General features: G+C 64.6%; 208 protein-coding genes, 2 tRNA genes and 1 pseudogene (2 of these 211 only partly in view). 117 read left to right on the forward strand and 94 right to left on the reverse strand.

The features are described from left to right. A protein-coding gene (locus PD284_RS12430) for a corrinoid protein (protein WP_274628504.1) crosses the window boundary here: on the reverse strand, window positions 1–524 show its 5' portion. Its footprint begins 175 nt before the window's first position; 524 of the gene's 699 nt are visible here — the first part of the coding sequence; its start codon is at window positions 522–524; its stop codon lies off the left edge, out of view. A 253-nt stretch (window positions 525–777) separates the two neighbouring features. On the opposite strand from PD284_RS12430, the gene PD284_RS12435 reads away from it, so the two are divergent. Both PD284_RS12435 and PD284_RS12440 read left to right on the forward strand, forming a co-directional pair. Further along, the gene (locus PD284_RS12435; RefSeq protein WP_274628505.1) at window positions 778–2355 is read left to right on the forward strand and encodes a trimethylamine methyltransferase family protein; all 1578 of its coding nucleotides are present in this window, start codon (window positions 778–780) and stop codon (window positions 2353–2355) included. Between the two features lie 516 nt (window positions 2356–2871). Then, window positions 2872–3570, forward strand: coding sequence for a hypothetical protein (locus PD284_RS12440; protein ID WP_274628506.1), 699 nt, complete (start codon window positions 2872–2874; stop codon window positions 3568–3570). Here the strand turns inward: PD284_RS12440 and PD284_RS12445 are convergent. Further along, window positions 3554–4933 (reverse strand): adenylate/guanylate cyclase domain-containing protein, encoded by a 1380-nt coding sequence (locus PD284_RS12445; RefSeq protein ID WP_274628507.1) that lies wholly within the window; start codon window positions 4931–4933, stop codon window positions 3554–3556. The two genes, PD284_RS12440 and PD284_RS12445, sit on opposite strands and share 17 nt — an antisense overlap. A 246-nt stretch (window positions 4934–5179) precedes the next feature. On the opposite strand from PD284_RS12445, the gene PD284_RS12450 reads away from it, so the two are divergent. Continuing rightward, window positions 5180–5908, forward strand: a complete 729-nt coding sequence (locus PD284_RS12450) for a dienelactone hydrolase family protein (RefSeq protein ID WP_274628508.1) — start codon at window positions 5180–5182, stop codon at window positions 5906–5908. A gap of 110 nt (window positions 5909–6018) precedes the next feature. After that, a complete protein-coding gene (locus PD284_RS12455) occupies window positions 6019–7197 on the forward strand; it encodes a BaiN/RdsA family NAD(P)/FAD-dependent oxidoreductase (RefSeq protein ID WP_274628509.1) in 1179 nt (392 codons plus the stop codon). Window positions 7198–7252: 55 nt separating this feature from the next. On the opposite strand, the gene PD284_RS12460 is transcribed toward PD284_RS12455, so the two are convergent. After that, window positions 7253–8233: an SDR family oxidoreductase gene (locus PD284_RS12460; RefSeq protein ID WP_274628510.1), complete on the reverse strand. Its 981-nt coding sequence runs from the start codon at window positions 8231–8233 to the stop codon at window positions 7253–7255. Window positions 8234–8307: 74 nt separating this feature from the next. Between PD284_RS12460 and PD284_RS12465 the strand changes: the two genes are divergently transcribed. The 4 genes from PD284_RS12465 (at window position 8308) to PD284_RS12480 (ending at window position 12376) form a co-directional block, all read left to right on the forward strand. Then, window positions 8308–8739 carry a DUF1810 domain-containing protein gene (locus PD284_RS12465; RefSeq protein ID WP_274628511.1) on the forward strand — a complete coding sequence of 144 codons (432 nt, stop codon included), beginning with the start codon at window positions 8308–8310 and terminating at the stop codon, window positions 8737–8739. A 94-nt stretch (window positions 8740–8833) separates the two neighbouring features. Further along, window positions 8834–9637 carry a class I SAM-dependent methyltransferase gene (locus PD284_RS12470; protein ID WP_274628512.1) on the forward strand — a complete coding sequence of 268 codons (804 nt, stop codon included), beginning with the start codon at window positions 8834–8836 and terminating at the stop codon, window positions 9635–9637. Between the two features lie 73 nt (window positions 9638–9710). Beyond that, window positions 9711–10280 (forward strand): RNA polymerase sigma factor, encoded by a 570-nt coding sequence (locus PD284_RS12475; RefSeq protein WP_274628513.1) that lies wholly within the window; start codon window positions 9711–9713, stop codon window positions 10278–10280. Between the two features lie 2 nt (window positions 10281–10282). Continuing rightward, window positions 10283–12376 (forward strand): VWA domain-containing protein, encoded by a 2094-nt coding sequence (locus PD284_RS12480; RefSeq protein ID WP_274628514.1) that lies wholly within the window; start codon window positions 10283–10285, stop codon window positions 12374–12376. Window positions 12377–12406: 30 nt separating this feature from the next. Here PD284_RS12480 and PD284_RS12485 read toward each other — a convergent pair whose 3' ends face one another. The 3 genes from PD284_RS12485 to PD284_RS12495 form a co-directional block, all read right to left on the reverse strand. Further along, the gene (locus PD284_RS12485) at window positions 12407–13792 is read right to left on the reverse strand and encodes a DUF2235 domain-containing protein (protein ID WP_274628515.1); all 1386 of its coding nucleotides are present in this window, start codon (window positions 13790–13792) and stop codon (window positions 12407–12409) included. Between the two features lie 412 nt (window positions 13793–14204). Then, a complete protein-coding gene (gene bmt, locus PD284_RS12490) occupies window positions 14205–15221 on the reverse strand; it encodes a betaine--homocysteine S-methyltransferase (RefSeq protein WP_274628516.1) in 1017 nt (338 codons plus the stop codon). A 418-nt stretch (window positions 15222–15639) separates the two neighbouring features. Further along, window positions 15640–16497 carry a helix-turn-helix domain-containing protein gene (locus PD284_RS12495; protein WP_274628517.1) on the reverse strand — a complete coding sequence of 286 codons (858 nt, stop codon included), beginning with the start codon at window positions 16495–16497 and terminating at the stop codon, window positions 15640–15642. Window positions 16498–16673: 176 nt separating this feature from the next. On the opposite strand from PD284_RS12495, the gene PD284_RS12500 reads away from it, so the two are divergent. Both PD284_RS12500 and PD284_RS12505 read left to right on the forward strand, forming a co-directional pair. Further along, a complete protein-coding gene (locus PD284_RS12500) occupies window positions 16674–17681 on the forward strand; it encodes a fatty acid desaturase (RefSeq protein ID WP_274628518.1) in 1008 nt (335 codons plus the stop codon). A 114-nt stretch (window positions 17682–17795) separates the two neighbouring features. Further along, window positions 17796–18578 (forward strand): phosphate/phosphite/phosphonate ABC transporter substrate-binding protein, encoded by a 783-nt coding sequence (locus PD284_RS12505; protein WP_274628519.1) that lies wholly within the window; start codon window positions 17796–17798, stop codon window positions 18576–18578. A gap of 49 nt (window positions 18579–18627) precedes the next feature. On the opposite strand, the gene PD284_RS12510 is transcribed toward PD284_RS12505, so the two are convergent. Continuing rightward, entirely contained in the window at window positions 18628–20157 is a 1530-nt protein-coding gene (locus tag PD284_RS12510; protein WP_274628520.1) for a glycosyltransferase family 39 protein, read from the reverse strand. A gap of 544 nt (window positions 20158–20701) precedes the next feature. Between PD284_RS12510 and PD284_RS12515 the strand changes: the two genes are divergently transcribed. Further along, window positions 20702–22102 (forward strand): DUF1254 domain-containing protein, encoded by a 1401-nt coding sequence (locus tag PD284_RS12515; protein WP_338036650.1) that lies wholly within the window; start codon window positions 20702–20704, stop codon window positions 22100–22102. A 60-nt stretch (window positions 22103–22162) separates the two neighbouring features. Here the strand turns inward: PD284_RS12515 and PD284_RS12520 are convergent, their stop codons facing one another. Continuing rightward, a complete protein-coding gene (locus PD284_RS12520) occupies window positions 22163–23212 on the reverse strand; it encodes an AraC family transcriptional regulator (RefSeq protein WP_274628522.1) in 1050 nt (349 codons plus the stop codon). Window positions 23213–23541: 329 nt separating this feature from the next. Here PD284_RS12520 and PD284_RS12525 point away from each other — a divergent pair, with 329 nt between their 5' ends. Then, window positions 23542–24507, forward strand: a complete 966-nt coding sequence (locus PD284_RS12525; protein WP_274628523.1) for a bile acid:sodium symporter family protein — start codon at window positions 23542–23544, stop codon at window positions 24505–24507. A 350-nt stretch (window positions 24508–24857) separates the two neighbouring features. Here the strand turns inward: PD284_RS12525 and PD284_RS12530 are convergent, their stop codons facing one another. The 4 genes from PD284_RS12530 to PD284_RS12545 form a co-directional block, all read right to left on the reverse strand. Continuing rightward, window positions 24858–27446 (reverse strand): GcvT family protein, encoded by a 2589-nt coding sequence (locus PD284_RS12530; RefSeq protein WP_274628524.1) that lies wholly within the window; start codon window positions 27444–27446, stop codon window positions 24858–24860. 51 nt (window positions 27447–27497) lie between these two features. Continuing rightward, a complete protein-coding gene (locus PD284_RS12535) occupies window positions 27498–27884 on the reverse strand; it encodes a RidA family protein (RefSeq protein ID WP_274628525.1) in 387 nt (128 codons plus the stop codon). Then, the gene (locus PD284_RS12540; protein WP_411956202.1) at window positions 27881–28276 is read right to left on the reverse strand and encodes an endonuclease domain-containing protein; all 396 of its coding nucleotides are present in this window, start codon (window positions 28274–28276) and stop codon (window positions 27881–27883) included. Before PD284_RS12540 ends, PD284_RS12535 begins: the two co-directional genes overlap by 4 nt. A 224-nt stretch (window positions 28277–28500) precedes the next feature. Then, on the reverse strand, window positions 28501–30078 hold the full coding sequence (locus tag PD284_RS12545; RefSeq protein WP_274628527.1) for a trimethylamine methyltransferase family protein: 1578 nt from the start codon (window positions 30076–30078) through the stop codon (window positions 28501–28503). A 223-nt stretch (window positions 30079–30301) separates the two neighbouring features. Between PD284_RS12545 and PD284_RS12550 the strand changes: the two genes are divergently transcribed. From PD284_RS12550 to PD284_RS12570, 5 genes are all read left to right on the forward strand, one after another. Further along, window positions 30302–32374 (forward strand): prolyl oligopeptidase family serine peptidase, encoded by a 2073-nt coding sequence (locus PD284_RS12550; protein WP_274628528.1) that lies wholly within the window; start codon window positions 30302–30304, stop codon window positions 32372–32374. Between the two features lie 72 nt (window positions 32375–32446). Next, complete coding sequence (locus PD284_RS12555; RefSeq protein ID WP_274628529.1) at window positions 32447–33631, forward strand: MFS transporter; 1185 nt, start codon at window positions 32447–32449, stop codon at window positions 33629–33631. A gap of 245 nt (window positions 33632–33876) precedes the next feature. After that, the gene (locus PD284_RS12560; protein WP_274628530.1) at window positions 33877–35256 is read left to right on the forward strand and encodes an aspartate aminotransferase family protein; all 1380 of its coding nucleotides are present in this window, start codon (window positions 33877–33879) and stop codon (window positions 35254–35256) included. 48 nt (window positions 35257–35304) lie between these two features. Continuing rightward, window positions 35305–35715, forward strand: coding sequence for a carboxymuconolactone decarboxylase family protein (locus tag PD284_RS12565; RefSeq protein ID WP_274628531.1), 411 nt, complete (start codon window positions 35305–35307; stop codon window positions 35713–35715). Between the two features lie 70 nt (window positions 35716–35785). Beyond that, window positions 35786–36145 carry a hypothetical protein gene (locus PD284_RS12570; protein WP_274628532.1) on the forward strand — a complete coding sequence of 120 codons (360 nt, stop codon included), beginning with the start codon at window positions 35786–35788 and terminating at the stop codon, window positions 36143–36145. 268 nt (window positions 36146–36413) lie between these two features. Here the strand turns inward: PD284_RS12570 and mmsB are convergent, their stop codons facing one another. Both mmsB and PD284_RS12580 read right to left on the reverse strand, forming a co-directional pair. After that, complete coding sequence (gene mmsB / locus PD284_RS12575) at window positions 36414–37298, reverse strand: 3-hydroxyisobutyrate dehydrogenase (RefSeq protein ID WP_274628533.1); 885 nt, start codon at window positions 37296–37298, stop codon at window positions 36414–36416. Window positions 37299–37456: 158 nt separating this feature from the next. Continuing rightward, on the reverse strand, window positions 37457–38632 hold the full coding sequence (locus tag PD284_RS12580; RefSeq protein WP_274628534.1) for an isobutyryl-CoA dehydrogenase: 1176 nt from the start codon (window positions 38630–38632) through the stop codon (window positions 37457–37459). A gap of 122 nt (window positions 38633–38754) precedes the next feature. On the opposite strand from PD284_RS12580, the gene PD284_RS12585 reads away from it, so the two are divergent. Next, the gene (locus tag PD284_RS12585; RefSeq protein ID WP_274628535.1) at window positions 38755–39354 is read left to right on the forward strand and encodes a dimethylsulfonioproprionate lyase family protein; all 600 of its coding nucleotides are present in this window, start codon (window positions 38755–38757) and stop codon (window positions 39352–39354) included. On the opposite strand, the gene PD284_RS12590 is transcribed toward PD284_RS12585, so the two are convergent. Next, window positions 39355–39780, reverse strand: a complete 426-nt coding sequence (locus PD284_RS12590) for a VOC family protein (protein WP_274628536.1) — start codon at window positions 39778–39780, stop codon at window positions 39355–39357. A gap of 70 nt (window positions 39781–39850) precedes the next feature. After that, window positions 39851–40663 carry a helix-turn-helix domain-containing protein gene (locus PD284_RS12595; protein ID WP_274628537.1) on the reverse strand — a complete coding sequence of 271 codons (813 nt, stop codon included), beginning with the start codon at window positions 40661–40663 and terminating at the stop codon, window positions 39851–39853. 225 nt (window positions 40664–40888) lie between these two features. Between PD284_RS12595 and PD284_RS12600 the strand changes: the two genes are divergently transcribed. Next, a complete protein-coding gene (locus PD284_RS12600) occupies window positions 40889–41320 on the forward strand; it encodes a tellurite resistance TerB family protein (RefSeq protein WP_274628538.1) in 432 nt (143 codons plus the stop codon). Window positions 41321–41349: 29 nt separating this feature from the next. Here PD284_RS12600 and PD284_RS12605 read toward each other — a convergent pair whose 3' ends face one another. The 4 genes from PD284_RS12605 to PD284_RS12620 form a co-directional block, all read right to left on the reverse strand. Then, window positions 41350–43128, reverse strand: a complete 1779-nt coding sequence (locus tag PD284_RS12605; RefSeq protein WP_274628539.1) for an ABC transporter ATP-binding protein — start codon at window positions 43126–43128, stop codon at window positions 41350–41352. Further along, the gene (locus tag PD284_RS12610; protein WP_274628540.1) at window positions 43125–43994 is read right to left on the reverse strand and encodes an ABC transporter permease; all 870 of its coding nucleotides are present in this window, start codon (window positions 43992–43994) and stop codon (window positions 43125–43127) included. Before PD284_RS12610 ends, PD284_RS12605 begins: the two co-directional genes overlap by 4 nt. Beyond that, entirely contained in the window at window positions 43991–44938 is a 948-nt protein-coding gene (locus PD284_RS12615; protein WP_274628541.1) for an ABC transporter permease, read from the reverse strand. The genes PD284_RS12610 and PD284_RS12615 overlap by 4 nt, the downstream gene beginning before the upstream one ends. A gap of 166 nt (window positions 44939–45104) precedes the next feature. Then, window positions 45105–46586, reverse strand: coding sequence for an ABC transporter substrate-binding protein (locus tag PD284_RS12620; protein WP_274628542.1), 1482 nt, complete (start codon window positions 46584–46586; stop codon window positions 45105–45107). Window positions 46587–46803: 217 nt separating this feature from the next. Between PD284_RS12620 and PD284_RS12625 the strand changes: the two genes are divergently transcribed. Continuing rightward, the gene (locus PD284_RS12625; RefSeq protein ID WP_274630623.1) at window positions 46804–47313 is read left to right on the forward strand and encodes an OsmC family protein; all 510 of its coding nucleotides are present in this window, start codon (window positions 46804–46806) and stop codon (window positions 47311–47313) included. Here the strand turns inward: PD284_RS12625 and PD284_RS12630 are convergent. Continuing rightward, complete coding sequence (locus PD284_RS12630) at window positions 47310–48608, reverse strand: acetylornithine deacetylase/succinyl-diaminopimelate desuccinylase family protein (RefSeq protein WP_411956203.1); 1299 nt, start codon at window positions 48606–48608, stop codon at window positions 47310–47312. The genes PD284_RS12625 and PD284_RS12630 overlap by 4 nt on opposite strands. A gap of 298 nt (window positions 48609–48906) precedes the next feature. Between PD284_RS12630 and PD284_RS12635 the strand changes: the two genes are divergently transcribed. From PD284_RS12635 to PD284_RS12645, 3 genes are read left to right on the forward strand one after another with little or no spacing between them, the layout of a single operon-like run. Continuing rightward, complete coding sequence (locus PD284_RS12635) at window positions 48907–51756, forward strand: molybdopterin oxidoreductase family protein (RefSeq protein ID WP_274628543.1); 2850 nt, start codon at window positions 48907–48909, stop codon at window positions 51754–51756. After that, window positions 51753–52517, forward strand: coding sequence for a 4Fe-4S dicluster domain-containing protein (locus PD284_RS12640; RefSeq protein WP_274628544.1), 765 nt, complete (start codon window positions 51753–51755; stop codon window positions 52515–52517). The genes PD284_RS12635 and PD284_RS12640 overlap by 4 nt, the downstream gene beginning before the upstream one ends. A 15-nt stretch (window positions 52518–52532) precedes the next feature. Next, window positions 52533–53459, forward strand: a complete 927-nt coding sequence (locus PD284_RS12645; protein ID WP_274628545.1) for a dimethyl sulfoxide reductase anchor subunit family protein — start codon at window positions 52533–52535, stop codon at window positions 53457–53459. A 235-nt stretch (window positions 53460–53694) separates the two neighbouring features. On the opposite strand, the gene PD284_RS12650 is transcribed toward PD284_RS12645, so the two are convergent. From PD284_RS12650 to PD284_RS12675, 6 genes are all read right to left on the reverse strand, one after another. Beyond that, window positions 53695–54630 (reverse strand): lipid A biosynthesis lauroyl acyltransferase, encoded by a 936-nt coding sequence (locus PD284_RS12650; RefSeq protein WP_274628546.1) that lies wholly within the window; start codon window positions 54628–54630, stop codon window positions 53695–53697. Then, window positions 54630–55658, reverse strand: a complete 1029-nt coding sequence (locus PD284_RS12655) for a zinc-binding dehydrogenase (RefSeq protein WP_274628547.1) — start codon at window positions 55656–55658, stop codon at window positions 54630–54632. Before PD284_RS12655 ends, PD284_RS12650 begins: the two co-directional genes overlap by 1 nt. Window positions 55659–55688: 30 nt before the next feature. Next, window positions 55689–56960, reverse strand: coding sequence for a beta-ketoacyl-ACP synthase (locus PD284_RS12660; RefSeq protein ID WP_274628548.1), 1272 nt, complete (start codon window positions 56958–56960; stop codon window positions 55689–55691). Window positions 56961–56973: 13 nt separating this feature from the next. Beyond that, window positions 56974–58161: a beta-ketoacyl-ACP synthase gene (locus tag PD284_RS12665; RefSeq protein WP_274628549.1), complete on the reverse strand. Its 1188-nt coding sequence runs from the start codon at window positions 58159–58161 to the stop codon at window positions 56974–56976. 33 nt (window positions 58162–58194) lie between these two features. Next, a complete protein-coding gene (locus PD284_RS12670; protein ID WP_274628550.1) occupies window positions 58195–58482 on the reverse strand; it encodes an acyl carrier protein in 288 nt (95 codons plus the stop codon). Between the two features lie 183 nt (window positions 58483–58665). Next, window positions 58666–59220, reverse strand: coding sequence for a histidine phosphatase family protein (locus PD284_RS12675; RefSeq protein WP_274630625.1), 555 nt, complete (start codon window positions 59218–59220; stop codon window positions 58666–58668). A 252-nt stretch (window positions 59221–59472) separates the two neighbouring features. Between PD284_RS12675 and PD284_RS12680 the strand changes: the two genes are divergently transcribed. From PD284_RS12680 to PD284_RS12690, 3 genes are all read left to right on the forward strand, one after another. Continuing rightward, entirely contained in the window at window positions 59473–60420 is a 948-nt protein-coding gene (locus PD284_RS12680) for an AEC family transporter (RefSeq protein WP_274628551.1), read from the forward strand. A 147-nt stretch (window positions 60421–60567) separates the two neighbouring features. Next, window positions 60568–62025: an NAD-dependent succinate-semialdehyde dehydrogenase gene (locus PD284_RS12685; protein WP_274628552.1), complete on the forward strand. Its 1458-nt coding sequence runs from the start codon at window positions 60568–60570 to the stop codon at window positions 62023–62025. Between the two features lie 30 nt (window positions 62026–62055). Next, entirely contained in the window at window positions 62056–63075 is a 1020-nt protein-coding gene (locus PD284_RS12690; protein ID WP_274628553.1) for an aldose epimerase family protein, read from the forward strand. Window positions 63076–63146: 71 nt separating this feature from the next. Here PD284_RS12690 and putA read toward each other — a convergent pair whose 3' ends face one another. Next, window positions 63147–66773 (reverse strand): bifunctional proline dehydrogenase/L-glutamate gamma-semialdehyde dehydrogenase PutA, encoded by a 3627-nt coding sequence (gene putA / locus PD284_RS12695; protein ID WP_274628554.1) that lies wholly within the window; start codon window positions 66771–66773, stop codon window positions 63147–63149. A 168-nt stretch (window positions 66774–66941) separates the two neighbouring features. On the opposite strand from putA, the gene PD284_RS12700 reads away from it, so the two are divergent. Both PD284_RS12700 and PD284_RS12705 read left to right on the forward strand, forming a co-directional pair. Beyond that, window positions 66942–67397 carry an Lrp/AsnC family transcriptional regulator gene (locus tag PD284_RS12700; protein WP_274628555.1) on the forward strand — a complete coding sequence of 152 codons (456 nt, stop codon included), beginning with the start codon at window positions 66942–66944 and terminating at the stop codon, window positions 67395–67397. Window positions 67398–67458: 61 nt separating this feature from the next. Next, on the forward strand, window positions 67459–68388 hold the full coding sequence (locus PD284_RS12705; protein WP_274628556.1) for a sugar kinase: 930 nt from the start codon (window positions 67459–67461) through the stop codon (window positions 68386–68388). A 28-nt stretch (window positions 68389–68416) separates the two neighbouring features. Here the strand turns inward: PD284_RS12705 and PD284_RS12710 are convergent, their stop codons facing one another. Further along, window positions 68417–69601 carry a winged helix-turn-helix domain-containing protein gene (locus tag PD284_RS12710; RefSeq protein WP_274628557.1) on the reverse strand — a complete coding sequence of 395 codons (1185 nt, stop codon included), beginning with the start codon at window positions 69599–69601 and terminating at the stop codon, window positions 68417–68419. 389 nt (window positions 69602–69990) lie between these two features. Between PD284_RS12710 and PD284_RS12715 the strand changes: the two genes are divergently transcribed. From PD284_RS12715 to PD284_RS12830, 24 genes are all read left to right on the forward strand, one after another. Continuing rightward, window positions 69991–70356, forward strand: a complete 366-nt coding sequence (locus PD284_RS12715; protein WP_274628558.1) for an NADH-quinone oxidoreductase subunit A — start codon at window positions 69991–69993, stop codon at window positions 70354–70356. Beyond that, complete coding sequence (locus tag PD284_RS12720; RefSeq protein ID WP_274628559.1) at window positions 70347–70928, forward strand: NuoB/complex I 20 kDa subunit family protein; 582 nt, start codon at window positions 70347–70349, stop codon at window positions 70926–70928. Before PD284_RS12715 ends, PD284_RS12720 begins: the two co-directional genes overlap by 10 nt. 5 nt (window positions 70929–70933) lie before the next feature. Then, window positions 70934–71533 (forward strand): NADH-quinone oxidoreductase subunit C, encoded by a 600-nt coding sequence (locus tag PD284_RS12725; RefSeq protein WP_274628560.1) that lies wholly within the window; start codon window positions 70934–70936, stop codon window positions 71531–71533. A gap of 12 nt (window positions 71534–71545) precedes the next feature. Further along, window positions 71546–71737 carry a hypothetical protein gene (locus PD284_RS12730; RefSeq protein ID WP_274628561.1) on the forward strand — a complete coding sequence of 64 codons (192 nt, stop codon included), beginning with the start codon at window positions 71546–71548 and terminating at the stop codon, window positions 71735–71737. A 31-nt stretch (window positions 71738–71768) separates the two neighbouring features. Further along, window positions 71769–72959 carry an NADH-quinone oxidoreductase subunit D gene (locus PD284_RS12735; protein ID WP_274628562.1) on the forward strand — a complete coding sequence of 397 codons (1191 nt, stop codon included), beginning with the start codon at window positions 71769–71771 and terminating at the stop codon, window positions 72957–72959. Next, entirely contained in the window at window positions 72960–74204 is a 1245-nt protein-coding gene (locus PD284_RS12740) for an NADH-quinone oxidoreductase subunit E (protein ID WP_274628563.1), read from the forward strand. It abuts the gene before it with no gap. Window positions 74205–74213: 9 nt separating this feature from the next. After that, window positions 74214–75518, forward strand: a complete 1305-nt coding sequence (nuoF, locus tag PD284_RS12745) for an NADH-quinone oxidoreductase subunit NuoF (RefSeq protein ID WP_274628564.1) — start codon at window positions 74214–74216, stop codon at window positions 75516–75518. Beyond that, window positions 75515–75757: a hypothetical protein gene (locus PD284_RS12750; RefSeq protein ID WP_274628565.1), complete on the forward strand. Its 243-nt coding sequence runs from the start codon at window positions 75515–75517 to the stop codon at window positions 75755–75757. Before nuoF ends, PD284_RS12750 begins: the two co-directional genes overlap by 4 nt. A 75-nt stretch (window positions 75758–75832) precedes the next feature. Continuing rightward, entirely contained in the window at window positions 75833–77914 is a 2082-nt protein-coding gene (gene nuoG / locus PD284_RS12755) for an NADH-quinone oxidoreductase subunit NuoG (protein WP_274628566.1), read from the forward strand. A 9-nt stretch (window positions 77915–77923) separates the two neighbouring features. After that, on the forward strand, window positions 77924–78967 hold the full coding sequence (gene nuoH, locus PD284_RS12760; protein ID WP_274628567.1) for an NADH-quinone oxidoreductase subunit NuoH: 1044 nt from the start codon (window positions 77924–77926) through the stop codon (window positions 78965–78967). Further along, on the forward strand, window positions 78967–79158 hold the full coding sequence (locus tag PD284_RS12765; protein WP_274628568.1) for a hypothetical protein: 192 nt from the start codon (window positions 78967–78969) through the stop codon (window positions 79156–79158). The genes nuoH and PD284_RS12765 overlap by 1 nt, the downstream gene beginning before the upstream one ends. Window positions 79159–79160: 2 nt before the next feature. Beyond that, window positions 79161–79652 (forward strand): NADH-quinone oxidoreductase subunit NuoI, encoded by a 492-nt coding sequence (gene nuoI, locus PD284_RS12770; RefSeq protein ID WP_274628569.1) that lies wholly within the window; start codon window positions 79161–79163, stop codon window positions 79650–79652. Between the two features lie 187 nt (window positions 79653–79839). After that, window positions 79840–80460 carry an NADH-quinone oxidoreductase subunit J gene (locus PD284_RS12775; RefSeq protein ID WP_274628570.1) on the forward strand — a complete coding sequence of 207 codons (621 nt, stop codon included), beginning with the start codon at window positions 79840–79842 and terminating at the stop codon, window positions 80458–80460. 2 nt (window positions 80461–80462) lie between these two features. Then, the gene (gene nuoK / locus PD284_RS12780) at window positions 80463–80771 is read left to right on the forward strand and encodes an NADH-quinone oxidoreductase subunit NuoK (protein WP_274628571.1); all 309 of its coding nucleotides are present in this window, start codon (window positions 80463–80465) and stop codon (window positions 80769–80771) included. A gap of 11 nt (window positions 80772–80782) precedes the next feature. Then, window positions 80783–82789 (forward strand): NADH-quinone oxidoreductase subunit L, encoded by a 2007-nt coding sequence (gene nuoL / locus PD284_RS12785; protein WP_274628572.1) that lies wholly within the window; start codon window positions 80783–80785, stop codon window positions 82787–82789. Then, window positions 82789–84291, forward strand: a complete 1503-nt coding sequence (locus tag PD284_RS12790) for an NADH-quinone oxidoreductase subunit M (RefSeq protein ID WP_274628573.1) — start codon at window positions 82789–82791, stop codon at window positions 84289–84291. Before nuoL ends, PD284_RS12790 begins: the two co-directional genes overlap by 1 nt. Before the next feature lie 13 nt (window positions 84292–84304). After that, the gene (nuoN, locus tag PD284_RS12795) at window positions 84305–85741 is read left to right on the forward strand and encodes an NADH-quinone oxidoreductase subunit NuoN (protein ID WP_274628574.1); all 1437 of its coding nucleotides are present in this window, start codon (window positions 84305–84307) and stop codon (window positions 85739–85741) included. A gap of 2 nt (window positions 85742–85743) precedes the next feature. After that, window positions 85744–86562: a biotin--[acetyl-CoA-carboxylase] ligase gene (locus tag PD284_RS12800; RefSeq protein ID WP_274628575.1), complete on the forward strand. Its 819-nt coding sequence runs from the start codon at window positions 85744–85746 to the stop codon at window positions 86560–86562. 103 nt (window positions 86563–86665) lie between these two features. Next, window positions 86666–88330, forward strand: a complete 1665-nt coding sequence (locus tag PD284_RS12805) for a ribonuclease J (RefSeq protein WP_274628576.1) — start codon at window positions 86666–86668, stop codon at window positions 88328–88330. Between the two features lie 113 nt (window positions 88331–88443). Next, window positions 88444–88848: a methylmalonyl-CoA epimerase gene (mce, locus tag PD284_RS12810; RefSeq protein WP_274628577.1), complete on the forward strand. Its 405-nt coding sequence runs from the start codon at window positions 88444–88446 to the stop codon at window positions 88846–88848. Next, window positions 88845–89111 (forward strand): DUF1467 family protein, encoded by a 267-nt coding sequence (locus tag PD284_RS12815; protein WP_274628578.1) that lies wholly within the window; start codon window positions 88845–88847, stop codon window positions 89109–89111. Before mce ends, PD284_RS12815 begins: the two co-directional genes overlap by 4 nt. A gap of 498 nt (window positions 89112–89609) precedes the next feature. After that, complete coding sequence (gene proS / locus PD284_RS12820; RefSeq protein ID WP_274628579.1) at window positions 89610–90938, forward strand: proline--tRNA ligase; 1329 nt, start codon at window positions 89610–89612, stop codon at window positions 90936–90938. After that, the gene (locus PD284_RS12825) at window positions 90935–92218 is read left to right on the forward strand and encodes a lipoprotein-releasing ABC transporter permease subunit (RefSeq protein WP_274628580.1); all 1284 of its coding nucleotides are present in this window, start codon (window positions 90935–90937) and stop codon (window positions 92216–92218) included. Before proS ends, PD284_RS12825 begins: the two co-directional genes overlap by 4 nt. Continuing rightward, window positions 92218–92898, forward strand: coding sequence for an ABC transporter ATP-binding protein (locus tag PD284_RS12830; RefSeq protein ID WP_274628581.1), 681 nt, complete (start codon window positions 92218–92220; stop codon window positions 92896–92898). The genes PD284_RS12825 and PD284_RS12830 overlap by 1 nt, the downstream gene beginning before the upstream one ends. Window positions 92899–92933: 35 nt before the next feature. Here PD284_RS12830 and PD284_RS12835 read toward each other — a convergent pair whose 3' ends face one another. Together PD284_RS12835 and PD284_RS12840 are read right to left on the reverse strand one after the other, a co-directional pair. Next, a complete protein-coding gene (locus PD284_RS12835) occupies window positions 92934–94268 on the reverse strand; it encodes an ATP-binding response regulator (protein WP_274628582.1) in 1335 nt (444 codons plus the stop codon). A 5-nt stretch (window positions 94269–94273) separates the two neighbouring features. After that, window positions 94274–95533: an FIST N-terminal domain-containing protein gene (locus PD284_RS12840; RefSeq protein ID WP_338036651.1), complete on the reverse strand. Its 1260-nt coding sequence runs from the start codon at window positions 95531–95533 to the stop codon at window positions 94274–94276. Between the two features lie 195 nt (window positions 95534–95728). On the opposite strand from PD284_RS12840, the gene PD284_RS12845 reads away from it, so the two are divergent. The 3 genes from PD284_RS12845 (at window position 95729) to PD284_RS12855 (ending at window position 99533) form a co-directional block, all read left to right on the forward strand. Further along, entirely contained in the window at window positions 95729–96229 is a 501-nt protein-coding gene (locus tag PD284_RS12845; RefSeq protein ID WP_274628583.1) for a (2Fe-2S)-binding protein, read from the forward strand. Window positions 96230–96374: 145 nt separating this feature from the next. Further along, complete coding sequence (locus tag PD284_RS12850) at window positions 96375–98723, forward strand: xanthine dehydrogenase family protein molybdopterin-binding subunit (protein WP_274628584.1); 2349 nt, start codon at window positions 96375–96377, stop codon at window positions 98721–98723. Window positions 98724–98735: 12 nt separating this feature from the next. Beyond that, on the forward strand, window positions 98736–99533 hold the full coding sequence (locus PD284_RS12855) for an FAD binding domain-containing protein (RefSeq protein ID WP_274628585.1): 798 nt from the start codon (window positions 98736–98738) through the stop codon (window positions 99531–99533). Window positions 99534–99635: 102 nt separating this feature from the next. Here PD284_RS12855 and PD284_RS12860 read toward each other — a convergent pair whose 3' ends face one another. From PD284_RS12860 to PD284_RS12870, 3 genes are read right to left on the reverse strand one after another with little or no spacing between them, the layout of a single operon-like run. After that, a complete protein-coding gene (locus PD284_RS12860) occupies window positions 99636–100127 on the reverse strand; it encodes an SRPBCC family protein (RefSeq protein ID WP_274628586.1) in 492 nt (163 codons plus the stop codon). 47 nt (window positions 100128–100174) lie between these two features. Next, entirely contained in the window at window positions 100175–100657 is a 483-nt protein-coding gene (locus PD284_RS12865; RefSeq protein WP_274628587.1) for a GNAT family N-acetyltransferase, read from the reverse strand. After that, a complete protein-coding gene (locus PD284_RS12870) occupies window positions 100654–101409 on the reverse strand; it encodes a copper homeostasis protein CutC (RefSeq protein WP_274628588.1) in 756 nt (251 codons plus the stop codon). Before PD284_RS12870 ends, PD284_RS12865 begins: the two co-directional genes overlap by 4 nt. A gap of 491 nt (window positions 101410–101900) precedes the next feature. Here PD284_RS12870 and PD284_RS12875 point away from each other — a divergent pair, with 491 nt between their 5' ends. The 4 genes from PD284_RS12875 to dusA all read left to right on the forward strand — a co-directional run bounded on the left by PD284_RS12875 (window position 101901) and on the right by dusA (window position 105147). Then, window positions 101901–102275, forward strand: a complete 375-nt coding sequence (locus PD284_RS12875; protein WP_274628589.1) for a YciI family protein — start codon at window positions 101901–101903, stop codon at window positions 102273–102275. Continuing rightward, the gene (locus PD284_RS12880; RefSeq protein ID WP_274628590.1) at window positions 102272–103540 is read left to right on the forward strand and encodes an RNA polymerase sigma factor; all 1269 of its coding nucleotides are present in this window, start codon (window positions 102272–102274) and stop codon (window positions 103538–103540) included. Before PD284_RS12875 ends, PD284_RS12880 begins: the two co-directional genes overlap by 4 nt. Before the next feature lie 285 nt (window positions 103541–103825). Then, window positions 103826–104020: a VOC family protein gene (locus PD284_RS12885; RefSeq protein WP_274628591.1), complete on the forward strand. Its 195-nt coding sequence runs from the start codon at window positions 103826–103828 to the stop codon at window positions 104018–104020. A 128-nt stretch (window positions 104021–104148) separates the two neighbouring features. Continuing rightward, a complete protein-coding gene (gene dusA / locus PD284_RS12890; protein ID WP_274628592.1) occupies window positions 104149–105147 on the forward strand; it encodes a tRNA dihydrouridine(20/20a) synthase DusA in 999 nt (332 codons plus the stop codon). Between the two features lie 9 nt (window positions 105148–105156). Here the strand turns inward: dusA and PD284_RS12895 are convergent, their stop codons facing one another. Both PD284_RS12895 and PD284_RS12900 read right to left on the reverse strand, forming a co-directional pair. Beyond that, window positions 105157–105867, reverse strand: a complete 711-nt coding sequence (locus PD284_RS12895; RefSeq protein ID WP_274628593.1) for a TIGR02281 family clan AA aspartic protease — start codon at window positions 105865–105867, stop codon at window positions 105157–105159. A gap of 3 nt (window positions 105868–105870) precedes the next feature. Then, window positions 105871–106104 carry a DUF1289 domain-containing protein gene (locus PD284_RS12900; protein WP_274628594.1) on the reverse strand — a complete coding sequence of 78 codons (234 nt, stop codon included), beginning with the start codon at window positions 106102–106104 and terminating at the stop codon, window positions 105871–105873. Window positions 106105–106233: 129 nt separating this feature from the next. Here PD284_RS12900 and PD284_RS12905 point away from each other — a divergent pair, with 129 nt between their 5' ends. Then, window positions 106234–107211 (forward strand): nicotinate-nucleotide--dimethylbenzimidazole phosphoribosyltransferase, encoded by a 978-nt coding sequence (locus PD284_RS12905; RefSeq protein ID WP_274628595.1) that lies wholly within the window; start codon window positions 106234–106236, stop codon window positions 107209–107211. A gap of 12 nt (window positions 107212–107223) precedes the next feature. Here PD284_RS12905 and PD284_RS12910 read toward each other — a convergent pair whose 3' ends face one another. Beyond that, window positions 107224–108753: a sensor histidine kinase gene (locus tag PD284_RS12910; RefSeq protein ID WP_274628596.1), complete on the reverse strand. Its 1530-nt coding sequence runs from the start codon at window positions 108751–108753 to the stop codon at window positions 107224–107226. A 78-nt stretch (window positions 108754–108831) separates the two neighbouring features. Between PD284_RS12910 and PD284_RS12915 the strand changes: the two genes are divergently transcribed. From PD284_RS12915 to PD284_RS12930, 4 genes are all read left to right on the forward strand, one after another. Further along, complete coding sequence (locus PD284_RS12915) at window positions 108832–109449, forward strand: thermonuclease family protein (protein WP_274628597.1); 618 nt, start codon at window positions 108832–108834, stop codon at window positions 109447–109449. 31 nt (window positions 109450–109480) lie between these two features. Continuing rightward, complete coding sequence (locus PD284_RS12920) at window positions 109481–110092, forward strand: glutathione S-transferase (protein WP_274628598.1); 612 nt, start codon at window positions 109481–109483, stop codon at window positions 110090–110092. Further along, window positions 110089–110718: a uracil-DNA glycosylase family protein gene (locus PD284_RS12925; protein ID WP_274628599.1), complete on the forward strand. Its 630-nt coding sequence runs from the start codon at window positions 110089–110091 to the stop codon at window positions 110716–110718. Before PD284_RS12920 ends, PD284_RS12925 begins: the two co-directional genes overlap by 4 nt. Before the next feature lie 100 nt (window positions 110719–110818). Then, a complete protein-coding gene (locus PD284_RS12930) occupies window positions 110819–111322 on the forward strand; it encodes an Lrp/AsnC family transcriptional regulator (protein ID WP_274628600.1) in 504 nt (167 codons plus the stop codon). An 86-nt stretch (window positions 111323–111408) separates the two neighbouring features. Here PD284_RS12930 and PD284_RS12935 read toward each other — a convergent pair whose 3' ends face one another. From PD284_RS12935 to PD284_RS12960, 6 genes are all read right to left on the reverse strand, one after another. Continuing rightward, window positions 111409–112125 (reverse strand): DNA alkylation repair protein, encoded by a 717-nt coding sequence (locus tag PD284_RS12935; protein ID WP_274628601.1) that lies wholly within the window; start codon window positions 112123–112125, stop codon window positions 111409–111411. Window positions 112126–112133: 8 nt separating this feature from the next. Continuing rightward, complete coding sequence (locus PD284_RS12940; RefSeq protein ID WP_274628602.1) at window positions 112134–113003, reverse strand: NAD(P)-dependent oxidoreductase; 870 nt, start codon at window positions 113001–113003, stop codon at window positions 112134–112136. Window positions 113004–113084: 81 nt separating this feature from the next. Further along, the gene (locus PD284_RS12945) at window positions 113085–114137 is read right to left on the reverse strand and encodes a DUF1176 domain-containing protein (RefSeq protein ID WP_274628603.1); all 1053 of its coding nucleotides are present in this window, start codon (window positions 114135–114137) and stop codon (window positions 113085–113087) included. A 125-nt stretch (window positions 114138–114262) separates the two neighbouring features. Further along, window positions 114263–114583 carry a type II toxin-antitoxin system PemK/MazF family toxin gene (locus PD284_RS12950; RefSeq protein ID WP_274628604.1) on the reverse strand — a complete coding sequence of 107 codons (321 nt, stop codon included), beginning with the start codon at window positions 114581–114583 and terminating at the stop codon, window positions 114263–114265. Next, window positions 114577–114831, reverse strand: coding sequence for an AbrB/MazE/SpoVT family DNA-binding domain-containing protein (locus PD284_RS12955; protein WP_274628605.1), 255 nt, complete (start codon window positions 114829–114831; stop codon window positions 114577–114579). Before PD284_RS12955 ends, PD284_RS12950 begins: the two co-directional genes overlap by 7 nt. 83 nt (window positions 114832–114914) lie before the next feature. Next, window positions 114915–115079: a hypothetical protein gene (locus PD284_RS12960; protein ID WP_274628606.1), complete on the reverse strand. Its 165-nt coding sequence runs from the start codon at window positions 115077–115079 to the stop codon at window positions 114915–114917. A 198-nt stretch (window positions 115080–115277) separates the two neighbouring features. Between PD284_RS12960 and PD284_RS12965 the strand changes: the two genes are divergently transcribed. The 4 genes from PD284_RS12965 to PD284_RS12980 all read left to right on the forward strand — a co-directional run bounded on the left by PD284_RS12965 (window position 115278) and on the right by PD284_RS12980 (window position 118616). Continuing rightward, a complete protein-coding gene (locus PD284_RS12965; protein WP_274628607.1) occupies window positions 115278–115766 on the forward strand; it encodes a hypothetical protein in 489 nt (162 codons plus the stop codon). A gap of 96 nt (window positions 115767–115862) precedes the next feature. Next, the gene (locus PD284_RS12970; RefSeq protein WP_274628608.1) at window positions 115863–116915 is read left to right on the forward strand and encodes an aldo/keto reductase; all 1053 of its coding nucleotides are present in this window, start codon (window positions 115863–115865) and stop codon (window positions 116913–116915) included. Beyond that, on the forward strand, window positions 116912–118174 hold the full coding sequence (locus PD284_RS12975; RefSeq protein WP_274628609.1) for a cysteine desulfurase-like protein: 1263 nt from the start codon (window positions 116912–116914) through the stop codon (window positions 118172–118174). Before PD284_RS12970 ends, PD284_RS12975 begins: the two co-directional genes overlap by 4 nt. A 76-nt stretch (window positions 118175–118250) precedes the next feature. Beyond that, window positions 118251–118616, forward strand: coding sequence for a GFA family protein (locus tag PD284_RS12980; RefSeq protein ID WP_274628610.1), 366 nt, complete (start codon window positions 118251–118253; stop codon window positions 118614–118616). A 20-nt stretch (window positions 118617–118636) separates the two neighbouring features. Here PD284_RS12980 and PD284_RS12985 read toward each other — a convergent pair whose 3' ends face one another. After that, on the reverse strand, window positions 118637–119734 hold the full coding sequence (locus tag PD284_RS12985) for a DNA topoisomerase IB (RefSeq protein WP_411956204.1): 1098 nt from the start codon (window positions 119732–119734) through the stop codon (window positions 118637–118639). A gap of 116 nt (window positions 119735–119850) precedes the next feature. Between PD284_RS12985 and PD284_RS12990 the strand changes: the two genes are divergently transcribed. The 6 genes from PD284_RS12990 to PD284_RS13015 all read left to right on the forward strand — a co-directional run bounded on the left by PD284_RS12990 (window position 119851) and on the right by PD284_RS13015 (window position 124876). Next, a complete protein-coding gene (locus PD284_RS12990) occupies window positions 119851–120099 on the forward strand; it encodes a ParB N-terminal domain-containing protein (RefSeq protein WP_274628611.1) in 249 nt (82 codons plus the stop codon). A gap of 195 nt (window positions 120100–120294) precedes the next feature. Continuing rightward, complete coding sequence (locus PD284_RS12995) at window positions 120295–120504, forward strand: hypothetical protein (RefSeq protein WP_274628612.1); 210 nt, start codon at window positions 120295–120297, stop codon at window positions 120502–120504. Between the two features lie 459 nt (window positions 120505–120963). After that, window positions 120964–121407 (forward strand): pseudoazurin, encoded by a 444-nt coding sequence (locus tag PD284_RS13000; protein ID WP_274628613.1) that lies wholly within the window; start codon window positions 120964–120966, stop codon window positions 121405–121407. 78 nt (window positions 121408–121485) lie between these two features. Next, a complete protein-coding gene (locus tag PD284_RS13005) occupies window positions 121486–122661 on the forward strand; it encodes an NnrS family protein (protein WP_274628614.1) in 1176 nt (391 codons plus the stop codon). A gap of 209 nt (window positions 122662–122870) precedes the next feature. Continuing rightward, window positions 122871–123974: a copper-containing nitrite reductase gene (gene nirK, locus PD284_RS13010; protein ID WP_274628615.1), complete on the forward strand. Its 1104-nt coding sequence runs from the start codon at window positions 122871–122873 to the stop codon at window positions 123972–123974. 68 nt (window positions 123975–124042) lie between these two features. Further along, on the forward strand, window positions 124043–124876 hold the full coding sequence (locus tag PD284_RS13015) for an SUMF1/EgtB/PvdO family nonheme iron enzyme (protein ID WP_274628616.1): 834 nt from the start codon (window positions 124043–124045) through the stop codon (window positions 124874–124876). 30 nt (window positions 124877–124906) lie between these two features. Here the strand turns inward: PD284_RS13015 and PD284_RS13020 are convergent, their stop codons facing one another. The 9 genes from PD284_RS13020 to PD284_RS13060 form a co-directional block, all read right to left on the reverse strand. Then, on the reverse strand, window positions 124907–125590 hold the full coding sequence (locus PD284_RS13020) for a cytochrome c3 family protein (RefSeq protein ID WP_274628617.1): 684 nt from the start codon (window positions 125588–125590) through the stop codon (window positions 124907–124909). 3 nt (window positions 125591–125593) lie between these two features. Next, window positions 125594–126055, reverse strand: a complete 462-nt coding sequence (locus tag PD284_RS13025; protein WP_274628618.1) for a nitrate reductase cytochrome c-type subunit — start codon at window positions 126053–126055, stop codon at window positions 125594–125596. Beyond that, entirely contained in the window at window positions 126052–128553 is a 2502-nt protein-coding gene (gene napA / locus PD284_RS13030; RefSeq protein ID WP_274628619.1) for a periplasmic nitrate reductase subunit alpha, read from the reverse strand. The genes PD284_RS13025 and napA overlap by 4 nt, the downstream gene beginning before the upstream one ends. Beyond that, the gene (locus tag PD284_RS13035; RefSeq protein ID WP_274628620.1) at window positions 128550–128813 is read right to left on the reverse strand and encodes a chaperone NapD; all 264 of its coding nucleotides are present in this window, start codon (window positions 128811–128813) and stop codon (window positions 128550–128552) included. Before PD284_RS13035 ends, napA begins: the two co-directional genes overlap by 4 nt. Then, window positions 128806–129303, reverse strand: a complete 498-nt coding sequence (gene napF, locus PD284_RS13040) for a ferredoxin-type protein NapF (protein ID WP_274628621.1) — start codon at window positions 129301–129303, stop codon at window positions 128806–128808. The genes PD284_RS13035 and napF overlap by 8 nt, the downstream gene beginning before the upstream one ends. Before the next feature lie 7 nt (window positions 129304–129310). Then, window positions 129311–129502: a periplasmic nitrate reductase, NapE protein gene (gene napE, locus PD284_RS13045; RefSeq protein WP_274628622.1), complete on the reverse strand. Its 192-nt coding sequence runs from the start codon at window positions 129500–129502 to the stop codon at window positions 129311–129313. Window positions 129503–129729: 227 nt separating this feature from the next. Further along, window positions 129730–130014: an acylphosphatase gene (locus PD284_RS13050; RefSeq protein WP_274628623.1), complete on the reverse strand. Its 285-nt coding sequence runs from the start codon at window positions 130012–130014 to the stop codon at window positions 129730–129732. A 20-nt stretch (window positions 130015–130034) separates the two neighbouring features. After that, on the reverse strand, window positions 130035–130544 hold the full coding sequence (locus PD284_RS13055) for a DUF992 domain-containing protein (RefSeq protein WP_274628624.1): 510 nt from the start codon (window positions 130542–130544) through the stop codon (window positions 130035–130037). 255 nt (window positions 130545–130799) lie between these two features. Continuing rightward, window positions 130800–131831, reverse strand: coding sequence for a fatty acid desaturase (locus PD284_RS13060; protein ID WP_274628625.1), 1032 nt, complete (start codon window positions 131829–131831; stop codon window positions 130800–130802). Window positions 131832–132114: 283 nt separating this feature from the next. On the opposite strand from PD284_RS13060, the gene PD284_RS13065 reads away from it, so the two are divergent. The 3 genes from PD284_RS13065 (at window position 132115) to PD284_RS13075 (ending at window position 133744) form a co-directional block, all read left to right on the forward strand. Further along, a complete protein-coding gene (locus PD284_RS13065; RefSeq protein WP_274628626.1) occupies window positions 132115–132366 on the forward strand; it encodes a hypothetical protein in 252 nt (83 codons plus the stop codon). A gap of 60 nt (window positions 132367–132426) precedes the next feature. Then, entirely contained in the window at window positions 132427–132756 is a 330-nt protein-coding gene (locus PD284_RS13070) for a hypothetical protein (protein WP_274628627.1), read from the forward strand. A gap of 310 nt (window positions 132757–133066) precedes the next feature. After that, window positions 133067–133744, forward strand: coding sequence for a BA14K family protein (locus PD284_RS13075; protein WP_274628628.1), 678 nt, complete (start codon window positions 133067–133069; stop codon window positions 133742–133744). 392 nt (window positions 133745–134136) lie between these two features. On the opposite strand, the gene PD284_RS13080 is transcribed toward PD284_RS13075, so the two are convergent. Together PD284_RS13080 and PD284_RS13085 are read right to left on the reverse strand one after the other, a co-directional pair. Next, complete coding sequence (locus tag PD284_RS13080) at window positions 134137–134862, reverse strand: hypothetical protein (RefSeq protein WP_274628629.1); 726 nt, start codon at window positions 134860–134862, stop codon at window positions 134137–134139. Between the two features lie 284 nt (window positions 134863–135146). After that, on the reverse strand, window positions 135147–138989 hold the full coding sequence (locus PD284_RS13085) for a vitamin B12-dependent ribonucleotide reductase (RefSeq protein WP_274628630.1): 3843 nt from the start codon (window positions 138987–138989) through the stop codon (window positions 135147–135149). 747 nt (window positions 138990–139736) lie between these two features. On the opposite strand from PD284_RS13085, the gene PD284_RS13090 reads away from it, so the two are divergent. From PD284_RS13090 to PD284_RS13100, 3 genes are all read left to right on the forward strand, one after another. Continuing rightward, complete coding sequence (locus tag PD284_RS13090; RefSeq protein ID WP_274628631.1) at window positions 139737–140345, forward strand: sulfite oxidase-like oxidoreductase; 609 nt, start codon at window positions 139737–139739, stop codon at window positions 140343–140345. 23 nt (window positions 140346–140368) lie between these two features. Then, window positions 140369–141091, forward strand: a complete 723-nt coding sequence (locus tag PD284_RS13095; protein WP_274628632.1) for a ferredoxin reductase — start codon at window positions 140369–140371, stop codon at window positions 141089–141091. A 107-nt stretch (window positions 141092–141198) separates the two neighbouring features. Then, on the forward strand, window positions 141199–141942 hold the full coding sequence (locus PD284_RS13100; RefSeq protein WP_274628633.1) for a GGDEF domain-containing protein: 744 nt from the start codon (window positions 141199–141201) through the stop codon (window positions 141940–141942). A gap of 28 nt (window positions 141943–141970) precedes the next feature. Here the strand turns inward: PD284_RS13100 and PD284_RS13105 are convergent, their stop codons facing one another. The 7 genes from PD284_RS13105 to PD284_RS13135 form a co-directional block, all read right to left on the reverse strand. Further along, the gene (locus PD284_RS13105; protein ID WP_274628634.1) at window positions 141971–142462 is read right to left on the reverse strand and encodes an NUDIX hydrolase; all 492 of its coding nucleotides are present in this window, start codon (window positions 142460–142462) and stop codon (window positions 141971–141973) included. A 188-nt stretch (window positions 142463–142650) separates the two neighbouring features. After that, window positions 142651–143154, reverse strand: coding sequence for a xanthine phosphoribosyltransferase (gpt, locus tag PD284_RS13110; RefSeq protein WP_274628635.1), 504 nt, complete (start codon window positions 143152–143154; stop codon window positions 142651–142653). Window positions 143155–143277: 123 nt separating this feature from the next. Continuing rightward, window positions 143278–144114 carry a universal stress protein gene (locus PD284_RS13115; protein ID WP_274628636.1) on the reverse strand — a complete coding sequence of 279 codons (837 nt, stop codon included), beginning with the start codon at window positions 144112–144114 and terminating at the stop codon, window positions 143278–143280. Between the two features lie 75 nt (window positions 144115–144189). Further along, on the reverse strand, window positions 144190–144930 hold the full coding sequence (locus PD284_RS13120; protein WP_274628637.1) for a competence/damage-inducible protein A: 741 nt from the start codon (window positions 144928–144930) through the stop codon (window positions 144190–144192). A 212-nt stretch (window positions 144931–145142) separates the two neighbouring features. Then, window positions 145143–145445, reverse strand: coding sequence for a GlsB/YeaQ/YmgE family stress response membrane protein (locus PD284_RS13125; protein ID WP_274628638.1), 303 nt, complete (start codon window positions 145443–145445; stop codon window positions 145143–145145). 51 nt (window positions 145446–145496) lie between these two features. Beyond that, window positions 145497–146099 carry a YidB family protein gene (locus PD284_RS13130; protein WP_338036652.1) on the reverse strand — a complete coding sequence of 201 codons (603 nt, stop codon included), beginning with the start codon at window positions 146097–146099 and terminating at the stop codon, window positions 145497–145499. 195 nt (window positions 146100–146294) lie between these two features. Further along, window positions 146295–146381 (reverse strand) — tRNA-Leu (locus tag PD284_RS13135). Between the two features lie 301 nt (window positions 146382–146682). Between PD284_RS13135 and PD284_RS13140 the strand changes: the two genes are divergently transcribed. Then, entirely contained in the window at window positions 146683–146811 is a 129-nt protein-coding gene (locus PD284_RS13140; protein WP_274628639.1) for a hypothetical protein, read from the forward strand. A 20-nt stretch (window positions 146812–146831) separates the two neighbouring features. On the opposite strand, the gene PD284_RS13145 is transcribed toward PD284_RS13140, so the two are convergent. From PD284_RS13145 to PD284_RS13155, 3 genes are all read right to left on the reverse strand, one after another. Beyond that, window positions 146832–148337, reverse strand: coding sequence for a tripartite tricarboxylate transporter permease (locus PD284_RS13145; RefSeq protein WP_274628640.1), 1506 nt, complete (start codon window positions 148335–148337; stop codon window positions 146832–146834). Between the two features lie 10 nt (window positions 148338–148347). After that, on the reverse strand, window positions 148348–148809 hold the full coding sequence (locus PD284_RS13150; protein ID WP_274628641.1) for a tripartite tricarboxylate transporter TctB family protein: 462 nt from the start codon (window positions 148807–148809) through the stop codon (window positions 148348–148350). A 238-nt stretch (window positions 148810–149047) separates the two neighbouring features. Beyond that, window positions 149048–150025: a tripartite tricarboxylate transporter substrate-binding protein gene (locus tag PD284_RS13155; protein WP_274628642.1), complete on the reverse strand. Its 978-nt coding sequence runs from the start codon at window positions 150023–150025 to the stop codon at window positions 149048–149050. Window positions 150026–150281: 256 nt separating this feature from the next. On the opposite strand from PD284_RS13155, the gene ade reads away from it, so the two are divergent. Beyond that, complete coding sequence (gene ade / locus PD284_RS13160; RefSeq protein ID WP_274628643.1) at window positions 150282–152096, forward strand: adenine deaminase; 1815 nt, start codon at window positions 150282–150284, stop codon at window positions 152094–152096. A gap of 152 nt (window positions 152097–152248) precedes the next feature. Next, window positions 152249–152581 (forward strand): hypothetical protein, encoded by a 333-nt coding sequence (locus PD284_RS13165; RefSeq protein ID WP_274628644.1) that lies wholly within the window; start codon window positions 152249–152251, stop codon window positions 152579–152581. Between the two features lie 204 nt (window positions 152582–152785). Here the strand turns inward: PD284_RS13165 and PD284_RS13170 are convergent, their stop codons facing one another. Beyond that, window positions 152786–153391 (reverse strand): transglutaminase-like cysteine peptidase, encoded by a 606-nt coding sequence (locus tag PD284_RS13170; protein WP_274628645.1) that lies wholly within the window; start codon window positions 153389–153391, stop codon window positions 152786–152788. A 281-nt stretch (window positions 153392–153672) separates the two neighbouring features. Here PD284_RS13170 and PD284_RS13175 point away from each other — a divergent pair, with 281 nt between their 5' ends. Further along, window positions 153673–154155, forward strand: a complete 483-nt coding sequence (locus PD284_RS13175) for a DUF1203 domain-containing protein (RefSeq protein WP_274628646.1) — start codon at window positions 153673–153675, stop codon at window positions 154153–154155. Here the strand turns inward: PD284_RS13175 and PD284_RS13180 are convergent. Next, window positions 154145–154924, reverse strand: a complete 780-nt coding sequence (locus tag PD284_RS13180; RefSeq protein WP_274628647.1) for a peptidoglycan-binding domain-containing protein — start codon at window positions 154922–154924, stop codon at window positions 154145–154147. The two genes, PD284_RS13175 and PD284_RS13180, sit on opposite strands and share 11 nt — an antisense overlap. A gap of 369 nt (window positions 154925–155293) precedes the next feature. Continuing rightward, on the reverse strand, window positions 155294–156409 hold the full coding sequence (gene ald, locus PD284_RS13185; protein ID WP_274628648.1) for an alanine dehydrogenase: 1116 nt from the start codon (window positions 156407–156409) through the stop codon (window positions 155294–155296). Window positions 156410–156570: 161 nt separating this feature from the next. Between ald and PD284_RS13190 the strand changes: the two genes are divergently transcribed. The 4 genes from PD284_RS13190 to PD284_RS13205 all read left to right on the forward strand — a co-directional run bounded on the left by PD284_RS13190 (window position 156571) and on the right by PD284_RS13205 (window position 161090). Continuing rightward, window positions 156571–157044 carry an Lrp/AsnC family transcriptional regulator gene (locus PD284_RS13190; protein WP_274628649.1) on the forward strand — a complete coding sequence of 158 codons (474 nt, stop codon included), beginning with the start codon at window positions 156571–156573 and terminating at the stop codon, window positions 157042–157044. Between the two features lie 210 nt (window positions 157045–157254). After that, complete coding sequence (locus PD284_RS13195; protein WP_274628650.1) at window positions 157255–158505, forward strand: PQQ-dependent sugar dehydrogenase; 1251 nt, start codon at window positions 157255–157257, stop codon at window positions 158503–158505. 63 nt (window positions 158506–158568) lie between these two features. After that, window positions 158569–158907, forward strand: a complete 339-nt coding sequence (locus PD284_RS13200; RefSeq protein ID WP_274628651.1) for a c-type cytochrome — start codon at window positions 158569–158571, stop codon at window positions 158905–158907. A gap of 245 nt (window positions 158908–159152) precedes the next feature. Next, window positions 159153–161090: a bifunctional 2',3'-cyclic-nucleotide 2'-phosphodiesterase/3'-nucleotidase gene (locus PD284_RS13205; protein WP_274630629.1), complete on the forward strand. Its 1938-nt coding sequence runs from the start codon at window positions 159153–159155 to the stop codon at window positions 161088–161090. On the opposite strand, the gene PD284_RS13210 is transcribed toward PD284_RS13205, so the two are convergent. Continuing rightward, window positions 161085–162503 carry a cytochrome P450 gene (locus tag PD284_RS13210; RefSeq protein WP_274628652.1) on the reverse strand — a complete coding sequence of 473 codons (1419 nt, stop codon included), beginning with the start codon at window positions 162501–162503 and terminating at the stop codon, window positions 161085–161087. The two genes, PD284_RS13205 and PD284_RS13210, sit on opposite strands and share 6 nt — an antisense overlap. A 143-nt stretch (window positions 162504–162646) precedes the next feature. Further along, window positions 162647–162958 carry a hypothetical protein gene (locus PD284_RS13215; protein WP_274628653.1) on the reverse strand — a complete coding sequence of 104 codons (312 nt, stop codon included), beginning with the start codon at window positions 162956–162958 and terminating at the stop codon, window positions 162647–162649. Between the two features lie 231 nt (window positions 162959–163189). On the opposite strand from PD284_RS13215, the gene PD284_RS13220 reads away from it, so the two are divergent. Beyond that, a complete protein-coding gene (locus PD284_RS13220) occupies window positions 163190–163588 on the forward strand; it encodes a hypothetical protein (protein ID WP_274628654.1) in 399 nt (132 codons plus the stop codon). 61 nt (window positions 163589–163649) lie between these two features. Here PD284_RS13220 and PD284_RS13225 read toward each other — a convergent pair whose 3' ends face one another. Continuing rightward, window positions 163650–165062 carry a helix-turn-helix domain-containing protein gene (locus tag PD284_RS13225; RefSeq protein WP_274628655.1) on the reverse strand — a complete coding sequence of 471 codons (1413 nt, stop codon included), beginning with the start codon at window positions 165060–165062 and terminating at the stop codon, window positions 163650–163652. 183 nt (window positions 165063–165245) lie between these two features. Between PD284_RS13225 and PD284_RS13230 the strand changes: the two genes are divergently transcribed. The 5 genes from PD284_RS13230 to PD284_RS13250 all read left to right on the forward strand — a co-directional run bounded on the left by PD284_RS13230 (window position 165246) and on the right by PD284_RS13250 (window position 173713). Next, entirely contained in the window at window positions 165246–166778 is a 1533-nt protein-coding gene (locus tag PD284_RS13230) for an acyl-CoA carboxylase subunit beta (RefSeq protein ID WP_274628656.1), read from the forward strand. An 11-nt stretch (window positions 166779–166789) separates the two neighbouring features. Then, window positions 166790–168793 carry an acetyl-CoA carboxylase biotin carboxylase subunit gene (locus tag PD284_RS13235; protein WP_274628657.1) on the forward strand — a complete coding sequence of 668 codons (2004 nt, stop codon included), beginning with the start codon at window positions 166790–166792 and terminating at the stop codon, window positions 168791–168793. A gap of 37 nt (window positions 168794–168830) precedes the next feature. Further along, entirely contained in the window at window positions 168831–170966 is a 2136-nt protein-coding gene (scpA, locus tag PD284_RS13240; RefSeq protein ID WP_274628658.1) for a methylmalonyl-CoA mutase, read from the forward strand. 241 nt (window positions 170967–171207) lie between these two features. Continuing rightward, entirely contained in the window at window positions 171208–172575 is a 1368-nt protein-coding gene (locus PD284_RS13245) for an FAD-binding oxidoreductase (protein WP_274628659.1), read from the forward strand. Between the two features lie 94 nt (window positions 172576–172669). Next, window positions 172670–173713, forward strand: a complete 1044-nt coding sequence (locus PD284_RS13250; protein WP_274628660.1) for an Ldh family oxidoreductase — start codon at window positions 172670–172672, stop codon at window positions 173711–173713. 35 nt (window positions 173714–173748) lie between these two features. Here PD284_RS13250 and PD284_RS13255 read toward each other — a convergent pair whose 3' ends face one another. Further along, a complete protein-coding gene (locus PD284_RS13255; RefSeq protein ID WP_274628661.1) occupies window positions 173749–173994 on the reverse strand; it encodes a DUF982 domain-containing protein in 246 nt (81 codons plus the stop codon). 249 nt (window positions 173995–174243) lie between these two features. After that, complete coding sequence (locus PD284_RS13260) at window positions 174244–174555, reverse strand: YMGG-like glycine zipper-containing protein (protein WP_411956267.1); 312 nt, start codon at window positions 174553–174555, stop codon at window positions 174244–174246. A gap of 335 nt (window positions 174556–174890) precedes the next feature. Here PD284_RS13260 and coxB point away from each other — a divergent pair, with 335 nt between their 5' ends. The 6 genes from coxB to PD284_RS13290 all read left to right on the forward strand — a co-directional run bounded on the left by coxB (window position 174891) and on the right by PD284_RS13290 (window position 180067). Beyond that, a complete protein-coding gene (gene coxB / locus PD284_RS13265; RefSeq protein ID WP_274628663.1) occupies window positions 174891–175751 on the forward strand; it encodes a cytochrome c oxidase subunit II in 861 nt (286 codons plus the stop codon). A gap of 82 nt (window positions 175752–175833) precedes the next feature. Continuing rightward, entirely contained in the window at window positions 175834–177606 is a 1773-nt protein-coding gene (locus tag PD284_RS13270; protein WP_274628664.1) for a cytochrome c oxidase subunit I, read from the forward strand. Further along, window positions 177603–178304 carry a cytochrome c oxidase subunit 3 gene (locus PD284_RS13275; RefSeq protein WP_274628665.1) on the forward strand — a complete coding sequence of 234 codons (702 nt, stop codon included), beginning with the start codon at window positions 177603–177605 and terminating at the stop codon, window positions 178302–178304. The genes PD284_RS13270 and PD284_RS13275 overlap by 4 nt, the downstream gene beginning before the upstream one ends. A 12-nt stretch (window positions 178305–178316) precedes the next feature. Further along, the gene (locus PD284_RS13280) at window positions 178317–179039 is read left to right on the forward strand and encodes a heme-copper oxidase subunit III family protein (protein ID WP_274628666.1); all 723 of its coding nucleotides are present in this window, start codon (window positions 178317–178319) and stop codon (window positions 179037–179039) included. Between the two features lie 9 nt (window positions 179040–179048). Continuing rightward, complete coding sequence (locus PD284_RS13285; protein WP_274628667.1) at window positions 179049–179450, forward strand: cytochrome C oxidase subunit IV family protein; 402 nt, start codon at window positions 179049–179051, stop codon at window positions 179448–179450. Between the two features lie 143 nt (window positions 179451–179593). Further along, window positions 179594–180067, forward strand: a complete 474-nt coding sequence (locus PD284_RS13290; RefSeq protein WP_274628668.1) for an aminoacyl-tRNA deacylase — start codon at window positions 179594–179596, stop codon at window positions 180065–180067. Between the two features lie 50 nt (window positions 180068–180117). Here the strand turns inward: PD284_RS13290 and PD284_RS13295 are convergent, their stop codons facing one another. Next, window positions 180118–180942, reverse strand: a complete 825-nt coding sequence (locus tag PD284_RS13295) for a DUF2189 domain-containing protein (RefSeq protein ID WP_274628669.1) — start codon at window positions 180940–180942, stop codon at window positions 180118–180120. 693 nt (window positions 180943–181635) lie between these two features. Between PD284_RS13295 and PD284_RS13300 the strand changes: the two genes are divergently transcribed. The 3 genes from PD284_RS13300 (at window position 181636) to PD284_RS13310 (ending at window position 186087) form a co-directional block, all read left to right on the forward strand. Next, entirely contained in the window at window positions 181636–182916 is a 1281-nt protein-coding gene (locus PD284_RS13300) for an O-antigen ligase family protein (protein ID WP_274628670.1), read from the forward strand. 155 nt (window positions 182917–183071) lie between these two features. Beyond that, complete coding sequence (locus PD284_RS13305) at window positions 183072–184169, forward strand: hypothetical protein (RefSeq protein ID WP_274628671.1); 1098 nt, start codon at window positions 183072–183074, stop codon at window positions 184167–184169. 499 nt (window positions 184170–184668) lie between these two features. Then, the gene (locus tag PD284_RS13310; RefSeq protein ID WP_274628672.1) at window positions 184669–186087 is read left to right on the forward strand and encodes an SGNH/GDSL hydrolase family protein; all 1419 of its coding nucleotides are present in this window, start codon (window positions 184669–184671) and stop codon (window positions 186085–186087) included. Window positions 186088–186144: 57 nt separating this feature from the next. Here PD284_RS13310 and PD284_RS13315 read toward each other — a convergent pair whose 3' ends face one another. The 5 genes from PD284_RS13315 to rfbF all read right to left on the reverse strand — a co-directional run bounded on the left by PD284_RS13315 (window position 186145) and on the right by rfbF (window position 191742). Further along, entirely contained in the window at window positions 186145–187512 is a 1368-nt protein-coding gene (locus tag PD284_RS13315; protein ID WP_274628673.1) for a UDP-glucose dehydrogenase family protein, read from the reverse strand. Between the two features lie 129 nt (window positions 187513–187641). Further along, complete coding sequence (locus tag PD284_RS13320; protein WP_274628674.1) at window positions 187642–188658, reverse strand: glycosyltransferase family 2 protein; 1017 nt, start codon at window positions 188656–188658, stop codon at window positions 187642–187644. Next, window positions 188658–189665, reverse strand: coding sequence for an NAD-dependent epimerase/dehydratase family protein (locus PD284_RS13325; protein WP_274628675.1), 1008 nt, complete (start codon window positions 189663–189665; stop codon window positions 188658–188660). Before PD284_RS13325 ends, PD284_RS13320 begins: the two co-directional genes overlap by 1 nt. 105 nt (window positions 189666–189770) lie before the next feature. Beyond that, on the reverse strand, window positions 189771–190919 hold the full coding sequence (rfbG, locus tag PD284_RS13330; RefSeq protein WP_274628676.1) for a CDP-glucose 4,6-dehydratase: 1149 nt from the start codon (window positions 190917–190919) through the stop codon (window positions 189771–189773). Then, a complete protein-coding gene (gene rfbF, locus PD284_RS13335; RefSeq protein ID WP_274628677.1) occupies window positions 190900–191742 on the reverse strand; it encodes a glucose-1-phosphate cytidylyltransferase in 843 nt (280 codons plus the stop codon). Before rfbF ends, rfbG begins: the two co-directional genes overlap by 20 nt. A gap of 597 nt (window positions 191743–192339) precedes the next feature. Here rfbF and PD284_RS13340 point away from each other — a divergent pair. Further along, window positions 192340–193845, forward strand: coding sequence for a hypothetical protein (locus PD284_RS13340; RefSeq protein ID WP_274628678.1), 1506 nt, complete (start codon window positions 192340–192342; stop codon window positions 193843–193845). Here PD284_RS13340 and PD284_RS13345 read toward each other — a convergent pair. The 3 genes from PD284_RS13345 to PD284_RS13355 all read right to left on the reverse strand — a co-directional run bounded on the left by PD284_RS13345 (window position 193817) and on the right by PD284_RS13355 (window position 196632). Further along, the gene (locus PD284_RS13345; protein WP_274628679.1) at window positions 193817–194908 is read right to left on the reverse strand and encodes a glycosyltransferase family 4 protein; all 1092 of its coding nucleotides are present in this window, start codon (window positions 194906–194908) and stop codon (window positions 193817–193819) included. The two genes, PD284_RS13340 and PD284_RS13345, sit on opposite strands and share 29 nt — an antisense overlap. A 111-nt stretch (window positions 194909–195019) precedes the next feature. Then, entirely contained in the window at window positions 195020–195670 is a 651-nt protein-coding gene (locus tag PD284_RS13350) for a response regulator (protein WP_274628680.1), read from the reverse strand. A 23-nt stretch (window positions 195671–195693) separates the two neighbouring features. Further along, window positions 195694–196632, reverse strand: a complete 939-nt coding sequence (locus PD284_RS13355) for a sensor histidine kinase (RefSeq protein ID WP_274628681.1) — start codon at window positions 196630–196632, stop codon at window positions 195694–195696. A gap of 643 nt (window positions 196633–197275) precedes the next feature. Here PD284_RS13355 and PD284_RS13360 point away from each other — a divergent pair. From PD284_RS13360 to PD284_RS13385, 6 genes are all read left to right on the forward strand, one after another. Then, window positions 197276–198715: a pectate lyase gene (locus tag PD284_RS13360; protein ID WP_274628682.1), complete on the forward strand. Its 1440-nt coding sequence runs from the start codon at window positions 197276–197278 to the stop codon at window positions 198713–198715. Between the two features lie 70 nt (window positions 198716–198785). Continuing rightward, window positions 198786–201065 carry a GumC family protein gene (locus PD284_RS13365; protein WP_274628683.1) on the forward strand — a complete coding sequence of 760 codons (2280 nt, stop codon included), beginning with the start codon at window positions 198786–198788 and terminating at the stop codon, window positions 201063–201065. 83 nt (window positions 201066–201148) lie between these two features. Continuing rightward, window positions 201149–202375, forward strand: coding sequence for a polysaccharide biosynthesis/export family protein (locus tag PD284_RS13370; RefSeq protein WP_274628684.1), 1227 nt, complete (start codon window positions 201149–201151; stop codon window positions 202373–202375). 54 nt (window positions 202376–202429) lie between these two features. Further along, window positions 202430–203080, forward strand: coding sequence for a sugar transferase (locus PD284_RS13375; RefSeq protein ID WP_274630630.1), 651 nt, complete (start codon window positions 202430–202432; stop codon window positions 203078–203080). After that, window positions 203077–203997: a methionyl-tRNA formyltransferase gene (locus PD284_RS13380; RefSeq protein ID WP_274628685.1), complete on the forward strand. Its 921-nt coding sequence runs from the start codon at window positions 203077–203079 to the stop codon at window positions 203995–203997. The genes PD284_RS13375 and PD284_RS13380 overlap by 4 nt, the downstream gene beginning before the upstream one ends. A gap of 322 nt (window positions 203998–204319) precedes the next feature. Beyond that, window positions 204320–206365, forward strand: coding sequence for a polysaccharide biosynthesis protein (locus PD284_RS13385; protein ID WP_274628686.1), 2046 nt, complete (start codon window positions 204320–204322; stop codon window positions 206363–206365). A gap of 126 nt (window positions 206366–206491) precedes the next feature. Here the strand turns inward: PD284_RS13385 and PD284_RS13390 are convergent. Further along, window positions 206492–206568, reverse strand: a tRNA-Pro gene (locus PD284_RS13390). A 424-nt stretch (window positions 206569–206992) separates the two neighbouring features. Between PD284_RS13390 and PD284_RS13395 the strand changes: the two genes are divergently transcribed. After that, window positions 206993–208444, forward strand: coding sequence for a coiled-coil domain-containing protein (locus tag PD284_RS13395; protein ID WP_274628687.1), 1452 nt, complete (start codon window positions 206993–206995; stop codon window positions 208442–208444). Between the two features lie 34 nt (window positions 208445–208478). Here the strand turns inward: PD284_RS13395 and PD284_RS13400 are convergent, their stop codons facing one another. The 3 genes from PD284_RS13400 to PD284_RS13410 form a co-directional block, all read right to left on the reverse strand. Then, window positions 208479–209762 (reverse strand): O-antigen ligase family protein, encoded by a 1284-nt coding sequence (locus tag PD284_RS13400; protein ID WP_274628688.1) that lies wholly within the window; start codon window positions 209760–209762, stop codon window positions 208479–208481. Next, on the reverse strand, window positions 209759–211297 hold the full coding sequence (locus tag PD284_RS13405) for an undecaprenyl-phosphate glucose phosphotransferase (protein ID WP_274630631.1): 1539 nt from the start codon (window positions 211295–211297) through the stop codon (window positions 209759–209761). Before PD284_RS13405 ends, PD284_RS13400 begins: the two co-directional genes overlap by 4 nt. 154 nt (window positions 211298–211451) lie before the next feature. After that, a complete protein-coding gene (locus PD284_RS13410; RefSeq protein ID WP_338036653.1) occupies window positions 211452–212057 on the reverse strand; it encodes a DUF1993 domain-containing protein in 606 nt (201 codons plus the stop codon). A 54-nt stretch (window positions 212058–212111) separates the two neighbouring features. Between PD284_RS13410 and PD284_RS13415 the strand changes: the two are divergent. Continuing rightward, window positions 212112–212299, forward strand: a pseudogene (locus tag PD284_RS13415) (IS5/IS1182 family transposase); the annotation flags it as partial. On the opposite strand, the gene PD284_RS13420 reads toward PD284_RS13415, so the two are convergent. Continuing rightward, window positions 212296–213423: a glycosyltransferase gene (locus PD284_RS13420; RefSeq protein WP_274628689.1), complete on the reverse strand. Its 1128-nt coding sequence runs from the start codon at window positions 213421–213423 to the stop codon at window positions 212296–212298. The pseudogene PD284_RS13415 and the gene PD284_RS13420 sit on opposite strands and share 4 nt — an antisense overlap. A gap of 14 nt (window positions 213424–213437) precedes the next feature. Next, a complete protein-coding gene (locus PD284_RS13425) occupies window positions 213438–214001 on the reverse strand; it encodes a polysaccharide biosynthesis/export family protein (protein WP_274628690.1) in 564 nt (187 codons plus the stop codon). Window positions 214002–214234: 233 nt separating this feature from the next. On the opposite strand from PD284_RS13425, the gene PD284_RS13430 reads away from it, so the two are divergent. Then, window positions 214235–216469 (forward strand): GumC family protein, encoded by a 2235-nt coding sequence (locus PD284_RS13430; RefSeq protein WP_274628691.1) that lies wholly within the window; start codon window positions 214235–214237, stop codon window positions 216467–216469. Here the strand turns inward: PD284_RS13430 and PD284_RS13435 are convergent. Beyond that, entirely contained in the window at window positions 216458–217687 is a 1230-nt protein-coding gene (locus PD284_RS13435) for a GNAT family N-acetyltransferase (RefSeq protein ID WP_274628692.1), read from the reverse strand. The two genes, PD284_RS13430 and PD284_RS13435, sit on opposite strands and share 12 nt — an antisense overlap. An 89-nt stretch (window positions 217688–217776) precedes the next feature. Here PD284_RS13435 and PD284_RS13440 point away from each other — a divergent pair, with 89 nt between their 5' ends. Continuing rightward, window positions 217777–218829, forward strand: a complete 1053-nt coding sequence (locus PD284_RS13440) for a polysaccharide deacetylase family protein (protein ID WP_274628693.1) — start codon at window positions 217777–217779, stop codon at window positions 218827–218829. Here the strand turns inward: PD284_RS13440 and PD284_RS13445 are convergent. Continuing rightward, window positions 218826–219041: a DUF2842 domain-containing protein gene (locus PD284_RS13445; RefSeq protein WP_274628694.1), complete on the reverse strand. Its 216-nt coding sequence runs from the start codon at window positions 219039–219041 to the stop codon at window positions 218826–218828. The two genes, PD284_RS13440 and PD284_RS13445, sit on opposite strands and share 4 nt — an antisense overlap. A gap of 137 nt (window positions 219042–219178) precedes the next feature. Here PD284_RS13445 and PD284_RS13450 point away from each other — a divergent pair, with 137 nt between their 5' ends. Beyond that, entirely contained in the window at window positions 219179–220270 is a 1092-nt protein-coding gene (locus PD284_RS13450; protein WP_274628695.1) for a COX15/CtaA family protein, read from the forward strand. Here the strand turns inward: PD284_RS13450 and PD284_RS13455 are convergent. From PD284_RS13455 to speB, 3 genes are read right to left on the reverse strand one after another with little or no spacing between them, the layout of a single operon-like run. After that, window positions 220260–221099 (reverse strand): aminoglycoside phosphotransferase family protein, encoded by an 840-nt coding sequence (locus PD284_RS13455; RefSeq protein ID WP_274628696.1) that lies wholly within the window; start codon window positions 221097–221099, stop codon window positions 220260–220262. The genes PD284_RS13450 and PD284_RS13455 overlap by 11 nt on opposite strands. Then, window positions 221100–222029 carry an N-acetyl-gamma-glutamyl-phosphate reductase gene (argC, locus tag PD284_RS13460; protein ID WP_274628697.1) on the reverse strand — a complete coding sequence of 310 codons (930 nt, stop codon included), beginning with the start codon at window positions 222027–222029 and terminating at the stop codon, window positions 221100–221102. Window positions 222030–222064: 35 nt separating this feature from the next. Beyond that, complete coding sequence (speB, locus tag PD284_RS13465; protein ID WP_274628698.1) at window positions 222065–223063, reverse strand: agmatinase; 999 nt, start codon at window positions 223061–223063, stop codon at window positions 222065–222067. 145 nt (window positions 223064–223208) lie between these two features. On the opposite strand from speB, the gene PD284_RS13470 reads away from it, so the two are divergent. Both PD284_RS13470 and PD284_RS13475 read left to right on the forward strand, forming a co-directional pair. Next, window positions 223209–224249 carry a glycerophosphodiester phosphodiesterase family protein gene (locus PD284_RS13470; protein ID WP_274628699.1) on the forward strand — a complete coding sequence of 347 codons (1041 nt, stop codon included), beginning with the start codon at window positions 223209–223211 and terminating at the stop codon, window positions 224247–224249. Between the two features lie 74 nt (window positions 224250–224323). Then, entirely contained in the window at window positions 224324–224983 is a 660-nt protein-coding gene (locus PD284_RS13475; protein WP_274628700.1) for an SH3 domain-containing protein, read from the forward strand. Between the two features lie 27 nt (window positions 224984–225010). On the opposite strand, the gene PD284_RS13480 is transcribed toward PD284_RS13475, so the two are convergent. Continuing rightward, window positions 225011–225330 carry the 3' end of an ABC-F family ATP-binding cassette domain-containing protein gene (locus PD284_RS13480; RefSeq protein ID WP_274628701.1) on the reverse strand. The gene runs 1198 nt beyond the window's last position, so only the last 320 of its 1518 coding nucleotides appear in the window; the start codon falls outside the window, past its right edge; it ends in the stop codon at window positions 225011–225013.

A 225330-nucleotide genomic window follows, 5' to 3' on the forward strand; every position in this document is an offset into this window, starting at 1 on the left:
GTGTCGATGACGACCTTCATGTAAGGCATGGTGGTCGTCAGCAGGGCCGACATGCCGATGATGTCGGGCTGGTGCTCCTCGATCGCCGCCAGATACTTCTCGACCGGGTTGTTGATGCCGAGGTCGATCACGTCGAAACCGGCGCCTTCCATCATCATGCCGACGAGGTTCTTGCCGATGTCGTGGATGTCGCCCTTGACCGTGCCGATGACCAGCTTGCCCTGCTTGGGCGCACCGGTGGCGGCCAGCAGCGGGCGCAGGATCGCCATGCCGGCCTTCATGGCGTTGGCCGACAAGAGCACCTCGGGAACGAAGAGGATGCCATCGCGGAAATCCTCGCCGACGATGCGCATGCCCTCGACCAGCGCCTCGGTGAGCACCGTGTAGGGCGCCCAGCCTCGGCCGAGAAGGATGTTCGTGCCTTCCTCGATCTCTTCCTTGAGCCCGTCATAGAGGTCGTCGTGCATCTGCTGCACGAGCTCTTCGTCGGAAAGCTCGGAAAGGATGATCTCGTCGTCGGACATGTTTCACTCCCAAGAGCGGCGACAGCCGCTTGCCAATCGGAATGTCGGAGCCATAGGTATCCCGTGACCCCGGCAGAGCCATAGCCGATTTGCGACTTCGTACAAGAGGAAAGCGACCGGACGCACAACCGTCGGCCTTGTCGATTTTGCGACAGGCGTTGGCGCTGGCGGGCCGTTTCCCCTAGGGTGCTCGGCTACGATCCAGCGCGAAGAACCGCCCGGGCGGCCGAATCGCGTTTCAGGGACTGCAATGATGGACGAAAAACTTGGCGGCGAAGCCGAATCTGCGGGCGCAAGGCGCTCGCGCGCAGACCGAGGCGGCGGCGCCGCGGCGCGGCGCGCGGCGCGCTCCGGCGGAGGACCGGGCCAGTCGCTGACCTACATCCGTCGCAGAATCGGCGTTTACGAGGTGCTGGACGAGGAGGGTCTCGCTCTCATCGAGAAGAACGCCGACACCATCCTCGAGGAAGTCGGCATCGAATTCCGCGATGACGCCGAGGCTCTGGAACTGTTCCGGCAGGCCGGCGCCGACGTGCGCGGGGAGAGGGTGCATTTTCCGCGCGGTCTGCCGCGGTCGCTTCTGAAGACCGCGCCTTCGATCTACACGCAGCATGCCCGCAATCCGGACCGCAATGTCGAGATCGGCGGCAAGGGGACGGTGTTCGCGCCGGTCTACGGCCCGCCCTTCGTGCGCGACCTCGACGGCAAGCGCCGCTACGCGACGATCGAGGATTTCAACAACTTCGTAAAACTCTCCTACATGGCGCCGTCGATCCACCATTCCGGGGGAACGGTGTGCGAGCCCGTGGACGTCCCGGTGAACAAGCGTCACCTGGACATGATCTACGCCCACATAAAATACACCGACAAGCCGTTCATGGGATCGGTGACCGCGCCGGAACGCGCGGAGGACACGATGGCGATGGCCAAGATCGTGTTCGGCGACGATTTCGTCGAGAACAACACGGTGCTGACCAGCCTCATCAACGCCAACTCGCCGATGGTCTTCGACGAGACGATGCTGGGGGCGCTGAAGGTCTACGCCCGCCACAACCAGGCCTGCATCGTGACGCCGTTCATCCTGGCCGGCGCGATGAGCCCGGTCACGGTCGCTGGCACGCTGACGCAGGTGCTGGCGGAGGTTCTGGCCGGCGCGTCGCTCACTCAGCTGATCAGGCCCGGCGCGCCGGTGCTTTTCGGCACCTTCGCCTCCTCGATCTCGATGCAGTCGGGCGCGCCGACATTTGGGACGCCGGAGCCGTCGCTGGTGTCGTATGGCGCGGCGCAGCTCGCGCGACGCCTCGGCCTGCCGTTCCGCACGGGCGGCTCGCTCTGCGCCTCCAAGGTGGCGGATGCGCAGGCCGCCTATGAGAGCGCCAACACGCTGAATTCCACCTTGCTCGCCGGCACCAATTTTGTCCTGCACGCAGCGGGGTGGCTCGAGGGCGGACTGTCGTCCGGCTATGAAAAGTTCATGATGGACATCGACCAGCTCGGCATGCAGCAGAGGTTTGCCGAGGGCGTCGACCTTTCCGAGAACGGACAGGCGATGGATGCCATCCGGCAGGTCGGTCCCGGCAGCCATTTCCTCGGCTGCGATCACACGCAGGCGAATTTCCAGACCGCCTTCTACCGGTCGAACATCGCCGACAACAATTCCTACGAGCAGTGGCTGGCCGAAGGCGAGAAGCGCGCGGATCAACGCGCCAATGAACTCGCGCGGCGCTGGCTGGAGAGCTACGAAGCGCCCCTGCTCGATCAAGGCATCGACGACGGCCTGAGGGACTTCATCGCCAGGAAGAAGGAGTCCATGCCAGACGCCTTCACTTGAAAGGAGCCCGATTCAGGCCGGGCTAAAGTGGCCAACATCATCCACAAGGAAGTCTGGCGCAGCGCCTTCAAGCGGACGCCGGGCGAGGGGTGACGTGTTGTCTCCAACCAGGGCCGTTGATGCTTCGGACCGGGTGATCGCGCAATTGGATCGCGACGCGGGGACCTTGAAGGTTGGCCAGGGGGCGGAAGCAGGGAGCACGCAGCCAGCGCGTGCAATCGGAGAGGATAGGCCACTTCGACCGTGGCGACGGCCTCGCTCTCTTGCGGAGGTAATGCAATGTGGCGAAGACCACTCAGCATTACCCTTAGAATCACGAAGACCCGGACGAGCTGGTCGATCAGCGTCCGGGTCCAAGTGACTACCTAAGGAAACGGATGGGCGGAGAAATCCGTCCATCCACTCCGGAACAGAAGATAACGCGGATCGGGAGAAGTTCCAAGAACCGGGCAAGACATGCCTGAGCTGCGGTTGGCGAACAGCAGAATGGTGCTTCTGCGACAAGTTTGAGGGCCGATGAGGAGTTCATCTACATCAAAGCTTGATGAGATCACGGCGGCCCTCTCGCCACATGGCCTCATCCTTCGCGGTGGGTTCAACTTTGCTGCTGCGGATGACGCGCCGCCCGGCCCGTCGGGCGCGGCGGCCAGGACCGTCGTCCTGGTCGGCAATGCCGGCGCGGCCTACTGGTCGCATTTCCAGCATTGGCGCGAGCAGCAGCCTGCGGCCCTCGCCAATCCACTCGACACATGGTCGCGCAATGTGATCGGCGCTGTGGCGGAACAACTCGGCGCCCGTGCCGTCTCGCCGTCCGATGTGCCCTATCTGCCGTTCCAGCAATGGGCGATGCGTGCGGAGAGTTTGAAGCCGTCGCCGCTCGGCATTCTCATGCACCCGATCTATGGCCTCTGGCACGCCTACCGGGGCGCGCTGCTCTTCGCGGCTGAGATTCCGATTCAAGCGCCTGACAAAGCGATTCATCTTTGCGATGCATGTAGCGGAAAACCTTGCCTGAAAACCTGTCCGGTCGATGCCTATTCGGAAACCACGTTCGACTATTCCGGCTGTGTCGAGCATGTCCGCAGCCCGGGCGGATCGCGATGCCGGTCTGTTGGCTGCCTCGATCGCAACGCGTGCCCGCAAGGCGAGACGTTCCGCTATCCGCCCGCCGTACAGGCATTTCACATGGCGAGCTACATCAGGCAGAAAGGCTGAGGGACGGCTCTTCTTCCGGATCACGCAGCACCCACACGTGGACGGGCTCGTCGCGGCCGCGAATGCTGACCAGCCCACGGTCCTCGGCGTCGATCCGGATGTTGCCGTCGTTCTCGCGCCGTGCGGCCTGGATGAGCGCATCGCCAAGGCACACGTTCACGCCCAGTTCTCGACCGAGCGCCTGTAGGCGGCTGGCGACGTTGACGGTGTCGCCGACCACCGCGAAGGACAGGCTGCGCTCGCTGCCGACGGCGCCAAGTACGGCGGGACCGAACTGCGCCCCGATCCGAACGTCGAGCGGCGGCAATCCAGCCTCCGCCCGGCTGGCGTTCCATTTGTGCAGCGCGAGAACGATCCCCTCCGCGCAGCGAATGGCGCGCGTGGCGTCGTCAGACCCGGCGCGCGGCACTCCGAATGTCGCCATGATACAGTCGCCGATATAGTTGTCGACGGTTCCGCCATTGTCGAACACCACCTGCTCCATACGGCGGTGGAACTGGCGCAGCAGTTCGAACACCTCTTCGGCCGGATGGTCCTCGGAATAGGATGTGAAGTCGACGATGTCCGCGAACAGCACGGCCATGTCCTGCCGCCGTACCGGCCCGAACGGCTCGTCCTCGGAGGCCAGTTCATCGACGACGTTAGGCGAGAAATGCCGCGCCAGGTTGACGCGCGCCCGCTCGGCCTTGATGTAGTCGTCGGCAAGGCGCCGCGACCGCGACACCACCAGGGCGATGATCGCCGCGATGATCAGGATGACGAAGATATTGGCCGCCTGATCGACGGTGTCGACGAAATTGGCGTTGAGATGGAACCGCAGGCGCTCGTTGAGCGCCAGGCCGTAAAGCCGCGTGGCTGGGATAATCGTGGTCGGCTGCGCCGCCACCCAGATCACTGCCCCGAGCCATGACATGGCGGCCGCGATCCCCAGCCATGCGGCCAGCCGCGGCGACAGGCTGAGCGCGCCCAGGCAGACGAAGACCAGGAGGAACTTGAAGCCGCTCAGACGCAACTGCATGGCGGGCGGCAAGGCATCTCCCCCAAAGGGGTTCGGCGCGATCAGCAATACCGTCACCAGGACGATATCGAAGGTGCCGATGACGTAACCGAGCCACGGCGCATCGCGCCGCCGGCGCAGCAGCAGGTACTGGATGTAGCCGGAGAGGAAGAGGAGGAAGAGCACCCCCAGCCCGAACAGCAGGGCGGGGCTCCACTTGCTGACCAGTGCGATGAAGGAGGCGATGGCTACCAGCGAGGCGGTGCGGGCCCAGAACTGCAGCTTCGCGCCCTCGCGTTCGGCGCGGACAAGCAGGTTCTTCAGCCGCGAGCGCCGGCGCAGTTCGAGAGTCCCAGTTGTCGCCATGCCGTGCTGCCGCTTTTCCCAAGCCTCCCGAGACGCCAAGCTGGGGATGACGGGGCGTCATTACCAGTCTCATCCGCGCATATGTCTCACGATTCCGTGGGGTGGCGAAAGCTTGCGAACGTCGGTCGCTCATTCCGACCGACTGGGCTTTCACCACGTTGCGTCGTTGCGGATTTGTTTTGCGGTTGTCTTGCGCGACATCGAGGGTAGACATGCGCTCGAGGCAGGCACTGTACGGAGGCGACGATGAACAGGCGCAACATCGACATCAGGACAAAGGATGGCGTTGCGAAGGCCGGCATTTTCGGTGCGGCTGAGGGGCGAGCGGGCGTTATTCTCTACATGGATGCCTTCGGGCCGCGCCCCGCGCTGGACGCCATGGCGTCGCGGCTGGCCGACAACGGCTATGCCGTGCTGGTGCCGGACCTGTTCTACCGGCAAGGCGCATATGGGCCGCTCGACGCCAAAACTGCCTTCGCCGACGACAAGGCCGGCGCCTGGCTTCGTGAGACGATGGCCGCGACCAGCCAGGCAATGACCGTGGACGACACCTGGGCCTTCCTGGATGCACTGGCTGGGGAGGGCGTCACGGGTCCGGTCGGCGCGGTAGGCTATTGCATGGGCGGCGCACGGGCGCTGAATGCCGCTGCTTCATATCCCGACAGCATCGCGGCTGCTGCCAGCTTCCATGGCGGCAACCTGGCGTCGGACGCCGCCGACAGCCCGCATCGGCACGCCGCCGACATCAAGGCGAAGGTCTATGTCGGCGTGGCCGGAGTCGACCGCAGCTTTCCGCCGGAGCAGTCCGCTCGGCTGGCCGAGGCGCTGCGCACGGCGGAGGTCGACCACATCATCGAGAACTATGTCGGCATGGCGCACGGTTGGGCGGTGCCCGACCACAGCGCGTTCAATGCGGCGGGTGCGGAGCGCCACTGGCGACGGCTCCTAACCTTCTTCGGGGAAGCGCTGGCCTAACTTCCAGTTTTGTCATCCCGACGGGTTCGGTTATCAGGCACCGACAGCTTTGGCCGGCGGAGAAGATGGTTGGTGCGGAAGCATCGGTGAGCCAGCGGGAACAAGACGAAATGCAGTCCTTTGATGTGGTGGTGATCGGCGCCGGCGCTGCGGGCATGATGTGCGCCGTTGAAGCGGGCAAGCGCGGTCGTTCGGTGCTGATCGTCGATCATGCAGCAAAGCCTGGCGAGAAGATCCGCATATCGGGCGGCGGCCGCTGCAACTTCACCAATATCCATGCGAGCCCAAAGAACTTTCTCTCGCAAAACGCGCATTTCTGCATATCGGCGCTGAGTCGCTACACCCAGCGCGACTTCATCGCGCTCGTGGAGCGTCACGGTATCGCCTACCACGAAAAGACGCTTGGACAGCTGTTTTGCGATGGGTCGGCGCGGCAGATCATCGACATGATGGTCTGGGAAATGCAGGCCAATGGCGTCGAATTGCGGCTGTCGACTACGGTTGAGGAAGCCAGCAAGACCGCCGACGGGTTTGAACTCGTTCTCTCGGGCCGCAAGGTCGCTTGCAGGTCGCTGGTGGTGGCGTGCGGCGGCAAGTCGATCCCCAAGATGGGCGCGACCGGCTTCGGCTACGAACTGGCAGCGCGGTTCGGGTTGCCCGTCGTCGAGACGCGGCCGGCACTGGTGCCGCTGACCTTCGACGCCAATACGCTGGCGAAGCTGGCGCCGCTTTCAGGCATTGCGGTCGATGCCGAGGTCGCCTGCGGCAAGACCAGGTTCTCGGAAGCCATGCTGTTCACCCACCGCGGAATCAGCGGGCCATCGATCCTGCAGATCTCGTCCTACTGGCGCGAGGGCGACGAGATCGCGATCTCGATGCTACCGGGAACGGATGTGGCTGCCGAGCTGCGCGAGGCCAAGCGCGCCAATGGGCGGCAGGCGCTGCAAACGGCGCTCGCAGCCTATCTGCCGAAGAAGCTGGCGCAGGCGATCGCCGAGCGCACCGGTTTTGACGGCAATCTCGCCGGCCTATCCGATGCGCAGCTGAAGACGGTCGATACGGCCGTCAATCAATGGCGCATCAAGCCGGCTGGCTCGGAAGGCTACCGGACCGCGGAGGTCACGCTGGGCGGTGTCGACACCGCGGCGCTCGACCAGAAGACGATGCAGGTCAGATCCGTGCAGGGCCTGTTCTTCATCGGCGAGGTGGTCGATGTCACCGGCTGGCTGGGAGGCTACAATTTCCAGTGGGCATGGTCGTCCGGTTGGGTCGCAGGGCAGGCGGCCTAGAAGGCACGCGGGTTGCGCGGAGCGGCCCGCGCAACTGTGCCTGTCAGCGGGACGGTCAGTAGCCGCCGACGATGGGCAGGATCTCGCCGGTGATATAGCTGGCGCAATGCGGCGAGGCGAGGAACACGTAGGCCGGCGCGATCTCCTCCGGCTGGGCCGGGCGCTTCATCGGCGTCTTGGCCCCGAACTGCGCGACGTCGGTCGCTTCCTTCTCCGACGGGTTGAGCGGCGTCCATACGGGGCCGGGGGCCACGGCGTTCACCCGGATGCCCTTTTCGATCAGGTTGCCCGAAAGCGCCCGCGTGAAGGCATGGATGCCACCCTTCGTCATCGAATAGTCCACGAGTTCCTTGCTGCCGTCGATGCCGGTGACCGAGCCGGTGTTGATGATCGAGGACCCCTTCTTCATATGCGGCACGGCCGCCTTCGCCATGTGGAAGTAGCCGTAGAGATTGGTCTTCAGGGTGGTGTCGAAATGCTCGTCGGTCAGGTCCTCGAACTTTGTGGAGTGGATCTGGAACGCGGCGTTGTTCACCAATATGTCGAGGGCGCCGAGCTTCTTCACCGTCTCCTCGACGGCCTTCGCGCAAAAGGCTGCCTCAGACACGTCGCCCGGAATGAGGATGCAGCGCGCGCCTTCTGCCTCAACCGCCGCCTTGGTCGCCTCTGCATCGGTCGTCTCGGTCAGGTAGCAGATGGCGACATCCGCGCCTTCGCGGGCAAAGAGCACGGCGACCGCGCGTCCAATGCCGGAATCGCCGCCGGTGATCAGCGCCACCATGCCCTTCAGTTTTTCCGAGCCTCTGTAGTAGGGCGCATCGTAGAGCGGCGCCGGGTCGATTTCGGATTCGTGGCCAGGCTTCGCATGGTGCTGCTTGGGGAAGGGAGGCTCGGGATATTTTCGAGCGCCCGCCTGCATGGCCGAACTGCCCTTCGCCTGATTCTTGTTGGCTGCGTCCGTGGTGTCGACGCCCTTCTGGATCTTGCGCTGCTTGTCGGCCTCTTCACGGGCGGATCGTTTCGATGCGGTCGCCATAACAATCTCCTTTTGCTGTCGGAGACCTAACTCCAGACGGCGCAAAAGGTTGTCTGCCGGCGGGGAGGAACAGCATGTCCAGCGATCCCTTCGATCTCCAGCGCTTCTTTGATGCCCAGGCGCCGGTCATCGAAACCGTGCGCCGCGAACTTGCTGCAGGGCGCAAGGCAAGCCACTGGATGTGGTTCGTCTTCCCGCAGATCGCGGGCCTCGGCTTCAGCGCCATGTCGCAGCGCTACGCGATCGCCTCGCTCGCTGAGGCGCGCGCTTATCTGGATCATCCCGTCCTGGGCGCGCGACTGCGGGAATGCGTCGAACTGGCGCTGCGCCACCGCGCCCGCACTGCGCACGAGATCTTCGGCAGCCCGGACGACATGAAGTTCCGCTCCTGCCTGACGTTGTTCGACAAGGGTGTGCCCGGCGACGTGTTCGCCGAAGCGCTGGCAACCTTCTTCGAGGGCGAGCGGGACGAGGCGACGCTGCGAACAGTGCAATCCTGGTCATAGGCGCTGCGGATCGGCTGGGGTGTCTGTCGCGGTCGACGCTTTGCACGGGCCACGGCGTGCAGTATCCTTTGCCATTCCCAGTCGGGAGGCCGCAATGACGTCCAGCTTCAGCGTGCACAGCGCCGATGGATATGACCGGCTGATGGGGCGGTGGAGCCAGAAACTGGCGCCGCTGCTCATCGATTTTGCGGGACTGGCCGACGGTGAGCGCGTCATCGATGTCGGCTGCGGAACAGGCAGCCTGACATTCGCGCTGCCGGGCAAGGCCAATCTCAAGGAGATCGCGGCGATCGACTTTTCGCCCGTCTTCGTCGCCGCCGCGAAGCAGAGGAACACCGATGCCCGCATCGCAATCCAGGAGGCCGACGCCTGCGCGCTGCCTTTCCCGGACAATCGTTTCGATCGGGCGATGTCGCTGCTGGTGCTCCACTTCGTGCCGGAGGCCGGCAAGGCGGTCGCGGAGATGCGCCGCGTCGTGCGGCCGGGCGGCATAGTGGCGGCCGCGGTCTGGGACCACCTTGGAGGCATGCCCGTCATGCGGATGATGTGGGATACGCTCGCCGCAGGAAACGAAAGCGCGCGTCAGATGCGACGTAAGTACTTCTTCCAGCCGATGATGCGTCCCGGCGAAATGAAGCAGAGCTTTGTCGACAACGGCCTGCTGCACGTCGAGGAAACCTCGCTGCTGATCCGCATGGATTACCAGTCGTTCGAAGACTACTGGGCGCCGATCGCAGCAGGCGAGGGTCCGCTCGGCTGGTATGTCACGTCGCTCGCTCCAGAAGAGAGGGCGCACGCCGACACGGCGGTGCGAGCGGCCTACGAGGGCGGGGAGCCGGACGGCCCGCGCTCGTTCGTATCGGTTGCCTGGGCCTGCCGCGGAACGGTGCCCGGCTGACCGGTTCCGGCTTCGCGAAAATTCTCTCACGCTCCCCCAAAGGAACGCCGCAATCTCTTCGTCCAACGGTGAAATGACGGCGATCTTGCTGGAAGAACGGGCGGCGTCCGACACGGAACTGATCGGACGGGCGCGACAGGGCGACAGGGAGGCTTTCGGCGAACTCGTCGGGAGGCACTACGCTTTCGTCCATCGCGTCGCCTGGCGCTGGGCGGGCAACCGCGCCGACGCCGAGGACATCGCGCAGGACGTGTGCGTGCGGGTGGGAAAGGCGATCCACGGCTTCAAGGGCGAGGGCGCCTTCACGACATGGCTCTACGCCATGACCCTGAACGCCGCGCGCGACCTGAAGCGCAAGCAGGTGCGCGACGGCGCCAAGGCCGAGGCCTTCGGCGTGCACGCGCTGATTGCGGGCGGTGCGCTGCACGAAGGGACGCCGGAGGATCCGGCCGAACGGCTCTGGATCGCGGTGCGCATGCTCTCCGACAAGCAGCGCGAGGCGGTCATGCTGGTCTATGGCGAGGGCATGAACCACGCCGCGGCGGCCGATGCGATGGGGGTGGCCGAAGCCACCGTCTCCTGGCACGTCCATGAAGCGAAGAAACGGCTGAGTGAGATGATGCTCTCGGCCGGGGAAGACTGATCATGGTTGAGAAGGACGAACTCGACATCCTGCGTACCGCGACAGTGCCGGCCCCCCGCGCGGAGGCGAGGGCGACCGCGCTGCGCGCCGCAGTGGAAAGCTTCGATGCGAAAAATACGTCGACCGGTGCCCAAGAATCGGCCGCGCCATTGCGTCTCACCGAGCGAGCAAGAAAGCTCTGGAGAGACATGATGCAACACAAACTGCTCGCGACGCCGGCCCTGGCGACGCTCGTCGCGCTGCCCATCGCCGGCTATGCCGCCTTCACCCTGATGGATGGAAATCCCTTCGGCTTTGAACGGAAGGGCGAGGACTTCGCGGAATCCTCCGGCAAGGGGGCCGCGCTGTCTCCGGTGCAAAAGCCCGCGGAGGTCGCGGTCGAGCGACGCGACCAGCTGCCCCCGCCTTCTCCCGAGCGTATGAAGAATGACGCCGACCAGGCGGCAGGAGAGGTTGCTCAGATGCCCGCCGCGTCCGAGGCCGAGACCATCGCCGGCGGTCGGAGCGAAGCTGCACGCGGCGCCATGGCGGACCAACTCTCCTCCGCTCCGGCAGCACCGCGCGCCGTGCTCAACAACCCGACGCGGCTGTCACGCCAAGCGGCCAAGCAATCGGGCCCGATGCCGGCGCCGGCGCCGGCAGATATCCTCCTTCAGCCGGAAGCGAACCGGGACAGGGTCGAGGAATTCAAGACCAATCCGGTGCATTCGACGGCCGAGGATCCGGTCTCGACCTTCTCGATCGACGTCGACACGGCCTCCTATTCGTTCGCACGCCGCTCGCTGAAGGAAGGCGTGCTGCCGCAGGCCGACACAGTGCGCGTCGAGGAGATGATCAACTATTTTCCGTATGACTGGAAAGGCCCCCACAGCGCCGAGACACCGTTCAACACGGACGTTTCGGTGATGCCGAGCCCGTGGAACCAGAACACCAAACTGATGCACGTCGCCATCAAGGGCTACGACGTGCAGCCCGCCGAGCAACCCAAGGCGAACCTCGTCTTCCTGCTCGACGTCTCTGGTTCGATGAACGAGCCGGACAAGCTGCCGCTCCTGCAGTCGGCGTTCCGGCTGCTCGTCAACAAGCTCAGGCCCGACGACACCGTGTCCATCGTCACCTATGCGGGCGACGCTGGCACGGTGCTGGAGCCCACGAAGGCGTCTGAGCGCGAAAGAATCCTGCAGGCGATCGACACGCTGGCGCCGGGCGGCTCGACCGCTGGCGAGGCCGGGATCAGGGAAGCCTACCGGCTTGCCCAAAAATCCTTCGTCAAGGACGGCGTCAACCGCGTCATGCTGGCGACCGACGGTGACTTCAATGTCGGCCAGACCGACGACCAGGATCTCAAGCGCATCATCGAGGAGAAGCGGAGGTCCGGCGTGTTCCTCTCGGTATTCGGTTTCGGCCGCGGCAATCTCAACGACACTATGATGCAGGCCATCGCGCAGAACGGCAACGGCACCGCGGCATACATCGACACACTGCAGGAGGCCGAGAAGGTGCTGGTGGAGGACGCTTCCTCGACGCTCTTCCCGATCGCCAAGGACGTAAAAATCCAGGTCGAGTTCAATCCCGCGAAGGTCTCCGAATACAGGCTGATCGGCTACGAGACCCGGGCGCTCGCCCGCGAGGATTTCAACAACGACCGGGTCGACGCCGGCGAAATCGGCTCGGGCCATTCGGTGACGGCGATCTACGAGATCACGCCGAAGGGCAGCGGGGGGGAGATGATCGACAGCCTCCGCTACGGCGAGGCTTCGACCAGCAATGGCGGCGTCGCCAATGCGGACGAATACGCCTTCGTGAAGATCCGCTACAAGGCGCCGGACGGTGACGTGTCGAAGCTGATCACCACGCCTGTCACCAGCGCAAACGAGGCGCCGTCCTTCGACGCGGCGAGCGCCGACCAGCGCTTCTCGGTGGCGGTCGCAGCCTTCGGCCAGAAGCTCAGGGGCGCCGACCAGACCGCGGACATGGGCTGGGAGCGCATCACCGAGATTGCCACCGCGGCGCGCGGAACCGATCCGTTCGGCTATCGCTCGGAGTTCTTGTCGCTGGTCAGGCTGGCGGCGGCGCTCGACACGGGCGGGCGGTGAATTGCGCCCAGGCGTGTGGTTGCGTTGCGTTCACGCGGGGCGGTCCGCGTAAGGATCATATTTCATCCGCAGTCCCATCTTCGACACCTCCCCAGCATCGATGCGCGCCTTGACTGACGGATGCTGAACGAATTCGCGGCTGAAGCTTCGGCGTTGGCGGTTCCAACTCCGTCTTAGGCGCATTGGCCACCATCGGGGATACATTTCAAAGCCCCGCTCGATCTCGCAGTGCTGCATTGCCGTGGGGTCGGGATAGAGATGGAGCTTGTTTCGATCGATGATCAGCGGGGGATCGGCGCCTGTAGCCTGCTCGACCATCCACTCGAGTGCGATGTCGGACAGGCGCGACTCGTCTTCGGGATAGCTGCCGCCGATGTCCGAGTGGTTGCCCGCGAACCACATCTGAATGAGCCACTTGGGCTCCGTCTTGGTTCTTTCGGGCTGGTCCTTGGCTCCTGCCCAGGGCACCCGATCGAACGTAGCGCGGTCTTCGTCGATCGCGAGCGCATGGCGGGCGTACCTGACGCGGGGATCGAGAAATCGGTCATAGTGAGCGAATTTCCATGAGCTCCAGTGCCAGCGGAAGTCGCCTTTGTTCGGGAAGTCTCGAATGAACTTGATGCGATGCTTGAGCGCATACAACCCTGCGGCAACGCCGGCGCCCAGCAGGAGGGCGAGGAAGATGCATAGAGTACTCCAGCCCGTCATCCAGCCTAAGACAAAACTCAACGCGAAGGGCAGTCCCGCGCCCACCCCCAGCAAGCCAGTGAGATAGGCCAGCCTTTTGAAGCCCGAGACACCGAGCGCTGCAACGGTGTCGAACACTCCGATGAAGTATGGGGCCACATTGCCCCTTTTCGGATGTTCGCTCACCGAGCCGTACTTGTCTCGAAAACGCCTCGCCTTCTCTTCCCTTTCTTCCTCGAATTCGCGTCGCGGCCGCCCAGCGCCATGCTCGTAGACCCGGTGCACGGCTTCCTCGGCTATGGCCCGGCACGCGGCGCCGTACCGCGGTATGGCTGAGCCGTCCGGCATTCGTGTCGGCACTCCGCACAAATTGAGGACACCGGCAACGCTGCGGACAGTGTAAGCTCCTCGGCTGAAGCCGAAGAGAAAAATCAGGTCACCCGGTTCGTAGTGGCGCAGGATTGCCTCGTAGCAATCCGCAACGTTGCGCGTGAACCCGGTGCCGGTAGCGGAACTCCAAGCCTTCCTCAGCCTGCTCCATGCCGTCTCGACTTCTCCTGATCCAAGTCCGGCATCGTAGTATGCGACCTGTCGGGCCGGGCTGATCCCGCTGTCAGGGCCGCTGCGCACTGCCCTGTACAGCTTGTAGACGTTGCTCAAATTCTGGTCCGGGCGGAGCCCGCCAGCCTGCCCAGTTCCGTCAGAGCATATGACGATGTTCTTTGGCATGCCTGGCAACCGCTGCCTCCCGGCATCGCCTCACACTGCCAGTGCTGTCGAACTGCTGCCTGTGGCAGGATAGCGAAGGATTTATGTTGCCTATTTGTTCTACAACTATTGAGAGCGATTGCAATAGGCTTTGATCTCCAGGGTTGATTTTTCCCGATAATTCCGCATGAATTTTGAAGCGCGCGGGGAAACCCGGCGAAAGAAATCGCAATGCGCGGTCGTTGATGCAGTGAGACGTGCCGATGCCGCAGGCGTGTGCAGGCAGGCGGTCGAGTTGCTGGCTCCGTCGGGTGGGATCCCCTGATGCGGAGCCGGAAGGGCGGCGAGGCAGGCCGGCGAGGGAAGACCCCTTGCCGGCCTCTTTCATGCAATTGGAGGGATGGGCCTGGTCAGGCCCAGACGGATGCGAACCTCAGCCGCGGCTGCGGCGGCGCTCGCGGCGGCCGTCGCCGGCTTCGGGCGCATTGGCTTCTGCCCGCTTGTTGCGCATCGGGCCGATGCGCTCGATGACGGTCTCGACCGTCGGACGCGCGGCCTTCCTGTGGGCGTCGAGCGCCTTGCGCATGGCGGCGAGATGCTCGAACGAGGTGCCGCAGCAGCCGCCGACGATCTTTGCGCCGGAATCCACGGCGAGGCGCGCATAGTCCGCCATCAGCGTCGGTGTGCCGGAGTAGCGGATCTCCGAGCCGTGGAATTCCGGAATGCCGCAGTTGCCCTTGACGATGACGGTCGCCTCCGGCCGGGCGTCCGTCATGTCCAGCAGCGAGGCGAGGATGTCAGAGGCGCCCACGCCGCAATTGGCGCCGACGGCGAGCGGAGCTTGGCCCAGGCCGTCGACGACCGCGTGGATGTCCTTCGGCAGCAGGCCCATCATGGTGCGGCCGGCCGTGTCGAACGAGCCTGTATAGGTATAGGGCAGGCCGACCTTGATCGCCGCCTCGGCCGCGGCGCGGATCTCGTCGGGGGCGGACATGGTCTCGATCCATGCGACCTCGGCGCCGCCCGCCTTGAGGCCCTCGATCTGTTCCACGAAAGCGGCGACGGCGTCCTCGTAGCTCAGCGCGCCGAGCGGGATCAGCAACTCGCCGGTCGGACCGACCGAGCCGGCGACGATCACCTTGCGTCCGGCCTTGGCGGCGACGGAGCGCGCGATCTCGGCCGCTCGCTTGTTGATCTCGAAGACGCGGTCCTGGGCGTGATGGAGCTTGAGCCGGTGACGGGTGCCGCCAAACGTGTTGGTCAGGATGATATCGGCGCCGGCGTCGACAAAACCCTGATGGAGCTGGGCAATGGTGTCCGGCGCCGTCTCGTTCAGGATTTCCGGCGCTTCGCCTGCCTGCAGGCCCATGTTGAAGAGGTTGGTGCCTGTGGCCCCATCGGCGAGAAGGACGCCCTTCTCGGCCAGCAAAGCGTCGATTGGGTTCAGCATGGCGGTGACTTTCGGCAAGATCAGGATGGGAATAACGATATAAAGAAGTCTTTATGTCGGGTCAACAATTTGCGCCTGCGCTTGTGACCACTTTCAGTCGAATATCTCGACTTCGATCTCGGTGCAGGCGTCGCCGTTGGTCGGATGGAAATCGACCGAACAGGCGGTGACGACGACGAGCAGGTCGTGCTCTGCACGCAAGGTGGCCGCGTCTCTCCGGCGTGCTCAGCCCAGTCGAGCGGCTCGCGGGTGCGATAAAGCCCAGAAATCCGCGACCTGTTGGCTGCCTTCGGATCGAGGACGCGCAACCGCTCGCCCTTGGCTGTACGAAATGCGCAGCCCGAAATCGCGGCGATGACGGTTCGCCGGACGTCCTGCAAGGTTGCTCCAGGTTGCGAGGAAGACGGGCAACTGGCGGTCAGCTGCGGGCATCGGCAAGCGGAATCTCCGCCAGACGGCGCGCATGGGCCGCCGCCTCGTGGGCATGGACCTTGGCCGACCGGATCAGGTTGTCGAAGTGCCGCGTCAGCGTGCGGATCGGCGATGGCGCATTGAGCACCATGTACATGTCGCCGACATAGATCGCCGCGCGAAACGAGCCGAAGATCGTGTAGGGCACCGAGTAGCGGGAGCGGCCGTCATAGAGGAACAGCCGGAACGTCGGGTAAAGGTCATCCAGGAGGTCGGCCATGTGCAAAAGCTGGGCCCGCCGCTCATGGGCGGGAAAATGGTCCCACACGCCCAGCCCGCGCGCAAAGATCTCCAGCGTGTGGCGCGGCATGCAGGTTTCCATGTCGGTTTCCGGTCGCCGGTTGTAGTCGATGCGGTCCCGCGTCTCGCTGGCCTGTACGTCGGGGTCGCGATGGGTGATTCCGGCCTCGTAGTCCACCAGGGCGCCGGTGCGCAGCAGGTCGGGAATGCCGGCTGGCACGTAACGCACCTTGGCGCCGGCCGCCTCCGCGTACCAGCGCGCCATGAAGGATTCGCCGTAGCCGGAAATGCCCTCCTCGATCTCCATCATGTCGCGGATCTCGCCGGTCAGCGCCTCGTCCTGGCTCATGCCCAGAAGCCAGTCGAGGGAAACCTTGTACTCCTCGGCGATGTTGAGAAGCGTCTCGGCACGCGGAAGCCGGGTCGAGGCGCCGGACAGGAGCTGTGACAGCGCCGATCGGTCGATGCCGACAGCCGCGGCGAATGCAGACTGATTGAGGTCCGAGCGCTGCAGGAGCTGCTTGAGCCGCTCGCGAAACGTCCGGGACAGATCGCGTTTGTCCATTCCACCAGTTCCCGATTGTCCCCTATAGTCCCTTTTTGTCTACAATTCGCAACATATGATTATTTTGCGTCGCATAGTCATCATATTATGCACAAAGTCGCGTTGAAGCACCTACGGTCTACTGACACCATGCTGTCAGCAGCGCCGAGATTCGGACGTTGCGAGGCTGGAGCAGCATGAGCACTGGACGACGTCGCATCAACACAAGAGCTGTCGAATGGCCTACGGTCATCTTGATCGCAGTTTGTTATGCCGCCTGGGCGGGGCTGCTGTTCTTCGCCTACACCCCCTATCCGGTGCTGTCTCTCGTCGCGCTCGGGGTGGTGCTGGCGCTCCAGTCTTCGCTGATGCATGAGGCCTCCCATGGCCACCCCACTCGCTCCGGATGGATCAACGAACTCCTCGTCGGGCTGCCGATCGGCCTCGTCTATCCGTTTCGGCGCTTCCGCGCCCTGCACCTGCGCCACCACGCCGACGAGCGCCTGACCGACCCGTTCGACGATCCCGAAAGCTACTACCGCGCCTTCTGGCAGCACGAGCAGCTGCCGGGCGCGATGAAGGTGCTGCTTAAAGTCAACAATACCATGCTGGGCCGCATCGTGCTCGGTCCGCTGCTGGGTACCTGGATATTCGTGAATTCGGAAATCAAGCTGATCGTCGATGGGGACGTGGCGGTGCGCAAGGCCTGGCTGCTGCACGGACTGGGCCTGGCGATCGTCGTGCCGCTGATCGCGTTCGCCTCCAGCGTTCCGTTGTGGCTCTATCTGGTCGTGCCGGTCTGGATCGGCCAGTCGATCATCGCGATCCGCACGTTTGCCGAGCACCAGTGGTCGGAACGCCCTGACGGCCGCACGATCATCATCGAGCGCTCGCCGCTCGCCTTCTTTTTCCTCAACAACAACCTTCATCTCGTTCATCACAAGGCGCCGACGGCGCCCTGGTACCGGCTGCCGCAACTATTCCGCGAGCGACGCCAGGAATGGATCGAGCTGAACGGCGGCTACGTCTATCCGAGCTATTTCGCGCTGTTCAGGGATTTCGCCTTCAGGGCGAAGGAACCCGTGGCGCATCCCTTCCTTCGGCGCATGTCGGAACCCGGGCGGGCGTTCCGACCGCGGGTGCGGGCTCACAATGTGAGCGGAATGGGGACCGCACCCGTGCCCGCCGAGCCGCCGAAGGAGTAGACTTTCGGGCGTCGGAACGCTGCCGGCGCGGTAGTCTTTCCGCCTCTCTCGTGCAACCGCGAAGGGCGTGCGATGCAGGCGCAATAAACGCCACCTCATGCTATCCAAGATTCTATGAGCAGATACGTCGCCGCGCTCCCCATGTATGACTGGCCCGAGCGCACCGAGGAAGTCGATGCGCAATGGGCCACGATCCGCGATCGCCTGCGCGCAGCCGGCGTCGACGCGCCAGAGCAGTTGGCGCGCTGCAACGGGGACATACCGGCCGTGCCTGGCGGCATCAGGGATAGGCGCGGGGAGGTCATCGCGCCGGATCCGGCGACATTGCCCTCGCACGAGTTCCACTTCCCGACCCTGTGGCGACATCCGGACCTGCTTTTTGCCCAAGCCTGCTGGGGGCCGATGGAACTCGGTCTGGCGGATGACGTGCAAGTCGTCGGCCAGCCTGACTATTCGGGCATCGAAGGAGGGCAGGGCGAGTTCTATTCGAGCGCTCTGGTGATGCGCTGCGGCGAGGCTGCGCCGGCGCCGGCCGATGGATGCGCGGCGATCCCGCTGGCCGTGCTCCGCGGCAAACGGCTCGCGTACAACAGCCTCGATTCGATGTCCGGCATTATGGCGCTGACGCGCGACCTAGCGGGCATGGGCGAAGGCCTCGACACCTTCTCCGATCGCATCGAGAGCGGGGGTCACCGCAATTCGATCATTGCCGTCGCCGAAAGCAGGGCGGATGTGGCCGCGGTCGACTGCATGAGTTGGGCGCTGGCGCAACGCTTTGAGCCTGCCGCGCGCGATCTGGTCGTGGTCGGCTGGACCTCGCGGCGAAAGGGCCTGCCCTACATCGCGTCCAAACGGATACCAGATATCGATCCGATGCGCAGCGCGGTTCGGGGCTGACCGGCCGGAGGCCGCCTCACGTCTTTCCTTCGAAGCGAGGTCGCCCCACTCATTCGGCGCACAGCGGCGCCTGTGCTGCACCCGCGGTGGCCGGGTCGGACTGCTCGAGCGCGATGAAGGAGACAGTCCGCGTGCCGCCCCGGCGCTCCTTCGCCTCGACCGTGTGGATGGGGCCGTCGAGCGAATACCCAGCGGCGACGAGGGGGTCGAGCACTTCGCTGGGGGGGCAGGCGTCGTCGAGCCATATGAGGACAGCCGGCTCCTGCAGAAGCGTCGCAAAGGCGGGAACTTCCTCGGTCAGCAGGTGAAGGTCTTGGTCGACAAGCCTGAAATTGCCGATCCAGGATTCCTGCGACACGATTGTGCGCACCGGCTCCACCGCCTTCATCTCGCTGTAGAGGGCAGGATAGTCGAGCCTGACGGTGCGTCCCAGACCGGAGCCGCCGTACGCCTGCACGTACCAAAGGGCGGGCATGGTGAGCACGGCGGCGAGGAGGCCGGCCAGTATCACAACGCCCTGCGCCTTCCTGCCACGCTCGCCCAGCGGCTCTATCCACGCGGCAAGCGCGGCGGGAAGCAGGAACAGCACGGGGAGCATCCAGCGGTCGCGGACGTTCGTCGCGCCGCTCGCGACAACCAGGATCGCGGTGATCACCAGGCCGAAAGCGAGCGTGCGCCACAGGAGGCTGTCACCCAGGCTGGCTGCGTGCCGCAGCTCCGGCGGACGCACCTTGGCAATGGCAAGCGCCACGCCGAACACGATGACGGTTATGATGCTGAACTCGAAGCTGGCGTCGATCAGCTTCGCGATGCCGGCCAGCGCCGTGGAGAGGAAGGAGAGTTCGTCCGTGCCGATGCTGAACTTGCCGGTTCGGGCGAGAAGGCGGTCCACATGGGCAAGGCTCCAGACCAGCGTAGGCGCGAGGGCGAGCAGCGCTGCGGCCAGGCTGATCAGCAGGCCGGGCTTGAGAATTGGCTGGCGAAGCTTGCGAATCGAGAAAGCCGCAGCAAGCATTCCGCCGAGGGCGATGGCGTTGTTGTATTTGGCGAGGATGGCGGCGGCGGCGGAGATGCCCAACGTCGCGTAGTTCGCGGGCGACTGCCGCCGGGCCAGCCGTGCAAGCGAAAGAAGCGCCAGCGATGCGAAGCAGATCGCGGCGACGGAATGCGACAGGGCGCGCTGCGATTCCCATACCCACTGGGGGAGGGTCATCATCCCGAACAGGGCTGCGGCGGCCGTCGTGCGGCTGTAGCCCAGGCTGCGCATGGTGGCATGCACGGCGGCGAGGCCGGCGAAGAACACCAGATACTTCACCAGACGCAGTGTGAAGACGTTGGTCCCGAACGCTTGGGCGGCAGCCCAGTTGATCCATGTGTAGATCGGCGGCTGGGAGCCCCCATAGCCGGCCTGCAGGTAGGGCAGGTAGATGAGCTGTTCGGCGTCGTCGATGCCAACGCCGGCTCCGAGCCAGCACACGATCGCGGCCTGGCTCACGGCTTGCAGCAGCGCATAGAGGGCGGCGATGGCCACCGCCGCATCGAGCGGGCCGACCTTTCCATCGCCAAGCCAATCGGCCAATGCCGTCAATTTCCTCACGCGCTCTCGGCCTCCGGAAAAACGTGCCGCTCCGCTAGCACGCGCCCGTCGCCCGGTACAGCAACCGTGCGGGAAGGCAGCGCCGCGCTGTGGATTTCGGCTCCGATGAAGGCAGTCCGGATTTCACAAATAGGGGCCCCTTACCGTTCCGGGCGGCGAGGATCGTGTCCTTTTCGATGAGGGCCGAGGCTGTGAAGCGGGCTGATCACGCCGGGCGTACGGGTGTTGCAGGAACTGGATAGCTGTGGGTTTCCGCTACTACTATGGTGATGGAAGCTGCGATGTTACCTTGCGGATCCGGACCGCGGGACCACCGCGAGAAGGTTCGGAACAGGTGTGAGGTCAAGCACGCCAAACGGAGGAAATGCATCCGCTCGACGAATTCCATAAATCTGGCGAGGCAATAACACTTTTCGATCAAAAATTGGAGGAAGACATGCATTGGGCCAGCAAAAACTGTGCAAGGAAGACGTTTCTCAATTTCTGTCGAATAGGCGTCACAGCGAGTGTCGTCGCATTTATGCCGATGGCGACCGCTACTGCCGCCGAGGCGATCACCGAAGAAGAGGCTCACGCGATCGGCGTCGAGGCGTATGTCTATTTCTATCCCCTGATCACGATGGACATCACGCGACAGCAGCTCACCAACGCCGAGGCCAAGCCAGGCTTGATCGGCGGCCCTCCCAACGCATTCAACAATATCGCTGAATTCCCGCCGGCGGACATGAAGGTCGTCGTGCGTCCGAACTTCGACACGCTTTATTCCAGCGCCTGGCTGGACCTGACGAAGGAGCCGGTGGTGGTGTCGGCGCCGGATACGCAGGGGCGCTACTATCTGCTGCCCATGCTCGACATGTGGACAGACGTTTTTGCATCGCCGGGCTGGCGCACGACCGGAACTGGAGCCGGTCATTTCCTCATTGCTCCTGCCAACTGGCGGCCTGACCTTCGCGAAAAATTCGACGAGTACAAGCTGCCGGAGGGGACCCAGAGGATCGATGCGCCGACGCCCTATGTCTGGATCATCGGGCGTACCAAGACGGACGGTCCGCCGGACTACGATGCCGTCCACAAGATCCAGGATGGCTACAAGGTCACGTCGCTATCGGAGTGGGACCAGAAGCCGAAAGCTTCCGAGGTGAAGATCGATCCGTCGATCGACATGAAGACGCCTCCCAAGACCCAGGTCGACACCATGCCGGCCGACAAGTACTTCGCCTATGCCGCCGAACTCCTGAAGCTCCATTCGCCGCACGGTACCGATCAGCCAATACTTGCGCGACTGAAGCGGATCGGCTTCGAGCCGGGCAAGACGTTTGAGCTTTCGAAGGCAAGCGATGCGGTGCAAAAGGGCCTGAAAACGGCGCCCGAGGTTGCGCAGAAGCTGATGGACTGGAAGGTCAAAACGCTCGCTCGGGTCGCCAACGGTTGGTCGATGAACACCGACACGATGGGCGTCTACGGCAACTACTACCTCAAGCGCGCCATCGTCGCCCAGCAGGGACTTGGCGCCAACCTTCCGGAAGACGCCATTTACCCGCTCAACCTTGCCGACGAGGACGGGCAGCCGCTCGACGGCAAGAACAACTACACGATCCACTTCGAAAAGGACCAGTTGCCTCCCGCCGCCGCCTTCTGGTCCATCACCCTCTACGACCATCAGGGTTTCCAGGTGGCCAACGTGCTGAACAGGTTCGCGGTCAGCAGCTGGATGCCGTTCCAGCATAACGCCGATGGCTCGCTCGACCTCTACTTCCAGCACGAGAGCCCCGGCAAGGACATGGAGGCAAATTGGCTTCCCGCTCCCGACGGACCGTATAACCTGACGATGCGCCTCTACGCACCGAAGGCGGTCGCCTTGATCGGGAAATGGAATCCGCCTGCCGTGGTCAAGACCAACGCACTCCCTGCCATTGCCGCCCAGTAGGCCGGCAGTTCGCTGAATACGCTCCGAGCACCCGCGTCGGGGTAACGGGGATAGACGGGCTCAGTTGGACACCGCTCCGGTTCTCCAATTGAGCCCGTCGCTTTGCGAATGCACCGCAGTTACAAGGCTTCCCGAGCCCAGCGATCGGTTGAGCGTCGCGGAGGGCAACTCGCCGAACTGGCGAAAATACTCTGCGGAGAAGTGGCCGAAATGCAGGAAGCCGAAGCGCGATGCCACCGTCGTCACAGTTCGCTCGGCTTCCGGATGGGTGAGTGCGCGACGCGCCGCGTTGAGGCGCAATTCCAGGAGAAGCCGTTTCGGGGGGCGGCCGAACGCCTCCAGACAGCTCAGGAAAAGCGTTCGCTCCCGGACGCCGAGGCTTTCGCACATCGCGCCTACGCTCATCGGCGTTTCGACGTTGTCGAGAAGCATGTCGCGTAGTTTCAGCGCCGTTCGGGCGCGGCGATGCAATGGCTCCGCCACTTCCGACGACGGAACCATGCCCAGAACGGTGTCCACGAGCGCTCCCTCGATCAATTCCAGAGTGTCTTGATGGATGCCCTCCTGCGCTCCCTGAAGCAGCGCCGTGAGCAACCTCAGAACGGTCGCGCCGCGGCGGGCAATCTCGCCTTCTGAAACCGTCCATGCGCGGTCGAGATATCTGCGGGCGAGGCCATTCCCGCCGCGCCGGATCCACATCCAGCGCTCGATCTGCTCGACCGGGATCGCGGCGATGGCGAGACCAGCGGCTCCGTTGGCGGTGAAGGCCATGTCGTCACATGGTCCGACCAGCAGTGGCTGGCCAATTGCGACCTGACGTCCTCGTAGATGCAGCGTGCCTTCGACCGCCACCGGTAGCGCGATGACCCAGGACCCCGGGGGCGCGCAGCCACGTTGCATGATCCCCGGCCGGTAGGTGACGCGGCCGACCTGCATCGTGTTGAGCACGACCTGCGCGATACGCCCGTCGAAGCTGCCGCGGCCAATGTGGTCGTACTTCTGGTCCCAGGCGACCGGGCTTCCAGCCATGGCGTCGAAATCGGAGAACCGCGCGTCGAACGCGGCGATCAGTTCCACGCGACGCGTATTGGTGGCGACCGGACTGTCCACACGCCTTCCCTTGCCGTTACGAGAGGTGATCAGATATACGGGCGACGCCCCAGTCAAGATTTCGAAGCTATGCCAGGCAAACGCCCGGATACGTCCGCTCGTCAGTCGAGCTGAAATCCTCGCCGTGAAATGTATTCAACTGTAGCGTGCAAGATTTGACGCAACGTCATCGAGTTCATGTTGACGGTGCGTCAATAGAAAATGTGACGCACGCGGGATGTTTCTGGTTGCAATTCGTAAAGCTCGGCGTGAAAAGCGTGCAACTTCCTGTCGTTCTGGCGCGTCCGGGCAGGAATATTCCCCGAACAACTTTTTAGGGATAAATCATCGTGCAGGCACTTGCTTCATTCTCGGCGTTCGTCGGGCGCAGTTTCGCGATCTGGGTGATCGTCTTCGCTGTGCTCGCCTTCCTCCTGCCGTCGACCTTCAGCGTGTTCGCGCCGTGGATCGTGACGCTGCTGGGCATCATCATGTTCGGCATGGGCCTGACGATCTCGGCCAAGGACTTCGCCGAAGTCGGACGCCGCCCGTTCGACGTGTTCATCGGCGTCGCGGGGCAATTCCTGATCATGCCGCTGCTGGCCGTGCTGCTCACCCGCGTCATCCCGATGTCGCCGGAAGTGGCGGCGGGCGTGATCCTCGTCGGCTGCTGCCCGGGCGGCACGGCAAGCAACGTCATGACTTATCTCGGCAAGGGCGACGTCGCCCTTTCGGTCGCCTGCACCAGCGTCACCACGCTGTTGGCGCCCATCGTGACGCCCTTCCTCGTCTGGATGTTCGCCAGCCAGTACCTGCCGGTCGACGCAATGAGCATGTTCATGTCGATCGTGAAGGTGATTCTTGTGCCGCTGGCGCTCGGCTTCGCCATCCAGAAGATCGCGCCGGCCGCGGTCAAGGCCGCCGTGCCGGCGCTACCGCTGGTCAGCGTCGTCGGCATCGTGCTGATCGTGGCGGCCGTCGTCGCCGTAAACCAGGTCAAGATCGCGGAATCGGGCCTGCTGATCTTCGTGGTCGTTGTCCTGCACAACGGGCTGGGACTGCTGCTCGGCTATTTCGCCGCCCGCGCCGCCGGCCTGTCGCTGGCCAAGCGCAAGGCGATCTCGATCGAGGTCGGCATGCAGAACTCCGGTCTCGGCGCAGCGCTCGCCGCGGCGCACTTCTCGCCGCTGGCGGCCGTGCCGAGCGCCGTCTTCAGCGTATGGCACAACATCTCGGGCGCACTCGTCGCGAACTGGTTTTCGCGCATGGAGGAGCCCGGCGTAAAGGGCAGCGAGACCGCCACGCAGAAGGCTTGACCGTAACATCCGCTCTTGAACGACGCCGGGCTTGCCCCGGCGTTCTCATTTTCGGGAAAGGCGCGTGTCGAGCGGGTAGGTGCGCGGCGCATCGACCGAGGCTTCGACCTTCGTGTCGAAGGGCACGATCCTGCGGCCACGGCCGACGTTTGTGCCCGGCCTCATTGCAGGTCATCGCAATCGCCCCCACTCCGGTCGGCTTCGCCGACCACCTCTCCTCCGTTCGACGAGGGAGAGGAGGGGCGCCAACCTTGCCGCCTTTCCTCTCCCCCCGGGCAGGGGGAGAGGTGCTGAGCGAAGCGAGGCGGAGTGGGGGTGATTGCGGATCATCTGGTGCGATTGCGCGCCTACTATCCCCGCATTTTCTCGCCGGCCGGATCGAAGGGCGGCTCGATATTGATGCGGGCAGGGCGGCGGTGGCCGAGGATCTCGATCTCGAACAGGCCCCCGCTCTCGTTGGCGGCAAGCTCCGCCGGCACGTAGCCCTGGGCCATCGACTTGCCGACATAGTGGGCGAAGCCGCCCGACGTCACCCAGCCGACCACCGACCATTCGCCGTCATGGATGCCGCGCACCGCGGATGCGCCTGAGGCGGCAGACGAACCACGAACGGCCTTCCCGCTGGCATCGAAGCGCGGCGCGCCATAGCCGTGCGGCTTCTCCACTGTGCCGAAATCCCTGCCGTTCACCTTGGCCCAGATCGGCTCGTCGCCCATGACGTCGGCGTCGGCCGCGTCCACGACCAGCGAGACGCGGCGCAGCTTGCCGCCGCCCGCCGTGAGTTGCTTGGCGGCCTCGTCCCGGCCGATAAAATCGTTCTTCTCCATGCGGATGAAACGGTCCATCGCGCCCTCGAACGGCCCGTAGATCGGGCGAAGCTCGCGGAACCAGGTGGGAAAATTCTTCTCCAGCCGCATGGAGAGCAGCGCCCGCATGCCGAAGTCGACGATGCCGAACTCCTCTCCGGTCTCCTTGATCGCCGCATAGACGAGCCGCTGGTAGGCCGGCTGCATCCAGATCTCGTAGCCGAGGTCGCCCGTGTAGGTGATGCGGTTGACCATGCAGGGCGCGCCGCCGACCGCCATTTCGCGGAAGTCCATGAAGCGGAAGGCTTTCGTCGAGACGTCGACGTCGACCAGTTTCTGCAACAGCGCCTGCGACTTCGGGCCTGCGATGGAGAGGCCGACCAGCGTCTGGTCGAAACGGTGGATGCGGATCAAGCCGTCCTTCGGCAGGTGTTTTTCGAACCAGCGCATGTGGTACTTCTGGGCCGCCGACGAGCCCCAGATCATGAATTTTTCCTCATCCGTCCTGGTAGCGGTGTTGGCAATCGTAAAATCGCCGATCAGCCGGCCGAACTCGTTGAGCATCGGCGTCAGCACGATGCGGCCCTTCTTCGGCATGCGGTTGGTCATGAGGCGATTCAGGAAATCCTCCGAACCCGTTCCGCTGACTTCATATTTCGCGAAGTTGGCGATCTCGGTGACGCCCACACGCTCGCGGACGGCGCGCACCTCATTGCCGACATGGACAAAATCGTTCGAGCGGTGGAAGGAGACGATGTCCTTCGGCTCGGCTCCCGTCGGCGCGAACCAGAGCGGCGTTTCCAGGCCCCATGAATCGCCCATGACGGCGTTCTGCGCGACCATCGTGTCGTAGAGCGGGGTGGTCTGGGCCGGGCGCGCCGCCGGAAGCTCCTCGTTCGGGAAGCGGATCGAGAAGCGGCGCGAATAGTTTTCGCGGACCTTGGCGTTGGTATAGCGCAGCGACGCCCATTCGCCCCAGCGGGCGACGTCCATGCCCCAGACATCGAAGCCGGGATCGCCGTTCACCATCCAGTTCGACAAGGCGAGGCCAACGCCGCCGCCCTGGCTGAACCCGGCCATGACGGCGCAGGCCACCCAGTAGTTGGTGAGGCCCTGGACCGGGCCGACCAGCGGGTTGCCGTCGGGCGCGAAGGTGAAGGGGCCGTTGATGACCTGCTTTATCCCCGCATTGGCGATGCCGGGGAAATGCCGGAAGCCGACCTCGAGCGAGGGCGCGATACGGTCGAGGTCGGGGGGCAGCAGCTCGTGGCCGAAGTCCCACGGCGTGTTGACCGGCGACCAAGGCTTGCAGGCCTTCTCATAGGTGCCGAGCAGGATGCCGTTGCGCTCCTGCCGCGTGTAGATCTCGCCCTTGAAGTCGAGCACGCCGACCATCTCGCGGCCGGTCTCGCGGTTGAACGCCTCGACCTCGGGCATCGGCTCGGTGAGGAGGTACATGTGCTCCATGGCCAGCACCGGCAGCTCAACGCCGACCATGCGGCCGACCTCGCGCGCCCACAGGCCGCCGCAGTTCACCACGTGCTCGGCCTTCACCGTGCCCTGCTCGGTGATGACGTTCCAGGTGCCGTCCGGCTGCTGGGTCAGTTCCTTCACCGAGTTGCGCAGCACGATCTCGGCACCCAGCTTCTTCGCCGCCTTGGAATAGGCGATGGTGGTGCCGGACGGGTCGAGATGGCCCTCGACCGGGTCCCACATGGCGCCGACGAAGTGGCTCTCGTCCATGAACGGGAACATCGCCTTCGCCTCGGAGGGCGTGATCAGCTCGGTGTCCATGCCGAGATAGCGGCCCTTGGCGTGCGCCAGCCGCAAAAAATCCATGCGTTCCGGGCTGTCGGCAAGCATGACGCCGCCGGTCAGGTGCAGCGAGCAGGACTGGCCCGAGACTTCCTCCAGCTCCTTGTAGAGCTGGACGGTATAGGCCTGCAGCTTGGCCACGTTGGGGTCGCCGTTCAGCGTGTGGAAGCCGCCGGCCGCGTGCCAGGACGAGCCGGAGGTCAGCTCCGAACGCTCGATGAGCATGATGTCGGTCCAGCCGGCGCGGGCGAGGTGGTAGAGCACCGAACAGCCGACGACGCCGCCGCCGATGACAACTGCTTTGACATGGGATTTCATGATGTTGCGTCCGTTCGTGCAAAAACCGATTCAGGTGGTTGAGAAAATGAGTCAGGCGGCGGCAATGGCCTCGATCTCAAGCAGCCATTTGTCGTCGAAGATATCGCAGATGATGACCGTCAGCGCGATCTCGCGGCCGGCAAGCACCTCGTTGCGCACCGTGCGGTTGGGCATGGCGTAGCGGCGGTCCGACAGGAAGATCGTCGCCTTGACGAGATTGTCGAGCGTCATCCCGGCGGCGCGGAGCTGCGCTCCGATGTTTTGCCAGCAGAGCCTCGCCTGGGATTCGAAGTCTTCCGGCACCTTGCCGTCGGCACTCTCGGGGATCTGGCCGGAGACATAGAGCGTGCGGGTGGCGCCGGTCACTTCCAGCGCTTGAGCATAGCCGCCCTTCGACTGCGGGGCGTCCGGGGCGTGGATGGCGCGGCGGGAGGTCATGCGTGCTCTCCGGCGAGGCGGGCAACGTCCCGCGAGGTTTGCGACGCGTAGGCGAAACGAAGGTCGGCACTCTCAACCGCCTCCGCCAAGCGCCCATCGAGCGCGGCGAGGATGGTGTCGCAGACGGAGGTGCGATGTCTCAGGACGTCGTGGTTCCAGAAGCGGAGGGTGGAGAAGCCCTGCTGGCGCATGAATTCGTCGCGGCGTCGGTCGTGTGGGCTGTCGGCGTGCTGGGAGCCGTCGATCTCGACGATGAGCTTAGACTTCCGACAGGCGAAGTCTGCGATGTATGGTCCGATGGGGAATTGGCGCACAAAGTGATGTCCGCCGAGTCGCTTCGCCTTCAATTCAAGCCAAAGTAGCGCTTCTTCCTTGGTGCCGTCCTTGCGCATGGCGCGTGCGCGCGCCGTAGCCTTCGGTGGTCGGCGAGTGTTTGCATGTGATTTGCCCCCCTCTCCGTCGCCGCTTCGCGGCGACACCTCTCCCCCCGTTCCGGGTGGAGAGGACGGGTGCCCGACCTGGCTCCCGTCCTCTCCCTCACGAAGTGGGGGAGAGGTGTCGTCGCGAAGCGGCGACGGAGAGGGGGACTTTTTCAACTATCTGCCCTCGCCAAAACTCAAAAATCCGTCGGCGCGCCGCCTTCGGCGATGCGCTTTTCGACGAAGGCGTCGAGCTCTTCGCGGATGGCGGGGTCCATCGACGGTTCCTCGTAGGTGGCGAGGCGTTCCTTCCACACCCGGTTGGCGCGCTCGACCGCCGTCGGCGAGCCGGCCTCGGCCCAGGTCTCGTAGTTGCGCCAGTCCGAGATGATGGGGGCATAGAAGGCGGTCTTGTAGCGCGACTGGGTGTGCGGCGTGCCGAAGAAGTGGCCGCCCGGGCCGACGTCGCGGATGGCGTCCACCGCCAGCGCGTCCTCCGACAGGTCGAGCGGCGTCAGGAACTCCGCGACCATCTGGAGCAGGTCGATGTCGAGGATCGTCTTCTCGAAAGAGGCGCGCAGCCCGCCTTCGAGCCAGCCGGCGGCATGGAGGATGACGTTAGCGCCTCCCTGGATCGCGCCCCAGAGCGAGAACACGCTTTCATAGGCCGATTGCGCGTCGACTGCGTTGGCGGCGCAGGTGTTCGAGGAGCGGTAGGGGATCTTGTAGCGGCGCGCGAGCTGGCCGCCGACCAGTTGCGCCTTCATGTATTCCGGCGTGCCGAAGGCGGGTGCGCCCGATTTCATGTCGACGTTGGAGGTGAAGCCGCCATAGCCGACCGGCGCGCCCTTCCTCACCATCTGGGTGAAGGCAATGCCGGCCAGGGCCTCGGCGTTCTGCTGCACCAGCGCGCCGGCGATGGTGACCGGCGCCATGGCGCCCGACAGGGTGAAGGGCGTGACGATGATGACCTGGCCGCGCGACGACATCTGGATGATCCCTTCCATCATCGGCACGTCGAGCTTCAGCGGCGAATTGGTGTTGATGATCGAATAGACCGACGGCTCCTTCAGCATCTGCTCGTGGCTGATGCCGCGGGCGATGCGCGTGATCTCGATGCCGTCGACATTGCGCTCCTTGCCCAGCGAATAGATGTGGAACGCCTTGTCGGTCAGCGTCGCGAGATCGCGGATGCATTCGAGGTGGCGCACCGATGGGTGGATGTCGACGGGCTCGACCGGGTAGCCGCCCGTCATGTGGATGACGTTGTGCATCTGCGCCAGCCGCACGAGATTGCGGAAATCCTTCTGGTTGCCGGGCCTGCGGCCACCGTCGACGTCTGAGGAATTGGGCGCCGAGGCAACCTGCACGATGACGACGTTGTCGCCGCCGATGCGCACGTCATGCGCCGGGTTCCGGGCGTGCAGCGTGAACTCCGACGGAGCATGCGACACCATCTCCAGAAGCATGTCGGAATCGAAGTGCACCCGCTCGGAGCCGCTGCGAACGTCGGCGCCGTGATCCTTCATGATCTGGCGTGCACCCTCGTGGAGGACGTCGAGACCGATCTCCTTCAGAACCCGCAGCGACGCGAGATGGATCGATTCGAGCTCGTCGTCGGAGATCAGCTTCGTCGGAGGGAAGGGAATCCTGAGCTGGCGGAACGGTGGCTGCTCGAAGGCCGCCGAGCCGCCGACGCGCTTTCCGGCGCGGCCGCCACGGCGCGTGCGCTCGGGGAGAACGGCCGTTTCGGCCGGTTGAAGCGCTGCATTCATGACGGGTTCCTCGTAGCGCAAAGACGGGATTCGAGCCGGCATAATGGCGCGGGGCATGTCGAGCCAATGCGGGGCCGGCGACCAGAAGCGACAGGGAAGCGACATGCCGCGACGGCCGCCGGCGTTGGCGGCGACCGGCTCTGTCATGGGGAGCCCGTGCGTATTGAATTGGCGGCATGGCGTCTCGATGTTAGGTGCCGATACGCGCAGGACTGGAGACGAGATGACAAGCACTGGAGCGAAGCCGCTGGCGATGCAGGACATTCCCGAGGACGAGTTCCTCTGGCTCGAGGATAGGAAGAGCGATGAGGCCTTGGCGTGGGTCCGCAGCCAGAATGCGGCGACGCTCGGCGAGCTGCGCTCCGACCCGCGCTACACGTCCCATTTCGAGACAGCGCTGGAGCTGATGACGGCCGAAGACAACATCGCGGTCGGCTATGCGCTGCGTGGGCGCGTCTACAATTTCTGGCAGGACAAGGCGAACCCGCTCGGGGTTTGGCGTCGCACCACCGTGGAATCCTACAAGACCGAGAAGCCGGACTGGGAAGCGATCATCGATTTTGACCGACTGGCGGCCGAGGAAGGCGTCAAGTGGGTTTTCAGCGGGGCAGCAAGGCTCCATCCGGATTTTTCGCGCTGTCTGCTCCGCCTTTCGCCTGACGGCGGCGACGCCTCCGAGATTCGCGAGTTCGACATCGAAACGAAAAGCTTTGTCGAAGGGGGCTTTCGTGCGCCGGCGTCGAAGTCGGGGGCGACCTGGCTCGATGCAGACACGGTGCTGCTCTCGGCGGCGTTCGATGAGGCCGACAAGACGTCGTCCGGCTATCCGCGGGTTGTAAAGATCTGGAAGCGCGGCACGCCCGTCGGAGCCGCAACCCCGATCTTCGAGGCGGAGAAGGCGGACCTTGCCGCCGGCGCATCGGTCGATTTCGACGGCGACAGGAAGCATGTGTTCCTGAGCCGCACCATCGACTTCTTCCGCTCCCACAATTTCGTTCGCCTACCGTCCGGTGAGATCCGGCAAGTCCCGATGCCCGACGACCTCGCCAGCCTGTCGCTTTTCAAGGGGCAGGCGGTGTTCGGCGTGCGCACCCCGTGGACCGCCCCGGACGGTACGGCCTGTGTGCCGGATGCGCTCTATTCCTTCGACTTCGACCGCTGGCTGGAGACGGGCGTGCTCGGTCCGGTCGAAACGCTGCTTGCGGCGCAGCACAGGGTTTCCATCGGCGGCGTGGCCGACACGTCAGAAAAACTGTTCATCAGCGTCATGGACAATGTGCGCGGCAAGGTGCTGGCCTGCCAGCGCCGCGACGGGCGCTGGGTGCTGGAGACCTTGGCGCTTCCGACGAACGGCAATGTCGGCATCAGCCATGCCGACCAGTTCGGCGCGACGGTGTCGTTCTCCTTCACCGATTTCCTGACGCCGAGCTCCATCATCTGGTCCGACGACCACGGTGCATCGCTGGCGACCGTGAAGGCGCAGCCGTCGCGCTTTGATGCCTCGGGGCTCATCTCAGAGCAGTTCGAGGCGCGCTCCAGCGACGGGACGATGATCCCGTACTTCGTGGTGCGGCCCGCAGGACAGTCCCGGCCGCTGCCGAGCCTGCTCTATGGCTATGGCGGCTTCCAGGTGCCGCTGCTGCCCGGCTATGCCGGCGTGCGCGGCCGGCTGTGGCTGGAGAGGGGCAATGTCTACGTGCAGGCCAACATTCGCGGCGGCGGCGAGTTCGGTCCGGCGTGGCACGAGGCCGCGCTGAAGGGCAACCGGCAGAAGGCGTTCGACGATTTCGCGGCCGTCGCCGAGGATCTCGTCCGGCGCGGCATCACCACGGCGGCGCAGCTCGGCATCCAGGGCGGATCGAACGGCGGGCTGCTGACCGGCGCCTCGCTGACACAGCGGCCCGAGCTGTTCGGTGCGGTCATCATCGAGGTGCCACTGCTGGACATGCTGCGTTACACCGAGTTGCCGCCGGGCGCGTCGTGGATCGCCGAATACGGCGACCCCGCGATACCGGATGAGGCGGCGGCGATTGCCGCCTACTCGCCCTACCAGCATATCGATGCCGAGGCCGACTATCCGCCGGTGCTGCTGACCACCTCGACGGCGGACGACCGCGTGCATCCCGGCCATGCGCGAAAAATGGCCGCACGCATGCAGGCGGCAGGCCACGGAAAGACGCTCTATTTCGAGGAGACGGAAGGCGGCCATGGCGGGCGAGGGGACCGGCGACCGCAGGCGGAGCAGACTGCGATGAAGTACGTCTTCCTGGAGCGGGCACTGGGCGGCGCCGGCTGAGGGCCGGCACCGCCAATGATTGATCCGGCCTGCACCATTGCTTTCAGAATCGCGCGCTGATCGGTTCCGGGCATGGGTGCGATAGAACGGACGGCAGATCAGGCACGGATGAACTCGTGGGCGGCGATGGCTGGCATCATCGCCACGGTCAGCGTCTTCGCCGTCTCGCAAGGGCTTTCCTATCCGCTGCTCAGCTTCATCCTCCTGCGCGAGGGCGTTTCGCCGGCCTTGATCGGCGCTTCGGCGGCAATGACGCCGCTCGGCTTCATCGTGTCCTCGCCGATCATCCCGTGGTTGACGCGGCGCTTCGACGCCGGCCGGCTGGCGATCGCCTGCGCGTGCCTCGCCGCCGTCGCGCTTGCCCTCATCGGCTGGACGCAGGACGTGTGGCTCTGGTTCCCGCTGCGCTTCCTGCTCGGCTTCGTCGCCAACCCGCTCTATGTGGTCAGCGAGACCTGGCTCATCGCCATTGCGCCGGCGCGCAGGCGCGGCCGGATCATGGGCATCTATACTTCGATCGTATCGGGAGGCTTCGCCGTCGGACCGCTGACCCTGACGATGGTGGGCACCGAAGGCTGGCCGCCGTTCCTGATCGGCATTTCGGCATTCGTCCTGTGCGGCCTCATCCTGGTGGCGGTTCTGCCGCGCCTGCCGGCAATGTCGAATGAGGAACATCCCACCTCGGTCGCCGGTTTTGCCAGGCTGGCGCCGCTGCTGGTGCTGGCGGTGTTTGTCGCCGCCGCCTTCGAGCAGGCGCTGCTGGCGCTGTTCTCCGTGTATGGAGAGGGCCATGGCAGCCCGGAGCAGAGGATCGCCGCGCTGCTGACGGTGTTCATCGCCGGCAACATCGCCCTGCAGGTGCCGCTCGGGGCGCTGGCGGAGCGTATCGGCGCGCTGCGCACCATGCTCATCTGCGCGGTGACCGCATTGGCCGGATGCGCGGTGCTCCCGGCACTGTTCACGACGCTGCTGGTCTGGCCGGTCGCGTTCATCTGGGGAGCGGCCGCCTTCGGCATCTACACCATGGCGCTGGTCTCGCTGGGCGAGCGCTTCTCTGGATCTATCCTGATCACGGGCAATGCGGCCTTCGCGCTGTTCTGGGGACTGGGCGGCATTGCCGGCCCTCCGCTGACCGGCGCAATGATGAATGTCTTCGGTGTGCAGGGATTGCCGGTGGCCAACGGCTTGCTGTGCGTGGCGCTGATAGGCGCGCTTCTACTGCGCTTCCGGCAGGCGGACACGAAGATCGTCCGGTGATTGCCGGCCGGTTGGCTTGCCGGGCTCGGCTCGTCTAGCCTCGACTTGCTGATTGCGCGTCGCTGGGGCTAAAGTGAGCCATGATCTCACGAAGATCACTATCCATCGCCGTCACGCCATCGCCCCGCACCCTTCATGCGGAGATGCTGAGGCTTTGCGCGCGCATCGGCTACTCGCCGCCGTCCCACCCCTGAATTCGCCCCGGCAGATGCTGTCGGATTGTTTCAAGGAACGGGACCAACTCCATGACTTACCAAAATTATTCGCTGGAGCAGCTTCAGAAGATCGACGCCGCGCACCACCTGCATCCCTTCACCGACCACAAGGAATTGCGTGGGCTCGGCAGCCGCATGATCGCCCGCGCAAAGGGGCCGTTCATCTACGACTCCGAGGGCAAGGAAATCCTCGATGCCATGGCCGGCCTGTGGTGCGTGAACGTCGGCTACGGCCGCGACGAGCTTGCAGAGGTGGCGTACGAGCAGATGAAGCAGCTGCCCTTCTACAACTCCTTCTTCAAGTGCACGACGCCGCCGGCGACGCTGCTCGCCAAGAAGATCGCCGAGATCGCGCCGGCCAACATCAACCAGGTGTTCTTCGGCTCGTCCGGATCAGAATCGAACGACACCGCGCTGCGGCTGGTGCGCCACTACTGGTCGCTCGAAGGCAAGCCGCAGAAAAACCGCATCATCTCCCGCAACATGGCCTATCACGGCTCGACGGTTGCCGGCACGTCGCTCGGCGGCATGGAGCATATGCACGGGCAGCTCGGCGGGGCGGTGCCGAACATCGTGCACGTGATGATGCCCTATGCATTCGAGCTGGCGCTGCCCGGCGAGAGCGACCAGGATTTCGGCATCCGCGCGGCGAGGGCGGTGGAGGACGCGATCCTCGAGGCCGGTCCCGACAATGTCGCGGCCTTCATCGGCGAGCCGATCCAGGGGGCGGGCGGCGTGAAGATTCCGCCGGCGAGCTACTGGCCCGAGATCCAGCGTATCTGCCGCAAGTACGACGTGCTCCTGATGCTCGACGAGGTGATCACCGGCTATGGGCGCACAGGAGAGTGGTTCGCGGCACAGTCGATGGGGATCGAGGCCGACACCATCACGACCGCTAAGGCGCTGACCTCGGGTTATCAGCCGCTGTCGGCGTTGCTGGTTGGCGACCGCATCGCCGCGACGCTGGTCGAGAAGGGCGGCGAGTTCTACCACGGCTACACGTACTCCGGGCACCCCGTCGCCTGCGCGGTGGCGCTCAGGAACCTCGAGATCATCGAGCGGGAAGGCATGATCGAGCGGGTGCGGAGCGACACCGGCCCCTATTTCGGCGAACAGCTCCAGAAGCGCGTCGCCGGCCATCCGCTGGTCGGCGAGGTCCGCACCTTCGGCCTTCTCGGCGCCATCGAGATCGTCAGTGACAGGGCGACGCGCGCTCGCTTCGAGCCGTCCGGCAGCGCAGCAGTGGTCGTGCGCGACCATGCCATCGCCAACGGACTCATGATGCGCGCGACCGGCGACACCATGATCCTCTCGCCGCCGTTGATCTGGACGCGGGAGACGATCGATCTCGCCTGCGACCGCATCGCCAGGGCGCTCGACCTTGCCGCGGCCGATCTCGGGCGCAAGTAACAGGTTTCATGCGGGCGCTGCAGCGCCCGCCGTTTCGGAGGGAATGCCATGAGCGGAAAGCCGATCCTTCCGTTGATCGAGTACGATGCGGCGAGTGCGGAAGTTCGCGCCGTCTACGACGACATCATGGCGACCCGGAAGAGCGACTGGGTCAACAATTTCTGGAAGGTGCTGGCTCACGACCCGGCCCACCTGAAACGGACCTGGGAATCGCTGAAGGAGATCATGGGACCGGGAGCGCTCGACCCGTTGACCAAGGAACTCATCTACATCGCCGTTTCGGCGACCAACGGGTGCGAATACTGCACCTATTCCCATACGGCCTCCGCGCGAGCGAAGGGAATGACCGACACGCAACTCACGGAGTTGCTGGCGGTCGTGGGCAAGGCAAATGAAACCAACCGGCTGGCCAATGCATTGAGACCGCCGGTCGATGCGCAGTTCCAGCCGCCTGACTGAGGCGGGGAGTTCGGGAGGAGCCGAATTCGATCAACCGGCGCCGAGGCGGCGCTTCGCAGAGGTGACTCCCATGAAGTACCGAAAAAGCAATGCACGGCGTCGGCACGCGGCGACAGGGGCCGACCTCATGCTCGCGCCGGCGGTCATGGCGGTGCGGCTGCCGATCCTCGCTGCGGAAGCGACCGCGACAAACCCTTTCAGGACGGAGACGACGCGCGCCGTGGCGGAAAAGCTGGGTGCAGCCGCCGAGGGCCTCGCCGCCGCGCAGTTCACGCTGTTGAAATCGGCCTGGACGTTCTGGCCCGAAGTGCTGTCAGGCCGTGTTCCGGCTCTGGTGGACGGCAGCGCGATGCGGCAGGCGGCGGAGGCCGCGCTGAAGCCCGCAGGCCGTCGCGTCAAAGCCAACTACCGGCGATTTTCCAGAAGCTGATGGGCGTGCGAAACGGCAAAGGCCGCGTCTCTTCCGAGGCGCGGGCTTTGCCATCTAAAACGCATGGCCTTTCGCGACGACAGACACTGCGAAAGTCACGGCTCCGGTACGCGAGACCTGATCCGGAGCGTTGGGCGGTTGCGATCACCGCCTCGCACTCCGTTCTAAAGAGACATCGTTACCGGGCGGTTATCGAGACATTAAGCAAAGGTGAATCTCAGCTTTTTTTAGGCGAGATCGAGAGAAAAACTGTAGAAATGCGAGCAGCTTATGCGACATCGCCGCGCAGGAAGCGGATAATGCCTGAGAAGTCTGCGCCGCCATTGCCCTGTGCGCTGAATAGACCGTAGAGCTGCGTCGCCTCGGCGCCCAGCGGCGTCACTGCGCCGGCGGCTTGCGCAGCCTCCTGCGAGAGCTTCAGATCCTTCAGCATCAGTGCTGCCGCAAAGCCCGGCTGGTAGTCGCGGTTCGCAGGCGAGGTGGGCACCGGACCGGGGACGGGGCAATAGGTGGTGAGCGACCAGCATTGACCCGACGACGTCGATGCGACGTCGAAGAGCGCCTGGTGGGACAGGCCGAGCTTCTCGGCCAGCACGAAGGCCTCTGAAACGCCGATCATCGAAATGCCGAGGATCATGTTGTTGCAGATCTTCGCCGCCTGGCCGGCGCCGCCGTCTCCGCAATGCACGATCTTGCCCGCCATCGGCTTCAGGATCGGCTCGGCCTTGGCGAAGGCCTCGTTGGAGCCGCCGGCCATGAAGGTGAGGGTGCCGGCCGCCGCGCCGCCGGTTCCGCCTGAAACGGGTGCATCGACCGACAGCAGGCCGTGGCTGGCCGCAATCGCGTGGGCCTTGCGCGCGGACTCGACGTCGATGGTCGAGGAATCGATGAAGAGCGCGCCCTTGGCGGCCTTCGGCGCGATGTCCTCATAGACGGACAGCACATGCTTGCCGGCGGGCAGCATGGTGATGACCACGTCGGCGCCCTTGGCAGCGGCGGCTGCGCTCTCCACCGCCGCCACGCCATGCTCGCGGGCCACCGCGAGATTTTCCGCCACCAGGTCGAAGCCCTGAACGGTGTGCCCGGCCTTCACCAGGTTGGCCGCCATCGGGTTGCCCATGTTGCCGAGGCCGATGAAGGCGATGGTGGTCATGAGGGAGCTCCTTGGGAGTTAGGGGAATAGGGGAGTAGGGGAGTAGGGGAGTAAGGCAGTAGGGGAGTAAGGCAGTGAAGCAGTAGTGAGAGCGCGGCATGTTGGGAGCGGGCTCATCTTCTGTCCTTGTTCCCCTACTGCCTTACTCCCCTATTCCCCTACTGCCTTACCAGATGCCTCGCGATGATGACCCGCATGATCTCGTTGGTGCCTTCGAGGATCTGGTGGACGCGCAGGTCGCGCACCAGCTTCTCGATGCCATAGTCGTGCAGGTAGCCGTAGCCGCCGTGGATCTGCAGGGCGTCGTTGGCGATCGCGGAGCAGGTGTCGGTGACGAAGCGCTTGGCCATGGCAGACCACTTCGAGGCGTCGTGCGTCTTGCGGTCAAGCTTCGAGGCGGCGGCGTAGAGCAGCATGCGCGAGGCCTGGAGGTCGGTCTCCATGTCGGCCAGCTTGAACTGCAGCGCCTGGAACTGGTCGATCGTCTTGCCGAACGCCTTGCGCTCTCCGGCATAGGCGAGCGCCTTGTCGAAGGCCGACTGTGCCCCGCCAAGCGAGCAGGCGGCAATGTTGAGGCGGCCACCGTCGAGGCCCGCCATGGCGATCTTGAAGCCGACGCCTTCGCCGCCCAGCAGGTTTTCCGCCGGGACCTTGCAGTCCTCGAAGATAACCTGGCGGGTCGGCTGCATGTGCCAGCCCATCTTGGTCTCGTTGGCGCCGAAGGAAAGGCCTGGCGCATCCTTGGGGATGACGAGGGTGGATATGCCCTTGGGCCCGTCGTCGCCGGTGCGCACCATGGCGACATAGACGTCGCTCTCGCCGGCGCCCGAGATGAACTGCTTGGCGCCGTTGAGGACGTAGTCGCTGCCGTTGCCGCCGGAGCGCGTCGCGCGCGTCTTCAGGGCGGCCGCGTCCGACCCGGAGCCGGGCTCGGTCAGGCAGTAGCTCGCCAGCCACTCCATCGAGGTGAGCCTGGGCAGGAAACGCTGGCGCTGCTCCTCGTTGCCGAAGGTGTCGATCATCCACGCACCCATGTTGTGGATGGAGATGAAGGACGAGAAACCCGGGCAGGCCCTGGACAGGGCCTCGAAGATCAGGACCGCATCGAGGCGGCCGAGAGCCGAGCCGCCGACATCGTCGCGCACGTAGATGCCGCCAAAGCCCAGAGGGCCCGTCTCGCGGATCACGTCCGAAGGAAAGTGCTTTGCCTTGTCCCACTCCAGCGCGTGCGGCGCGACGCGCTCCGCCGCGAAGGCGTGTGCCATCTCCTGGATGGCGCGTTGGTCCTCGGTGAGTTCGAACTGACCGGCGGTTGTGTCGATCGCGACGTCCATGATGGCCTCCCAACCGGTCTTCCTGATACGCTGCCGACAATCTAGATCAATGAGCGCCGCAGGCAAACCCGGAGCCAGGCAGAGCAGAGCGGTTGTGCAGAAATCGACATACGAGGCTCGTTGTGACGACTCCGCTTGATGAACTGCTTGGTGCGTTCCTGGACCATGTGGCGACGTTCGGGGAGCCTGTGGCCTCGTTCGCCGCCATGATCGACAGGAGCATGCCCGTCCGCCGGCTCGAGGCAAGGACGCTGCCGGTTGTGGAGATCCTGCCGCGCTGCGTCGCCGCGGCGTCTCCGGCCGCTCGAAAACTGGCCGACCTGCTCGTGGCAAGCGAGCATCTGCTGCAGTGGGGCCAGACCTACACCGCGCAGGATTTTGGGCCGGCGTTCATGCAGAATTATGGCTGGGTCGAACTGTGCGGCACCCGCGGGCGTTTCGCCAGCGACAGCGTCGCGGGAGGGTTTCTGCTGCTCGGCCCGCACACGACCTACCCCGACCATCACCACACGGCCGAGGAGGTCTACCTTCCCCTGACCGGCGGGACGGAATGGAGAAAAGGCCGGGGCGGTTTCCAGCCAGCCGGCGCCGGCGAGGTCATCCACCATCCCTCGAATGTCAGCCACGCAATGCGCACGGGGAGCGAGCCGCTGCTCGCCATCTATCTCTGGCGAGGCGGCCCGCTTGCGCAGAAGTCGGCGATCGGCGTCGCCGAAGGGTGATCACATCGCGGGTTCGTCAGCCTTCGGCCAGTAGGTTCCGAAGGCCCAGACATGGCCTTCCGGGTCGGTGCAGATGAACTCGCGGCTGCCGTAGTCGCGGTTGGTGAGTTCGTCCACGATCCTGGCGCCCGCCGCCTTCGCGGTCGCGTAGACGGCGTCGGCATCGGGGACGGCAATGTAAACCGACTTGCCGGCATTGTCCCGGCCGGGACCCCCGACGATGCGCCCGTAGTCGTCGTCCTTCACCGAGCCGGCCATGACGATGGACGAGCCCAGCGTCAGCTCCGCATGTGCGACCTTGTCGCCATCCATGTACTTGGCGCGGACTGAGAAGCCGAAAGCGTCTCCCAGCCAGTCGATCATCTTGGGGGCGTCGCGATAGCGGAAGCAGGGGAAGACGCTGGGGGCTTCCTTGGCAGTACGCATGGGGCAATCTCCTCTCTTGGAAGCGATGGCCGAGTTTCGTCCGTTGCAGCCGCGCGGTCTTGAAGAAATGTTACGCGGCCGCTCGCCACGCCGCGGGCGGCTGCCCGGCGAGTTCTGCGAACTCGCGTGTGAGATGCGCCTGGTCCGCATAGCCGCATGCTGCCGCGATGTCGGCCCAGTCGGGCCGCGGGCTGCCTCGCGCCATCTCGGTCGCGGCATTGAAGCGGATGATGCGGGCGACGGCCTTGGGCGGCAGGCCGAAATCCCGGCGAAACCGCTCGACCAGTCTGCGCCGGCTCCATTCGAGGCGGCCGGACAGCGCGCCGATGCGAACCGTGCCGTGCGTATCGAGCAGTCGCCGGTACGCCCAGCCGAGCGCGGGGTCGGCCAGGGCTCCGCGCATCAGCCTGGCGCGCACAAAATCCTCGACGAGGTCGAGGCGGCTCTCCCAGGAGTTCCGCTCCTCGATCTGGCTGGACAGGCGGTCGATCTCCGGATCGCAGAGGTCTGCGAGCGGCACCATCCGGTCGGCGAGTTCGGTCATCGGCATGCCGAAGAAGCGGCGGCCGCCCAGCGGCGTGAAGTTGACCTGGATGCAGTGCGCGTCGCCGTCCGAATCCATCATCACGGGTCCGAGGAAGAGCCCGGCGGCGAAGCTTGTGTAGCGGTCGTGGGCGGACGGCTGCCGGCCGAGCCCGATCCGGAACGGGGTACCAAAATTGATGATCAGGGGCACGGTGAGCGAAGCCGTCTCGACGGCGCCGGCGAGCGGCGTTCCGCGCTCGGCGTAGCCGTAGAGCCCGGTCACCAGCCCGGCCAGGTCCGGCGGCGTCGGCCGGTGCCAGAAGCGGGGTTCTCCCTCGACGGGTGTCTTTGCAGCCATCGTACCTCCCGTTGCCGATCATATGCGTTCGCAGCGGCTGGCGATAGACGGCGGCGCGCGGCGCCGAGAGGCTTGGCCGAGATCCGCCCCGCGGCATGCATGGCGGAAGCATGTTTCCCGCCGGCAACGGTCGCGCAGCAATCCTTGGGATTGGTCGGATGCAGCATTGCGCGCGGCGCAAAAGGCGCTACCAATCTGGCTGAAAATAGAAGGAGTGCAGTCCTGATGGCTGGCGGTTTGGTTGCGAAGATCCGGTCCCTGATGGATGGCGACTCCGGCGTGCGCAAGGTGGCCGACGATCCGATCCTCACGGCCGAACTGTTGCTCCTTTTCCGCATGATCCTTGCAGACGGCGAGATCGATGAGAAGGAGATGGCCGCGTTCCGCCGCATCTGCCACGAAGGCTTCGGAATCGGCCCTGAAAGCGTCGATGCCGTTGTCGAGTACCTGAACGATTTTGGCTACGAGACCAGTGGCGGCCAGGCGCTCGCCATGTTCCGCGGCCTGCGGCTGGAGCGGCGCCAGGCGCTTGCAAGCCACATGGCCGACATCGCCAAGGCGGATCGGAACCTCGCGTCGCAGGAGATCAAGCTGCTCCGGCGCGTCCTCGACATACTGGGCCTGGATCCGGTCGACGTGATCAAGGGCGGCAAGTAACGCCGCCGCGAGCCGCGCCGCCGATACGGCTATCCCTGTTCCCGCAGTCGCCGCGCGACTGCCCGATGCAGATCTGGCGCGGCCGCGACCAGTTCCCTCGCGGCATCCGACTGCGGATCGTCGAGCACCTCGGCCGTGCGCCCCGCCTCGACGATGCGCCCCTCGTGCATGACCATGACGTCGTCGGTGATCGCGCGTGCGACCGTGAGGTCGTGGGTGATGAACAGGTAGGCGACGCCGAGCCGCTGGTTGAGTTCAGCGAAGAGGTCGAGGATCTGGGCGCGGATCGAGACGTCCAGCGCGGAAACCGGCTCGTCCGCGACGATGAGTTTTGGCCGCGTGATGAGTGCGCGGGCGATCGAGATGCGCTGCCGCTGTCCGCCCGAGAACTCGTGCGGGTATTTGTGCATGTCGTCCGCGGTCAGCCCCACCTCGTGGAGGGCGCGCGCGACCATGTCCCGGCGCTCCGCCGGGCCGGGCTTCGATTCGAGGAGGTGCAGCGGCTCGGCCACCAGCCGCTCGACGCGGTGGCGCGGGTCGAACGAACCGTAGGGATCCTGGAACACGACCTGCATGTCGCGCCGGGCAGGACGCAGGGCGGACTCGCTCTTCCCGGTCAGCGTGTCGCCGCGGAAGCGGATTTCGCCCGACGTCGGCCTGTCGAGCGCCAGGATCATCCGGGCAAGCGTGGACTTTCCGCAGCCGGAGCGGCCGACCAGGGCGACGGACTGGCCGGGCCGCATGGCGAAGGAAACGTCGTCCACGGCCCGCATCGGCTGGCCGGGGCGAAAGAGGGACAGGCGGCGTCCGGGGTAGTCGCGGGTGATACTGTGGACTTGCAGGAGGGACGGAGGCTGCGAAACACCCCCCTCTGTCCTGCCGGACATCTCCCCCTCAAGGGGGGAGATTGGGCTGTCCGGTATGCTTTCGCCAATCGGCAACGTCGTCGATTTCGCCAAGCCGTCGAAACTGCCGATCTCCTCCCTTGAGGGGGAGATGTCCGGCAGGACAGAGGGGGGTGAACGATGCAGCCTTCCCGCCGGCACGTGCATTGACGCCAGCGCGAGCTGCCGCGTGTAGGGATGGCTCTGTTCCGACAGCGTGCGCGCCGTCTCGCCGGTATCCATCACCTCGCCATGGCGCATGATGGTGATGCGGTCGGCCATGTCGGCGACGACGGCGAGGTCGTGGCTGATCAGCAGGAGACCCATGCGGTTCTCGTCGACGAGGTCGCGCAGCAGATCGAGGATCTGAGCCTGCAGGACGACGTCGAGCGCGGTGGTCGGTTCGTCGGCGATGAGCAGTTTTGGCTTCAGCGCGCAGGCGATGGCGATGACGACGCGCTGGCGCTGGCCGCCGGACAGTTCGTGCGGATAGCGCGACAGCGGGAATTTCTGCTCTGGCAGGCCGACGCGCTCGAGGATTTTTCTGGCGCGGTCCTCGGCATCGGCCCGGTTGGCGCCGGTGTGCCAGCGGATGCCTTCAGCGACCTGCTCGCCGATGGTCTTGACCGGATTGAGCGCCGTCATCGGCTCCTGGAAGACCATGCCGATGTCGTCGCCACGCAGTGCGCACATGCGTTCTTCGCTGGCGGAAAGAATGTCGGCTCCGTCGAACAGCACGCGGCCGGCGGCCCGCGCGCGGGCGGGCAGGAGCTGCATGATGGTCAGCGCCGTCATCGACTTGCCGGAGCCGGATTCGCCGACCAGTCCCATGACCTCGCCCGGCGCGATCGAGAGATCTATCCCCTTGAGGATGGGCAGGCCCTCGATCTCCAGGCTGAGTTTCTCGACCTGGAGCAGGCTCACCGCTGGCGCCTCAGCTTGGGGTCGAGCGTGTCGGACAGGCCGTCGCCGAGCAGGTTGAGGCCGAGCACGGTGAGGACGATCGCGAAGCCGGGAAACAGCGCCAGATAGGGGGCGACGATCATGCGGGTCTGAGCGTCGAAGAGCATGCGGCCCCAGCTCGGCATCGGCGGCTGCGCGCCGAGGCCGACATAGGAGAGGCCGGCTTCGGCCAGGATGCCCAGCGCGAACTGGATGGTGCCCTGCACTAGCAGCATGCTCGCGATGTTGGGCAGGATGTGCTCGACGGTGATGAGTGCCGGGCCCTTGCCGGCGGCGCGGGCGGCCAGGATGAACTCGCGCGGCCACAGCGACAGCGCCCCGGCGCGGGCGACGCGGGCAAAGACGGGGATATTGAAGATGCCGATGGCGATGATCGCGTTGATCGCGCCCGGGCCGAAGATCGCGGTGATCATGACCGCGGAGAGCAGGGCAGGGAACGCGAACACCAGATCGTTGAAGCGCATCAGCGCCTCGTCGATCCAGCCACCGCGTGCGGCGGCCCAGCAGCCCAGCGGGACGCCGAGCCCCATGCCGATGCCGACCGCCACCAGCGCGACGGCAATGGAGTTGCGGGCGCCGACCATGATCATCGAAAAATTGTCGCGGCCGAAATGGTCCGTCCCGAACCAGTGCGTCGCGGATGGCGGCAGCATGCGGTCGGCGACGATCAACTTGGTGACGTCGTATGGGGTCCAGAAGAAGGAGACCAGCGCCATCAGCGCCACGATCGCCGTGATCACGAAACCGACGACGAAGGAGCGGCTGCCAAGCGCCTTCCTGACGAGGCTGCCGAAGGTGTCGCGGTCCTGCAGCGGCTCGATGCTCATCGGCGCGTCCTCAGCCGGGGGTCGACGATGGCGTAGGAGATGTCGACCAGCAGGTTGACGACGATGACGGCCGCCACCAGCAGCATGACCACACCCTCAACCACGATCAGGTCTCGTTGCGTGATCGCCTGGAAGATCAGGCGGCCAAGACCCGGCAGGTAGAACACGTTCTCGATGATGATGGTGCCGGCGAGCAGGAAGGCGAACTGGAGGCCGAGGATGGTGAGCACCGGGATCAGCGCGTTGCGCAGCGCATGCCGCCACAGCACGTAGCTGCGCGGCATGCCCTTGGCGCGGGCGGTGCGGATGTAGTCCTCGCCGAGCACCTCGAGCAGCGCGGAGCGGGTGACGCGCGCGAGGATGGCCGCCTGGGGCAGGGCGAGCGCGACGGCCGGCAGGATCAGCGCCTTGAGCGCCGGCCAGACGCCTGCGCTCCAGCCGGGAAAGCCGCCGGCCGGGACCCAGCGCAGCCACACCGCGAAGATGTAGACGAGGATCAGCGCGAACCAGAAGTTGGGCACGGCGACGCCGACCTGCGAGAGGCCCATGGAAACCGCATCGGCGGCCTTGCCCCGGCGCGCCGCGGCGAACAGGCCGACCGGAATGGCGATGGCGGTCGAAAGGACCAGGGCTATGACCGCAAGCGGCAGCGAAACGCCGATCCGCTCTGCGACAAGGTCGATCACCGGCACGGAATAGGTGTAGGAGCGGCCGAAATCGAGCGTCAGCAGACCGCCCAGCCAGGAGAGGTATCGCCACACCAATGGCTGGTCGAGGCCGAGCTGCTCGCGTAGCGCAGCCAGCGCTTCCGGCGTCGCGTTCATGCCGAGCATTAGCTGGGCCGGATCGCCCGGCACGATCTCGAGCACGGCGAACACCACCAGCGACGCCGCCAGGAGCGTCGCGATGCCGATGAGGAGGCGCTTCAAGAGGAAGGCGGTCATGCGTGCGGCCTCTCTCTCCCCCTTGGGGGGAGGGTCCGGCCGAAGGCCGGAGGTGGGGTCGCTGCGGCAGTGCTCGACATAGTCTTCGCATCGGCACGCGGCATGAACCTACCCCACCCGGCTCGCTCCGCTCGCCACCCTCCCCTCAAGGGGGAGGGCAAACCCATCAATCCACCCACTTCACCTTGGTCATGTCGTTCGCCTGGATCGGGGAGTTCTCCCACATGCCCTCGACCTTGGCATCCCATACGCCGACCTTGGCGAGCTCGAACAGGAAGACGGCCGGAACGTCGTGGGCCAAAATCTTCTGCGCGGCGCCCAGCAGTTCCTTGCGCTTGGCGTCGTCGGCCGTGACGGAGAGATCAGCGATGACCTTGTTGAACTCCGAATTCTCGTACTGGAAGTAGTAGCCGGGCCGCGAATAGATATCGATGTCGTTCGGCTCCGTGTGCGACACGATGGTGAGGTCGTAGTCCTTCTCGGTGAAGACCTTGCTCAGCCAGTCCGCCCACTCGACAGGGACGATCTCGAGGTTGATGCCGATCTCGCGAAGCTGCGAGGCGATCACCTGTCCGCCGTCACGTGCATAGGCCGGGGGCGGCAGCTTCAGCGTGGCGTTGAAGCCATTCTCCAGCCCGGCCGCCTTCAGGTACTCCTTGGCCTTGGCGATGTCGTGCGGATAGGTGCCGGTCAGGTCGACATAGGCGGGATTGGCCGGCGACATGTGCGAGCCGATGGGCGCCCCGAGGCCGCTGCCGTTACCGGCGATGATGGCCGCGCGGTCGATCGCCGAAGCGATCGCCTGGCGGACTTCCAGCTTGTCGAAGGGCGGCTTCTTGTTGTTCATCGACAACAGCGTCTCGCCCTCGGTGGTGCCGATCACGACCTTGAGGCGCGGATCTGCTTGCAGCTGCGGCAGCGCATCGCCGACCGGGGCGTTCGGAAACGCCTGCACGTCGCCCGACAGCAGCGCCGGCACGGCAGCCGCGGCGTCGGGGATGATGCGGAACTCGACCTTGTCGAGCGCGACCGGATCGCCCCAATAGCCGTCTGCCTTCGAGAGCTTGATCGAGGAGCCCTTGGCCCAGCTGTCGAACTTGAACGGTCCGGTGCCGACCGGCTTCTCCTTGTTGCCGTCCGCCGATTCGGGCGCGACGATGACCGCGTCGCCGATGCCCATGTTGTAGAGGAACAGGCCCTCCGGGTGCTTCAGCGTCACCTTCACGGTGCCCGGATCGACCACGTCGACCGATTCGATGCCGGCGAAGATTGCCTTGGTCGCATTGGTGGAGTTTTCGGCGCGCGCGCGGTCCAGCGTGAACTTGACGTCGTCGGCGTTGAAATCCGTGCCGTCATGGAATTTCGCGCCGGTGCGCAGCTTGAAGGTGTAGACCTTGCCGTCGTCGGAGATGGTCCAGCTCTCGGCGAGCCCCGGTGCAACCTCGCCGGTGGCGGTGATGCGGGTCAGCGCTTCGAAGACATTGGCGTAGAGAATCTCGTCGATCGCTGCGGCTGCGCCCGCGGTCGGATCGAGATGCGGCGGTTCCAGCACGACGCCGACGACGATGTCCGTGCGTGCGGCGTTCGCCGCGGTGCTCGACGCGAGCGCAAGAGCCGTCGCCGCCAGAACTGACTTCCAAGCTGTCATTACAATCTCCCCGCGGAAAAATCCTGCGCGATACAAGCGCGAAATCGAGCGGGAGTAAATCGAGTTTGTTTCCGTTCCGGCAGTCGCCGGGGGAAACGCGTTTCTGATTTTTGCATCGGTCACGGCAATTCTCAGGAGCGGCCGACATTTTTCGGTGCGACCACCGCGGTCAAGCGATAGGATCGGCGGCGTGATGCTTGCCGATGAGGTGCCGGGCATGGACGCAGCAACATTGAAGGCGCAGCAGGCGCCGCTCAAGGACAGCTACCGCGAACAGCCGGAGAAAGCGCTGATCACGCTACGGGCACGCGGTTCGATCGACGACCAGTCGATTGCCTGCAAGGTGGAGACCGGCCGCGCGATCGCGACCGCCGGGCTGCACCCGGCGACCGGCGGCAGCGGACTGGAACTCTGTTCCGGCGACATGCTGCTGGAGGCGCTGGTGGCCTGCGCAGGCGTGACGCTGAAAGCCGTGGCGACCGCGCTGGATTTTGGGCTAACGGGCGCGACGGTTTCGGCCGAGGGCGACCTCGATTTCCGCGGCACGCTCGGCGTGGCAAAGGATGCGCCGGTGGGGTTCCAGAAGATCCGGCTGGCGTTCGAACTCGATACCGACGAACCGCAGGAGCGGATCGATTCGCTGCTGAAGCTGACGGAGCGCTACTGCGTAGTGTTCCAGACGCTGAACCAGCGGCCGGAGCTCACGGTGTCCGCGCGCACCGTCTAGTTGCGCGGCCCATTCAGCAGCAGGTCGAGGCCGATCGCCATCACCTTGGCCGATTCGACCATGTCCTGGATACCGACCCATTCGTCAGGCCGGTGGGCGAGGTCGAGGATGCCGGGGCCGTAGGCGATACAGTCGTAGATGTGGCCGATGCGGGCGACGTGCTTCTGGTCGTAGGTGCCCGGAGAGATGACGTAGTCAGGCTCGCGGTCGAAGATGGCGCGGATGCCCTCGGCGACGGCCTGCACGACGGGCGCGTCGCGCTCGGTCATGGTCGGTTGCACCTCCATGAGATCGCGGATTTCGTAGTCGAATTTTGGACGCTCGCGCTTCAGGCGGTCGAGGATCGACACCACCTCCTGCTTCACCTCGCCGATCTTCTCCTCCAGCAGGAAGCGGCGGTCGAGAGTGAGCCGGCACCAGTCGGGCACGTTCGGGGAGGGAAGTCCGGGACGGAAATCGTCGGTCTGCCCGCCGTGGATCGAGTTGAGGTTGAGGGTCGAGCGCCGCGCGCCCTCCGGCACGACAGGCATCTTCGTCTGCTTGCGGTCGAGTGCCGGGAACAGGTCGCGCTCGAACGCCTCAAGCACGGCGCCCATGTGGCGCACCGCGCAATCGCCGAGAAACGGCATCGAACCATGGGCGATCTCGCCCTTGGTCTCGATCTCCGCCCACCACACCCCGCGATGGCCGAGGCAGATGCGGTCCTTGTTCAGCGGTTCGGGGATGATGACGTGATCGACGCGGGGTTTTGAGAAATAACCCTTGCCGGCGAGGTAGGCGACGCCGCCGAAGCCGCCGGATTCCTCGTCCACGGTGCCTGAAATCTCGATGGCTCCCGGAAAGTCGGGACAGACTCGGAGAAACGCCTCCACCGCGATCACCGATGCCGCAAGACCGCCTTTCATGTCGCAGGCGCCGCGGCCATAGACGCGTCCGTCCCTAATGATCCCGGCGAAGGGATCGAGCGTCCAATCCTCGCCGGATTCGACCACGTCGATATGCGAATTGAAGTGCACCGTGGGGCCCGGCCTGGCGCCCTCCCGGCGCGCGATGACGTTGGTGCGGGGATAGCGGTCGCTGTCGCCCGGGGTTCCTTCGCCGCGAACGTACTCGACGGAGAAGCCGCCGCGCTGCAATCGATTACCCAGAAACTCGGCGCATGGCGTGTAGGCTTCGCCTGGCGGATTGATGGTCGGGAAGCGGATGAGGTCGACGGTCAGCTGGACCAGGTCGTCCACCAGGGAATCGATGTTTCGGAAAAGCATCTCGCGCATGGCCGGATTGGAACCGTTCATTCGGTACTTGGCAAGGGCGGAGCGCGTTGGCGCAACCTTTCCCCGCCGGAGGCGCAACACCCGAAACTTCTGAAGGCTCAAAAGGGTGGCTTCGGCAATCGCGTTGGGGGAGACGTGTCGAAGTGATGACGAGGCCTGTGCCGCACGCCCGCGGGCGACAGGTTCAACGCACAGCCATCTTCGCTGCGCCGCTGGGGCACCTGGGGTCTGCAAAATTCGTCGTGAAGTGGCGGTCGTGAGGCATTTCCTTTCCCGGATGTCACCTATAGGGAATCAGGGTGAGGAGATTTTTCTAACGATGCAGGCCGAACCGCATCTCGAATTGTCGGCGCCCGTCGGTGACGAGGTGCGCAAGACCACCTGCTACATGTGCGCCTGCCGCTGCGGCATCGACGTCCATCTGAAGGACGGCAAGATCCGCTACATCGAGGGCAATCGCGACCATCCGGTGAACAAGGGCGTGCTCTGCGCCAAGGGCTCGGCCGGCATCATGCAGCATTACGCGCCGGCGCGGCTGAAGGCTCCGATGAAGCGGGTCGGCCCTCGCGGCTCCGGCGAGTTCGTGGAGATCTCCTGGGACGAGGCGCTGGAGACAGCGACGGAATGGCTGGGCGAGGTCAGGCAATCCGATCCCAAGAAACTGGCCTTCTTCACCGGGCGCGACCAGTCGCAATCGTTCACCGGCTTCTGGGCGCAACAGTTCGGCACGCCGAACTATGCCGCGCATGGCGGGTTCTGCTCGGTCAACATGGCGGCGGCCGGCATCATGACCATCGGTGGGGCATTCTGGGAGTTCGGCGCGCCGGACTGGGACAGGACAAAACTGTTCGTGATGTTCGGGGTCGCCGAAGACCACGATTCCAACCCGATCAAGATGGGCATCGCCAAGCTGAAGAAGCGCGGGGCGCGGTTCGTCTCGGTCAATCCGGTGCGCACAGGCTACTCCGCCGTCGCCGACAACTGGATCGGGATCAGGCCCGGCACCGACGGGCTGCTGATCCTTTCCCTCATCCACGAGCTGCTGAAGGCGCGGCGCATCGATGTCGGCTATCTGCAGCGCTACTCGAACGCTTCCTGGCTGGTGATCGACGCGCCGGGCACTTCCGAGCACGGGCTGTTTGCGCGGGACGGCGACGGGAAGCCGCTGGTCTGGGAGTCGGTCACCGAGCGAGCGGTCGCGCATGGAGCGCCGGGCGCGCAGCCGGCGCTGCACGGGCGCTTCGACCTCGGCGACGGCCGGCATGCGAGCCCGTCGTTCCAACTGCTCGCGGAAAAATACCTCGATCCGAAATACGCGCCGGAGAAGGTGGCCGCCGAAACCGGCGTCGACGCCGACACCATCCGCGGGCTTGCGGCCGAAATCGGGCGGGTCGCCTTCGACGAGGCGATCACCGTCGAGCAGGGCTGGACCGACATGAAGGGCAACCGGCACGACAGCTTCGTCGGGCGGCCGGTCTCGTTCCATGCCATGCGGGGCATCTCCGCGCACTCCAACGGCTTCCAGACGGCGCGGGCGCTGCACATGCTGCAGGTGCTGATCGGCGCGGTGGACTGCCCCGGTGGTTTCCGCTTCGAGCCGCCTTACCCCAAGCCGGTCGAGGCGCACCCGACGCCGCACGGCAGGGCCGAGCATTTCGGCTCGAACAAGCCGCTTTCCGGGCCGCATCTCGGCTTCCCGCGCGGGCCGGAGGATCTGCTCGTCGACCAGGAGGGCAGGCCGAACCGGCTCGACAAGGCGTTCTCCTGGGATGCGCCATTTTCCGCGCACGGCCTGATGCACATGGCGATCGCCAACGCCCATGCCGGCGATCCTTATCCCGTCGAGGTGCTGTTCCTCTACATGGCCAACATGGCCTGGAACTCGTCGATGAATACGGCCGGCGTCATCAGAATGCTGGAAGACAGGGACGAGGCGACCGGCGAGTACAGGATCCCGAAGATCATCTATTCGGACGCCTATGCCTCCGAGATGGTGGCCTATGCGGACCTCATCCTGCCCGACACGACCTATCTGGAGCGGCACGACTGCATCTCGCTCCTCGACCGTCCTATCTCCGAGCCCGACGCGGTGCAGGACGCGATCCGCTGGCCGGTGGTGGAACCCGACCGCAATGTGCGCGGCTTCCAGACGGTGCTGTTGGACCTCGGGGCGCGGCTGCGGCTGCCGGCGTTCGCGGACAGCAGGGGGCACGCGATCTACAAGGACTATGCGGACTATATCGTCCGTCACGAGCGGCGGCCGGGCATCGGTCCGCTCGCCGGTTTCCGCGGCGCGGACGGCGACCGGGCGGGGCGAGGGGCGGCCAACCCGGACCAGCTCAAGCGCTATATCGAGAACGGCTCCTTCTTCGTCACGCACATTCCGCCGGAAGCGCAGTTCTTCAAGCACGACAACAAGGCCTACCAGGACTTTGCCGTGCGCATGGGCTTCTTCGATCAGCCCCAGCCGGTGACGTTCCAGCTCTATCTCGAGCCGCTGCAGAAATTCCGCCTTTGCGCCGAGGGTGTGCGCGAGCCGGTTGCGCCGGTGACCCACCGGCAGCGCATCCTCGACACCTTTTCCCCGCTGCCAGACTGGTATCAACCCTTCGAGGAGGCGGCGGTTTCGTCTGAGGAGTTTCCCTACCACGCGATCACCCAGCGGCCGGCGGCCATGTATCACTCCTGGGGATCGATGAACGCCTGGCTGAGGCAGATCCACACGAAGAACGTGCTCTACGTGCCGGCGGCGATCTGCGACACGGAGGGCTTGCAGAAGGGGGACTGGGTCTGGGTCATCTCGCATCACGGCCGCATCAAGGTCGAGATCGCGCGGATGGAGGCGGTGAATTCGAGCACCGTCTGGACGTGGAACGCGATCGGCAAGCGCGGCGGCGCCTGGGCCTTGGACAACCGAGCGCCGGAAGCCAGAAAAGGCTTCCTGATGAATCACTTGATCCACGAACTTCTACCGCCGAAGGGCGACGGAATGCGGTGGTCGAACTCGGACCCGATCACCGGTCAGGCAGCCTGGTACGACCTCAGGGTGCGGATTGTGAAGGCGGAGCCGGGCGAGGTGAGCGAGCCGCATTTTGCTCCGCCCGGTGAGCCCGCGCCCACCGGCGGGCGGCCGGCGGAACTACGCTACGGTCAGGAGTGGGCGCGATGACCAGCCTCCCATCTCTACCGACGCCGAAAAAGCTCGGTCTTGTGATCGACCTCGACACTTGCGTGGGCTGCCATGCCTGCGTGATCTCCTGCAAGGAATGGAATACCGGCGGCTACGGCAGCGCACTTTCGGACCAGGACCCTTACGGGCCGGACGTTTCCGGCACGTTCCTCAACCGTATCCACAGCTTCGAGGTGACGCCGGAAGGCGGCCAGGTCATCGGCGAGGCGGGCGATGCGCGCATCGTCCATTTTCCAAAGTCGTGCCTGCATTGCGAGGATGCGCCCTGCGTCACCGTCTGCCCGACCGGCGCATCGTACAAACGCTCGGCCGACGGCATCGTGCTCGTCGACGAGGACAAGTGCATCGGCTGCGGGCTGTGCGCCTGGGCGTGCGCCTACGGCGCGCGCGAGATGGATCTTGCCGCCGGCGTGATGAAGAAGTGCACGCTTTGCGTCGACCGCATCTACAACGAGACGCTGGAAGAGATCGACCGCGTGCCTTCCTGCGTGCGCACCTGCCCGGCCAATGCCCGCCATTTTGGCGATCTCGCCGATCCCGCATCGGACGTATCGATCATGGTCGCAGAGCGCGGCGGCATTGACCTGATGCCGGAGCAGGGGACGCGGCCGGTCAACAAGTACCTGCCGCCGCGGCCGCGCAAGCCGCTGGCGCAAAGCGCTCCGGCGAAGGCAGGCCATGATACCGCCGGCGCAACCGGGTTCTTCGCCTGGCTCGACGGCGTGCTCGAGAGGATGTGAAGGTCACGTTTCCCGATGCATCCAGCGCTTTCCATCATCGTCTTCTCGACGTTTTCGGGCCTCGGCTACGGCCTTGCGGCGGTGCTCGGGCTGGGCCTGCTCGATCCCGCCGATGTGGCGACCAAGGTGGCCCACTTCATCGCGCTTGCCCTGATCGCGGGCGGATTATTGTCCTCCACGCTTCATCTGGGCAATCCGCAAAGGGCCTGGCGCGCGTTCTCGCAGTGGCGGTCGAGCTGGCTGTCGCGCGAAGGGGTACTCGCAGTCATCGCCTTCGTGCCGCTGTCGTGGTCGGCGATCGCCTGCTGGTTTTTTGACCTCTACCAGCCGCTGCCCGGGATCGCGGGCGCGCTGCTCGCCGCCGCTACGGTCTACTGCACATCGATGATCTATGCCTCGCTCCGTTCCGTCGATGCCTGGCACACGCGCCTGACGCCGGCGTGCTACCTGCTCTTTGCCGCGGCAGGTGGCCTCACGCTTGCCAGCGCCTTCGCCTTCGCCGGGGTCGGCCCGGCCGGCGCCCTGTCGCTCGCGGCGCTGCTGGCGACGCTCGCCGCGTGGGCCGTCAAGCGGGCGTGGTGGCGGCGGCTGGATACGCTCACGCCGCTCTCAACGCCGGAAAGCGCGACGGGACTGGGACCTATCGGGAAGGTGCGGCTGTTCGAGCGCCCGCACATCAACGAAAATTACCTCACGCGGGAGATGGGCTATCGCATCGCCCGCAAGCATGCCGACAAGCTGCGCCGTATCGCGCTGGGGAGCGGCGCGGTTCTCCCCGCCGCGGTGCTGGCGCTACTCGCGCTGTTCGGGACAGCAGGCGGTGTAATTTCGGTGCTGGCCGCGATGCTCGCTGCCTTCACCTTCCTGGCGGGCGTGTTCGTGGAGCGCTGGCTGTTCTTCGCCCAGGCGCGGCACGCGGTGATGAATTATTACGGCGGCTGAAGGGCAAGCTCGACCAAGCGCCGGATCGTCGGTCCAGCGGTGGCGGCCCCCCACTCCGTCTCGCCCTCCGGGCTCGCCACCTCTCCCCCAGTTTGTAGGGTAGAGGAAGGGCGTCGAGCGTTGCCTCCGCTCTTCCTCTACCCCGTCGAGCGGGGGAGAGGTGGTTTGCGAAGCAAACCGGAGTGGGGGTCGACCTTGTCGCCACCACCTACGGGTGACCACGGCAGGTCGACGCTCAGCGCGCCTTCGCCGGCGTCAGCTTCCAGCGCTTGTGGAACCACATCCACTGGCCGGGATGCTCCCGCACCCAGCGTTCCACGATGTCGTTCAGCAACTGTGCGGTCGCCTTGGCGTCGATCTCCCCACTCGCATCGCGCGGCAGCTCGACCTTCGGCTCCAGTTCGAGCCGGAAACGGTTGCCGGGGAGGCGGATGCAGCGGGCCGGGTAGACGTCGGCGTCATACTGGCGCGCCAGCTTGGGCACCAGGGGGCTCGTCTCGCACTCGCGGCCGAAGAAGGTGGTCCTGATGCCGTACTGGAATTTCTGGTCAACCAGCACGCCGATGGCGCCGTTATCCTCCAGGATGCGTGCGAGCGTGAAGGCGACGCCCCTGCGTGAGGCGAGCAGGCCGCTCATGCCGTTGCTGCGCGCCTTGAAGATGTATTTCGCCAGGAACGGGTTGTTGGGCGGCCGGAACAGGAAGGAAGCGCCGAGGCCATAAACGGTGCCGGCGATCGCCAGCATCTCGAAATTGCCGGTGTGGCCGGTGATCGTGATGCGCGGCTTGTCCTGGTTCGCCAGCTCGATGAAGCGCTCGACGCCGACGACCTCGACCCGGCCGATCTTGTCGGAAAACGGCTCGAAATCGAACAGGGTGTCGAGGAAGATGTATTCGGCCGCCAGCCGCGCCATGTTGGCCCACATGTCGGAGGCGATCTCGTCGATCTCGGCTTCCGACTTCTCCGGAAAAGCCTGGCGCAGGTTGTCCAGCGCAACGCGGTGCCGGCCGACCTTTGGGCCCACCCAGCGCGCCGCCCTGTCGGCGAAGTCGAGCGCCTTGTCCGGCGGCACGCGCCGCAGCAGGCTCAGCACGCCGATGGCGAACTGAGCGATGACCCAGTAGTTCGCGAGCTTCAGCCACTGGCCGAGCCGCACGAGCAGGCGACGCATCAAGCGACCCGGAGGATGATCTTGCCGAAGACGTCACGGCCTTCCATACGCTTCAGCGCCTCGCCGATGCCATCGAAATCGACCTCGGTGTCGATCACCGGAGAAACGATGCCGGCGGCCATCTTCTGCATGGCGTCGGCCATGTTCTCCATGCGGCAACCGAAGGAGCCGAGGATTTTCAGCTGCTGCTGGAAGAGCTGCATCAGGTTCATCGATGTCGAAACGCCGGAGGTCGAGCCGCAGGTGACAAGGCGTCCGCCGCGCTTGAGGCAGAGCATCGAGCCAGCCCAGGTATCAGCACCGACATGCTCGAAGACGACGTCGACGCCCTTCTTCTTCGTGATCTTGCGCACGAGGCCCTCAAAACGGTCCTCGCGATAGTTGATCACGTGGTCGGCGCCCAGCGCCTTTGCCTTCTCGATCTTGTCGTTCGAGCCCACCGTGGTGATGACCGTGCAGCCCATGCGGCGCGCGAGCTGGATTGCGGCGCTGCCGATGCCTGAGCCGCCCGCGTGGACGAGGATCGTCTCGCCCGGCTGCAGCTTGGCGTTGTCGAAGAGCATGTGCTCGACGGTGCCGAAGGTGACGGGGGCGACGGCCGCGCCGACGTCGGTCACGCCGGGCGGGGCAGGGACGAGCAGGCGCGCCGGAAGGTTCATCTTCTCCTGCGCAAAACCGTCGAGATGGAAGCCGTGCACGCCGCCGACGTTCTCGCACAGATTGTCGCGCTTCTCGCGGCATGCCTTGCAGAGGCCGCAGGTGCGCGCGCCGAAGATCGAGACGAGCTGGCCGGGAAGCAGGCCGGACACGCCGGGGCCGACCGTCTCAACGACGCCGGATGCCTCCGCGCCAATGACCAGCGGCATCTTGCGCTTGGCGAACGCCATGCCACGCCAGCCCCAGACGTCGATGTGGTTCAGCGCGACGACTCTGATGGCGACGGTCACCTCGCCCTGAGCGGGCGGGGGCGGTGGCGGGAGGTCGACGGCTTCGAGCCGGCGGTCTTCGACGAGTTGCAGTGCGCGCATGGGCCTTCCAGATCAATGAAAGGAGTGCGCTTAGACCGCTTCTCTCGCCATGACAAGGCAGGCGTTCTGGCCGCCGAAGCCGAACGAGTTCGACAGGACCAGCGAAACGTCGGCGTTGCGCTTCACGTTCGGCACCACGTCGAGGTCGATCGCCGGGTCCGGATTGTCGTGGTTGATGGTCGGCGGGATGACGCCTTCGCGCATGGTCATCAGCGAGAAGGCGGCCTCGATGGCGCCGGCGGCCGAAAGCGTGTGGCCGATCATCGACTTGTTCGACGAGATCGGGATCTTCTTCATGCGCTCGCCGAACACGGTCGAGAGGGAGAGGTGCTCCATCTTGTCGTTCTCGGGCGTCGAGGTGCCGTGCGCGTTGACATAGCCGATGTCGTCGGCGCTGACGCCGGCATCGGCGAGTGCGGCGTGCACGGCGGCGATTGCCGGCGAGCCGTCGGGCTTGGAGCGCGTGCGGTGGAAATCGTCGGCCTTCTCGCCGCAGCCCTTGAGGATGCCAAGAACGGTTGCGCCCCGGGCTGTCGCGCTTTCCAGGGATTCAAGCACCAGCGCCGCTCCGCCCTCGGCCATGACGAAGCCGTCGCGGTCCTTGGAGAAGGGTTTCGAGGCTTTTTCGGGGACGGCGTTCTGGGTCGACAGCGCCGAAAGCAGGGAGAAGCGGATCAAGGCTTCCGCGGTCGCGGACCCATCTGCGCCGATGGCCAGCGCGCGGTCGGTTTCGCCGCGTCGGATCGCTTCGACGCCTAGCTGGATGGCGGTGGCGCCGGAGGCGCAGGCAGTCGAGAGCGTCACCGGCAGGCCGGTGACGCCGAACTTGTCGGCCAGGCGGTCGGCGATCGCCGCGAAGAGGGTGGTCTCCTCGATGTCGCGGCTGTTGAGGGCGCGGGCGGCGGCGAAGAGGCGCTCATAGCCGTTGCCCTCGGCCTGCGAGGCGTAGAGCGCGAAACGGTCCTGCCAGCCGAGCTCCACCGGCGGCGACGCCAGGAACAACGGTCCGCCGAAATCCCCGGAGACGCCCGATTCGGCAATCGCCTCGGCCGCCGCGGTCTCGGCGAGTTCATAGGTGAGCGCCGACGCGCCCTTGCTGCTCGACGGCAGGAAGTCGACCATTCCGGCGATGGTGGTGTTGAGGTGCTCGACCGGGAAGCGCGAGATGCGCCGGATGCCCGACTTGCCGGAGGTCAGCGCCCGCCAGTTGTCGGCCTTGCCGACGCCGAGCGGCGTCACCATGCCGATGCCGGTGACGGCGACGATCGGACGCCCGAGATGGTCTCTGTGCTTCTGCGCCATGGCTGCCTCGCAGTCAGTCCGCCCTGGTCACGAGGGCGACGCCCTCGCCGGAGTTGTAGCCGATCATCGACGCCAGCGCCGCTTTCGGCGCGCCTGCGAAGGAGGGTTCGCTTGCGTCAAGGGCTGGATAGGCCGCACTCCGCTCCACCGCCATCGCGGCGAGCGCGACGGCAAACGGAAACTGCGCTTCCTGTAGGTGGCCGATGGCCGTGGCCATCCCGCGAGGGCGCAGGCTTGGCCGGGCGTCAAGCGCCTTGCGCTCTGCCTCGATCGCGAGCTTCGCTCCCGATCCGGCGGACACGACAAGCGTTTCGCCGTCGGCCGGCGCAGCGCGATCCAGCAGCTTGCCCAGGGAAGCTGCAAGGTCGTCGGCGTTGCGGCGTGCGCGCGCGGCAACGATCGTCGCCAGCCGCCCATAGATCCGCGCGCCCCGTGCCTTGGCGTGTTCCGCCGATTCAAGGACGAGGAAGGCGCCGCCGGAGCCCGGTACGATGCCGCCGCCCTTGGCGTCCGAGCGCGACCAGACCGGCGCAAAGGCGTCCTGGTGCAGGTGTCCACCGAGCGCATAGCCCATGATCATGCTGCGGTAGGTCGCCTGGAACGCGCCGCCGACCAGCGTGATCTTGGACTGGCCCGACGCAATGCGCGCCACCGCGGTCGAGAGCGCCGAAATGCCGGCCGCATCCTCGCCCATGAAGGTGCGTGACGAGCCGGTGACGTTGTGGACGATCGAGATGTTGCCGGCCAGCAGGTTGGAGAGCTGGGCAAGGAACAGCGTCGGGCGCAGGTCCGTCGTCAGCTTCTCGTTGAGGAGCATGTCGTGGTCGGGGCGCGTTTCCGAAGCCGCCAGGATCGTCTCGTCGACCGATTCATCCCGCTCGCCGCCGCCCGCGGAGATGATCATGTCCGTCCGCGACATCAGGTCCTTGTCGGACTTGATGCCGGCGTCATCCAGGGCAAGACCGGCCGTGTAGGTGCCGAGGCGCTGCCACAGCTCCATCTGCCGCTGGTCCGAACGCTTCGGAATCTGCAGGTTCCAGTCGATTTCCGGTAGCGGATGGACACTGTAGGGCGGGAACGACGTGGCGTTCACCACCGGCTCGACGCCGGGGGATGAAAGCGCGCGCCAATGGGCGTCCGCGCCTTCGCCGAGCGAGGAAACCAGGCCTATGCCGGTGATGACGACGTCGTTGGTGCTCATGCTGCGGGAGGCGCGACGGTCAGCGGTCGATCGTCAGGCGGAGGCCGCGCGGGCGGCGACCAGCTCGTCGATCTTTGCGCAGAGGTTCTTCATCACGAAGTACTCCTCGGTCGAACCGCGTCCTTCGTTCACATCCTGGGTCCACTTCTCCAGCGGCACCTTGATTCCGAATTCCTTGTCGATGGCAAAGACGATGTCAAGGAAATCAAGGCTGTCGATGCCGAGGTCATCGATGGTGTGGCTGTCCGGGGTGATCTTGTCGCGATCGATCTCGCTGGTGGATGCGATGATGTCGGCAACTCTGTCAAAGGTTGTTGGCACGGGAGTTCCTTGAACTGAACTTCGTTTGATTGGGGGAGTCGAGCGGCTCTCTATTCGCTTTTCGGCTTGAAGGGAAGTCACCTCGCACCCCGCGGGCCATTGCCCATATGCGCGCGCAAACGGGCCGATTCAAGTCCGGAGATGCCGTCGCCGATGACGCTGCACCGAATTCTGCAGCTGCGCTCAGTTGAAGATGATACGGCCGAGCACCCGGAGCCCCGTATCGGATGGCGCCACGATCACAGCTTCGCCTTCGCGCGGCGAGATTCCGGCCAGCGCGCGGATGTTCTCCAGATGCGTAACCATGACCATGTTTCCCGAGCCGGTAAAGGCGCGGATTTCGTCCAGCACCTTCTCATTGGCCTCGAGAGCGGCCTCTTCGTCCTGCGGCAACTGGTCGAGCGGCGGGAAATCCTCGGCCTTGGTGTCTTCGAAGGCAATGCGTGCGGTGTCGCGCGCGCGGCAGTAGCGGCTGGTCAGGACACGTTCGGGGTTCCCCACCCTGGCGGCGAAAAGTGCACCGATCTTCTCCGCCTGCTGTTTGCCGCGGGCGGACAGATTACGCTGGGTGGGGCATTTCGCGAGGTCGAAATTCGCAGGATCGCCGACACCAGGCGCGGTGGCGTGCCGCAGCAACACCACGCGGCCGCCGTCGCGCAGCAGAGCCCAGCCCGCTTCGGTTGCCAAAGCAGGCGTCACCGCGAGGCAACAGACCAAGCCCAGTAGAAATCGGATCATCATTTTCTCCAGCCGCAACCATATAGGGATGCAAGCGGGGAGGGGAAGCAAGCTGACGGCAGGGAGGGTGGGCAAACAATCGCGTGACCGATGGGCCGCAGATGGGCGCCCGTGGCTGCATCGATCTGCCATGGAAAACTGCTGTGACGCGAACCGTGGTCGCCTTCTGAACCTTGCGCGCTGGCGCACCAGGTTTCCGCCGGACAATGCGTGGCACATTGCCTGTCCGGCCGGCCTTGCCTATCACGAGGCATGTCGCCGATCGTGGAAACCACTCTCTTTATCTTCGGACTGATCGCGCTCGGCTACCTGGCCGGGCGGACAGGCTACCTCAAGCGCGAGGTTGGGGACGGGCTGTCGGCGTTCGCGGTGCGGGTCGCGTTGCCGATGCTTCTGTTCCGCACCCTCGTCGAGGCACACCTAACCGGCCTGCCGTGGGGACTTTGGGCGGTCTACTTCACCGCGGTGACGGTGGCCTGGACGACAGGGCACTTGATCACCACGCGCGGCTTCGGCCGCGACAGCCAGGCGGGCGTGGTCGGCGGCGTGTCGTCGGCATTCTCGAATCTGGTGCTGCTCGGAGCACCGTTCATGCTCGGCGTGTTCGGACAGCCGGGTTTCGAACTGCTTTCGCTGCTCATTTCCATCCACCTGCCGATCATGCTCATGGTGTCCATGGCGCTGTTCGAGGTGTTCGGGCGGCCGAAGGGGGCGTCATTCGAGATCCTTCATTTCATCCGCTTCTTCCTCGGTCAGCTGGTGCGCAATCCGCTGATCATCGGCATCATCGCCGGCCTGCTGTGGAGAACTTCAGGGATCCCGCTTCCGCCCCTCGCGGATCGCTTCGTCGATGCGCTGGCCAACATCGCCGCACCGGTCGCGCTCTTTGCCATGGGGATTGGGCTCGGAAAGTTCCCGGTGTCCGGCAACATACGCCCGGCGCTCGTGCTGTCGGCGGTGAAGCTGTTCCTGATGCCGGCGGTCGCGCTCGCCGTCGCGGTTGTTGCCGGGCTTCCCCCGTTCACGACCAAGGTGGTGGTGATCGCTGCGGCGCTGCCTTCGGGAGTCAACTCCTACCTGATTGCGACGCAGTTCGGCACCGGCCAGGCGCTCGCCTCGAATCAGATGACGATCGCCACGGCCGTCGCCGTGGTGACGATGTCAATCTGGCTGGGTATCCTGCAATTTCTGTTCGGATGATCGGTCTGACGGGGCCTGTGGCTCCAGCATGACCGGGGCAAGTGTTCGCTTGCCGCAACGAAATCGATGCGCGAAGATTACCCCAACATTCACCATCTTAAGATGAAAGCGCGCGCCTTCGGGCGCGCCGCATAGAGGTTCAGGAAAATGCTGCAGAAAACCAGCCACTACATGCGACAGGCGAACCTGATCGGCGGCGAGTGGGTCCAGGCCGATTCAGGCGCGACGATCGACGTCATCAACCCGGCCACGACCTTGAAGATCGGCGTCGTGCCGAAGTCCGGCAAGGCGGAGACGCGCCGCGCGATCGAGGCGGCCGAGACGGCGTTCCATGTCTGGAAGAAGACTTCCGCGCTGGAGCGCTCCAAGCTGCTGCGCAAGCTGCACGACGCCATTATGGACAACCAGGACGCGCTCGCTGAACTGCTGACCATGGAGCAGGGCAAGTCGCTGGCCGAGGCGAAGGGCGAGGTCGGCAGCTCGGCAGCCTACGTGCTGTGGTTCGCCGAGGAGGCGCGCCGCACCTACGGCGACGTCGTGCCGTCGCCTTGGGCGGACCGCCGCATCCTCGTCACCAAGGAGCCGGTCGGCGTCATCGCCGCCATCACGCCGTGGAACTTCCCGTCCTCGATGCTGTCGCGCAAGATCGCGCCGGCGCTGGCGGCGGGCTGCACAGCGGTCGTCAAGCCTGCCTCGCAGACGCCCTATTCGGGTCTGGCTTGGGGCGCGCTCTGCGAGGAGGCCGGCTTCCCGAAGGGCGCGGTGAACATCCTCACCGGCTCGGCCGGCGAGATCGGCGACGAGATGTGCTCGAATCCACTGGTCAAGAAGCTGACGTTCACCGGCTCGACCGAGATCGGCAAGATGCTGATGGCCAAGTGCGCCTCGACGGTGAAGAAAGTGTCGATGGAACTCGGCGGCAACGCGCCGTTCATCGTCTTCGACGACGCCGATCTTGATCGGGCGGTGGAAGGTGCGATCACCGCGAAGTATCGCAACTCCGGCCAGACCTGCGTGTGCACCAACCGGTTCTTCGCGCAGGCGGGCATCTATGACCGGTTCGTGGAGAGGCTGGCCGCGGCGAGCAACAAGCTCAAGGTCGGGCCGGGCCTGGAGGAGGGGACGCAGCAGGGTCCGCTCATCGACGACAAGGCTGTCGAAAAGGTCGAGGAATTCGTCAAGGACGCCGAATCGAAGGGCGGCAAGGTCGTCACCGGCGGCAAGCGCCACGCGCTCGGAGGGTCGTTCTTCGAGCCGACCGTGATTTCGGACGCCACGCCGGACATGATGTTCATGAAAGAAGAGATTTTTGGGCCGGTCGCTCCCGTGTTCAGGTTCGACACCGAGGAAGAGGCGGTCAAGCTCGCCAACGACACCGAGTTCGGCCTTGCCTCCTACTTCTACACCAGCAATCTCGGGCGCGCCGTGCGCGTCATGGAGGGGCTGAAATACGGCATGGTCGGCGTAAACGAGGGACTGATCACGACGCCCGAAGCGCCATTCGGCGGGGTGAAGGAATCCGGGCTCGGGCGCGAGGGCGGCCACCAGGGCATCGAGGACTACCTCGACACGAAGTATGTCTGCATGGGCGGTCTGGGACTTTGACGACCAAACCGATCAGTTGAGGGGAAGCACATGGACGGTGAGGTCTTCGGCCACACGCCAGAGGGTGAAACCGTCCATGTCTTCCGCATCTCGGGCGGCGGGCTCATGGCGCATGTCATCAACTGGGGCGCCGCCGTCCAGGACCTGAGGCTTGCCGGCCACGACGCGCCGCTGGTGCTCGGCTACGAGGCGTTCGACGACTATTTTTACCATTCGCCCTACTTCGGCGCGACGGCCGGACGCTACGCGAACCGCATCGCCAATGGCCGCTTCGTCATAGACGGGCGGCACTGCCAGACTGATCCCAACTTCCTCGGTAGGCACACGCTGCATGGCGGCGCGAAGGGATTCGGAACGCGCATATGGGACGTCGCCCTGCACGGCCCCGACTTTGTCACGTTCTCCCTGCGCAGCGCCAATGGCGAGATGGGGTTTCCGGGTGCGATGGACGTCACGTGCACGTACCGGTTGAAGATACCGGGCACGCTGTCGATCGAGTATGCCGCCACCGCCGAGGAGCCGACGCTGTGCAACCTCGCACATCACTCCTATTTCAATCTCGACAACGGGGGCAGCGGCGATATCCTCGACCATGACCTTTCGATCATGGCCGGGGCGTATCTGCCGGTGGACTCAGAGATGATTCCGACCGGCTTCGTGCATCCGGTCGACGGAACCGTGTTCGACTTTCGGCGCGCGCGGCCGATTCGCCTGGAATCGGAAGGCGAGCAGGTCCCTTACGATCACAACTTCTGCCTTGCCGCATCGCGTGGTCCGCTGCGTCATGCAGCAACCGCCAGCGGTGCGCGCTCCGGGGTGCGCATGGAACTCTGGACGACCGAGCCCGGAGTGCAGTTCTACGCCGGTCAGCGCGTTGAGCGACCAGGCACGCGGGGTCTCGGGGGGCGCAGCTACCGCGCCTATGCCGGCTTCTGCCTCGAGGCGCAAGTCTGGCCCGATTCACCCAACCGTCATTATTTTCCGCAGGCTGCGTTGTGGCCAGGGCAGCGGTATCACCAGATCACGGAATACCGGTTCAGGATCGACTGACGGCGCCTGCCGCCGAGGCGGCAGGATTTCATCGGGCAAAAACCGGAGGCCGCTACCCGAAATTCCCCGCCCTAAGCCGTTGCCAGCAGGCTCGCGTTGCCGCCGGCAGCTGTCGTATCGACGCAGACGGCGCGTTCATGGCAATAGGCAGCCGGGTAGATGACTTCCGACACCAGCGGCACGACGGCGCCCTTCTGGCGCGTCAGCGCCTTGCGATAGCCGCGCAAGGTCTCGGCGTCGGCAGCGCTCGCCACGAGGTCGATCGACAGCGCCTGCAACTCTTCCGGACTGAGCTTTCCGTCGATCGCGGCGAGCGGCAGGCCCTTGCCGGTGAGCGCCTGCAGGGCGGCGGAGGCGCTGGGCGCCACCGCGACCACTGCATTGCCCGCGGCGAGAGCCTGGATCGCCTGGGCAAGCAGCGTATCTGCAGCGGGGCCGAGAACGACGCTCCGGCCGCGCGGCGCAAGGCTGAGTGTGTTTGCCTCTCCGGTCGGTCCGGGCAGGTCGGCCGCGCCGTATTCGAGCGCGGCGGCGGCCGAGATCGCAGCCGCGCCCTTGCCGCGCAAATGCTTCCGGAGGATTGCGATGCGGTCCGGCCGGCCGGACCATCCGACCGCAGCGGCGGTCGGCATGTGCTCGGCAACTTTTGTCGCAGTCACCGCCTCGCCGGCCGCGGACGCAGCTGCGGGTCGCACTGTTTCTGCTGCGCGGCGGAACCTGCGCAGATAATGCGGCCCGCCGGCCTTCGGCCCGGTCCCGGAGAGGCCTTCGCCGCCGAACGGCTGGGACCCCACCACCGCGCCGATCTGGTTGCGGTTCACATAGATATTGCCGGCATGGATGCCGTCGACGATGTGCTGCACGCGCGCCTCGATGCGGGTGTGCAGGCCGAAGGTGAGGCCGTAGCCCTTGCGGTTGATGGCCGCGATCACGGCGTCGATCTCGTCGGCCTCGAAGGTCGCCACATGGAGCACCGGGCCGAACACCTCGCGCTGCATCTCCTCGATGCCTTTGACGCGGAAGACATGCGGCGCGACGAAGCGGCCGTCAGCTGGGGCATCGACCCTGGCGATTAGCCGGCCCTGCTTCTCCATGCTCGCGCAATAGTCGCCGATGGACGCCTGCGCCTCGTCGTCGATCAGGGGACCGACATCGGTCGAAACCAGCCACGGATCGCCGACGCTGAGCGCTTCCATCGCGCCCTTCAGCATTTCGAGCATCTTATGCTCGACGTCTTTCTGCACGTAGAGAAGCCGCAGTGCGGAGCAGCGCTGGCCCGCACTCTGGAAGGCCGAGGCGAGGATGTCGCGCACCGCCTGTTCGGGGAGTGCGGTCGAATCGACGACCATGGCGTTCATGCCACCTGTTTCGGCGATCAGCATGGCGTCGGGCGCGGCGTTTGCGGCGAGTGCCGCCTCAATCATCTTGGCGACTTCGGTTGAGCCGGTGAAGCAGACGCCGGCGATGCGCGGGTCAGCCGTCAGCGGTGCGCCCACCGTAGGGCCGTCGCCCGGCAGGAGCTGGAGCACGTCCTTCGGCACGCCGGCCTCGTGGAGCAGCGCGACCGCGTGCGCGGCGATCAGCGGCGTCTGCTCGGCCGGCTTGGCGAGCACGCTGTTGCCGGTCACGAGTGCCGCCGCGATCTGGCCGGTGAAGATGGCGAGGGGGAAATTCCAGGGCGAGATGCAGGCGATGGCGCCGCGCGCCTCGGTTCCCGCCTCAGCACTTGGCGCCTCGGCCGCATAGTAGCGCAGGAAGTCGACCGCCTCGCGGACTTCCGCGATGCCGTCGGTGAGCGTCTTGCCGGCCTCGCGGGTGGCGAGCGCGAAGAATTCCACCGCGTTCGTCTCGTAGAGATTGGCGGCTTTCTGTAGGATCGCCGCACGCTCGCCCACGGGCCGTGCCGCCCAGGCTGGCTGGGCCTCGACCGCGATCTTCACCGCCTTGTCCACCAGCGCGGCATCTGCCTCCAATACGGTGCCGGCGACGTCCTTCGGTCGGGCTGGGTTGGTGATACTGCGCTCCGTCCCGTGGCCGCGGGCAGGGGTGACGGGCGCGGCGTGCCAGCGATTATTGCCCGCGAGCTCGGCCTTGCTTGCCTCTATGGCATCCAGCGTCGTGATGTCGGTGATGTCCCAGCCCCTGGAATTCCGTCGGCCGGCTCCGAAGATGCTGGCGGGGCGCGGAATGGACGGGTTCTCTGCCGGCCCGTGCGTCTCGATGGCGGTCAGCGGATCGCGCACGATGTCCTCCACCCGCACGTCCGTATCGGTGATCTGGTGCACGAAGGACGAGTTGGCGCCGTTCTCCAGCAGGCGGCGCACGAGGTAGGCGAGCAGGTCCGAATGCGCGCCGACCGGCGCATAGATGCGGCAGCGCGTGCCTTCCTGCTTGCGCACCGTCTCGTGAAGCGCCTCACCCATGCCGTGGAGACGCTGGAACTCGAAGCTCTCGCGATCCGACGCCATCGCCAGCACCGCGGCGACGGTGTGCGCGTTGTGGGTCGCGAACTGTGGATATATGCGGTCCGTCATCGACAGCAGTTTTCGCGCGCAGGCGAGGTAGGAAACGTCGGTATTCGGCTTGCGGGTGAAGACCGGGTAGCCGGAAAGACCCATGGTCTGCGCGCGCTTGATCTCGGTGTCCCAGTACGCGCCCTTGACAAGGCGGACCATGATGCGCCGGTCCAGGCGGGCGGCCAGCTCGTAGAGCCAGTCGATGGCGAAGGCCGCGCGCGGGCCGTAGGCCTGCACGACCACGCCGAAACCGTGCCAGTCGGCGAGCTGAGGCTCGCTGAGCACGCCCTCGATGACGTCGAGCGAGAGGTCGAGGCGGTCTGCCTCCTCGGCGTCCACGTTGAGGCCCATGCCGGCCGATCGCGCCGCCAGCGCAAGGGAGCGCAGGCCGTCGATCATCACCGGCAGCATCGTCTCGCGCTGGGAGACCTCGTAGCGGGGATGAAGCGCCGAGAGCTTCACCGAGATGCCGTGGTTGTAGCGGGTGTCGGCGCCGGACGAACTGCTGGCGAGTGCGGCTATGGCGTCCGCGTAGGCGCGGTGATAGCGCAGCGCGTCGGCTTCGGTGCGCGCCGCCTCGCCAAGCATGTCGAAGGAATAGAGATAGCCCTTCGAGATCATCGCGCGGCCGCGCCTGACGGCCTCGGAGATAGTGCGCCCGAGTACGAACTGCTCTCCCATCTCGCGCATGGCCGCCGAAACGGCGGTGCGTATCACCGGCTCGCCCAGCCGCCGGACCATGCCGCGCAGGATGCCCTCGACCCCACCCTCGCTCTCGTCGAGCACGCGCCCGGTCAGCATGAGCGCCCAGGTCGAGGCGTTGACGAAGATGGAACTCGATCCCCCGGTGTGACCCGACCAGTCATGCGGCGCGATCTTGTCGCGGATCAGTTCATCGATGGTTTCGGTGTCCGGTACGCGCAGCAGAGCTTCCGCCAGGCACATCAGGGCGACGCCCTCCTTGGTGGACAGGCCATAGGCGGAAAGGAAGACCTCCATCAGCCGCGGGTCGGACGATGCGCGCACCGCGCGAACGAGGTCGCCGGCGCGGCGGACGATCTCCGCACGCCTGTCGACGGAGAGTTCCGTTGCGGCTGCCAGGCGGGCCACCGCCTCTGTCTCGTCGGGCAGGTAGTTCGCGCGGATCTCGCTGCGAATCGCTTCAAGCTTGCTGGACGACATGGCTGGCCCTCGATGGCGGTGAGAGTGATCCCGAATGAGGCTTGCCGCAAGCGGCTCCCTTGCCGCCAAATAGCATGACTGAACCGAAGGCCATGGACCGATTTCGTTGCAAAATCAGGTCATTTGGTCCAAAGATTATGCGAGTGATAATTCCTTTGGACTGATATTGTGGCGGACGCAGATCAAATAGACCGCTTCGACCGAGCCATCATCCAGGCCCTGTCGCGCAACGGCCGCCTGTCCATGGCGGAGCTGGCCGAAAAGGTGGGGCTGTCCAAGACGCCCGTGCAGGCGAGGGTCAAGCGGCTGGAGGCGGAAGGCTACATCCGTGGCTACGCGGCGATCGTCAATCGCGAGAAGATGGGGGAGGGGCACGTGGCATTCGTCCAGGTCAAGCTCTCTGACACACGCTCGGCGGCGCTCGACGCCTTCAACAGGGCTGCCAGGGATACGCCCGAGATCGAGCAGTGCCATATGATGGCTGCCAGTTTCGACTACCTGCTCAAGGTCCGCACAAGGGACATCGCGGCCTACCGGCGTGTGCTGGGCGAGAAGATCTCGGCGCTGCCGCATGTGGCGCAGACGTCCACCTTCGTGGCAATGGAGACCGTCAAGGATCGGTAGGCGACCGCTGGATAATTCCGGCCTGCCGAGCTAATGCGGCGCGCAGGATCCAGGAGGTCACATGGCAAACACGGGAATCGCGTCCGTCGGGGAGTGCATGCTGGAGCTGTCGGGCGGCGACGGTGGAAACTGGCGAATGGGCTATGCGGGCGACACGTTCAACACGCTCTGGACCCTGCGTGCGCTCGTCGAGCCTGGAATGGCGACGGACTATGTCAGCGCCTTCGGCGACGATCCGTTCTCGGAGCGGCAGATCGACTTCCTGAAGGAGAGTGGCGTCGGCATAGCGTCGAGCCCGCGGATCAAGGGGGCGCGGCCCGGTCTCTACGCGATCACGCTCAATGGCGCGGAACGCTCCTTCACCTATTGGCGCAACGATGCGGCCGCACGCCAGCTCGCGTCAGACCCCGCCGCCCTTGCCGCCAGCCTCGCCAAGAGGGATCTCGTCTATTTCTCGGGCATCACGCTGGCAATCCTGGAGCCCGCTGCGCGCCGCGTGCTGGTCTCGGCGCTCGCCACGGCCCGTCGTGCGGGCAGCCTGGTCGCCTTCGATCCAAACTATCGCCCACGTCTTTGGAGTTCCGCGGATGACGCGCGCGCGGCGTTCGACGAGGCGCTGGCGGCCTGCGACATCGCGCTGCCGACCTTTCCTGACGAGGAGACGCTCTACGGCGACGCCGATCCGGCTGCGACGGCCGCCAGGCTGCGCAGCGCGGGCGTTCCCGAGGCTGCGGTGAAGAACGGCGAGATGCCGGCCCTCGTCGTGGATCGGTCAGGAGCAACGGAAGTGCCCGCGAACACGGTCAACGCCTTGGACACCACGGGGGCGGGCGATTCGTTCAACGGCGCCTATCTCGCGGCAAGGTTGCGCGGTGAAGCTCCTGCCGATGCGGCGAAGCGTGCTCACCGCGTGGCGGCATCGGTCGTGCAGGTTCGCGGTGCACTCGCGCCTCACGAACGCCTCCGCGAGGCTTTTGCGGCCGGAGCCTGAGCCGTCCGGCTCGCGGTGCCGGGGCTTCTCAGAACTGGCGGGCGAGGGCAGGGCCGAGGTCGCCGGCAGGGGTGACCTCGGTGGCGTCGAGCCCGAGCCAGCCCTGCATGAGGCGAAACTCCTCGGCCAGCTCTGCCGCAGTGTCGGACGGAGCGCCGGACTCGGCGAATGCCGCGTGGACGCGCAAGACGCCGGCGGGGCGGTCAGCCTTCACATCGACGCGGGCGACCGGCGAATCGCCGAGCAGGAAGGGCAGAACGTAGTAGCCGTGCTGCCGCTTTTCCGCGGGCGTGTAGATCTCGATCCGATAGCGGAAGCCGAACAGCCGCTCCGCGCGCGTGCGTTCGAATACAAGGGGATCGAACGGGGCCAGCAGCGCCCGCGCCTCGATCTTCCGCGGCAATCTGGCGTCGCGGTGCAGGTAGACCTGCCGCTGCTCCCATCCTGCCACACGGACAGGAAGGATCTCGCCCGCCTCCACCAGTTCGGGAATGTGCGCCTTGGCGGCCTCGGGCGACTGGCGGAAATAGTCGCGAAAGCAGGCGGCGGTGCCGATGCCCAGCGCCTTCGCGGCGATTCCAAGGAGCTGCCGCTGGGCATCCGGCTCCGAAGGCGCCGGCCTGGACAGGATTTCCGCCGGGATCACCCTCTCCGGCAGGTCATAGAGGCGTTCGAAGCCCCGGCGCGACGCGGTGGTGATGCGGCCCGCCCAGAACAGCCATTCGAAGGCGTGCTTGGCATCGCTCCAGCCCCACCAGCCGCCGGAACCCTTGTGCCCGTCGATCCCGGACGCCGCGATCGGGCCGCGCGTGCGCACCTCCTGATAGATCTCGTCGACGAAGGCCTTGCGCTCCCGCCCGAACGCGGCGAGCTGCTTGTAGATGCCCTGGCCCGCGGCGGCTCGGCGCATCCTCCACTGCATCAGCGGCCAGGTGTCGATCGGCAACAGGGAGGCTTCGTGCGCCCAGTATTCGAACAGCCGCCGCGGCTTTTTGGACGCCCGTTCGTCGAGGGACGCCATCGGGTAGGGGCCGAGCCGCGAGAAGAGGGGCATGTAGTGGGCGCGCACCACGGCGCTTACGGAGTCGATCTGCAGGAGCCCGAGCCGACTCACTGTGCGGTCGAGCTTTCGCCGGGTGGGCGGCGCTTCGGACCTGCCTTCGCCGAAGCCCTGCGCGGCAAGCGCGATCCTGCGCGCGGCCTTGAGTGACATGCTGTCGCTTCTCATCGATTCCGCTGTGCTCCTCGCGATCACCAGCGCCGTCCGTTTCCCGGCGTACCCCGCGGAAATCGTGTTCCCGAAGGCGGGCAGTCGTGCAAGCCGACGATTGCAACACTGCTGACATGGCGCGACAGCTTTGTCTCGACCGTGCCTGTACGTCAGCCGTAAAAGTGGAGTAAACGAGTAAAGAAAACAAAGCGCATCGTGCGCCTATTTGTGGCGTCAGAAGGTCAGGTTGGGCTTGCTTCCCCCGGGTGCCTGCGCTAACGCTCGCCGCGTTGCAACATGACTTTTCGGCAGACCGGCCGCCGCAAGGGCGGCAGCTAAATCCGGTTCAAATTCAAATCTCCGGAGGTCGGGTCGAAACGAGGCGCCGTGCGATGAACGAGTTATTGAGTTCCTACCTACCCGTCGTAATCTTCATCGCTGTCGCGCTGGTCATCGGCATCGCGCTCGTGGTCGCGCCGTTCCTGGTCGCCTATCGCAATCCGGACCCGGAAAAACTCTCCGCATACGAGTGTGGCTTCAATGCATTCGACGATGCGCGCATGAAATTCGATGTGCGCTTCTATCTCGTGTCCATCCTTTTCATCATCTTCGATCTAGAAGTCGCATTCCTGTTCCCGTGGGCGGTGTCGTTCGGGGAGATCGGCATGTTCGGATTCTGGTCGATGATGGTGTTCCTTGGCGTGCTCACGATTGGCTTCATCTATGAATGGAAGAAGGGAGCGCTGGAATGGGATTGAACGACGGTTCCACGACGCTCGTCGCACCCCGCCCGAAGGGCATCATCGATCCGAATACGGGTAAGCCGATCGGGTCGGATGACCGCTTCTTCGGCGAGCTGAACAACGAGCTTTCCGACAAGGGTTTCCTGGTCACATCCTCGGAGGCGCTGATCACCTGGGCGCGCACCGGCTCGCTGATGTGGATGACGTTCGGCCTGGCCTGCTGCGCCGTGGAGATGATGCACATCTCCATGCCGCGCTACGACGCCGAGCGCTTCGGCATCGCGCCGCGCGCCTCTCCGCGCCAGTCGGACGTGATGATCGTCGCCGGCACGCTGACCAACAAGATGGCGCCGGCGCTTCGCAAGGTCTACGACCAGATGCCGGAGCCGCGCTACGTCATCTCGATGGGCTCCTGCGCCAATGGCGGCGGCTACTATCACTATTCCTACTCCGTGGTGCGCGGCTGCGACCGCGTGGTGCCGGTGGACATCTATGTGCCCGGCTGCCCGCCCACGGCCGAGGCGCTGCTCTACGGCATCCTTCTTCTGCAGAAGAAGATCCGCCGCACCGGCACGATCGAGCGGTGAATGCAATGAGCGAAGCCATGAACGAACTCTCCGCCTATCTCGGCGAGAAGCTCGGTTCGAAGATCGGCGAGGCCCTGGTCGCCTACGGCGAGCTGACGGTGACGGTCGAGCCGCACGATGTGATCGACGTGCTGACCTTCCTCAAGCGCGACGCGCAGTGCCAGTTCGTGTCGTTCATCGACATCTCGGGCGCCGACTATCCGGCCCGCGAGAAGCGGTTCGATGTCGTCTACCACCTGCTGTCGCCCCGCCAGAATCAGCGCATCCGCGTGAAGGTGAAGGTGGACGAGGACACGATGGTGCCGTCCGCCACACCGGTCTATCCGGGCGCCGACTGGTTCGAGCGCGAAGCGTACGACCTTTATGGCATTCTCTTCTCGGGTCACCCGGACCTGCGCCGCCTCCTCACCGACTACGGTTTCGAGGGGCATCCGCTGCGCAAGGATTTTCCGCTGACCGGGTTCGTCGAGGTTCGCTACGACGACGAAGCCAAGCGCGTCGTCTACGAACCGGTGGAATTGAAGCAGGAATTCCGGAATTTCGACTTCCTGTCGCCCTGGGAAGGGACGGACTACGTGTTGCCCGGCGACGAGAAAGCCAAATGAGGTTGATCGTCGATGCCAAGGCTGCTTGCGGCGCTCGTCATCATCTGCGTGCTGGTGGCGCTGCTGATCTATGCGCTTCGGATCGTCTCACGGCTGCTGTCCGGCAGAAGCGAGGCGGTCGGCAAGGGGCTGGCCGTGGTGATAATAGCGGCCGCGGCCTACACGGTGTTCGGACAGGGTTTCCTGTTCGGCTATCTGGAGTAACTGGCGTCTCCGACGCTGAAGGCACGTTGCAATGACCGAGCATAACGTTCGTAACTTCAACATCAATTTCGGGCCGCAGCATCCTGCTGCGCACGGCGTGCTTCGCCTCGTGCTCGAGCTCGACGGCGAGGTTGTCGACCGTGTCGATCCGCATATCGGCCTGTTGCACCGCGGCACCGAGAAGCTGATCGAGGCGAAGACCTATCTCCAGGCAATCCCCTATTTCGACCGGCTGGACTACGTCGCGCCGATGAACCAGGAGCATGCCTTCGCGCTCGCCGTGGAGCGGCTGCTGGGCATCGAAGTGCCGAAGCGCGGGCAGCTCATCCGCGTCCTCTATTCCGAGATCGGTCGCATCCTCTCGCACCTGCTCAACGTCACCACGCAGGCCATGGACGTCGGCGCGCTGACGCCGCCGCTGTGGGGCTTCGAGGAGCGCGAGAAGCTGATGGTGTTCTACGAGCGCGCCTGCGGCGCCCGCATGCATGCGGCCTACTTCCGGCCGGGCGGCGTCCATCAGGATCTGCCGGAGAAGCTGGTCGAGGATATCGGCAAGTGGATCGATCCGTTCCTGAAGACGGTGCAGGACCTCGACGACCTGCTGACGCCCAACCGCATCTTCAAGCAGCGCAACGTCGACATCGGCGTGGTCTCGCTCGAGGACGCGTGGGCCTGGGGTTTTTCGGGCGTCATGGTTCGCGGATCGGGCGCCGCGTGGGATCTGCGCAAGTCGCAGCCGTACGAGTGCTATCCCGAGATGGAATTCGACATCCCGATCGGCAAGAACGGCGACTGCTACGACCGCTACCTGATCCGCGTCGAGGAGATGCGCCAGTCGGCCAAGATCATGCGACAGTGCGTCGACAGGCTGCTGGGCAAGGAGAAGGTCGGCCCGGTTTCCAACCTCGACGGCAAGGTCGTCCCGCCGAAGCGGCAGGCGATGAAGCGGTCGATGGAAGCGCTGATCCATCACTTCAAGCTCTACACCGAAGGCTATCGCGTGCCGGCCGGCGAGGTCTATGCGGCCGTCGAGGCGCCAAAGGGCGAGTTCGGCGTTTACCTGGTCTCCGACGGGACCAACAAGCCGTACCGCTGCAAGCTGCGCGCGCCGGGCTTCGCGCACCTGCAGGCCATGGATTTCATGTGCCGCGGTCACATGCTGGCCGACGTCTCCGCCGTTCTCGGCTCCCTCGACATCGTGTTTGGTGAGGTTGACCGCTAAATGTCCGTTCGCAGACTAGCAGACGCCAGCGTCCAGCCAGCCACCTTCGCCTTCAACGCGGCGATGACTGCGCAGGCGCAGACCTGGATCGCAAAGTACCCGAAAGGCCGCGAGCAGTCGGCCGTCATTCCGCTGATGATGCTCGCACAGGAGCAGGAAGGCTGGGTGACCAAGGCCGCCATCGAGGCGATCGCCGACATGCTCGGCATGCCCTACATCCGCGCGCTCGAAGTCGCCACCTTCTACACCCAGTTCCAGCTGAAGCCGGTCGGCACCCGCGCCCACGTGCAGGTCTGCGGCACGACGCCCTGCATGCTGCGCGGCTCGGAAGCCCTGATGGACGTCTGCCGCTCGAAGATCCATCCCGAGCCGCACCACACCAATGCCGACGGCAGCCTGTCGTGGGAGGAAGTGGAATGCGCCGGCGCATGCGTGAACGCGCCGATGGTGACGATCTTCAAGGACACCTACGAGGACCTGACGCCCGAGCGTCTCGCCGAGATCATCGACGCGTTCGAGGCCGGCAAGGGGGCTTCGGTGCCCACGGGACCGCAGAACGGCCGCATGACGTCCGCTCCGCTGGCGGGCCTGACGTCGCTGACCGACGAGCGCGGCCTGATCAAGAGCGCTCACGCCCGGGAGCCCAGAACCTCGGCAGGCGCGGAGGCTACCGTGCCGCCTTCGAAGGCCGCGAAGCCGAAGACCTATGCCGCCGAGACCAACGGGACGCTGAAGACACCGTCGCCGGTAAAGTCCGACGCAGCGACCGAAAAGGCTACCAGCGCGAAGGCGCCTGCAGTGGATGCCGATAAGGCAAACAAGGCCGAGCCGGCGGTCGAAATAGTCGACAAGCAGCGCAAGGGCGCCGCGGTCAAGGCGGAGCGGGCGTCGTTCGTGGCGCCGGAAATGCTCAAGGGAAAGCCGATCGGCGCAACCGGCCAGTCCGCGTCGAAGCCATCCCTGGACGACAAGAGCCGCCCGGCCGGTATCACGCGGCCGGCAGCGGTGGACGATCTGAAGCTGATCTCCGGCGTCGGGCCGAAGATCGAGGGCATCCTCCACGAACTCGGCATCTTCACGTTCGCCCAGGTGGCGGGTTGGAAGAAGGCGGAGCGCGAGTGGGTGGACGGCTACCTGAACTTCAAGGGGCGCATCGAGCGGGACGACTGGGCCAAGCAGGCCAAGGCGCTCGCCAAGGGCGGGGTCGCCGAATACGTTCGCGTCTTCGGTAAGAAGCCGGTCTGAGGTAGGGATATGCTGCAAGATAAGGACCGCATCTTCACCAACATCTACGGTCAGTTCGACCGTTCGCTGAAGGGTGCGATGGCGCGCGGCCACTGGGATGGCACCAAGGCCATCATCGAGAAGGGCCGCGACTGGATCATCAACGAGGTGAAGGCGTCAGGCCTGCGCGGCCGCGGCGGCGCTGGCTTCCCGACCGGCCTGAAATGGTCGTTCATGCCGAAGCAGAGCGACGGCCGCCCGAGCTACCTGGTCGTCAACGCCGACGAGTCCGAGCCCGGAACCTGCAAGGATCGCGACATCCTGCGGCACGATCCTCACTCTCTGGTCGAAGGCTGCCTGATCGCCGGCTTCGCCATGGGCGCGATCGCAGCGTACATCTATGTGCGCGGCGAGTTCATGCGCGAGCGTGAGGCCCTGCAGCGGGCGATCGACGAGGCCTATGAGGCCCGCCTGATCGGCAAGAACAACAAGAACGGCTACGACCTCGACGTCTATGTCCATCACGGCGCAGGCGCCTATATCTGCGGCGAGGAGACGGCACTTCTCGAGAGCCTGGAAGGCAAGAAGGGCCAGCCTCGGTTGAAGCCGCCGTTCCCGGCCAATGTCGGCCTCTATGGCTGCCCGACGACCGTCAACAACGTCGAGTCGATCGCGGTGCCGCCGACGATCCTGCGCCGCGGCGCGGCCTGGTTCTCGTCGTTCGGACGCCCGAACAACGCCGGCACCAAGCTTTTCTGCATCTCCGGCCACGTCAACAATCCGTGCACCGTCGAGGAAGCGATGTCGATCCCGTTTCGGGAGCTGATCGACAGGCATTGCGGCGGCATCCGCGGCGGCTGGGACAACCTGCTCGCGGTGATCCCCGGCGGCTCGTCCGTGCCGCTGGTGCCTGCAGAGCAGATCATCGACGCGCCGATGGACTTCGATTCGCTCCGCGACCTGAAGTCGGGCCTCGGCACGGCAGCCGTGATCGTCATGGACAAGTCGACCGACATCGTGAAGGCGATCGCCAGGCTTGCCTATTTCTACAAGCACGAGAGCTGCGGCCAGTGCACGCCGTGCCGCGAGGGCACGGGCTGGATGTGGCGCGTCATGGAGCGCCTGGTGCGCGGCGAGGCGCAGAAGCGCGAGATCGACATGCTGCTCGACGTCACCAAGCAGGTCGAGGGTCATACGATCTGTGCCCTCGGCGATGCTGCAGCCTGGCCGATCCAGGGCCTGATCCGGCACTTCCGCCCGGAGATCGAGCGGCGCATCGACGAGTTCACCCGCAACGCCCACCGGGCAGAGCTGGATCTGGTGGCTGCGGAATGAAGGACGCGGCGGCCACATCTGCGAGCAAGCTGGCAAGTGCGGTCAATCTGACCGTGCATCCGGCTGGCGGCGCGATGGCGCTGTCTGCGCTCGGCCTGGGGCTCGCCGGTCAGGCGTTCGGGATGTGGTTCGGCGCCGTCTCCGGAGCCGCGGAGATGTCGCAGCGCTACTGGGGATCGATGCTCGAGGAGATCGTATCCAGCAGCCCCGTCCGGGGCACTTTCTACGACGGCGTCTGAGCCGACAGGGAAGACGGATCGCGCGTTGCGCGGATGAATGGAATGTGCGGCAACGCCGCGGGGTTTTGAGGCAAGATGGCTAAGCTCAAGGTCGACGGGAAAGAAATCGAGGTACCCGACCACTACACGCTGCTTCAGGCGGCGGAAGAGGCTGGCGCCGAGGTGCCGCGCTTCTGCTTCCACGAACGGCTGTCGATCGCCGGCAACTGCCGCATGTGCCTCGTCGAGGTGAAGGGCGGTCCGCCCAAGCCGCAGGCGAGCTGCGCAGTCGGCGTCAAGGACCTGCGTCCGGGCCCGAACGGCGAGCTGCCGGAGATGTTCACCAACACGCCGATGGTCAAGAAGGCCCGCGAAGGCGTGATGGAGTTCCTGCTCATCAACCATCCGCTGGATTGCCCGATCTGCGACCAGGGCGGCGAGTGCGACCTGCAGGACCAGGCGATGGCCTTCGGTCTCGACGGTTCGCGCTACAAGGAGAACAAGCGCGCGGTCGAGGACAAGTACATCGGCCCGCTGGTGAAGACGATCATGACGCGCTGCATCCATTGCACGCGCTGCGTCCGCTTCACCACTGAAGTTGCAGGCATTTCCGAGCTCGGCCTCATCGGCCGCGGCGAGGATGCCGAGATCACGACCTACCTCGAACAGGCGATGACCTCGGAGCTGCAGGGCAACGTCGTCGACCTTTGCCCGGTCGGCGCGCTGACCTCGAAGCCCTACGCTTTCCAGGCGCGTCCGTGGGAACTGAGCAAGACCGAATCCATCGACGTGATGGACGCCGTCGGCTCGGCGATCCGCGTCGATGCGCGCGGCCGCGAGGTCATGCGCATCCTGCCGCGCGTCAACGAGCAGGTGAACGAGGAGTGGATCTCCGACAAGACCCGCTACATCTGGGACGGCCTGCGCTCGCAGCGCCTCGACCGCCCTTATGTGCGTAAGAACGGTCGCCTGACGCCCGCCAGCTGGGCCGAGGCCTTCGCTGCGGTCAAGGACGCGGTGTCGCGCACGTCGGCGGACAAGATCGGCGCGATCGCCGGCGACCTGTCGGCCGTCGAGGAGATGTACGCGCTCAAGCTGTTGATGCAGTCGCTCGGCTCGCCCAATCTCGATTGCCGCCAGGATGGCGCGGCGCTCGACCCGGCGCTCGGCCGCGGCAGCTACATCTTCAATCCGACCATCGAGGGCATCGAGCAGGCGGACGCCGTGCTCATCATCGGCGCCAACCCGCGCTATGAGGCGTCGGTGCTCAACGCCCGCATCCGCAAGCGCTGGCGCGTCGGCAAATTGCCGGTCGGCGTCATCGGAGAGGTTGGCGACACGCGCTACGACTACGAGCGCCTCGGCGCCGGAACCGACACGCTGAAGGATCTCGCTGCCGGCAATGGCGCGTTCTTCGCCACCCTGCAGAACGCCAAGCACCCGCTGATCATCGTCGGCCAAGGCGCGCTCGCACGCGACGATGGCGCTGCCGTGCTGGGTCTTGCGGCGAAGCTCGCTGCGGCGACCGGTGCGGTCACCGAGGACTGGAACGGTTTTGCCGTCCTGCACACCGCTGCCGCACGCGTCGGCGGTCTCGACATCGGCTTCGTGCCGGGCGAGGGCGGCAAGGACGCGCAAGGCCTCCTCGAGGGCAGCAACGTGCTCTTCCTGCTAGGCGCCGACGAACTGGATCTCTCCAAGGCCGCCAATGCCTTCGTCGTCTACGTCGGCACCCATGGCGATGCCGGCGCCCACCGCGCCGACGTGATCCTGCCGGGATCGGCCTACACCGAGAAGTCCGGCACCTACGTCAACACCGAAGGTCGCGTCCAGATGACCAACCGCGCAGGCTTCGCCCCCGGCGATGCCCGCGAGGACTGGGCGATCCTGCGCGCGCTTTCGGACGTGCTCGGTAAGCGCCTGCCTTTCGATTCGCTGCCGGCGCTGCGCCAAAAACTCTATGCCGACTATCCGCACCTGGCCGCGATCGACCAGATCGCGCGCGGTTCGGCTGCCGACATCGCAAACGCGTCCAGGCTGACCGGCCGCCTCGGCGGCGGAGCCTTCGTCTCTGCAGTCGGCGACTTCTACCTGACCAACCCCATCGCACGCGCCTCCGCGGTGATGGCCGAGTGTTCGGCCCTTGCCAAGAATGGCTTCAAGCAGGCCGCCGAGTAGAGACCCGACATGGAAGACTTCTTTTCTGTCTACGTGCTGCCAGCGCTGATCGTACTGCTGAAGTCGGTCGTGCTGCTCGTCGTGCTGCTCATCTTCGTGGCGTACATACTTTATGCCGATCGCAAGATCTGGGCCGCGGTCCAGCTGCGTCGCGGCCCGAACGTGGTCGGCCCGTGGGGCCTGCTGCAGGCTTTCGCCGACCTCCTGAAGTTCGTCTTCAAGGAGCCGGTGATCCCATCCGGCGCCAACAAGGGCGTGTTCCTGCTCGCCCCGGTGGTGTCGGCGGTCCTCGCCATGGCCGCCTGGGCCGTCATCCCGGTCAGCGATGGGTGGGCTGTCGCCAACATCAATGTCGGCATCCTCTACGTCTTCGCCATCTCCTCGCTTGAGGTCTATGGCGTGATCATGGGCGGCTGGGCGTCGAACTCGAAGTATCCCTTCCTCGGCGCGTTGCGTTCTGCTGCGCAGATGGTGTCGTATGAAGTCTCGATCGGCTTCGTGATCATCACCGTGCTTCTCTGCGTCGGTTCGCTCAACCTGACCGACATCGTGCTGTCCCAGCAGGATGGCCTCGGCACTCGCCTCGGCCTGCCCAACAGCCTGCTCGACTGGCACTGGCTCGCCCTGTTCCCGATGTTCGTGGTGTTCTTCATCTCGGCGCTGGCTGAGACGAACCGGCCGCCCTTCGACCTGGTCGAGGCCGAGTCGGAACTCGTCGCCGGCCACATGATCGAATACTCCTCGACGCCGTTCCTGCTCTTCTTCCTGGGCGAGTACGTCGCGATCGTGCTGATGTGCGCGCTGACCACAATCCTGTTCCTCGGCGGATGGCTGCCGCCATTTGACTTCGCGCCGTTCACCTGGGTGCCGGGCGTGATCTGGTTCGTGCTCAAGGTCTGCATGGTGTTCTTCATGTTCGCCATGGTGAAGGCCTTCGTGCCGCGCTACCGCTATGACCAGCTGATGCGCCTGGGTTGGAAGGTGTTCCTGCCGATCTCGCTGGCGATGGTGGTCATCACCGCGGCCTTCCTCAAGCTGACGGGGATCTCGTGATGTCCGTCGCCGCCATCGGTGCGCTTGCCGGCCTCGTCGTCGCGGCCGCCGAATTCTGGTTCATCCGCCGGCTCTCGACCCGGGTCGAGCTGGCAGAGACCAAGCGCGTTCTGAACGTTACCGGGATCGTGCAGTTCATCCTGCTCCCGGTGGTGGGGTGGTTCGTCGCCCCGCTCATTGCTGGAGAATAGACATGACAGCGCTAGCCCAAGCCGCCAAGTCGCTGCTGCTGAAAGAATTTGTCGGCGCCTTCTTCCTGTCGATGCGCCAGTTCTTCCGGCCGAAGTACACGATCAACTATCCGCACGAGAAGGGGCCGATCAGCCCGCGCTTCCGCGGCGAACACGCGCTGCGCCGCTACCCGAACGGCGAAGAGCGCTGCATCGCCTGCAAGCTCTGCGAGGCGATCTGCCCGGCGCAGGCCATCACCATCGAGGCGGGACCGCGCCGTAACGACGGCACGCGCCGCACCGTGCGCTACGACATCGACATGGTGAAGTGCATCTATTGCGGCTTCTGCCAGGAGGCCTGCCCGGTCGACGCGATCGTCGAGGGGCCGAACTTCGAGTTCTCGACGGAGACGCGCGAGGAACTCTACTACGACAAGGAAAAGTTGCTGGCGAATGGCGACCGGTGGGAGCGCGAGATCGCGCGCAACATCGCGCTGGATTCGCCCTACAGGTAGCCGCAGGACAAACCGTTCGCCCCGTTTCGGGACGACAAGGTGTGCAGCATTCGGCTGCCGACGCAATATCGCATGGACGAACCACGACGGTCCGTCTAAGGAACGCGCGAATTCGCCAAAGGCGAAGCGCGAGGACGGACAGGCCGCAACGAACGGCCTTGGTACGAAGGGATGATCGGGTGACCCGATGCTGAGTGGACTAGGGGCGATATTCTTCTATCTGTTCGCCTTTGTTGCGATCGCGGCGGCCTTCATGGTCATTTCCGCGCGTAACCCTGTGCATTCAGTGCTTTATCTCATCCTCACCTTTTTCAACGCGGCCGCTCTGTTCCTGCTTACGGGCGCGGAGTTCCTCGCGATGATCCTGCTGGTCGTCTATGTCGGCGCGGTGGCGGTGCTCTTCCTGTTCGTGGTGATGATGCTCGACGTCGATTTCGCCGAGTTCAAGCAGGGTGCGCTTCAGTATGCGCCTGTGGGCGCGCTCGTCGGCCTGATCCTGGTTGCCGAGCTGATCGTCGTCCTAGGCGGCTATACGTTCGCGCCTGAATTGGCAGGCTCGATCGCGCTGCCGACACCGGACATCGCAACGCGTTCCAATACGGCGGCGCTGGGTGACGTGCTCTACACGGGCTACGTGTTCTACTTCCAGATCGCCGGCCTGATCCTGCTGGTGGCGATGATCGGGGCCATCGTGCTGACGCTGCGCCACAAGCCGGGCATCAAGCGTCAGAACATTCCGGCGCAGGTGGCACGCACGCCGGCGACGGCGATCGAGATCAAAAAAGTCGAGACGGGGAAGGGCATCTGACGATGGATGTCGGCATTGCACATTATCTCACCGTATCGGCGGTGCTGTTCACCCTTGGCGTGTTCGGAATCTTCCTGAACCGCAAGAACGTGATCGTGATCCTGATGTCCGTCGAGCTGATCCTGCTCGCGGTGAACCTGAACTTCGTGGCGTTCTCGGCGGCGCTCGGCGATCTCGTCGGGCAGGTGTTCGCTCTGTTCGTGCTCACCGTGGCCGCCGCAGAAGCCGCGATCGGCCTGGCGATCCTCGTCGTCTTCTTCCGTAACCGCGGTTCGATCGCGGTCGAAGACGTCAACATGATGAAGGGCTGACGGTCGATCCCATGTATCACGCAATCGTCTTCCTTCCGCTTCTCGGCTTCCTGATCGTCGGCCTGCTGGGCACGCAGCTCGGAGCCAAGGCCTCGGAATACATCACCTCCGGTTTCCTGGTGGTCTCGGCTGTCCTGTCATGGGTGGCGTTCTTCCAGGTCGGGTTCAGCGAGGTCGAAGCCTTCACGATTCCCGTGCTGCGCTTCCTCGACTCCGGCGCGCTGCAGGCGAATTGGGAACTGCGCATCGACACGCTGACGGTCGTCATGCTGGTCGTGGTCAACACGGTGTCGGCGCTCGTGCACATCTACTCGATCGGGTACATGCACCACGATCCGCACCGCCCGCGCTTCTTCGGCTATCTGTCGCTGTTCACCTTCGCCATGCTGATGCTGGTGACGTCGAACAATCTGGTGCAGATGTTCTTCGGGTGGGAGGGTGTCGGCCTGGCGTCCTACCTGCTGATCGGTTTCTGGTACAAGAAGCCGTCGGCCAACGCCGCTGCCATCAAGGCCTTCGTCGTCAACCGCGTCGGCGACTTCGGCTTCCTGCTCGGCATGTTCGGCGTCTTCGTCCTGTTCGGCTCTGTCGACTTCGGGACCATTTTCGCGAACGCAGCGACCTATCTGCCGGCTGAAGCTGCACAAGAGGGCGCGGCAGTGGCCGCCGGCGGCGACACCGTGCTCAATTTCCTCGGCTATGCGCTCGACAAGTCCGCTGCGCTGACCGTCGTCTGCCTGCTGCTCTTCATGGGCGCGATGGGCAAGTCGGCGCAGGTGCCGCTGCACACCTGGCTGCCGGACGCGATGGAAGGCCCGACGCCGGTGTCGGCCCTCATCCACGCCGCCACGATGGTGACCGCGGGCGTGTTCATGCTGGCGCGCCTGTCTCCGATCTTCGAGCACTCCGTCACGGCGCTGACGGTGGTGACCTTCATCGGCGCCTTCACCGCGATCTTCGCGGCGACGGTCGGCCTCGTGCAGAACGACATCAAGCGCGTCATCGCCTACTCGACCTGCTCGCAGCTCGGCTACATGTTCGTGGCGCTCGGCCTCGGCTTCTACTCCGCGGCGATCTTCCATCTGTTCACGCACGCCTTCTTCAAGGCGCTGCTGTTCCTCGGTTCGGGCTCGGTCATCCACGCCGTGTCCGACGAGCAGGACATGCGCAAGATGGGCGGCCTCAGGAAGCTGATCCCGGTGACCTATTGGATGATGATCATCGGCACGCTGGCGCTGACCGGCGTCGGCATCCCGGCGACGATCATCGGCACCGCCGGCTTCTTCTCCAAGGACGCCATCATCGAAGGCGCCTTCGTCGGCCACAATGCGATGGCGACGTTTGCGTTCACCATGCTCGTCGTGGCGGCGGTGTTCACGAGCTTCTATTCGTGGCGTCTGATCTTCATGACCTTCCACGGCCAGCCTCGCGCGACCGCGGACGTCATGCACCACGTCCACGAGTCGCCTCCGGTGATGCTCGTGCCGCTCGTCCTGCTCGCCATCGGCGCGCTGTTCGCCGGCGTGGTCTTCCACCACGAGTTCATCGGCGACGCCTATGCGGGCTTCTGGAAGGGAGCGCTGTTCACGCTGCCCGGCAACGAGATCCTCGACGAGTTCCACCACGTGCCGCTCTGGGTGAAGCTGGCGCCGTTCGTCGCCATGCTGGTCGGCTTCCTCGTCGCGGTGCAGTTCTACCTGCGCTCGCCGGAGACGCCGGTGCGGCTCGCCGCCCAGCACCGCGGGCTGTACCAGTTCCTCCTGAACAAGTGGTACTTCGACGAACTGTTCGACTTCCTGCTGGTCAAGCCGGCCAAGCGCCTCGGCTACTTCCTCTGGAAGAAGGGGGATGGATGGCTGATCGACGGGCTCGGACCTGACGGCATTTCAGCGCGGGTGGTCGACGTGACCAATCGCGTCGTCAAGCTGCAGACCGGCTATCTCTACCACTATGCCTTCGCCATGCTGATCGGCGTCGCTGCGCTGGTCACCTGGATGATGCTTGGGAGCTCCTTCTGATGTCGGGCGTGCCTATCCTTTCGCTCGTTACCTTTCTGCCGCTGGCCGGCGCGTTCCTGATCCTTGTGATCCGGGACGAGGGCGAGAACGCGCGCCGTAACATCCGCAGCGTGGCGCTGCTGACGACGGTGTTCACCTTCATCGTGTCGCTGTTCATCTGGACGGGTTTCGACAACGGCAATCCCGGCTTCCAGTTCGTGGAGCAGGCGGCCTGGCTCGATAGCGGCCTGAGCTACAAGATGGGCGTGGACGGCATCTCGATGCTGTTCGTGATCCTGACGACATTTCTGATGCCGCTGTGCATCCTGGCGTCGTGGGATTCGATCGACAAGCGCGTGAAGGAGTACATGATCTCCTTCCTCATCCTCGAGACGCTGATGATCGGCGTGTTCTGCGCGCTCGACATCGTGCTGTTCTACGTGTTCTTCGAGGCGGGCCTCATCCCGATGTTCATCATCATCGGCGTGTGGGGAGGCAAGCGTCGCGTCTATGCGAGTTTCAAGTTCTTCCTCTACACGCTGCTCGGCTCGGTGCTGATGCTGCTCGCCATCATGGCGATGTACTGGACGTCCGGCACGACCGATATCCCGACGCTGCTCGCCTACGACTTCCCGGCGGAACTGCAGACATGGTTGTGGCTGGCCTTCTTCGCATCCTTCGCGGTGAAGATGCCGATGTGGCCGGTGCACACCTGGCTGCCCGATGCGCACGTCGAGGCGCCGACGGCCGGGTCGGTCATCCTGGCGGGCATCCTTCTGAAGATGGGCGGCTACGGCTTCCTGCGCTTCTCGCTGCCGATGTTCCCGGACGCGTCGCTCTACTTCCAGCCGTTCGTCTTCACGCTGTCGATCGTGGCGATCATCTACACGTCGCTGGTCGCGCTGATGCAGGACGACATCAAGAAGCTGATCGCCTACTCGTCGGTCGCCCACATGGGCTACGTCACGATGGGCATTTTCGCGCTGAACGTCGAAGGCATCCAGGGCGCGATCTTCCAGATGCTGTCGCACGGCCTGGTTTCCGGCGCGTTGTTCCTCTGCGTCGGCGTCATCTACGACCGGATGCACACCCGCGAGATCGCGGCCTATGGCGGCCTGGTCAACAACATGCCGAAATACGCGGTCGCCTTCATGGTCTTCACCATGGCCAATGTCGGACTCCCCGGCACCAGCGGCTTCGTCGGCGAGTTCCTGACCCTGGTCGGAGTCTTCCAGGTCAACACATGGGTGGCGCTGTTCGCCGCCACCGGCGTCATCCTTTCCGCCGCCTACGCGCTGTGGCTCTACCGCCGCGTGGTCTTCGGGGCGCTGACCAAGGAAAACCTGAAGAGTCTGCTGGACCTCGGACCTCGCGAAAAGGCGGTGCTTTATCCGCTCGTCGTGCTGGTTATCTTCTACGGCGTCTATCCAGCCCCGGTCTTCGATGCGACGGCTGCGTCGGTCAAGGAACTGGTGAACAACGTGGCTGCTTCGGTCGCCCAGCAGTCAGCCTCGGTGAATTGAGAGAGCCTCGACCATGGATTTCAATTCGAGTCTCGTGCTGATCGCCCCTGAACTGATCATCGCCGTTGGTGCGATGGTGCTGCTGATGATCGGCGTCTATTCCGGCGAGCGGTCCAACAACACCGTGACGGGCCTCTCGGTTGCGCTGCTGATCGGCGCGGCTGCGTGGATGCTCCTGTTCGGGCAGAATGGCCCGGCGTTCGGGTCTGCGTTTGTGAGCGATCCCTTCGCACGCTTCATGAAGCTCTTGTCGTTGCTGGGCTCTGCGGTGACGCTCATCATGTCGGTGGGCTTCGCAAAGGCCGAGAAGTTCGACAAGTTCGAGTTCCCGGTGCTGATCCTGCTCTGCACGCTGGGCATGATGCTGATGATCTCGGCGAACGACATGATGTCGCTCTACCTGGGTCTCGAGCTGCAGTCGCTGGCGATCTACGTGCTGGCCGCCATCAATCGCGACAGCCTGCGTTCGACGGAAGCCGGCCTGAAGTACTTCGTGCTGGGCGCGCTGTCGTCGGGCATGCTGCTCTACGGCATTTCGCTGGTCTACGGTTACACGGGCAACACGAGCTTCGACGCGGTCGCCGCGGCGCTTTCGGGCGGCGAGCGGCAGCTCGGCCTCGTCTTCGGCTTGGTCTTCGTGCTGGCCGGATTGGCGTTCAAGATCTCTGCCGTGCCCTTCCACATGTGGACCCCCGACGTCTATGAGGGTGCGCCGACGCCGGTGACGGCCTTCCTGGCCGCTGCGCCCAAGATGGCGGCGATGGCGCTGATCGTTCGTGTGACGACCGGCGCATTCGAGCCGATCGCGGCCGACTGGCAGCAGATCGTCGTGTTCATCGCGATTGCGTCGATGGTGCTCGGCTCATTCGCGGCCATCGGCCAGAAGAACATCAAGCGGCTCATGGCGTACTCGTCGATCGGCCACATGGGCTACGCGCTGGTCGGCCTCGCGGCCAACACCGAAGCCGGCATTCGCGGCGTCGTCATCTACATGCTCATCTACCTCGTGATGACGCTCGGCACCTTCGCCTTCATCCTCGCGATGCGCCGCAAGGACGGCAATGTCGAGCAGATCAGCGACCTCGCGGGGCTCTCGGCAACCAATCCGGTGATGGCGACGATCCTGACGATCCTGATGTTCTCGCTGGCTGGCATCCCGCCGCTCGCCGGCTTCTGGGGGAAATGGTACGTGTTCCTCGCAGCGATCGACGCCAACCTCATCGCGCTCGCGGTGCTGGGCGTGCTCGCCTCGGTGGTGGGCGCCTACTACTACCTGCGCATCATCAAGATCATGTGGTTCGATGAGCCGGTCGGCGGCTTCGTGCCGATGGCGGGCGAACTGCGACTGGTTCTGGGCGCGTCGGGGGCTTTCATCCTCTTCTATATCCTGCCCTGGATCGGCGGATCGGTGAGCAGCGCCGCGTCGGCGGCCGCGAAGACGTTCTTCTGAGCATGGCCTTTGTCCTCGGTCCGAAGGCGGCATTCGAAGCCTATCGGCTGGAGGCCTATGAAAGCGTCGGTTCGACCAATGCGATAGCATTGGAGCGGGCGCGCGCCGGCGATCCGGGCAATCTCTGGGTCGTCGCCAAGCAGCAGGAAAGCGGCCGCGGTCGGCGGGGCAGGGATTGGTGCAGCCCATACGGGAACCTTGCCGCAACACTGCTCGTCGTCGGGCGGTATGACCTTCGGCTGGCGGCCACACTCGGCTTCGTGGCCGGTCTTGCGCTGGCCGATGCGCTGGCCGCGGTGATGTCCGCAGGAGAGACGCCAGCAGGGGCGGGGAGGCCGGCGGGCAAAAGCCCTCGTTTCGAGCTCAAATGGCCGAACGATGTGCTTGCCGACGGCGCCAAGCTCTCTGGCATCCTGCTTGAATCGCATCTGCTGGGCGACGGGCGCATTGCGCTCGCGATCGGCACCGGGGTCAATGTCGTGGCCCACCCGCTCGATGCGCCCTATCCGGTCACGTCCCTCGCGGCGCTGGAGTTGTCCTGCGAGGCCGAGGCACTGTTTGGGGCACTCTCCGACGCGTGGACGGAGAACTTTCAAACATGGAACGCCGGCCACGGACTGCCTCAGGTGAGATCGCGCTGGCTTGACCGCGCGGCCGGACTGGGCAGGGACGTTACGGTCAATGTCGGAGGAGAGGTCAAGCGCGGCGTTTTCGAGACCATCGACGAGAACGGCTGCTTCGTGATCCGCGACCAGAGCGGGGCGGCGACGACGATCGCGGCCGGCGATGTGCACTTCGGCACCGTAGCGTCTGCACGGTGATGCCAGGGTTTTTTCATTTGCCGCCTGCACGACATCGCCAGTGCATTCCCCCGCTGCGAGATGAAGTAAAGTGTCGTCGGGTGCGCAGCGTAAGGAGTCTTTGATGGCCGGGAAATCGGAACTCGTTTTTGTCCCACTCGGCGGCGTCGGCGAAATCGGCATGAACATCGCCCTTTACGGATACGGGCCTGCCAACGCGCGCGAGTGGATGATGGTGGATGTCGGCGTCACCTTTCCCGACGCGCATCTGCCGGGGGTCGACCTGGTCATGGCCGACACGCGCTTCATCGAGGAGAATCTCGATTCCCTGAAGGGCATCGTCATCACGCATGCGCACGAGGACCATTACGGCGCGCTGCACGACCTCTGGCCAAGGCTGAAGGCGCCGGTATGGATGTCGCCGTTCACGGCGGGCCTGCTCGAGGCGAAGCGCCAATCCGAAGCAGGCGCTCCCAAAATCCCCGTGACGGTCTTCAAGGCCGGGGAGAAATTCACGGTCGGGCCGTTCCAGATAGAAGCTGTTCCGGTCGCACACTCGATACCGGAGCCTATGGCGCTCGCGATCACCACCCCGGCGGGAACGGTGGTCCACACCGGGGACTGGCGCATCGATCTCGCTCCGGAGATCGGGCCGCCGACCGACGAGGCGCGGCTGCGGGCGCTGGGCGATGCCGGCGTGCTGGCGCTGGTCTGCGATTCGACCAATGCGGTGCGCGAGGGAGACTCGCCTTCGGAGCAGGCCGTCGGCGCCAGCCTCAAGGAAATCATCTCGCAGTGCAAGGGCAGGGTCGCGGTCACCACCTTTTCGTCGAATGTCGGCCGCATCCGCTCGATCGCCGAGGCGGCGGCCGGGGCAGGGCGGCAGGTGATGGTGCTCGGCCGATCGTTGAAGCGGGTCATCAACGTTGCGGGCGAGCTCGGCTACATGGATGGCATGCCAGACTTCGCGGCGGAGGAGGACTACGCCTACATCCCGCGCGACAATCTCGTCATCATCTGCACCGGGAGCCAGGGAGAGGCCCGCGCCGCGCTCGCCAAGCTGGCGCGTGACGAGATGAAGACCGTCGGGTTGACACCTGGCGACACCGTCATCTTTTCCTCGCGCGTCATTCCCGGCAACGAGAAGGCCATTCTCGAGATCAAGAACCTGCTGATCGATCAGGGCGTCAAGGTGATCGAGGACGGCGATGCGCTGGTCCACGTCTCCGGGCATCCCCGCCGCAGCGAACTGCGCAAGATGTACGAATGGACGCGGCCTAAGATCGGTGTGCCTGTGCATGGCGAGGCGGCGCACCTGGTGGCGCACGGATCGCTCATGGCGACAAGCGGCATCCCGGACGTGGCGCAGGTGCGCAATGGCGACATCCTAAGGCTGTGGCCGGGCAAACCCGAGATCATCGACCAGGTGCCCTTCGGCCGTGTGTTCAAGGATGGCCTGCTCATGGGCAGCGAAGAGGCGATGGGCATTCGCGACCGCCGCAAGCTTTCTTTCGCGGGGCACGTGGCGGTGAACGTGGTCCTTGACGACAGATACGAACTGGCTGGCGATCCGGATATCGTATCCATCGGCGTCGCGCAGATCGACGCGGCCGGGGAGGACATGGAGGACCGGATGCTGGATGCGGCAATCGGCGCGGTCGACAGCATCCCCCGGCAACGCCGAAAAGATCTCGACCTCGTGCAGGAGGCGGTTCGGCGCGCGGTGCGCGGCGCGGCCAACGAAGCATGGGGCAAGAAACCTCTCGTGACGGTGTTTGTGACGAGATGAGTGAGTAGGGTATAGCGAATAGAGGTGATCGGTGGTCGATCCCTCATCGCTGGTCGCTCTTGTGCCGTTACGGCCCTTTGCTCATCGACTCGCTACTCGCTATGGACTTTGACATGCTCGGCCGCCTCAATCACGTCGCCATCGCCGTCCCCGACCTTGCTGCCGCCACGGCGCTCTATCGGGACACCCTCGGTGCGTCTGTGAGCGAGCCGCAGGCGCTGCCCGAGCACGGCGTGACGGTGGTGTTCGTCAATGTCGGCAACACCAAGATCGAGCTGCTGGAGCCGCTGGGCGGCGACTCTCCGATCGCCTCGTTCCTTGAAAAGAACTCATCCGGCGGCATGCACCACCTGTGCTACGAGGTGGACGACATCGTTGCGGCGCGAGATAGGCTGAAGGCTGCAGGCGCCCGCGTGCTCGGCGACGGCAATCCGAAGATCGGCGCGCATGGCAAGCCGGTTCTCTTCCTGCACCCGAAAGACTTCAACGGCACACTCGTCGAGCTTGAACAAGTATGAGCTGGATCTCGGGCGCAGCCATTTTCTTCATCATCTGGTGGGTCGTTCTTTTCGGAACGCTGCCGTTTGGGGTGCGGACCCAGGATGAGGACAATGACGTCACCTTGGGCACCGTAGCCAGTGCCCCGCGCGGACCCCACATGCTGCGCGCCTTCCTGCGAACGACTGCGATCTCCGCGCTGATCTTCGGCGTATTCCTCGTCCTGACGCGAGGATACGGGTTTGGCTTCGACGATATCCCGAGAGTCGTGCCGGATTTCTGAGAGCTCACGCCAGGCATCGGAGAGCTCACGAAGACTTCGGAGAGCCAACGTCAGGCATTCGTGAGCCGACGCAACAGATCAAGCGATGGTTGCAACTCGGCCAATCTGCAAAAAAAAAGCAAGGCACAAGGCCTTGCAATTTAAACGCGTCCGATCTGTTTCCGGTAAACCGGCGGCTGCGAATGACCGCGCCTAGATCGCATCCTCCCAAGACTTTGACCGCGTAAGACGGCAGATTTTTTCTGCTCTTCCAGTTGTGAGCGCACACTAGACCAAGGGGGGACGAAATGTCACGCACAAATTTTCTTGAATCGATCAATTGCTGTGCTGCGCTGCACAATCAATTGGCAGAGGTTGCCCTGAAGTTGGGCAGCCAAGCAGAGATGCTTCCGAGCCCGCTCTCGGGTTTCCATTCCGCCTTGAAATGGCTAAGAAGCGCTTGCACTCACCAGTTCGGTTCCGGGCGATTCCGCCCGGCCGCGTTTCACGGATAATTCGATGCGTTTGTCGCGCTACTTTTTGCCGATTTTGAAGGAGACTCCGCGGGAAGCGGAGATCGTTTCCCATCGCCTCATGCTGCGCGCCGGCATGATCCGGCAGCAGGGCCAGGGCTCCTTCTCCTGGCTGCCGCTCGGCAAGCGCGTGCTCGACAAGGTGTGCCGCATCATCCGCGAGGAGCAGGACCGGGCCGGGGCGCTCGAGATTCTGATGCCCACCATCCAGTCGGCGGAACTGTGGCGCGAGAGCGGCCGCTACGACGACTACGGCAAGGAGATGCTGCGCATCAAGGATCGGCAGGAGCGCGACATGCTCTACGGCCCGACCAACGAAGAGATGGTGACGGACATCTTCCGGTCCTACGTGAAGTCGTACAAGGACCTGCCGCTCAACCTCTACCACATCCAGTGGAAGTTCCGCGACGAGGTCCGGCCGCGTTTCGGCGTCATGCGGTCGCGCGAGTTCCTGATGAAGGACGCCTATTCCTTCGATCTGGATTACGAAGGCGCGCGTGCCGCCTACAACAGGATGTTCGTGTCCTACCTGAGGACATTTACGCGGATGGGCCTGCAGGCCATACCAATGCGGGCGGACACCGGTCCGATCGGCGGCGACCTCAGCCACGAGTTCATCATCCTCGCCGAAACCGGCGAGAGCCAGGTGTTCTGCCATCGCGACTATCTCGGGCTCGCCGTGCCTGGCGAGGACGTGGACTTCGCCAATGACGACGAGATCGGCGGCATCGTGAAGACGTGGACGACGCCATACGCCGCCACCGACGAGATGCATGACGAGAAGGCCTGGGAGGGCATTCCCGAAGAGCAGCAGGTTTCGGCGCGCGGCATCGAGGTCGGCCATATCTTCCATTTCGGCGAGAAGTATTCGAAGCCGATGGGGGCCAAGGTGGCGGGCCCAGACGGCAAGGAGCATTTCGTGTCGATGGGCTCCTACGGCATCGGCCCGAGCCGCCTCATCGCCGCCGTCATCGAGGCGATGCATGATGAGAACGGCATCGTCTGGCCGGAGTCGATTGCTCCCTTCGACGTGGCGCTGATCAACATGAAGGTGGGCGACGAAGCCTGCGACCAGCTGTGCGAGCGGATCAACTCGGTGCTCACCAAGGCCGGCAAGGACGTACTCTACGACGACACCGACCAGCGCGCCGGCGGCAAGTTCGCGACGGCCGACCTGATCGGCCTGCCCTGGCAGGTCATCGTAGGGCCGCGCGGAGCGGCCGCCGGCGAGGTCGAGATCAAGAATCGCCGCACCGGCGAGCGCGTGACCGTGCCGACCGAGCAGGTATTGCATCAGGTGAGCGGCGGCGCATGAGCCAGGCTGCGGCGCGATCGGCGGGCGCCGGCCCGTTCTCCACGTTCGAGCGCATGGTGGCTTGGCGCTACCTGCGTTCGAAGCGGAAAGAAACGGTCATCTCCGTCATCGCCAGTATCTCCTTCCTCGGCATCATGTTGGGCGTCGCCACGCTGATCGTGGTGATGGCGGTGATGAACGGGTTTCGCGCCGAGCTGCTCACGCGCATTCTGGGCATCAACGGCCATCTCGTAATCCAGCCGGTGGACCAGCCGCTGGAAGACTATGCGGAGATGGCGAAGCGCATTTCCGGCGTGCCCGGCGTCAAGTATGCGATCCCGCTCATCGAGGGGCAGGTGCTCGCCCAGGGCAGTATCGGAAGCGGGACAGGCGCGCTGGTGCGCGGCATCCGCGCCGAAGACCTCGCCCGGATGGAATTGGTGTCGAAGAACATCCGACACGGCACGATCGAAGGCTTCGACGACAGCGAAGGCGTGGTCGTCGGTCGTCGCATGGCCGAAAATCTCGGCCTCGTTCTGGGTGATACGCTGACCCTGATTTCGCCTGAAGGCGACATCACGCCGATGGGGACGACGCCCAGGATGAAGGGCTATCCGGTCGTCGCGATCTTTGAAGTCGGCATGTCCGAGTACGATTCAGGTATCGTCTACATGCCGTTTTCCGAGGCGCAGCTCTACTTCAACCAGGAGGGCAGGGCGCAGACCATCGAAATCTATGTCGACAATCCGGACGCAGTGGACGCGTTGCGCGAGCCGGTCGAAGCTGCTGCGCAGCGCCAGATATTCATGTCCGACTGGCGCCAGCGCAACCAGACGTTCTTTTCGGCACTGCAGGTCGAGCGCAACGTGATGTTCATGATCCTTACGCTGATCGTGCTCGTTGCGGCGCTGAACATCATTTCCGGTCTCATCATGCTGGTGAAGGACAAGGGCCACGACATTGCGATCCTGCGGACGATGGGCGCCTCGCGCGGCGCCATCATGCGCATCTTCCTGATGACCGGGGCGGCGATCGGCGTCACCGGCACGATCGCCGGAGTGGTCCTCGGGGTGGTCATATGCCTCAACGTCGAATCGATCCGGCAGTTCTTCTCGTGGCTGTCGGGGACGGTCCTCTTCAACCCGGAACTCTATTTCCTCAGCCAGCTGCCAGCGCGCATGGATTTCAGCGAAACCTTTTCCGTCATCATCATGGCGCTCGTCTTGTCGTTCATCGCCACCATCTTTCCTGCCTGGCGCGCGGCCACGCTCGATCCGGTCGAAGCGCTGAGGTACGAGTGATGGCGGAGGCCATAATCGAACTGCGAAAGGTCGAGCGGCATTACCTGCAGGGACAAAAGAAGCTCACCATCCTTAGTGGCGCCGACTTTGCCCTGACACCGGGCGAAATGGTTGCGCTGGTGGCCCCATCGGGCGCTGGCAAGTCGACATTGCTGCATACTGCCGGACTTCTCGAACGGCCCGACGCCGGCGATGTCATTCTTGCCGGTAGGGCTTGCGGCCGGCTGTCGGACGACCAGCGCACCGCGATCCGCCGCAACGACATTGGATTCGTGTACCAGTTCCATCACCTTCTGCCGGAGTTCTCCGCGCTGGAGAACATCATGCTGCCCCAACTGGTGCGGGGGCTTCCGGTGCCCGAGGCGAAGGACCGGGCGATGCAACTCCTCGAGTACATGCACATCGCCCAACGCGCCAACCACCGCCCGTCGGAGCTGTCGGGCGGCGAGCAGCAACGGGTGGCCATTGCGCGCGCAGTCGCCAATGCGCCGCTGGTCCTGCTGGCCGACGAGCCGACGGGAAACCTCGATCCGGTGACGGCGGGTTACGTATTCGACGCGCTGGCGGCGCTGGTCCGGCAGTCAGGGCTCGCCGCCCTGATCGCCACCCACAATCACGAACTGGCGGCGCGGATGGATCGCCGTGTAACGCTGAACGACGGCAAGGTCGTCGCGCTCTGACCGCACGGCGATTGCAAGGCGAAGGCTGACGACGGCTACGCCAGCAGGTGGGCCAGAAGCGCCCGCAGTTGCGCGGGCTTCACCGGTTTGCGCATCATCTCGATGTTCCGCGCCTTCGCCGTTCGGGCGATCTCGTCGGACGGGTCCGCGGTGATGATGAGCGCGGGCACGACGCGGCCGAGAAGCTGCCGCACGTCGGCGATCGTTTCCGTGCCGAGGTCGCCCTGGTCGAGATGCTGGTCGGCGATGATGATGTCGGGCGCCCAGTCGCCACCGTTCAGGGCCTCGATCGCCTCCGCGCTGTCCACCGCCGTGCGTACCGTGCAGCGCCAGCGTTCCAGCAATGTGCACATGGCCTCGAGAACGGGTTCGTCGTTCTCGATCAGGAGCACCTTGGTGCCGAACAGTCCGTAGCCGGGCGGCCGCTCGAGCTCGACGATCGCCGACTGCGTCTCCGCGGCCGCCATGGACACCAAGGACGCCTCCAGATGGAAGACGGTTCCCTTGCCGACAACCGAGGTGAAATCGACGCTGTGGCCGAGCGCGCCGGCCATCCGGCGCACGATCGCGAGGCCCAGCCCGAGGCCGCCGGCCGACAGGCCCATCGCGCGCGAGCCGCGGTTGAACTCTTCGAAAACGGCCTCCCGCTGATCTTCCGGTATGCCGCAGCCCGTATCGGCGACGTCGATGCGGATCACGTCGCCGCGCCGGCGGGCGCCGACCAGAACGCCACCCGACCGCGTGTACCGCAGAGCATTGGACAGGATGTTCTGGAGGATGCGCCTCAGCAGGCTGCGATCGGAGCGGACGCTGGCCAGAGTGGAGCGGAAGCGCAGATCCAGCCCCTTCTGCTCCGCAAGCGGCAGGAAGTCGGAGCGCAGCGACGAAAAAAGGTGATCGAGCGACACCGCGCCGACGGACGGCTGGACGACGCCCGCGTCGAGCTTGGAGATGTCGAGAAGGGTGCGTAGCAGGTCTTCCATCGTCTCCAGCGAGCGCTCGACCTGCCGCACCAGCTTGCGGCCTTCGTCGCCCACCTGGAGTTCGGCCAGCGCCGAGATGGACAGATGCGCCGCGTTGAGCGGCTGCAGCACGTCGTGGCTGGCCGCGGCCAGGAACCGTGTCTTGGAGAGATTGGCGAGCTCGGCGGCTTCCTTGGCCTCGACGAGGTCGATGTTGGATTGCTCGAGGCGGCGCAGCGTGGAACGCAGTTCCTCGGTGCGGCGGCGGACCGTGTTCTCGAGGTTGATCGCAGTCTGGAAGAGGGAGAAGGCGTTTCCCTGCTGGTCCATGGAGCGCTCGACACGGGAGATCAGCGCCGCGTTGATCTTCTTCAGCCTTTCGATGTCGTTGATGTGATCGATGCCCATGGCGGTCATTCCGCAGCGAGCCGCACGCCAAAGGCGATCGCCGTCAGTGTCTGGTTGAGATGCATTGACCGGTACTGCTCGCCATAGGTGTTGAAGCCGATGACGCGGTTCTCGCGGTAGAGGTCGGAAATGTCCCGGAATATCTGGCGATTCTGCGCGTCCAGTCGACGGAGTACGCAATCGAAGCCGAGGACCATGTCGATGCCTCCCAGCCTCTTTTCGACGTTTTTGAAGGCGCTGCGGGTCGACTGCACCATGCCTTTCGGTTGGGCGAGAGACAGCACGATGCCGTCGTCTATGGCGCAGAAAAAGGACAGCGAGCCGTCAGGAAGCACCTTCTGGATGGAGCGGCAATAGTATTCCCCGCCGACACGCAACACCACGGGATGCGAAGCGAAGCTCAAGGGCGTCAGCTGCGCGGTTTCAATGCCGACGGCTGCGGCGAACTCGTCCGCCGCGACGCCCGCATTGAATTCATGGACGACGCGGCGATCCGGGTCCGACGAGGTGACGACGAGCTTCTCGGCGGTAGGTTCGAAATTCTCGGTCTTGAACACCTGGAACGGCACGTCGGTCGCGATCAACACGACAACGGCGCAGTTCGAGGCGACCTTGCCGTTGCGGATCAGCGTTGTCGTCTCGAACTTGAGGTCGTCGCCGGCCGATGCCCCGATGAGCGGTATGTCGTTCAGGCCCCAGTGGATGGCCGACGTTACTGCCTCCTCTGCAAAGGACATGCCGTCGATGAAGCAGAGTGCGAACAGGTTGCGGTGGTGCGAGGGGTGTGGATGGGCGAGCATCGAGCGCTTGATCGCCTCGACCTCGCCGGTGATCTCGCTCAATCCCGAGGTCGAGAGGTTTTCAACCATTGCGGAAGCAGCCGCAAACGACGCCGTCGGGAAGAGCAGCGCGACGGCATGCCGTTCTTCCAGGCCGTTCGGCGTGATCTCCCCCGCCGTCGAACAGCCGACGAAAGCGAGCCTGGGCGCCGCTTCCACCAGAGCGTCGGACAGCGATTGTGCATCCATCAGAGCCTGGGAGAAAAACACCAACGCGAAGCCGGCATCGGCGGCAGCCGCTTCCCGGGCAATGTGCTGCGCAAACCCACGCGGATCGGGCGCGTCGGTTGTCAGCGCCAAAAGTCCGCAGCCATAGCTCGTGGTGACGACGGCCAGCGAAATTCCTCCCGAGTTCTTGTCCGGCGTCGTTTCCGCACGGATGGGCGCTTCGGTCGACGCCGCCGGCAGTTTTGTCCGAGCGGCCACGAATTTGCAATGCCCAACGGGCCCAGGTTCCCACCTTAAGTCCAATATACGACGGCGTGGGTGCGCTCCATTCTCGCTGCGGCAGGCGCTGAGAATCTGCGCCCAAGCTGTTGCTTTAAGTTGTGGAGTGGCGTCAGATTGCGGTCCCGAACCGGAGGGTTGGGATCGGTTGGACGAGAGCCAAGGGAGGTATCATTGTCTGAAGTATCGTTAGTGGTGAACGGGCGAAAGGTGAGCGGCTCCGTCGAGGACCGCACCCTGCTCGTTCATTTCCTCAGGGAGCATCTGGGACTGACCGGAACGCATGTGGGCTGCGACACCTCCCAGTGCGGCGCCTGCGTCGTCCATGTCGACGGCAAGGCCGTCAAATCGTGCACAATGCTCGCCGTGCAGGCGTCCGGCTCGACCGTCGTCACCATCGAGGGCCTGGCGAACGGCGCCGACCTGCATCCCGTGCAGGCGGCGTTCAAGGAACATCACGGCCTGCAGTGCGGTTTCTGCACGCCCGGCATGATCATGGCCGCCACGGACATGATCAACCGCCATCCCGAAGGTCTCGACGAGGCGACCGTGCGCACGGAGCTCGAAGGCAACATTTGCCGCTGCACGGGCTACCACAACATCGTCAAGGCGATCCTCGCCGCGTCGCAGGCAATGTCGAAGGGCAAGGGGAAGGCAAAGGCGAAGGCAGCGTAGTTCGAGCGCGGTTAGGGAGCAGCGAACAGCGAACAGGGATTACCCGAACGCTCTCGCGAGGTACCGAACGCATCGCTGGTCCGCTCCCGCAATTCGCTACCAACTACTCGCTATTCGCTTCGGAGTTTTGCGGAGGAGGTCTGCAATGGGAATGGAAGGCATTGGCGCCCGCGTGGCGCGTAAGGAAGACAAGAGGTTCATCACCGGCGGGGGCCGCTACACGGACGACATGGTCGTTCCCGGCATGAAGCATGCCGTGTTTGTGCGCAGTCCCTACGCACATGCCGACATCAAGAAGATTGACGTCAAGGCGGCGCAGGCCATGCCGGGCGTAATCGACGTGTTGACCGGCAAGCAGCTCAAGGCCGATGGCATCGGCAACCTGATCTGCGGCTGGATGATCCACTCGAAGGACGGCTCGCCCATGAAGATGGGCGCCTGGTCGCCGCTGGCGGTCGATCGCGTCCGCTATGTCGGCGACGCGGTGGTGATCGTGATCGCCGACACCAAGGGCCAGGCGCGCGACGCCGCCGAGGCCGTCGAGGTGACCTACAAGGAGCGGAAGTCGGTGACCGAGGCGGTGGATGCCCTCAAGCAGGGAGCGCCGCAGTTGCATCCGGAGGCCGAAGGCAACCAGATCTTCGACTGGGAACTCGGCGACGCCCAAGCGACCGACGCGGCGCTGGCCAAGGCCGCTCACATCACCAAGATGCACATCGTCAACAACCGCCTCGTGCCCAACGCGATGGAGCCACGCGCTACGCTCGGCCACTACGACAAGGCCGAGGACCACTTCACCTGCTGGACCACCTCGCAGAACCCGCACGTGGCGCGCCTTGTGATGAGCGCGTTCTACAACGTGGCGCCGGAGAACAAGCTGCGGGTGATCGCGCCCGACGTCGGCGGCGGCTTCGGCTCGAAGATCTTCATCTATCCCGAGGAAGTCGTCTGCCTGTGGGCCTCGAAGAAGACGGGCGTTCCGGTCAAGTGGGTGGCCGACCGCACCGAGAGCTTCCTCACCGACGCGCATGGCCGCGACCACGTGTCTGAAGTGCAGATGGCCTTCGACAAGGACAACCGCATCATCGGCCTGAAGGTCGACACGATCGCCAATTTCGGCGCCTACATGTCGCTCTTCTCGTCGTCGGTGCCGACCTACCTCTACGCAACCCTGCTGTCGGGCCAGTACAACATCCCGGCGATCCACGCGAATGTGCGGGCTGTGTACACCAACACGGCGCCCGTGGACGCCTATCGCGGGGCAGGGCGGCCGGAGGCCACCTACCTGCTTGAACGCACCGTCGAGACAGCCGCGCGCGAGCTCGGCGTGTCGCCGGCTGAACTGCGCCGCAAGAACTTCGTCACCCAGTTCCCGCACCAGACGCCCGTCATCATGGCCTATGACGCGGGCGACTACGCCGCCTCGCTCGACGCCGCCATGAAAGAGGCCAACTATGCCGGCTTCGAGAAGCGGCGCGCCGAGGCGAAGAAGCGCGGCAAGCTGCGCGGCATCGGCATGTCGAACTACATCGAGGCCTGCGGCATCGCGCCGTCGGCGGCGGTCGGTTCGCTCGGCGCCGGCGTCGGCCTCTGGGAGTCTGCCGAGGTGCGCGTCAACGCGGTCGGCACCATCGAGGTGTTGACCGGCTCGCACAGCCACGGCCAGGGCCACGAGACGACCTTCGCCCAGCTCGTCAACCAGCGCTTCGGCGTGCCGATCGACAGTGTGTCGATCGTCCACGGCGACACCGACAAGGTGCAGATGGGCATGGGCACCTACGGCTCGCGCTCGGGCGCGGTCGGCATGAGCGCCGTGGTCAAGGCGCTCGACAAGGTCGAGGCCAAGGCCAAGAAGATCGCCGCGCACCTGATGGAGGCCGACGAGGGCGACATCGTGATCGAGGACGGCGCGCTGAAAGTCGCCGGCACCGACAAGAGCGTTCCGTGGTTCCAGCTGGCGCTCGCCGCCTACACCGCCCACAACCTGCCCGCAGGCATGGAGCCCGGCCTGAAGGAGACGGCGTTCTACGACCCGTCCAACTTCACCTTCCCGGCCGGCTGCTACATCTGCGAGGTCGAGGTCGATCCCGATACCGGCGTCACCGAGATCGTCCAGTTCGTGGCGGCCGACGACTTCGGCAACATCATCAACCCGATGATCGTCGAGGGTCAGGTGCATGGCGGCATCGCCCAGGGCGTCGGCCAGGCGCTGCTGGAAGGCGCCCACTACGACGCCAACGGGCAGCTCATCACGGCGAGCTACATGGACTACACCATGCCGCGCGCCGACGACCTGCCGTCGTTCAAGGTGTCGACGTCCAACACGCCGTGCCCGGGCAATCCGCTCGGCATCAAGGGCTGCGGTGAAGCCGGCGCCATCGGCTCGCCGCCGGCGGTGATCAACGCCATCACCGACGCCATCGGCAACAACGACCTGTTGATGCCCGCCACGCCGCAGCGCGTGTGGGCGGCCATCAACGCCGCGAAGCACTGAGGAGGGGAAGTCATGTATTCGGTCAACTATCATCGGGCCTCCTCGGTTTCGGGGGCGGCCAAGCTCGCCAAGGGCGGAGACGCCAAGTTCCTGGCGGGCGGCATGACGCTCATCCCGGCCATGAAGACGCGGCTCGCCGCGCCTTCGGACGTCATCGACCTGACCCACATCGACGCGCTCAAGGGCATCAGCGTGTCGGGCAAGTCGGTGACGATCGGCGCGGCGACGACCCATGCCGAGGTGGCAAGCGACGCCAAGCTCAGGAAGGCGATTCCCGCGCTGGCAAGTCTCGCATCCCTCATTGGCGACCCGCATGTGCGCCACCGAGGGACGATCGGCGGCTCGATCGCCAACAACGATCCGGCGGCCGACTATCCGGCGGCGATGCTGGCGCTCGCCGCCACCATCGTCACCAACAAGCGCGAGATCCCTGCCGACAAGTTCTTCAAGGGCCTGTTCGAGACGGCGCTGAAGGACGATGAGATCGTGACTGCCGTCACGTTCACCGTTCCTGCCAAGTCGGGCTACTCGAAATTCCCGAATCCTGCCTCTCGTTACGCCATGACCGGCGTCTTCGTGACCAAGGACAAAGCGGGCGTGCGGGCCGCGGTGACGGGCGCCGGCGACAACGGCGTCTTCCGCTCGAAGGAGATCGAGGCCGCCCTGGCGAAGAAGTTCGACGCGGCTGCGCTCGACGGGGTCAAGGTGCCGTCGAAGAACCTCATGGGCGACATCCACGCCTCGCCGGAGTACCGCGCCAATCTCGTCGCGGTCATGGCGAAGCGGGCGGTCGCAGCCGCCAACGCCTGACATCAGGGCATTGACGAGGCGGCCGGCACGCACCGGCCGCTTCGTTTGTTCCCATTCCGGAGGGGCAGCATTTGCGGGCCGGATAGCGCCTGCCAACACGGCCTATCCGGCCGATCCGGATTCGCGCCGCTTCGCAAGGTAGCGTCGCAGACCAGCTTCGCCGCGCGGCGTCGTCCAGCGATGGTTCCAGGCAAAGGCCGGTCGCAACAGGGGCGAGAAGAATTTCAGGATCGGGCGCTCTACGATGACCTGCCAGGTCAGCTCGACGCGCGTGCCACCGTTCTCGGGGAAGAGATTTGCGGTCCACAGGCCGTCGAAGTCGCCATAGGTCTTCACGACGACCTTGCGGCCCGGCTCGAGTTCGGCGGCTTCGATGATGAAATTCAGCTCGTAGGGCAGGGCGCCGCGCGCCCGCGCCTTCGACCGTGCCCCAACCTGCCCCTTGCCGAGGTCGTTGAGCGGGGTGACTTCCCTGTAGACGTCGCCCCACCATTCGGGCAGCAGTGCCGCGTCCGAGAGCACGTCCCAGACCTCACCGGGCGCCGCTTCGGGGATGCGCCAGACCTCGTCGAAACGGAACACGTTGCTCGGCATGAAACCTCACACGAGGTTCGCCCGCCCCTGGTTTCAGCCCCCTGGTTTCAGTCCTTCAGCGACCGCTCAAAATACCGCACCGTCTTCGTCCCGTCTCCCAGGGATGCGCTGCCGACCTCGAAAAATCCCAGCGCGGCATGGAAGGCGTCCGAACCGGGATTGGGCGGGTCCAGGTTGACCTCGCAGGTCACCACCTCGTGCCCGGCCATTCGCGCCGCTGCAAACAGGTTCTCGTAGAAACGCCGCGCGATGCCGCGCCCGCGGGCATGGGCGGCAACCGCGACCCTGTCGACGTAGACGAAACGCGGATAGCGTTCGCGGAACCAGACGAAGTTCGGGCTGTCGTAGTCCGCCGTCTGGTCGAAGGCGAGGATGAAGCCGTCGAGGCTGCCGACGCGGCGCGCATGGAATGCCTGGCCAATGAGGTGCGAAAGGCGCTCCGGTTCGAGCCAGGAGAGCTCGGCCGCATGCTCGTTGTTGAGCGCCAGCACTGCCGCTTCGTCACCCGGGGAGATCGCTTCGATGGTCATGCCCGGCGCGCCGCTGCAATGGTCGCCGCGACCAGTTCGCGGTCGGTGACCGTGTTGCGGTACTCCCGGTCGAGTTCGGTACCGCCCATGCCGACCTGCGCATTGCGGTAGGTCATCGCGCTCGGCAGCTCGCGGGGCGCTGCGAAGTGGATCTCGGGCAGCCCTGTCCTTTCCAGCAGCTGCGCCACGTTTTCCGGCCGCAGGCCCCCGCAGCCCATGATGGCGATTCGCCCGGCCGCCCGGCGCACGAGTTCGGCAAGCAGGTCCGCGCCTTCCATCGCGGTGTCCCGCTGGCCGCTGGTGAGCACGCGCCCGACACCGCAGCGAACGAGCGCCTCGAGCGCTTCGATCGGGTCGCGGGTCATGTCGAAGGCGCGGTGGCAGGTGACGGCGAGCGGCCCGGCCGCCTCGACCAGCGCGCGCATACGCGGCTCGTCGACCGTACCGTCCGCCGCGAGGCAGCCGATCACGACGCCGGCGACGCCGAGTTGCCGGCAAGCCTCGACATCGGCAACCATCGAGAGGAATTCGGCTTCCGAATAGAGAAAATCCCCGCCACGCGGGCGGATGATCACGTGGAAGGGGATGGTCGCGACGGCAAGCGCGCCGCGGATCGTGCCGATGCTCGGCGTGATGCCGCCCTCCAGCAGGCTGGCGCAGAGCTCAACCCGGTCTGCGCCGCCCTCCTGGGCAGCAACGAGGCCGTCGATGCCTTCGACGCAAATTTCGACCAGGGGAAGAGGTGCTGTCATGATTGCCTTCTGACGAAACGGGAGCGGCACATGAGCACTGCCGGTCTGCCGGGTCAACCGACGAGCTTGGCGCACGGGAAAGAGCCCGGATGCGGTGACCGCCGTCGTGGCTCCTGCCGGCTGACAGTCTGCCGGATGGTATGCTTGGCGGCCCCGTTGCCGTGCATGAAGGTTTGCGTTGCATGGTTGGGCGGGCTGCCGTGACGTGGCGGATAGGCGCCCAACGACGCAATGCTAGACCCATTCCGTGACCCACCGGACAAGTGCCCAACCGCAATGCTGGGCGCGTTCCGCAGCGCGGCAGGCAAGCGGCCAACTGCGCAACGAGAGATCCTCGGCGATTGCCATTCGCCGCCTCCCACACCCCGGCCTCGAAACGAGGCGCGGGAACGATCTCGCATGGAAGGCTTTTGCACGATGTGCAAAGATTCCCGGCTCCAGTGTCGGCATGCCGCTGGCGCCCACGTCCTAGTCACAGAACGGGATCATCCATGCTCTACGCCATCCTCTGCTACAATTCGGAAGACGTTGTCTGCTCCTGGACGAAGGAACAAGACGACGCCACGATGGAACGGCTCGGACGAGTGGAGGACAAGCTGGCCAGGGCCGGGCGACTCGGGCCGGGCGCCAGACTGCTGCCGACCAGTGCGGCGACGACGCTGCGCAAGACCAGGTCCGATCCGATCGTCATCGACGGCCCCTTCGCCGAGACCAAGGAGCAGTTGCTCGGCTTCTACGTCATCGACTGCAAGTCGCTCGACGAGGCGCTGGAGACGGCGCGCGAACTCGCCGCCGCCAACCCTGACACCGGCTCCTACGAGATCCGGCCGCTCGCCCTCTTCCACCCTGGCATCGGACTCTCATGAGCGACCTCGACTATCTCGATGCGACCCTTGCGACCGCGCGCCCACAGGCGGTCGCGGCGCTCCTGCGCTATTTCCGCGACCTCGACACGGCGGAGGAGGCCTATCAGGAGGCGTGCCTCAGGGCGCTCAGGACCTGGCCGAAGAACGGCCCGCCGCGTGATCCCGTCGCCTGGCTGATCTTCGTCGGCCGCAACGTCGCCATCGACGCCGTGCGCAAGAAGGCGCGGCAGGCGCCGATGCCGCCCGAGGAGGCGGTGTCCGACCTGGAGGACGCCGAGGGCAACATTGCGGACCGTCTGGACAATGCCGACTACCGCGACGACGTGCTGCGGCTCCTGTTCATCTGCTGCCATCCCGACCTGCCGTCCACCCAACAGATCGCGCTCGCGTTGCGCATCGTCTCCGGCCTGTCGGTGAGGCAGATCGCACGCGCCTTCCTCGTCTCCGAGAGCGCGATGGAGCAGCGCATCACGCGGGCCAAGGCACGCATCGCGCAGGCCAACGTCCCGTTCGAGACACCGGGTCCGGTGGAACGCAGCGAGCGGCTGGGGGCTGTCGCGGCCATGGCCTACCTGGTTTTCAACGAAGGTTACTCGGCCAGCGGCGGCGGCGCCGAGCCAATGCGCGCGCAGCTCTGCGACGAGGCGATCAGGCTGGGCCGCCTGCTGCTCAAAATGTTCCAGACCGAACCTGAGATCATGGGGCTGCTCGCGCTCATGCTGCTGCAGCACTCGCGCACCCCGGCGCGCTTCGATGCCAATGGCGAGATCGTGCTTCTCGAACAGCAGGACAGGTCGCTGTGGAGCCGCCCTATGATCACCGAGGGGCTGGCGCTCATCGACAAGGCCATGCGCCACCAGCAGCCGGGTCCCTATCTCGTGCAGGCGGCGATCGCCGCCCTCCATTCGCGGGCGGCCAGGCCCGAGGATACCGACTGGGAGCAGATCGATCTGCTCTACGGCACGCTCGAGGTGCTGCAGCCGTCGCCCGTGATCACGCTCAACCGCGCGGTCGCCGTCTCGAAGGCGAGGGGACCGGAGGAGGCGCTCGCCATGATCGAGCCGCTGGCAAGGCAGCTTTCCGGCTACTTCCACTTCTTCGGCGTCAAGGGGAACCTTTTGATGCAACTCGGCCGCGACCGCGAGGCCCGCACCGCCTTCGACCAGGCGATCGCCCTTGCCAACAGTCCGGCCGAGGCCTCGCACATCAGGATGCACCTCGACCGCCTCATGACGGAGGGAGCGCGCTCCAAAGCTTCATCCTGAGATTGTTGGAGGGCATGTCGGGAGGCGCGCACACCGAACGTCCTAGTTGCGGACCAGTTCAAGAGGAGAGAGAAAAATGGCCAATGAAATGCCGAACAGCCCGATGACCGGCGTCATCCCTGCCGTCAGTCTCGCCGATGCCAACGACGCTTTCGACTACTACGCCAGGGCGCTGGGGGCCAAGCAGATCGACCGCCGTCTGACCGACGACGGGCGCGTCATGTACGGTCAGGTCGAGATCAATGGTGGCGCCTTCATGTTAACGACGCTTTCCCGGAACACGGCATGGCATTGCAGCCGACCCAGAACGTCGTCATGCATCTCGTGGTGGACGATGCCGGACCCTGGTGGAAGCGGGCGATGGACGCCGGCTTCGAGATCGCGATGCCGCTTGAGCTTGCCTTCTGGGGAGATTTCTACGGCCAGATGAAGGACAAGTTCGGCATCACCTGGGCCGTCGTCTCGTCGAAGAACAGCTGATCGCGCGTTAGGCGTTTCACGCCGGCCTTCGTCGTGGGCCAAGGGTGACGCCGATACCGCAATGCGATACCTTGGCGCAGAAACGGGATCTCGCCGATCCGGCGCAAGTTTTTGCGACACAAGGAAAAATGAACAATTACAATCGCTTCCGCCTATCCATTGCGCCGATGATGGACTGGACTGACAGGCATTGCCGCTTTCTTCATCGCCAATTGACGCAGCGGGCGCTGCTCTATACGGAGATGGTGGTTGCCGACGCGGTGATCCATGGTCCGCGGGAGCGTCTGCTTGGCTTCGACGACGTGGAGCATCCCGTCGCGCTGCAGCTTGGCGGTTCGGAGCCGGAGAAGTTGGCTGCGGCCGCCCGGATCGGCGCGTCCTTTGGCTATGACGAGATCAACCTGAACGTCGGCTGTCCGTCCGACCGCGTTCAGTCCGGAACCTTCGGCGCCTGCCTTATGCGCACGCCCGGTCTGGTCGCCGACTGCGTCGCCGCGATGAAGGCGGAGGTCGGCGTGCCGGTGACCGTGAAATGCCGGATCGGCGTCGACGATCAGGATCCCGAGATCGCGCTGGACGAGGTTGCAGAGCGCGTTTTCGCAGCGGGCGCGGACGCGCTTTGGGTGCACGCGCGCAAGGCGTGGCTTCAGGGTCTAAGTCCCAAGGAAAACCGGGATATCCCGCCGCTCGACTACGATCGCGTCTATAGGTTGAAGAGCAAATATCCGAATCGATTCATTGGGATCAACGGCGGTATTCAAACTCTGGTCGAGGCGCGCGACCATCTGTTGCACACCGATGGCGTCATGCTCGGACGCGCCGCTTACCATGCGCCGGCCATGCTGGCGACCGTCGATCGGGACATTTTCGGCGTATCTGCGGATCCGGTCGAGTTGGGAGCCGTGATCGAAGCGATGGCGCACTATGCAGCGCGCCACATCGCGGCCGGCGGTCGACTGGGGCATGTCACGCGTCACATGGTCGGGCTGTTCCACGGTTTCCCCGGCGCGCGCCGGTATCGGCAGATCCTCTCCACGGACGCGACGCGGCCGGGCGCGGGACCGGAAGTGCTGCTCAGCGCCTTCGCCGCGGTCGACCTTTCTGCGGCGGACACAGTCGCCGCGTAAGGCCGCCGGTCAGTCGCGCAGGATCATGCGGTCGCCGCGGATGTCGAAGCCCGACAAGGTGCCGATGAAGTTCATGCCGAGCAGGCTCTGGTCCAGCATCCCGTCGGAGGCCACCAAAGCGGGGATCTTCCTTCGTGATATCGCCCCGACGCTGAGGTCGTCCAAGACGATGCGGGCGGCGAGCGCCTGACCGTTCGCCGTGGAAATCGGGATCTGGAACGCCAGCGACGCCGTGTCGATGCCGACGCGGCTCGCGTCGCGCGTCGTCAGCACGGTGGTCGTCGCGCCCGTATCGATCATCATCTGCACGGAGCGGCCGTTCACCTGCGTCTGAGCTTCGAAATGACCGTTGGGCAGCTTGTCCAGCATCACGGTCGTGCCGCCGTGGGCGTCGGTGATGGAGAGGGGGCTGCCGGGAACCAGTCCTGCGGTCACCCGGCTCGCAAAATCCTGCAGTTCGTAGCGATATTGGTAGCTGGCGACGAGCGCCAAGATGATCAGCGCCCACAGCGCGAGGCTGCGCGCCAGGTCGCCCAGCCGGCGGCCGGATCCCAGGATGCCTGCGGCGATCACCAGCCCCAGGATGGTGAGATAGATGCCCTGGCCGAGGCCGTCATCGCCCGAGAATTCCGCGTCGGACATGGTGTCGCGCGCGACCAGGAAGATGGCGGCAGCGCCGATCAATCCCAGGATGATCCACAAAAACCGCCCGCCCGTCATTGGTCAGGATTGCTCCGAGCGTTCGCGCGCCATGCGGGTGCGCCGCGTTTCCCTTCGCGGCGGGCGCTCCACCGTCTGAAGCCGGGCCGGTAGCTCGGCCATGACGGCGCGACGTGTCTCCGGCGTCATCGCGATCCAGCCTGATATCTCGTCGCGCGTGCGCCCGCAGCCGAAGCAATAGCCGGTCTTCATGTCGATGGAGCAGACCAGTATGCAGGGGGATTCGATCAGCGACATTGTATTCCCGAGAGCGCCGATCCCACATGGGGCACAGCCGGCTGCAATGCAAGCCTCGGATGAAATGCGCAATTGTGCCTTTCGGCCGTGGCGACTATGGCTGCGTCCAAACTCTCTGGATGACGCCTCATGACGACCGCACTGCCTTTCGACGATTTCCGCTCCCTGCTCGACAATCTGCCCGGCGCCGATACGGCTGGGGCCGAGCGCGTGCGCGACATGTTCAAGCGGCGGGGCGTATCCCGCTCGCTCGCTCCGATCGTCGAGCTTGCCGCCTGGCTGGGCGCCTGGAGCGGCAGGCCTCCCGCAGTCACACGGCCGGTCGTCGCAATCTTCGCCGGCACGCATGGCGTGACGCAGCGCGAGGTTTCGCCGCGCCCCGCATCGCCGACCCAGGAAGCCGTCGAGATGCTTGCGGCCGGCGGCGCGGCCGTCAATCAGGTCTGCCTTGCGCATGATCTCGGTCTGAAGGTGTTCGACCTGGCGCTCGACCTGCCGACCGAGGACATCAGCGTCGAGGCTGCGCTCGATGAGAAGGGCTGCGCCGCGACCATGGCGTTTGGCATGGAAGCCATCGCCGGCGGCATGGATCTGGTATGCGTCGGAGATCTGGCGAACGGCAATTCCACCGTTGCGGCGGCGCTGTTCGCCGCGACGCTGGGCGGCAAGGGCGCGGACTGGGCCGCAGCCGAACACGGCGTCGATCAGGCGACGGCAGTCGGCCGCATCGACGCCGCGCTGGCGCTGCACGGCGCACATCTGAGGGATCCGTTCGAGGCGTTGCGCCGCGTCGGCGGGCGGGAGTTTGCGGCGATTGCCGGGGCGATCCTGGCGGCGCGGATGGAAAAGATTCCGGTCATCATCGACGGCTTCGCTGCCACTGCCGCCGCTGCCGTGCTCCATCGCGCCAATCCTGGTGCGCTAGACCATTGCCGCCTTGCGTGTCTTTCGAACGAGCCGTCGCACCTCCGCGCTGCGGAGCGTCTGGGCCTGCGCCCGATTCTCGGGCTGCCGTTCGGCGAGCCGGGTGTCGGGGGAGGGCTGGCGGCCGGTGTCGTCAAGGCCGCGGCGCTGACCTACTCGGGGATGGCAGCGGCGCTGACGTAGCCGCGGGCTGCGTCAGGACGCCAGGGCGCGGCGCTGCGACCTTGCCGGCTTCGCTGCTGCCTCTGTGGGTATGGCGGGAAGCTCCTCCATCACGCGCGACGACGGGAAGATGGCGATCGCCTCGGTGCCGCCGCGCAGCTCGGATTCCAGGATGAATTCGCCACCGTGCATGGCAAGCAGGCCCTGGACGATCGGCAGGCCGAGGCCCGTGCCTTCCTCGGCGGCCTTGATGGCGACCGAACCCTGTCCGAAAGCCGAGAGAACCACCGGGATTTCGTCCGGCGGGATGCCGGGGCCGTTGTCCTTCACCGAAACATACTGACCTGCGCCGGCCGTCCAGCCGACCCGGACGAGGATCTCTCCGCCCTTGGGACTGAACTTGATGGCGTTCGACAGGAGGTTGAGCGTGATCTGCCGCACCGAGCGCTCGTCCGCGAATACGCGTGCGAGCGTCGATTCGAACTCGGTGATCAGCGTCAGGTCCTTGTGGCGCGCCTTGAGCTCGACCATGTGGCAGCACTCCTCGACGACGGCGGCAAGGCTGAGCGGCTCCGCATTGAGCTGGTACTTGCCCGCCTCGATTCGCGACAGATCGAGGATCTCGTTGATGAGTGCCAGCAGGTGCTGGCCGGAATCGTGGATGTCGCGCGCATATTCGCGATACGTTCCGTTCTCAATGGGCCCCAAAACTTCCTTCGCCATCACCTCGGAGAAGCCCAGGATGGCGTTCAGCGGCGTGCGCAGTTCGTGGCTCATCGTGGCCAGGAAGCGTGATTTGGCGAGGTTGGATTCCTCCGCCCGCCGACGGGCCTCGTCCGATACTGCCTTGGCCGTCTCCAACTCGGCGATCAGCCCGTCGTTTTCCGACCGGAAGGTCAGCAGCAGCAGCGAGGATTTGTTCAGCAACGCGGCGATGTAGGAGAAGAAGGGGATCGACAGGATCAGAACGATCGCCATCATCGCCTGGCTGAGCGCGGCAAAATTGGCGGTGAGCAGCGTGTAGACCGCGACCGGGACAACGAAGGTGACGGCGAGGGCGCCGGGCAGGGAAGAGGCGACGAGGGCGGTCGCTGCGATTCCCACCAGCAGCAGCGTGCCCTTCGTCACCGGGAAAAGCTGCGACTGGCACGCATCGCAGGTGATGAACGCCAGATAGGCCCAGCCCAGCCCGCTAATGAAATGGACGATCAGGAACAGACGGCGCGTGGCGGCGGCGTCGATCGAGGCGACTTCGGTGGCGTCGACGCGCCGCGCGACGACGAAGAGGCAGGAATAGCACGCCACCGACACCAGCGCCCAGGCCAGCATTTGGTCCCGTGCGCCGCTCACCATGCCGGCGACAGCGACGATCAGCACCAGAAGCGGCAGCACGCCTGCGCCCCGCATGATGCTGCGTGCATGGATCTTGATCAGTTCGCGGTCGAAGACCGGATTGCCCACGCGTTGCGACAACTGTTCACGCGTCTTGCGCACAGCCCGTGCCACCTCACTGTTGCGGTGAGGCTTTCTGCGGTCCACAATGGTCTTGTCTGGCGCGTTCACCTTGTCGACGCCCTGGGCATGCGCATTCCGATCGGTTCTGCCCGCAACCTAGTCACGAATGATTAAGAGACCCTGAGGATGAGGCAGGCATGGAGCGCGCGCGGACGGCGCTACCATCCTCGACGTCGCCGCCGGACCTTGCTTCGCAAGATCGTGGACGTCGGGCTGGCCTTTGCCCTGCTGGGAGGGCTTGCCCTCGTGTCGGCGCGGCTCGAGCGTTTCAGCACCATCAGCCCGGCCGGGGTCGCCCGCATCGCGGATGGCGATTCGCTGGAGCTTGGCGGCGAAAGGATCAGGCTGCGGGGGATTGATGCGCCCGAACTCGCTCAGACGTGCCGCCGCCAGGAGGCGGAGTATCCCTGCGGCCGACTGGCGCGGGATGCATTGCGCAAGCTTGCCGGAAGCGGTCGGATTTCCTGCGAGGGCTGGGAGCGTGACCGCTATGACCGGTTGCTGGCCGTGTGCTCGGCGGGCGGGCTGGAGCTCAATCGCGAGCTTGTGGCGCTGGGGTGGGCGGTCGCCTATGGTGGGTACAGGGTTGAGGAAGCCGAGGCGCGCGCCGCGCGCGTCGGTCTTTGGGCGGGAGAATTCGACACGCCCGGCGAATGGCGCAAGATGCGCGGTGCGCTTTCCGAGGCTCCGCACGACTTGCTGGGCGCCATGCTCAACTGGCTGCGCCAACTGATTGCGTTGTGAATGAAACGATTTGGGTGAGGATCGACGTCTCATGAAACTCTTTGACGGCGGCAGAGCGCCGAACCCCCGTCGCGTTCGCGTCTTTCTGGCCGAGAAGGGCATCGATGTGACGATCGTGCCGGTCGACATGGGCGCGATGGGCCACAAGGCCGAGGAGATCACCTCGCGCAATCCGCTGCAACGGCTTCCGGTTCTGGAACTCGATGACGGGACGATCCTCACCGAGTCGATCGCCATCTGCCGCTATTTCGAGGAGTTGCACCCAGAGCCGCCGCTGTTCGGCACGGGCGCGCTCGGCAAGGCCGTCGTGGAGATGTGGCAGCGACGGATGGAGTTCAACTTGCTCGGCTGCGTGGCGCAGGCGTTCCGCCACACCCATCCGGCCATGAAGGACTGGGAGGTGCCGCAGGTTCCCGAGTGGGGCGAGGCCAACAGGCCGAAAGCGATGGCGTTCATGGAGTTGCTCGACAAGGAACTGGCGGATCGCGAGTTCATCGCCGGCGACGCCTACACGGTCGCTGACATAACCGGCCTGATCGCGGTCGACTTCATGAAGCCGGCGCGGATCGCCATTCCGGATGGCCTCGACAATCTCGTGCGCTGGCATAAAGCGGTATCCAGCCGGCCGAGCGCGAACGCGTGACCTCCGACGCCCTCGCGCGCCTTGCCGAGGAGATCCGGGCCTGCCGCATCTGTATCTCCAACCCGCTCGGGAAGCCGCTGCCGCACGAGCCGCGCCCTGTGGTCGTCCCGTCGGCCACGGCGCGGATCCTCATCGCCGGCCAGGCGCCCGGCACGAAGGTGCACGCGACCGGCATTCCATTCAACGACGCATCGGGTGATCGCCTGCGCGACTGGATGGGCGTCACGCGTGACGAATTCTATGACGCCTCGCTGTTCGCGATCGTTCCCATGGGCCTTTGCTTTCCCGGACAGGATGTAAAGGGTTCGGACCTCCCGCCGCGGCGGGAATGCGCCCCTGCCTGGCGCGGGCGGCTCCTCGAGCTGATGCCCCAGATCGAGCTCGTGCTGGCCATCGGCGGCTACGCCCAGGCATGGCACCTGAAGGAGGCCCGGGCGCGCACCTTGAGTGAGACTGTCGGCAACTGGCGGCAGATTTTTGCGTCTCCCAGCTCGCCGAAAATCCTTCCGCTTCCGCACCCGTCATGGCGCAACACTGCCTGGATGAAGAAGCACCTATGGTTTGAAACGGATTTGCTGCCATTCCTGAGAACGGAAATCCGTCGTCGCCTTTCGCCATCGGGTTGAAACATCATACCCGGAACCGCGCCCGCGACGCGCTTTTGTTCCTTGCCGTTTCCCGCAAAGCAGCGCAATTTCCGCAAAATATTTCTACTGGAGTGTTTTGATGGACCGGCTTGATAGAAAAATCCTCCGGCTATTGCAGGAAGACGCCACGCTTGCGGTGGCCGACATCGCCAAGAAAGTCGGTCTTTCGACGACGCCCTGCTGGCGGCGCATCCAGAAGCTGGAGGAAGAGGGGATTATCACCCGCCGCGTCGCGGTTCTCAATCCGGTGAAGGTCAACGCCCGCGTCAACGTGTTCGTCTCCATCCGCACGAGTTCCCACAGCCTCGAGTGGCTGCGGCGCTTCTCCGAGGTCGTGCAGCAATTTCCCGAAGTTGTGGAATTCTACCGCATGAGCGGCGACGTGGATTATCTGCTGCGCGTCGTCGTGCCCGACATTGCTGCCTACGACGCGTTCTACAAGCGGCTGATCGCCAAGATCGAGATCCGCGACGTCTCTTCGACTTTCGCGATGGAGCAGATCAAGTATACGACGGAGATGCCGCTCGACTACCTGGTGCTCGACAAGGAAAGCGGGACGTATTCGGTCGGCGCCGGCATCTAGCGGCGCATCGATGTGCAGGGTCGTCTTGATTTCGAAATTGGGTCGCCGCTCGGTACCGAAACTCGTCGGACCTCGATATCACGAACCTAGCCGGCCGGCGTGGTCCTTTTCCTCGCGAGCCGTTCAAGCGTTTTCGGGTTTGTGAGTTCGCGCACGGCATCCTTCCCGATCCAGCGCGCCGTCTTGTCAGACGACGCGGCCAGCTTCTCGGCAAGGGCGACGGCGGGTGCGTGCAAATTCATCGAACGCTTGCCGATCGTGCGCAGGGCCCAGTTGACCGCTTTCTTGACGAAGTTGCGGTCGTCGGTGGAGTGCTTCTCGATCAGCGGCAGGTAGGCGGCGAAGGTCGCGTCGGGCTCCGTCTTGCGATGCACCGTGGCCCAGCAGAGCATGGCGAAGGCCGTCCTGCGCACGAACTCCGGCTCGGCCTCAGCGAACTCATCGATCAATTCCCGCCAGGCGTCGGTCCCGACGAACAGATCCGACACGCCGTCGACGATGTCCCAGGAATCGAATTCGCGCGCCCAGCGGCGCGCGTCGGCGGCGGTGAAGCGTTTCGGATCGGCGGTGACGGAGGCGATGAACTGCGCCTCCACGATGCCGGTGTCCCAAAGTTCGAAGGCGCGCTCGTGGTTCCGCTTGATCTTGCGGGCGATGTCACGCTGCACGCCGTGGGAGATGCCGAGCGCCCGGTCGATCCGGATGCCGTAACGCTTCATCCCCTGCCGGTTCTCCTCCGAGCCAATCGGACGCAGGTGCGCGACGATTTCCTCGGAAGTGGAACTCGGCGAGAGCTCGCCCATGTTTCTGCCTACTTCTCCAGGCGCGCGAGCAGGGACGACGTGTCCCAGCGCTTGCCGCCCATGGCCTGGACATCCTTGTAGAACTGGTCGACCAGCGCCGTGACCGGCAGCCTGGCGCCGTTGCGGTCGGCCTCCTCGAGGCAGATGCCCAGATCCTTGCGCATCCAGTCTACCGCGAAGCCGAAGTCATACTTGCCGGCGTTCATGGTCTTGTGGCGGTTCTCCATCTGCCATGACCCCGCCGCGCCCTTGGAGATCACCTCAATCACCTTCTCGATGTCGAGACCGGCCTTCCTGCCGAAATGGATGCCTTCGGCGAGCCCCTGGACGAGGCCTGCGATGCAGATCTGATTGATCATCTTGGTAAGCTGCCCGGCGCCGTTCGGCCCCATGTGCCCCACCATCCGCGCAAACGCATCGATCACCGGCTGCGCCTTGGCGAAATCGGCGGCATCCCCGCCGACCATCACGGTGAGCACGCCGTTCTCGGCGCCGGCCTGGCCGCCCGACACCGGTGCGTCAAGGAAGCCAAATCCGCGCGCGCGCGCCTCGTCGCCCAGTTCGCGGGCAACTTCAGCGGAAGCGGTGGTGTTGTCGATGAAGATCGCGCCCTTGGCCATCTCCTTGAAGGCGCCCTGCGGGCCGATCGTGACCTCGCGCAGATCGTGGTCATTGCCGACGCAGGCGAACACGAAATCCTTGCCGGCAGCAGCCTGCTGAGGCGTGTCGGCAACGTCGCCTCCGAACTCGGCCGCCCACTTCTCGGCCTTGGCCCGCGTGCGGTTGTAGACGGTGACCTCGTGACCGCCCTTGCGCTTAAGATGACCCGCCATGGGGTAGCCCATCACACCGAGCCCAATGAACGCCACTTTCGCCATTTCCAACCGCTCCTCAAGATACAGGCGCGGCAGCTTTAGCGGGTCGCGCCGCAGCGCACAATGCGCCAGCGCGGGGGAGGACTATGGCGCGGTATCGTAGTCCAGGACGGTCTCCGGATTGATCTCCTCGTCGTAGGAGGCGTCGACGTCGTATTTCGTCAGCGCGAAGTCGCCGTCGCGGAAAAGATAGGAACCCGAGGAAGACGCATCGCCCATCCCGCGCCATTTGGCGAAGAACTGGAGGCTCATCGACTTGTCGTCGTAGAAGGAGTTCACCAGCCGGTCGGTGCTCCGATACCCGATGATCGAAACGGACTCGACCTTGCCTTCGCTGTCTTCGTTCTCGTAACGGATATCGAGTTCCGGCCGTGCGAACTGGAGTTGCCGGAACCCGCCGATGTCGTCGGCCAGATAGTAGACCTCGTCGCTGTTGTACGCGCCATGTCCGCAGGCGAAGCGGAAGAGCCGCGCCGTGCGGTCGGGATCGCTCGGATCCTGTTTGGCGTTGCGATAGGACAGATCGTGGATCTCCGGATCCGCCGCCCCTTTCTCGGCATCCGCCCCCAAGGTCTGGCACATGGACCCGTAGGTCGCCTTGAACGCAGCTTCGACCGCTTCACGCATTCGGTCGCGCGCAGCCGGCGCCGGCCCGTCGCCGCAGGAGGCCGGGAGGATTTCGGCAAGGTCGCCCTCGGCCGGCTTCAGGGCCCCTTTCTCGAGCTGCAACGGCAGAAACGGCGGCTGTTGGTTCGCCGGTTGTGTGAGGCGCACAGAGAAGCACCCCGCAAAAGTGCGTTCGCTCCCGTCTTCGGCGCTCGCCCTGATCGCCACCGGCACCTGATAGAAAATGCTGCCGGCAGCGCCTTCCTCACTCACTGCTCCGGTTTCCACGGCTACGCTCCTGGTCTTTGCATAGCCCTGAACGAAGGTTTCGAAGTCTTTCGACGGCTTCTTCTCGCCAAAATAGTCCCAGGCCCGGGCATACTCCCTTCGGCTCACGGCGTTGTAGAGCGAGCGCACGAGTGCTTCGGGGGACGAGCGATCGTCGAGGTATTGAGTGGATTGCGCGAAAGCCGGCGGCGTCGCAGATACCGCGCCGGCCAAAAGCAGGCTGTGCCAAGGGAATCTGGTCATCGTTCTCCTCCGAATCGCCCCAGAGTCCCGCGCAATTGCGGCAGACATTTGCCGGGCGCCCCACGGCTACCTGCATCATGCCCCGATGTGATCTCCGGGACCCGCGTGAAGATGGCTGGACTTAGTCACTCGTCGTAAATTTCGCGCAGTATTTTCAATGCGCGGCTCAGGACGTCGTCGGGCACGGATCCCAGCCTCCGGACGAGCCGGCGCTTGTCCAATGCGCGGCACTGCTCAAGCAGGATCAAGCCATTCACCCCTGCGAAGGTCACCGGGACGCGGAATGCGGCCGGGCGGCTGCCCGAAGTCATGGGCGCAGCAATCACCATCCGCAGATGATCGTGGATTTCCGGAGGCGAGACGATGAGGCAGGGCCGCGTTTTCTCGATTTCGCTGCCGACGGTCGGATCGAGCGCGGCGAGCCAGACCTCGCCCCTGGCTACCATTTCAGAGCGCCATCGTCCTCGTTCGGGAACTCCGGCCAAATGAGACCGTCGTCGCCTTCCGCGGCGAGCTGGGCCGCGTCCTCGGCCCAACCTTGGCGCGGCGCATCGGCCACTCGCCGAATGACCAGGCAATCGCCGTCGACGCTCACATCCACGGCATCGCCGGCTTGCGCTCCCAGTTCGGACAGCAAAGGCTTGGGTATGATTATTCCAGCAGAGTTGCCGAATTTCTTGAGTGCGCTGCGCATGTCGACCCCAAGGATTTCATGCATCCAGATAGCATTCCCCGGCCGTCGTTACAACATTGTGGCTACGGGCCGTTCGATGCCCTTCAGCTTCGCAGCGCCAGTTCGCGGGCAAATCGTGGAAATTCGGCGACCCGCACGGGGTGATCGCGATGCATGTCGCCGATCGCGGCCAGAATGGCCGCGGTGGCTCGCTGGCGGATGCGTTCGGGCAAACGCCCCTCTTTGAAGAACTCGTTCCGGAAACCCATGACGTAGGCTCCTGTTGGTCCTCCCAACGGGGATATAGGCGATGCATCTCTTATTGTGCAATGCAGCATTGGAATGACAGGGATGTGTCTGCGGCATGTCCGGATGAGGCAAATTGCCGGGTCTTGCACAACCATTTCTTGAGAACCATGGCTTATGGTGCCGCCGCCCGATGCGTCTTTTCGGGTCAGGGAGAGTGCATGGCATCCGCCAAGAACCGCGATTTCGCGCGCCTGCTGGACGACCTTTTCCAGGCGGCCGCGATTCCGGAGACGGAAGATCACAGCGAGTCCGCGACGACCCCGACGATTCCCTTCGACTATCTATCCGTTGTCGACGAGCTTCATTCGGGGCGCATCAGGGTTTCCGGCGAAGAGGCGTCGGCCGAGTATCGCGCCGCCAGCACTGCGATAGAGGAGGCGCTGAGGGAAATGGAGCTGCGCCGCGCCGAGATCGTGCCGCCCCCGCTGGAGCCCGCGCCGCTTCCGTCAATAGATCCCCTCGACATCGCGCGCGAGTTGGAGATCGATCGCATATCGTCGGCGGGCGATCTGGCGCGGGTGCGCCGCGCCTTCGCCTTCGAGAACCATCCGGACCGGGTTGCGCCACACCTGCGCGACCGCGCTATCCTGCGCATGCAGGTCGCCAACATGCTGATCGACGAGGCGCTGCGGCGAAAAAAGAGCTAGCAGGATCGAGCCGCTTTCTGATTGCGGCGCACTGCAATAAGGTGCACGCACGACATTCGTCGCTTCCAGATCTCCGAACCGTTCCGGGAACTCAATATGCAGAAGCGCCATCTCGGTCGCACCGACCTCCTCGTTTCAAAGGTCTGCCTCGGCACCATGACCTGGGGCCAGCAGAACACAGAGGCCGACGGCCACGCCCAGATGGACTTTGCGCTCGACCGCGGCGTCAATTTCCTCGACACCGCCGAGCTTTATTCGATTCCGCCCATGGCCGAGACGCAGGGCAGCACCGAGCGGATCATCGGCAGCTGGCTGAAGGCGCGGCGGAACCGCGACAAGGTGATCATCGCATCCAAGGTGGTCGGCCGCACGCCGCAGGACTGGCTTCGCGGCGGGCGGCCTTCGAAACTGGTTCGCGCCGACATCATGGACGCCATCGAGAAATCCCTGAAGCGGCTCGGCACCGATTACCTCGATCTCTACCAGATCCACTTTCCCGAGCGACGCGCAGCGTGGGGGGCAAATCCGACGCGGGTGGGCGCATGGCCTCCCAGACGCGATGAGGATGAAACGCCGATCGCGGAGACCCTCGCCGTCTTTGACGAACTCGTGAAAGCCGGCAAGATCAGGCACCTTGGCCTTTCCAACGAAAGCTCGTGGGGCGTGATGCGCTTTCTGTTCGAGAGCGAGAAGGGGATTGGACCGCGGGTCGCCTCGCTGCAGAACGCCTACAATCTCGTCAACCGCACCTTCGAGGTGAACCTCGCCGAGGTGAGCGACCGCGAGGACGTGAGTCTGCTCGCCTATTCCCCGCTTGCGCAGGGTTATCTGACCGGCAAGTACGACCACGGCGCCCGGCCGGCGGGCGCACGAACGACCCTGTTCAATCGGGGCCAGCGCTACGAGAAGCCGAACGCCGCACAGGTGCTGCTCGAATACAACGAGCTGGCGCGCGGCTTCGGCATGGAGCCCGCGCTGTTTGCCAACGCCTTCGTGGTCAGCCGGCCCTTCGTCACGTCTTCGATCATCGGCGCGACATCGATCGCGCAGCTGGAAGTCGCACTGAACGCGGCCGACGTCGAGTTCACCAAGGAAATGCTGGAAGCGGTCGACGCCATCCATCAGCGCACAGGAAACCCCTGCCCATGACATTCGAGATCGACGCCGTCCGCGCCCAGTTTCCGGCGCTTTCGCTCACCGATGAGGGCCGCCGCCGGATCTATCTCGACAATCCCGCAGGGACGCAGGTTCCGCGGCGCGTCGCTGACGCCGTAGCGCGCTGCCTGCTCGAAACGAACGCAAATCTCGGGGGCTATTTCGCCACGACCGTCGCTGCGCAGCAGGTGGTCGACGCTGCGCATGCCGCCATGGCCGATTTCCTTGGCGCGGCGACGCCGGAGGAAATCATCATCGGCGCCAACATGACGACACTGACCTATCACATGTCCCGCACCATCGGTCGCGACTTCCGCCCGGGCGATGAGATCGTCGTCACGCGCATGGACCACGAAGGCAATGTGTCGCCATGGCTGCAACTGGCTGAGGATCGCGGCCTGACAGTTCGCTTCCTGCCATTCGACGCCACGAGCTGGCAGATCGAACCCGCAGCCCTGCAGGACGTGCTGACCGAAAGGACGCGGCTCGTCGCGCTCAACTACGCAAGCAACCTGACGGGCTCGATCAACCGGGTCAAGGAATTGACCGGGATCGCCAAGCGGGCAGGGGCGCTCGTCTATATCGATGCCGTGCAGTTCGCGCCGCACGGGCCGGTCGACGTGCGCGACATCGGTTGCGATTTCCTGGCCTGCTCGGCCTACAAGTTCTTCGGGCCGCACATGGGCATGTTGTGGGGACGCCACGACGTCATCGATGCGCTGCAGCCCTACAAGTGCCGGTGCTCCTCGAACGACCTCCCGGAGCGCTTCGAACTCGGCACACCGCAGATCGAGCTGATGGCGGGATTGTCGGCGACCGTCGGATATTTTGAAGAACTCGGCGCGCGCACTGACGCATCCGGCTCGCGCCGCGAGAAGATTGCGGCAGCCTACCGCGCCTCGATCGCCTACGAAAACGGCCTTGCGACGCAGCTCATCGACGGCATTCGCGATATCCCGGGCCTGACCATCCATGGCATCACCGATGCCTCTCGCATCGCGGAACGCGTGCCGACCGTCTCCTTCACCGTCGAAGGCATCCGCCCGGAGACGATTGCTCGGCAGCTCGCGGAGGAGGGAATCTTCGTGTGGTCCGGCCACAACTATGCCTGGGAGATCGTGCACCAGCTGGGCATTCCAGCCGAGGAGGGCGTCGTGCGCATCGGCATCGCCCACTACAATACCGCCGGTGAAATCGACGAGACGGTCGAAGCCGTGCGCCGGATCGTGGCCATGCTGCGTCAGGTGCGATGAAATCTCATCCTGCGATCCTGACGCGGATTGGCAGGAGGGGCGTGGTATTCAGCTCCTTCGCTCAAGGGAGGACACAATGGCGATCAGCGGAAGCTGCCACTGCCAGTCGACCCGCTTCGAGGTCGACGCGGCGCCGGAAACGGTAACCTATTGCACCTGCTCGATCTGCTCCAAGCGTGGTGCGCTCTGGGCCTACTACAAGAGGGCCGACGTGCGCATTCTGTCGAAGGACGGGCAGAGCACATATCTGTGGCAGTCGCGGACCGTCCGCCACAACTTCTGCAGCATATGCGGCTGCACGACATATACAGAATCTCCAGACTTTTCGACCGGCGAGCCGGACTTCGACAATCCCCGGATCAGTATCAACGCGCGGCTGCTGGACGATTTCGATCTCGATGCCGTGCCTGTGACTGTGATCGACGGCAAGAACCTGTGGTGACCACGGCAAGGTGACATCCGTCATCGCGCGGCAGGATCCGGCCCGGATCGCCTTTCCAGCCAGCGCAACACCGTCAATTCCTCCTCGTCGAGACCGTCCGGGATCTTGCGGAACGATCGTCGCGCCGCCTTCATCTCTCCGGCGAGCGTGCCGGCGAGCCAGGATTCGATCAATTCCGGGTGGATGTAGCAGGTGCGGCACACGGTTCGCGTATTGCCGAGGCGCGCCGCGACATGGTCGATCGCCTTGTTCAATATCTGCCGCGCGCCCGACTTCGTTTCCGGCAGTTCGGTGGCGGCCAGAAGATCGGCCGCCTGGACGGTGCCGCCCCACGTCCGGAAATGCTTCGACGAGACGTCAGCGCCGATGGCCTCGCGCATGTACTCGTTGACATCGTTGGACCTGACGACGCGCCGCGTCCCCTCGGCGTCGAAATACTGGAAAAGAGCCTGACCGGGCAGTTCCTGTATGCTGCGGATGATCTTCGCCATCCGCCGGTCGACCAGTTGCAGCCGCCATTCCTTGCCGGACTTTCCCCTGAACGAGAAGCGCAGTTTCGCTCCCTCCACCTCGACGTGGCGGCTTCTGAGCGTGGTCAATCCAAAGCTCTTGTTGTCGCGGGCATAGGCCGGGTTGCCAACGCGGATCAGCGTGTTGTCGAGCAGCCAGATGATGGCAGCCACCACGCGCTCGCGCGACAGGCTGCGCTTGCGCAGGTCCGCATCGACACGTTCACGCAGCGCCGGAAGCGCCCCTGCGAAGCTCAGCAGGCTGCCGTATTTCACCTCGTCGCGCGTTGCCGCCCAGCGGTCGTGGTACCGGTACTGCTTGCGCCCACGCGCATCGCGGCCGGTCGCCTGGATGTGTCCATCGGGTGAAGGCGAGATCCAGACGTCCGTCCAGGCGGGCGGGATGGCGAGCGCGCGGATTCGCGCCAGGGTCTGTTCGTCCCGGATCATGGCGCCGTCTGGCTGGTGATAGGAGAAGCGCCTGGGCCCGCCCTTGCGCCGGATGCCGGGCTCCGTGTCGCTGACATAGGCGAGCTCGACGCTCTTTGCCCTTACCTCGGGCGCCGGCGTTTCGGAGACGATCGGATCGGCTGAAGCTGCGGAAACCAAGACAGGACTCTGGGTGCGGGATCGGCGGAGGAAACACCCAGAAGGCCGACTTGTTCCGCCGATGCTTGCCGCTCCGCGGCAATGCGGCATAGAAAGGGCGTCGAAGATGAGGCGCCATGCTCCGGGTTCAGACAATCAAGATCGACAGCATCTATGTGCCTGCGGCTCGTCGCAAGACGCTGCATCCGCAGACTGTGCGCCTCCTGGCCGAGGACATTCTGGAAAACGGGATGAAAACGCCGATCCAGGTGCGCGCCGACGGCGGGCGCTACGTGCTGGTCGAGGGCCTGCACCGGCTGGAGGCGGCGAAGTGGTTGGGGGAGGATACGATCGACGCCTACCTCGTCCAGGCACGGAAGCACTGAGCGCGGGGATCCGCCAGCGCTTTGACGCTTGCCCTGCCACACAAGGCATTGCTCACGACTGTATACCCGTGGCGGCTGAGGCATTTTCCTGACGTTATTCCGACTTTGGCCCAGATTAAGCCGCCGAAGCGTCATTGAGCCGTCAAATCGCCAACCTATGTAGGAGGGACTGAGCCAACAGCACGGAGGTGGCAAATGAGCGAGAGGACGATGCTTGACGAGCTTTTGGGCGATCCGATGACCAGGCTTGTGATGGCGCGCGACCAGGTGAATCCCGACGCGCTGCGCCGCATGCTGATGGAACGCGCACGTCCTCGCGCCGCGAACAGCGACGTTCCGGCCGCGCATGTCATCAGTCAGGTCTGTTGCATGCATTCTCCCCTCATGACCGAATGCCGGTGCTGACCGGCAGCAATCGGGCGTTCAGCCAAATTCGAACCACGAGAGCCACTGCGCGATGTGCCTGCCGGAAGGGGCGCCCACACAGCTGCAATGCTCAAGACTTGCATCCGCTGATCTGAAGACCGCCTGACCGCCATCCCCTGTGGTGGTGGCGGCGCGGAAATGCACGTTCACCGGCGGCTCGCGCTCCCGCGCGACGCTGCGGCGCCTTGCTGCGGCGAGCCGGATGTTCGCCGCATGCCGTCTGTCCGGCTCGGCGACCGCAGGCTCTTTAGCTCGCCGATCCCGCGATCAACGATCGATCAACTTCTGCTTGTGAACCATCCGTGCCCGCCGGACCCTGACCGGACGGCCGCAGGTCTTTTTCGCGCCAGTTTGAGCCAGCGCAAATTAGCACCCGCTGTTTCCCGCTATTCAGGCTGCAACGGCTGACGCCGTCGTCTGAAGAAAGGAACGAATTCCATGAAATCCCTCGCTTACGCCGCCGCCATGGTGTCCCTCCTCGCCATGGTTACAGGGGCATCGGCGGAAGAGCACGTCGTGCACATGCTGAACAAGGGCCAGAAAGGCGCGATGGTCTTCGAGCCCGATCTCGTGAAGGCGGCGCCCGGCGACACGATCAAGTTCGTGCCGACCGACAAGTCGCACAACGCCGAGGTGATCAAAGGAATGATCCCCGAGGGTGCAGAGCCCTTCAAAGGCAAGATAAACGAGGAGTTCTCCGTCACCATGCAGCAGGAGGGCGTCTACGGCATTAAATGCACACCGCACTACGGCATGGGAATGGTCGCGCTGGTGGTCGTCGGTAACCCGGCCAACATCGAGGAAGCAAAAGCGGTCAAGCAGCCGGGCAAGGCCAAGGCGGTCTTCGCCGAGCTGTTTGGGCAGGCGGTCGCGGCCAACTAGCCTCCGCTTTCATGCGATGCGGAGGCGGATCGGGCGGGCCGGGGGGCCGCCCGATCCAACTTGTTAGTGGAGTTTCCCATGGCCGTTCCAAGACTGAGATCCTACGAGGGACCGGCGTTCCTGTCCTACGGGTTCCGCCCGTTCTTCCTGCTCGGTTCCGCCTATGCGGGCCTGTCGATCCTTTTCTGGCTGCCGGCCTATTCCGGCCATGTGGAAACGTTCAGCCTGTTCGCGCCAGTCGACTGGCATGTCCACGAGATGCTGTTCGGCTATCTGGCTGCGGTCGTGACCGGTTTCCTGCTGACCGCGATTCCGAACTGGACCGGGCGGCTGCCGGTCCTCGGGTTGCCGCTCCTCGGTCTGATGTCGCTCTGGATTGCCGGCCGCTTCGCCGTCTTCTTCTCCGACCTGCTCGGATGGCAACTCACCGCGATCATCGACTGCGCATTTCTGGCGGCGGTCGGCGCGGCGGCGGCTCGCGAGATCATATCCGGACGGAACTGGCGCAACTTGAAAGTGCTCGTCCCGCTGGCGGTGCTGCTCGCCGCAAACATCTGCTTCCATGTCGAAGCGCATCTGTACGGGATGTCGGACGCAAGCAGGCGACTGGGCATCGGCGCGGCGATCCTGCTGATCATGATCATCGGCGGGCGCATTATCCCGAGCTTTACCCGGAACTGGCTCGCACGCGAAAATCCTGGGCGGCTTCCCGCACCCTTCGGCCGCTTCGATATGGTTTCGCTGGCGGTCTCCGCAGGCGCGCTGCTGGCGTGGACCGCTCTGCCCGACAGCGTCGGCTCGGCCGCGCTGCTCGCGGTCGCCGGAGCCCTGCAGGCAGCACGGCTGGCGCGCTGGGCGGGGGATCGCACGGTTGCCGACCCGCTCGTCCTCATTCTTCATCTCGCCTACGCGTTCATCCCCGTCGGCATGCTGCTGATCGCGCTGGCGATCGTGCTGCCGTCCACGGTGCCGGCAGCGGCTGGCATCCATGCGCTCGGTGGCGGCGCCATCGGCGCGATGACGCTCGCCGTCATGGTAAGGGCAACGCTCGGGCACACCGGGCGCGCATTGCAGGCGGGGCGGGCGGGTATGTTCGTCTTCGCGGCGGTGCTCCTTGGCGGCCTGGTGCGGATCGCCGCAGCCTTCGTCCCTGACCCCTTGCTCATACAGCTCGCCGGCGTCGCGTGGGCCGCGGCCTTCCTCGGCTACGCCGTCGCCTTTGCTGCGGCGCTGACACAGCCGCGGGCCATCTGAACGCGGCGGCGCCCGTCCGCTCACCACACCGTAGCAACGAACCCACGGCGGCCGCCGGGCATACGTCCCGTCGGCCGCCGCGGCGCGTCATATCTTGTCCAAAATGTCGCAGCCCGCGAGGCCCGCTCTTTGCTCCCGCGCAAAGAGGCGCGGCCCCAGCACGCCTACCTTCATTCTCGCAAATAGACGTCGTCACAAGGAGACGAACAATGTTGACGAGACGCGAAGCCCTCATCGGAGCAGCCATGACGGCTGCCGCGGCGGCCGCGATACCATCACTGCCGACGATGGCGAATGCGGCTGAGGTTGCCGGATTGCCACGCCAGAAGGTGGCGCTTGTCGCTCCGCCCTTTGTCCACGAACACGAGCAGGTCGCGACCGGCGGCCCGAAGGTGGTCGAGTTCACCATGACCATCGAGGAGAAGCCTGTGGTCATCGACGACGAAGGGACCACCCTCAGGGGCATGACCTTCAACGGCTCGATCCCGGGCCCGATGATGGTCGTCCATGAAGGCGACTACCTGGAACTGACGCTGGTCAACCCCGAGACCAACGAAATGCCGCACAACATCGACTTCCATGCCGCCACCGGCGCGCTGGGCGGCGGCGCGCTGACCCACGTCAATCCCGGCGAGCAGGTGACGCTCCGCTTCAAGGCGACCCGCAGCGGCACCTTCGTCTACCACTGCGCGCCGGAAGGCATGATCCCCTGGCACGTGGTGTCGGGCATGAGCGGAACGGTCATGGTGCTCCCCCGCGACGGCCTGAAGAACGAAAGGGGCGAACTGGTCCGCTACGACCGCATCTACTATGTCGGCGAGAACGAGTTTTACATCCCGCGCGACGAGGCCGGGAGCTACAAGAGCTACGAGTCGCTCGGCGAGAGCTATGCGGATACGCTCGTCGCGATGAGGGGCCTCATTCCGACCCACGTCGTCTTCAACGGCAAGGTCGGCGCGCTCACCGGCGAGAGAGCCATGAAGGCCAAAGTGGGCGAAACGGTGCTGATCGTCCATTCACAGGCCAACCGCGATACGCGGCCGCACCTGATCGGCGGGCATGGGGACTATGTGTGGGAAGAAGGCAAGTTCGCCAACCCGCCCGCCAAGGACCTCGAGACCTGGTTCATCCGCGGCGGCTCGGCGGGGGCGGCGCTCTACACCTTCCTGCAGCCCGGCGTCTACGCCTACGTCAACCACAACCTGATCGAGGCAGCTGAGCTGGGCGCCACAGCGCACTTCACCGTGGAAGGCGAGTGGAACGACGACCTGATGAAGCAGGTCGAGGCGCCGCGGCCCATCGTATCGAACTGAGCTGCTGCCTAAAAACGCGGCCCGTCGAAGCGTCGCCGGGCCGCGCTCTTTTCCACGGAGGACAGGTTATGCCATTGCTGACGTACAAACTCATCGGCAGCCTGGCCGGAGCGATGGCCGTTTCAGCCGCGGCGCTGGGGCTCGAGGATCTTGCTCCGACCGCTTGGCACCGCGCGAACGATACCGTGCCCGTCCGGACGACGACCCTTGCACCGGGCTCCTTCATGCATCCGCAGCAGGGCGAGTTTCTCCGCCAGGGTCGTCCAGCGCCGGCGCCGCTCGTCGAGGTCGTGATCGACAGGCCGCTGGAGATCATGACCTACCAGGTAAGCCTTGATGACTATGCGCGCTGCGTCGATGACGGCGCATGCGATCCGGCAGATGCGCGGGGCGCCGGCGACGCACCGGTAACCGGCGTCAGCTTTCTCGACGCGACCGCCTATGCCGCCTGGTATTCGGAGCAAACCGGCAATGCCTGGCGTCTGCCCACGGACGAGGAGTGGGCCTTCGCTGCCGGCGACCGTTTCCGTGCCGACATGGAGCCTCTGGAGGAGGATCCGGAGAATCCCGCCAGGGCGTGGCTTTCAAGCTACCAGCGGGAAGTCGACCTTGCGCGCAAGCCGGACCCGAAGGCGCGACCGCGCGGCGCCTTCGGGATGAACGAAAAAGGCGTCGCCGACGTGGCCGGCAATGTTTGGGAATGGACGTCGACCTGCTACCGGCGAAGCACGATCGCCGCAGACGGCGGGGCGGTGAAGACATCGATCGACAATTGCGGCGTGCACGTCGTCGAGGGCTTTCACCGCACCTACATGTCGAACTTCATCCGCGACGGGAAGAGCGGCGGATGCGCCATCGGCCTGCCGCCGGACAACCTCGGCTTCCGGCTTGTGCGCGGGTAGCGCGCCGGTGCAACAGGCCCGCCGGCGTGCTCAGCGGTAGGTTTCGACCAACTGCTGCAGGTCGCGCAGCTCCGAGGTCTGGGGCAGCTGCTCGCCACGGAACTCCGGCGGAACCTGCCAACCCGGTTCGATGCCCTCCATGTTCGGCAGCTCGTGCGCAATGCCCTTGTGGCAGTCGATGCATGTCGCTTCGCCGGTCAGCAGATAGCGCGTGTGGATGGCCGCGGCGCGCTCGGTCTGCTTCGACAGGTCCATGGCGACCGACGAGTGGCAGTTGCGGCATTCGAGGCTGTCATTGGCCTTGAGGCGCGCCCATTCGTGCTTGGCGAGTTCAAGGCGCTTGTCGAGGAACTTCCTGCGCGTGTCGATGGTGCCGAAGATCTTGCCCCAGACCTCCTTCGACGCCTGCATCTTGCGGGCTATCTTGTCCGTCCATTCATGCGGCACATGACAATCTGGGCAGGATGCGCGCACGCCGGAGCGGTTCGAGAAATGTACCGTGCGGGTAAGCTCCTGGTAGACGTTGTTCTCCATCTCATGGCACGAGATGCAGAAGGTCTCCGTGTTGGTGATCTCCAGCGCCGTGTTGAAGGCGCCCCAGAACAGCACGCCGCCCACGAAGCCGCCAAGCGTGAGGAAGGCCAGGCTGAGTGTGGCCGCGGGCGTGGTGAGGACGCGCCACACCCAGGCGAGAAGGCTCTTGATCCGCCCCATGGCCTATTTGTCCCCTGCGTGGCCGACGCCCATCTCGCTCATGTCCCTGAAGGTGTTGTCGATCGGCGGCTTTGCGTTTGCCTGGGGCACATGGCAGGCCGTGCAGAAGTAGCGGCGAGGCGAGACATCGGCCAGCATCTGACCATCGCGCGTCAAGTAATGGGTCACGCTGATCATCGGCGCCCCCGAGCTTTCGGTGAACTCCCGCTTGTGGCACGACAGGCACCGGTTGGCGTTGACCGAGAGCTGGTAGCCCTCGATCGAATGCGGAATGACCGGCGGTTGGTCCGGGTAGGCGCGCATCTTGCGCACGTCGTCCACCACCCACTTCGGCAAGGGTTTGGCAGCCGGCGTCTCTGTGTAGGGCACGTCACCCATAATGGCCGACCCCATCTCGGCAAGCGCTGCCGAGACTCCAAGGACTGCGACGACAGCGAACGTTCCAGCGAGAACGCGCCGCTTCATACGGAAACGATCTTGACTGCGCATTTCTTGAAATCCGTCTGTTTGGAAATGGGATCGGTGGCGTCGAGGGTAACCTTGTTGATGAGTTGGCTGGCGTCGAACCAGGGGACGAAGATCACGCCCTTCGGCATACGGTTGCGGCCGCGCGTCTCCAGGCGCGTGCGGATCTCGCCTCGCCGCGAGATGACCCTTATCTCAGCGCCCTGGTTGAGACGGCGGTCGCGCGCGTCGTCGGCGTTCATGAAGCAGACCGCTTCCGGAAACGCCTTGTAGAGTTCGGGGACCCGCATGGTCATCGAGCCGGAATGCCAGTGCTCCAGCACACGGCCGGTCACCAGCCACAAATCGTATTCCTCGTCGGGGGATTCAGCGGGCGGCTCGTAGGGGAGGGCGACGATCTTCGCCTTCCCGTCAGCATTGCCGTAGAACCTCACGCTTTCGCCGGGTTTCACATAGGGGTCGTAGCCCTCTCGGAAGCGCCACAGCGTTTCCTTGCCGTCGACGACCGGCCATCGCAGTCCACGCACCTCGTGGTACACGTCGTAGGGCGCGAGGTCGTGGCCGTGTCCCCGCCCGAACGAGGCGTATTCCTCGAAGAGGCCCTTCTGGAGGTAGAAGCCAAAGGCCTTCGCCTCGTGGTTCGCGTATTCCGCGTCGATCTCGGCGGCGGGGAACTGGTCCACGTTGCCATTCTTGAACAGCACGTCGAATAGTGTCTTCCCGCGATAATCCGGGTTGGCGTCGAGGATCTCCGCCGGCCAGACCTCGTCGGTGGTGAAGCGCCTGGAGAACTCGGCCAGTTGCCACAGATCGGAGCGCGATTCGCCGGGCGCGTCCACAAGCTGATGCCAGACATGCGTGCGCCGTTCGGCATTGCCGTAGGCACCTTCCTTTTCGACCCACATCGCGGTCGGCAAGATCAGGTCGGCATTGACTGCGGTGAGCGTCGGATAGGCGTCCGACACCACGATGAAGTTGTCCGGGTTGCGGTAGCCCGGATATGTTTCGTTGGCTGTATTGGGCGCCGCCTGCAGGTTGTTGTTGACCTGGATCCAGTACCAGTTGAGCTTGCCGTCCTTGAGCATGCGATCCTGCTCGACGGCGTGGTAGCCGGGCTTCTCCGGCAGCAGGCCGAGCGGCACCTTCCAGATCTCCTCCGCGCGCTTGCGGTGATCGGGATTGGTCACCATCATGTCGGCGGGCAGCCGATGGGCAAAGGTGCCGACCTCGCGCGCCGTGCCGCAGGCGGAGGGCTGGCCGGTCAGCGAGAACGGGCTGTTGCCGGGCTCGGAGATCTTTCCGGTCAGGAGGTGGATGTTGTAGAGCAACTGGTTCGCCCAGACGCCCCGCACATGCTGGTTGAACCCCATGGTCCAGAGCGACATGACTTTCTTCGCCGGATCCGCATAGAGCTCCGCCAGATCCTCCAGGAAGCCGGCCTCCACTCCGCTGATCTCGGAGACCTTCTCCAGCGTGTACTCGGAGACGAATTGCTTGTAGGCCTCGAAGTCGCTCGGTTCGGTCTTGGCCGCCTCGGCCCTCCCAGTCGCCGCCACCTCCAGCGGGTGTTCCGGACGCAGGCCGTAGCCGATGTCCGTCTGGCCCTTGAAGAACACGGTGTGGTTGCGCACGAAGTCCTCGTGCACGCGGCCGGTCGTGATGATGTGATTGGCGATGTAGTTGAGGATCGCGAGGTCGGTGCCAGGCGTGAACACGATCGGAATATCGGCGATGTCCATCGAGCGGTGGGTGAACGTGGACAGCACCGCGCAGCGAACATGGGGGTGGCCCAGCCGTCGGTCGGCGACGCGTGTCCAGAGAATGGGATGCATCTCGGCCATGTTCGAGCCCCAAAGCACGAAGGCGTCTGCATGCTCGAAGTCGTCGTAGCAGCCCATAGGCTCGTCTATGCCGAAGGTGCGAATGAAGGCGTAGGCGGCCGACGCCATGCAGTGCCGCGCGTTGGGGTCGAGATTGTTGGAGCGGAAGCCCGCGCGCATCAGCTTGGTGGCCGCGTAGCCCTCGAAGATCGTCCACTGGCCGGAGCCGAACATGCCGACCGCGGTCGGCCCCTTCTCCTTCAGCACCTGCTTGCATTTCTCGGCCATGACGTCGAACGCCTCGTCCCACGACACCGGCTCGAACTCGCCCTCCTTGTCGTAGACGCCGTTTCGCTTGCGCAGCAGCGGCTGGGTCAGTCTGTCGGAGCCGGACATGATCTTCGACAGGAAGTAGCCCTTGACGCAGTTGAGGCCGCGATTGACCTCGGCCTGCATGTCGCCATGGGTGGCGACGACCTTGCCCTCCTTGACCCCGACCATGACGCCGCAGCCGGTGCCGCAGAAGCGGCAGGGGGCTTTCGACCACTTTATCTCGAGCGCGCCGACCCCGCCGGGCACTGGCTGGGCCGCCGCCGGCGCGGTCATGCCGGCCGCTGCCGCCGCGATCCCCGCGGCCTGGGCTTTCAGCACTTCGCGTCGCGTCAATTGCTTGTTCATGTCTCCGCGACCTCCAACTCGTCGATATGTTCGTAGACCATGTTCGCCGTGATAACTCCGTCGAGCAGCGCGATGCGGGTCAGCCGGTCGCCCAGCGCTCCGGTGTTCGGCCCCTCGATGACGACGACGATCTTGTTGTTCTCGGCGGCGTAGACCTCGACGCCGTCCATGGCCGCGATACTGCGCTGCACTTCGGTCGAGCGCTCCGGCAAGGTGGTGACGACCGCGCTCGAAATGTGATGGCGTTCGACGTCAGGCATGGGCTGGCTCCTGTTTCCGCTCGATACCGATCGCGCCGGCCGGGCAGGGTGCGATGCAGGCGCCGCAGCCATTGCAGGCGCTCGCATCCAGTTCCGGCAGGAACGGACCGCCGATGCGTGGCCTGAAACGGATCGCGTCCTGCGGGCAGGCGTCGCGGCAGGTCTGGCAGGCGATACCCGAGCGCGGGAAGCAGGCATCCGAGATGATGGCGACATGCGGAAATGCGATAGGGGTCCGGCTGTCGAAAACCGGCTCGGGGCAGGCGTCGGCGCAGGCGCCGCAGAAGGTGCATTCGCCCGCCGCGAAGCAGACGGCCGGAAGGCCCCGGGACAGCGCGATGATGCCTGTCGGGCAGGCGTCGACACATGCGCCGCAGCCCGTGCAGCAGTCGAGACCGCCGATCGCCGTGCCGGGTGGTCGGGTTGCTGGCTGGACTTTGTGGCCTGAGAGGAACTCGCGGCGACTGGGTCTGGCGGGCGCTTCTGTCATCGGCGCCTCAGTGCAAGGACGCCGGAGGGCCAGGGGGACCGAAAACGATCTGCCACATCCAGACCAGGAAGCCGTAACCGCCGACGACGCCCACCGCCACGATGGGCCATATGCCGAAGGCCAGGACGAGAAAGGTGAGGAGTTCGGAACGCCGAGTGCTGCGCGGCCGGGTTTCCGTCTCGATGGAACCCTTGGTCATCATTCCTCCTCCGTTCCTGCGCACCGCTCCGCCAAGGCAGCCGCCGAAGACGACAGCGCCGCGGCGCGTCGTCCCATACAGCCTACCTCTAAAAGCTTTCTCTGCAACACTATTGATCGAAACACGGCAAAAAATGCCCGTCGGTGCCGGTCGCGGATCGGCATTGGAACTGTCCGCGGCCAGACATCCGCTTGCCTCCCATCTCTTTCGGTGTGCCCGGGCCGGGTCTACCGCAGGATCCGGAAATCGGCTCGCAAGGCGTCCGCGTCGGCGCTCTCGGTCGACACGTCCGTCACCCGTGCGCCCGATGGACCCACGCGAAGCTTCGCCAGCATGGCGGCAACCGCATCGGCCGGGCCTGCGATCAGGGCGGTGACGGAGCCGTCCGGCTCGTTGCGCACCCAGCCTGAGAGGCCGAGCGCCCGCGCCTCGTCGCGCGTCCAGTAGCGGAAGCCGACGCCCTGCACGACGCCGCGGATGCGGGCGAGGGTTGCTGTCCGGTCCTCCTGCATGGGCGACTTGCCAATACGCCTCAATTGACGGGGTTGAGCGTCATCGATGTGCCGGTCGCGGCGACATTAAGCCCGATCTGCCCGGTCACGCTCAGCATCTGCAGGTGGATCGAGCCCGTGGTGCCGCCGACCAGGAGATTGCCGCCGACGCCCGCGCCGATCGTAGCCTCGACCGTGGCGCCCCCATAAAAGCCGCTCAGCGAGCCGCGATGGTACCCGGCAGTCGGGGCGAATACCGCCCAGACGAGGCCCTGGCGCGTGGTGAAGCCGAGGTCGACGCCGAGCTTTCGAATGCTGCCGGCGTAATACTCCGTCCTGCCAGCGGTCGAGGTGAACACGCAGTTCACCGTCTTGGCGGAGCCCAGCACATAACCGATGCCGCCGCCGACCTCGCAGGACAGCGTACCGATGCGGACGCCGCCGTAATCGTCCGGCTCCTGATGGGGCCGGCGTGCGTCGGCGGCTTGCGCGATGCCCGCTGTTGCGAGCGCCACGGGGGCGAGAAGGGCTGCGGCCAGAAGGGTTTTCATACAAAAATCTCCATCTCAAACGGCAGGGAACAGTGTGGGCACGACCTAGCCTGAGAACCAATGCTGGAACGCCATTTAGGCGGAAGGGCGGCGGCTTCAACAGCCATCGCGATCTCACTCGCTTGACGGCTTGGCGACGGTGTCCGGCGCCGGCGCTCAGGCGCAATTTCACCCGCGCCTACGCGCAATCGAGGCGGACATCCGTCTCGACCCTGGGCGCCGATGTTCTTCCCCCTCTCAGGGGAGGAAGACGCCTTACCCGGCGATCGCCTTCGCCTGCCGGAACGACACCAGCCGCCGGCCCGCTTCATCCCACAGGACGAAGCGAACGCAGCGAAGGCTTTCGCGAAAACCGATGCGCCCGATATCCGCCAGTTCCGGATGGTCGCGCAAAACCTCCGGCAGCCGGTAGTAGGGCACGCGGCTCGCCAGATGGTGCACGTGGTGGATGCCGATATGGCCGGTCAGCCAGGCCAGCGGGCGCGGCAGCACATAGTGGGACGACCCGTGCAGGGCGGCCTCGCCAAAATCCCACCCGTCCTCGCGCGACCATGTGGTCTCCTCGAACTGATGCTGGACGAAGAACAGCCATATGCCCGCTGCCCCGGCCATGATGACCACGGGCAGATGAACCGCGAAGAACGCCGCCGAGCCCATCAACCAGATCAGGATGGCGGCGGCGACGGCAATCGCCAGATTGGTGAGCATCGTCGACAGCCACGGCATGGCGCCGGAGCGCATCATGCCGATCGGCAATCTCTGCTTGAAGATGAACAGCCAGATCGGTCCGATCACGAACATCACGAAAGGGTTGCGATAAAGCCGGTAGGCAAGCCGCCTGCTCCAGCTCAACGCGCGATACTCCTGGACGGTCAAGGTCGAAATGTCGCCAACGCCGCGCTGGTCCAGATTGCCGGACGAGGCGTGGTGCTCGGCATGCGCCCGCCGCCAGTAGTCATAAGGGGTCAGCGTCAGCACGCCGATGACCCGCCCGATCCAATCGTCCGAGGCACGGTGCGCGAGAAAGGCGCCGTGCCCGCAATCATGCTGGATCATGAACAGCCGAAGCAGGAACGCAGCCGCCGGCACCGTCAGCAACAGACCCCACCAGAAGCCGTGGTGGAAGGACGCCCAGGCCAGCGTCCAGAAGGCCACGAAGGGAACGACCGTCAACGCAAGCTCCACAACGCTGCGCAGCCGGTCTGGCGTGCGGTAGGCCTGCAGCACTTTGTGCCACTGCTTGACCGACAGAGCGCGCGGGGAGGGTGGGACGCTGGTTTTTGACATCAACGCCGATAGCCCGGACTTGCGCCGTCCGCAACATCACGAATGCGAGATATGGCAGTTGGTCGCGGGTCCCGGCCGGTTGTGGATGACCGGCAGGTGAGCAGGTCTCACGCCTAGCGCATGATGTGGGCGGCGCCGGATGCGCAGAAGAGCAGGTGACACTCGATTCGTGCTCGCTTCGAGAGGCGGCAAGCTCGTCCAGGTTCAACCACAACGGGACACAACGGCAAGTTGTCGTCACATTTACGTGGGAAACACCCCCCTCGATGCAGGGGAGGATGCCTTGGATCTGAAGCTTCTTGTCTTGTCGCTGCTGCGGTTGATCGGAATCGCTGCCATTTTCGTTGGCAGCTGGCTGCTGGCCTACGCGCTCGGGCGTCTACTGGCCGCCATCGGCGCGCTCGACTGCAGCGACGCCGCTGAATGCGACCTCTACGCTGCGGTCGTGATGATGCCGCTTGGGGGGACGGCCCTGTATTTCCTGGCGCTCGTGATCCGCTCGATTGTCGCGCGGCATAACGCGGCGCGAGCCTGAAAGTCTCGCATGTCCAGGACAATCTCATCCCCCATCCGCGCAAGTTGAAGGAGGAGTTCGATGCGGTTCAGTTCAGCCATTTTCCCGCTTGCGTTTCTGCCGATCCTGGCGCTGCCTGCGTCCGGCGCGGAAAAGCGCTTCGAGGACGCAAGCGAAAGCAACAAGCAACTGATCGCTCTCTATGAGCAGGCGGGCGACACATGTGTTCGCAACCGCAGCCGCGATGTGCAGGTGACCGTCGCCTGCATGTCGATGACGGTCTATGGCCTGGCGCTCAACGAAAGGGGCTGGTGCTACGGCAAGCAGTCCGAAGCGAACGCGGTCAAGCAATGGCACGAATGCCAGGAAGATTCGGACCGCTTTTCCGAGAGTAGCCTGACGCAGTTCTGAAGCGAGCGCCACCCGTCGCTCCACGGCATGGCTGCGTCGGCCGGTTTTATGGTCGGCCGGCGGTGAGCGCAAACGCAGGGGGCAACCGCAGCACAGGTGGTCCGGTGTGCCGAGTGCGCGGGCGTCTCGACGCCGGCTGCTTCGCGACGGGGACGCTGGTCAAAATCGAGATGGCGTGACTGGTCGCTCCAGAACGGAATTCGCCCCGCGGGGCCTTTCCGCGGCTTGCCCCGCCGACCGGCCTTCATGATCGTTGGAACCGGAGACAGCGCTTCGCATTCTTCCTGTGGTTGAACATGGGAGCGAAGCTTTGAAAGCGTTCTTGGCGATCTTTGGCGGATTCGTGGTGGCGCTTGGCATGTTCGTCGGCGGACTGGCGCTTGCCGCCGTCGTGCTCACAGCTGAACCGGCGCGTCAGGCGGAACCTACCGCGGGGATCGCGGACGTTTGGACCGGAAAACCCCGCGTCGTCGACGTGAAGGCGCAGGATTTTGAGCGCGTTGCCGCCATTCAGCCGACTGTAGAACAGGGAGCGGCGACGCAGGCGGCTGCCAACGGCACGACGGCTGAGTCTGAGCGGCCATCCGTTGATGCCGTCACGACCGCCTCGGTGCGCCTCCCCGCGGAAGAGAGCGAACCGGCAAGCCAATTTTCCGACGCGCACATGGCCTGGTGCTCCAGCCGCTACCGGTCCTACCGCGCCAGCGACAACAGCTATCGGCCCTATAGCGGCGGTCGACGGACCTGCACCTCACCATTCTCTGAAGAGGGTGTTTCCGCGCCGTTGTCCTCCCCGGAAGACGAGTTCGCCGACTACGAAGAGGCCTCGTCCCCGGTCCTGCTGCAGTACGCCGCCGACGGGATGGAGAGCCGCGTTGATCTCCCGGCGGACCATGTCAGCTACTGCTTCAGCCGCTACCGCTCATATCGCCCCTCGGACAACACCTATCAGCCCTACGGCGGCGGTCCGAGGAGGGAGTGTCTGTAGGGGTTGGAGGTGCGTGAGGGGGGCGCTGTAGGGCTGCGCAGGCCGAGACGAGGCGGGCGAGAGCAGCACCCGCCATTCGACCTGCTGCGATGCGCGAGCGTCACGACGTCAGCGATCTCGGACGAAGACGCAGGACAAGCTCTAAAAGCGTGATCCGATCGCTACCGGCCTGGCGATAGCTTCCGGGCCCTTGGGTCTTCCGTCCGTGGCATTAGCCTGCTGCTGACGCAGTGGGAACGCGAACCGTCCGAGGTCGATCCGAACTCTTTCGACCATCCGGGAAAGAAGGCGAAGGTCGCGCGAGCGCTGCTGTGGCTCACGCCCTTCACCTTCGCGCTGTGCTGGTTCCTCGCCTCGGTTAAGTGGCCGTTGTGCGAGTAATGAATGGCGATCTATGATCGCCTATGGGCTCGGCGTTCTGTTTCAATGATCCTTGACCGGATTGAAGGCCATCGATCGGCAATCTCCCGGCAAGCCGCCTTCAGCATTTTTGCCCTTTGCCGGTAGTTCCGTGGCGCACGGAATGTCCTCTGAGCGAATATGTCAATTACTGCGCACAGGTCGTGTCTTGGTTCACCTAGGGATCTGTAGGCATCCTCGGCATACATCAGCAAGAGGGCACCGTGCAGAGAAGACGTGTCGAGCGAGAGCGGTCTCGATTTGCTGATGTAGGGTTTAATCAGCCCGATGCCCTTGTCGCGCCTGCCAATTTGTGGGGCAACAATAAGATTCGTCGGGCGAACACTAACTGCCACTCCTTCAAGATCATAGATTGGCTGCTTGTCTGGTAGAGAAGATATCGATCCAAGCGGCAATGCCGATAAATCGAGAGTACGGCAGAGTTCTATTGCGTCGTGCGCAGCTAGAAGACGTTGTTCCTCGTGGGAGGTCTCTGGCTTGCGTTTCAGTAATGCCTGATCGAGCGCCAGCAGCCTCCTATCGTCGGTCCCCCGGCTCTCCAGAAAATCCATCGTAGCTCGGTCGATGTCGTTGTAGCGGGTATCTAGCAGAAAGTTCTTCGGTTTGATTGCGTTGGCAATGATTGCGGCACGCCGCACGGGCGTTGCATAGCAATACTCGATCAACCCGTTCGAGCTGATTTGCGGTCTAGTTTTCATATTGAGTCCTGTGTCTGTGGGTATCCAATGGTGCCTACCTCGACAGAAGGAACAGAATCTCTACAGTGCTCTTGCTCAAGAGGAGAGACGTCTGTCTTTTCGCCCCGCGTAGGCTTCGGCTTCATTCGCGGTATCCAAAGCCGATCCGAATGGGTCGGCTTTGGTGTTTCTGGATGTCACTCGTATAAAGACATCGTTATCTGTTTCTGCTTTGTTCCTCTTGCCAGTTCGGCCCGATCTTGCGACCGGGCCGAATGGTTTAACTATCTGATTTTGCTATCTTATCAGGAGCACCCGCTCGTCGCCCCGCAGGTGTCGCACTTCTCACAGGTGCCATTCCGCACCATCGTGAAGTTCTGGCACTCCGAGCAGGAATTGCCGGTGTAGCCCTGCAGCATCGATTTTGCGCGGCGGTCGGCTTCCAGCTTCTTCGCCTCCGCCTTGGCGGCCGCGGCGTCTGCTTGCGCCTTGTCGGAGAACAGCGCAGTGGTCGGCGACGGCGTGTCGAACAGGTCCGGCGGGCTGTCCTCTTCTACCTGCTCGGCGAATTCGGCGGCGCGCTCCTCGTAGTCGCGGCGGAAGGCGGTCGCTTCCTCGCGCTGCTCGGACGCCAACGGCTTCAGGGCCGTCACGGTCGCGCCGGTCGAGATGGCGCGGACGTTGGAGCCCGACACGGCCGTCGGTGCTGCACGCACCGGCTGGCCGCCGCCCGAAGCTCCGGCCGAGCCGGCAAAGCCCAGCGGCTCGCCGGTCTTGCCGGACACCACCTTCAGCGGCGCGCCGCGGGTCAGGCCCTTCGACACGGCCTGCGCCTTGCCCTCGTTGATGCCCTTGCCGAGCGCCGTGTTGGAGAAATCCGACATGTCGACATGGGCGAGGTCGTTGCGGGCGAGGTAGGACACGGCCAGCTCGCGGAACACGTAGTCGAGGATCGACGTGGCGTTCTTGATGGCGTCGTTGCCGATGACCATGCCGGCCGGCTCGAATTTCGTGAAGGTGAAGGCCTCCACATATTCTTCCAGCGGCACGCCGTATTGCAGGCCGAGCGAGATGGCGATGGCGAAATTGTTCATCATGGCGCGGAAGGCAGCGCCTTCCTTGTGCATGTCGATGAAGATCTCGCCGAGGCGGCCGTCGTCGAACTCGCCGGTGCGCAGGTAGACCTTGTGGCCGCCGATCACCGCCTTCTGGGTGTAGCCCTTGCGCCGGTTCGGCAGCTTTTCGCGGTCGCGGTAGAGGCGTTCCACCACGCGCTCGACGATGCGCTCAGTCACCTCGGCGGCGCGGGCGGCCGCAGGCTGCGCGACCAGCGCCTCGACGGCGTCGTCCTCGTCCTCGTCATCGGCGATGAGCGAGGCGTTGAGCGGCTGGCTGAGCTTGGAGCCGTCGCGGTAGAGCGCGTTGGCCTTCAGCGCCAGCTTCCAGGACAGCATGTAGGCGTTCTTGGCGTCCTCGACGGTCGCCTCGTTCGGCATGTTGATGGTTTTTGAGATGGCGCCCGAGATGAAGGGCTGCGCCGCGGCCATCATGCGGATGTGGCTCTCCACCGAAAGGAAGCGCTTGCCGATCTTGCCGCACGGGTTGGCGCAGTCGAACACCGGCAGGTGCTCGGCCTTGAGGAAGGGCGCGCCTTCCAGCGTCATCGCGCCGCAGACGTGGATGTTGGCGGCCTCGATGTCCTTCTTCGAGAAACCGAGGGCAGGAAGCATCTCGAACGAGAAGTCCGAAAGCTGCTCGTCGGTGAAGCCAAAGGTCTCCTTCACCCAGTCGGCGCCCAGCGTCCACTGGTTGAACACGAATTTGATGTCGAAGGCCGACTTCAGCGCTGCGTTGAGGGCGTCGATCTTCTCGTCGGTAAAACCCTTGGCCTTGAGCGAGCCGGGGTTGATGCCGGGCGCCTGGTTCAGGTTGCCGTGGCCGACCGCATAGGCGTCGATCTCGGCGATCTGGCTCTCGGAATAGCCGAGCGTGCGCAGCGCCTCCGGGACGGCGGCGTTGATGATCTTGAAATAGCCGCCGCCGGCCAGCTTCTTGAATTTTACGAGCGCGAAGTCGGGCTCGATGCCGGTGGTGTCGCAGTCCATGACCAGGCCGATGGTGCCGGTCGGCGCAATCACGGTCGCCTGCGCGTTGCGGTAGCCGTGCTCCTCGCCGAGTTCGATGGCGCGGTCCCAGGCCGCCTTGGCGTGCTCGCCGAGCGCGGCCTGCCTGAGGTCGCCATGAACGAGCGGGACCGGGTTGACGGAGAGCTTTTCGTAGCCGTCCTTGTCGCCATAGGCGGCGCGGCGGTGATTGCGCATGACGCGCAGCATGTTGGAGCTGTTGCGGTCGTAGTCCGGGAAGGCGCCCAATTCCGACGCCATCTCGGCCGAGGTGGCGTAGGCGACGCCGGTCATGATGGCGGTGAGCGAGGCGCAGATGGCGCGGCCTTCGGCCGAGTCATAGGGGATGCCGGACGTCATCAGCAGGCCGCCGATATTGGCGTAGCCGAGGCCGAGCGTGCGGTACTCGTAGGAAAGCTTGGCGATCTCCTTGGACGGGAACTGCGCCATCATTACCGAGATCTCGAGCACGATGGTCCACAGCCGGACCGTGTGTTCGTAGGCCTCGATGTCGATCGAGCCGTCTGCATTGCGATAGGGCAGAAGGTTGATCGAGGCGAGGTTGCAGGCCGTGTCGTCGAGGAACATGTATTCCGAGCAGGGGTTCGACGCGCGGATGGCGCCCGCCGAGGCACAGGTGTGCCAATCGTTCATTGTCGTGTTGAAGTGCAGGCCCGGATCGGCGGAGGCCCAGGCGGCGTAGCCGATCTTCTCCCACAGGTCGCGGGCCTTGAGCGTCTTCATCACCTTGCCGTCCTTGCGGGCGGTCAGGCGCCAGTCGCCATCAGCCTCCACCGCGCGCAGGAAATCGTCCTTCAGCGAGACGGAGTTGTTGGAGTTCTGGCCAGAGACGGTCAGATAGGCGTCGGAATCCCAGTCGGTGTCGTAGGTCTTGAAATCGAGGCTGGTGTAGCCCTGGCGCGCGAACTGGATGACGCGCTGGACGTAGTTCTCCGGAACCGCGTTCTTCTTGGCGTCCTTGATGGCGCGCTTCAGCGCCGGGTTGACGGCCGGATCGAAGCAGTCGTCGTCGCTGCCCTCGCAGTTGACGCAGGCCTTCATGATCGCGTCGAGATGCTTCTTGACGATCTTGGAGCCGGTGACGAGCGAGGCGACCTTCTGCTCCTCGGTCACCTTCCAGTCGATGAAGGCTTCAATGTCCGGGTGGTCGGCGTCGACGATCACCATCTTGGCGGCGCGGCGCGTGGTGCCGCCGGACTTGATGGCGCCAGCGGCGCGGTCGCCGATCTTGAGGAAGGACATCAGCCCGGAGGAGCGGCCGCCGCCCGACAGCTTTTCGCCTTCGCCGCGGAGATACGAGAAGTTGGAGCCGGTGCCCGAGCCGTACTTGAACAGGCGCGCCTCGCGCACCCACAGGTCCATGATGCCGCCCTCGTTGACGAGGTCGTCGGCGACAGACTGGATGAAGCAGGCGTGCGGCTGCGGGTGCTCGTAGGCAGACTTCGACTTGGTCAGCTTGCCGGTGAAGGGATCGACATAATAGTGGCCCTGACCGGGGCCGTCGATGCCGTAGGCCCAGTGCAGGCCGGTATTGAACCATTGCGGCGAGTTCGGCGCGACGCGCTGGGTCGCGAGCATGTAGGCGAGTTCGTCGCGGAAGCGCCGGGCGTCATCCTCGGTCTTGAAGTAGCCGCCCTTCCAGCCCCAATAGGTCCAGGTACCTGCGAGGCGGTCGAAAACCTGGCGTGCGTCGGTCTCGGAGCCGTAGCGCTCGTCCTCCGGCAGCTTTGCCAGTTCGGTCTCGTCAGCGACGGAGCGCCACAGGAAGGAGGGGACGTCGTTCTCCTCGACGCGCTTCAGCCGCGCCGGCACGCCCGCCTTGCGGAAATACTTCTGGGCCAGAATGTCGGCGGCGACTTGGGAGAACTGCGCCGGCACGTCGATGTCGGCCGCGCGGAACACGACCGAGCCGTCGGGGTTCTTGATCTCGGACAAGGCCTTGCGGAATTCGATCTCCGCGTAGCGAGATTGTCCTTCCTTGGTGAAACGCCGCTCAATGCGCATTCTGGTGGTCCCTTTGGTCTATATATAGCGTCTTTCGCAGAGAGTTGCCGCTCTCAAGTCGCAAGACGTATGTCCGCCGCGTCCGCACGACCGAAGCCGTGCGGTTCTCCATCTCGCAGATGCCTGCCAAATTGCCGGCCGACCCTTGCATGGGCGCCATGTCCGGCAACCGACGAGACCCCTGCGGGTCCGCTTGATTGCTCTGGTGTGGTTGTTTCCTTCGAAGAGGAGTTCCACATTATCTAGTGTCGATCGTAGGCGCAAACACTAAATATAGTGTTAACAGACAATTTACGCCAGTTCCGACTTTGTCCCCAATGCCCCGTATTTTCCGCAACAGCAGCACTCGATCTGCCGCTTCGCGAGAAGCCAGACGATTGCCCCGATATGTCCCAAAATCTGGAAAAAGCCGGCGACACAACCCGTCCGGCCACGCCCGCAACAGGAGCGCATGGCCAATAAAAGGCGACTCGGAGGGCCCCGTCAAGGACTCGTTTCGACCGATTTGCCAGACCCAACATGTTGTGTGGGAGCGATGTGGATATTGGGGAGAATTCGACCCGCAAGCAGCGTGCCTGGGGGTAGTTTGGCCGACGTGGCGGCCCCGTTCGTTGCCATTGCCGTCAAGCCCGCGCCCGGAATGCCGCGCGCTGTCGTGTTCCGCAGGGGACCGGCACGGTCAAGGAAATGGCGCGACAAGCCGGACGGCCCCCGCTATCCTCGGCGTGAACGGCGAAGAGGTGCGAGATGGCGACACGCGGCTTCCTGGGACGGCGCAACAGCGACGACACGACCAAGGACCGATTGCCGCCCGGGCAGTTTCTGGAACAAGGCTTTCCAGTGCTGTCGGCGGGACCTACGCCGCGCGTGAAGACCGAGGAGTGGAGCTTCAAGCTCAAAGCAGGGCCCAGGCTGCTCATGCAGTGGAACTGGGCAGAGTTCAACGCTCTGCCGCAGACCAGGATGACCCGCGACATCCATTGCGTGACGACCTGGTCGAAGTTCGACACGGCCTGGGAAGGGGTTCTGATCGACGACGTGCTGGCCGAAGCCGGCATCGAGGCGCCGACGGGGTTCACCCTCGCGCATTCGGCTGACGGCTACACGACCAACGTGCCGACGGTCGATCTCGTCGGGGGCAGGGCGATGGTGGCCCTGCGCTACGAAGGCAAGGCGATCCCCCCGGACCATGGCGGTCCGGCGCGGCTCCTGGTGCCGCATCTCTATTTCTGGAAGTCGGCCAAGTGGATCACCGGCCTACAGTTCACCGAGAAGGACGAGTTGGGCTTTTGGGAGTTGCGTGGATATCATCGCTGTGGCGATCCGTGGCGCGAGCAACGCTACACAGATGACTGACCGCGGCGGCGAAGGCTAGGCGCGTGCGCTGGCAGCAGGCGAGGATCGCCGGCATCGTGCCGCGCTCGAAGACCGTGTCGAGTTTCTTCTTTGACCTGCCCGAGCCGTTCGACTTCCTGGCCGGTCAGCACGTGGTCGTCCGGCTCACCGCACCAGACGGCTATCGCGCGCAGCGCAGCTATTCGATCGCATCTGCACCGGGTGCGCGCAGCCGGATAGAACTCGCCATCGAGCGCCTGGATGACGGAGAGGTGTCACCCTTCTTCCACGACGTCGCGGAGGTCGGAGACGAGATCGAAATCGGCGGCCCGATCGGCGGCCATTTTGTATGGACCGTGGCGGACGGCGGCCCGGTCCTGCTGATCGCAGGCGGGGCGGGCGTGGTCCCGTTGCTGTCGATGCTGCGGCATCGCGCAGGCGAGGGGGCGACGACGCCGATGGCGCTGCTCTTCTCGGCGCGGACGAAGGCGGACGTCCTGTTTCGCGAGGAACTGTCTGGATTGGCCGCACGCGACGACGGGTTCGAGCTTCAGCTGACGCTTACCCGCGAAGCATCGCCGCCGCCCGGCGCGTTCTCGCGGCGCATCGATCCGGACATGATCCTGGAAGTCACGCGACGGCTGCCGGGGCCGCCGCGCCGCGCTTACATCTGCGGCTCAAATGCGTTCTGCGAGCGCGCCGCCGATGGCGCGCTCGCCGCGGGAATCGACGCCGGCGACATCCGTACGGAGCGGTACGGCGCGTAAACACATTGGGGAGCGTGACCATCGGGTCGCCCGTGCCGCTCGACTATTTCTAACGAAACGTTAAAGGGACCAGCCTACACAGGCTTCGGTCATCAGGCGGAAGAACAATGCTGAGGTATCTTGAGCGCCCGGAGGTGTGGCGGTCGATCGCCCTTTTCGGGCTGGTCCTGCTCGGCGTGGAGGCCATCGTCACCTTCTACTATTGGGACGCCGGCTATGAGAGGCTGCGCTTTGAACTGGTGATCTCGGCCATTATCACCGCCGTTGTCGGCATCCCGGCGCTCGCATTCATCATCCACCAACACATCGCCATGTCCACGCTGAACGCCCGCCTGGCGCATCTCAGCGCCACAGACCAGATGACCGACCTGCTCAATAGACAAACGTTCCTCGACCGACTGGGCGTCTGCCTGCACGAACATGGGCGGCGCCGGTCGGCCGGCGTTTTCGCCTATGTCGACGCCGACCATTTCAAGACGCTGAACGACCGTTTCGGGCACGAGGTGGGCGACCAGGTGATCGTCCTGCTGGCCGACTGCATCCGCGCTGCCGCCAGGCCCGGCGATCTCTGCGCCCGGCTCGGCGGAGAGGAGTTCGGCCTGTTCCTCAAGGGTGCTACGCACGACGAAGCCGCTGCGATCGCCGAGGCGTTGCGCAGGGACGTCGAACTGGCCGGGCTCAAGCTGAACGCGCCGGGGTTTGCTCTGTCGGTGTCGATCGGGCTTGCCGCGCATAGGTGCGGGGTCGGCGCGCTCGAGTTGATGCGCGAAGCCGACCGAAGCCTCTATGCTGCCAAGAATGGCGGACGGAACACCGTGGTGATCGACCTGCGACGCTCTCGCGTCGCATGACGCGGACGGGTCCCGATCCGGGCTCGCTCTATGCCGCAGAGCGTCTGGCTGACTCGCAAAAATCCGCTATCAGCGCGCCGAGATCCTGCTCGTGTACCGCCGCGGCGGCTTCATCGCCGAACATCCATTTGCGGGTTCGCTGGCGCGATTCTTTCCATTTGTCGAAGACGTGCTTCACCTTGAGCGGAAAGACGCGGACCTCGCAGGCAACATCCTCGCCCGACGCCAGCGCCTTGGCGTAGAAGTAGCGGCCCGCCTCGCGAACCGCGACCGCGCCCTTCAGTCCAGCCTCCTCGTGAGCTTCCCGCGCGGCGGCGTCGTTCAGCGGCTCATCGTCCGCCGGCCATCCCTTCGGCAACACCCACCGGCCAGTGTCCCGGCTGGTGATCAACATCACCTCGACGGCGTCACCGTTCCTGCGCCATGGCAGCGCCGCCACCTGAAGGCGGCAGGGCGCCTCTCCGAACAACCGTCGCATGCGATCGACAAGTTGATCGTTGTCGGAGCGATTCATCAACATCGAAACGGTGGGCTCCCCATGCCCGAGTCGTTTGCCGACTTACGAGTTTAGGGGTTAATTGTGTGTAATCAATATTAATAAACAGTAAGCGGGTGGGCGTTTCGGGCAAAAACGCTCGCATTTCCCCACGAAAATCCGGAATGTTCCCGCGAACTGCCCGGCCTTGTCCTGTCAGCCAGGCGTCCGGTTCATCCCCGATGATCGTCGGCGATCGGCTTCTGGTAGGTGAAGCCGAGGTCCCAGGGGAAGTAGATCCAGGTGTCCTGCGAGACCTCGGTCACGAAGGTGTCAACCAGCGGTCGTCCCTTGGGCTTGGCGTAGACGGTGGCGAAGTGCGCCTTCGGCATCATGGCGCGCACGATGGCTGCGGTCTTGCCGGTGTCGGTCAGGTCGTCGACGATCAGGACACCTTCGCCGTCATCCTCGAGGAGGGCAGGCGAGACCTCCTTGAGGACGGCCAACTGACCCTGTTCGGTATATTCGTGATAGGATGCGACGCAGACCGTTTCGATCAACCGGATGCCGAGCTCGCGCGAAATGATCGCCGCCGGCACCAGGCCGCCACGGGTGATGCAGACGATCGCCTTCCACCCGCCATTTCCCTGAGCGCCGGCGAGACGCCAGGCCAGCGCGCGCGCATCACGGTGGAACTGATCCCAGGAGACTGGGAAGGCTTTTTCGGGGAGAGACATGCGATGCACTCCAGAGGGCGCGTGACGCGCCGGACGGTCGAGGAATGCAGCCGGAATTAGCGGGAAAGGGCGGAGCTTGGCAAGTCCCGACGCCGCCTTCTCCCAACGTTTCGATGTCGCCGGTCAGCGCGACATGAATGTCGCCACCGCCATCGACTTCAGGACGGTGCGGGTGACGCCGCCAAACAGGAACTCGCGCAGGCGGGAATGGCTATAGGCGCCGAGCACGACGAGATCGATCGCCCGCTCCGCGACGCGCTGCACGATGACCTCGTCTATGCCGCGGCGCCCTGACTCCAGTCGGGCCACGGACACATTGGCGCCGTGCCGGCGCAGCGTCGCGGCGATGCCTTCGCCGGCCCTGTCGGCAGGGCGGGCAGGATTATCCTCTGCGTCGACGACGAGCACCTCGGTGTGCTCAGCGGCGAGAATGAAGGGCAGTGCGTCGAACGCCGCCCGGGATGCCTCGCGACTCGCGTTCCAGGCGACAAGAACGCGCTTGAAGGTGGTGGTGAGCGGCCCGGAGAACGGCGCGATCAGGACTGGCCGCCCGCTGTCAAAGATCAGGGTCTCGACGTCGGCGGCGGGGGTCTGTGCATGGGGGGAGGGCTGCGCGACGACGACCAGGTCGACGGAACGTGCGCTGGACAGGCCGGAGACGCCGCTGTCGCCGGAAAAACTCTCCAGGCTGCGCCAGTCGTGCGAGATGCCCAGCGGCCCGACCTTGCCCCTGAATACCTCTTCCAGCTTTGCCGCGCGCTCGGCGTTCACCTCGCTCGTCGCCTGCATGAATTCGGCCTCGGGAAAACCGACCGGGCTGGAATAGGCAATCGGGATCGCCTCGGTATGCAAGCCGATCAGGTGCCCTTTCGTCTGCTCCACGAGCGGGATCGCGAACTGCAGCACGCGGTCAACATCGTCTTCGTTCTGGATGATGACGAGAAAAGTTCTGTAGGTCATGACAGCTCCCTCAACGGCGCTCTATTGTGCCATAAACAGCGAGCGGCCGTCACGGGTTCCGTTGCGGACCAGGCCTCAGCGCTGCTCGGCCAGCCCGTTCACCATAGCCTCGACTTCGATCCGGGCGGCGTCCAGCGCGTCCTGCGAACGGGCGCGGACAACCAGCTCCGTCCAGAACGTTCCATCTGCGAATTTTGGGTAGGATCCGATGATCGTATCCGGATAACGCTTCTGGACCTCGGCCAGCGGGCCGCCGATGACGCCCTCGCCGAACGGGCAATGGACGGCGGCCGACAACAGCTTTGCGCCCGTGCGCAGCGTAGGAACGACATTGTCCAGCATCGCCTGGAACACGGCCGGCACCCCCGCCATGCAGTGGACGTTGCCGATGCGGAAACCGGGCGCGACCGAGACCGGATTGTCGATGTGCTCAGAGCCCACCGGCAGGCGCGCCATGCGCTTCCTCGCCTCGGTGAATTCCATGCCGCGCTTCGCGTAGCTCTCGGCAAGCATCGCATAGGCCTTCGCGTCGTAGTCGCAGGGCACGCCGAACGCCTTGGCGATCGAGTCGGCGGTGATGTCGTCATGCGTCGGGCCGATGCCGCCCGTCGTGAAGACGTAGGTGTAACGGGCGCGCAGCGCGTTCACCGCGGCGACGATGTCGTCTTCCTCGTCGGCAACGATACGCACCTCCTTGAGATCTATGCCCACGGCCGTCATGACGGCGGCCAGGTGGCCGATGTTCCGGTCCTGCGTGCGGCCCGACAAGATCTCGTCGCCGATGACGATCATGGCGGCGGTGACGACGTCTGACATGGGAGCGCTCCGGTGGTGCTTGGTGAGATACCGGGGCTAAACGGACCCTGCAAGCCCGGCGAAGGTCGACGGCAGCTTAGGCCCTTCGCGACTTGCTCCGCTGGGAATGCACGACGAAAAGTCAATCACAGGCTGACAAAGTGGCGGTCAGCCAACCGCGATCCACTGCATATTGCGACTGACAGCGCCTGGTGGTCGGCGTGATCGCGAGTTCAGGTGGGTGGCGTCGGCCGGTTCGGGTCACGCGTCGCCGGGGCAGTGTCGCGCCTGCGAACGACATACCCCCAAACCAGCAAGACGATGACAGCTCCCACAACAGCGCCAACGAAGCCCGCCTGCTGACCGGGACCATACCAGCCGAGCGCGCGACCGAGGAAAGTGGCGACTATGGCGCCGACAATCCCCAGAATCGCGGTCATTACAAAATCGCTGGGCTCGGTCCTTGAACGAAAGAGGAGATACTTGGCGACTATGCCGGCTGCCAATCCGATGAGGATCGTCCAAAGGATGTCCATCCAGAGCTTCCCGTATTTTGCGAGTGCGAATCCGCTGGCTTCAGGCTCCGATTACCACGGCGACGTCTCCTCCCGGGTCGGCAGGCGACCGTTCGGGGTCATCTTGTCGACGGCCTCGGGCAGAACACTCTTCAGGCGCGCGAGCAGTTCCTCTCGCGAAAGCCCTGTCTGGCTGGCGAGTTGGTCTATGGTGTCGCTCCCGAGCGCTTCGGCGAGTTGGGGTTCTTCCACGTCCTTGTTTGGTCCGGGCTGAACCCATGAGTCGGCAACATCGCCATGCCCGCTGCCGCTGAAGTTGTCGATCAATTCGCCCAGTCCGCCTGACACATCCGTCTGCTTTGCTCCTGGAGAGCCCCCGAAAAGTTCGCCGAGCAACCCACCAAGACCGCCGGCGCCAGCCGATGCGACTCCAGCTCCCGGACGTGTGCCTCCCGCCTGGCCGCCAGCGGATTGGCCGGTGATGCTGCCAAGCAATTCGCCAAGTCGATCGCGGTTCTGCCAACCGGCCACGGCCAGCATTGCGAGCAGGGCTGTCATGTTGCGAGACGCCATTGTTTCCTCCCTGGAAGAATGCCCGCCGCCCGCAAGTTCAATCAGGATATTATCATTTCGTGACAATGAGGGAAGCGCCGAAGCGCGAAAGGCCATAGCCATGGCCCGCTGCGGGCTTTACGGCCCCGCATTTTGGATCGCTGCGGGATTGCTGTCCGACGCAAAAGCTCACCCGATCCGAACTCTTCGAAGATCTGCTGTATACGTTGTGCCGGTACGCAATCTCGCATCGAGGCAGGGAGCATGTTGAGGCGCTCAACAGAAGTCGACTGCGATGCTCTCCTGTTTGGAGACAGCTGGTGCGGGCGACGGGGATCGAACCCGTAAGTCACTGAGGACGCAAGATTTTAAGTCTTGTGCGTTTACCAGTTTCGCCACGCCCGCTGGCTCAGCTGTGGGAATTGGCACCGTTTCCCACACGTCTGGCGCATTTCCCACACGCGGAAGCCGTGGTCAACCTGACCCCAATTTCCGCAGGCTCGCGCCGATTCCATACGGATGTGAGGGGTGGGGCGGCCTCCATGCGCGTGAACGCGGTGGTTACACTTGCCCGCTATCCTGCACAGCGGATCGTCATCGCCGGGCCAGCCCGCCGCCGGGCAGGCAGTGGCCGATGCGGAGCCCGCGACGCAGGCTCGGGCCAGGAACATCCTCGCGCCGCCGGCACGGGGAAGCGGGGAACACAATGCGCTACGTCATCGTGATCGTTGCGATCGCCTTCTTCATCATCTGGGACGGCCTCTACAATCAGGGCGTCTACCTAGACCAGTTCTTCCGCCTTCTCGTCTCGGTGATGCGTTCGGTCGGCCTCTGACCGTCGTCGGCTGGACGAAATCAGTCTTCGACGAAGACCTCGTCGCGCTTCTTGCGCACGGCGGGCAGCAGCACCACGACCAGCACGATCACCGCGATCGCCAGCAGCACGGCGCTGATCGGACGCGTGAGGAAGGTCGTCGGGTCGCCGCGTGACAAGATCATGGCGCGGCGCAGGTTTTCCTCCAGCAGCGGGCCGAGGACGAAGCCGAGGAGCAGAGGCGCCGGCTCGCAGCGGAGCTTGGCCAGCACGTAGCCGAGCAGTCCGAAGAAGGCGACCGCATAGAGGTCGTAGGCATTCGAGTTCACGCTGTAGACGCCGATCGAGCAGAACGCCATGATGATCGGGAACAGCACATAGTAGGGCACCCGCAGCAGTTTCACCCAAAGGCCGACCAGCGGAAGGTTCAGGACCACCAGCATCAGGTTGCCGATCCACATCGAGGCGATGATGCCCCAGAACAGCGCGGGCTGCTCGGTGGCGACGTTCGGGCCCGGCACGATGCCCTGGATGATCATCGCGCCGATCATCAGCGCCATCACCGGATTGGCGGGGATGCCGAGCGTCAGCATCGGGATGAAGGAGGTCTGCGCGCCCGCATTGTTGGCCGATTCCGGGCCGGCGACGCCGGCGACAGCGCCCTTGCCGAACTCCTCCGGCGTCTTCGAGACGCGCTTCTCGACCGTGTAGGAGGCGAAGGAGGCGAGAATGGCGCCGCCTCCGGGCAGGATGCCGAGGGCCGAGCCGATCGCCGTGCCACGCAGTATCGGTGCAGCCATCGTGCGGAAATCCTCGCGCGTCGGCATCAGGCCGGAAACCTTGGCCATCAGCACCTCGCGCGTCCGCTCGTTCTCCAGGTTGCGCAGGATCTCGGCGATGCCGAAGACGCCCACCGCTACGGCCACGAAGTTCAGGCCGTCGGCATATTCGCGGATGCCGAGCGTGAAGCGCGGGGCGCCCGAGATGACGTCGGTGCCGACCAGCCCCAGCAGCAGGCCGAGCACGACCATGGCGAGCGCCTTGATCACGGAGCCGTGGGCCAGCGCAATAGCCGAGACGAGGCCGACGATCATCAGCGAAAAATACTCTGCCGCGCCGAATTTCAGCGCGATCACAGTCAACGGCGGGGCGAAAATGGCGACCAGGAAGGTCGACACGGTGCCGGCGAAGAAGGAGCCAATGGCGGCGATGGCGAGGGCAGCGCCTGCGCGGCCCTTGCGGGCCATCTGATAGCCGTCGATCGCGGTGACGGCGGAAGAGGATTCGCCGGGCATGTTGATCAGGATGGCGGTCGTCGAGCCGCCGTATTGTGCGCCGTAGTAGATGCCCGACAGCATGATCAGCGACGACACCGGGTCGCCGATCTGGAAGGTAATGGGCAGCAGCATGGCGATTGTTGCGGTGGCGCCGATGCCCGGGAGCACGCCGATGAGGGTGCCGAGGAGGACGCCGATCAGGCAGAAGCCGAGGTTCCAGATCGTCGACGCGGTCGAGAACCCGAGCGCGAGATTGCTGAAGAGTTCCATGGGGTTCTCCTCAGAAATGCAGCCAGGGGCCGAAGCGCTGGAAGGGCAGGCCCAGCGCGTAGCTGAAGACCACCACCGAAAACAGCGTCACCCCCGCGGCGAGCGCGAGCGCCGCCGGAACCTTCATGCGATGGCTGGCGAAGGCGGCGATGAGGCAGGTTAAAAACAGCGCCGGCACGAAGCCCAGCCCGCGTACGGTGAGGCCGAAGAAGATCGGGGCCGGCAGTATGAAGAGCGCGCCGCGCCAGGCGAGGGCGCCGATCGGCTCGCCCGCCACGCGTGTCGCCTGGACGAGGACGACGATACCCAGCAGGACCAGTATGCCGGAGAGCACGAGCGGGAAGTAGCCTGGCCCCATGCGGAACGCGGTGCCGATCTCGAGACCAAGCGACTGCAGGCCGAAGAAGAGGCCGCAAGCGATGAACAGCGCCCCGCACAGCGCATTGGCGGGATCAAAGGATAATGGCTTCATGGCGTCCTCCGCAAAGGAGTTCCAACCTGCCGTACGACGACGTCAACTGGCACGATCATGCCGTCGTTCAACTCGCCGCGCGACCTCCCCGGCAGATGCTGCCGCCTTCTTTGCCCTTGGCGAAGGGGCGTTTCCCGGCAGCCGCCACCAATTGCAAGGGGCGCAGGACGCGCCCCTGTGTTGAGCAGTAAGGACAGCGCAGCAGTTCGCAGCGCCGTCCCTCGGGTCAGAACCGCGCTTAGTCGGCGTACTGGCCGGCTGCCTCGATGATCGGCTTCCAGCGCGCGATTTCGCTCTCCAGCTTCGCCTTCAGTGCAGCAGGTGTCGCGTCGGCGTCCGAAGACGGTGCGGTGCCGAGTTCGGCGAAGCGCGCGACGACGTTCGGATCCTTGAGCGCCACCTGCAGCGCCTTGGAAAGCCGGTCCGTGACTTCGGCGGGCGTGCCCTTCGGCGCGTAGAGGCCGTGCCAGATGCCGACCTGCATGCCGGACAGCCCGGCCTCGTCGGTGGTCGGGACGTCGGGCAGCACGTCGAGACGCTTCGGCGTGGTGACGGCATAGGCCTTGATGGTGCCGCCCTGGATCTGCTTGGTCGTATTGGTGGTCTGATCGCACATGATGTCGACCTGGCCGCCGAGCAGGTCGGTCATGGCCGGGCCCGTGCCCTTGTAGGGGACGGTCACCAGCGGCGTGCCGATGGCGCTCATGAACAGCATGCCGCACAGATGCGAGGCCGCACCGATGCCGGCATTGGCGACGGTGACGGTGTCCTTGTTGGCCTTGGCGTATTCGACCAGACCCTTGAGGTCGGTCGGCTCGAGGTCCTTGCGGGCGACGATCGTCATCGGCACTTCGGTGACTAGGCCGACATATTCGAAGGCGTTCAGCGTGTCATAGGCAAGTTTTCTGTAAAGCGTCGCGCTGGTCGCCATGCCGATGTGGTGGAGCAGCAGCGTGTAGCCGTCAGCCTCGGCGGAGGCGACGCGGCCCGCGCCGAGCGTGCCGCCCGCGCCGCCGACGTTCTCCACCACGATCTGCTGGCCGAGATCCTTGGACATCGATTCGGCGACGAGGCGGGTCACGGTGTCGGTCGGACCGCCTGCGGAGAAGGGGACGACCACCGTGATGGTGCGGTCAGGATAGGTTTGTGCCTGCGCGGAAGTCGATCCGATGGCGACAAGGGCGAGTGCTGAGACAGCGGCAAGAATCGTTTTCATAGTTCCTCCCTATTGCAATTCACTCCGCGCATCCATTGTTCGCCGGATCCCGGCGTCGGCTTCCTTCAGTCGCCTGTACGCGGTCGATGACGGCCATCGAATGGAAGGCCGTCCGACATGTCAAGCTCAAGCCTGCGGCATCAGACAAATGGATTAGAACGCATGTCTAAGCCGTGGCGAATGGCGGATCGTTGCGCTTCCAACTGGCCAAGCAGGCGGGGACGTGGCTAGACTTCGCCGAAAGGAGATTCCGTCGATGGACCGCACGCCGCCCTCATTCAAGAAGCCTGAGCCCTGGACCGCGGTGGCGCCCCTGCTCGTCGACGTGGCGACGGGACGCAAGCCTGCCGAACTGGTGGTGCGCAATGGGCGCTGGGTGAACGTGCATTCCGGCGAGATCATCGCCGGCACCGACATCGCCATCGTCGCCGGTCGTTTCGCCTATTGCGGGCCGGACGCCAGCCACTGCATCGGCGAGGCGACGGAGGTGGTGGACGCCGAAGGCCGCTATCTCGTGCCCGGCCTGTGCGACGGCCACATGCATGTCGAGAGCGGCATGGTGACGGTGACGGAGTTTTGCCGGGCGGTGATCCCGCACGGCACGACGACGATGTTCATCGACCCGCACGAGATCGCCAACGTGCTCGGGCTCGAAGGGGTGCGGCTGATGCACGACGAGGCTGTGGCGGCGCCGGTCAACGTGCTCGTCCAGATGCCTTCCTGCGTGCCCTCCGCGCCCGGTCTGGAGACCCCGGGCGCCACCCTCGACGAGCGGGACGTCGCCGAGGCGATGACCTGGGAGAACATCGTCGGTCTCGGCGAAGTGATGAACTTTCCGGGCGTCGCGGCCAACGACCGCAAGATGGTGGCCGAGATCGCCGAGACCGTGAAGGCCGGCAAGACGGTCGGCGGCCACTATGCCTCGCCCGATCTGGGAAAAATGTTCCATGGCTATGTGGCCGGCGGACCCGAGGACGACCATGAAGGCACGCGCGCGGAAGACGCGATCGCGCGCGTGCGCCAGGGCATGAAGGCGATGCTGCGGCTGGGTTCGGCCTGGTACGACGTCGAGGCGCAGATCAAGGCGGTGACCGAACAGGGCGTCGACCCGCGCAACTTCATCCTTTGCACGGACGACAGCCATTCCGGCACGCTGGTGAATGACGGGCACATGGACCGCGTCGTGCGCCATGCCATCGCGCAGGGCCTGAAGCCGATCACCGCGATCCAGATGGCGACGCTGAACACAGCGCAGCATTTCCGGCTTGAGCGGGAACTGGGCTCCATAGCGCCGGGTCGGCTGGCAGACTTCCTGATCGTGTCCGACCTGCCGGGGCTGGTCATCGACCAGGTCTACGGCCGCGGCGCCCTGCTCGCGGAACAGGGCAACCTGGCGGTCGAGATACCGCCCTACGACTATCCGGCCAGCGCCAAGAACACCGTTCGCCTGGGCAAGGCCCTCTCGGCGGCGGACTTCGACATCGCTGCGCCGGAAGGCGCAAATTCGGTGCGGGCGCGCGTGATCGGCGTCATCGAGAACCAGGCGCCGACACGGGCGCTCGAGGCCGACCTCCCGGTGGTCGACGGGCTGGTCGGCATGGATCGCGCCAAGGATGTCTGCCAGATCGCGCTGGTCGAGCGTCACCGCGGGACGGGCAACGTCACCAATGGCTTCGTTTCAGGCTTCGGCTACATGCAGGACTGCGCCATGGCGACGTCGGTCGCCCATGATTCGCATCACATCATCGTGGTCGGCACCAACAAGGAGGACATGGCGCTTGCCGTGAAGCGGCTGGGCGAGGTGGGCGGCGGTGCGGTGCTGATCTCGAAGGGCGAGGAACTCGCGCTCGTCGAAATGCCGATCGCCGGGCTGATGTCGGACGAGCGCGCCGAGATCGTGGCCGAGAAGGCCGCCAGGCTGACCGAGGCGATGCGGAAGATGGGCTGCGACCTCAACAACGCCTACATGCAGCACTCGCTGTTGGCGCTGGTGGTCATCCCGGAGCTCAGGATCTCGGATGTAGGCATCGTCGATGTGACGAAGTTCGAGAAGGTCGATCTGTTCGTCTAGGGAGCTGCTTGATCTGACGGCTGGGGGATTTGTTCGGTGCAGCCATGGTTTGGCGATTGGACCTCTCTGAGAAGAAGTCAACTCGACACGATATTACTCAAGGGATATTGAGGAAAACGGGTAGTGGGTTCCAATTTTTCTGGAGTTGCCACATGCGTTTTCAGTTTCCTTTTATGATCATCTGTCTTGCTGCGCTGGCGGCGTGCCAGTCCGACAGTCCGTCGACGACGGCGGGGCATCCGGTTGCAGCCGTACCTGCCGCAGCGCCCGTGAGCGGTCCACCCGCCGACATCGCGGACCTCGTCGGGGCGCGTGCGGCCGGCGGAGAGACCGCGCTGCAATCGCGCGGCTACACGTCTGCGCGGACGCAGGGGCTCACCGCCTTCTGGTGGAATGCGAACAGCCGGACCTGTGCTCGGGTGACTACGGCGCAAGGGCGCTATGCGGAAGTGATGACGGCCGCTCCGTCAGATTGCGGCATGTAGCTTCCGCCCGTCCTGTCCTGCCGCAGATGGTTCGGATCAGCAGGCCGGACCGCATGTGAGCCGGACGGGCACTGTCGGGCGGCGCGACGCGCAGAAGCGGCCCGCGAAAACAAAGCGGAGCCGGCCCGGGGACGTGGGCCGGCTCCTAAACCCGGTCGATGGGGACGGGGAGGTGGGGACTCGACCGGGGATTCCCAAATCGGTCTAGCGGACGGAACCGACAGCCACCGCGCGGCCGTCGTTGATCGAGACCCAGGCTCCGGAGTGTTTCGACGACTGGCGCTTGAGATAGGTGTAGGGGGTGTCGGTCCAGGCCAGGACGCGGCCGTCCAGGTTGTCGAGGACGTAATCGCCGCGATCGGTGTTGACGGTGAGAACCGCGTGACCGTCACCATTCTGTTGGCGCACCACGGTGATGAGGAGGTTGCCGGCGGGGACGCCCGCATTCATCAGCAGCCGACGCTTCTCCAGCACATAGTCCTCGCAGTCGCCAACGTCGTCAGGGTAGGACCAGACCTCTTCGCTGCCCCAAATCTCCATGTCGGTCTTCGGTTCCACGCGGGCGTTGACCGAATTGTTGACGTCGACGATCTCGGACCAGAGGGCGCGGGTCAGCGTCACCGGCTTGGCGCGCGGGGTCTTCTGTGCGCATTCCTCCGGGCTCGACTGGCAGAGGTAATAGTGGCCGACCGGCTGCGTCGCGCGCCCGGCGGTGTTCATGAAGTTTCCGTTGGCGTGGGCCACGGAGCCCCAGGCTCCCAGCTGTGCGACGAGCATCGCCAGCAGCAGCGTCCCCTTCTTCTTTGCCATTGCAGTCTCCCCGTTTGAGAGCACAATGGCACAGTCGAATTTATTCGAGGCAAAGTCCTGAAGATGTTTTTGAGTAAAAACTACAGCGGATAAGAATAAAATTGAAATCGAATAATAATAAAAGTGGAGACAAATTCGATTAAAATTTGAAGGAATTGTGTTTCGGGGCTGTCAGAGCGGCGTCGCGAGGCCGTTGGAGCAGACGCGGCCAGGCGGGTTTCGGGTGTCTCGTCAATCGATGGACGGGCAATCTTCCCACCATACGAAACCGGGAGTCCCCAATGTCCATTCGCTTTGTTGCGCTGCCCACCAACGAGGTCCGCTCTCTGCAGGGCGGCGCGGCCGATGCCTACGGCGCTACCCCGGAGCGGAAGATCTCGGATGGTGACGGTGTGCCATGTCGGCACTGCCTGAGGAACGTGGAGGCCGGCGAGCCTTACCTTGTGCTCGCCTATCGGCCGTTCCCCAGGCTCCAGCCCTATGCCGAGACCGGGCCGATCTTCCTGCATGCCGAACCGTGCGCGCGTGCGCCGGAAACGGATGCGTTGCCCGAACTCTTCGGCAAATCGAAAGACTACATCCTGCGCGGCTACAACTCGGAAGACCGCATCGTCTACGGTACAGGCAGGGTTACGCCTACCGCGGAAATCCTTGCCTATGCGGCGAACCTGCTCGAACGCGACGACATCGCCTATGTCCACATGCGCTCCGCGCGCAACAACTGCTTCCAGTGCCGCATCGAATCGACCCCGGCTACCAGATGATGAAGTCCTTCTTCGCGTAGTTGCGGACACGCTCACTGGCCTCGAAGCCGTTATCGGAGCCGCCACTGTCGGTGTTGCCTTCCACCGTGCGCATGGTGTCCGCGCCGGCATCCGATACGACGCCGATGTGGGTCCAGTCGTTGTTGGTGCGCCGGACAAGAAAGAAGCTGCCGGGTAGGATCTGGGAGGGACGAACCGTTCCCTCCCGGTGATAGAGCCCGGCGTTGCGCGCGTTGGCGCTCATGGTGTCGCAGCTCGCGGAGGAGGGGATGGGCTGTCGGACGCCCAATGTCCGCGCTGCCTGTTCAAGCGCGAAGCAAACGAAGCCGGAACACCAGCGCCAGTCAGGCCCGTCCTGTCCCATATACGCCCTTACCCAAGGCCCACAATTGTCGCCGCCGGCTTCGACGGGATGCTGTGCAACGTGTTGCACGGCGTAGCTGAGAATGAGATCGGCTAGTGTCCTGTTGCCTGCGTTGATCGGCGCGATGGCCTTTACGAGGGGATCGACGAGTTGTTCGTGCGTGCGTGCGTCCACCTGACCCGTGGCCGGCAGACCCCTGTTTGACTGAAAGTCCTTCACGCGCTGCTCGGTAGCAGCGCCGAAGTCCGAATCGATGTTCAGTGAAAAGCCGGCGATGGTCAGCCATTCCTGGACGCGCTTCGCCCGCATCTGCCTTGCGCCCCGTGCGATCGGCAGTGGCCAGTCCAGCTCGTTCCTAACACGCGTGGGCAGATGGGAGCCGGCTACAATCGTGGACGGAAGCATGGACAGCCTCGCGTTGTATCGATCGATGAATGCTCTTTATGCGCGCAATCGATGGCGTCTCGCAATCGTGGCCTTCTCGCCCGAAGGGCAGGTCGTGTCAGGCTTATCCCGGAGAGCGCATGCCGCGCCTGTAAATGCGCTGCCTCACGAGCGCACCGTGGGCGCGGTGCGGGCAGTCATAGTTTGTTAACCATAGCGTCCTAGAGATGCCCTATCGATCGATGTCGTCGACCATGGATGAACCGGCGGGGATACTGATCGGTGAGCGAGGAAGCGGGGTTTTTGCCCCGCTTTTTTGTTTCTGCGCATAGGAAAGCAGCCCGCCGACCTTGCGACGGGCCAATTTGGCTGGCCGCAAACGAACCGCGATCAGGCGGCGAGAACGGCTTTCGGTTCGGCCATCTCATAGCCCAGTGCTTCGGCGACGGCCCGATTGGTGATCTTGCCCCGATGCACGTTGAGGCCGTTGCGCAGATGCTGATCGTCCACCAGCGCCTTCAGGCCCTTGTCGGCGAGCTGCAGACCATAGTGCAGCGTCGCGTTGTTGAGCGCATGCGCCGAGGTGACGGGAACCGCACCCGGCATGTTGGCCACACAATAATGGATGATGCCGTCGACCTCGTAGGTCGGGTCGGCGTGCGTGGTGGGGTGGGAGGTCTCGAAGCAGCCGCCCTGGTCGATCGCCACATCGACCAGCACCGCCCCCTTCTTCATGCCTGTCAGCATCTCGCGGGTGACCAGCTTCGGAGCCGCCGCTCCGGGGATCAGCACGGCGCCGACGACAATGTCGGACGAAAAGCACTCTTCCTCGAGCGCCTCGACGGTGGAGTAGCGAGTGTGGACGCGGCCGTTGAAGATGTCGTCGAGCTGGCGAAGGCGCGGGATCGAGCGATCGATGATCGTTACGTCGGCGCCCAGGCCGGCCGCCATCCTGGCGGCATGCAGGCCAACGACGCCGCCGCCGATGACCGCCACCTTGCCGGGCATGACGCCAGGCACGCCGCCGAGCAGCACGCCGCGCCCGCCATTCGGCTTCTGAAGCGCAGTCGCGCCGGCCTGGATGGACAGGCGGCCGGCAACTTCGGACATCGGCGCGAGCAGTGGGAGACCGCCGCGCTCATCGGTGACAGTCTCGTAGGCGACAGCGGTGACGCCTGACTCAACCAGACCCTTGGTCTGTTCCGGATCCGGCGCCAGATGCAGAAAAGTGTAGAGGATCTGGTTCTCGCGGAGCTGCGCCCATTCGCCGGGCTGCGGCTCCTTGACCTTCACGATCATGTCGCTGCGGACGAAGACGTCCTCGGCGGTCTTTGCGATCGCAGCGCCGGCGGCGCGATAGGCATTGTCGTCGGCTCCGATGCCGGCGCCGGCGCCGGTCTCCACCAGAACTTCATGGCCATGAGCGACGTATTCGCGGACGGAGCCGGGCGTCAGCCCCACCCTGTACTCGTGATTCTTGATCTCTTTCGGGCAGCCGACACGCATTCGACGATCTCCTCTTCCGGCCATCTTCGGGCCTTGTTCCCTGCGGGCAAATATTCAACCACAGGACGCACCGAAGGTCCTTGCGAAGTTGGTTGCGCCGCTTCCAAACCGCCGATACTTTCTTGCGTAGTGGGCGGCGCAATTCGAAGGAATCGCGGAAAGTGGCCGTAGACAGGATCGATATCGCCATTCTCGATGTGCTGCAGAAGGACGGTCGCATCTCCAATGCGAGCCTGGCGGAGAAGGTTGGGCTCTCTCAGTCCGCGTGCTCCCGGCGGCTGGACACTCTTGAAAAGACCGGCGTGATCCGAGGCTATCATGCGCGGCTCTCCAACGCGGCGCTCGGGCACCAGATGACGGCGATCGTACACATCTCGCTGTCGGGCCAGTTCGAAAAGACGCTGTCCGATTTCGAAGCGGCAGTGAAACGATGCCCGAACATCCTCTCCTGTCACCTGATGTCGGGCGAATACGACTACATCCTCAGGATCGCCGCGAAAGACCTCGCCGACTACGAGCGCATCCACAAGGAGTGGCTGTCGGCCATGCCGCACGTGACGAAGATCAACTCCAGCTTTGCGCTTCGCGAGATCATCGACCGGACGGCGCTGGGGCTCAAGCCCGAGATGGCTTGAGGGGCGCGGTCTGAGCGGTATGGTGTCGGCTCACCGCCGGATGGGCCACCAAGGCACGCAAACCGGCTGCCGGTCGAGAAGAGTTCCTGGTTCACTCGGGGACACCTGCGCCATGTCCTGCCAAATCATGCGGAGGGTTGCGCCAAGTTCCTGCGCTGTGCGACAAAGTAACTGCAAATGGTGACCAAAGACGGTTTCTGGGAGGAAGAGATGATCTTTCGTGCCTTGCTTTCTGTCACGTTGTTATCTGCATCGACCGCGCTGGTGTCTGCGCAGGACGCCGGAAATCTCGAAAAACTCAGCCAGTTCAAGACCACGGGGACGACCGAATTCACGGTCGTCGAGCAGACCGGTCCGAATGCCGACGCGATCAAGAAAAATCTTGAACGCATCAAGCTGCCGGAGGGGTTCAAGATCAGCCTCTACGCGATCGTTCCCGACGCCCGCCACATGGCGGTCGGTCCGCAGGGCATTGTCACGTTCGTTGGAACGAGAAAGACCAAGGTCTGGGCTGTGACCGACCGCAACAAGGATCGCGTCGCCGACGAGGTGAAGGATTTCGCGCCGTCGCTGGCAATGGCTATACCGAACGGACCATGCTTCTCGCCTGACGGCTTTCTCTACATCGCCGAGCAGAACCGCGTGCTCACCTTTCCCGCGGCCGAGTTCTTCTATGAAAGCCCGGACGTGGCGGCCTTCAATGTCCTCGCCCAGGGCAAGCTGATCCCGGCCGACGAAGAGAGCTACAATCACACGGCGCGCGTGTGCCGCATCGGGCCGGATGGCAAACTCTACATAACGCTCGGGCAGCCGTTCAACGTCTACGCGCCGGAAAAGGCGGACGTATACGAACAGGCCGGCATCGGCGGCATCATTCGCGTCGGCATCGATGGCAATGGGCGGGAGGTGTTCACGCGCGGCGTGCGCAACTCGGTTGGCATGGACTTCAATCCGCGCAACGGAGATCTGTGGTTCACCGACAACCAGGTCGATGGCCTCGGCGACGACACGCCTCCCGGGGAACTGAACCGGCAGACGGCCGCCGGCCAGCATTTCGGCTTCCCATGGTACGGCGGCGGCACGGTCCGCACCAACGAGTACAAGGACAGCGAGCCGCCGGCCGATACCGTCCAGCCCGCCGTCGAGATGGCGCCGCATGCCGCCGACCTCGGCATGAAGTTCTACACGGGCAAGCAGTTCCCCGAAAAATACCGGGACGGCGTCTTCTCGGCGCAGCACGGATCGTGGAACCGCACCACCCCGGTCGGCGCACGCGTCATGTTCACGCCGGTGAACGAGGACGGGACCGCGGGAGCCACCGAAGTGTTCGCGGAAGGCTGGCTTGACGAGAACGGCGAATATCTTGGTCGCCCGGTCGACATAGCCCAACTGCGCGACGGCTCTATCCTGGTGTCAGACGATCTGGCGGGCGCGATCTACCGTATTTCCTACGGCGACTGACATGTCTCCCCAGGGCGCGGCGGTCGCCGCGCCCTCTAACCTGTTTCAATTGAGGACAAGCCAATGAGGCGTTTTTCCTGCGCCTGTCTCGGCGTCGGCATTTTCGCGTCGCTCGTTGCGGCGGCGCCGGCGATGGCGGCCGACCCGTCCGCCGGCAAGGACCTTGCCGCCGCACGGTGCCGGACCTGCCACGGAATCGACGGTATCGCCAAGCTGCCGGTGGCCCCACATCTGGCCGGCGAGAGCGAGATGTATCTGCAGATGCAGTTGAAGGCGTTCCGTTCCGGCAAGCGCGAGAACGAGATGATGTCGGTGGTGGCCAAGGACCTGACTGACGCGCAGATCGCCGATCTGTCCGCCTGGTACAGCTCCATCAAAATAACCGCCACCGTCCCCGATTAGGGCGGCGCGGAAGCCCAGATCGATCGGGGCTGCGGTGGATCGTGTCGATCGGCTGGCATCCGAGGTCGCGGGCTGAATTTTTCTCCCCGCAACACTGGCCTGATGACTGGGCGTTTTCTTCGTCGGCGAAGTTTTTACCGGTCCCTGCTGGACACGGCTAAGACAGGGCGCAACACTCCAATTTCGCAATCCTGGAGGAAGGCAAGTTGTTCCCATTCAATTCCGCCGTTACGCGGCGGTCGTTCATGGCGGGAGGAGCCGCCACAGCTTTCGTCATGCTCCATCCATTCTCCGCGCGCGCCCAGGCGAACCAGGCGCATCTCAGGATCATGGAGACGACCGATATCCATGTGAACGTCCTGCCCTACGACTACTATGCCGACAAGCCGAACGATACGATGGGACTGTCCCGCACGGCCTCGCTGATCGACGCGGTTCGCAAGGAAGCCACGAATGCCATGCTGGTCGACAACGGCGACTTCCTGCAGGGCAACCCGATGGGCGACTACATCGCCTACGAGAAGGGCATGAAGGAAGGCGACGTCCATCCGGTCATGAAGGGCATGAACCTGCTCGGCTACGAATGCTCGACACTCGGCAACCACGAGTTCAACTATGGCCTGTCCTTCATGGACAAGGTGCTGGCCGGCGCCAACTTCCCGTTCGTCTGCGCCAATCTGGTGCGCGGCACCGAACTCGCCGCCAATCCGCGCGACGACAAACTCTACCTGAAGCCCTACGTGATCCTCGACAAGACGATCAAGGACGGGGCGGGCGCTGACCTTCCGATCAGGATCGGCATCATCGGCTTCGTGCCGCCGCAGATCATGCTTTGGGACGCCAAGAACCTCACCGGTAACGTGATCACTCGCGACATCGTGCAGGCCGCCAGCGCCTGGGTGCCGCAGATGAAGGAGGAGGGCGCCGACGTGGTCATCGCGCTGTCCCACTCGGGCATCGACATCAAGCAGGGCGACATGATGGAGAACGCCTCGTTCTTCCTCGCCGGCGTCGAAGGCATCGATGCGGTGTTCACCGGTCACCAGCATCTGGTCTTCCCCGGCCCTAAGGATTTCGTCGATCTCGAGGGCGTCGACGCCAAGGCAGGCACACTACAGGGCAAGCCGGCCGTTCAGGCGGGCTTCTGGGGCTCGCATATGGGCCTGATCGACCTGCTGCTCGAGCGCGACGGTTCCAAGTGGAAGGTGGTGTCGGCGACTTCGGAGGCGCGGCCGATCTACGAGCGCGTCGACAGCAAGAACAAGGCTTTGGTCGCCGACGTTCAGAAGGTAGTCGATACCATGAAGGACGACCACGAGGCCACGCTTGCCTATGTGCGTCGCCCGGTCGGCAAGACTTCGGCGCCGCTCTACTCTTACTTCGCGCTGGTGGCGGACGATCCGTCCGTCCAGATCGTGAGCCAGGCGCAGACCTGGTACATCAAGGACATGCTCAAGGACACCGAATGGAAGGATCTGCCGGTGCTTTCCGCGGCTGCACCCTTCAAGTCGGGCGGGCGCGGCGGACCGGAGTACTACACCGACGTGCCGGCGGGCGACATCGCGATCAAGAACGTCGCCGACCTCTATCTCTACCCGAACACAGTGCGGGCGGTGGCGATCACCGGCGCGCAGGTGAAGGAGTGGCTTGAGATGTCGGCAGGCATCTTCAACCAGGTTGAGCCGGGCAAGGCCGACCAGGTGCTGATCAACGCCGATTTTCCGTCGTACAATTTCGACGTCATCGACGGGGTGACCTACAAGGTGGACCTGTCGCAGCCGGCGAAATACGAGCCGAAGGGCGCGGTCGCCAACGCCAGTTCCAGCCGTATCACCGACTTGATGTTCGACGGGAAACCGATTGACCCGGCTCAGAAATTCGTCGTCGCGACGAACAACTACCGCGCCGGGGGTGGCGGCAATTTCCCGGAGATCAACTCCTCAAAGGTGATCTTCGAGGCGCCCGACACCAATCGTGACGTCATCGTGCGCTACATCGTCGAGCAGAAGACGATCAACCCGTCGGCTGACTCCAACTGGTCGTTCGCGCCCGTCGAAGGCGCATCGGTGATCTTCGAGACAGGCCCCAAGGCCAAGCAGTTCCTGGCCGACGTCAAGGGCGTGAAGATCGAAGAGGCGGGCGAAGGCGAGGGAGGATATGGCAAGTACCGCATCACGCTATAGCGTTCGCGGCAGCAGGGGGCGTGCGGCTGGCCTTCGCTTGGATAACCGGACCCAGACGCCGCCCTTGGGACGCAGGGTGATCGATGGAAACGGCGTGATCTTCCGGTCGCGCTGCCATTCCATGGAGAAGCGTTGCGCGATGGTGGCAAGGAGGAGCACCGCCTCGATCATGGCGAAGCGCTGGCCGATGCAGATGCGCGGACCCCCGCCGAAGGGCATGTAGGCGAAACGCGGCAGGCTGTGCGCGAGCCCGGTCATCCACCTGTCTGGAAGAAAGGTCTCCGGTTGGTCGAAATGACGGCTGTCCCTATGCAGCACCCATGGGCTTATGAGGACCGTCGTGCCGCGACCAAACCGGTAGCCTGCCGCCTCAAATTCTTCGAGGGACTCGCGGCCGATCGCCCAGGCGGGCGGATAAAGCCGCATCGCTTCCAGGATCACGCTTTCGGTGAACTTGAGATTCGGCAGATCTTCAACCGTCGCGAGGCGGTCGCCCACGACCTCAAGGACTTCGGCAGCCACCCGCCTGTCCACCTCGGGATTCTGGCCTATGAGGTGGAAGCTCCATGACAGCGCAAGCGCCGTGGTCTCATGCCCGGCCAGCAAAAGCGTCAGTGTCTCGTCGCGCAGCTGCCGGTCGGACATTCCGCAGTCGTTTTCGTCGCGAGCGGCCATCAGGCGCGACAGGAAATCTATGCGGCCCTCATAGCCGTTGGCGCGGCGCTCCGCGATCATCCGGGCGATGACGCGCTCGCCCGTTGCGATTGCCCGGCGATAGCGAACATGGCCCGGCAGCGGAACCCAGTCGGGGATAACGAAGGGACGCTTGAAGCGGGAGGCCATTTCCTCGGTGAGGTCGGTGACCGCATGGTCCATGTCGGCGATGTCCTGCTCGACCTCCGAATCCATCAGCGTCTTGGCGGCGATGGCCAAGGTCAGGCCCATCATCTCGACATGCACATCACGCAATTCGCCGTCCTGCCAGCCGTCGAGCATCCGATTGGTTAATGCAATCATGTCCGCGCCGTAGCCCAACAGTTGCTGTCCGGCGAAGGCCGGCGCCGCAAGGCGGCGGTTGCGTTGCCACTGTTCGCCTTCCGCCGTCAGGATGCCCTGGCCGAAGACAGCGGTGACATGCCGCCAGATGAGCCTGTTCTTGATGAAGCTGCGGTGATTCTTGACGAGCACCTGCTCGATATCGTCGGGATCGTTCAACAGCACCGTCGGCCAGCCAGCGAGGTCGAAGCCGACAACGTCGCCGTAGGTGTGCGCGATCTCGGTCAGATAGCCGAGTTGGTCGCGCCCGAACTGGAACAGATTGCCGAGGACGGGAACCCCTTTGGGACCTGGCGGACGTTCTCGCTGCGCGGGGCGCGACGACAATTCGCTCACGGAGGAAGAAGTCTCCGCCATGCGACACCTTCATGTGCTCGAAGCGCGGAACCGACCGAGAGTGACACGGTGTCAAACCCTGGTCAATGAAGGCCTAAGGCTGCCTCGTGCGCACGCATGTCGGCGTCACCCAATGCGCTTTCGCGTAGCGGGACGTCCTTCCGTCACTTGAGCTTCGGCAGCTGGATCGCAGAGTTGCCGAAGCCGCTCATCCCGCCGATGTCGGGGGGGCTGTTGCCCACGGCGCTGCCAAGCGGATCGTTGGGCACGAAGACCGGAGGGGCGGGCGGCAGGACCGACGTGGCGCGGCCTTCGTCGATGGCGTTGCGGAACTTGAGCGGGGTGCAGGTGCCGGTGATCAGCGGGTCGGAACCGTCAGGACAGATCAATCTGGGGGCCGGCGTCAATACCTCCTGTGCGTGCGCTGCGCCCGCCATCGCAAGCAACAGGGTCGCGGCGATCAGCTTCGCGTTCATGATCAGTCTCCAGTTCTTGCCGCCAGCGCGCGTCCGCCGCGATGTCGAACGCACGACGGTGCTTTCCGTTCTCTCATGAAAGGCTGCGCCTTGTACACCTCTTGAAGATCGCGACATGCGCCGGGACAATGTCGGCGACACGCCGCAGGCGAATCCACCTTGTTGCGGACGCGACAGGCATGTCAAAACTCTGGAGGCAAGGGCGAGCATCTCGGATGCAAGGAAATCCGCATGAAGCGCGTATCTCGACTACTGCCAGCACTGCTGATGGCAGCGATGCCCGGGACCGAGGGATTTGCACAATCGCCGGATAAGATTTCCTATGACGCGACGCCTGGAAAGGAGCTTCAACTCGGCATTTTTGCGACAGTTGCCGAGCCCTGCCAGGGCGCACCCATACCGCAGCTGCGCATTGCCAAGGCGCCAGTCGGCGGCAAGCTGATCATTCGGGTGCTGGCCGTGCCGATCCCGCAAACCGACCAGGTTTGCGCAGGCAAGCGCATTCCGGCGCAGGTCGTCTTCTATCAGAGCGATACGGGATTTTCTGGATCCGACAGCGTGGTGCTGGACGTGGGTGTGAAGGGGCAGCCGATACGCACCCAGGAGATTTCGATCACCGTCGGAAAGTGAGGCCACACTTCGGGCGGATGAACGCGACCCGTGCCTTCCGCATGCCGATCCATTCGTCGACCTACAAAACCTTGTAGGGCAGGGCGGTGCGCAGATTGTGGTCGACGGTCAACTGCCGTTTGAGCGGCGGCACGGCACGCTGGAAGCAGTCGACGCGCTCGCAGATGCGGCATGAGATACCGATCGGGTCGAAGGCGGCCCGGTTCACCAGATCAAGCCCGTCCGCATAGACGAAGTCACGCGCATGCGAGACCTCGCAGCCGAGCGCAATGGCGTAGCGAGGGCGCAGCGCATTGAATCCGCCGCTCGTCTTGGAAAGCTCGGTGGCTATCGAGAGGTAGCGGGCCCCGTCTGGCGTCTCGGCGAGCTGGCGGATGATGCGGCCCGGCGTTTCGAATGCCTCGTGCACGTTCCAGAGCGGGCAGGCGCCGCCATAGCGGGCGAACTGGAGCTTTGCCGCGCTGTGGCGCTTGGTGATGTTTCCGGCGCGATCGACGCGGGCGAAGAACACAGGCGTTCCCTTGGCGCCCGGCCGCTGCAGCGTGGAAAGGCGGTGCGCCACTTGTTCGAGGCTTGCGCCGAAGCGGGCAGCCAGCAGTTCGAGATCGTGCCGCACCTCCTTCGCCGCCGCGAGGAACGTTCCGTAGGGCAGGCAGAGAGCGCCCGCGAAGTAATTCTGAAGCCCGATTCGACAGATCTCGCTCGCCTCCGGCGTGCGAAAGCCGGCACGGCTCACGATCCTGTCCATCGTCGCCCTCTCCTCCACAGCCGCCACCTGGAAAGCCGTCTGGAAGGTTCGCGTGGGAGCCGGCGCGTAGCCGTTCATGTAGAGAATGCGTCCGTCGGCATCGTAGCGACGGAGGGGGTCGTCGCCGCGCGCCGTGCGGATCGTCCTGACGCCGTGCCTTTCCTCCAGATAGCGGGGAAGGGCAGCCCCGGCTTCATTCTCCGGAATGCCCAGGCGGCCGGCCAGCGTCTCCGCCGCAAGGTCAAGCTCGTCGACATAGTTGTCGATGAAGTGAAAGAAGTCGCGCACTTCCTCGTAGGGCGTCGGGTCGCTCGGCGTGTTGGTGCGGACCATTTGGTCGTCGACGCTCGCCAGCTGCTCGCTGTTGCGCCGGTAGGCCTGGTGTCCGGCGATCAGGGCGCGCGCGATGCCCGGCGCGTTCTGCGTCACCAGCTTCAATTCCTGCAGGCTCGGCGAATAGGTGCCGAAGACCGGATCGGCCAGCGCCTCGCTCAGGGCCGACAGGAGCCGGTCGCTGTCGCTGCCCGAGATGGAGGCGATGTCCATCTTGAAGTTCTCGGCAAGCGACAACAGGACCGTGGCCGAGACAGGCCGCTGGTTGTTCTCGATCTGGTTGAGATAGCTGGTCGAAATGCCGAGGCGTTCCGCAAAGGCGGTCTGCGTCGAACTGTTGGCCTCCCGCATTTCGCGGACCTTGCGACCAATGAAGAGCTTTCCGGCGGCCATGTTTGCAACTTCGCAAAATTCAATTTGCAAACATCTACATTACACACGCGCACCCGATCAAACATTTTCTCGCGACAGCCGACCGCATAAAGGGCGAGCGTCGCGCGCTTTCGGGAGAATAGTCAGAATGGCTCTAGCTTTTCATGTTTGCAGCCTCGCTGCCGAGCGGCAGGGCGTCCGCTGATGCGCGCCGTTCTCGAGCAACTGGAAGCCCGCCGCGCAGAAGCTCGCCTCGGCGGTGGGCAGAAGCGCATCGACGCGCAGCACGCCAAGGGCAAGCTGACCGCCCGTGAGCGCATCGAAGTGCTCCTCGACGAGGGATCGTTCGAGGAATACGACATGTATGTCACGCACCGCGCAGTCGATTTCGGCATGGCCAGCCAGAAAGTCGCCGGCGACGGCGTCGTCACCGGCTGGGGCACGATCAACGGCCGGATGGTGTACGTGTTCTCGCAGGATTTTACCGTGCTCGGCGGCTCACTGTCCGAGACGCACGCGCAAAAAATTTGCAAGATCATGGACATGGCCGTGCGCAACGGCGCGCCGGTGATTGGCCTGAACGACAGCGGCGGCGCGCGCATCCAGGAGGGCGTGGCCTCGCTCGCCGGCTATGCCGACGTGTTCAAGCGTAATGCCGACGCTTCCGGCGTCGTGCCGCAGATCTCGGTCATCATGGGCCCCTGCGCCGGCGGCGCGGTCTATTCGCCCGCCATGACCGACTTCATCTTCATGGTGCGCGACTCGTCCTACATGTTCGTGACGGGCCCGGACGTCGTGAAGACCGTCACCAACGAGATCGTCACGGCCGAGGAACTCGGCGGCGCGCGCACCCACACGCAAAAATCCTCCGTCGCCGACGGCGCATTCGACAATGACATCGAGGCGCTGGAAGGTGTGCGGCGTCTGTTCGACTTCCTGCCGCTCAACAACCGCGAGAAGCCGCCGGTCAGGCCGTTCCACGACGAGCCTTCGCGCCTCAAAATGCGGCTGGACACACTGGTGCCTGACATCGCCAACAAGCCCTACGACATGAAGGAACTGATCCTGGCGATCGCCGACGAAGGCGACTTCTTCGAGGTCCAGGAGGCTTACGCGCGCAACATCATCACCGGCTTCGTGCGCATCGAGGGCCAGACCGTCGGCGTAGTCGCCAACCAGCCCATGGTGCTGGCAGGTTGCCTCGACATCGATTCCTCGCGCAAGGCGGCGCGCTTCGTGCGCTTCTGCGACGCTTTCTCCATCCCCATCCTGACGCTGGTCGACGTACCGGGCTTCCTGCCGGGCACGGCGCAGGAGTATGGCGGCGTCATCAAGCATGGCGCGAAGCTGCTGTTCGCCTACAGCCAGGCGACCGTGCCGATGGTCACGCTGATCACGCGCAAGGCGTATGGCGGCGCCTATGACGTCATGGCGTCGAAGCATATCGGCGCCGACGTCAACTACGCCTGGCCGACCGCCGAGATCGCGGTGATGGGCGCCAAGGGCGCGACCGAGATCCTCTACCGTTCGGAACTCGGCGACCCGGATAAGATCGCCCAGCGCACGAAGGACTATGAAGAGCGCTTCGCCAATCCGTTCATCGCGGCCGAGCGCGGCTTCATCGACGAGGTGATCATGCCGCACTCGTCGCGCAAGCGCATCGCACGCGCCTTCGCCGCACTGCGCGGCAAGAGCGTCGATGCGCGGTGGAAGAAGCACGACACGATGCCGCTATGAGGCCGACCGACATGTTCAAGAAGATCCTCATTGCCAATCGTGGCGAGATCGCCTGCCGGGTCATCAAGACGGCCCAAAAGCTCGGCATCGCAACCGTCGCCGTCTATTCCGACGCCGACCGCGACGCGCTGCATGTCAAGATGGCCGACGAAGCAGTCCACATCGGCCCGGCCCCGTCGTCACAGTCCTACATCGTCATCGAGAAAATCCTCGACGCCATCCGTAAGACGGGCGCGGACGCCGTGCACCCCGGCTACGGCTTCCTGTCGGAGAACGCCAACTTCGCCGAGGCGCTGAAGGCCGAGGGCGTGGCCTTCATCGGCCCGCCGCCGGTCGCCATCGAGGCGATGGGCGACAAGATCACATCGAAGAAGATCGCGGCCTCCGCCGGCGTTTCCACCGTTCCCGGTCACATGGGACTTATTGAGACTGCGGACGAGGCCGTCCACATAGCTGGCTCGATCGGCTATCCGGTGATGATCAAGGCCTCCGCCGGGGGCGGCGGCAAGGGAATGCGGATCGCCTGGAACGACGCCGAGGCGCGCGAGGGGTTCCAGTCGTCGAGGAACGAGGCGAAGTCCTCCTTCGGCGACGACCGCATCTTCATCGAGAAGTTCGTCACGCAGCCGCGCCACATCGAGATCCAGGTGCTGGGAGACCAGCACGGCAACATCGTCTATCTGGGCGAGCGCGAATGCTCCATCCAGCGCCGCAACCAGAAGGTCATCGAGGAGGCGCCGTCGCCGTTCCTCGACGCCGCGACGCGCAAGGCGATGGGCGAGCAAGCCGTCGCGCTTGCCAAGGCCGTCGGCTATTTTTCCGCGGGCACCGTCGAGTTCATCGTCGACGGCGACCGCAATTTCTACTTCCTCGAGATGAACACCCGCCTGCAGGTCGAGCATCCGGTGACGGAGCTGATCACCGGCCTGGATCTGGTGGAGGAGATGATCCGCGTCGCCGCTGGCGAGCGGCTGCGCATTGCCCAGGACGACGTGAAGCTGAACGGCTGGGCGATCGAAAGCCGGCTCTACGCCGAGGATCCGTATCGCAACTTCCTGCCGTCGATCGGCCGACTGACGCGCTATCGCCCGCCCGTCGAAGGCGAGCAGGCCGATGGCATCGTGGTGCGCAACGACACCGGCGTCTTCGAGGGCGGCGAGATCTCGATGTATTACGACCCGATGATCGCCAAGCTCTGCACCTGGGCGCCCGACCGCATCACCGCGATCGACGCGATGAGCGCGGCGCTCGACGATTTCGAGGTCGAGGGCATCGGCCACAACCTGCCGTTCCTGTCGGCTGTCATGGAGCAGGAGCGGTTCCGCGAAGGCCGGCTGACAACCGCCTACATCGCGGAGGAGTTTCCCGACGGTTTTGCGGGCGTGACGCCGCGTGAGGCTGACGCCAGATTGCTCGCCGCAGCGGCCGCGCTGATCAATCTGAGGGTGCAGGGCAGGGACGTCCAAATCTCCGGCGCGCTCGCCAACCACGCGCGGCCGGTCTCGCCGGACTGGATCGTCGCGCTCGACGACTTCTCGTTCCCGATTCACTGCGAGCAAAGGCAGGACAGTGTTGCGGTGTCGTTTGATGACGGCACGACGCTCCAGGTGTCGAGCGACTGGCAACCGGGCGCGACCCACGCCACGTTCAAGATCGACGGGCGCGCCGTCGGCATCAAGACCGGGCTGGCTGGCTCGAGGATCCGGCTGCGGTGGCGCGGCATTGACGCGACCGTGTTCGTCCGCTCGCCGCGGGTGGCCGAGCTAGCGCGCCTCATGCCGAAGAAGCTGCCGCCGGACACCTCCAAGTTCCTTCTCTGCCCGATGCCGGGCGTCGTTACCTCCATCGTCGTCAACGAGGGCGATACGGTCGAGGCCGGGCAGGCGCTCGCCACCGTCGAGGCGATGAAGATGGAGAACGTGCTGCGGGCCGAACGCCGTGGCGTGGTCAGCCGCATCGCGGCCAAGGCAGGAGCCAGCCTCGGCGTCGACGAACTGATCATGGAGTTCGAGTGATGGTGGCGGCTGCGTGTCAGGCTTTCGGGAGGGTCCAGTGACCGAAAAGCTCGCCAAATGGAACGCCGCGGCCGAGCGCGAGGTGAAGGCCTCCTCCGAGACGCTGGTCTGGAAGACGCCCGAGGGCATCGACGTCAAGCCGCTCTACACGGCCGAGGACCTTGCGGGCGTAGACCATCTGGGCTCAATGCCCGGCCAAAAACCGTTCGTGCGTGGGCCGCGCGCCACCATGTATGCCGGCAGGCCCTGGACCATCCGGCAATATGCGGGGTTCTCAACCGCCGAGGCGTCGAACGCATTTTATCGCAAGGCGCTCGCCGCCGGTCAGCAGGGCGTCTCGGTCGCCTTCGACCTCGCCACCCACCGCGGCTATGACAGCGACCATCCGCGTGTCGAGGGCGATGTCGGCAAGGCGGGTGTGGCGATCGACTCGGTCGAGGACATGAAGATCCTGTTCGACGGCATCCCGCTCGAAAAGGTCTCGGTGTCGATGACCATGAACGGCGCGGTGATCCCGATCCTCGCCAACTTCATCGTCGCTGGCGAGGAGCAGGGCGTGCCGCGGGCGCAGCTTTCGGGGACCATCCAGAACGACATCCTCAAGGAATTTATGGTCCGCAACACCTACATCTACCCGCCCGAGCCCTCGATGCGGATCATCGCCGACATCATCGAGTACACGGCGAAGGAAATGCCAAAATTCAATTCGATCTCGATCTCCGGCTACCACATGCAGGAGGCGGGCTCGACGCTGGTGCAGGAACTGGCCTTCACGCTGGCCGACGGGCGCGAATATGTCCGTGCGGCGCTGAAGAAGGGGCTGGACGTCGACGATTTCGCCGGCCGCCTGTCGTTCTTCTTCGCCATCGGCATGAACTTCTTCATGGAAGCGGCCAAGCTGCGCGCCGCGCGGCTTTTGTGGACGCGCATCATGGAGGAGTTCGAGCCCAAGAAGCCGTCCTCGCTGATGCTGCGCACGCACTGCCAGACGTCGGGCGTGTCGTTGCAGGAGCAGGATCCCTACAACAACATCGTACGCACCGCCTTTGAGGCAATGTCGGCCGCGCTTGGCGGCACCCAGTCGCTGCACACCAACTCCTTCGACGAGGCGATCGCCCTGCCGACAGAGTTTTCGGCCCGCATCGCCCGTAACACGCAGCTGATCCTGCAGCACGAGACGGGCGTCACGAAGGTCGTCGATCCGCTCGCCGGCTCCTACTATGTCGAAAGCCTGACCAAGGACCTCGCCGACGCAGCCTGGAAGCTGATCGAGGAGATCGAGGCGATGGGCGGCATGACCAAGGCGGTCAATGACGGCTTGCCCAAGCGCCTGATCGAAGAGGCGGCGACCAAGCGCCAGGCTGCCGTCGACCGCGGCGACGAGGTCATCGTCGGCGTCAACAAGTACCGGCTGGAGAGCGAGGACAAGATCGACATCCTCGACATCGACAACAAGGCGGTGCGCGAGGCCCAGATCCGGCGCATCGAACAGACGCGGCGTCAGCGAGATCCCAAGCGCGTTGACGCGGCCCTTGCCGTGCTGGCGGAAGTCGCGGCTACCGGCAAGGGCAACATCCTCGAGGCAGCCGTCGAGGCCTCGCGGGCCCGCGCCACGGTGGGCGAAATCTCGGACGCGCTGCGCCATGCCTTCGGGGACCATGCGGCTGTCCCGAAGGTGGTCAAGAACGTTTACGGCAAGTCGTACGAGGGCGATCCCGAATACGACAACCTCGTCGCCCGCCTCGGCGAGCTGGCGAAGACGCTCGGGCAGACGCCAAAAGTGCTGGTCGCGAAGATCGGCCAGGACGGGCACGACCGCGGCGCCAAGGTCATCGCTTCAGGCTATGGTGACATCGGCTTCGAAGTGATCGCCGGACCGCTGTTCCAGACGCCGGAAGAGGCGGCCGACCTGGCGGTGAAGTCAAAGGTGCACGTGGTCGGCATGTCGTCGCTTGCCGCCGGGCACAAGACCCTGGCGCCCCAGCTCATCGCGGCGCTGAGATCGCGCGGTGCGGAAGAGATCATCGTCGTGGTCGGCGGCGTCATCCCGCGCCAGGACTACGAGTTCCTCCACGAGCACGGCGTGGCGGCGGTGTTCGGCCCGGGCACCAGCGTGCTCGATTCGGCGCGCGCCATGATCGATCTGCTGGAAGGCAAGCGCCGCAACATCTGAGGCGGGGCGGGGGCCGCTGGGCCTCGCACCGGCATTGGATATCCGATGAGCTGACGGGAGGCCGACAGGACTTCGGCCTCCATCCTGTTCCCGAAAATCCTACAATTCACCACCGACGAAGACCCGAAATCGCCCCGACTGGCTCAACCTGAGCTATCACGTTCCGAACGAGATCGTATAAACGTTCGATTCGACCGGATCGTCAGCGAAGTGCGACGTGGTCGACGGAGGAGTTCTGGGTATGTCGAATGCGGCCGTTGATGAGCTGCTGATGCGGCTCGGGCCCGACAAGGTGAAAGTCGGCGGCGAAATACCCTTGCGCAACTGGTCGGACGCATCCGGCCTTGAGCCGGCATCGCCGCTGGCGCTCGTCCTGCCGCGCACGACCGAAGACGTTTCGGCCGCCCTCGCTATCTGCCACGCTCACGGCCAGGCCGTGGTGACACAAGGTGGGCTGACCGGTCTGGCCGGAGGGGCCCATCCGGGCGAGGGCGAAGTGGCGCTTTCGCTGGAGCGCATGGTGGGTGTCGAGGAGTTGGACCGCAGCAGCAGCACGTTGACGGCGCTCGCCGGGACGCCGCTGCACCTGGTGCAGCAGGCGGCAGACGACGCCGGCCTGATGTGCGGCATCGATCTCGGAGCGCGGGGCTCCTGCACCATCGGCGGCAACGTCGCCACAAACGCCGGCGGCAACCAGGTGCTGCGGTACGGCATGGCGCGGAAGAACGTGCTGGGGCTGGAAGCCGTCCTCGCCGACGGTACGGTTGTCCGCTCGCTCAACAAGATGATGAAGAACAACGCCGGCTACGACTGGACGCAGCTCTTCATTGGGTCCGAGGGGACGCTCGGCGTCGTCACGCGCGTGGTGGTGGCCCTCCATCCGAAGCCGGTCGGCGTCCAGACCGCGGTCCTGGCGGTTTCCTCGACGTCGGATGCGATCGCCGTGCTGCGTGGTCTGGAACGGTCGCTGCCGGCGGGTCTGCTGGTCTTCGAGGCGATGTGGCGTGAAATGTATGAGATCGCCACGACCTCGATCGGCGTCGCGGCGCCGATCGAGCAGGGGCATGACCTCTATCTTTTGGTGGAAGCGCCCGGCGGCGCCGCGGCCTTCGAGGCGGCGCTTGCGGGCCTTTACGAAGATGGTCTGGTGCTGGACGCCGTCATTGCCAAGTCTCAGGCCGAGCGCGACGGCTTCTGGGCCCTGCGCGAGAGCGTCTACGAATATGACCGCCACTTCAGCAAGGGCGTCGGCTTCGACATCTCGATTCCACTCGATCGCCTGTCAGAGGCGATTGACGCGCTCAGACGCGATCTCCCTGCTGCCTTCCGGGGCGTGGTGTGGGTTGCGTTCGGGCACATCGCCGATTCGAACATCCACCTGCAGATCATGCCGCCCGATCTTACGGATTTCGTGAGGAAAGCCGTCGAACAACTCGTCTACGATCACACGAAACGGCTCGGCGGCTCGGTTTCGGCCGAGCATGGCATTGGACGTATCAAGCGGTCCTATCTCGGCATGACGCGCAGCGCGCCGGAACTGGCGCTGATGGCGAGCGTCAAGCGCGCGCTCGATCCCAAGGACATTCTCAATCCGGGGCGGATCCTGTGATCATGCGGCGCAGATATATGCGCCAGGGGCCGGTGAAGCCGGCGACGTTGCATGACGGCCCAATCACCGTCAGCCAGCTAACCAAGGTGTCGTGATGGCAGATCAAGCGAACCGGACGATCCTCGTTGACCCGGCAGTTCTCGAGGGGCGGGTCTTCTCCTCTCTGCGCGACAATGGCGCGGACGGACCATCGGCCGAAGCGACGACGCGGGCGCTGATGCATGCGTCGCGACTGGGCGTCGACAGCCACGGCGTGAGGCTGGTCCCACACTATGCCATGGTGTTGAAAGGCGGCCGCGTCAACGGATTGCCGAAGCGCACGATCAGGCGAACTGCAGCGGCTACCGCCGTTCTCGACGCCGACGACGGGCTCGGGCATCCGGCCGCCTATCAAGGCATGGAGCTTGCCTGCGAGATCGCGCGTGAAAGCGGGGTCGGCGTAGTGGGGATCGTCCGCTCCTCGCATTTCGGGGCGGCTGGCGCTTATGCGCGGGCCGGCGCCGAAGCGGGTTTCGTCGCCCTCTGCACCTCGAACGCCGATTCCGCCGTCACCTTGTTCGATGGCGTTGCGCCCTTCCACGGCACCAATCCGATCGCCGCGGCGGCGCCCGTCGCCGGCGGCAGGCCTTGGCTGCTGGATCTTGCAACCTCATCCATTCCGTTCAACCGCGTGCTTCTCTATCGTTCGCTGGGGCTTGGGCTGCCTGCCGACGTCGCCGTGGATGGCGAGGGACACCCGACGACCGAGGCCGAACTCGCCCGCACGTTGCTGCCCTTGGGTGGCGCGCAGTACGGTTTCAAGGGAGCCGGGCTGGCGGGTCTTGCAACCATCCTTTCCGCCGTGCTGATGGGGATGGCCGTCGATGACCAGATGATCCAGATGGGGTCGGAGGACATCCGGACGCCGCGCAACATGGGGCAATTCTGCCTGGCGATCGATCCGGAGCGGTTCGGCGGCGCAGCCGCCTTCGGGGAGGCGATGGCTGGCTATCTCGACCGGCTGAGGGAGGCGCCCGCGCGCGCCGGACGTGAGATCATGGCGCCCGGAGATCGCGAATGGAAGGTCGAGGCCGATCGGATGCGCAACGGAATCCCTGTCGACGTCGACACGGCTCGATTCCTGCAGCTTGAGGGCTGATCGCGGCCCGAGGGCGCGTTGCCGCGGCTTCCGCCTTACTCTGCCAGTAGCCGCGCTTCGCGAGCCGCGTCCATGAACGCCTCACGAGCGGCGTCGGCCGGCTTCTCGCCGTGCATGGCGGTGACGCAGGCATGCCGCGCATTGAGGAATGCGGGCGTGCCCGCATTGCGCCAGTGATGGTCGAGGAGTTCGAGCGCCTGCTTCGGGCCGAGCACGTTCTGAACGTCGCCCGTGATGCCCACCGCCACAAGAACCGGTCGCGAAAACCAGACATCAGTCATGCCAGACCTCGCATTCATGCGCGGCGAGGATACGCCCGGCCCGGGAGGGGATCAATCACAATCCCGAGTGCGCGATGACGCCGCGGTCTAGGGCCGACGGCTGAGCCTCGCAGTGGGTGTCCCCCTCGCGGTCGCGAGGATGGGGCAGCATTCCAACATTAAGCCTTCCGGCGACGCGTTTCAGCTCGTCGCCGGAAGGCTTATTTGCTTCTGGTGGCCTCCCGCGAGGCCACTGCGCGATGCAGCCGGTCAGTAGTTCCCGGAGTAGTAGCGCTCGTCACACGGCGCGACGAAGATCCTGCCGTCACGGCCCCGGTACTGGCACATCTGTTCGCCCCGGTTCGGGGTGGTCGCGGTGCCGACCGCCGCGCCGAGCAGCGCGCCGCTGGCTGCGCCGATCACGGTGCTCTTCGTGTCGCGGCCGAGGGCCTGTCCGACGAGGGCGCCGCCAGCAGCGCCGACGAGCGCACCAGTTCCCGCGCGCTGCTGCTGTTCGGTCTGCGCGCAGCCACTGACCGCGAGGCCCAGGAGTGTAACAAAAACCGCAGCTTGCCGTCGCATATCGTGGTCCTTCATCAAGTCAGTCGATTGTCCCGCAAGCCCTCATTGCCTCGACAGGCGTTGAAAATCAACCGCTATGTAAATGCAGCGGCGCGCCCGACCACCGCGCAAGATCGTCGCTCGACGAAGGGCCTCGGCGTCTCGGTCGATGCGGCTCTCGTCTTCTGTCGCCATTGCGCCATGAACCGCCGAGCTCCGGGACGGTGTGCGCCGCGCGACATGACGCCGCTGTTCGCCAGCCTACCGCCACTAGAATTCCGTGACCAAATCAAGCATGATGCAACCGGCATTCCGGGTCTCGGAAGCAGCTCCCGGGAATGCCGGGAGGAACGCGCATGGTTGTAGCGTTCGTACTCGTCCTGATTGTCGTGGGTTCTGTGCTCTTTCACGCGCTCAGCCCATGGTGGTGGACGCCGATTGCGTCCAACTGGGACTATATCGACCACACGCTCGTCATCACCTTCTGGATCACAGGCGTCGTCTTTTCCGCGGTCGTGCTGTTCATGGCCTATTGTGTCTGGCGGTTCCGTCACAAGGAGGCGGCGAGGGCGCATTATGAGCCAGAGAGCAAGCGGCTCGAGACCTGGCTGACGGTCGTCACCGGCGTCGGCGTCGCTGCCATGCTGGCGCCCGGCCTCTATGTCTGGGCCCAGTTCATCACGGTTCCGGATGACGCCACCGACGTAGAGGTCATCGCCCAGCAATGGCAATGGAGCTTCCGCCTGCCCGGAACCGACGGCAAGCTCGGAACCTCCGACAGCCGCCTGGTCAGCGCCGAAAATCCCCTCGGCGTCAATCCGGACGACACAAACGGGCAGGACGACGTCGTCGTCGAGGCGGCCGACCTGCACCTCCCGGTCGGCAAGCCGGTGAAGATGCTGCTGCGGTCGATCGACGTGCTGCACGATTTCTACGTGCCCGAGTTTCGCGCCAAGATGGATATGATCCCCGGCTCCGTCACCTACTTCTGGTTCACGCCGACGCGGACCGGCAGCTTCGAAGTGCTGTGCGCAGAGCTCTGCGGGACCGGGCACGGCTTCATGCGCGGCGTCGTCGCGGTCGACAATGATGAGGACTACCAGGCCTGGCTGCAGGAGCAGTCGACCTTCGCGCAGCTTTTCTCACCCGACAAGGTTGGCGCGGCAGAGCCGGCGCGAACGGGTGCGAGTGGCGCGATCCAGCAGGCGCAGCAATGAGGATGGAGGCGGCATAGCGTTGCATTTGCCATGACGGGGCCCGGCCGCCTCGGGCCTCGCCGGAGAAGCAGGAGAACAGGTGATGGTCGATGTCTCGCCGCGCGCGGCAGATGCCATTCCGCCCGCGGAAGTTCCGGAACTCGAACTCTACCATCCTCACAGCTGGTGGACGACCTACGTCTTCTCGCAGGACGCCAAGGTCATCGCAATCCAGTATGCCGGCACCGCGATGGCCATCGGCTTCGTGGCGCTGGTGCTCTCCTGGCTGATGCGGCTGCAACTCGGCTTCCCCGGCACCTTTGATTTCATCACCCCGGAAGCCTATTACCAGTTCATGACCATGCATGGGATGATCATGGTCATCTACCTGCTCACTGCGCTGTTTCTCGGCGGTTTCGGCAACTACCTGATCCCGCTCATGGTCGGCGCGCGGGACATGGTGTTCCCCTACGTCAACATGCTGAGCTACTGGATCTACCTGCTCGCAGTCCTGATCCTCGTCGCCAGCTTCTTCGCACCAGGCGGCCCGACCGGCGCCGGCTGGACGCTCTACCCGCCGCAGGCGATCCTCGGAGGCACACCCGGCGGCCAGCAGGCCGGCATCATCCTCATGCTGGTGTCGCTGATCCTGTTCATCATCGGCTTCACCATGGGCGGCCTGAACTATGTTGTGACGGTGCTGCAGGGACGCACGCGCGGCATGACGCTGATGCGCATGCCGCTGACCGTCTGGGGCATCTTCACCGCAACCGTGATGGCGCTTCTCGCCTTTCCGGCACTGTTCGTCGCCAGCGTCATGATGCTGTTCGACCGCCTGCTCGGAACCAGCTTCTTCATGCCGGCGCTGGTCGAGATGGGCGAACAGCTCTCCTATGGCGGCGGCAGCCCGATCCTGTTCCAGCATCTGTTCTGGTTCTTCGGGCACCCGGAGGTCTACATCGTGGCGCTGCCCGCCTTCGGCATCGTCTCCGACCTGATCAGCACGCATGCCCGGAAGAACATTTTCGGGTACCGCATGATGGTGTGGGCGATCGTCGGCATCGGTGCGCTGTCTTTCGTGGTGTGGGCGCACCACATGTATGTGAGCGGCATGCACCCGTATTTCGGGTTCTTCTTCGCCACGACGACGCTGATCATCGCCGTCCCGACCGCCATCAAGGTCTACAACTGGGTGCTGACGCTGTGGCGCGGCGACATCCATCTGACCATCCCGATGCTGTTCGCGCTGGCCTTCATCGTCACGTTCGTCAATGGGGGGCTGACCGGCCTGTTCCTCGGCAACGTGGTCGTCGACGTGCCGCTGTCCGACACCATGTTCGTGGTCGCCCACTTCCACATGGTGATGGGCGTGGCGCCGATCCTCGTGGTGTTTGGCGCGATCTACCACTGGTATCCGAAGATCACCGGCCGCATGCTCGACGAGTGGATGGGCAGGTTCCATTTCTGGGTCACCTTCCTCGGCGCCTACCTGATCTTCTTCCCGATGCATTATGTGGGCCTGGTCGGCGTGCCGCGGCGCTATCCGGAACTCGGCGATACCGCCTTCATTCCCGACTCGGTCCACACGCTCAACGAGTTCATCAGCGTGATGGCGTTCATCGTCGGCTTCGCGCAGCTGGTTTTCCTGTTCAACCTGATCTGGAGCCTTCGCTTCGGCAAGGATGCCGGCGGCAACCCGTGGCGGGCGACCAGCCTCGAATGGCAGACGCCCACGACGCCGCCGCCGCACGGCAACTGGGGCAAGGAGGTTCCGGTCGTCTATCGCTGGGCCTACGACTACAGCGTTCCCGGCGCGCCTGAAGATTTCATTCCGCAGAACGATCCGGGTCCGATGAAGGCGGCGGGGAGAGCATGAGCGTCATCCTCGTCTTCCTGCTGGTCATCGCGGGCGTAGCCGGCTGGTGGCTCAGCCAGCAGCGATTGATGTCCAAGCCGTGGCTGGAGCAGGGCGTCGACGTGTTCCCGGGCGGGCAGGCGCCGACGATGCCGAATCCCAAGCTCGGCCTCGGCGTGTTCCTCGCAGTCGTGGGATGCTTGTTCGCGCTCTTCGCCAGCGCCTATTTCATGCGTATGGAGCTTGCGGACTGGCGGGCGATGCCGCTGCCGCGCATCCTGTGGTTCAATACGCTCGTCCTTGCGCTGAGCAGCGTCGCGCTTCACATCGCGGTGGTGTCGTCGCGCAAGGACCAGATCCAAACGACGCGGCTCGCGCTTGTCACCGGAGGACTCACCGCGCTTGTTTTTCTCGCGGGACAGGTGAGCGCCTGGCGGGACCTCGCCGCCAGCGGCTACCTGCTCAACGGCAACCCGGCAAACAGTTTTTTCTACCTCCTGACCGGCATGCACGGCCTTCACATCGTCGGCGGCCTCGTGGCGCTCGGCGTGACGACCGCCAGGGCATGGGGCGACGTCCCACGCGAGCGGCTTCGCCTCGGCGTGGAACTCTGCGCCATGTACTGGCACTTCCTGCTGTTCATCTGGCTCGCGCTCTTCGTGCTGATCGCCGGATGGGCGAACGACTTCATAGACATTTGCCGTCAATTGCTGACCTGAAGGAGGGGGCGGATGGCCGAAACCACGATCTCAGATGCCGGCTACGCCACCCCGCGGCCTGACGGGCTGAGGGGGATCGCCGCGGATTGGGCCTCCGACCAGCGGGCGTTCAAGAACGTCTCCTGGGGAAAGGCCATGATGTGGATCTTTCTCCTCAGCGATACTTTCATCTTCGGCTGCTTCCTCCTGTCCTACATGACGGCGCGCATGTCGACGCGGGTGCCCTGGCCCAACCCGAGCGAGGTCTTTGCGCTGCATATCGGGGGCGCCGATATTCCGCTCATCCTCATCGCCATCATGACCTTCGTACTGATCTCCTCGAGCGGCACGATGGCCATGGCGGTGATGTTCGGCTACCGCCGCGATCGCCGCAAAACCGCTGCGCTGATGCTGCTGACCGCCGTGCTGGGCGCGACCTTCGTCGGCATGCAGGCCTTCGAGTGGACCAAGCTGATCCAGGAAGGGGTGCGGCCGTGGGGCAATCCTTGGGGCGCAGCGCAGTTCGGATCGTCCTTCTTCATGATCACCGGCTTCCACGGCACCCACGTTACCATCGGCGTGATCTTCCTCATCATCATCGCCCGCAAGGTCCTGCGCGGCGACTACGACACCGGCGCGCGCGGTTTCTTCACCAGCCGGCGCGGCCAGTACGAAAGCGTGGAGATCATGGGGCTCTACTGGCACTTCGTCGATCTGGTCTGGGTGTTCATCTTTGCGTTCTTCTATCTCTGGTGAGAGGCGGATATGTCTGAAGCGACCGTACCTGCAAACGGACAACACGCATTGCATGCCGCCCACGGGCATGAGACCGCGGTGGCTGCCACGCACGCCGACACGCATCAGGAGCATCCCATCAAGCTTTACCTAGTGGTTTGGGGATGGCTGTTCGTGCTCAGCGCAGGCTCCTACATGGTCGACTACTTCCACCTGCAGGGTTACCTGCGCTGGTCGCTGATCCTGTTGTTCATGGTGCTCAAGGCGGGCCTGATCGTCGCTGTCTTCATGCACATGGCCTGGGAGCGTCTGGCACTCGTCTATGCGATCATCGTGCCGCCGGTATTCGTTCTGGTGTTCGTTGCGATCATGGTGATCGAATCCGAGTACACGCTTTTCAGCCGCCTCACCTTCTTCGGCGCCGGGTCCTGAAGCCCACCCGCGCCGCTGCGCTCGTGCCCTACAGCGCGCAACCGGCCCAGGCTCGGACCATTCCCGATTGACATCCGGGCTGACGGGAGGACAATCACCGCTTCGCTCATACGCGTCATGCATGCCAGCAAAGGACGCCCAAGATGACGATAGCACCCAAACTCAAGAAGTACATCGACGGCGAGGGCGTCTCTTATGATACGCTCGCGCATCAACGCACGGCCACCAGCCGGCAATCCGCCATGGCCGCTCATGTGCCGGGCAGCAGGTTGGCGAAGACCGTAGTGATCCACCATGAACTCGGCTACGCGCTCGCCGTGGTCCCGAGCACGCACAGGGTGGAACTGGGGGCTCTGCAGGACATCATGGACAAGCGTCTCGGCCTTGCCTCCGAGGACGAGGTGGGATCGTTGTTCGACGACTGCGACATCGGCGCGGTGCCGCCCATCGGAGCAGCCTACAACCTGCCGGTGATCCTCGACGAAAGCCTTCGCGATGCCAACGATATCTACTTCGAAGGCGGCGATCACAAGACGCTCGTGCACGTCACCGGCAAGGACTTCCGCAGCCTGACCAGAGGGGCGCAGCAGGCGCGCTTCAGCCATCCTGCCTATTGACGGTGGGCGGACCGGCGCCGCGAACTGGCGCCGGGCCGGGTCTCGCTCGGTCAGCGTCTCGGCTGATGTGAAGGCGAGGGCAGGGGCTCGATGAGCTTTCGATACAGATGCCAGGTCGCGTGTCCGAAGACGGGCAGCACGACGGCCAGGCCGGCAAAGAGCGGGATCGACCCGAGCATCAGCCCCACGGCCACCATCAGCCCCCAGACCAGCATCACGAACGGATTGGCCAGCACGGCCCGCACCGAGGTGTGGATCGCCTCATAAGCGCCGACGTCGCGGTCGAGGAGGAGCGGGAAGGCGATGACAGTGGTGCAGAGCACCACCAGTGCAAAGACGAGGCCGATGGCGTGTCCCACGATGATCAGCGTCCATCCGTGGCCGGTGGCGAAGATCTGGTCCAAGAACCCGGAAATCGATGCGGGCGGCTGCGACCCGAACAGATACTCGTAAAAGGCCTGCGCCGTCAGGAGCCAACCGACGAAGATGACGAACAGCATGATGCCGACAGCGGCGATCGAGGGCAACGCCGGCGAATGCCTGATGTCGAAGGCATGCCGCCATGACGTGTCCATGCCGAGTTCGCGCCGACGGCTGATCTCGTAGAGGCCGAGGGCGGCGAAGGGGCCGATGAGCGCAAAACCCGATACCAGTGGAAACAGCATCGGCAGCGCGTTTGCCCCGGAGGTCCAGGCCGCCAGGACGACGCCCATGATAGGGTAGATCATGAATAGGAAGACGATGTGGGACGGCTTTACCAGGAAGTCGTCGATGCCGCGCCTCAGCGCGTCGAACAGGTCCGAAACACCGATCTTTCGCACTCCGGTGTGCTCCAGCGTTTCGGTGGCGCCTGCGATCACGTGAAAGGTTGCCATGACCATCCTCCAAGAGCGGGTCCCGGTTCGGTCGCGGTGCGCGGCGCTGTGGTCCAGCTAGACCGGCCACGCAAGACGCGACCTGCCCCCAGGGGAGAATACTCCTATGCTCGCGATTTTGCACCGGGATTTGAGGCGTCCCCGTCGCGAGCACGCCGACTCGCCCTTTTCGGCGCATTCCGATAGACTTTCGCGAGCTGGGAGTTCGCGCCATGGACTCGAAGACATTTGCCTTTGTTGGGCTGGGAATCGCCTTTCTTCTGCTCTTCGGATTCTGGCTGTCGTCCTGACGCGTTCGCGCGCAGTGCGCGGCGGTCGCCAATGCCCCGGCTGAGATCCTTTGCCGTGAACCATGCCTGTTTTGCGATGGCGACGTATCGGGGGGCATCCAGCCGTTCCCCCCGCTTCTGGATATCGGCAGCACGTAAGGTTTTCCCGCGGATGATCCCGCAACGCCTTGTCACGCGAGGGCGGAGCTAGTCCAATCAAGAAAAATACCCCGGTTAGTGGGGCCGGAGCCGTGATCGGGATCATTGTCAGGCAAGCAATCACTCCCGGCTCTCAAGTCGGACGGGGCCTGACCAAGGCCCGTCGGGGGCGCGACTCGACCGCGGCATACCGGATCGTCGCCCCGATCGTTGCAATGCGAGGCATGTCTGCTCGCGGCGGCCCGTCGCAATCGGCGCCAAAGCCATGAGAGACGCAGCTTCTGCTTCTCTTCAGCGTCTTGAGTTCGGCCTGGTATGTGCAGCCGTCTTCTTCGCGCCCTACAGCGCGTTCCGTCATCCGGATCTCTTCTTCACGGCGGGCGATTTTTTTTTCCTGATGGCGATCATGCTTCGTCTGCTCTCAGGGTGGCCGATCAGGCCCCTCGGCGAGGGAACGCTGCTGTGGTACGCCGGCTTTGTCATGTTGAACTACGGCCTGCTCGTCAGCAGCCTGATCAATGGCGACATGGCGCGCGCGTGGGTGGTCTTCGCCCAGTACCTGTTCGCGTATATCTTGCTGCCCTTCGCTGTGAGCCGTTCGTCCTATGACGACGCCATCACGCTGGCCAAGTGCTGCGTGTACGGAATGGTCACGATGTGCGTTTTCGGCATCGGCGCCTATGCGCTGGGATTCAATGCCGGACATGCCCGACATTTCGCCATCGTCACCGGGGGCGGTCGGTTGACGGGCTTCGTGGACAACGCGAACGGCCTGGCCGGCTACATTGCTCTTACTCTTCCATTACTGTGCTTTCTCACAACCATCAGAGCTTTCAAGCTGCCCACCACCATCGCGCTGGCCGTCCCGTTGCTGGTGGCGCTGGTGCTCGCCAGCTCCAATACCGGACTGATCGGGGCGTTGCTCTCCACCGGGATCTATATGATCGGCGCAAGGCGTCCCAAGATCCTGGCCGTCTTCGTGATGGTGTGCGGGGGGGCGGTGGCTACGGTCGTGTTGTGGGGGGAGCACTTCCTTCCTGCAGTGTTCCAGCGGCGGGTCCTCAACGCCGTTACCGAAGGCGACATCACCGAGGCGGGGACTTTCGTCGACCGCTACGAACTGATCAAGGAAGCATGGCGACTGGCTGATACCCACCTCCTTCTGGGGATGGGCACCGATCAGTATCGCACTGTCAGCGAACAGGGGTTGTCTGTTCACAACGCCTATCTGCTGCTGCTCAACGAGGGCGGTCTGGTCGCCCTCTGCGGCTACCTCCTTATCCTGGGGAGCGCTCTCATAGCGCCGTGGCAGGGTCGCCATCGCCGGGATGGAGGCGCGATACTCCTTTGCACGGTGGCGGTCGCCACGGCCGTGGCGTTCATCGCCTTCTCCGGCACGCATATGTACGCCCGGTTTCTCACAGTGCCTCTGCTGCTGACTGTGGGCGCTGCGGTGGCTTCGGGGCGAGGCAGAACCCGCAGGCCGGCTGCGCCGTCGACCTGGGAACCAATGGGACAGCAGCTCATCTCGGCGAGGAACCAATGACGGTGCGATACGAGCATTCCGACTTGCAAGCCGGTTCTCCAACCGTTTCGTCAGATGGTCTCCAGCGCGGTCCTGGCCACATCATCGGAGCCCTTGCCGCTTCCGTCCGACGCCCCGGGTCGCAAGCGTTCGAAGTTTTCGCAGTCCTGCTTTTGTTGACCGCGTCCCTGGACACGTTTTTCGAGGTCTATCGAATAGCCCTATTCGACGCCATGCCCTACGACGACTACGCCCCCTACCTGCTCCACGTGCTTGGCGAGCCAGGGGGGGCAGTGCCCAGAAGTCCGTTCGTCTACCGGATCGGCTCGGTCATCCTGGCGATTCCGTTCTACTACATGCCGCTGGTGAAGTTGAACGAACCGGCCATGATTTCAGACTCCATTGAATACATCAGGGCGACCCAGGCGATGTCTGCGGCCAATGTATTCTACGTGTTCGTATCCTGCCTCATGACCTACGCCTACTGCCGAATCCGGCTGAAGCTGCCGAGGGAGTGGGGCCTCATAGGGGCTTTGACCCTATTCATCCTGTCTCATTTCCTGGGGCTGACGAGCGTCGACGGGATCGCGTTGCCATTCGTGACCCTTGTCGCCATATCCGTCTTCGAGCGTTCCATGCTGGCCTTCGTGCTGACGGTGCTTGTCGCTGCCTTCGTCAACGAAAAGGTCGCCATTCTTGCCTGTCTTTTGACCGGCAGCCGTTTTCTGTTCGCGCACAATGACCGGCGCTTTTACTTCAAGGCGCTGGTCGCGGCGGCTGCCGTGGTCGCTGCCACCTTCGTTGCCGTGAGCGTTCTCCAGTTCCCCGGATGGGAGCACCAGCGCACGCCTTCAAAATTCCTTTCCTCCGCCGCGGGCATGATAGCGCTGATGTTCAGTCCGAGAGGCGCGTACCGAAACCTGCTTCCGCCATTGATCCTGATCGGCTTGTGGTACCTGTCGCTGGGCGCCCCTCGCAAGGGAAGGATCTCCGAACCGGCGGACTTGGGCGTGATCCTCGGTATTGTGGCCACGGCCTTCGCCGTCGATGTGCGGTACAATGTCGGCCGCATCGCAATGTATTGCGCGCCGCTGTTTGTGATGACCGCAACCCAGGCTCTCGCCTCGTTCAGTTCAAGAGGCGTCGCGGAAGGCGTTCCGATAAGAGCGCCGGAAACCGAGAACGCTGCGGCAATGCCGACAGATCCGGCGCCTGTGAGCGGTGCTCCTCCGCCCGTGGCGTTGCAAGGGACGAGCAGAGCCGATTTCGGCTGACCGGTGAGCGCATCTGCTGTGCGAGGAGGGCGAAAGCGCCGCGGCGGCGGGCGTAGAGCGCAAGCCAAGCTTCCCTGCCAAGACCAATTTTTCCTGACATGACAGCACAGCAGGCAGCACCCAGGATGCCGATCCCCAGGTCAAACAGTGGGGTGTGCGCGTCTGTGCACAGAATGAACCGACCGCGATCCGTCTTGGGAGAGAACTGGATCCATCTCGTGCTTCATACGGACAGGACAACATCCCGCCATCGTCGGCCGGGCCTTGCGACGGCTTGGCCGCTCGGCCCCACGCCTGCGTCTCGTGACCTTGCCACGCGTCCGAGGGCCCCCCGATCCCGGGGCTCCAGAAGCGCGACAGCACACCTTTGCGAAACACACGTATCGCCATCGATGGCTACGGCTGCAGGCTGGGCTGGCGGAGACCTTGATCTCGATCGGCTACAGCATGCGACAAAGCGTGCTGAAGCAAGCCGGTCGCCATACGCGGGGGGCAGGACATGACATCGGTGGAATCCCACAATGCTCCGCGAGACGATGGGGCACGCCCGAAACGGAGGAGCGGGATGGGACGTGGCTTGGGGGCCGCGGCGTGCATCATCGTGGGTGTGTATCTTCTGCTGAGTCCGACCTATGCGCTGCTGAATTTTGCCGCCTATGCATCTGAGGCTCCGCACTTCCTGCGCTACGTCGCCATTCCAGTCCTGATCGCCGTCGGGTTTCTTGGCACAGCCATATTCGCGAGCGCCAACGTGGCCATGATTGTCGGATCGTGCGGCCTGAGCGCTCTTGCCGCTCTCTTCCTGTTCGAGGCGCTTCTGACCATGCAGTCCGTGCCTGTCCGGATGGGCATGCTCGGTCAATTGACTGCCGAGCAGAGAGGAATGCTCGAGAATGCCAATCTTGTGCGAGGCTTCACGCTGCGGCGTCTCAATCACTTGTCCGACAACGAACAGCTGAATCAATCGATCCTGTCGGGCTTCCCTGGCACTCGCGTGGTGCTTTGCGCGCCCGAGGAGAACCTCATCACCTACACGGCCGACCGTTACGGGTTCAACAATCCCGATGAGATCTACAAGTCGCGCGTCGACGTTGTTCTCCTGGGAGACTCCTTCATCGAAGGTTTCTGTCTTCCGCGCGGACAAGACCTGGCATCTCGTTTGAGAAGCCGTGGCGTCGCGGCGGCCGGTTTCGGCATCAGGGGCAACGGGCCGATAGCCGAACTCGCCACTTTGGGTCGGTTCGGACCAATACTGCACCCGCGCCACGCGGTAATGGCGTTCTTTGCCGGCAATGACTGGGAGAATCTCGAAGCGGAACGAAACGACGCGTGGCTGGCGGGAGCCCTGCGTCCCGAGGCGGACTACGGAAATCCCGTCAGCGCGGCGGCGAGTCTCAAGCGTGCGCGAACCGCGTTGCAGCAGCAAGTCGATACCGAGCGCATCAATGCGGTTGATCTCCTGACCGAAACATCGGTCCTGCGCAACTTCGTGGCGCTTCAGCAGACGCTCACGCGCCTTGGGCTCGTCTATCCGAAGATCTCCGAGCCGCTGCCGGAATTCCGGGAGACCCTTCGGCGCGCCAAAGCCGTGGCAGAGAGTTGGGGCGGCACCTTCACGCTGGTCTATATCCCGAGAATTGACCGCTATATGGGAGCACTCTCCTCCAATTTCGCGTTCGACCAGCTGCGCGACCTGGTGTTGGAGGCGGCCAAGGCGGAATCGATCGACGTCATCGATCTCCATCTCAGCCTACGCCAGCAGAAAGACCCGGCGAGCATGTATGCAGCGGATGGCCATTTCAGTCGCGCAGGCGCCGAACTGGCCGCGCAGGTGATCGCCGACCACCTCAAGGCTGCAGAGAAATCCGCTCGCGCCGACGAGTCTAAGGCAACTCCCCATACCGGCTATGACGATTGAGCGTCAGGCGGGCATGGTATCCGCAGGGGGCAAAGGTGGAGCCGACGCCTCGCGGGCCTACTCGGCCGCCGCCACCCGTTCGTATTCGGCGGTTGTCGGCTCAACCGGTCCTGGCAACTCCGGCGCGGAACCGACGCCGAAATAGGCAAAACCATGCCGCGTGACGTCGCGCGCCGAGTAGATATTGCGGAAGTCGACGAGGATCGGTGACGCAACGGCGCGGCCGAGCCGCTCGAAATCCAGCGCACGAAACTGCTCCCACTCGGTCAAGATGCAGATGGCGCTTGCGTTGCGTGCAGCGCTGTAGGGATTGGCGCGGAACGAAACGTCCGTCCAGATTGCACGCGCCTGGTCCATTCCCTTCGGATCATAGGCCTGGATGCGCGCGCCGGCGTCCTGCAGGGCCTGGATGATCGCGATCGAGGGCGCTTCCCTCATGTCATCGGTGTTGGGCTTGAAGGTCAGGCCGAAGATCGCGATGGTCTTGCCTCGCACGTTGCCGCCCACGGCCTCGATGACGCGGCGCGCCATGGCGCGCTTGCGCGCATCGTTGACGGCGATGGTCGTTTCGACGAGGCGCACCGCCCCGCCGTGATCCTGGGCCGACTTGATGAGCGCGACCGTGTCTTTCGGAAAGCACGAGCCGCCAAAGCCCGGACCCGCATGGAGGAACTTGGAGCCGATGCGGTTGTCCGTCCCGATGCCGAGCGCCACCTCCTGGATGTCGGCGTGTACCTTCTCGCACAGGTCGGCTATCTCGTTGATGAAGGTGATCTTCATCGCCAGGAAGGCGTTCGCCGCATATTTTATGAGCTCCGCCGAACGCCTGGAGGTGAACATGATCGGCGACTTGTTCAGGAAGAGCGGTCGGTAGACTTCCATCATGACGGCGCGCGCGTCGTTGTCCTCGATGCCGACTACGATCCGGTCCGGATGCTTGAAATCCTGGATCGCCGCGCCTTCGCGCAGGAATTCCGGATTGGAGGCCACGGCGAAATCGTCGTGGGGGCATGCTTCGCGGATAATGCGCTCGACCTCGTCGCCCGTGCCGACCGGCACCGTCGATTTGGTCACGACCACCGCCGATCTCGGCAGGATGGGCGCGATCTCTCGCGCCGCCTGGTACACATAGCAGAGGTCCGCATGACCGTCGCCGCGCCGCGAGGGCGTCCCGACGGCGATGAAGACGACATCGGCTTTCGAAACTGGCGCGGCAACGTCGGTGGTGAAGGAGAGACGGGCTTCGTGCAGGTTGCGCGCGACCAGGGCTTCGAGGCCGGGCTCGAAAATCGGGACCTGACCGCGCTTGAGGGCGGCGATCTTGAGCTCCTCCTTGTCGATGCAGGCGACCGTGTGGCCGAAATCGGCCAGGCATGCCCCGGTGACGAGCCCCACATATCCGGAACCGATGATCGCGATCTTCAAGTTGATCCCTCCAGGTCTTGCGCAGCCGTGGCTGAAAGCAATGGTGTCGGCGCGATTGGTGCATGTCAGGTCAGGAAAATTATCGGCCTGCCGGCGACGGAGCCGCGAGCCGACGGCGCCGGCATGAGGTCAGTGCGTCGTCCCGGCCGCCCGATCGCCCGCCTTCAGCTCCGCTTCGGTAAGCACGCGCAGCGACCGCTGCTCGGGGTTCAGTGTCTCTTCAACGATGGTGCGCGGTCGGCGCTTGGATTGCATGAAGATGCGGCCCACATATTCGCCGACGATGCCCATGAACATTGCGTTGAGAGCGATTGACATGAGCAGCAGGATGGTCGTGGTGGCGAAGCCCCGCGGCCATTCCTGACCGAACAGAAGCCAGGCGAAGAAGTATCCGACAAGAAGAGCCAACGTGACCGCGCCAGCGATCACGCTGGTGATCGAGGCCAGTCTCAGCGGCACGAGGGAGTGATTGAGAACGGCATCAACGGCCAGCGCCAGCATCGCCATGAGCGGAAACTTGCTCTTCCCGGCGATGCGTGCGTGACGGTCATACTCGAAGCCGACCTGGCGAAACCCCATGGAACTGATCAGTCCGCGCACGTAAGGCGACGTGTCGTCGACACGCCGCAGTTCGGCAAGTATGCAGGCATCGACAAGCCGGAATTCACCTGCATTGAGGGGCAGGTCGTCCTCGCTGAGCGCCCTCACCAGGCGATAGAAAATCCTTCTCAGCGTTGCGGTCGCCCAGTCGTCGGTGAGCGTCCGTCGTATGCCGTAGACGACCTGGTTGCCCTCGCGCCACAGCGACAGCATGCGGGGAATGAGTTCGGGCGGATCCTGCAGGTCGCAATCGATCTGGACAGAGCAATCGCCGCGCGCGGCCTTGTATGCCGCCAGCAGGGAGCGCTGAAAGCCGATATTCCGGCTGAACCGGATGACGCGCACGCGGCGGTCCTCGCGAGCGATCTCCCTAAGGATCTCGAACGTGCGGTCGGTCGAGTGATTGTCGGTGAAGATGATCTCGTAGTCGTATTCGGGGATCTGGCGGAACACCTCGACGATGGTCTCGTAGGCGCGCCGCACGGTTGGCTCTTCATTATAGGCCGGGACCAGCACCGAGACTTTCAGGGGCTTCGCTGCAGCCATCACATTGCTCCCGATTGATGGCACGTCGCCGATCCCATGGAAGGCCTGTCGTCCTCCGCTCGATCGGGATTGCCCTGCTGCCGGTACCAATCCACTGTGCGCGCAAGACCCTCGTCGAGGGGGGTGCGGGCTTGCCAGCCAAGCATCCGCTTCGCGAGGTCGGGCGACGACCGAAGAACGCTGGCCTCGCGCGAACCGCTTCCATGGCCGTACTCGATGAGATCCGGTGACGCACTGGTGCTGGCGAGCACCAGCCTTGCGACGTCCCGCATGGTCGGGGCATAGCCGCTCGCCACATTGATCACCGTGGCGCCGGCAAGCTCCGCGTCTGCCATGAGAAGCAAGGCATCCACGGCATCCTCCACGAAGACCAGGTCGCGCCGGTCGGAGGGCCTGTGCACCGTAGCGTGTACGCCCTTTAGGCATGACGCAATCAGATAAGGGATGAGATATTCGGTGGATTGCCTTGGGCCATAGATCAAGGACAAGCGGGCAGTCACCACCGGGAAGGGCAAGCGCGACTGCAAGGCGCCGACATAGTGGGCCGCGGCGACAAGACCGGCGGCATAAACGGATTCGGGCTGCTCACGCGTCTCTTCGCGGTGGGGCGTCGGCGCCGATCCGTATTCGGCAACGGATCCGGTCCGCACGATCCGGTCCGGCGGATGCTGGGCATCCGAAGCCTTCGCAAGCAAAGTCACAAGACTATCCAGGTACTCCCGGATGTTCTCCGTGGCGTCCTCCAGATGCGGCCGCACGGGCCGCCGGGGTGAAGCCGCCAGATGGAAGATCAGGTTCGGACGGGCATCCGCCAGGCAGGTCGCCAGGTTTTCACCGCTCCGCAGATCAACCCGATGGATCACCACCGTGCCGGCAAGATGCCTGAGCCTTTGATCGCAGCCGCCCGGCCGGACCGTGACGTGCACCTCGTGCCCTGCCTTGATGCACGCGTCCGCCAGATGCGAACCGACAAAACCAGCGCCGCCGGTTATGAGAATGCGTGACATCGCCCTAGACCTAGGTACTACACGACGCGCCAACGTGGGTCGTTGAGCGCAGGACTTCGAGAACTGTTGCGGGCCCTTCGACGCCGTGTACCGACTGGCCGTGGTTCACACGCATGCGGGAGTCCTCACCGTGCGTTCGGGCTCCAACGTTTTCTCGCTGCTCACGGCCCAACCTGCCGCATATTCGGCGATCTGGTGCTGGGAAAAGCTGCGGATGGATGCCGGATCCCGCTGGTATCTCAGGTGCCATTCGACTGTCCGCGAGACGGCCTGGTCGATAGACAGCAGCGGCTTCCAGCCAAGCTGGACGTAGGATTTGGTGCTGTCGAGGCGCAGAACAGCCGATTCAGGCGGCTCGTTCGACCGCTTTTCGATGACGTAAAGGGGCGTGCTGCCGTTCCACTTGTCGACGACGAGGTCGGCCAGCGTCACCACATCGACGGCCGCATCGCGGTCGGAGCCGAAATTCCAGCCGCCGGCGAAGCCAGAGCCGGTGTCGATCAACCGCGCGGCCAGCATGAGATAGCCTCTCAGCGGCTCCAGAACGTGTTGCCAGGGCCTGACATGCGCCGGATTGCGGATACGAGCCGGCGAGCGCGCCTCGGCGGCCCGGATCAGGTCGGGAACCAGCCGGTCCGGACCCCAGTCGCCCCCTCCGATCACGTTTCCGGCACGCACCGTGGCCAGCTGCGGTCCATGGGGATTGCTGAAGAACGAAGCGCGATACGCCGCCGCAACGAGTTCTGCGCAGCCTTTCGACGAGCTGTAGGGATCGCGGCCGCCCATCGGATCCTGCTCGCGATAGCCCCACACCCATTCGTGGTTCTGATAACACTTGTCGCTGGTGACCACGATAACGCCGCGCAGCGACTTCATGCGGCGCGCCGCCTCAAGGACGACCGCGGTTCCGATAATGTTGGTCTTGAAGGTCTCGACCGGGTCCTCGTAGGACGCCCGCACGAAGGCCTGCGCCGCCATGTGGATGACCAGGTCGAAGTCTTCCCCTTCAAGCAGCGCCTGGAACCCGCGCTCGTCGCGGATGTCGCCGACGCGGCTGTCGATCAGTTCGTCCAGCTGGACGGCAGTGCAGAACGATCGCTCGGTCGGCGGCAGCGCAACACCGACAACCTCGGCTCCGAGACGCCGCAGCCACAGGCTCAGCCAACCGCCCTTGAATCCGGTGTGCCCGGTGACCAGGACGCGGCGTCCCGTGAGCGCTTCCCTGAGATAGGCTTCATCCACGAATGCGCCCATGGCTTCCACTCGCAACGGTGCTCCTCGACGGCGCAATGGCCGCAATTGTATCGGGGGTGAAGCGCAGCCATGGCGGATCGTCCACCTCGCACAGCCCGCTCAGGTAGTCGCGGTCGCGAATGGTGTCCATCGGATGCCAAAAACCGTGGTGCTTGTAGGCGAACAGTTCGCCATCCCTGGCGAGATTGGTGAGCGGCGACATCTCCAGCGGCTCGCTCAGGCTGGGAATATAGTCGAGGACGCCCGGCTCGAAGACGAAGAAGCCGCCGTTGATCCAGGTCTCGTGCTTGCGCACCTTCTCCGTGAACTCCACGACCCGGTCGCCTTCGATTTCGAGGTTGCCGAAGCGTGCGGGCGGCTGGACTGCGGTGACTGTCGCGAGGCGGCCGTGCGAGCGGTGGAACGCAAGCAGCGCCTCGAGATCGATGTTGCCGACGCCGTCCGAGTAGGTGACCATGAAGGTGTCGCGGTCCAGCCAGTCTCGCAGCTGCAGCAGCCGGCCGCCGGTCATCGTCGGAAGGCCGGTATCGACCACCGAGACGTTCCAGTCGAGGGGGCGCGTCGGCCGGAGGGTCATCGAGCCGCTTCCGAGCGCTACGGTGAAGTCCGCCGTCGACAGATGAAAGCTCTGGAAGAAGGCCTTGATCATCATGCATTTGTAGCCGCCGGCCACGACGAAATCGTGGAACCCCCAGTGGCTGTAGATATCCATGACGTGCAGGATGATGGGCTTGCCACCCACTTCGACCATCGGCTTGGGAATGCGCGTGGTCTCCTCGGCCAGTCGAGAGCCAAGACCACCTGCAAGGAGAACGACTTTCATGACAGCCCTCGCGTGCGTAGGGTAGGTGATTGCCGGCCGGCCGCGGTCGGCTTGCGTATCTTCGGGGACCAGTACGCGGATCGGCGCATCAGCATTGCGCCGGAGCCATGCTCAGTGTGCGAGTTTGTCCCACTTGTACAAAACCTCCGCCGCCTGCAACGCGCCCCAGGATCCGGCAGCAATTGCAGAATCCGTCCCGCCTGACCGCCATTATTGGATGAACATCCAGAACAGCGCCGGTCAGGCAAATCCTCGCAAACGCCGGGTTAAAGCCGTATCATTTAACGCAAATCATCCTGCCGGCGGGGCAGGTCGGAGTGGTAGATCAGGACGGTTGCGGCGGCAGGCCGTGACAACCGATTCACTGGTCGTTCGGGACGCATGCACGTGAACGATGGGCTAGTTCAACGTGTCGAGGACGCCGACGTCGCGACCTCCCGGGCATTGTTGCGCCGGGATGCCGGGCCCATCGAACGCATGCTCACAATTTTCCGGCCAAGGCCGTCCGCCGGCGCTGAGCGCAGCACAGGATTTCTCGCCACCGCGAGCCTCAGCCTGCTTTCCATCGTGTTGTTCTTGTGTCTCGCGCTTCGCGTCATGAACTACGAAGTCCGCCGGGACGAGCAACTATATGTTCCGCCGGCGCGACTGCTCGATGACCAGCAACTCTACTGGGACTTCTTCTACAACCACCCGCCCGGGGCTGCCTGGTTCTTTCACGGCATGCGGCTGCTCACCGGGTCGGACTACCTGCTGCTCGACGCTCGACTCGGCATGCTGGTGTTCTGGCTCCTGCTTCTCGGCGCGGTCGGCCTGGTGAGTTTTGCGTTGACGCGCTCGGGTCTTGCGAGTTGGTGCATCACGATCCTGTTCGCCGCCAACGAGCTCTTCCTGAGCCAAACCGGAATGACCGCGACGAACAACCTGCTGCCGCTTCCGTTTTCATTCCTCGGTCTGGGGCTGTTCGTCCTCGCTCTACGGGATGGCGTGGCGCAGCCTGCGCTCATGGCTGTTGCGGGCTTTTGCCTCTCCGTCGCGGTGGTCTTCAAGCTCAATGCCATCGCCTTCGTGCTTCCGATTGCCGTCGCAGCCTTTTTCCTCCCCCGCACCGGTTCGCTGCGGGGCAATCTGAAGAGCGTCGTCCCGCTGGCGCTGGGCGGATTGGTGGGAGGGCTCCCCATCCTCTACTATCTGGTCTCGGAGCCCGACCGGTTCCTCGCGCATGTGGTCGACTATCATGTCGGACCGCACGCAACGCACGGGCGTCTCGCCGCCGCGTCCGGCGACGAGGCGGTGGTTGCCTTGGGAGGCAAGGTGAAGTGGGCTTTCGACATCTGGCTCGCGAGCGCGACCGCCATCGGTCTATCCGCGCTGCTGGCTCTGATCCTGATGACGAGATTCCCGAAGGGCGGACCGGCTCTGCGCGCCGGCGGCTCCCGCTTCGATGCGATTGCGGTTCTGGTCGGGGCGTTGGGCGTTGCGGTTGTCTTCAGTCTCCTGCCCACGCCCAGCTTCCCGCAATATTACGCCCCGCCGCTGCTGTGCCTGCCACTTGCCCTGGCGCTTTTTTTTGGCTGGCTCAGGCCAGAGGCGAAGCCTTTCGGGCAAGCCGTTCTCATCGCTGCGGCCGTGGTTGTGCTGCTGAATGCCGCGCCGCGGCTGGTGCAGCACGCCGGGTCGCTGCTGCGGCCGCAGCAATGGACGGTGTCGCGCGTTCACGCCGCGGGGGTGTCCATGGCGGATAGGCTGGCCGAGGCGGGCGTCAGCGGCAAGGTCGCGACCTTGGCGCCGCTCTATGTGCTGGAGGGGGGGCTCGACGTCTATCCCGAACTGGCGACGGGGCTGTTTGCCTACAGGACCGGCGATCTCACCCCGCCCGAGCTTGCGAAGTTCTACAAGATGACGTCGCCCACGAAAGTCGCAGCCATGCTGGAAGCGGAGCCGCCCGCGGCGCTCCTCCTGGGGTTCGAGCCCGAGCTTGAAGCGCCGCTGCTTGCCTACGCGCAGATGAATGGCTATCTGCCTGCGCCGGGCTTCGACATCACCGACCGCTACGGCACCGCGCAGCTCTACGTCAGGCCTGAGGTTTTCCCCGACCGCTGACGACAGCGGCGATAACCGCATCCCATTGCGCGAACACAGCCGGCTTCGAATATCCAGCCGTGACTGCAGGGCCTCGCTCCGCAAGCCTGTCGGCGAGCACGGGATCAGTCGCTACGCGCAGCAAAGTTTCGGCGAGCTGGTGGACATCGCCTGCAGGAACGAGCAGTCCGGCATCCCCCTGCAGTATCTCTGCGGGACCCCAGGGACAGTCGAAGGCGACCGTGGCCATCCTGGCCATCAACGCCTCCAGCAGGACGTTCGGGAAACCCTCGAATCTTGAACTCAAGACGAAGATGTCGCCTTGGGACAGCCAGTCCCCAGGCGAATTGGTGACCCCGGGCAGGCTAACGCGGTCGGCAAGACCGAGTGTTCTCACCTGTCGCTCGAGCCCTGGACGCTCCGGGCCCTCTCCGAAGATGGAGAGCGTCGCGGAGGGCAGTCGTTGAACGACATGGGAAAAGGCGGCTATCAGCAGGTCGAAGCCCTTCTGCTCCTCCAGGCGGCCCACCGCAACGAAGCGCGGGGGTATGGTAGAGTTTCGCGGAACATTGGCCGGGATCGATACGGGGTTGGGTATGACGACTGCCTTTGCCTCGAGCGCGCGGGGCAGGGCGTTCCGGGCCGCCGCCGTTTGCATCACCAGATGCGCAGCGCTCCGGGCGGCCACGGGAGCAAGCAAGCGCCAGAACGGGCTCATCTTCTGGGCTTGGTAGTTGTTGCGCTCCGACATGATGACGGGCGTGTCCAGTCCGATCGCGGCAAGCCCGACCAATATGTTGATCTTGCTGAGAAAAGAAATCACGACGTCCGGCTGGAGTTCCCTGATGCGCCGACGGAGCTCGGCGGCGCGCAGCCAAACGAGGCCGATGCGCGTGGTTCCGCGGGTCTGCAGCGTTTCGAGCGAGATTTCGCTGTCATAGGGGAAGTAGGATCTGGTCGTGGGCGCGCTGGCGGCGATGACGTGAACGGCGTCGCCCTGCTCGAGCCGGTGATGCGCGACGAGGTTGACCACCTTTTCAGCGCCGCCCGCGCCAAAACCTGCGAGGACAAATACGACACGCACGAAACTGTCGCGCCCCCTGCGCCCGTTGTCAGCCGCGACGCTGGTGCGCAGGATGGCGCGCGTGTCCGGCAGGAGCGCTTGCCGCCCACACCACCGCAGGTCGCCCGGGCCTCATCCCTGCTTCACGTCGTCGATGACATTCATCCAGCCGTGCTTGACGGCAAAGTGCACGATCTGCGCTCGCGAATGCAGGTGCAGCTTCTCAGCCGCCCGGGCCTTGTAAGTCTCGATGGACTTGACGCTCACGGCGGCGCGCCAGGCGATCTCCTTGTTGGAGTAGCCAAGCGCCACCATGCGGAGCACCTCCTGCTCACGCTTGGTCAGCTCGGGGGCGCCATTGGCGGCGCCATTCACGCTGCTCTGCTTTGTGGAGGTGACGGACATTCCCCCGGCTGTCGGCGGGTCCAGAAACAATCCCCCGAGCATTGCCGTGCGGATCGCAAGCAGCAGGTTCTGACCCGCGGACCGCTTCTGGACGAAGCCTTTCGCGCCGATCTGGAGCGCCTGATCCACGTAGGTGCGCTCCTCGTAAAGCGTCATCATGACGATGTGCGCACGCACGCCGGACGCCACGATGCGCTGCGCCAGCACCAGCCCGTTCGTATCGGGCAGCGCGACATCGAGCACGATCACGTCGGGATCGGTCTCCTGGATCAGGTCCAGCGCCTCGGCTCCCGTCCTCGCGTCGCCGACGCAGACGATGTCCTCCGACGCTTCCATGAGCGCTCGTGCGCCCGCGACGACAACTGGGTGGTCGTCCACCACTACCACTCGTATAGGAGTTTTCATGACCAGACTGCGACGGTTGGTGTCTCGCACGCCCTCATCGGGATCGTAGCGACGACACTGGTTCCTCTCTTCTTCGAACGCTTGACGTTCAACTGTCCCCCGACTTCCGCCACCCGTGCCTGCATGCCGGCGATGCCGCAATGGTCTCGCTGGTCGACCATCCGGCTGCTGGGCGGTCTCGGATTGGAGTGCGAGTTATCCTGGACTTCCAGGTCGAGAATGTCTGACTTCAACTGCACGCGCACATTGACGCGTGAAGCGTTGGAAGCGTGCTTGGCGATGTTCGTCAGCGCTTCCTGGACCACGCGGTACACGGCTTCCGCAACCGCATCGTCTACTTCGCGGCAATCCTCCTGCCGTGGGTCGAACCAGACGGGAATGCCGACGTCATGCTCCCAGCGCGCGGTCAACTGTTCAAGCGCGGGAAAGAGTTCCCGCCCGGATGGCACGCCGACCCGCTGACCGGCGCAGATCGTCCTCAGCTCGTCGCCGAAGTGGCTCACCATGTCGCCGATCTCTTGAAGGGAAGCGAGCAATGCCTGATCGGCGGTCTGCATTTCCAAAGCGGACAGTCGCATCATAATGCCCACGAAATACTGTCCGGCCTGGTCGTGGAGATCGCGGGCGATGCGCTGGCGTTCACGTTCCACGGCATCCACCGGCGGTTCCGGTCGCAACTCGATGCGGTCGCTGGCGCGCGAATGAATTGGGTCAACGCGGTCGCGCTGCGGAAGCGGCACGTCGCTCGCCGATGCTTTCGACTGCGCCGGTCGAGTCCGGCTTTTCGCCAAAGGCAATCTAAACTGCCGGGTAAAGCCCTTGGGGCTTCGCCTGACCAAGTAACCTTCGGATCTATGTTCGCTGTTCCGTTCAAGCAGGCTTGACTCGTCATCCTGCCCATCCGTACTGCCAGCGTTTACGCTTGCCCAAGCCATGACGCACCTCAGCTTGCAACTGATGGCTCCCCCTCAGCAGACAGCTGCACGTTCTGTCGGGTACAACTTATACTTTGTGGATTTTGGTAGACCGCAAGTTGCGGTGAGAAGCCCCACTCCCTCCTATTTGTTACTATATAGTAAACCAAACAGTCAGGATTTGGAAGAGGCTTGTTTTTCTCTTTCTGAGAGGGCCGGTTGCGGATTCTGCGACGACGACGTCAGGCTTTTCCTCCTCCTATGCTCAAGCCCGGTCGGCTAGGCTTTGCAGTGTGTCTGGCCGCAGCCTCACGCTTGGGGCCAAGGCGTTTTTCAGTCCGGATCACCTGCAGAGAGTTCGGATGTCAGCAAGGTACTGGTCAAGATTACCCAAGCTGAACCGATCTGGGTTCGCAGTGGAGAAACTGGAGGCGGTCTGCTCCAGCAAAGCCGTCCTTTATGTGTACGCGACGTTGAGAAGGCGGTTGTACTGGGTGGCGGAGCGCGGAGACTATGACCGGTGGCCGCAGTGGAAAACACAGCCGCCGGCTGCGCATTTCAATCTTCTGCTGACGTCCGCCGCTGTGAGCGCATCATGATGCAGAGCGGCCGATCATCATATTTCAAGTACCTGGCTGTCGGAATCGGATGCGCGATAGTTGCGTTGGCGGCCTTGCGCGCCCCGGACTTTCTGTCGTCGGCCTGGTCGTTAGGAGCGGAACTGCTGGATCCGAACCCGGTCATGCTCTTCACCCATATGGCGCCGAAATTGCCGGATGGACGGCAGCGGGCCTTTCCGACGGCCGAAGGCTTCGGCGCCGCGGCCAAGGGCGGGCGAGGCGGGCGTGCGATCTTCGTCACGACAACCGCAGAAAGCGGCGAGGGATCGCTGCGCGCTTGCATTGAAGCGATCGGACCGCGCACCTGCGTGTTTCGCCTGAGCGGCACGATCACGCTTGAAGAAGCCTCCCTTGCCGTTCACAATCCCTATTTGACGATCGCCGGCGAAACTGCGCCGGGCGACGGCATCGCAATTCGAAACGGCCCAAAACAGGCACGGCCTTCGATCGAGATTCTCGCGCATGATGTGATCGTCCGGCACATCCGCGTCCGTCCCGGTCCTCATGAGGTCAAGTCTTGCTGTTCGGGCGCCATCGGCCTCTACGGAAACGAGGCCAAAGACATCATCCTAGACCACGTTTCGGCGAGCTGGGGGTCGGATGAGACAATAGATTCCGAGGACGCCAGCTTCGTCACCATTCAATGGAGCTTCATCACGGAACCCCTTTTGGATGGGGGGCCGGGAAAGCACAACCGCGCTCGAAGCATGCTTCTCACCAAGGGCGGGAATTTCTCCATTCACCACAACTTGTTCGCGCTGGGCAAATTCCGCAATCCGCAGATCGTGCCAAGCATGCGCGGTTCTTCGGTAAGTATTGTGAACAATGTTCTCTACTCTCCGGTATGGCAATACGCCATCAGCTTCGGCGATTCCTGGACAGTCGTTCGCGCCAATGTCGTCGGCAACTACAAGGTTGAGGGCGAGACGGAAAAGAACGGAGACAGCCGCCTCGTTCACCTCTTCAACGAGCGTGACCGCGGCTTCTCGGTTTTCCTGGACGGTAATCTGGACGAAACCCATCGACCGGAACTCGGGATTCCGGAAGAAGAGGCGATCCAGGCGGACATGCGCGAATTCCTGGCGCCTGCCGCGTTCCCGTCTCCGCTCATCCGCACAACCAGCGCGACGCAGGCTTATGAGGACGTGCTGGCGGGCGCGGGAGCCACGCGCCCGGGCCGCGATAGTGTCGATCGCCGCACCGTGGACGCCGTCCGTACGAGATCCGGAAAGCTGCTCAAACATGATCCGCGCTCCGTCGGCGGCTGGCCGCTGCTCGCCTCGACGCCGGCTCCGGCCGATCAGGACCGGGACGGCATGTCGAACGACTGGGAACGCTCGCACGGGCTGGACTACACCGATCCGAGAGATGCGAACGACGATCTTGATGGCGATGGTTGGACCAATCTCGAAGAGTATCTGCATGTCTTGGCGGGCGACGGCGAACAGATTTCCAGCGGCGTGGCGACCGAGAACGCTGAATAGGAACTAGGGCGAAGGCGCGATCAACTCACGTTCACAGAACGCTGACGCGAACGATTAGGCGCGAGGGGTTATGGACAAGCAATATACAGCCAGTCCTCTGATCGAGACGGACGCTTCACTTGAAGGTCACCCCTCCAGGCGAAACTCGGGCGTTATCGGCGTCAGGGAAGTCGTCTCGCTTTTCATTCGCAGGTCCTACTTCATCGGCGGCTTCGTGCTGCTCAGCTGCATCGTGCTAATCATTGCGGTTCTGGCGATGGACGACACGTATACGGCATCCGCCACGCTGGTGCTGGAGCGTCGCGAGGGACAGCTCATGGAAACCGTCACGGAACTGACCAGCGAGGAGCGTGACCGTTCCGCCATCGAGACGGAGATGGACATCATCAAGTCGCGGGTGTTCGCGGGCAAGGTCGTCGACGCGACGAACCTGATGGAGCACCCCTGGTTCAATACCTACCTCGCGGGCGAACGCGATGCGGACTCTCCCGGTTCGGCAGTCGGTCATCTCGTGGGCAAGGTGAAATCGGCGTTGCTCGGGTTTTTCGGTTGGGACGAGACTGGGGGCGCGCGCAAGTTGCCGAGCAAATCGGTTCAATGGGACCGTGCGGTTACGTCGTTGCTTGCCAACACGGACGTTACCCGCAGCGGCGACAGCTTCGCCGTGACCGTTCGCGTCAGCACCCCTGACCCGGAACTCTCCGCGACGCTCGCCAACACGGCCGCAAATATCTACGTCGAGTGGTCGCTGGAACTCCGCAAGAAGTCGATGTCCGACGCCGTCAATTTCCTACGCGAACGGGCCAACAGGGTTGCCTCCCGGATAGCATCGAACGAGCGGGCGATAACGGACTTCCGGCGCTTGAACGAGCTGGCGTCGAGCGAGCGCGACGACATCGTCCGCAAGCGGCTCGAGGATATGGGATCGCAGCTTACCACGGCGCGCGGCGAACTGGCCGCGACCCGGGCGCGCCGCGAGCAGGGTGAGCGAGCCATCGCCGAGGCCCGCGATTTCGAGGGTACGTCGCTGGATTCGCCGCTTCTGGCCACGCTAAGGGGGGAGCGGGCCGTGCTGATGCGCCAACGCGCCCAGTACTCGTCCAACTTCGCGGCCGGACATCCGCAGATCGCGCAGACGGACGCGCAACTCGTCAGTGTCGCCAGCATGCTCGACACGGAAGTCCGTCGCATCGTGGACGATCTCAAGAGCGAGGAAAAGGTCGTAAGCGACCGGGCGCAGCAACTGGAGAGCCAGATCTCGGAACTCCAGACGACCTTGCAGCAACGGAGCCTGGCGGAAATCAGATTGCGCGAGCTCGAGCGTGACCTGCTGGCGGATCAGAAGCTGCACGATCTGGTGGTGGCTCGCCTCGGAGGCCTCGATCCCTTCGCTGAGATCGCAAAGCCCAGCGCGCGGGTGGTGTCCGTCGCGGCAGTCCCGACCTCTCCCTCGTTCCCGCAGCGCAAACGCATACTGGCAGCCGGCGGCGCCGCCGCGACAGTCCTTGCAATGATCGTGGCGGTCATGCTCGAGGCGGGCGACAGCCGCATACGCTCCGGACAACGCATTACGGAGATCGTGCGGCTGCGGAACCTGGCCAATATCCCGAAAGTCCGGCGCTCGCTGCTTGGTGGCGACCCCCACATGCTGGAGAGGTTGGTCGACAAGCCGCGCTCGACCATCGCGGAAGCCTTCCGCTCGCTCTTCCTGGTGTGCCGGTCCCAGGTCAGCAACGCCAAGGGCGTCATCGTCATCACCTCGCCATTGCCGAAGGAAGGGGCGACATCCGTCGCCTGGGGATTGGCATTCGCCGCCGCGAACGATGGGCTCAAAACGCTCTACATGAGCCTCGACCCCGAGGCGGCGGCCCCAACGCTTCGCGCGATGGACGACGATGCCGAGCTATCATTCATCCCCGAACGCCTCGAAGTGCCTGAAGCAGACGGCGTGATACGGCCGGTAGCGGAGGTCAACCGCCTGGACGCGCTGGTCAGCCCAGGGGCTGCGGCGGACGGCGAGACTTACCACACCATGACCTGGAGCGACGCGACGCTGCTTTTGGCGAAGCTTCGCAGCAGCTACGACCTGATCGTGATCGATGCGGCGCCGGTGCTCATCGTCGAGGATGCGAATTGGCTGTCTCCGCTGGCGGACGCCGTGCTGCTGGTCGTTCGCTTTGGACACACGACCGAGCAAGAACTCGCCGCAGCGGTCTCGCGCCTCAACATGAACCAGGCGCCGCTGATCGGGACCGTGCTCAACTGTGTCGACCCGCGCGGGCGCAAGCCGTTCGAGCCGCTGGGCGCAGCCAGCTATCCGCGCCAGGCAAAGGCATATCTCAGAGACTGACCGTCGAAAACGCCATCTGGACGAGACCGATGTCACCAACAATGAACTCTCTCTTATCGCGGGCGTGGAAAACCGGAACAGGAATGCTGACGGCTCTTGCCCTGATGACGGGCACGGCCTGGCAGGCGTCCGCCGCTCAATCCGACTATCCGCTGGCGCCCGGCGACACGGTCAGGGTGGACATTCTCGACGACGAGAAGGAGCCGGTTGACCAAACGATCGCTCTCGACGGGTCGATCCAGGCTCCATTTCTCGGAGCGGTCAAAGTTGCCGGATTGTCCGTCGAGGAGGCCCTGGAGACCTTGACCCGCCGCTATGTGGACCAGAGCATATTCGTGGCGCCGAAGATCGGCTTCTCCATCAGCGCTTATCGGCCGATCTTCGTCGTCGGGGATGTGCGGCAGCCGGGCAGCTACCCCTACCAGGCGCGGCTTTCGGTGGAGAAGGCGATTGGCCTCGCGGGCGGCCAGCTTACGACGGCCACGATCGAAGATCCCGTCCTCGCCCGTGCTCGCCTTGGCGGCGAGATCGAGGCTGCCGAAGCCAACGTCATACGCGAGGCGCTCGCATATGCGCGCGTGACTGCCGAACTCGCCGGCCGATCGTCCATACTGCCCGAAGACATTCCCGCTTCCGCGCGCGCCTTCGTGACCGGCCCTCTCGCGGAGTCCGTGCTCAAGGTTGAGCAGCGCATCGCGAAGGCCAACACCGACAGCTTTACGGCGCAGCAGGCGGTCCTCAGCGAACAGATTGCAGATGCCGAGAAAGGGCTGGCGCTTCTGGAGGAGTTGCTCAAGAACGTTGAGAAGGTCATCGAGATCGCCCAATCCGATCTGAAACGCACGGAAACCCTCCGCAAGCAGGGCCTGAACACACAGGCCAACATTTCCGACAGACAGCGCCAATTGGCGCAGGAGGAGGCCAGGCAACTCCAGGTCCTGGCCAGTCTCTCAAACGGTAGAACCAACATCGGAGTGCTCAAGAGCCGGCTGGTGGAGCTCTCTCAGAGCAGGAACGTCAACGCGCTCGTCGATCTTCAGGCCCACAATGTCAGCCTTGCCGCCTTCCTGGCCGAGCACCGGAGGGCGGAGGAGCAACTCGTGCTCATGACGAACCTCACGGCAGAAAAGCTCTCACGGAACAAGCAGATCGTTCTCGATTTCACGATCCGCAGGGAGGGCGGCGATGAGACGGTCGACATCCCCGCGACAGGAAACAGCATGCTGGCTCCGGGCGACGTGCTCGTCGTGAGAATTCGCGACACCTCCGCTCAGGAGGCTGTGGCAACGTTGCCTTTGGCGGTGCAGTGAGGCGTTGAAGGCATGGTCGCCGGGACAGGAACAGACACGGAATTCGGTCCGCTCCTGCTCGATCGGCGAGCCCGGCTCTCACAGCGTTGCGCGGCGGTGTTGGCGCTGGTCGTCGGCGCAATCCCCGCAGCGATCACTGCGGGCTTGATCTGGGTCTCCCTCGGGCGACCGCTGCTGTTCAGGCAGGTTCGCAGCGGCCTGGGCGGGCGACCCTTCACCATCGTCAAGTTTCGCACGATGCACGATCTGCGCGACGCGCGCGGAGAGCTGCTGGCGGACGCTGACCGGCAGACGCCGCTGAGCCGGCTCATCCGCGCGGTGCGTCTGGACGAGATCCCCCAACTGCTTGCGATCGCTGGCGGCGACATGAATTTTGTCGGGCCACGGCCGCTTCCGCCTTCGGTGCTCGCTGCCTTCGGTGCGCTTGGCAGGGCGCGGTGCGCAATTCGGCCGGGGCTGACAGGGTGGGCCCAGGTGAACGGCAACACGCGACTTTCCGATATCGACAAGATCGCGCTCGACCTCTGGTACATCGACCATCGCTCGGCGAAGCTGGACGCCTGGATCCTGGTGCTCACTGCGTTTACGGTGTTGCGCGGGGAGCGGATCAACCAGCGGCGCCTGACAGAGGCTCGGGCCGATCTGCACCGCCGTCAGGCCCGGGCCGAGGCCGCCGATGTCCAAGCCACAGGCGCCACCTCATGAGGACGGCGTTCGTTGGCGCCGTGGAAGGCTCCGCCATCGCGCTCGACGCACTTGTGCGCGCCGGAATGCCCCCCGACATGCTGATCACGCTGGAAGCCGGTGCCGCCGACCGCCACTCCGATTTCGTCGACCTTGGGGGGCGGGGACAGGCGGCCGGCATCGAAGTGGTCCGCACGCGCAGCGTCAACTCGCAGCCGGTGCTTGAGGCGCTGTCGGCCCTTGAGCCGGACCTGGTCCTCGTCATCGGCTGGTCCCAGATCTGCCGCGGCGCGTTCCGCTCCATCGCGCGGATGGGGAATATTGGGTTTCATCCAGCGCCGCTGCCCCGCATGCGAGGCCGCGCGGTGATCCCATGGACCATCCTGCTCGGAGAACCGTCGACGGCGGCGACTTTGTTCTGGCTGGACGAGGGGATCGATTCCGGGCCGATCCTGCTGCAGGAGCAGATCGCGGTGGCTGACGACGAGACGGCGCGAACACTCTATGCGAAGCAGACCAATGCGTTGGCGAGCATGCTGCCGCGGGCGGTCGAACTGGCGCGGTCCGGCAATGCGCCGCGGATCGAACAGGATCATCGACTGGCGACATATTGCGCCAAGCGGACGCCGGACGACGGCCGCATCAACTGGCATCAACCCGCGGACGCGATTCTCCGGCTGATCCGCGCAGCAGGCGATCCATATCCGGGTGCGTTCACCACAAATGAAAACGGCAGGCTCGTGATTGATGCCGCGGCGTCCTACGAGGACTCCCACCGCTACATCGGCCTTGCAGGGCAGGTGCAGTGCGAGACTGACGAGGGGTTCGTTGTGCGTTGCGGAGACGGCGAATGCATCCACGTCACCCAATGGCGTCAGGGCGGCGCCAGCGCGAAACCGCGCGTGCATTCGAAGCTTGGCGCAGTTTTCGCCCCGTAGGGCGAGCCGGGTTTCGTCCGCGCATAACTCAAAATCGCAAGCATTGCACTTTTTCCTGACGCTTGTTGCGTCTCGCATCGCTTTCCGGCACGGCCGACCGCTGCCGCGCGGGGGCGGCCGTTTTTGCGCGCTCTTGCAGATCCAGTCCCACCTGAACCCCGTCGTGGGTTTTTACTGACAGGTCCTGCGGCCCGCGCTTGTTTGCAGACTCCGCGATCTATTTCAGGATGCGTCTCGAGGCCGGGCGCGTGCTCCCTCTGAAACATCCACCTGCCGGAGGGGCCGGATCGGCCGCTCCCTGCAAAAGCAACGACGGCTGACGATGGCGGATACGGATCTCGCAGCAACTGCGCGCTCGACCGGTGAGCGCTACGCCAAGTCCTGGTACAGGTCGGTGCGTTCGTGGATCGCGTCGGCGATAAAGTCGGCGATGCGCAACAGACGCCTGTTCGCCATCGACCTTGCGTTGAGCGCGCTCGCGCTCGTGCTCGCCAGCTGGCTCCGCGTCGGTTCGCAATTCTTCGTGGCAAAGCCCGAGGCAGCAAACGCCCTGCTCGTGTTCACGCTGGTTTTCGTCGCGATCTGCGCAGTCACCTTTCCGGCTGCAGGTCTCTACAAGCGCAAATGGAAATACGCATCGATCGCAGACTACATCGTGCTCGTGCAAGCGATCCTCATCGCCTCGATGATGTTGACGACCTGCGTGTTCCTTTACTCCCGCTTCTCGTTCATCCCGCATTCCATCATCGCCATCGAACTCGTGCTGCTGACATCGATGCTGGCGGCCGTGAGACTCGCATTCAGGCAGGAAGACCTGTGGACCCTGGCGCCGGCGGCGCTGCGCGCGGTGAGCGGCGTCAACGAGATGGTCCCGGTCCTGCTGGTCGGCCCCGGCCAGGAGGCGGACATCTACCTTCGTGCGCTTCAGCGCGACCCGACGTCGACGTACCGGCCGGTGGGCTTCCTCGACAGCTCGCCTTCGGAAACCGGCGCAATGCTCAGGGGCGTCCCGGTGCTCGGCACCACAGACGAATTCGAGCCAGTCATCGCAGAGCTCGACAGTCGTCGGCAGCGACCCCGCCATCTCATCTTCACGGCGCCGCTGTCCTCCTTCGGCGTCGCCACTGTGGAGCGGCTGATAGCCCAGGCGGATCGGATCGGCATCGCGGTCTCGCGCCTCAATCCTGCGACCGAACTACGCCACACGCGCGGCGCCAACGCCTTCGAACTGCGCCCGATCGAGCTCACCGACCTGCTCGAACGTCCGCAGGCGGCACTGGACGTGCAGGCCTTGCAGCGCTTCATCCGGAACCGACGCGTGCTCGTGACAGGCGCCGGCGGATCGATCGGCAGCGAACTGGCGCGGCAGATTGCGGCTCTGTCGCCGGCCCGCCTGGTCGTCGTCGACAATTGCGAGTTCAATCTCTATTCGGTCGATCTTGATCTGGCGGAAAAATACTCCGGTGTCGCGCGATCCGCGCATCTGTGCGACGTGCGCGACAGGCGCCGGCTGGACAACGTGTTCGCCGAGCACAAGCCTGAGCTGGTGTTTCATGCCGCGGCCCTGAAGCATGTGCCGATGGTGGAGCTGAACCCTTGCGAGGGCGTGCTCACCAATGTCTGCGGCACGATGAACGTGGCGGAAGCGGTGAAGCGCTGGGGCGCGCTCTGCATGGTGCAGATCTCCACCGACAAGGTCGTCAACTCGCCAAACGTCATGGGCGCGACGAAGCGGCTTGCCGAACTGTATTGCCAGGCGCTGGACCTCGACTGCGCCGGCAAGCCTGGCGCCCCACGCTTCGTCACCGTCCGCTTCGGCAACGTGCTGGGCTCGAGCGGCTCGCTCGTCCCCCTCTTCAAGCGTCAGCTCGCGCGTGGCGGACCCCTGACCGTGACCCACCCGGAGATGAAGCGCTTCTTCATGACCATCCGCGAAGCGGTCGAGCTCACGCTGCAGGCCTCGGCCTACGCGCTGGAGAAGCAGTTGGGGAGCGGCGAGATCTTCGTGCTCGACATGGGGCAGCCGATCAAGATCATCGACATTGCCCGCCGCATGATCCGACTCGCCGGCTTCATCCCGGACAAGGACGTGAAGATCCAGATCATCGGTCGACGTCCGGGCGAGAAGCTGTTCGAGGAATTGTTCGACGAGAACGAAAAGCGCGTGGCGCCGCCGGTGCCGGGCGTCTTCGGGGCGGTCCCGACACCGGTGCCGCTGCCTGACCTCTGCGAAGCGTTCGGACGGCTGCACGACCTTGCCGTGGAGGGCAACGAGCCGGGCGTCTTCGAAATCATGCGGCGTGTCATGCCGGGCTTCCGCCGGGCGGGGACGGCCGTCGCTCAGGCAGCCGATCAGCGCGAAGGCTAAGATTCGCATCAGGTGCGGCGATGCACGGAGGCTCGCGACAACGCGCGGTTCCATGCGCCGAGCAACGACCACATGGAGCCATCGTCTCGGCGGACGATTCAGCATGGTCCAAGTCGGAAGGAAAAATGGTCGGAGCGGCGGGATTCGAACCCACGACCCCTTGACCCCCAGTCAAGTGCGCTACCGGGCTGCGCTACGCTCCGAACCGGGAAGAGCCCTATAGTCAGAGTGACGCCGGCGCAAGCCCGAATTCACTGCTTCCTCGAAGAATGCACCCGAACCGTGGAAACGGCGCCAACAAGCGCTGTGGAAAGACGATGAGAATGGCCGCCGCAGCCCAGCTCGCGTCAGGAAAACCCCGGTTTCCGGAGAGCGATCTCACTTGCGACAATGAAGTCCGTGCAAAAATGCCCCGCCGGGGAAACCGAAGACAATATTCCGAGATGGTTCGATCATCCCTGTCAGGCTCGAGACGCGGCACTATTTACTATCTTCGTATTCTGTGCGGCGTGCCGCTTCCGTAAAGTAATGTCGCGTGGAAGAATAGGTTATCAAAACCTTAATACTGACAGAGTTCGGGAGGTGTAGGTCATGGACTTCAGAGGCATGATCAAGCGTGGAAGGAGAATGGACAAGGCGTTCGAACAACTCCAGGCGGACATGGCTCACGCACTGGAGGAGGATATGGGCGATCTCGAAGCGCCCGAATTGCAGGAAGAAGAGCGCCCCAAGGACATTGTCAGCGCTGACGGCGCGGAAACTCCTCTTGCTGAAACGTCTTCCCAAGCCAGCGACGCCGAAGAAGAGCCGGCAGGCCAGAAGATCGATACTGTGCAGAAGACGACCGCCCATACAAAGAACAGGCTGGAGGCGCTGCGCTCGTTCGAAGGTTTCTATGAGGGCGCGCAGGAGCGCCTGCGGGAAATGAACTCAAGGCTGTCCGAAGTCACGACGCTGCACCATTCGGTCAGGCACGTCATCGACGTCCTCGATGCCGAAATCCATCGGGCCAACGATCTGGAGCTTTCCAACATCACGCTGCTGGCGGAGCATCGCAAGCTGTTCGATCAGTTCCAGGAATCGAGCAGCAAGCACCAGGATCGCGAAATCCTGCTCGAGCGCCTGCAGCAGCGCGAGGCCGGCCTGATCCAGGACAACGAAGCGCTTCGGGCGGCTCTCGCCACCGCCAAGCTGGAGGCGGTCGAGGCGGTAAACACGATCGCACGCAACGCGACGGACCTTGCCGACCTCTCCAAATCGGTGTCGGCCAAGTCCGTGGATGTCGACCGACGCACCCAGGAGAACGAGGCGCTGCGTGAAAAGAACATCAATCTGTCGATCGATCTCGACAAGGCGATGAAACGGGAAGCCGACACGCGGCACAAGTTTGAAGAACTGTCGAGAATCCACGCCAACGAGACGACCAGGCATTCGGACCTGCTCGGCGCGCTGGCCAGAAGCGAAAAGGAGACGCTGCGGCTGCAGAAGGCGCTCGACGCCGCTCAGGCGAAGCAGTCGGAACTGGAGGAGCGCGCCCGCATCGTGGAGACCGATCGCGAGGCGGAGACGACACGCCACCTGACCGAGGTGCGAGGACTGCGCACCGAACTTCAGGGGGCTCAGGCGCGTCTGGAGGAAGTCCTGCACAAGAAGCACGAGATCGCCGGTGAGATCGGCCAGCTCAAGGTGCAACTCAGCGACCTGGCGGCCGAAAAGCAGGTCGCCGACGAGCGGGTGGCCGCGCTTGTCCAGGAGAACGAATCCTGCAAGGTCGATCTCCTGGCGGCGAACACCAGCCTTTCGGAGCTTTCGCTGCGCCAGACCTCGGAGCAGATTCAGCTCGATATGCGCATTCAGGAATGCGAGGACCTTCGGGCCGAGATCGCTGCTCTCAACGCCCAGATCAAGGAACTTCTGCCCTACGAGCGACTGCATCGGGTGACCGCGGCCAGACAGTTGACCACAGCTGGCCCGGCTGAATTCGCCGGCGTGGCGACGGACAAGGTCGTTCCGGCCAGCCGCCGGCCTACGGGAGCGGCCCGAAGCCGTCAGGCGAGAGCGATACGCCTGGTCGAGTGATGGGGTCTCGCCCGGAGACTGAACCCGGGCCGCGTCAGGCTGCGTTGGTGCGGGCCGAGGCGTGCGCCTCCTGCGCGCCCCCGAATGGTGTGTGCGGTGCGAGGCGCTGGTGGCGCGCCTCAAGCGCGATCGCGGCCCAGACCAGGCCCAGCAAAAGGTAGAAGTGGCGCCAATGGTCCGTGTCGATGACGGTTCCAAGGCCGATGTGACCGAGGAAGACGACATAGGCGCAGAGGAGATAGGGCTGCCAGGGCCGGTTGCGAAAAAGGATGCGGAAGCCGGCGGCCGCGGTCCACACGATGAGGCCGAGATAGGAAACGAAGCCTAGCCAGCCGTAATCCATGAGGCTCTTCAGCCAGATGTTGTGGGTGTCCTCGCCAAAGATCTTGCCGAAGACGAGTGGGCCGATGCCCAGCGGATGCTCAAGCGCCATCTGGAAGCCGATGTCGTAGCGGGCAAAGCGGCCGAGGCGGGCGCTGTCGTAATCCTGGACGAGCTGGGCGCGCGCGCTGAACAGGTCGGCGATGCTGGGGATCTGCAGCGCGACAAGCAGGCCGATGACCAGTACGAAAACGGCAGCGATGCTCATTGCAACGATTCTCAGCCGCAGCGCGCCGCTGGATGTCTGGAGGAAGAGCGCCAGCACCAGCAGCACCGAGGAGAGGGCGAACAGCCCCCAGGCGCCGCGCGAGAAGGAGAGGAAGATCCCGCCCGCGACGACGAGCAGCGGCAGCGCATAAAGGGGCATGCGCGCAGGAGCCTCGGTGAGCATGCGGTGGAGCAGGAAGACGCCGGGCAGCGCCAGGAAAGGCCCGAAGACGTTCGGATCCTCAAAAGCGCCGGCCGCGCGGTCGTAACGCGTGAACATCTCGGCGCCTGGGAACGCATGAAAATAACCGAGGATGCCGAGGGTTGCGGTGGGGAGCGCGGCCATCAACCAGGCGATGAAGATGGAGCGGTAGAGGCGGTCGTCCGCCTCGACCACGGCGGCAATGAAGACGGCCGTGAAGGCGAGGAACAGAGAGACCGCCAGATAGAGCGGCGCGCCCGCCATGTTGGCCATCTGCGTCATCGAGATCATGCCGCCGATGTTGAAGGTCACCAGAAGGATGAGCAGCGGCAGGATGAAGCGCGAGATGCGCAGCCCGAAGAGCGACCAGACGGCGATCAGCCCCGCCATGTAGAGCTCGTAGGGGGCGGGTTCCCTGATGACGAAGCCCGACAGGAAGACGCCGAGCGACACGGCGCCCGTGGAGATGAGCGCGACCGACTTGGCGTTGATCGCCTCGCGGCTGAGCGGCTGCGCCACGGCGCTCAATAGGCGTTTTCCGTGTTCAGCAGACGGATCGGGGTCAGCAGCAGGATCTTCAGGTCGAACCACAGCGACCAGTTCTCTATGTAGTAGAGATCGTACTCCGTGCGCTTCTTGATCTTCTCGTCGCTGTCGATCTCGCCGCGCCAGCCGTTGATCTGGGCCCAGCCGGTGACGCCCGGCTTGACGCGATGACGCGCGAAGTAGCCGTCGACGACTTCGTGATAGAGCTTGTTGTGGGACTGTGCCGCTACTGCATGCGGCCGCGGCCCAACCAGGGAGAGGCTGCCAAACAGCGAGTTGAAAAATTGGGGCAGCTCGTCGATCGACGTCTTGCGGATGACGCGGCCTACACGCGTCACGCGCGGGTCGTTCTTGGTGACGGTGTTGCGGGCGGTCGGGTCCGACTTGTCCGCATACATGGAGCGGAACTTATAGACCTCGACGATCTCGTTGTTGAAGCCGTGCCGCCGCTGCTTGAAGAGGACCGGCCCCTTGCTGTCGAGTTTGATGGCGATCGCCGTCGCAAGCATGATGGGGGAGAAGACCACGATGCCGATCAGGCTGAAGACGATATCGAAGGCCCGCTTGGCGACCGAATCCCAGTCGTTGATGGGCTTGTCGAAGATGTCCAGCAGCGGCACCGAGCCGATGTAGGAGTAGGAGCGGGGGCGGAAGCGCAGCTGGTTCGAATGCGCCGAGAGGCGGATGTCCACCGGCAGGACCCAAAGCTTCTTCAACAGTGACAGCACGCGCGCCTCTGCGGTCAGCGGCAACGACACGATCAGCATGTCGATATGCGCCACCCGCGCGAACTCGATGAGTTCGTTAACGGTGCCGAGCTTCGGGTAGCCCGCGACAATGGGCGGCGAGCGTTTGTCGTCGCGGTCGTCGAAGATGCCGCAGATGCGGATGTCGTTGTATTCCTGCTGTTCGATCGAACGGATCAGCGTTTCGGCCGCCTTGCCGCCGCCGACGATCACGGCGCGCCGCTCCATGCGCCCATCGCGCGCCCAGCGACGGAAGAACCGCGCCATGACAAGCCGCAGGCCGAGCAGCAGCACGAAACCGCCGACATACCAGGCGCCGAACCAGAAGCGCGAATATTCGGCCGAGACCTTCAGGAAGAAGCCGGCGATCGCCAGCAGTGCGAACGCTGCCGTCCATACAACGAACAGCTTGCCGAGGTACCGAATCGGCCGCATCAGCGTCGATATCTCGTAGGCTTCCGTGATTTCGAGCAGAATCACCGTGATCAGCGAGGCGCTCACCGTGATGCCAAGATAGTGCCACAACAGAGGCGACCGCAGGCCGACATAGGTCGCGCACAGGATCAGTCCAGAGGCCAACAGCAGTGCAAACTCGACCAGCCGCAGCGTTCCGCTGGCCATAACGGGCGATAGGCTGTCCTGGCGGTATTGTGCCGCTATCTGCTCGGCGACGGGGTTGAGGCCGCCGGGCCGTCCTGGCTCGTCGCTGGCATCGCGGTAGGCGTGCACCGCGGCGCTGGAGAAGCAGTCCGCGGGATCAGTGTCTTTCATCATTCGGCCCCGTGATCCTGCCTTCGCCGATAGCAGAGACGGCCTAAGAAACCCTTGATGAGGACGGATGTGATTGAACGAGGGGTGAACTGATAAAGGGCGTGGTCGCGGTGTTCGAGTGGCAACGGTCCTTTGCGGGGGATCAAATTTCGGCTCAGAATGATCTGGTGCGCAGCCGACCCTCGTAATCACGTTTACCGAGCGGCACGCCCCGCGAGCGCAGGATGTTGTATGCGGTGACGGCGTGGAACTGGAAGTTGGGTAGCGAGAACGAGAGGAGGAAGGTCTCTGACGTGAAGGCCAATGTCCGCGGAGCCCAGATCGAAATGGAGGCATTATCCTCGTCGAGCGGTCGAAAGAGGTCAATGTCCAGATTCTTGCCGGACCAGCTGTTGACCTCATCGGGGGTGAACGCCTTCAACGCTGCTACTGCCTGGCCGACCATGGCCCGCAGGTCGGCGAAAGGCATTGCGCCTACCGGAGGCGGTGGGGCGAACACGCCGGTCTTCACAGCCTCCAGCCCCCACACGGCATGATGCGTCAGGGCTTCGATCTGGAAATGAAAAGGCGCCATGTCGGGGAAGAGGCGGGCCTTCACGACTTCTTCCAGGTCGGTCCCGGTCTCGGCGCAGTGTCTGGTCGTTCGGTCGAGGAAGGCTCCGACAGCGCTCACGGTTTGGAGGAAAGTCGGCACACTGAGGTCGTAGAGTGATATCCGCATTGCCTTCCTCTCTTGAGCAATCTGAATCATAGTGGGCATGTGGCAATGGCAAGGCAAGCGCACAGGCTGGCGGTCCGGGGCGCTCGACCATCTCGTCCCTGGAAACCCTGCTTCAGCAGACGCCTCTACCGCGAGCGCACCAGATGGACCGCTTCTTCTCCAGGCTGGAGCACTTGCGCCGCGTCGCTACCCGCTATGACAAGCTCGCCGGCAACTTCCTCGCCATGATCCAACTCGCCTCAATGCGGCCGCGGCTCCGAACTCATGAGTCTGAGGCCTAGGTGGCGAGCGCTCCGCGATAGGCGCGCTCGACCTCGGCGGCCATCACGTCGACGCCGAAGCGGGCCTTGAGTTCCGGCAGGGAAGGCATGAGCCTGGAAAGGCTCTCCGGTTCGGATAGGGCGAGTGCGATCTTTCCGGCGAGTTCATGCGGATCCGGTTTCACGAGCGCTCCCGAGGCGACGCCAAAGATCTCCGGAATGCCGCCGACGGCGGTCGCGATCATCGGCCTGCCGGCGCCGAGCGCCTCGAGCACGACGTAGGGCATGGCCTCCGCCCGGGACGGTACGATCACCGTGCGCGCCAGCGCGAATGCCTCGCGCGCACGCATCGGTGGGCAAAAGGTCACGCGGTCAGCTAGCCCCAGTGCCTGAACCTGTTGCCGATATTGGGGCAGGGCGTCGCCGTCGCCCACCATCACCGCGCTCAGACGTTTGGCGAGGCGTATCTCGGCGTCGGCGAGCGCATCGATGAAGATGTCGGGTCCCTTCAGGTCGCGCATCATGCCGATGTAGAGAAGATCCGCCGCGTCCGGTGCGGGCGCGACGGGTTCGAACTCCTCCGGGCGCAGGCCGTTATAGACCAGGCTGTTGGGCACGGGAGGCTCGCCGACCTTCCTGCGATAGGCGTGGCGCTCGTAGTCGGACACGAAGAGCAGGTGGTCGGTGAAGCCCGCCATCAACCTTTCGATGCCGAAGAACAGCCTACCGGTGAGGGTGCCTTCATCGTAGTGGAGGCTGCCGCCGTGGGGCGAATAGAGGCGGGCTACGCGAAACCTGGATACCCGCAGGAGCGAGCCGAACAGACGCGCATAGGCGCCACCCTTGGCGCCGTGGCCGTGGATGATGTTCGGCTGCAATCCCTTGACGATTCCGTAGGTGCGCCAGGCCGAGGCGATGTCGCCGGGGCCAATATGGCGCTGCATGGGCGTGCGGTGCACGCCAAGCGAGAGCATGTCCTCCATGCCGTCGAAGAGCTTTTCCTCGTACGCTCCGCCGGTGGTCGAATCGCACACGATGCCGACTTGGTGGCCAGAGGCGACCTGAGCCTCTGTGAGGTCGCGGACGTGCCGGAATATGCCGCCTACGGGCGACCGGAAGCAATGGACGATCCGCAACGACTCCATTCCTGGCGGCGCCGTCAGAAGAGGCGTTCGCGCACGTAGATGGTATCTCCCGGCAGCACCGGATCCGAGGTCAGGACGCGGCCGGTCATGACCTTGCCGTTGATGTCGCGCGTGACGTCGACATTCGCCTGATTGGCCCTTGGGGAGTAGCCGCCCGCCATGGCGATCGCCTTCTGGGCGGTCAGGCCCGGAACGTAGGAGTACTGGCCGGCTGCGCCGACCTCGCCCATGAGGAAGATGGGCCGGTACTGGTCGACCTCGACGGTCACGTCCGGATCCCGCAGATATCCCTGGCGCAATTGCGCCGCGAGTGCGCCTTCCATCTCCTGCACCGTCTTGCCGCGCGCCGGAACGCTGCCGATCAAGGGAAAGGCGAGGTGGCCGGACTGGTCGATGCGGTAGGTGTTGGTCAGGCTCTCCTGCTCGAACACGGTGACGCGCACGCGGTCGCCGGCGCCGAGCCGGTAGGGCTGGGTCATGGCGGCGTGGAACGCAGCCGGAGCCGGCCGGTAGCCGGAGCAGCCCGCCACGACCGATGCCGCGAGGAGACCTGACAGAAGAGGGAAGAGGCGTTTCATTCTCGATGAAGTCCCTGGACGAGCGGCCAGAACTCGACCGGCGCTTTCCGATGGATCCCTTATCGACTTGTTAGGGTTAATGGGCGGTAAAGGGCGGGTCCCGCCGCAGCAGCAGGTGGCGATGCAGGTCCGCGCCCTTTGCAATCCCCGAAAGCGGTTGTTGGACCCGGCATCTTAACGACTGGGTTACCATAGCTCTTTACGATCGCGCTGACCGCAGGGGCGAGGGTTGCATGTCGCGCGCAGATAATCCGGCAAACGACGTGGATGTCGATCTCGGCAGGCTGTTCTCCAGTCTGGTCCGAGACTGGCAGCGTATCATTGTCGTCGCGCTTATCGCGACCGGTCTCGCGTTCCTTCTCGCGTGGTCGGCGAAACCGCTCTACCGTGCCGAAACCCGCATCCTGATCGAAACCCGCGAATCGGTGTTCACGCGGCCCACCGACGCAGCCGGAGAGGCGAACAGCCCGGTTCTCGACGAAGTCGGCGTGACCAGCCAGGTGGAGGTGATCGGCTCGAGCGATATTCTCAAGCAGGTCGCCCGCCAGCTCGACCTTGCCGACCGGAAGGAGTTCGACGAGGCCGCCAACCCGTCGTTGTTCGACTGGATGCTGGTACTCGCCGGGTTGAAGTCCGATCCTTCTGAGATCCCTCCGGAAGAGCGGGTCCTGTCGAAGTTTCGCGAGAAGCTCAGCGTCTATCGTGTTGATAACTCGCGCGTCATCGTGGTCGAGTTTTCATCGGAGGACCCGAAGCTGGCGGCCGACGTGCCGAACGCGATCGCAAAAACCTACCTGCAGGTCCAGCGAGATGCGAAGCTCGCCTCAAACTCCGATGCCACCGACTGGCTGGAGCCCGAGATCGCCGATCTGTCCAAGCGGGTGAAGGAGGCCGAGGCGCGAGTCGCCGCCTTCCGGGCCGAATCGGACCTGCTCCTCGGGCAAAACAACTCGGTGCTCGCCACGCAGCAGCTGTCCGAGATAACGTCCGAACTTTCGCGGGTGCGCGCCAACCGGGCTGCGGCCGAGGCGAGGGCCGAGAGCGTGCGGGGCGTGCTGCAAAGCGGCGGATCGCTCGAAGCACTGCCCGATGTGCTGTCGTCGGAGTTGATTCAGCGACTGCGTGAGCGCCAGGCGCAGCTCAAGGCCGACATTGCCGACCTTTCGACGACCCTGCTCGACAACCATCCGCGCATCCGATCCATGCGCTCGCAGCTGACCGATCTCGAGGCGCAGATCCGTCGCGAGGCCCAGAACGTCCTCAACAGCCTGCAGACGGAGGCCAAGACGGCGCAGATGCGCGAGCAGCAGCTTCTGGGCGATCTGAACCGCATGAAGGCGGAGTCGGCGCGCGCGGGCGGTGAGGAGGTCGAACTTCGCTCGCTGGAACGCGAGGCGGCCGCCCAGCGTGAACTGCTCGAATCCTACCTGACGCGCTACCGCGAGGCGGCATCCCGCAAGGACCGCAACTACCTGCCGGTCGACGCGCGCGTCTTCTCCGAAGCGACGGTGCCCGCCGAGCCCTACTTCCCGAAGATGCTCCCCATCGTCGGCGCCGCCTTCATCGCATCGATGCTGATCATGGCGATCGTGACGTTGCTTGCCGAACTGTTCAGCGGACGCGCCATGCGCCCAGCCGCGGGTGCGCGGATCGAGCCGGTCTCCGAAGTCGCGATGCCGGCTGGGAGCGTGGCTGAGCCGGTGACGGCCGACGCAGGCAAAACGTTCGCCGCTCCCGAACCGGACACCGTGCTCGCGCAGGAAAGCGAACTCGACACTCGCTTGAGGTGGGATGGACAAGCGCATCAGTCTGTTGAAGTTTCTGCGGTGGACCATCTGCCCGAACCGGTCGCGTTCACGCCGTCACCGCTCGGCGAAGTGACGATCGACGCAGCGGCCGAGAAACTGATCTCGGGAGGCGCTTCCCGCGCCATCTTCGTGTCGCCCGAAGGCGACGAAGCGGCTGCTGCGGCGGTGCTCGTGGCGCGCGAGGTGGCTGACGCGGGCCTGCGCGTACTTTTGTTCGATCTGACCGCCGCGGGCGCAGCATCGCGGCCCATGCTCGACAGCGCGGCTTTCCCGGGCATCACCAATCTGCTTGCCGCCGAGGCGCAGTTCACCGACGTCATCCACACCGACCACTACTCCGACTGCCATGTGATCCCAGTGGGCACGGCCGATCCGGTCCGCGCCATGCGTGCGGTCGATCGCCTGCCAATCATCATGGATTCGCTGACCACGGCCTACGACGTGGTGGTGGTCGAGTGCGGTCCGACCGATGCCGAAGGCATCCGCCGTCTCGTCAGCGACGGAGCGGAAATCCTGGTCAGCGTCCTGGAGCCCCGCGATGCGGCCATCGCAGACACCGCCTCGGCGCTTCGCGAGCGTGGCTACGAGGACCTGACTTTGGTCTCGCCGGTCGGCTACGGTCCGCCCAAGTCGCCGGTCCCGGGCCGGTCAGCCGCCTGACCGGTCGTCGCTCTCGGCGCCGGGCAGCGGGCTGCTGGCAGAGCGCCTGCGAAGCCATTTGACCACGCGCCAGAAGAGAGGGTTGTTCTTGACGACGCCCTTCGTCCTGTTCGACGCCCTCAGCGCCAGGGCATAGGCTCTTCCCCGCAGGGTAAGCGGCTGCAGCACGTCATAATGAGTGATCTCGGTGTCGCACCAGAGCCGCTTGTAGGGCTCGTCGCCCACGCTGAAGTCGTAGAGCGCAAAGCCCCCGTCTGCTGCTTCGCGGATGTTCTCGAAGAACAGGAAATCGCCCGGACTGGCATGTGCGACGTCATCCTCGGCGATTGCGCCGAATTCGCAGACGAGGCGGTCGCCGCATGTGCTCGACCCGGTCACGGCACGGAGCCTGCCGGCGACTTCAAGGCCGTGAAGCACAAAGCGCCGATTGCCGACCAGGCCCGACCTGAACAGATCCCGGAAGAAGGCGCGGATCGGCTCTTCGCCGAAAGCGTCGGCGACCCCCATCTTGCGGAAACGGTGGCCTTTCATTGCGAAGAAGGCGTCCAGCAGCCGGTCGATCTCTTGCGGGCTTTCTGCCTGGACGCGGCGGAAACCGCCTGCCGCCTCGAACTTGCGGGTCTGGGAACGGTGCTTCTTTTGTCTTCGCTTGGCGCTGCCCCGCTTCAGCACTGCGTCGAACCCGCCTGTCAGGGTGACGGCAAGGGCCAGGTTCGGGCTGGGGGAATGGTCGAGCTGCAGCAACGGGTTCCGCACGCCTTCTATCTCCGGCGCGAGGCGCTCAAGCCATAGCAGGTCGATGTCGGGCCGGGCTCTACCGATCGCCTCGCAAAGGCTTTCCACCTGCGCGCGCGACAAGCTGGGGAGATACTGCCGGTCTCCGGCCGGGAAATTCCCGTTGGCGTGTTTGCCGCCCATGAAGCGCGCGCAGCGCACGGGGCCGAAAGGCACGATCTCCAGCGCCAGCGACCACACCGGGCGACCCTCGGCAGTGATTGTCGCGATCACGCAGTCGGGAACCGCGTTCTTGATCCAGCAACCGATCCATTCGGCGGTCTGTGCCGGCGCCGCGATGCCATCGGCTGCGAGGCTCGCATAGGTCGCGATGTGCAGGGGCGCAGTGCTACCGACGGCAAGGTCGACAGGCCCGATGCTCGCCACGGAGCAGGGGAGCGCTGCCGCCCCTTCGCCCCGCGTCGGTGTCGCGATGTCAACCATCCCTCAATTCTTCCGGCGTATTCGGGATGCGTGAACCCGCACCCCGAAATTCATCGTCGATCGCGAACCTAGGTTAAAAAGGTGAACCAATGATCGACGCAGGCGAGGCGATCCGGAAGCTGGCGCTGAATGTCATGCGCTATTCAGGCGTCGCGCCGCTGGCCTGGCCGTTCCTCGGCGGCGCAGGCGCCATCCTGATGCTTCATCGGGTCACCGCGGTGTCGCCCTCTTCGGAGAGCGTGAATCGCCACCTGACCATCCATCCGGATTTCCTCGACGGCCTGATCGCGGACATGAAGTGCAGCGGGTACGAGTTCGTCTCAATGGACGAGGCCTGTGCGCGTATCGGTCGTCCGGGTGGACGACGCTTCGCAACGATCACCGCGGATGACGGCTATCGCGACAACCTGATCGAGGCGCTGCCGGTGTTCGAGAAGCATGCAACGCCCTTCGCCATCTATATCGCTCCTGCGCTGATCGATCGGGCCGTCGACCTGTGGTGGGAAGTCATGGAGAACATCGTCGAGGCGGCCGACATGCTACGGGTACCGACGCAGCGCGGTACGAAGACGCTCGACTGCTCGACTGCAGCGGCGAAGTTCCATGCCAAAGCGTGGCTCCACGCGTTCCTTACCGGGCAGGTAGCCGAGGACGCGCAGCGCCAATCTCTTCGCAGCCTGGCCGCGTCGGTGGGCGTCGATCCCGAGGAGCCGGCGCGGGACCTGATGAGCTGGGAAGAAATCCGGGAAATTGCAGCCCATCCGCTGGCGACCATCGGCGCCCATACGGTCCGTCACTACAATCTCAGCCGGCTCAGCGAGGAGAAGGCCCGCCGCGAGATCGCCGACTGCATCGGATTGATCGAGGCGAAGGCAGGCGTGCGCCCCAGGCACATGGCCTATCCCTACGGCTATGCCGCGGCCGTCGGCCGCCGCGAGGTAGGGTTGGCGAGGGAGGCCGGCTTCGTGTCGGCCGTGACGACGCGTCACGGCGTGCTGCAGCCGGCGCATGCCGACCATATGCACGCGCTTCCACGCATTTCGGTCAACGGGCGATATCAACGTCTCGGGCATCTGAGGACGATGCTGTCCGGTGTGACGACGCCGCTCGCCAATGCCGGCAGGATGGTCGTTACCGTCTAGTGATTGCTCGGCCTGGGGCCGGCCATCCACTTGATGATGAGCATGGCGGGCAGGACCCAGAGCAGGCCGGAAAACAGGAAGAACGAGAACTGCACGAGCGGTCCGGATTCGGCAAGCTGCGCCACGGCCACGATCGTCGCGACAATCGCGTAGACGATGACGAGCACGACGAGCAGGACCGTGCCGATGAGCTTCTTGAGGCGGACTGGCATGGCCTGTCTCCTAAGGGCAGATGCGTCGCCGTGCAACGGCCTCGTGTGCGCTTGAGCGCGACCGCGTGTCGCGAAACGCCGGCTTGTCAGGCCAGAATGGATGGTCCACCACTCGCGCCGATCACGGGACGCCTCGAATGACCGCCATCGCCTCCTCCCTTCCGCTCGCCGAACGCGACCGCGCCCTGCGCAACCGCACGCTGGTCCGCGCCTGGCTCTACATCGTGCTCCTCACGCTGTTCGCCCTGGTCGTCGTCGGCGGCGCCACGCGGATGACGGGTTCGGGCCTGTCGATCACCGAGTGGAAGCCGATCCATGGCGTCATTCCCCCGCTCAACCAGGCTGAATGGCAGGAAGAGTTCGAAAAGTACCAGCAGATCCCGCAATACGAGCAGATCAACAAGGGCATGACCCTCGACGAGTTCAAGGGCATCTTCTGGTGGGAGTGGGCGCACCGGTTGCTGGCGCGCGGCGTCGGCTTCCTGGTCGCGATCCCGCTGGCGTTCTTCTGGATCGCCGGCCGCCTCGAGAGCCGGCTCAAGCTGCGGCTCGTCGGCCTGCTTGCGCTCGGCGGCCTGCAGGGCGCGATCGGCTGGTGGATGGTGGCGTCGGGATTGGCGGAGCGCGTTTCGGTCAGCCAGTACAGGCTCGCCACCCACCTGACGCTGGCGTGCATCATCGTCGTGGCGACTGCCTATATTGCGCGCGGTCTGGCGCCGCACTCCGAGGCGCCGGCGGACCGCAGCGTACGCCGCTTCGCCGGCTTCATACTCTTCCTGCTGCTGGTGCAGGTCTATCTCGGCGGGCTGGTTGCCGGCCTGCACGCCGGTTTGAGCTACAACACCTGGCCGCTGATGGACGGAGCCATCGTCCCCGGCGACCTGCTGGTCATCGATCCCGCCTGGCGCAATTTCTTCGAGAATCCCAAAACCGTTCAGTTCGTGCACCGGATGGCTGCCTATACGCTGCTCGTGGTCGCGTTCTGGCATGCGGTGGCAACCATGAGGTCGTTGCCGTCGAGCACCCATGCGCGCCGCGCCTGGGTGCTGCTGGCGCTCGTCCTTGGGCAGGCGGCCATCGGTGTCGGCACCCTGCTTGCCCAGGCGCATATGCATTGGGCGCTGCTGCACCAGGGTTTTGCACTTGTCGTGCTGATCTTTGCGACCGCGCACTGGCGCGGCACGATGGGAAGTTTCCCGCTGGAAGGCGCGGCAGCCGTCAGGCGCTGAGGCGCACATCCCTGACGACGCTCACGGCGGCCAGTTCGCGCCGTTCGTCCTCGGGCATGCCGTCCTCGGCAAACCAGGCCGCGGACAGGCAGCCATAGGCAAAGGCGAAGTCGAGCAGGTGGCGCTGCGGGATGCTAAGGCGCGCTGAGAACACGTCCGCCATCATTGCCACGCGTTCAGGGTCGCAGCGCAGCGCATCGCGCTCGATCGGATTGTAGAAGAAGTTGGCGACGTCGTAGGCGCTGTCCCCGATGAGGCCCTTGGGGTCGATAGCCAGCCAGCCGCGCGCGCCGAGCATGATGTTGTCGTGATGCAGGTCGCCATGGAGCGGCCGGACGTCGCGCTGGCTGTCGAGCAATCTTACAGCTTCGCTTGCGGCTTCCACATAGAGCGTTTCCACGCCGGCATCGCGATCGGCGCGCGCCCTCGCGAACAGGCTGGTCAAGCGCTCGCCGAGCGGCTGCAGTTCATGCGGGGCGGGCATGCTGGATGCGGAGAACAGTTCCGCAAGGCACCCGGCCGCAATGTCCGTGGCCGCACGGTCGCCCTCTGCGTCGAGGTACTGTGTCAGGTGGACCGCGCCGGCATCCTCGAGGAGCATGTCGAGGCCCTCGATGTCGAGCAGTCGCACTGCGCCATGGCCGTCCCTCCAGCGCAGGTAGTGCGCGCCGCGCAGCTCGTCGTGCACGTCGTGAACGGGTTTCATGGCCTTGACAACGGCCGACGTTCCGTCCTCGCGGGTTGCACGCCAGATCTTGCTGCCGATCGTCTCCGCGACCAGTGTCGGCGCGCCGAGCTTCCAGCGCGCGAGGAAGGCCGGAGCGTCCATTCAGGCCAGGCCGAGCATGAGGTCCATGTTCTGGACCGCGGCGCCCGAAGCCCCCTTGCCGAGATTGTCGTAGACGGCGAGCAGCAGCGCCTGGGCGCGCTGGTCGTTGGCCAGGACATAGACCTTCATGCGGTTCGTGCCGTTGTAATGCTCGGGCTCGATCTCGGCGGAACGCTCGATGTCGCCCAGCGGCGCGACCTCGACAAAACCGCCCTTGATCCCCGCGTAGTGATCGGCGATCGCGGCGTGCAGTTCGGCCCCGGTGGGCACCCGCTCGAGCTGGCCGAGTTGCAGCGGCACCACGGTGATCATGCCTTGGGCGAAGTTGCCGACCGCCGGCTGCATGAGCGGATCGACCGCCAGCTTGGCGTAGGTCCTGAGTTCCGGAATATGCTTGTGCTTGAGCGTCAAGCCATAGGGCATGAACTCGGGCGCGTCCTCGCCCCTGGCGACGTAGTCCTCGATCATCTGGCGTCCGCCGCCGCTGTAGCCGCTGATGCCATTGATGGTGACGGGAAAGTCGGCCGGGAGCAGTCCGGCGGTGACCAGAGGGCGAAGCGTGGCGATCGGCCCCTGCGGCCAGCAGCCGGGGTTGGCGACGCGCTTCGCTGCGGCGATCTCGGCCGGCTGCGCGCGGTCCATCTCCGGGAAGCCGTAGCTCCAGCCCGCGGCAACGCGATGCGCCGTCGAGGCGTCGATGACGCGGGTGGTGTCGTTCTCGATCAGCGACACGCTTTCCTTTGCCGCGTCGTCGGGCAGGCAGAGGATGGCGAGGTCGGCCTTGTTCAGGAATTCCTTGCGGGCCGACTGATCCTTGCGGTGCTCGGTCGGAATCGAGATGATCTCGAGGTCGCCGCGGTCCGCCAGCATGCCCCGGATCTGCAGTCCGGTGGTGCCATGCTCTCCATCGATGAATATTTTCGGCTTCATGCTATCAATCCAACAAAAATCTGCAATTTCAACGACTAAGCGACCGTTTCGGCATCGTTTTCGGAGCGGTTCGAATTGAGTTCCAGCGCGCGTGCCTTCTTCTCCGCCAGCAGTCCCAGATAGGACATGGCAACGGCAGAACCGGCGATCGCCGTTATATCGGCATGATCGTAGGCGGGCGCAACCTCAACGACGTCGGCGCCGACGATATCGATCTTGTTCAGTTGCCGCAGCACAGAAAGGATTTTAGCGGAACTCGGACCGCCAGCGACGGGCGTGCCCGTACCAGGCGCGAAAGCGGGGTCCAGACAATCGATGTCGAAGGTGACATAGGTCTTCCGGCCGCCGGTCCGTTCGGTGATCGCATAGGCGATGTCGGAGGCGCGCATCTCCTCCACGTCGTAGCCGTAGAGAATCTTGATGCCGAGATCTTCCGGCGCATGGGTGCGGATGCCGATCTGGATGGATCGGTCCGGATCGATCACGCCCTCGCGCACCGCGCGCGCGACAAAGGTGCCGTGATTGATGGCCTTGCCGTCGTCGGCCCAGGTGTCCTGATGAGCGTCGAACTGCACCAGCGCCAGCGGTCCGTGCACGGCGGCGTGGGCCTTCAGCACGGGCCAGGTGATAAAATGGTCGCCGCCCAGGGTCAGCAGGAAGGCTCCCGACTTCAGCAGCTTGGCCGCCTCGCGCTCGACCGTCGCGGGTGTCTTGTGGTGGTGGCCGCTGTCCAGCAGGCAGTCGCCGTAGTCGACGACCGACAGCGTGTCGAAGAGTTCGCGATGGAACGGGTACTGCGGGTCGTTGTCCATGATGGCCGAGGCGCGCCGGATGGCCTGAGGCCCGAATCGCGCGCCGGGTCGATTGGTCACCGCGGCATCGAACGGAACGCCCCAGACGATTGCGTCGACGCCGCTTGCCCGCTTCGAATATTTGCGGCGCATAAACGACAACGCCCCGGCATAGGTCGGCTCGAAGGAATTTCCCCGCGGGCTGGTCGCGACGAAGGCGTTGTCGATGTTCACGTTCGGCATCGTATCTCCTTTCCTTGCGGCCAGTCTGTCTAACGAAGGAGCGCGGAACTTGCCAGCCTTGCAGCCCGAATGGGCAGGGCAGGCCGGCTTCACGCGCCTGTCACAGCGCGCGGCTATCCGATGTCGGGTCACGGGGACCATTCCAATGCGAAATCTCGCGATCGGCGCACTTCTCGGCGCTTTTCTTGTCCTGCCAGGACAGGCGGCGGAGGCCACGCGCACCGAGCAGATCCTCGGTCGATTCGGGAATGCGAACGACTGGCGCGACCATGTCATGGTCGTCGCCCACCGTGGTGGCGGCCTGATGAGCGGCAAGTCGCGCTTTCCCGAAAATTCCCGCGCGGCGGTCGAAGCGTCGATCCGAATGGGCGCCGAGATGGTCGAGCTCGACGTGCAGAAGACCAGCGACGGGATCCATGTCGTGTTCCACGACAGTTGGCTCGACCGCACGACGACGTGCAGCGGCAGGCTGGACGAACGGACATTCGATCAGCTGCGCTCCTGCCGGCTGGTCGTCGAGGCGACAGGCCAGGCCACCGCAGAGCCGGTGCCAACGCTTCGCGAGATGCTGGAGATCGCGCGTGGCCGCATCCTGGTCAATATCGACAACAAGCTGGGGTTCGAGGAACTCGGGGGTATGGTGGACGCGGCGCGCCAGCTCGGCATGGCCGAGCAAGTGATCATCAAGCAGAACCTCTGGAGCGCGGAAAAGGTGGCCGAGGCGCGTGCTCTCGTCAGCGGTTTTGGCGACGCCCAGTTCATGCCCATCATTGCGGACGATGCAGTGAGGGATGTTGGCTTCCTGGAGAGCGCGACGGATGCTGTCGACGCCCGCGCGGTCGAAATGATCAATTGGCGCGACGGCGCCCAGAAGCTGACGCAGGACGGCGGCGTGCTGTTCAGCACGCGTGCGCGCGCCGTCGCCGCACGCGGAAACTGGCACCTCTGGGTGAATACATACGCCATCGTCAACAAGGCCGGCGGCTATTTGGCCGGCGGGCGCGGAGACGAACTGGCTGTCGCGGCCGGCATGCCTGCCGAGACATACGGCTTCTGGGCGGATCGAGGGGCGACCATCATCCAGACCGACGAGCCGGAGGCCGCGATCCTCTGGCTCGACGCCAATGGTTATCGAGTCCCCTATGCGGTCGACCAGGTCGAGGCGGCGATTGATCTCAGCCAATAGCTTGTCATCGCCGCAAAGCTGACTCAGACTCATGAGATGGCCCATCGAATCGCCGATTCTGCAGAGCGCCGCCCATGCCCCGAACCCCCATCGCCGCCGCCTTTGCCTACCTGCTCGCCTCGATCTCCGGGCTCCACGCACAGGAGGGCGACGCATCGGGCCCGCAGTTCTTCGTCGTCACCGGCCTTGCGCCCGGAGATGAGCTCAACGTGCGCGCCACCGCATCGCCCACGGGCATGCTGATCGGGCGGCTGCCGAACGGATCGCAGCTGAGGAACCTTGGCTGCAGCGAGATCAACGGCGCGCAATGGTGCAAGGTCGAGGACGTCCACTCCAGCAAGCTGGCCGGCTGGGCGCCGGCGCGCTATCTCGAGGGCGCTGGCGGAAGCGCGCTGGCAAGTGTTTCCGAAGATGTCGCTGGTGATTCATCCACGTTGGCGGAGCCGGCCGAGCCTGAATTCGACGCCACCGGCGATATTCCTTGTGCTCGCTATTTCGGGCAGCCGATGTCTGCCTGCCAGGCCGGCGTCAGCCGTGGGAGCAAGGGCGAGGCCGAGGTTCTGGTCGTCTGGCCCGACGGCGGCGAGCGGATCATCCGCTTCCGCAACGGCGAGCCAGACAGCTCGGACGCGACCGAAGACATCCGCTTCACGCGCGAATCCGATCTCCACATGATCCGCATCGGCAAGTCCGAGCGCTTCGAAATCCCCAACGCGCTGGCTTTCGGGGGCTGAGCGGAACCACGCTGATTAGCCTCGGGCTCATCTTCGCGCCGAGGCGAAGAAGGCTTCGGCATCGTCGACCTCGACAAGCCGACGCTTCTCGATCAACCAGAAGCGGTTGCCGACATTCCTGACGAACGAGCGATCGTGCGAGGCCAGCACGCAACTCACCCCATGCTCCAGCAGTTCCCCCTCGAGCGCCTCCTGTCCATCGATGTCGAGATGGTTGGTCGGCTCGTCGAGAAGGTAGAAGTTGGGATTGGTAAGGCGCAGCACGAGCATCATCAGACGGGCCTTCTGCCCGCCGGACAGATTGCGTAGCGGCCGCGCCTGCATTTCGACATTCAGGCCGGCGCCGG

It is taken from the genome of Mesorhizobium shangrilense, from assembly GCF_028826155.1.
In the GTDB taxonomy this organism is placed as follows: domain Bacteria; phylum Pseudomonadota; class Alphaproteobacteria; order Rhizobiales; family Rhizobiaceae; genus Arvimicrobium; species Arvimicrobium flavum.

Excerpts from the sequence above, each read along its gene's own strand:
- PD284_RS12625 (WP_274630623.1), top strand. The coding sequence starts at position 46,804 with ATGGACGCAGCAACATTGAAGGCGCAGCAGGCGCCGCTCAAGGACAGC.
- PD284_RS13070 (WP_274628627.1), top strand. The coding sequence starts at position 132,427 with ATGCGGTTCAGTTCAGCCATTTTCCCGCTTGCGTTTCTGCCGATCCTG.
- PD284_RS12455 (WP_274628509.1), top strand. The coding sequence starts at position 6,019 with ATGCAGTCCTTTGATGTGGTGGTGATCGGCGCCGGCGCTGCGGGCATG.
- PD284_RS12805 (WP_274628576.1), top strand. The coding sequence starts at position 86,666 with ATGGCCGGGAAATCGGAACTCGTTTTTGTCCCACTCGGCGGCGTCGGC.
- PD284_RS12835 (WP_274628582.1), bottom strand. The coding sequence starts at position 94,268 with ATGGGCATCGATCACATCAACGACATCGAAAGGCTGAAGAAGATCAAC.
- PD284_RS13445 (WP_274628694.1), bottom strand. The coding sequence starts at position 219,041 with ATGCCAGTCCGCCTCAAGAAGCTCATCGGCACGGTCCTGCTCGTCGTG.
- PD284_RS12970 (WP_274628608.1), top strand. The coding sequence starts at position 115,863 with ATGCAGAAGCGCCATCTCGGTCGCACCGACCTCCTCGTTTCAAAGGTC.
- PD284_RS12565 (WP_274628531.1), top strand. The coding sequence starts at position 35,305 with ATGAGCGGAAAGCCGATCCTTCCGTTGATCGAGTACGATGCGGCGAGT.
- PD284_RS13410 (WP_338036653.1), bottom strand. The coding sequence starts at position 212,057 with ATGCCCACTATGATTCAGATTGCTCAAGAGAGGAAGGCAATGCGGATA.
- PD284_RS13275 (WP_274628665.1), top strand. The coding sequence starts at position 177,603 with ATGAGCGTCATCCTCGTCTTCCTGCTGGTCATCGCGGGCGTAGCCGGC.
- PD284_RS12720 (WP_274628559.1), top strand. The coding sequence starts at position 70,347 with ATGGGATTGAACGACGGTTCCACGACGCTCGTCGCACCCCGCCCGAAG.
- PD284_RS12580 (WP_274628534.1), bottom strand. The coding sequence starts at position 38,632 with ATGGACGTCGCGATCGACACAACCGCCGGTCAGTTCGAACTCACCGAG.
- rfbG (WP_274628676.1), bottom strand. The coding sequence starts at position 190,919 with ATGGGCGCATTCGTGGATGAAGCCTATCTCAGGGAAGCGCTCACGGGA.
- PD284_RS12485 (WP_274628515.1), bottom strand. The coding sequence starts at position 13,792 with ATGCCAAAGAACATCGTCATATGCTCTGACGGAACTGGGCAGGCTGGC.
- PD284_RS13450 (WP_274628695.1), top strand. The coding sequence starts at position 219,179 with ATGACCGCCATCGCCTCCTCCCTTCCGCTCGCCGAACGCGACCGCGCC.
- nuoL (WP_274628572.1), top strand. The coding sequence starts at position 80,783 with ATGTATCACGCAATCGTCTTCCTTCCGCTTCTCGGCTTCCTGATCGTC.
- PD284_RS12570 (WP_274628532.1), top strand. The coding sequence starts at position 35,786 with ATGAAGTACCGAAAAAGCAATGCACGGCGTCGGCACGCGGCGACAGGG.
- PD284_RS12715 (WP_274628558.1), top strand. The coding sequence starts at position 69,991 with ATGAACGAGTTATTGAGTTCCTACCTACCCGTCGTAATCTTCATCGCT.
- PD284_RS13325 (WP_274628675.1), bottom strand. The coding sequence starts at position 189,665 with ATGTCACGCATTCTCATAACCGGCGGCGCTGGTTTTGTCGGTTCGCAT.
- PD284_RS13115 (WP_274628636.1), bottom strand. The coding sequence starts at position 144,114 with ATGACCTACAGAACTTTTCTCGTCATCATCCAGAACGAAGACGATGTT.
- nuoK (WP_274628571.1), top strand. The coding sequence starts at position 80,463 with ATGGATGTCGGCATTGCACATTATCTCACCGTATCGGCGGTGCTGTTC.
- dusA (WP_274628592.1), top strand. The coding sequence starts at position 104,149 with ATGAACAATTACAATCGCTTCCGCCTATCCATTGCGCCGATGATGGAC.
- PD284_RS12860 (WP_274628586.1), bottom strand. The coding sequence starts at position 100,127 with ATGCCGAGCAACGTGTTCCGTTTCGACGAGGTCTGGCGCATCCCCGAA.
- PD284_RS12450 (WP_274628508.1), top strand. The coding sequence starts at position 5,180 with ATGAACAGGCGCAACATCGACATCAGGACAAAGGATGGCGTTGCGAAG.
- PD284_RS12600 (WP_274628538.1), top strand. The coding sequence starts at position 40,889 with ATGGCTGGCGGTTTGGTTGCGAAGATCCGGTCCCTGATGGATGGCGAC.
- putA (WP_274628554.1), bottom strand. The coding sequence starts at position 66,773 with ATGTCGTCCAGCAAGCTTGAAGCGATTCGCAGCGAGATCCGCGCGAAC.
- PD284_RS12505 (WP_274628519.1), top strand. The coding sequence starts at position 17,796 with ATGAGCAGATACGTCGCCGCGCTCCCCATGTATGACTGGCCCGAGCGC.
- PD284_RS12680 (WP_274628551.1), top strand. The coding sequence starts at position 59,473 with ATGTCGCCGATCGTGGAAACCACTCTCTTTATCTTCGGACTGATCGCG.
- PD284_RS13280 (WP_274628666.1), top strand. The coding sequence starts at position 178,317 with ATGGCCGAAACCACGATCTCAGATGCCGGCTACGCCACCCCGCGGCCT.
- PD284_RS13090 (WP_274628631.1), top strand. The coding sequence starts at position 139,737 with ATGGCGACACGCGGCTTCCTGGGACGGCGCAACAGCGACGACACGACC.
- PD284_RS12980 (WP_274628610.1), top strand. The coding sequence starts at position 118,251 with ATGGCGATCAGCGGAAGCTGCCACTGCCAGTCGACCCGCTTCGAGGTC.
- PD284_RS13455 (WP_274628696.1), bottom strand. The coding sequence starts at position 221,099 with ATGGACGCTCCGGCCTTCCTCGCGCGCTGGAAGCTCGGCGCGCCGACA.
- PD284_RS13145 (WP_274628640.1), bottom strand. The coding sequence starts at position 148,337 with ATGGAACTCTTCAGCAATCTCGCGCTCGGGTTCTCGACCGCGTCGACG.
- PD284_RS13155 (WP_274628642.1), bottom strand. The coding sequence starts at position 150,025 with ATGAAAACGATTCTTGCCGCTGTCTCAGCACTCGCCCTTGTCGCCATC.
- napF (WP_274628621.1), bottom strand. The coding sequence starts at position 129,303 with ATGACAGAAGCGCCCGCCAGACCCAGTCGCCGCGAGTTCCTCTCAGGC.
- PD284_RS12775 (WP_274628570.1), top strand. The coding sequence starts at position 79,840 with ATGCTGAGTGGACTAGGGGCGATATTCTTCTATCTGTTCGCCTTTGTT.
- PD284_RS12735 (WP_274628562.1), top strand. The coding sequence starts at position 71,769 with ATGACCGAGCATAACGTTCGTAACTTCAACATCAATTTCGGGCCGCAG.
- PD284_RS12650 (WP_274628546.1), bottom strand. The coding sequence starts at position 54,630 with ATGCGTCGCCTGCTCGTGCGGCTCGGCCAGTGGCTGAAGCTCGCGAAC.
- PD284_RS12435 (WP_274628505.1), top strand. The coding sequence starts at position 778 with ATGGACGAAAAACTTGGCGGCGAAGCCGAATCTGCGGGCGCAAGGCGC.
- PD284_RS12880 (WP_274628590.1), top strand. The coding sequence starts at position 102,272 with ATGAGCGACCTCGACTATCTCGATGCGACCCTTGCGACCGCGCGCCCA.
- PD284_RS13355 (WP_274628681.1), bottom strand. The coding sequence starts at position 196,632 with ATGGCTTGGGCAAGCGTAAACGCTGGCAGTACGGATGGGCAGGATGAC.
- PD284_RS13365 (WP_274628683.1), top strand. The coding sequence starts at position 198,786 with ATGGACAAGCAATATACAGCCAGTCCTCTGATCGAGACGGACGCTTCA.
- PD284_RS12815 (WP_274628578.1), top strand. The coding sequence starts at position 88,845 with ATGAGCTGGATCTCGGGCGCAGCCATTTTCTTCATCATCTGGTGGGTC.
- PD284_RS13015 (WP_274628616.1), top strand. The coding sequence starts at position 124,043 with ATGCCATTGCTGACGTACAAACTCATCGGCAGCCTGGCCGGAGCGATG.
- PD284_RS13060 (WP_274628625.1), bottom strand. The coding sequence starts at position 131,831 with ATGTCAAAAACCAGCGTCCCACCCTCCCCGCGCGCTCTGTCGGTCAAG.
- PD284_RS13085 (WP_274628630.1), bottom strand. The coding sequence starts at position 138,989 with ATGCGCATTGAGCGGCGTTTCACCAAGGAAGGACAATCTCGCTACGCG.
- PD284_RS13035 (WP_274628620.1), bottom strand. The coding sequence starts at position 128,813 with ATGCCTGACGTCGAACGCCATCACATTTCGAGCGCGGTCGTCACCACC.
- coxB (WP_274628663.1), top strand. The coding sequence starts at position 174,891 with ATGGTTGTAGCGTTCGTACTCGTCCTGATTGTCGTGGGTTCTGTGCTC.
- nuoI (WP_274628569.1), top strand. The coding sequence starts at position 79,161 with ATGACAGCGCTAGCCCAAGCCGCCAAGTCGCTGCTGCTGAAAGAATTT.
- PD284_RS13150 (WP_274628641.1), bottom strand. The coding sequence starts at position 148,809 with ATGAAGCCATTATCCTTTGATCCCGCCAATGCGCTGTGCGGGGCGCTG.
- PD284_RS12690 (WP_274628553.1), top strand. The coding sequence starts at position 62,056 with ATGGACGGTGAGGTCTTCGGCCACACGCCAGAGGGTGAAACCGTCCAT.
- rfbF (WP_274628677.1), bottom strand. The coding sequence starts at position 191,742 with ATGAAAGTCGTTCTCCTTGCAGGTGGTCTTGGCTCTCGACTGGCCGAG.
- PD284_RS13470 (WP_274628699.1), top strand. The coding sequence starts at position 223,209 with ATGCGAAATCTCGCGATCGGCGCACTTCTCGGCGCTTTTCTTGTCCTG.
- PD284_RS12905 (WP_274628595.1), top strand. The coding sequence starts at position 106,234 with ATGACGACCGCACTGCCTTTCGACGATTTCCGCTCCCTGCTCGACAAT.
- PD284_RS12870 (WP_274628588.1), bottom strand. The coding sequence starts at position 101,409 with ATGACAGCACCTCTTCCCCTGGTCGAAATTTGCGTCGAAGGCATCGAC.
- PD284_RS13125 (WP_274628638.1), bottom strand. The coding sequence starts at position 145,445 with ATGGACATCCTTTGGACGATCCTCATCGGATTGGCAGCCGGCATAGTC.
- PD284_RS13055 (WP_274628624.1), bottom strand. The coding sequence starts at position 130,544 with ATGAAAACCCTTCTGGCCGCAGCCCTTCTCGCCCCCGTGGCGCTCGCA.
- PD284_RS13290 (WP_274628668.1), top strand. The coding sequence starts at position 179,594 with ATGACGATAGCACCCAAACTCAAGAAGTACATCGACGGCGAGGGCGTC.
- PD284_RS13430 (WP_274628691.1), top strand. The coding sequence starts at position 214,235 with ATGTCGCGCGCAGATAATCCGGCAAACGACGTGGATGTCGATCTCGGC.
- PD284_RS12495 (WP_274628517.1), bottom strand. The coding sequence starts at position 16,497 with ATGGACAAACGCGATCTGTCCCGGACGTTTCGCGAGCGGCTCAAGCAG.
- PD284_RS13200 (WP_274628651.1), top strand. The coding sequence starts at position 158,569 with ATGAGGCGTTTTTCCTGCGCCTGTCTCGGCGTCGGCATTTTCGCGTCG.
- PD284_RS12920 (WP_274628598.1), top strand. The coding sequence starts at position 109,481 with ATGAAACTCTTTGACGGCGGCAGAGCGCCGAACCCCCGTCGCGTTCGC.
- napA (WP_274628619.1), bottom strand. The coding sequence starts at position 128,553 with ATGAACAAGCAATTGACGCGACGCGAAGTGCTGAAAGCCCAGGCCGCG.
- PD284_RS13425 (WP_274628690.1), bottom strand. The coding sequence starts at position 214,001 with ATGAAACGCCTCTTCCCTCTTCTGTCAGGTCTCCTCGCGGCATCGGTC.
- PD284_RS13300 (WP_274628670.1), top strand. The coding sequence starts at position 181,636 with ATGAGAGACGCAGCTTCTGCTTCTCTTCAGCGTCTTGAGTTCGGCCTG.
- nuoG (WP_274628566.1), top strand. The coding sequence starts at position 75,833 with ATGGCTAAGCTCAAGGTCGACGGGAAAGAAATCGAGGTACCCGACCAC.
- PD284_RS13270 (WP_274628664.1), top strand. The coding sequence starts at position 175,834 with ATGGTCGATGTCTCGCCGCGCGCGGCAGATGCCATTCCGCCCGCGGAA.
- PD284_RS13260 (WP_411956267.1), bottom strand. The coding sequence starts at position 174,555 with ATGCGACGGCAAGCTGCGGTTTTTGTTACACTCCTGGGCCTCGCGGTC.
- PD284_RS12545 (WP_274628527.1), bottom strand. The coding sequence starts at position 30,078 with ATGAATGCAGCGCTTCAACCGGCCGAAACGGCCGTTCTCCCCGAGCGC.
- PD284_RS12475 (WP_274628513.1), top strand. The coding sequence starts at position 9,711 with ATGACGGCGATCTTGCTGGAAGAACGGGCGGCGTCCGACACGGAACTG.
- PD284_RS12915 (WP_274628597.1), top strand. The coding sequence starts at position 108,832 with ATGAGGCAGGCATGGAGCGCGCGCGGACGGCGCTACCATCCTCGACGT.
- speB (WP_274628698.1), bottom strand. The coding sequence starts at position 223,063 with ATGCCGAACGTGAACATCGACAACGCCTTCGTCGCGACCAGCCCGCGG.
- PD284_RS12615 (WP_274628541.1), bottom strand. The coding sequence starts at position 44,938 with ATGACCGCCTTCCTCTTGAAGCGCCTCCTCATCGGCATCGCGACGCTC.
- PD284_RS12590 (WP_274628536.1), bottom strand. The coding sequence starts at position 39,780 with ATGCGTACTGCCAAGGAAGCCCCCAGCGTCTTCCCCTGCTTCCGCTAT.
- ald (WP_274628648.1), bottom strand. The coding sequence starts at position 156,409 with ATGCGTGTCGGCTGCCCGAAAGAGATCAAGAATCACGAGTACAGGGTG.
- PD284_RS12730 (WP_274628561.1), top strand. The coding sequence starts at position 71,546 with ATGCCAAGGCTGCTTGCGGCGCTCGTCATCATCTGCGTGCTGGTGGCG.
- PD284_RS12465 (WP_274628511.1), top strand. The coding sequence starts at position 8,308 with ATGTCCAGCGATCCCTTCGATCTCCAGCGCTTCTTTGATGCCCAGGCG.
- PD284_RS12555 (WP_274628529.1), top strand. The coding sequence starts at position 32,447 with ATGGGTGCGATAGAACGGACGGCAGATCAGGCACGGATGAACTCGTGG.
- PD284_RS12550 (WP_274628528.1), top strand. The coding sequence starts at position 30,302 with ATGACAAGCACTGGAGCGAAGCCGCTGGCGATGCAGGACATTCCCGAG.
- PD284_RS12855 (WP_274628585.1), top strand. The coding sequence starts at position 98,736 with ATGTATTCGGTCAACTATCATCGGGCCTCCTCGGTTTCGGGGGCGGCC.
- PD284_RS12975 (WP_274628609.1), top strand. The coding sequence starts at position 116,912 with ATGACATTCGAGATCGACGCCGTCCGCGCCCAGTTTCCGGCGCTTTCG.
- nuoN (WP_274628574.1), top strand. The coding sequence starts at position 84,305 with ATGGATTTCAATTCGAGTCTCGTGCTGATCGCCCCTGAACTGATCATC.
- PD284_RS13225 (WP_274628655.1), bottom strand. The coding sequence starts at position 165,062 with ATGGCCGCCGGAAAGCTCTTCATTGGTCGCAAGGTCCGCGAAATGCGG.
- PD284_RS12825 (WP_274628580.1), top strand. The coding sequence starts at position 90,935 with ATGAGCCAGGCTGCGGCGCGATCGGCGGGCGCCGGCCCGTTCTCCACG.
- PD284_RS13340 (WP_274628678.1), top strand. The coding sequence starts at position 192,340 with ATGAACTACGAAGTCCGCCGGGACGAGCAACTATATGTTCCGCCGGCG.
- PD284_RS12705 (WP_274628556.1), top strand. The coding sequence starts at position 67,459 with ATGGCAAACACGGGAATCGCGTCCGTCGGGGAGTGCATGCTGGAGCTG.
- PD284_RS12655 (WP_274628547.1), bottom strand. The coding sequence starts at position 55,658 with ATGCGCGCACTGCAACTCGTCGAAGACCGCCGGCTCGAAGCCGTCGAC.
- PD284_RS12620 (WP_274628542.1), bottom strand. The coding sequence starts at position 46,586 with ATGACAGCTTGGAAGTCAGTTCTGGCGGCGACGGCTCTTGCGCTCGCG.
- PD284_RS12630 (WP_411956203.1), bottom strand. The coding sequence starts at position 48,608 with ATGAACGGTTCCAATCCGGCCATGCGCGAGATGCTTTTCCGAAACATC.
- PD284_RS13250 (WP_274628660.1), top strand. The coding sequence starts at position 172,670 with ATGGCAGATCAAGCGAACCGGACGATCCTCGTTGACCCGGCAGTTCTC.
- nuoH (WP_274628567.1), top strand. The coding sequence starts at position 77,924 with ATGGAAGACTTCTTTTCTGTCTACGTGCTGCCAGCGCTGATCGTACTG.
- PD284_RS13440 (WP_274628693.1), top strand. The coding sequence starts at position 217,777 with ATGATCGACGCAGGCGAGGCGATCCGGAAGCTGGCGCTGAATGTCATG.
- PD284_RS13165 (WP_274628644.1), top strand. The coding sequence starts at position 152,249 with ATGCGTTTTCAGTTTCCTTTTATGATCATCTGTCTTGCTGCGCTGGCG.
- proS (WP_274628579.1), top strand. The coding sequence starts at position 89,610 with ATGCGTTTGTCGCGCTACTTTTTGCCGATTTTGAAGGAGACTCCGCGG.
- PD284_RS13140 (WP_274628639.1), top strand. The coding sequence starts at position 146,683 with ATGCGCTACGTCATCGTGATCGTTGCGATCGCCTTCTTCATCATCTGG.
- PD284_RS13050 (WP_274628623.1), bottom strand. The coding sequence starts at position 130,014 with ATGCAGGAGGACCGGACAGCAACCCTCGCCCGCATCCGCGGCGTCGTG.
- PD284_RS12445 (WP_274628507.1), bottom strand. The coding sequence starts at position 4,933 with ATGGCGACAACTGGGACTCTCGAACTGCGCCGGCGCTCGCGGCTGAAG.
- PD284_RS12945 (WP_274628603.1), bottom strand. The coding sequence starts at position 114,137 with ATGACCAGATTCCCTTGGCACAGCCTGCTTTTGGCCGGCGCGGTATCT.
- argC (WP_274628697.1), bottom strand. The coding sequence starts at position 222,029 with ATGAAGCCGAAAATATTCATCGATGGAGAGCATGGCACCACCGGACTG.
- PD284_RS13475 (WP_274628700.1), top strand. The coding sequence starts at position 224,324 with ATGCCCCGAACCCCCATCGCCGCCGCCTTTGCCTACCTGCTCGCCTCG.
- PD284_RS12725 (WP_274628560.1), top strand. The coding sequence starts at position 70,934 with ATGAGCGAAGCCATGAACGAACTCTCCGCCTATCTCGGCGAGAAGCTC.
- PD284_RS13320 (WP_274628674.1), bottom strand. The coding sequence starts at position 188,658 with ATGGCTGCAGCGAAGCCCCTGAAAGTCTCGGTGCTGGTCCCGGCCTAT.
- PD284_RS12480 (WP_274628514.1), top strand. The coding sequence starts at position 10,283 with ATGGTTGAGAAGGACGAACTCGACATCCTGCGTACCGCGACAGTGCCG.
- mce (WP_274628577.1), top strand. The coding sequence starts at position 88,444 with ATGCTCGGCCGCCTCAATCACGTCGCCATCGCCGTCCCCGACCTTGCT.
- PD284_RS13210 (WP_274628652.1), bottom strand. The coding sequence starts at position 162,503 with ATGGCGGAGACTTCTTCCTCCGTGAGCGAATTGTCGTCGCGCCCCGCG.
- PD284_RS12500 (WP_274628518.1), top strand. The coding sequence starts at position 16,674 with ATGAGCACTGGACGACGTCGCATCAACACAAGAGCTGTCGAATGGCCT.
- PD284_RS13005 (WP_274628614.1), top strand. The coding sequence starts at position 121,486 with ATGGCCGTTCCAAGACTGAGATCCTACGAGGGACCGGCGTTCCTGTCC.
- napE (WP_274628622.1), bottom strand. The coding sequence starts at position 129,502 with ATGACCAAGGGTTCCATCGAGACGGAAACCCGGCCGCGCAGCACTCGG.
- PD284_RS13025 (WP_274628618.1), bottom strand. The coding sequence starts at position 126,055 with ATGAAGCGGCGCGTTCTCGCTGGAACGTTCGCTGTCGTCGCAGTCCTT.
- PD284_RS12635 (WP_274628543.1), top strand. The coding sequence starts at position 48,907 with ATGCAGGCCGAACCGCATCTCGAATTGTCGGCGCCCGTCGGTGACGAG.
- PD284_RS12830 (WP_274628581.1), top strand. The coding sequence starts at position 92,218 with ATGGCGGAGGCCATAATCGAACTGCGAAAGGTCGAGCGGCATTACCTG.
- PD284_RS13170 (WP_274628645.1), bottom strand. The coding sequence starts at position 153,391 with ATGGCAAAGAAGAAGGGGACGCTGCTGCTGGCGATGCTCGTCGCACAG.
- PD284_RS13130 (WP_338036652.1), bottom strand. The coding sequence starts at position 146,099 with ATGGCTATGGCCTTTCGCGCTTCGGCGCTTCCCTCATTGTCACGAAAT.
- PD284_RS13175 (WP_274628646.1), top strand. The coding sequence starts at position 153,673 with ATGTCCATTCGCTTTGTTGCGCTGCCCACCAACGAGGTCCGCTCTCTG.
- PD284_RS13105 (WP_274628634.1), bottom strand. The coding sequence starts at position 142,462 with ATGTTGATGAATCGCTCCGACAACGATCAACTTGTCGATCGCATGCGA.
- PD284_RS12800 (WP_274628575.1), top strand. The coding sequence starts at position 85,744 with ATGGCCTTTGTCCTCGGTCCGAAGGCGGCATTCGAAGCCTATCGGCTG.
- PD284_RS12610 (WP_274628540.1), bottom strand. The coding sequence starts at position 43,994 with ATGAGCATCGAGCCGCTGCAGGACCGCGACACCTTCGGCAGCCTCGTC.
- PD284_RS13370 (WP_274628684.1), top strand. The coding sequence starts at position 201,149 with ATGCTGACGGCTCTTGCCCTGATGACGGGCACGGCCTGGCAGGCGTCC.
- PD284_RS13080 (WP_274628629.1), bottom strand. The coding sequence starts at position 134,862 with ATGAAAACTAGACCGCAAATCAGCTCGAACGGGTTGATCGAGTATTGC.
- PD284_RS12895 (WP_274628593.1), bottom strand. The coding sequence starts at position 105,867 with ATGACGGGCGGGCGGTTTTTGTGGATCATCCTGGGATTGATCGGCGCT.
- PD284_RS12750 (WP_274628565.1), top strand. The coding sequence starts at position 75,515 with ATGAAGGACGCGGCGGCCACATCTGCGAGCAAGCTGGCAAGTGCGGTC.
- PD284_RS12900 (WP_274628594.1), bottom strand. The coding sequence starts at position 106,104 with ATGTCGCTGATCGAATCCCCCTGCATACTGGTCTGCTCCATCGACATG.
- PD284_RS13295 (WP_274628669.1), bottom strand. The coding sequence starts at position 180,942 with ATGGCAACCTTTCACGTGATCGCAGGCGCCACCGAAACGCTGGAGCAC.
- PD284_RS13195 (WP_274628650.1), top strand. The coding sequence starts at position 157,255 with ATGATCTTTCGTGCCTTGCTTTCTGTCACGTTGTTATCTGCATCGACC.
- PD284_RS12595 (WP_274628537.1), bottom strand. The coding sequence starts at position 40,663 with ATGGCTGCAAAGACACCCGTCGAGGGAGAACCCCGCTTCTGGCACCGG.
- PD284_RS12935 (WP_274628601.1), bottom strand. The coding sequence starts at position 112,125 with ATGGGCGAGCTCTCGCCGAGTTCCACTTCCGAGGAAATCGTCGCGCAC.
- PD284_RS12995 (WP_274628612.1), top strand. The coding sequence starts at position 120,295 with ATGAGCGAGAGGACGATGCTTGACGAGCTTTTGGGCGATCCGATGACC.
- PD284_RS12530 (WP_274628524.1), bottom strand. The coding sequence starts at position 27,446 with ATGAAATCCCATGTCAAAGCAGTTGTCATCGGCGGCGGCGTCGTCGGC.
- PD284_RS12515 (WP_338036650.1), top strand. The coding sequence starts at position 20,702 with ATGGCGACCGCTACTGCCGCCGAGGCGATCACCGAAGAAGAGGCTCAC.
- PD284_RS13235 (WP_274628657.1), top strand. The coding sequence starts at position 166,790 with ATGTTCAAGAAGATCCTCATTGCCAATCGTGGCGAGATCGCCTGCCGG.
- nirK (WP_274628615.1), top strand. The coding sequence starts at position 122,871 with ATGTTGACGAGACGCGAAGCCCTCATCGGAGCAGCCATGACGGCTGCC.
- PD284_RS12440 (WP_274628506.1), top strand. The coding sequence starts at position 2,872 with ATGAGGAGTTCATCTACATCAAAGCTTGATGAGATCACGGCGGCCCTC.
- PD284_RS12990 (WP_274628611.1), top strand. The coding sequence starts at position 119,851 with ATGCTCCGGGTTCAGACAATCAAGATCGACAGCATCTATGTGCCTGCG.
- PD284_RS12470 (WP_274628512.1), top strand. The coding sequence starts at position 8,834 with ATGACGTCCAGCTTCAGCGTGCACAGCGCCGATGGATATGACCGGCTG.
- PD284_RS12960 (WP_274628606.1), bottom strand. The coding sequence starts at position 115,079 with ATGGGTTTCCGGAACGAGTTCTTCAAAGAGGGGCGTTTGCCCGAACGC.
- PD284_RS12460 (WP_274628510.1), bottom strand. The coding sequence starts at position 8,233 with ATGGCGACCGCATCGAAACGATCCGCCCGTGAAGAGGCCGACAAGCAG.
- PD284_RS13230 (WP_274628656.1), top strand. The coding sequence starts at position 165,246 with ATGCGCGCCGTTCTCGAGCAACTGGAAGCCCGCCGCGCAGAAGCTCGC.
- PD284_RS13435 (WP_274628692.1), bottom strand. The coding sequence starts at position 217,687 with ATGGTTGACATCGCGACACCGACGCGGGGCGAAGGGGCGGCAGCGCTC.
- PD284_RS13100 (WP_274628633.1), top strand. The coding sequence starts at position 141,199 with ATGCTGAGGTATCTTGAGCGCCCGGAGGTGTGGCGGTCGATCGCCCTT.
- PD284_RS13395 (WP_274628687.1), top strand. The coding sequence starts at position 206,993 with ATGGACAAGGCGTTCGAACAACTCCAGGCGGACATGGCTCACGCACTG.
- PD284_RS13205 (WP_274630629.1), top strand. The coding sequence starts at position 159,153 with ATGGCGGGAGGAGCCGCCACAGCTTTCGTCATGCTCCATCCATTCTCC.
- PD284_RS13385 (WP_274628686.1), top strand. The coding sequence starts at position 204,320 with ATGGCGGATACGGATCTCGCAGCAACTGCGCGCTCGACCGGTGAGCGC.
- PD284_RS13310 (WP_274628672.1), top strand. The coding sequence starts at position 184,669 with ATGACATCGGTGGAATCCCACAATGCTCCGCGAGACGATGGGGCACGC.
- PD284_RS13000 (WP_274628613.1), top strand. The coding sequence starts at position 120,964 with ATGAAATCCCTCGCTTACGCCGCCGCCATGGTGTCCCTCCTCGCCATG.
- bmt (WP_274628516.1), bottom strand. The coding sequence starts at position 15,221 with ATGCTGAACCCAATCGACGCTTTGCTGGCCGAGAAGGGCGTCCTTCTC.
- PD284_RS13255 (WP_274628661.1), bottom strand. The coding sequence starts at position 173,994 with ATGACTGATGTCTGGTTTTCGCGACCGGTTCTTGTGGCGGTGGGCATC.
- PD284_RS13215 (WP_274628653.1), bottom strand. The coding sequence starts at position 162,958 with ATGAACGCGAAGCTGATCGCCGCGACCCTGTTGCTTGCGATGGCGGGC.
- PD284_RS13245 (WP_274628659.1), top strand. The coding sequence starts at position 171,208 with ATGTCGAATGCGGCCGTTGATGAGCTGCTGATGCGGCTCGGGCCCGAC.
- PD284_RS12675 (WP_274630625.1), bottom strand. The coding sequence starts at position 59,220 with ATGATCCGATTTCTACTGGGCTTGGTCTGTTGCCTCGCGGTGACGCCT.
- PD284_RS13380 (WP_274628685.1), top strand. The coding sequence starts at position 203,077 with ATGAGGACGGCGTTCGTTGGCGCCGTGGAAGGCTCCGCCATCGCGCTC.
- PD284_RS12850 (WP_274628584.1), top strand. The coding sequence starts at position 96,375 with ATGGGAATGGAAGGCATTGGCGCCCGCGTGGCGCGTAAGGAAGACAAG.
- PD284_RS13285 (WP_274628667.1), top strand. The coding sequence starts at position 179,049 with ATGTCTGAAGCGACCGTACCTGCAAACGGACAACACGCATTGCATGCC.
- PD284_RS13405 (WP_274630631.1), bottom strand. The coding sequence starts at position 211,297 with ATGAAAGACACTGATCCCGCGGACTGCTTCTCCAGCGCCGCGGTGCAC.
- PD284_RS12560 (WP_274628530.1), top strand. The coding sequence starts at position 33,877 with ATGACTTACCAAAATTATTCGCTGGAGCAGCTTCAGAAGATCGACGCC.
- PD284_RS12930 (WP_274628600.1), top strand. The coding sequence starts at position 110,819 with ATGGACCGGCTTGATAGAAAAATCCTCCGGCTATTGCAGGAAGACGCC.
- PD284_RS12540 (WP_411956202.1), bottom strand. The coding sequence starts at position 28,276 with ATGCGCAAGGACGGCACCAAGGAAGAAGCGCTACTTTGGCTTGAATTG.
- PD284_RS12940 (WP_274628602.1), bottom strand. The coding sequence starts at position 113,003 with ATGGCGAAAGTGGCGTTCATTGGGCTCGGTGTGATGGGCTACCCCATG.
- PD284_RS12765 (WP_274628568.1), top strand. The coding sequence starts at position 78,967 with ATGTCCGTCGCCGCCATCGGTGCGCTTGCCGGCCTCGTCGTCGCGGCC.
- PD284_RS12645 (WP_274628545.1), top strand. The coding sequence starts at position 52,533 with ATGCATCCAGCGCTTTCCATCATCGTCTTCTCGACGTTTTCGGGCCTC.
- PD284_RS13420 (WP_274628689.1), bottom strand. The coding sequence starts at position 213,423 with ATGGAGTCGTTGCGGATCGTCCATTGCTTCCGGTCGCCCGTAGGCGGC.
- ade (WP_274628643.1), top strand. The coding sequence starts at position 150,282 with ATGGACCGCACGCCGCCCTCATTCAAGAAGCCTGAGCCCTGGACCGCG.
- PD284_RS13180 (WP_274628647.1), bottom strand. The coding sequence starts at position 154,924 with ATGCTTCCGTCCACGATTGTAGCCGGCTCCCATCTGCCCACGCGTGTT.
- PD284_RS13020 (WP_274628617.1), bottom strand. The coding sequence starts at position 125,590 with ATGGGGCGGATCAAGAGCCTTCTCGCCTGGGTGTGGCGCGTCCTCACC.
- nuoF (WP_274628564.1), top strand. The coding sequence starts at position 74,214 with ATGCTGCAAGATAAGGACCGCATCTTCACCAACATCTACGGTCAGTTC.
- PD284_RS13220 (WP_274628654.1), top strand. The coding sequence starts at position 163,190 with ATGAAGCGCGTATCTCGACTACTGCCAGCACTGCTGATGGCAGCGATG.
- gpt (WP_274628635.1), bottom strand. The coding sequence starts at position 143,154 with ATGTCTCTCCCCGAAAAAGCCTTCCCAGTCTCCTGGGATCAGTTCCAC.
- PD284_RS12885 (WP_274628591.1), top strand. The coding sequence starts at position 103,826 with ATGGCATTGCAGCCGACCCAGAACGTCGTCATGCATCTCGTGGTGGAC.
- PD284_RS12685 (WP_274628552.1), top strand. The coding sequence starts at position 60,568 with ATGCTGCAGAAAACCAGCCACTACATGCGACAGGCGAACCTGATCGGC.
- PD284_RS12875 (WP_274628589.1), top strand. The coding sequence starts at position 101,901 with ATGCTCTACGCCATCCTCTGCTACAATTCGGAAGACGTTGTCTGCTCC.
- PD284_RS12950 (WP_274628604.1), bottom strand. The coding sequence starts at position 114,583 with ATGGTAGCCAGGGGCGAGGTCTGGCTCGCCGCGCTCGATCCGACCGTC.
- PD284_RS12665 (WP_274628549.1), bottom strand. The coding sequence starts at position 58,161 with ATGAGCACCAACGACGTCGTCATCACCGGCATAGGCCTGGTTTCCTCG.
- PD284_RS12660 (WP_274628548.1), bottom strand. The coding sequence starts at position 56,960 with ATGGCGCAGAAGCACAGAGACCATCTCGGGCGTCCGATCGTCGCCGTC.
- PD284_RS12790 (WP_274628573.1), top strand. The coding sequence starts at position 82,789 with ATGTCGGGCGTGCCTATCCTTTCGCTCGTTACCTTTCTGCCGCTGGCC.
- PD284_RS12640 (WP_274628544.1), top strand. The coding sequence starts at position 51,753 with ATGACCAGCCTCCCATCTCTACCGACGCCGAAAAAGCTCGGTCTTGTG.
- PD284_RS12535 (WP_274628525.1), bottom strand. The coding sequence starts at position 27,884 with ATGACCTCCCGCCGCGCCATCCACGCCCCGGACGCCCCGCAGTCGAAG.
- PD284_RS13120 (WP_274628637.1), bottom strand. The coding sequence starts at position 144,930 with ATGTCAGACGTCGTCACCGCCGCCATGATCGTCATCGGCGACGAGATC.
- mmsB (WP_274628533.1), bottom strand. The coding sequence starts at position 37,298 with ATGACCACCATCGCCTTCATCGGCCTCGGCAACATGGGCAACCCGATG.
- PD284_RS12955 (WP_274628605.1), bottom strand. The coding sequence starts at position 114,831 with ATGCGCAGCGCACTCAAGAAATTCGGCAACTCTGCTGGAATAATCATA.
- PD284_RS12965 (WP_274628607.1), top strand. The coding sequence starts at position 115,278 with ATGGCATCCGCCAAGAACCGCGATTTCGCGCGCCTGCTGGACGACCTT.
- PD284_RS12740 (WP_274628563.1), top strand. The coding sequence starts at position 72,960 with ATGTCCGTTCGCAGACTAGCAGACGCCAGCGTCCAGCCAGCCACCTTC.
- PD284_RS12865 (WP_274628587.1), bottom strand. The coding sequence starts at position 100,657 with ATGACCATCGAAGCGATCTCCCCGGGTGACGAAGCGGCAGTGCTGGCG.
- PD284_RS12710 (WP_274628557.1), bottom strand. The coding sequence starts at position 69,601 with ATGTCACTCAAGGCCGCGCGCAGGATCGCGCTTGCCGCGCAGGGCTTC.